The sequence below is a fragment of the Arthrobacter sp. UKPF54-2 genome (assembly GCF_007858535.1).
GTDB lineage: Bacteria > Actinomycetota > Actinomycetes > Actinomycetales > Micrococcaceae > Arthrobacter.
On sequence record NZ_CP040174.1, the window covers coordinates 3232847 to 3462893 of the forward strand.

Annotated in this window: 198 protein-coding genes, 1 tRNA gene and 3 rRNA genes (2 of these 202 cut by a window edge); 58 read left to right on the forward strand and 144 right to left on the reverse strand. The window is 69.0% G+C overall.

What is annotated here, in order from left to right; translation table 11 throughout:
- Positions 1-1418 carry the 5' portion of a GNAT family N-acetyltransferase gene (locus tag E7Y32_RS14920; protein ID WP_146337807.1) on the reverse strand. 1288 nt of this gene lie to the left of the window's left edge, so the window shows 1418 of its 2706 coding nt (coding positions 1-1418); it begins with the start codon at positions 1416-1418; its stop codon lies off the left edge, out of view.
- Between the two features lie 67 nt (positions 1419-1485).
- On the opposite strand from E7Y32_RS14920, the gene E7Y32_RS14925 reads away from it, so the two are divergent.
- A complete protein-coding gene (locus E7Y32_RS14925) occupies positions 1486-4002 on the forward strand; it encodes a DNA topoisomerase (ATP-hydrolyzing) subunit A (RefSeq protein WP_146337808.1) in 2517 nt (838 codons plus the stop codon).
- A gap of 259 nt (positions 4003-4261) precedes the next feature.
- Here the strand turns inward: E7Y32_RS14925 and E7Y32_RS14930 are convergent, their stop codons facing one another.
- Entirely contained in the window at positions 4262-4645 is a 384-nt protein-coding gene (locus E7Y32_RS14930) for a VOC family protein (RefSeq protein WP_146337809.1), read from the reverse strand.
- A 64-nt stretch (positions 4646-4709) separates the two neighbouring features.
- Between E7Y32_RS14930 and E7Y32_RS14935 the strand changes: the two genes are divergently transcribed.
- Positions 4710-5228 carry a DinB family protein gene (locus E7Y32_RS14935; RefSeq protein ID WP_146337810.1) on the forward strand — a complete coding sequence of 173 codons (519 nt, stop codon included), beginning with the start codon at positions 4710-4712 and terminating at the stop codon, positions 5226-5228.
- Between the two features lie 27 nt (positions 5229-5255).
- On the opposite strand, the gene E7Y32_RS14940 is transcribed toward E7Y32_RS14935, so the two are convergent.
- Genes E7Y32_RS14940 through E7Y32_RS14955 form a run of 4 tightly spaced genes read right to left on the reverse strand, consistent with a single transcriptional unit; the run spans position 5256 to position 12419 of the window.
- Positions 5256-6245 (reverse strand): N-acetyltransferase, encoded by a 990-nt coding sequence (locus E7Y32_RS14940; RefSeq protein WP_146337811.1) that lies wholly within the window; start codon positions 6243-6245, stop codon positions 5256-5258.
- Positions 6246-6266: 21 nt separating this feature from the next.
- Complete coding sequence (cydD, locus tag E7Y32_RS14945; protein WP_146337812.1) at positions 6267-9728, reverse strand: thiol reductant ABC exporter subunit CydD; 3462 nt, start codon at positions 9726-9728, stop codon at positions 6267-6269.
- Positions 9729-9736: 8 nt separating this feature from the next.
- Positions 9737-10786, reverse strand: a complete 1050-nt coding sequence (cydB, locus tag E7Y32_RS14950) for a cytochrome d ubiquinol oxidase subunit II (protein WP_146337813.1) — start codon at positions 10784-10786, stop codon at positions 9737-9739.
- A gap of 34 nt (positions 10787-10820) precedes the next feature.
- Positions 10821-12419 carry a cytochrome ubiquinol oxidase subunit I gene (locus E7Y32_RS14955; protein ID WP_146337814.1) on the reverse strand — a complete coding sequence of 533 codons (1599 nt, stop codon included), beginning with the start codon at positions 12417-12419 and terminating at the stop codon, positions 10821-10823.
- A gap of 302 nt (positions 12420-12721) precedes the next feature.
- Between E7Y32_RS14955 and E7Y32_RS14960 the strand changes: the two genes are divergently transcribed.
- Both E7Y32_RS14960 and E7Y32_RS14965 read left to right on the forward strand, forming a co-directional pair.
- A complete protein-coding gene (locus tag E7Y32_RS14960) occupies positions 12722-13108 on the forward strand; it encodes a BlaI/MecI/CopY family transcriptional regulator (protein WP_146337815.1) in 387 nt (128 codons plus the stop codon).
- Between the two features lie 6 nt (positions 13109-13114).
- Positions 13115-14119, forward strand: a complete 1005-nt coding sequence (locus E7Y32_RS14965) for a M56 family metallopeptidase (RefSeq protein ID WP_146337816.1) — start codon at positions 13115-13117, stop codon at positions 14117-14119.
- A gap of 22 nt (positions 14120-14141) precedes the next feature.
- Here the strand turns inward: E7Y32_RS14965 and E7Y32_RS14970 are convergent, their stop codons facing one another.
- Positions 14142-16250, reverse strand: a complete 2109-nt coding sequence (locus E7Y32_RS14970; RefSeq protein ID WP_146337817.1) for a type IIA DNA topoisomerase subunit B — start codon at positions 16248-16250, stop codon at positions 14142-14144.
- Positions 16251-16491: 241 nt separating this feature from the next.
- Between E7Y32_RS14970 and E7Y32_RS14975 the strand changes: the two genes are divergently transcribed.
- Positions 16492-16713: a hypothetical protein gene (locus tag E7Y32_RS14975; protein WP_146337818.1), complete on the forward strand. Its 222-nt coding sequence runs from the start codon at positions 16492-16494 to the stop codon at positions 16711-16713.
- Positions 16714-16884: 171 nt separating this feature from the next.
- Here E7Y32_RS14975 and E7Y32_RS14980 read toward each other — a convergent pair whose 3' ends face one another.
- The 4 genes from E7Y32_RS14980 to E7Y32_RS14995 form a co-directional block, all read right to left on the reverse strand.
- The gene (locus E7Y32_RS14980; RefSeq protein WP_146337819.1) at positions 16885-18219 is read right to left on the reverse strand and encodes an RNA polymerase sigma factor; all 1335 of its coding nucleotides are present in this window, start codon (positions 18217-18219) and stop codon (positions 16885-16887) included.
- 276 nt (positions 18220-18495) lie between these two features.
- The gene (locus E7Y32_RS14985) at positions 18496-19854 is read right to left on the reverse strand and encodes a DUF4192 family protein (protein ID WP_146337820.1); all 1359 of its coding nucleotides are present in this window, start codon (positions 19852-19854) and stop codon (positions 18496-18498) included.
- 74 nt (positions 19855-19928) lie between these two features.
- Positions 19929-21260 carry a nitrate/nitrite transporter gene (locus tag E7Y32_RS14990; protein WP_146337821.1) on the reverse strand — a complete coding sequence of 444 codons (1332 nt, stop codon included), beginning with the start codon at positions 21258-21260 and terminating at the stop codon, positions 19929-19931.
- Between the two features lie 35 nt (positions 21261-21295).
- Positions 21296-22234: a proteasome assembly chaperone family protein gene (locus E7Y32_RS14995; protein WP_146337822.1), complete on the reverse strand. Its 939-nt coding sequence runs from the start codon at positions 22232-22234 to the stop codon at positions 21296-21298.
- Between the two features lie 303 nt (positions 22235-22537).
- Here E7Y32_RS14995 and E7Y32_RS15000 point away from each other — a divergent pair, with 303 nt between their 5' ends.
- The 5 genes from E7Y32_RS15000 (at position 22538) to E7Y32_RS15020 (ending at position 28668) form a co-directional block, all read left to right on the forward strand.
- Complete coding sequence (locus E7Y32_RS15000) at positions 22538-24064, forward strand: leucyl aminopeptidase (RefSeq protein ID WP_146337823.1); 1527 nt, start codon at positions 22538-22540, stop codon at positions 24062-24064.
- A 263-nt stretch (positions 24065-24327) separates the two neighbouring features.
- Entirely contained in the window at positions 24328-25713 is a 1386-nt protein-coding gene (lpdA, locus tag E7Y32_RS15005; protein ID WP_146337824.1) for a dihydrolipoyl dehydrogenase, read from the forward strand.
- Between the two features lie 121 nt (positions 25714-25834).
- Entirely contained in the window at positions 25835-27592 is a 1758-nt protein-coding gene (sucB, locus tag E7Y32_RS15010) for a 2-oxoglutarate dehydrogenase, E2 component, dihydrolipoamide succinyltransferase (RefSeq protein WP_146337825.1), read from the forward strand.
- A 94-nt stretch (positions 27593-27686) separates the two neighbouring features.
- Complete coding sequence (locus tag E7Y32_RS15015) at positions 27687-28037, forward strand: hypothetical protein (RefSeq protein WP_146337826.1); 351 nt, start codon at positions 27687-27689, stop codon at positions 28035-28037.
- 202 nt (positions 28038-28239) lie between these two features.
- Positions 28240-28668 carry an OsmC family protein gene (locus E7Y32_RS15020; protein WP_146337827.1) on the forward strand — a complete coding sequence of 143 codons (429 nt, stop codon included), beginning with the start codon at positions 28240-28242 and terminating at the stop codon, positions 28666-28668.
- A 72-nt stretch (positions 28669-28740) separates the two neighbouring features.
- Here the strand turns inward: E7Y32_RS15020 and E7Y32_RS15025 are convergent, their stop codons facing one another.
- Positions 28741-32277, reverse strand: a complete 3537-nt coding sequence (locus E7Y32_RS15025) for a S41 family peptidase (protein ID WP_146337828.1) — start codon at positions 32275-32277, stop codon at positions 28741-28743.
- A gap of 74 nt (positions 32278-32351) precedes the next feature.
- Between E7Y32_RS15025 and E7Y32_RS15030 the strand changes: the two genes are divergently transcribed.
- Positions 32352-33245 carry a TIGR01777 family oxidoreductase gene (locus tag E7Y32_RS15030; protein ID WP_146337829.1) on the forward strand — a complete coding sequence of 298 codons (894 nt, stop codon included), beginning with the start codon at positions 32352-32354 and terminating at the stop codon, positions 33243-33245.
- Here E7Y32_RS15030 and E7Y32_RS15035 read toward each other — a convergent pair.
- On the reverse strand, positions 33242-34978 hold the full coding sequence (locus E7Y32_RS15035) for a serine/threonine-protein kinase (protein WP_146337830.1): 1737 nt from the start codon (positions 34976-34978) through the stop codon (positions 33242-33244). The two genes, E7Y32_RS15030 and E7Y32_RS15035, sit on opposite strands and share 4 nt — an antisense overlap.
- 107 nt (positions 34979-35085) lie before the next feature.
- On the opposite strand from E7Y32_RS15035, the gene lipB reads away from it, so the two are divergent.
- The 4 genes from lipB (at position 35086) to E7Y32_RS15055 (ending at position 38158) form a co-directional block, all read left to right on the forward strand.
- Positions 35086-35754, forward strand: coding sequence for a lipoyl(octanoyl) transferase LipB (gene lipB / locus E7Y32_RS15040; RefSeq protein WP_146337831.1), 669 nt, complete (start codon positions 35086-35088; stop codon positions 35752-35754).
- A complete protein-coding gene (gene lipA, locus E7Y32_RS15045) occupies positions 35751-36758 on the forward strand; it encodes a lipoyl synthase (protein ID WP_146337426.1) in 1008 nt (335 codons plus the stop codon). The genes lipB and lipA overlap by 4 nt, the downstream gene beginning before the upstream one ends.
- Before the next feature lie 90 nt (positions 36759-36848).
- Complete coding sequence (locus E7Y32_RS15050; protein ID WP_146337832.1) at positions 36849-37610, forward strand: DUF4191 domain-containing protein; 762 nt, start codon at positions 36849-36851, stop codon at positions 37608-37610.
- A gap of 185 nt (positions 37611-37795) precedes the next feature.
- Positions 37796-38158: a DUF3817 domain-containing protein gene (locus E7Y32_RS15055; RefSeq protein ID WP_146337833.1), complete on the forward strand. Its 363-nt coding sequence runs from the start codon at positions 37796-37798 to the stop codon at positions 38156-38158.
- Between the two features lie 155 nt (positions 38159-38313).
- On the opposite strand, the gene E7Y32_RS15060 is transcribed toward E7Y32_RS15055, so the two are convergent.
- On the reverse strand, positions 38314-38751 hold the full coding sequence (locus tag E7Y32_RS15060; RefSeq protein ID WP_146337834.1) for an RDD family protein: 438 nt from the start codon (positions 38749-38751) through the stop codon (positions 38314-38316).
- A gap of 297 nt (positions 38752-39048) precedes the next feature.
- On the opposite strand from E7Y32_RS15060, the gene glnA (E7Y32_RS15065) reads away from it, so the two are divergent.
- Positions 39049-40473, forward strand: a complete 1425-nt coding sequence (glnA, locus tag E7Y32_RS15065; RefSeq protein WP_138769611.1) for a type I glutamate--ammonia ligase — start codon at positions 39049-39051, stop codon at positions 40471-40473.
- Positions 40474-40729: 256 nt separating this feature from the next.
- On the opposite strand, the gene E7Y32_RS15070 is transcribed toward glnA (E7Y32_RS15065), so the two are convergent.
- The 3 genes from E7Y32_RS15070 to glnA (E7Y32_RS15080) all read right to left on the reverse strand — a co-directional run bounded on the left by E7Y32_RS15070 (position 40730) and on the right by glnA (E7Y32_RS15080) (position 45684).
- Positions 40730-41245 carry a GNAT family N-acetyltransferase gene (locus E7Y32_RS15070; RefSeq protein WP_146337835.1) on the reverse strand — a complete coding sequence of 172 codons (516 nt, stop codon included), beginning with the start codon at positions 41243-41245 and terminating at the stop codon, positions 40730-40732.
- 77 nt (positions 41246-41322) lie between these two features.
- The gene (locus E7Y32_RS15075) at positions 41323-44334 is read right to left on the reverse strand and encodes a bifunctional [glutamine synthetase] adenylyltransferase/[glutamine synthetase]-adenylyl-L-tyrosine phosphorylase (protein ID WP_146337836.1); all 3012 of its coding nucleotides are present in this window, start codon (positions 44332-44334) and stop codon (positions 41323-41325) included.
- A 9-nt stretch (positions 44335-44343) separates the two neighbouring features.
- Positions 44344-45684 (reverse strand): type I glutamate--ammonia ligase, encoded by a 1341-nt coding sequence (glnA, locus tag E7Y32_RS15080; RefSeq protein ID WP_138769615.1) that lies wholly within the window; start codon positions 45682-45684, stop codon positions 44344-44346.
- 273 nt (positions 45685-45957) lie between these two features.
- Between glnA (E7Y32_RS15080) and panB the strand changes: the two genes are divergently transcribed.
- Entirely contained in the window at positions 45958-46893 is a 936-nt protein-coding gene (gene panB / locus E7Y32_RS15085; protein WP_146337837.1) for a 3-methyl-2-oxobutanoate hydroxymethyltransferase, read from the forward strand.
- A gap of 37 nt (positions 46894-46930) precedes the next feature.
- Here the strand turns inward: panB and E7Y32_RS15090 are convergent, their stop codons facing one another.
- Entirely contained in the window at positions 46931-47506 is a 576-nt protein-coding gene (locus tag E7Y32_RS15090) for a YceI family protein (protein WP_146337838.1), read from the reverse strand.
- An 89-nt stretch (positions 47507-47595) separates the two neighbouring features.
- Positions 47596-47760, reverse strand: coding sequence for an SPOR domain-containing protein (locus tag E7Y32_RS15095; RefSeq protein WP_138769618.1), 165 nt, complete (start codon positions 47758-47760; stop codon positions 47596-47598).
- Between the two features lie 125 nt (positions 47761-47885).
- Between E7Y32_RS15095 and map the strand changes: the two genes are divergently transcribed.
- Entirely contained in the window at positions 47886-48764 is an 879-nt protein-coding gene (gene map, locus E7Y32_RS15100; RefSeq protein WP_146337839.1) for a type I methionyl aminopeptidase, read from the forward strand.
- A gap of 49 nt (positions 48765-48813) precedes the next feature.
- The gene (ppgK, locus tag E7Y32_RS15105) at positions 48814-49617 is read left to right on the forward strand and encodes a polyphosphate--glucose phosphotransferase (RefSeq protein ID WP_146337840.1); all 804 of its coding nucleotides are present in this window, start codon (positions 48814-48816) and stop codon (positions 49615-49617) included.
- 72 nt (positions 49618-49689) lie between these two features.
- Here ppgK and nrdR read toward each other — a convergent pair whose 3' ends face one another.
- From nrdR to E7Y32_RS15120, 3 genes are all read right to left on the reverse strand, one after another.
- A complete protein-coding gene (nrdR, locus tag E7Y32_RS15110; protein WP_138769622.1) occupies positions 49690-50181 on the reverse strand; it encodes a transcriptional regulator NrdR in 492 nt (163 codons plus the stop codon).
- Between the two features lie 148 nt (positions 50182-50329).
- On the reverse strand, positions 50330-51670 hold the full coding sequence (hisD, locus tag E7Y32_RS15115; RefSeq protein WP_261382645.1) for a histidinol dehydrogenase: 1341 nt from the start codon (positions 51668-51670) through the stop codon (positions 50330-50332).
- A gap of 152 nt (positions 51671-51822) precedes the next feature.
- Positions 51823-52446 carry a hypothetical protein gene (locus E7Y32_RS15120; RefSeq protein WP_146337842.1) on the reverse strand — a complete coding sequence of 208 codons (624 nt, stop codon included), beginning with the start codon at positions 52444-52446 and terminating at the stop codon, positions 51823-51825.
- A 204-nt stretch (positions 52447-52650) separates the two neighbouring features.
- Here E7Y32_RS15120 and E7Y32_RS15125 point away from each other — a divergent pair, with 204 nt between their 5' ends.
- Positions 52651-53109 carry a flavin reductase family protein gene (locus E7Y32_RS15125; protein ID WP_146338764.1) on the forward strand — a complete coding sequence of 153 codons (459 nt, stop codon included), beginning with the start codon at positions 52651-52653 and terminating at the stop codon, positions 53107-53109.
- Positions 53110-53123: 14 nt separating this feature from the next.
- Here E7Y32_RS15125 and dnaE read toward each other — a convergent pair whose 3' ends face one another.
- From dnaE to dinB, 23 genes are all read right to left on the reverse strand, one after another.
- Positions 53124-56681, reverse strand: a complete 3558-nt coding sequence (gene dnaE, locus E7Y32_RS15130) for a DNA polymerase III subunit alpha (protein WP_146337843.1) — start codon at positions 56679-56681, stop codon at positions 53124-53126.
- A gap of 52 nt (positions 56682-56733) precedes the next feature.
- Positions 56734-57591 (reverse strand): RluA family pseudouridine synthase, encoded by an 858-nt coding sequence (locus E7Y32_RS15135; RefSeq protein WP_261382646.1) that lies wholly within the window; start codon positions 57589-57591, stop codon positions 56734-56736.
- A gap of 109 nt (positions 57592-57700) precedes the next feature.
- A complete protein-coding gene (lspA, locus tag E7Y32_RS15140; protein WP_261382469.1) occupies positions 57701-58393 on the reverse strand; it encodes a signal peptidase II in 693 nt (230 codons plus the stop codon).
- Between the two features lie 96 nt (positions 58394-58489).
- Complete coding sequence (locus E7Y32_RS15145) at positions 58490-59167, reverse strand: DivIVA domain-containing protein (RefSeq protein WP_146337844.1); 678 nt, start codon at positions 59165-59167, stop codon at positions 58490-58492.
- A 151-nt stretch (positions 59168-59318) separates the two neighbouring features.
- Positions 59319-59627, reverse strand: a complete 309-nt coding sequence (locus tag E7Y32_RS15150; protein ID WP_146337845.1) for a YggT family protein — start codon at positions 59625-59627, stop codon at positions 59319-59321.
- A 150-nt stretch (positions 59628-59777) separates the two neighbouring features.
- Positions 59778-60308, reverse strand: a complete 531-nt coding sequence (locus E7Y32_RS15155) for a cell division protein SepF (RefSeq protein WP_146337846.1) — start codon at positions 60306-60308, stop codon at positions 59778-59780.
- Positions 60309-60425: 117 nt separating this feature from the next.
- The gene (locus E7Y32_RS15160; protein ID WP_146337847.1) at positions 60426-61172 is read right to left on the reverse strand and encodes a YggS family pyridoxal phosphate-dependent enzyme; all 747 of its coding nucleotides are present in this window, start codon (positions 61170-61172) and stop codon (positions 60426-60428) included.
- On the reverse strand, positions 61169-61900 hold the full coding sequence (locus tag E7Y32_RS15165; protein ID WP_146337848.1) for a polyphenol oxidase family protein: 732 nt from the start codon (positions 61898-61900) through the stop codon (positions 61169-61171). Before E7Y32_RS15165 ends, E7Y32_RS15160 begins: the two co-directional genes overlap by 4 nt.
- A 129-nt stretch (positions 61901-62029) precedes the next feature.
- A complete protein-coding gene (ftsZ, locus tag E7Y32_RS15170) occupies positions 62030-63244 on the reverse strand; it encodes a cell division protein FtsZ (protein WP_146337849.1) in 1215 nt (404 codons plus the stop codon).
- A 285-nt stretch (positions 63245-63529) separates the two neighbouring features.
- Positions 63530-64369, reverse strand: a complete 840-nt coding sequence (locus E7Y32_RS15175) for an FtsQ-type POTRA domain-containing protein (RefSeq protein WP_261382470.1) — start codon at positions 64367-64369, stop codon at positions 63530-63532.
- Entirely contained in the window at positions 64362-65774 is a 1413-nt protein-coding gene (gene murC, locus E7Y32_RS15180; protein ID WP_146337850.1) for a UDP-N-acetylmuramate--L-alanine ligase, read from the reverse strand. Before murC ends, E7Y32_RS15175 begins: the two co-directional genes overlap by 8 nt.
- A 41-nt stretch (positions 65775-65815) precedes the next feature.
- Entirely contained in the window at positions 65816-66961 is a 1146-nt protein-coding gene (locus tag E7Y32_RS15185; protein WP_146337851.1) for a glycosyltransferase, read from the reverse strand.
- Between the two features lie 4 nt (positions 66962-66965).
- Positions 66966-68492: a putative lipid II flippase FtsW gene (gene ftsW, locus E7Y32_RS15190; protein ID WP_146337852.1), complete on the reverse strand. Its 1527-nt coding sequence runs from the start codon at positions 68490-68492 to the stop codon at positions 66966-66968.
- Between the two features lie 2 nt (positions 68493-68494).
- Entirely contained in the window at positions 68495-70096 is a 1602-nt protein-coding gene (gene murD, locus E7Y32_RS15195; RefSeq protein WP_186466998.1) for a UDP-N-acetylmuramoyl-L-alanine--D-glutamate ligase, read from the reverse strand.
- Positions 70078-71187, reverse strand: coding sequence for a phospho-N-acetylmuramoyl-pentapeptide-transferase (mraY, locus tag E7Y32_RS15200; RefSeq protein WP_146337853.1), 1110 nt, complete (start codon positions 71185-71187; stop codon positions 70078-70080). Before mraY ends, murD begins: the two co-directional genes overlap by 19 nt.
- Positions 71184-72647 carry a UDP-N-acetylmuramoyl-tripeptide--D-alanyl-D-alanine ligase gene (gene murF / locus E7Y32_RS15205; RefSeq protein WP_146337854.1) on the reverse strand — a complete coding sequence of 488 codons (1464 nt, stop codon included), beginning with the start codon at positions 72645-72647 and terminating at the stop codon, positions 71184-71186. The genes mraY and murF overlap by 4 nt, the downstream gene beginning before the upstream one ends.
- A 6-nt stretch (positions 72648-72653) precedes the next feature.
- Positions 72654-74312 carry a UDP-N-acetylmuramoyl-L-alanyl-D-glutamate--2,6-diaminopimelate ligase gene (locus tag E7Y32_RS15210; protein WP_146337855.1) on the reverse strand — a complete coding sequence of 553 codons (1659 nt, stop codon included), beginning with the start codon at positions 74310-74312 and terminating at the stop codon, positions 72654-72656.
- A 110-nt stretch (positions 74313-74422) separates the two neighbouring features.
- Complete coding sequence (locus E7Y32_RS15215; protein WP_146337856.1) at positions 74423-76225, reverse strand: penicillin-binding protein 2; 1803 nt, start codon at positions 76223-76225, stop codon at positions 74423-74425.
- A 44-nt stretch (positions 76226-76269) separates the two neighbouring features.
- Positions 76270-76974 (reverse strand): hypothetical protein, encoded by a 705-nt coding sequence (locus E7Y32_RS15220; RefSeq protein ID WP_146337857.1) that lies wholly within the window; start codon positions 76972-76974, stop codon positions 76270-76272.
- Positions 76971-77972, reverse strand: coding sequence for a 16S rRNA (cytosine(1402)-N(4))-methyltransferase RsmH (gene rsmH, locus E7Y32_RS15225; protein WP_146337858.1), 1002 nt, complete (start codon positions 77970-77972; stop codon positions 76971-76973). The genes E7Y32_RS15220 and rsmH overlap by 4 nt, the downstream gene beginning before the upstream one ends.
- Positions 77973-78150: 178 nt before the next feature.
- A complete protein-coding gene (mraZ, locus tag E7Y32_RS15230) occupies positions 78151-78579 on the reverse strand; it encodes a division/cell wall cluster transcriptional repressor MraZ (protein ID WP_138769645.1) in 429 nt (142 codons plus the stop codon).
- A gap of 440 nt (positions 78580-79019) precedes the next feature.
- Positions 79020-79385, reverse strand: a complete 366-nt coding sequence (locus E7Y32_RS15235; protein ID WP_146337859.1) for a DUF3040 domain-containing protein — start codon at positions 79383-79385, stop codon at positions 79020-79022.
- Between the two features lie 247 nt (positions 79386-79632).
- Positions 79633-80853, reverse strand: a complete 1221-nt coding sequence (gene dinB, locus E7Y32_RS15240) for a DNA polymerase IV (RefSeq protein WP_261382647.1) — start codon at positions 80851-80853, stop codon at positions 79633-79635.
- Between the two features lie 103 nt (positions 80854-80956).
- Here dinB and E7Y32_RS15245 point away from each other — a divergent pair, with 103 nt between their 5' ends.
- Positions 80957-81490: a hypothetical protein gene (locus E7Y32_RS15245; protein ID WP_146337860.1), complete on the forward strand. Its 534-nt coding sequence runs from the start codon at positions 80957-80959 to the stop codon at positions 81488-81490.
- A complete protein-coding gene (locus E7Y32_RS15250) occupies positions 81487-82581 on the forward strand; it encodes a polyprenyl synthetase family protein (protein ID WP_146337861.1) in 1095 nt (364 codons plus the stop codon). Before E7Y32_RS15245 ends, E7Y32_RS15250 begins: the two co-directional genes overlap by 4 nt.
- Before the next feature lie 82 nt (positions 82582-82663).
- Here E7Y32_RS15250 and E7Y32_RS15255 read toward each other — a convergent pair whose 3' ends face one another.
- Positions 82664-83017 carry an Rv2175c family DNA-binding protein gene (locus E7Y32_RS15255; RefSeq protein WP_146337862.1) on the reverse strand — a complete coding sequence of 118 codons (354 nt, stop codon included), beginning with the start codon at positions 83015-83017 and terminating at the stop codon, positions 82664-82666.
- A 299-nt stretch (positions 83018-83316) separates the two neighbouring features.
- Here E7Y32_RS15255 and E7Y32_RS15260 point away from each other — a divergent pair, with 299 nt between their 5' ends.
- Positions 83317-84726: a LysM peptidoglycan-binding domain-containing protein gene (locus tag E7Y32_RS15260; RefSeq protein ID WP_146337863.1), complete on the forward strand. Its 1410-nt coding sequence runs from the start codon at positions 83317-83319 to the stop codon at positions 84724-84726.
- Positions 84727-84826: 100 nt separating this feature from the next.
- Positions 84827-86947: a protein kinase domain-containing protein gene (locus E7Y32_RS15265; protein ID WP_146337864.1), complete on the forward strand. Its 2121-nt coding sequence runs from the start codon at positions 84827-84829 to the stop codon at positions 86945-86947.
- 82 nt (positions 86948-87029) lie between these two features.
- Here the strand turns inward: E7Y32_RS15265 and E7Y32_RS15270 are convergent, their stop codons facing one another.
- Both E7Y32_RS15270 and E7Y32_RS15275 read right to left on the reverse strand, forming a co-directional pair.
- On the reverse strand, positions 87030-88466 hold the full coding sequence (locus tag E7Y32_RS15270; protein ID WP_261382472.1) for a class II 3-deoxy-7-phosphoheptulonate synthase: 1437 nt from the start codon (positions 88464-88466) through the stop codon (positions 87030-87032).
- Positions 88467-88531: 65 nt separating this feature from the next.
- Positions 88532-89272: a 1-acyl-sn-glycerol-3-phosphate acyltransferase gene (locus E7Y32_RS15275; RefSeq protein ID WP_146337865.1), complete on the reverse strand. Its 741-nt coding sequence runs from the start codon at positions 89270-89272 to the stop codon at positions 88532-88534.
- A 111-nt stretch (positions 89273-89383) separates the two neighbouring features.
- Here E7Y32_RS15275 and E7Y32_RS15280 point away from each other — a divergent pair, with 111 nt between their 5' ends.
- From E7Y32_RS15280 to E7Y32_RS15290, 3 genes are read left to right on the forward strand one after another with little or no spacing between them, the layout of a single operon-like run.
- On the forward strand, positions 89384-90211 hold the full coding sequence (locus E7Y32_RS15280) for a carboxylesterase (RefSeq protein WP_146337866.1): 828 nt from the start codon (positions 89384-89386) through the stop codon (positions 90209-90211).
- A complete protein-coding gene (locus tag E7Y32_RS15285; protein WP_146337867.1) occupies positions 90208-91011 on the forward strand; it encodes a carboxylesterase in 804 nt (267 codons plus the stop codon). Before E7Y32_RS15280 ends, E7Y32_RS15285 begins: the two co-directional genes overlap by 4 nt.
- A complete protein-coding gene (locus E7Y32_RS15290) occupies positions 91004-91546 on the forward strand; it encodes a hypothetical protein (RefSeq protein ID WP_146337868.1) in 543 nt (180 codons plus the stop codon). Before E7Y32_RS15285 ends, E7Y32_RS15290 begins: the two co-directional genes overlap by 8 nt.
- 59 nt (positions 91547-91605) lie before the next feature.
- Here E7Y32_RS15290 and E7Y32_RS15295 read toward each other — a convergent pair whose 3' ends face one another.
- Positions 91606-92694, reverse strand: a complete 1089-nt coding sequence (locus E7Y32_RS15295; RefSeq protein WP_146337869.1) for an ROK family glucokinase — start codon at positions 92692-92694, stop codon at positions 91606-91608.
- A gap of 187 nt (positions 92695-92881) precedes the next feature.
- Here E7Y32_RS15295 and E7Y32_RS15300 point away from each other — a divergent pair, with 187 nt between their 5' ends.
- Both E7Y32_RS15300 and E7Y32_RS15305 read left to right on the forward strand, forming a co-directional pair.
- Positions 92882-94699, forward strand: a complete 1818-nt coding sequence (locus E7Y32_RS15300; RefSeq protein WP_146337870.1) for a long-chain fatty acid--CoA ligase — start codon at positions 92882-92884, stop codon at positions 94697-94699.
- A 148-nt stretch (positions 94700-94847) separates the two neighbouring features.
- Positions 94848-95429, forward strand: coding sequence for a dihydrofolate reductase family protein (locus tag E7Y32_RS15305; RefSeq protein WP_146337871.1), 582 nt, complete (start codon positions 94848-94850; stop codon positions 95427-95429).
- An 82-nt stretch (positions 95430-95511) separates the two neighbouring features.
- On the opposite strand, the gene E7Y32_RS15310 is transcribed toward E7Y32_RS15305, so the two are convergent.
- Positions 95512-98907 carry a pyruvate carboxylase gene (locus E7Y32_RS15310; RefSeq protein ID WP_146337872.1) on the reverse strand — a complete coding sequence of 1132 codons (3396 nt, stop codon included), beginning with the start codon at positions 98905-98907 and terminating at the stop codon, positions 95512-95514.
- 317 nt (positions 98908-99224) lie between these two features.
- Between E7Y32_RS15310 and E7Y32_RS15315 the strand changes: the two genes are divergently transcribed.
- On the forward strand, positions 99225-100091 hold the full coding sequence (locus tag E7Y32_RS15315) for a ParA family protein (protein ID WP_146337873.1): 867 nt from the start codon (positions 99225-99227) through the stop codon (positions 100089-100091).
- A 99-nt stretch (positions 100092-100190) separates the two neighbouring features.
- Here E7Y32_RS15315 and E7Y32_RS15320 read toward each other — a convergent pair whose 3' ends face one another.
- The 5 genes from E7Y32_RS15320 to gcvH form a co-directional block, all read right to left on the reverse strand.
- A complete protein-coding gene (locus E7Y32_RS15320; RefSeq protein WP_028275903.1) occupies positions 100191-100787 on the reverse strand; it encodes a MerR family transcriptional regulator in 597 nt (198 codons plus the stop codon).
- A 200-nt stretch (positions 100788-100987) separates the two neighbouring features.
- Complete coding sequence (locus E7Y32_RS15325; protein ID WP_146337874.1) at positions 100988-101491, reverse strand: bifunctional nuclease family protein; 504 nt, start codon at positions 101489-101491, stop codon at positions 100988-100990.
- The gene (locus tag E7Y32_RS15330) at positions 101491-102207 is read right to left on the reverse strand and encodes a MerR family transcriptional regulator (RefSeq protein ID WP_146337875.1); all 717 of its coding nucleotides are present in this window, start codon (positions 102205-102207) and stop codon (positions 101491-101493) included. The genes E7Y32_RS15325 and E7Y32_RS15330 overlap by 1 nt, the downstream gene beginning before the upstream one ends.
- Positions 102208-102230: 23 nt before the next feature.
- Positions 102231-102704, reverse strand: coding sequence for an FHA domain-containing protein (locus E7Y32_RS15335; protein ID WP_146337876.1), 474 nt, complete (start codon positions 102702-102704; stop codon positions 102231-102233).
- Between the two features lie 143 nt (positions 102705-102847).
- Entirely contained in the window at positions 102848-103234 is a 387-nt protein-coding gene (gene gcvH / locus E7Y32_RS15340) for a glycine cleavage system protein GcvH (RefSeq protein ID WP_146337877.1), read from the reverse strand.
- A 153-nt stretch (positions 103235-103387) separates the two neighbouring features.
- On the opposite strand from gcvH, the gene E7Y32_RS15345 reads away from it, so the two are divergent.
- A complete protein-coding gene (locus E7Y32_RS15345) occupies positions 103388-104257 on the forward strand; it encodes an Fpg/Nei family DNA glycosylase (protein WP_146337878.1) in 870 nt (289 codons plus the stop codon).
- 78 nt (positions 104258-104335) lie between these two features.
- Here E7Y32_RS15345 and E7Y32_RS15350 read toward each other — a convergent pair.
- The 10 genes from E7Y32_RS15350 to E7Y32_RS15395 form a co-directional block, all read right to left on the reverse strand.
- A tRNA-Pro gene (locus E7Y32_RS15350) sits at positions 104336-104412 on the reverse strand.
- A gap of 152 nt (positions 104413-104564) precedes the next feature.
- Positions 104565-106115 (reverse strand): ribosome biogenesis GTPase Der, encoded by a 1551-nt coding sequence (gene der, locus E7Y32_RS15355; protein ID WP_146337879.1) that lies wholly within the window; start codon positions 106113-106115, stop codon positions 104565-104567.
- On the reverse strand, positions 106112-106810 hold the full coding sequence (locus E7Y32_RS15360; RefSeq protein ID WP_146338779.1) for a 1-acyl-sn-glycerol-3-phosphate acyltransferase: 699 nt from the start codon (positions 106808-106810) through the stop codon (positions 106112-106114). Before E7Y32_RS15360 ends, der begins: the two co-directional genes overlap by 4 nt.
- Before the next feature lie 49 nt (positions 106811-106859).
- Positions 106860-107588 (reverse strand): (d)CMP kinase, encoded by a 729-nt coding sequence (cmk, locus tag E7Y32_RS15365; RefSeq protein WP_146337880.1) that lies wholly within the window; start codon positions 107586-107588, stop codon positions 106860-106862.
- Complete coding sequence (locus tag E7Y32_RS15370) at positions 107588-108697, reverse strand: prephenate dehydrogenase (RefSeq protein WP_146337881.1); 1110 nt, start codon at positions 108695-108697, stop codon at positions 107588-107590. Before E7Y32_RS15370 ends, cmk begins: the two co-directional genes overlap by 1 nt.
- A 2-nt stretch (positions 108698-108699) precedes the next feature.
- A complete protein-coding gene (locus E7Y32_RS15375; protein WP_146337882.1) occupies positions 108700-109887 on the reverse strand; it encodes a pseudouridine synthase in 1188 nt (395 codons plus the stop codon).
- Positions 109888-109996: 109 nt separating this feature from the next.
- A complete protein-coding gene (locus E7Y32_RS15380; RefSeq protein ID WP_261382648.1) occupies positions 109997-110578 on the reverse strand; it encodes an SMC-Scp complex subunit ScpB in 582 nt (193 codons plus the stop codon).
- A gap of 98 nt (positions 110579-110676) precedes the next feature.
- The gene (locus E7Y32_RS15385) at positions 110677-111528 is read right to left on the reverse strand and encodes a ScpA family protein (RefSeq protein WP_146337884.1); all 852 of its coding nucleotides are present in this window, start codon (positions 111526-111528) and stop codon (positions 110677-110679) included.
- Positions 111529-111536: 8 nt separating this feature from the next.
- Positions 111537-112436: a ParA family protein gene (locus tag E7Y32_RS15390; protein ID WP_146337885.1), complete on the reverse strand. Its 900-nt coding sequence runs from the start codon at positions 112434-112436 to the stop codon at positions 111537-111539.
- Between the two features lie 286 nt (positions 112437-112722).
- Positions 112723-114090, reverse strand: a complete 1368-nt coding sequence (locus E7Y32_RS15395) for a cation:dicarboxylate symporter family transporter (RefSeq protein ID WP_146337886.1) — start codon at positions 114088-114090, stop codon at positions 112723-112725.
- A 134-nt stretch (positions 114091-114224) separates the two neighbouring features.
- Here E7Y32_RS15395 and E7Y32_RS15400 point away from each other — a divergent pair, with 134 nt between their 5' ends.
- Together E7Y32_RS15400 and E7Y32_RS15405 are read left to right on the forward strand one after the other, a co-directional pair.
- Complete coding sequence (locus tag E7Y32_RS15400; protein ID WP_146338782.1) at positions 114225-115955, forward strand: sensor histidine kinase; 1731 nt, start codon at positions 114225-114227, stop codon at positions 115953-115955.
- Positions 115948-116667, forward strand: coding sequence for a response regulator (locus tag E7Y32_RS15405; protein ID WP_146337887.1), 720 nt, complete (start codon positions 115948-115950; stop codon positions 116665-116667). Before E7Y32_RS15400 ends, E7Y32_RS15405 begins: the two co-directional genes overlap by 8 nt.
- Here E7Y32_RS15405 and E7Y32_RS15410 read toward each other — a convergent pair.
- Positions 116664-118586 carry a propionyl-CoA synthetase gene (locus E7Y32_RS15410; RefSeq protein WP_146337888.1) on the reverse strand — a complete coding sequence of 641 codons (1923 nt, stop codon included), beginning with the start codon at positions 118584-118586 and terminating at the stop codon, positions 116664-116666. The two genes, E7Y32_RS15405 and E7Y32_RS15410, sit on opposite strands and share 4 nt — an antisense overlap.
- A 171-nt stretch (positions 118587-118757) precedes the next feature.
- On the opposite strand from E7Y32_RS15410, the gene E7Y32_RS15415 reads away from it, so the two are divergent.
- The 4 genes from E7Y32_RS15415 to E7Y32_RS15430 all read left to right on the forward strand — a co-directional run bounded on the left by E7Y32_RS15415 (position 118758) and on the right by E7Y32_RS15430 (position 123034).
- Complete coding sequence (locus tag E7Y32_RS15415) at positions 118758-119417, forward strand: GntR family transcriptional regulator (RefSeq protein ID WP_146337889.1); 660 nt, start codon at positions 118758-118760, stop codon at positions 119415-119417.
- On the forward strand, positions 119410-120930 hold the full coding sequence (locus E7Y32_RS15420; RefSeq protein ID WP_146337890.1) for an MmgE/PrpD family protein: 1521 nt from the start codon (positions 119410-119412) through the stop codon (positions 120928-120930). The genes E7Y32_RS15415 and E7Y32_RS15420 overlap by 8 nt, the downstream gene beginning before the upstream one ends.
- Entirely contained in the window at positions 120930-121832 is a 903-nt protein-coding gene (gene prpB / locus E7Y32_RS15425; RefSeq protein ID WP_146337891.1) for a methylisocitrate lyase, read from the forward strand. The genes E7Y32_RS15420 and prpB overlap by 1 nt, the downstream gene beginning before the upstream one ends.
- A gap of 62 nt (positions 121833-121894) precedes the next feature.
- The gene (locus E7Y32_RS15430; protein WP_146337892.1) at positions 121895-123034 is read left to right on the forward strand and encodes a bifunctional 2-methylcitrate synthase/citrate synthase; all 1140 of its coding nucleotides are present in this window, start codon (positions 121895-121897) and stop codon (positions 123032-123034) included.
- A gap of 64 nt (positions 123035-123098) precedes the next feature.
- Here the strand turns inward: E7Y32_RS15430 and E7Y32_RS15435 are convergent, their stop codons facing one another.
- From E7Y32_RS15435 to E7Y32_RS16485, 14 genes are all read right to left on the reverse strand, one after another.
- Complete coding sequence (locus E7Y32_RS15435; RefSeq protein WP_146337893.1) at positions 123099-123971, reverse strand: hypothetical protein; 873 nt, start codon at positions 123969-123971, stop codon at positions 123099-123101.
- Between the two features lie 138 nt (positions 123972-124109).
- Positions 124110-124637, reverse strand: coding sequence for an 8-oxo-dGTP diphosphatase (locus E7Y32_RS15440; protein ID WP_146337894.1), 528 nt, complete (start codon positions 124635-124637; stop codon positions 124110-124112).
- A 35-nt stretch (positions 124638-124672) separates the two neighbouring features.
- A complete protein-coding gene (locus E7Y32_RS15445; RefSeq protein ID WP_146337895.1) occupies positions 124673-125434 on the reverse strand; it encodes a hypothetical protein in 762 nt (253 codons plus the stop codon).
- A 2-nt stretch (positions 125435-125436) separates the two neighbouring features.
- Entirely contained in the window at positions 125437-125958 is a 522-nt protein-coding gene (locus E7Y32_RS15450; RefSeq protein WP_146337896.1) for an RNA polymerase sigma factor, read from the reverse strand.
- 550 nt (positions 125959-126508) lie between these two features.
- Complete coding sequence (locus tag E7Y32_RS15460) at positions 126509-128098, reverse strand: HNH endonuclease signature motif containing protein (RefSeq protein WP_146337897.1); 1590 nt, start codon at positions 128096-128098, stop codon at positions 126509-126511.
- 343 nt (positions 128099-128441) lie between these two features.
- The gene (gene xerD / locus E7Y32_RS15465) at positions 128442-129473 is read right to left on the reverse strand and encodes a site-specific tyrosine recombinase XerD (RefSeq protein ID WP_261382473.1); all 1032 of its coding nucleotides are present in this window, start codon (positions 129471-129473) and stop codon (positions 128442-128444) included.
- Positions 129473-130135 carry an NUDIX hydrolase gene (locus tag E7Y32_RS15470; RefSeq protein WP_146337898.1) on the reverse strand — a complete coding sequence of 221 codons (663 nt, stop codon included), beginning with the start codon at positions 130133-130135 and terminating at the stop codon, positions 129473-129475. Before E7Y32_RS15470 ends, xerD begins: the two co-directional genes overlap by 1 nt.
- A gap of 27 nt (positions 130136-130162) precedes the next feature.
- A complete protein-coding gene (locus tag E7Y32_RS15475; RefSeq protein WP_261382649.1) occupies positions 130163-131926 on the reverse strand; it encodes a CTP synthase in 1764 nt (587 codons plus the stop codon).
- A 74-nt stretch (positions 131927-132000) separates the two neighbouring features.
- The gene (recN, locus tag E7Y32_RS15480) at positions 132001-133740 is read right to left on the reverse strand and encodes a DNA repair protein RecN (protein WP_146337899.1); all 1740 of its coding nucleotides are present in this window, start codon (positions 133738-133740) and stop codon (positions 132001-132003) included.
- 3 nt (positions 133741-133743) lie between these two features.
- On the reverse strand, positions 133744-134799 hold the full coding sequence (locus tag E7Y32_RS15485; RefSeq protein WP_146337900.1) for an NAD kinase: 1056 nt from the start codon (positions 134797-134799) through the stop codon (positions 133744-133746).
- Positions 134800-134836: 37 nt separating this feature from the next.
- Complete coding sequence (locus tag E7Y32_RS15490) at positions 134837-135643, reverse strand: TlyA family RNA methyltransferase (RefSeq protein WP_146337901.1); 807 nt, start codon at positions 135641-135643, stop codon at positions 134837-134839.
- The gene (locus E7Y32_RS15495; RefSeq protein WP_146337902.1) at positions 135640-135867 is read right to left on the reverse strand and encodes a hypothetical protein; all 228 of its coding nucleotides are present in this window, start codon (positions 135865-135867) and stop codon (positions 135640-135642) included. The genes E7Y32_RS15490 and E7Y32_RS15495 overlap by 4 nt, the downstream gene beginning before the upstream one ends.
- A gap of 10 nt (positions 135868-135877) precedes the next feature.
- Complete coding sequence (locus tag E7Y32_RS15500; RefSeq protein ID WP_146337903.1) at positions 135878-136870, reverse strand: HAD-IIA family hydrolase; 993 nt, start codon at positions 136868-136870, stop codon at positions 135878-135880.
- 6 nt (positions 136871-136876) lie between these two features.
- The gene (locus E7Y32_RS16485; RefSeq protein ID WP_261382474.1) at positions 136877-137833 is read right to left on the reverse strand and encodes a hypothetical protein; all 957 of its coding nucleotides are present in this window, start codon (positions 137831-137833) and stop codon (positions 136877-136879) included.
- On the opposite strand from E7Y32_RS16485, the gene E7Y32_RS16490 reads away from it, so the two are divergent.
- The gene (locus E7Y32_RS16490; protein ID WP_261382475.1) at positions 137813-138613 is read left to right on the forward strand and encodes a hypothetical protein; all 801 of its coding nucleotides are present in this window, start codon (positions 137813-137815) and stop codon (positions 138611-138613) included. The two genes, E7Y32_RS16485 and E7Y32_RS16490, sit on opposite strands and share 21 nt — an antisense overlap.
- A 538-nt stretch (positions 138614-139151) precedes the next feature.
- Here E7Y32_RS16490 and rrf read toward each other — a convergent pair.
- The 6 genes from rrf to E7Y32_RS15535 form a co-directional block, all read right to left on the reverse strand.
- A 5S ribosomal RNA gene (gene rrf / locus E7Y32_RS15510) occupies positions 139152-139268 on the reverse strand.
- A 213-nt stretch (positions 139269-139481) separates the two neighbouring features.
- Positions 139482-142605 (reverse strand): 23S ribosomal RNA (locus tag E7Y32_RS15515).
- Positions 142606-143139: 534 nt separating this feature from the next.
- Positions 143140-144663 (reverse strand): 16S ribosomal RNA (locus E7Y32_RS15520).
- Together the 16S, 23S and 5S rRNA genes form the textbook arrangement of a ribosomal RNA operon.
- 513 nt (positions 144664-145176) lie before the next feature.
- Positions 145177-146490 (reverse strand): tyrosine--tRNA ligase, encoded by a 1314-nt coding sequence (gene tyrS, locus E7Y32_RS15525; protein ID WP_146337905.1) that lies wholly within the window; start codon positions 146488-146490, stop codon positions 145177-145179.
- Positions 146491-146584: 94 nt separating this feature from the next.
- A complete protein-coding gene (locus E7Y32_RS15530; RefSeq protein WP_146337906.1) occupies positions 146585-148834 on the reverse strand; it encodes an AAA family ATPase in 2250 nt (749 codons plus the stop codon).
- Between the two features lie 185 nt (positions 148835-149019).
- A complete protein-coding gene (locus tag E7Y32_RS15535) occupies positions 149020-149541 on the reverse strand; it encodes an adenine phosphoribosyltransferase (RefSeq protein WP_146338791.1) in 522 nt (173 codons plus the stop codon).
- A gap of 213 nt (positions 149542-149754) precedes the next feature.
- On the opposite strand from E7Y32_RS15535, the gene E7Y32_RS15540 reads away from it, so the two are divergent.
- On the forward strand, positions 149755-150372 hold the full coding sequence (locus E7Y32_RS15540) for a GNAT family N-acetyltransferase (RefSeq protein ID WP_146337907.1): 618 nt from the start codon (positions 149755-149757) through the stop codon (positions 150370-150372).
- On the opposite strand, the gene E7Y32_RS15545 is transcribed toward E7Y32_RS15540, so the two are convergent.
- Complete coding sequence (locus tag E7Y32_RS15545; protein WP_146337908.1) at positions 150342-150983, reverse strand: DNA-3-methyladenine glycosylase; 642 nt, start codon at positions 150981-150983, stop codon at positions 150342-150344. The two genes, E7Y32_RS15540 and E7Y32_RS15545, sit on opposite strands and share 31 nt — an antisense overlap.
- A gap of 103 nt (positions 150984-151086) precedes the next feature.
- On the opposite strand from E7Y32_RS15545, the gene E7Y32_RS15550 reads away from it, so the two are divergent.
- Both E7Y32_RS15550 and E7Y32_RS15555 read left to right on the forward strand, forming a co-directional pair.
- A complete protein-coding gene (locus tag E7Y32_RS15550; RefSeq protein WP_146337909.1) occupies positions 151087-152658 on the forward strand; it encodes a DNA-3-methyladenine glycosylase 2 family protein in 1572 nt (523 codons plus the stop codon).
- On the forward strand, positions 152655-153170 hold the full coding sequence (locus tag E7Y32_RS15555) for a methylated-DNA--[protein]-cysteine S-methyltransferase (protein WP_146337910.1): 516 nt from the start codon (positions 152655-152657) through the stop codon (positions 153168-153170). The genes E7Y32_RS15550 and E7Y32_RS15555 overlap by 4 nt, the downstream gene beginning before the upstream one ends.
- Before the next feature lie 34 nt (positions 153171-153204).
- On the opposite strand, the gene E7Y32_RS15560 is transcribed toward E7Y32_RS15555, so the two are convergent.
- The 10 genes from E7Y32_RS15560 to argC form a co-directional block, all read right to left on the reverse strand.
- Entirely contained in the window at positions 153205-153945 is a 741-nt protein-coding gene (locus tag E7Y32_RS15560; protein ID WP_146337911.1) for a maleylpyruvate isomerase family mycothiol-dependent enzyme, read from the reverse strand.
- Between the two features lie 54 nt (positions 153946-153999).
- Positions 154000-154521: a pyridoxal 5'-phosphate synthase gene (locus E7Y32_RS15565; RefSeq protein WP_146337912.1), complete on the reverse strand. Its 522-nt coding sequence runs from the start codon at positions 154519-154521 to the stop codon at positions 154000-154002.
- Positions 154522-154659: 138 nt separating this feature from the next.
- The gene (gene argH / locus E7Y32_RS15570; RefSeq protein ID WP_146337913.1) at positions 154660-156075 is read right to left on the reverse strand and encodes an argininosuccinate lyase; all 1416 of its coding nucleotides are present in this window, start codon (positions 156073-156075) and stop codon (positions 154660-154662) included.
- Positions 156075-157280, reverse strand: coding sequence for an argininosuccinate synthase (locus E7Y32_RS15575; RefSeq protein ID WP_146337914.1), 1206 nt, complete (start codon positions 157278-157280; stop codon positions 156075-156077). Before E7Y32_RS15575 ends, argH begins: the two co-directional genes overlap by 1 nt.
- 60 nt (positions 157281-157340) lie before the next feature.
- Complete coding sequence (locus E7Y32_RS15580) at positions 157341-157871, reverse strand: arginine repressor (protein ID WP_138769703.1); 531 nt, start codon at positions 157869-157871, stop codon at positions 157341-157343.
- Entirely contained in the window at positions 157871-158848 is a 978-nt protein-coding gene (gene argF / locus E7Y32_RS15585) for an ornithine carbamoyltransferase (RefSeq protein ID WP_146337915.1), read from the reverse strand. Before argF ends, E7Y32_RS15580 begins: the two co-directional genes overlap by 1 nt.
- Positions 158845-160179, reverse strand: coding sequence for an acetylornithine transaminase (locus E7Y32_RS15590; protein ID WP_261382477.1), 1335 nt, complete (start codon positions 160177-160179; stop codon positions 158845-158847). Before E7Y32_RS15590 ends, argF begins: the two co-directional genes overlap by 4 nt.
- On the reverse strand, positions 160179-161111 hold the full coding sequence (argB, locus tag E7Y32_RS15595; protein WP_146337916.1) for an acetylglutamate kinase: 933 nt from the start codon (positions 161109-161111) through the stop codon (positions 160179-160181). The genes E7Y32_RS15590 and argB overlap by 1 nt, the downstream gene beginning before the upstream one ends.
- 35 nt (positions 161112-161146) lie before the next feature.
- Positions 161147-162364 (reverse strand): bifunctional glutamate N-acetyltransferase/amino-acid acetyltransferase ArgJ, encoded by a 1218-nt coding sequence (argJ, locus tag E7Y32_RS15600; RefSeq protein ID WP_261382478.1) that lies wholly within the window; start codon positions 162362-162364, stop codon positions 161147-161149.
- Positions 162309-163340, reverse strand: coding sequence for an N-acetyl-gamma-glutamyl-phosphate reductase (gene argC / locus E7Y32_RS15605; protein WP_146337917.1), 1032 nt, complete (start codon positions 163338-163340; stop codon positions 162309-162311). The genes argJ and argC overlap by 56 nt, the downstream gene beginning before the upstream one ends.
- 182 nt (positions 163341-163522) lie before the next feature.
- Here argC and E7Y32_RS15610 point away from each other — a divergent pair, with 182 nt between their 5' ends.
- From E7Y32_RS15610 to E7Y32_RS15625, 4 genes are all read left to right on the forward strand, one after another.
- Positions 163523-164626, forward strand: coding sequence for an acyl-CoA desaturase (locus E7Y32_RS15610; protein WP_146337918.1), 1104 nt, complete (start codon positions 163523-163525; stop codon positions 164624-164626).
- Between the two features lie 95 nt (positions 164627-164721).
- Positions 164722-165687: a quinone oxidoreductase gene (locus E7Y32_RS15615; RefSeq protein ID WP_146337919.1), complete on the forward strand. Its 966-nt coding sequence runs from the start codon at positions 164722-164724 to the stop codon at positions 165685-165687.
- Positions 165688-165745: 58 nt separating this feature from the next.
- Positions 165746-169699 (forward strand): Pls/PosA family non-ribosomal peptide synthetase, encoded by a 3954-nt coding sequence (locus tag E7Y32_RS15620; RefSeq protein ID WP_261382479.1) that lies wholly within the window; start codon positions 165746-165748, stop codon positions 169697-169699.
- A 61-nt stretch (positions 169700-169760) separates the two neighbouring features.
- A complete protein-coding gene (locus E7Y32_RS15625; protein WP_146337920.1) occupies positions 169761-171134 on the forward strand; it encodes a M1 family metallopeptidase in 1374 nt (457 codons plus the stop codon).
- Positions 171135-171164: 30 nt separating this feature from the next.
- Here the strand turns inward: E7Y32_RS15625 and E7Y32_RS15630 are convergent, their stop codons facing one another.
- From E7Y32_RS15630 to pheS, 3 genes are read right to left on the reverse strand one after another with little or no spacing between them, the layout of a single operon-like run.
- The gene (locus tag E7Y32_RS15630; protein ID WP_146337921.1) at positions 171165-171845 is read right to left on the reverse strand and encodes a 4'-phosphopantetheinyl transferase superfamily protein; all 681 of its coding nucleotides are present in this window, start codon (positions 171843-171845) and stop codon (positions 171165-171167) included.
- A 45-nt stretch (positions 171846-171890) separates the two neighbouring features.
- Positions 171891-174434 (reverse strand): phenylalanine--tRNA ligase subunit beta, encoded by a 2544-nt coding sequence (gene pheT, locus E7Y32_RS15635; RefSeq protein ID WP_146337922.1) that lies wholly within the window; start codon positions 174432-174434, stop codon positions 171891-171893.
- 2 nt (positions 174435-174436) lie between these two features.
- Positions 174437-175498, reverse strand: a complete 1062-nt coding sequence (gene pheS, locus E7Y32_RS15640) for a phenylalanine--tRNA ligase subunit alpha (protein WP_146337923.1) — start codon at positions 175496-175498, stop codon at positions 174437-174439.
- Between the two features lie 272 nt (positions 175499-175770).
- Between pheS and E7Y32_RS15645 the strand changes: the two genes are divergently transcribed.
- Entirely contained in the window at positions 175771-176205 is a 435-nt protein-coding gene (locus tag E7Y32_RS15645) for a hypothetical protein (RefSeq protein ID WP_146337924.1), read from the forward strand.
- Positions 176202-176840 carry an SIMPL domain-containing protein gene (locus E7Y32_RS15650; protein WP_146337925.1) on the forward strand — a complete coding sequence of 213 codons (639 nt, stop codon included), beginning with the start codon at positions 176202-176204 and terminating at the stop codon, positions 176838-176840. Before E7Y32_RS15645 ends, E7Y32_RS15650 begins: the two co-directional genes overlap by 4 nt.
- A gap of 11 nt (positions 176841-176851) precedes the next feature.
- Here the strand turns inward: E7Y32_RS15650 and pcp are convergent, their stop codons facing one another.
- Entirely contained in the window at positions 176852-177493 is a 642-nt protein-coding gene (gene pcp / locus E7Y32_RS15655; RefSeq protein WP_146337926.1) for a pyroglutamyl-peptidase I, read from the reverse strand.
- 79 nt (positions 177494-177572) lie between these two features.
- Between pcp and E7Y32_RS15660 the strand changes: the two genes are divergently transcribed.
- Positions 177573-178721 carry an Rv2578c family radical SAM protein gene (locus E7Y32_RS15660; RefSeq protein ID WP_146337927.1) on the forward strand — a complete coding sequence of 383 codons (1149 nt, stop codon included), beginning with the start codon at positions 177573-177575 and terminating at the stop codon, positions 178719-178721.
- Between the two features lie 76 nt (positions 178722-178797).
- Here E7Y32_RS15660 and E7Y32_RS15665 read toward each other — a convergent pair whose 3' ends face one another.
- Genes E7Y32_RS15665 through E7Y32_RS15680 form a run of 4 tightly spaced genes read right to left on the reverse strand, consistent with a single transcriptional unit; the run spans position 178798 to position 182173 of the window.
- Positions 178798-180171 (reverse strand): NAD(P)(+) transhydrogenase (Re/Si-specific) subunit beta, encoded by a 1374-nt coding sequence (locus tag E7Y32_RS15665; protein ID WP_146337928.1) that lies wholly within the window; start codon positions 180169-180171, stop codon positions 178798-178800.
- On the reverse strand, positions 180168-180530 hold the full coding sequence (locus E7Y32_RS15670; RefSeq protein ID WP_146337929.1) for an NAD(P) transhydrogenase subunit alpha: 363 nt from the start codon (positions 180528-180530) through the stop codon (positions 180168-180170). Before E7Y32_RS15670 ends, E7Y32_RS15665 begins: the two co-directional genes overlap by 4 nt.
- The gene (locus E7Y32_RS15675) at positions 180530-181687 is read right to left on the reverse strand and encodes a Re/Si-specific NAD(P)(+) transhydrogenase subunit alpha (protein ID WP_146337930.1); all 1158 of its coding nucleotides are present in this window, start codon (positions 181685-181687) and stop codon (positions 180530-180532) included. The genes E7Y32_RS15670 and E7Y32_RS15675 overlap by 1 nt, the downstream gene beginning before the upstream one ends.
- A gap of 42 nt (positions 181688-181729) precedes the next feature.
- Positions 181730-182173, reverse strand: a complete 444-nt coding sequence (locus E7Y32_RS15680) for a (deoxy)nucleoside triphosphate pyrophosphohydrolase (protein ID WP_146337931.1) — start codon at positions 182171-182173, stop codon at positions 181730-181732.
- A 177-nt stretch (positions 182174-182350) separates the two neighbouring features.
- Here E7Y32_RS15680 and E7Y32_RS15685 point away from each other — a divergent pair, with 177 nt between their 5' ends.
- A complete protein-coding gene (locus E7Y32_RS15685; RefSeq protein WP_146337932.1) occupies positions 182351-183559 on the forward strand; it encodes an MFS transporter in 1209 nt (402 codons plus the stop codon).
- A 49-nt stretch (positions 183560-183608) separates the two neighbouring features.
- Here E7Y32_RS15685 and E7Y32_RS15690 read toward each other — a convergent pair whose 3' ends face one another.
- On the reverse strand, positions 183609-184529 hold the full coding sequence (locus E7Y32_RS15690) for a cation diffusion facilitator family transporter (RefSeq protein WP_146337933.1): 921 nt from the start codon (positions 184527-184529) through the stop codon (positions 183609-183611).
- Between the two features lie 228 nt (positions 184530-184757).
- Between E7Y32_RS15690 and E7Y32_RS15695 the strand changes: the two genes are divergently transcribed.
- Positions 184758-185024, forward strand: coding sequence for a GlsB/YeaQ/YmgE family stress response membrane protein (locus tag E7Y32_RS15695; RefSeq protein ID WP_146338801.1), 267 nt, complete (start codon positions 184758-184760; stop codon positions 185022-185024).
- A gap of 105 nt (positions 185025-185129) precedes the next feature.
- On the opposite strand, the gene E7Y32_RS15700 is transcribed toward E7Y32_RS15695, so the two are convergent.
- The 4 genes from E7Y32_RS15700 to infC all read right to left on the reverse strand — a co-directional run bounded on the left by E7Y32_RS15700 (position 185130) and on the right by infC (position 188065).
- Positions 185130-186035, reverse strand: a complete 906-nt coding sequence (locus E7Y32_RS15700; RefSeq protein WP_146337934.1) for an RNA methyltransferase — start codon at positions 186033-186035, stop codon at positions 185130-185132.
- 65 nt (positions 186036-186100) lie between these two features.
- The gene (gene rplT / locus E7Y32_RS15705; protein WP_146337935.1) at positions 186101-186568 is read right to left on the reverse strand and encodes a 50S ribosomal protein L20; all 468 of its coding nucleotides are present in this window, start codon (positions 186566-186568) and stop codon (positions 186101-186103) included.
- 119 nt (positions 186569-186687) lie between these two features.
- Positions 186688-186882, reverse strand: coding sequence for a 50S ribosomal protein L35 (gene rpmI, locus E7Y32_RS15710; protein ID WP_009358635.1), 195 nt, complete (start codon positions 186880-186882; stop codon positions 186688-186690).
- 115 nt (positions 186883-186997) lie between these two features.
- Entirely contained in the window at positions 186998-188065 is a 1068-nt protein-coding gene (infC, locus tag E7Y32_RS15715) for a translation initiation factor IF-3 (protein WP_261382480.1), read from the reverse strand.
- 393 nt (positions 188066-188458) lie between these two features.
- Between infC and E7Y32_RS15720 the strand changes: the two genes are divergently transcribed.
- The gene (locus tag E7Y32_RS15720; RefSeq protein WP_146337937.1) at positions 188459-188845 is read left to right on the forward strand and encodes a DUF1844 domain-containing protein; all 387 of its coding nucleotides are present in this window, start codon (positions 188459-188461) and stop codon (positions 188843-188845) included.
- Between the two features lie 142 nt (positions 188846-188987).
- Here the strand turns inward: E7Y32_RS15720 and E7Y32_RS15725 are convergent, their stop codons facing one another.
- The 8 genes from E7Y32_RS15725 to E7Y32_RS15755 form a co-directional block, all read right to left on the reverse strand.
- Entirely contained in the window at positions 188988-190307 is a 1320-nt protein-coding gene (locus E7Y32_RS15725) for an MFS transporter (protein WP_146337938.1), read from the reverse strand.
- Positions 190308-190370: 63 nt separating this feature from the next.
- Positions 190371-191258 (reverse strand): SseB family protein, encoded by an 888-nt coding sequence (locus E7Y32_RS15730; protein WP_146337939.1) that lies wholly within the window; start codon positions 191256-191258, stop codon positions 190371-190373.
- A gap of 14 nt (positions 191259-191272) precedes the next feature.
- Positions 191273-192019, reverse strand: coding sequence for a bifunctional 1-(5-phosphoribosyl)-5-((5-phosphoribosylamino)methylideneamino)imidazole-4-carboxamide isomerase/phosphoribosylanthranilate isomerase PriA (gene priA, locus E7Y32_RS15735; RefSeq protein ID WP_146337940.1), 747 nt, complete (start codon positions 192017-192019; stop codon positions 191273-191275).
- A 40-nt stretch (positions 192020-192059) separates the two neighbouring features.
- Entirely contained in the window at positions 192060-192218 is a 159-nt protein-coding gene (locus E7Y32_RS16305; RefSeq protein ID WP_186467000.1) for a hypothetical protein, read from the reverse strand.
- Positions 192219-192977, reverse strand: coding sequence for an imidazole glycerol phosphate synthase subunit HisH (gene hisH, locus E7Y32_RS15740; protein WP_146337941.1), 759 nt, complete (start codon positions 192975-192977; stop codon positions 192219-192221).
- Positions 192974-193600: an imidazoleglycerol-phosphate dehydratase HisB gene (hisB, locus tag E7Y32_RS15745; protein WP_146337942.1), complete on the reverse strand. Its 627-nt coding sequence runs from the start codon at positions 193598-193600 to the stop codon at positions 192974-192976. Before hisB ends, hisH begins: the two co-directional genes overlap by 4 nt.
- A 69-nt stretch (positions 193601-193669) precedes the next feature.
- On the reverse strand, positions 193670-194788 hold the full coding sequence (locus E7Y32_RS15750) for a histidinol-phosphate transaminase (RefSeq protein WP_146337943.1): 1119 nt from the start codon (positions 194786-194788) through the stop codon (positions 193670-193672).
- Between the two features lie 77 nt (positions 194789-194865).
- The gene (locus E7Y32_RS15755) at positions 194866-195327 is read right to left on the reverse strand and encodes a LysM peptidoglycan-binding domain-containing protein (RefSeq protein ID WP_146337944.1); all 462 of its coding nucleotides are present in this window, start codon (positions 195325-195327) and stop codon (positions 194866-194868) included.
- Between the two features lie 389 nt (positions 195328-195716).
- Here E7Y32_RS15755 and lexA point away from each other — a divergent pair, with 389 nt between their 5' ends.
- Entirely contained in the window at positions 195717-196466 is a 750-nt protein-coding gene (gene lexA, locus E7Y32_RS15760) for a transcriptional repressor LexA (protein ID WP_146337945.1), read from the forward strand.
- An 82-nt stretch (positions 196467-196548) separates the two neighbouring features.
- Here lexA and E7Y32_RS15765 read toward each other — a convergent pair whose 3' ends face one another.
- Positions 196549-198657, reverse strand: a complete 2109-nt coding sequence (locus E7Y32_RS15765; protein ID WP_146337946.1) for an ATP-dependent DNA helicase — start codon at positions 198655-198657, stop codon at positions 196549-196551.
- On the reverse strand, positions 198650-200236 hold the full coding sequence (hflX, locus tag E7Y32_RS15770) for a GTPase HflX (protein WP_146337947.1): 1587 nt from the start codon (positions 200234-200236) through the stop codon (positions 198650-198652). The genes E7Y32_RS15765 and hflX overlap by 8 nt, the downstream gene beginning before the upstream one ends.
- A 520-nt stretch (positions 200237-200756) precedes the next feature.
- On the opposite strand from hflX, the gene E7Y32_RS15775 reads away from it, so the two are divergent.
- Positions 200757-201371 carry a class I SAM-dependent methyltransferase gene (locus E7Y32_RS15775; protein WP_146337948.1) on the forward strand — a complete coding sequence of 205 codons (615 nt, stop codon included), beginning with the start codon at positions 200757-200759 and terminating at the stop codon, positions 201369-201371.
- Here E7Y32_RS15775 and dapF read toward each other — a convergent pair.
- The 6 genes from dapF to E7Y32_RS15805 form a co-directional block, all read right to left on the reverse strand.
- A complete protein-coding gene (dapF, locus tag E7Y32_RS15780) occupies positions 201352-202332 on the reverse strand; it encodes a diaminopimelate epimerase (protein WP_146337949.1) in 981 nt (326 codons plus the stop codon). The genes E7Y32_RS15775 and dapF overlap by 20 nt on opposite strands.
- 106 nt (positions 202333-202438) lie before the next feature.
- Positions 202439-203341: a tRNA (adenosine(37)-N6)-dimethylallyltransferase MiaA gene (gene miaA, locus E7Y32_RS15785; RefSeq protein WP_146337950.1), complete on the reverse strand. Its 903-nt coding sequence runs from the start codon at positions 203339-203341 to the stop codon at positions 202439-202441.
- A gap of 4 nt (positions 203342-203345) precedes the next feature.
- On the reverse strand, positions 203346-204899 hold the full coding sequence (gene miaB / locus E7Y32_RS15790; protein WP_146337951.1) for a tRNA (N6-isopentenyl adenosine(37)-C2)-methylthiotransferase MiaB: 1554 nt from the start codon (positions 204897-204899) through the stop codon (positions 203346-203348).
- Positions 204900-204974: 75 nt separating this feature from the next.
- Positions 204975-205448, reverse strand: coding sequence for a regulatory protein RecX (locus tag E7Y32_RS15795; RefSeq protein WP_261382652.1), 474 nt, complete (start codon positions 205446-205448; stop codon positions 204975-204977).
- 175 nt (positions 205449-205623) lie between these two features.
- Positions 205624-206673, reverse strand: a complete 1050-nt coding sequence (gene recA / locus E7Y32_RS15800; RefSeq protein WP_146337953.1) for a recombinase RecA — start codon at positions 206671-206673, stop codon at positions 205624-205626.
- A 212-nt stretch (positions 206674-206885) separates the two neighbouring features.
- The gene (locus tag E7Y32_RS15805) at positions 206886-207107 is read right to left on the reverse strand and encodes a DUF3046 domain-containing protein (protein ID WP_146337954.1); all 222 of its coding nucleotides are present in this window, start codon (positions 207105-207107) and stop codon (positions 206886-206888) included.
- 41 nt (positions 207108-207148) lie between these two features.
- On the opposite strand from E7Y32_RS15805, the gene E7Y32_RS15810 reads away from it, so the two are divergent.
- Positions 207149-207670: a MarR family winged helix-turn-helix transcriptional regulator gene (locus tag E7Y32_RS15810; RefSeq protein WP_146337955.1), complete on the forward strand. Its 522-nt coding sequence runs from the start codon at positions 207149-207151 to the stop codon at positions 207668-207670.
- 74 nt (positions 207671-207744) lie between these two features.
- On the opposite strand, the gene E7Y32_RS15815 is transcribed toward E7Y32_RS15810, so the two are convergent.
- The 7 genes from E7Y32_RS15815 to E7Y32_RS15845 all read right to left on the reverse strand — a co-directional run bounded on the left by E7Y32_RS15815 (position 207745) and on the right by E7Y32_RS15845 (position 215780).
- The gene (locus tag E7Y32_RS15815) at positions 207745-208197 is read right to left on the reverse strand and encodes a helix-turn-helix domain-containing protein (protein WP_146337956.1); all 453 of its coding nucleotides are present in this window, start codon (positions 208195-208197) and stop codon (positions 207745-207747) included.
- 138 nt (positions 208198-208335) lie between these two features.
- Complete coding sequence (locus tag E7Y32_RS15820; RefSeq protein ID WP_146337957.1) at positions 208336-208866, reverse strand: CinA family protein; 531 nt, start codon at positions 208864-208866, stop codon at positions 208336-208338.
- Entirely contained in the window at positions 208863-209501 is a 639-nt protein-coding gene (gene pgsA, locus E7Y32_RS15825) for a CDP-diacylglycerol--glycerol-3-phosphate 3-phosphatidyltransferase (protein ID WP_146337958.1), read from the reverse strand. Before pgsA ends, E7Y32_RS15820 begins: the two co-directional genes overlap by 4 nt.
- A 25-nt stretch (positions 209502-209526) precedes the next feature.
- Positions 209527-212463 carry a DNA translocase FtsK gene (locus tag E7Y32_RS15830; protein ID WP_146337959.1) on the reverse strand — a complete coding sequence of 979 codons (2937 nt, stop codon included), beginning with the start codon at positions 212461-212463 and terminating at the stop codon, positions 209527-209529.
- Between the two features lie 213 nt (positions 212464-212676).
- Positions 212677-214365 carry a ribonuclease J gene (locus E7Y32_RS15835; protein WP_146337960.1) on the reverse strand — a complete coding sequence of 563 codons (1689 nt, stop codon included), beginning with the start codon at positions 214363-214365 and terminating at the stop codon, positions 212677-212679.
- 61 nt (positions 214366-214426) lie between these two features.
- Positions 214427-215335 carry a 4-hydroxy-tetrahydrodipicolinate synthase gene (gene dapA, locus E7Y32_RS15840; RefSeq protein ID WP_146337961.1) on the reverse strand — a complete coding sequence of 303 codons (909 nt, stop codon included), beginning with the start codon at positions 215333-215335 and terminating at the stop codon, positions 214427-214429.
- A gap of 58 nt (positions 215336-215393) precedes the next feature.
- On the reverse strand, positions 215394-215780 hold the full coding sequence (locus E7Y32_RS15845) for a hypothetical protein (RefSeq protein ID WP_261382481.1): 387 nt from the start codon (positions 215778-215780) through the stop codon (positions 215394-215396).
- Between the two features lie 276 nt (positions 215781-216056).
- Here E7Y32_RS15845 and rox point away from each other — a divergent pair, with 276 nt between their 5' ends.
- Together rox and E7Y32_RS15855 are read left to right on the forward strand one after the other, a co-directional pair.
- Positions 216057-217493: a rifampin monooxygenase gene (gene rox, locus E7Y32_RS15850; RefSeq protein WP_146337962.1), complete on the forward strand. Its 1437-nt coding sequence runs from the start codon at positions 216057-216059 to the stop codon at positions 217491-217493.
- Positions 217494-217600: 107 nt separating this feature from the next.
- Positions 217601-218866: a heparan-alpha-glucosaminide N-acetyltransferase domain-containing protein gene (locus E7Y32_RS15855; RefSeq protein WP_146337963.1), complete on the forward strand. Its 1266-nt coding sequence runs from the start codon at positions 217601-217603 to the stop codon at positions 218864-218866.
- Here the strand turns inward: E7Y32_RS15855 and E7Y32_RS15860 are convergent.
- From E7Y32_RS15860 to E7Y32_RS15890, 7 genes are all read right to left on the reverse strand, one after another.
- Positions 218863-219351: a hypothetical protein gene (locus E7Y32_RS15860; RefSeq protein ID WP_146337964.1), complete on the reverse strand. Its 489-nt coding sequence runs from the start codon at positions 219349-219351 to the stop codon at positions 218863-218865. The genes E7Y32_RS15855 and E7Y32_RS15860 overlap by 4 nt on opposite strands.
- A complete protein-coding gene (dapB, locus tag E7Y32_RS15865; RefSeq protein ID WP_146337965.1) occupies positions 219351-220109 on the reverse strand; it encodes a 4-hydroxy-tetrahydrodipicolinate reductase in 759 nt (252 codons plus the stop codon). Before dapB ends, E7Y32_RS15860 begins: the two co-directional genes overlap by 1 nt.
- 75 nt (positions 220110-220184) lie before the next feature.
- A complete protein-coding gene (locus E7Y32_RS15870; protein WP_146337966.1) occupies positions 220185-220652 on the reverse strand; it encodes a molybdenum cofactor biosynthesis protein MoaE in 468 nt (155 codons plus the stop codon).
- A complete protein-coding gene (locus E7Y32_RS15875) occupies positions 220642-221154 on the reverse strand; it encodes a MogA/MoaB family molybdenum cofactor biosynthesis protein (RefSeq protein WP_146337967.1) in 513 nt (170 codons plus the stop codon). The genes E7Y32_RS15870 and E7Y32_RS15875 overlap by 11 nt, the downstream gene beginning before the upstream one ends.
- Positions 221151-221660: a cyclic pyranopterin monophosphate synthase MoaC gene (gene moaC / locus E7Y32_RS15880; protein WP_146337968.1), complete on the reverse strand. Its 510-nt coding sequence runs from the start codon at positions 221658-221660 to the stop codon at positions 221151-221153. Before moaC ends, E7Y32_RS15875 begins: the two co-directional genes overlap by 4 nt.
- Positions 221648-222865: a gephyrin-like molybdotransferase Glp gene (gene glp, locus E7Y32_RS15885; RefSeq protein ID WP_146337969.1), complete on the reverse strand. Its 1218-nt coding sequence runs from the start codon at positions 222863-222865 to the stop codon at positions 221648-221650. The genes moaC and glp overlap by 13 nt, the downstream gene beginning before the upstream one ends.
- 27 nt (positions 222866-222892) lie before the next feature.
- Positions 222893-224407: a molybdopterin-dependent oxidoreductase gene (locus E7Y32_RS15890; RefSeq protein WP_261382653.1), complete on the reverse strand. Its 1515-nt coding sequence runs from the start codon at positions 224405-224407 to the stop codon at positions 222893-222895.
- A 149-nt stretch (positions 224408-224556) separates the two neighbouring features.
- On the opposite strand from E7Y32_RS15890, the gene moaA reads away from it, so the two are divergent.
- A complete protein-coding gene (gene moaA / locus E7Y32_RS15895; protein WP_186467001.1) occupies positions 224557-225693 on the forward strand; it encodes a GTP 3',8-cyclase MoaA in 1137 nt (378 codons plus the stop codon).
- 7 nt (positions 225694-225700) lie between these two features.
- Positions 225701-225967: a MoaD/ThiS family protein gene (locus E7Y32_RS15900; protein ID WP_146337971.1), complete on the forward strand. Its 267-nt coding sequence runs from the start codon at positions 225701-225703 to the stop codon at positions 225965-225967.
- A 60-nt stretch (positions 225968-226027) separates the two neighbouring features.
- Here E7Y32_RS15900 and E7Y32_RS15905 read toward each other — a convergent pair whose 3' ends face one another.
- The 4 genes in view from E7Y32_RS15905 to E7Y32_RS15920 are tightly spaced (each overlapping or abutting the next) and all read right to left on the reverse strand, a layout consistent with a single transcriptional unit that may run on beyond the window.
- Positions 226028-226933 (reverse strand): alpha/beta hydrolase, encoded by a 906-nt coding sequence (locus E7Y32_RS15905; RefSeq protein WP_146337972.1) that lies wholly within the window; start codon positions 226931-226933, stop codon positions 226028-226030.
- A complete protein-coding gene (locus E7Y32_RS15910; RefSeq protein ID WP_146337973.1) occupies positions 226930-227607 on the reverse strand; it encodes a TetR/AcrR family transcriptional regulator in 678 nt (225 codons plus the stop codon). The genes E7Y32_RS15905 and E7Y32_RS15910 overlap by 4 nt, the downstream gene beginning before the upstream one ends.
- Positions 227604-229226, reverse strand: coding sequence for a class I adenylate-forming enzyme family protein (locus E7Y32_RS15915; protein WP_146337974.1), 1623 nt, complete (start codon positions 229224-229226; stop codon positions 227604-227606). The genes E7Y32_RS15910 and E7Y32_RS15915 overlap by 4 nt, the downstream gene beginning before the upstream one ends.
- Positions 229223-230047 carry the 3' portion of a branched-chain amino acid ABC transporter permease gene (locus E7Y32_RS15920; RefSeq protein ID WP_186467002.1) on the reverse strand. Its footprint extends 402 nt past the window's final position, so only the last 825 of its 1227 coding nucleotides appear in the window; its start codon lies off the right edge, out of view — the gene reads right to left on this strand; its stop codon occupies positions 229223-229225. Before E7Y32_RS15920 ends, E7Y32_RS15915 begins: the two co-directional genes overlap by 4 nt.

The following is a 230047-nucleotide window of genomic DNA, read 5'->3' on the forward strand; positions in this document are numbered from 1 at the left end:
CCCACCCGGATCACGCCGGCCTGGCGCATCATGGCATCCAGGGCTTCGGGCGGCGCCTGGGTGGTGCGCACGGCGTGGCCCGGCGGCAGGTTCAGGCCCATGGCGTCGGATTTGGCCACGATCACCGGCTTGGTCCGCGCGAGCCGCCGGGCCAGCCGGGAGAACTTGCGCGGGTTGCCGATGGATTCGAGGTACAACCCGACCGCGGTGGTGTCGGCGTCGTCCTCCCAGAACTGCATCATGTCGTTGCCGGACACATCGGCGCGGTTGCCGGCGGAGAGGAAGGTGGAGATTCCCACCCGGCGCCGGCTGGAGGCGGCGTAGAGCGAGACGCCGATCGCCGCGGACTGGCTGAACAGGCCGAGGCCGCCGCGGCGGGCGAGCGAGGGCGCCATCGAGGCGTTGAGGGACACGGCGGGGTTGGTGTTGACGATCCCGAGCGAGGCGGGGCCGATCACACGCATGCCGTTGGCGCGGGCTTGGCGGACCAGCTCGCGCTGCCGGGCGAGGCCGCGTTCGCCGTCGTCCGCGTAGCCGGCGGTGGCCACCACAATTCCCTTGACCCCGGCGTCGGCGCACTCCTGGACCACCTTGGGGACCTCGTCGTACGGGACGGCGATGATGGCGAGCTTGACCGGGCCGGGGACGTCGGAGAGTTTGGCGAAGGACAGCATGCCGGCCAGTTCGAGGGCCTCGGGATTGATCGCGTAGACCGGGCCGGTGAAATGGCCCTCGATGATGTGCTCCAGCAGCTGGTAGCCCACGGTGCCACATTTGCGGCTGGCCCCGATCACGGCCACGGAATCCGGCGCGAGCAGTTCCTGGATGCTGCGGGCCTCGGCGCGGTGTTCGCGGGACTCCATCACGGCGCGGGACTTGTCCGTGGGGTCGATGTTGAACTCGAGGCTGACGACGCCGTCGTCGAAGTGCCGTTTCACGTCGTAGCCGGCGTCGGAGAAGACCATCAGCATTTTCCGGTTTTCGGGGAGAACCTCGGCGCTGAACTTGCGGATCCCGTTCTCCCTGGCCGCGGCTGCGAGGTGTTCGAGCAGGATCGAACCGATGCCGCGGCCCTGGTGTGCGTCGGCGATGTTGAAGGCCACCTCGGCCTCCTCCGGGTCATCGAGCCGGTCGTAGCGGCCGATGCCGATGATGTCGCCGCCGATGGTGATCACGAGGGCCACCCGGTCCCTATAGTCGACCTCGGTGAAGCGTTTGAGTTCCTTGGCGGAGAGCTTGGACTTGAAGGCGAAGAAGCGCATGTAGATGGACTTCTGCGACTGGCCCACGTGGAAGGCCTGCACGGCGTCAGCGTCGGCGGGGTGGATGGGGCGCAGGTGCGCGGTGCCGCCGTCGCGCAGCACGACATCGGCTTCCCAATGTTCCGGATATACGCCGTCCGCGGGCTGATCCACCATAGGCTTAGCCTAGCCATAAACTTTTGCAGTACCCGTTCAGCACCCCGTAGAAGGACCCACCCGCCTCATGGCACGCCGCCAAACCACGCCCCCGGCAGGGGAAACCCCGGACTTCGTCGAGAACATCGTCGACATCGATGTCACTTCCGAAATGGAAGGCTCGTTCCTGGAGTACGCCTACTCGGTCATCTACTCCCGGGCGCTGCCCGATGCCAGGGACGGCCTCAAGCCCGTGCAACGGCGCATCCTGTACATGATGAGCGAGATGGGCCTGCGCCCGGACCGCGGCCACGTCAAGAGCGCCCGTGTGGTGGGCGAGGTGATGGGCAAGCTGCACCCGCACGGCGACACCGCCATCTACGACGCCATGGTCCGGATGGCGCAGGACTTCTCCCTGCGGCTGCCGCTGATCGACGGCCACGGCAACTTCGGCTCGCTCGACGACGGCCCCGCAGCCCCGCGGTACACCGAGGCCCGGCTGGCGGCGGCGGCGCTGACCCTGACCGACCACCTCGATGAAGACGTGGTGGACTTCGTCCCCAACTACGACAACCAGCTCACCCAGCCGGATGTGCTTCCGGCCGCGTTCCCGAACCTCCTGGTCAACGGCGCCACCGGCATCGCCGTCGGCATGGCCACCAACATGGCCCCGCACAACCTCGCCGAGGTGGTGGCGGCGGCCCGGCACCTGATCGCGCACCCGGACGCCTCGCTCGAGGACATCATGAAGTTCGTCCCGGGCCCGGACCTGCCCACCGGCGGCCGGATCGTGGGGCTGGACGGCATCCGCGACGCCTACGCCACCGGCCGCGGCTCGTTCAAGACCCACGCCAAGGTCGACGTCGAACAGCTCTCGGCGCGCCGCACCGGCCTGGTGGTCACCGAGCTGCCGTACATGGTGGGCCCGGAGAAGGTGATCGAGAAGATCAAGGACGCGGTCAACGGCAAGAAGCTGACCGGCATCAGCGACATCGTGGACCTGACCGACCGGAAGCACGGCCTGCGGCTGGTGATCGAGCTGAAGAACGGTTTCAACCCGAACGCGGTGCTGCAGCAGCTCTACCGGTTCACGCCGATGGAGGACTCCTTCGGCATCAACAACGTCACGCTCGTCGACGGGCAGCCGCAGACCCTGGGCCTGCTCGAGCTGCTCTCCGTCTACGTGAACCACCGGATCAACGTGGTGCGCCGCCGTACCTCCTTCCGGCTGGGTAAAAAGAAGGACCGCCTGCACCTGGTCGAGGGCATGCTCGTCGCGATCGTGGACATCGACGAGGTCATCCAGATCATCCGGTCCTCGGACGAATCGGCCGAGGCCCGCACCCGGCTGATGTCCATCTACGACCTCACCGAAATCCAGGCCAACTACATCCTGGAACTGCGGCTGCGGCAGCTGACCAAGTACTCCCGGATCGAACTCGAGAAGGAACAGGAGGAGCTGCGCCGCGAAATCGCCGAGCTGCAGGCCATCCTGGACTCCCCCGAGCTGCTGCGCGCGCTGGTCTCCGATGAGCTCGGCGAACTCGCGGACAAGTACGGCACTCCGCGCCGGACGGTGCTGCTCGAATCCGAGGCCGTCTCCCCCACGATGGCCGCCGCCCTCGCCGCGCCCGGTGCCAAGGGCAAGGCTGCCCCGCTGGCCCTGGAGATCGCGGACGACCCCTGCTGGGCCATCCTGACCGCGTCCGGCCAGATCGCCCGCACCGCGAACCAGGACAGCCTGGCCGAGTCCGGTCCGCGGACCAAGCACGACGTGTTCCGTTCCGTGGTCAAGACCTCCGCGCGCGGCGAGATCGCCGCGGTCACCTCCCAGGGCCGGATGCTGCGGCTCCAGGTGATGGACATGCCCGTGCTGCCGCCCACCTCCGGCACGCCCAACATGGCCGGCGGCGTTCCGGCCAAGGACTTCATCACGCTGCTCAAGGGCGAATCTTTGGTGGCGTTCGCCCCGCTGGACCAGGTCCTGGCCATCGGCACGGCGCAGGGTGTGGTCAAGCGCGTCCAGCCGGACTACCCGCTGAACCGTGAGGATTGGGAAGTGATCGCCCTCAAGGACAAGGACACCGTGGTGGGCGTCGAGCCGGCCGCCGGCGACGACGTCGAGCTGGTCTTCGTGACCCGCCAGGCCCAGCTGCTGCACTTCAGCGCCTCCGCAGTCCGGCCGCAGGGCCGCACCGCCGGGGGCATGGCCGGGATCAAGCTCGCCGCCGGGGACCGGGTGCTGCACTTCGGCACCGCCCGCTCCACCGACGACGCCGCCGTCGTGGTCACGATCGCCGGGACGGAGGGCGCGCTGCCGGGCACCGCGCCGGGCGCCGCGAAGGTCACCGCGCTGGCCGAGTACCCCGCCAAGGGCCGCGGCACCGCCGGCGTCCGCGCGCACCGTTTCCTCAAGGGCGAGGACACCCTGCTCCTCGCCTGGGCCGGCCACGGCCCGGCGAAGGCATCCTCGCTGGCCGGGGTGGCCCGCTCACTCCCGGGCGAGCACGGCCGCCGCGACGGCTCCGGCATCCCGCTCTCCCAGGCCATCGACGCGATCGGCCCGAGCATGGCCTGGGCTGAGGACGGCGCGGCGGAGGGGTAGGGCCGGGCCCGTTCCGGTCATCCGGTATCCGTGCGGGGCCACCGCAAGCGGCCAGGTCCGCCCATTCGCCTCAGATGGCCGCTAACTTGCCCGGCTGAGCGGCCATCTCTGGCAAATGGCCGTGGTGGCAACGATCGACCCCGTGTCGGCGCGATCTTTTGGATGGCACGAAGGGCCGTGACAGCGAACCCCAGAGTCTTTGGGCCCGCGGCTGATCCCGGGCCGCCGCCTGCGGCCGCCCGGGTCTGCCGCGGGGAAGCTACATCCCCGAGTTGATGTTCAGGATGTTGCCCTCGCTGTCCAGGAACCACGCTGCGGAGCTTCCGTCCGGCAGGGTGGCGATGCCGTCTTCGGTCTTCAGGCCCGGGAAGTCGTAGTCCTCGAATACGACCCCGGCCGCGCGGAGCTCGGCGACGGTGGCCGGCAGGTCGGTGACCGTCCAGCCCATCTGGGTGTTCTTGGCCGATCCGGCGTTGGACGTCTGGTAGACCAGGAATCTGGTGCCGGCGCCGCACGTGTACATCAAGTTGTCCTCGGCATCCGGGTTATCGGGTTCGAGTCCGAGCTTGTCGCGGTAGAAACCGCGCGCCCGGGCGAGGTCCGCGGCCGGCAATACGGCGCCGACCGGCTGGTCTTTGAGCATGGCTATGTCCCTTTCCAGGCCCTTCCCCCGGAACGCATCCTACTCCTTCCCTTAGACTGCAGACATGCCTATCGTGCCCGATCAAAAAGACTGGACCTGGGTGCTCACCCGGCCGTGCCCCGAGTGCGGTTTTGAGATCTCCGCCTGCACTCCGGCCACGACGCCGGGAAAGCTCGCCAACATGCTGCCGCGCTGGCGCGCCGTGCTGCGGCGGCCGGACGCAGCGGTCCGTCCGGACGAGGACACCTGGTCGCCGCTGGAGTACGCCTGCCATGTCCGGGACGTGTTCACGCTCTTCGACCACCGCCTCGACCTCATGCTCACCGAGGACGACGCCCGCTTCGAGGACTGGGACCAGGACCGGACCGCGCTCGAGCAGGACTACGCCGGCTCCGACCCGGCCGAGGTCAGTGCAGCCTTGACGGCCGAGGGCGAACAGATCGCCGCGTCCTTTGGCCGCGTCCCGGAGCAGGACTGGGCGCGCAAGGGCACCCGCAGCAACGGCTCCGAGTTCACCGTGCTGACGTTCTCGCAGTACTTCCTGCACGACGTTGTGCACCACCTCCACGATGTGGATGGGTAGCGCGTGGACGGATAGGCGCGGGGCTGCCTAGAGTTCCTTGTCCCAGGCCATGCTGCGGTTGACTGCCACGTAGCCCATCTTCGTATACAGATCGAGGGCCCCGGTGGGGTTCTCCGAGTCGACGTCGAGCGAGGCCTTGTCCATTCCGGCGGCGGCGAAGCGGCGCATGGCGTCGGCCAGCAGCGCCCGGGCGATCCCGCGGCCCCGGAACTCCCGGCGCACCCCCAGCAGATCCGTGTACCCCTCCTTGAAGCCACGGGCCTCGGCACTGTCGGCGTCGTGGCTGGCAATCTGGTAGCCGGCCACCTGGCCTGTGGACTTCTCCACGACGACGGCGCTGAGGTCCGGCCGCGCCTGTGGGTCGTTCACCACGAAGCCCCAGGCCTCCTCGTCGCGGGGCTCGCTGCCCCAGTGGTCGCGGAAGGCGTCGTTGTGGGCCAGGCGCACGGCCTCGTGCAGGGCCGGCCCGAAGTCCACGAGTTCCAGCCCGTCATCGAGGACCGGTTCCGGGAAGCCCACATCCAGCGGCCGGTGCATCTCGTTGTAGTAGCGGACGATCCGGTAGCCGCAGTCCTCGAAGAGCGAGCCCTGGTGGGTGTGCTGCTCTTCCATGTAGAGGCGCAGCCTCGGCACGGCGGTCCCGGCGTCGTCGGCGAAGCGCTGCCGGGTCCGGACCTCCAGCCAGCCCAGGAGCCCGGCTCCGACCCCACGGCCCTGCCACTGGGGGTCCACGCAGCCGAAGCCGACGGCCTTGTCACCGTCCGGGTTCTTCGTCAGCCTGGCATAGGCCCGCGCGACACCCTGGCTGTCGTACCCGAGGATGCTGTTGGTCGCCACCGGGTTGGTCCGGGACGCCGTGATCTGGGCCAGGTCCTCGCGCCGCTCAAACCAGACAGGCCGCTCGACGGCGGCTGTCCGGGCAATGAGGGCTGCCCACTCGTCCAGCTCGGCTTCGCCGGCGGGCCGCCAGTCCAGGCGCGGGTCCAGGCTGCTCTGCGGGTCGGTGCGTGCTGTCATGGCTACAGGCTAACGGCGCCCCTACCCGCGCGCCAGCAGCGGCTCGGCCTGCGCCACTGCCTGATCGAGGTCAAGCAGGCCATCGTCCGGGCTGACGTCCTCCGGGTTGTGCGTCACCAGGACCACGGTGCGGCCGGCCAGCCCGCGGCGCAGTTCGCCCAGCATCGCCCGGCCGGCCTCCGCGTCCAAGTGGGCCGTGGGTTCGTCGAGCAGTATGACATCCGCGCCGGTCAGGAGCGTTCGCGCCACGGCCAAGCGCTGCCTCTCCCCGCCGCTGAGAAAGGCGCCGCCCGGGCCGATGGGGGTGTCCAGGCCGCCGTCGAGCCCTCTCAGCAGCGGCTCGAGGCCAACGGCGGACAACGCCTCGGCCAGTCGCCGCTCAAGCTCCGCGGCCCTGGCCGCCGCCGGGAGTTCCCCTTCCGGAAGTCCCAGCATCAGGTTCCCCCGGATGGTCGAGTCGAACAGGTGTGCTTCCTGCGGGCACCAGGCGGCGCGGCCGGTGACGAGCAGCTGACCCTGCGCCGCCGGCAGGAAGCCGAGCATGGTGGCCAGCAGGGTGGACTTGCCGGACCCGGAGGCGCCCGTCACCGCGAGCCAGCGGCCGGGTTCGGCGCTGGCGGACAGGCCGCTGAAAACCCGTCCGCCGCCCGGCCACGCCGCCGCCAGGTTCTTCAATTCCACGCCGGGCCGTCCGCCGGGCCGTGCGGCCGGCGGCACGGCACCGGCCGCTTCCGTTTCCTCCACCGCGAGGACCCCGGAGGCACTGATGCGCCGCAGCACGGACCGCAGCGCCGGGTACTGCCGGACCGCCGTCGTGATGGCGGCGTACGGCTCCACCAGCGCCAGCTGCAGCAGCACGACGACGGCGACGGTCGCCGGTTCCGCGGCGCCGCGAAGGACCAGGGGCGCGGCGAGGACGGCGCTGGCCAGCGCGGCGGCCCCGCAGGCCAGGACGGTGAGCCCCTGCCCGAGGCCTTCGGCGAGGGCGGACCGCTGCGACGCGGCCGTCGCGGCCCGGTCGGCCCGGCGGATGGCGGCCAGGACCGGGGTGCCGACGCCGTTCGCGTGCAGCTCGGCGCGGGCGTCCAGGGCGGCGGCGACGCGGCGCAGCACCCCGGAGCGCAGTTGTTGTTCGGCGCGGGCGGACATCCGGTCCGCGAGCAGCGCCAGGGCCGGGGCGGCGGCGAGGCTGACGGCGGCGCCGGCCACAACGGCCGGCAGGGCTGCCGGCAGGAGCAGCCCGATCCCCGCGGCGGCGGCCGCCCCGGCGGCCAGGGCCGTCAGCGGCGGCAGGACCACGCGCGGCAGCAGCTCCCGGACGGTGTCAACGTCGTCCACGACGGCGCCCAGGACGTTGCCGCCCTGGAGCAGCCGGCGCAGCGACAGCGCCCGCCGGCTCAGCGACTCCCACAGCCGGCCGCGGAGCCGTGTCAGCGCGGTGAAGACGGCGTCGTGCAGGAGCAGCCGTTCGGCATACCGCAGGGCGGCCCGGCCGACGCCGAAGAAGCGCACCCCCACGATGGCGGTCAGCAGGTACAGGATGGGCGGCTGCTCACTGGCGCGGATGATGAGCCAGCCGGAGAGCCCGGCGAGGGCGACGGCGAACAGCGCGGCCAGGACGCCGACGGCGCCGGCGGCCGCAAATTTCCCGGCGACCGGCGCCAGCAGCCGGCGCAGCTGGGATGCCGCCGTTCCGGCCCCGGCGGCGTTGTCCGCCGGGTCAACGGCGCCGGAGGGTTCGTCGTCGGTGGGTTCTGCGCCACAGGGGGCGGCAGGAGTGGGGGATGGATGTGCGGGGGCGGCTTGCCGGGTGCCGGCGGCCGGGGTGGCGGCGGCCGCCGCCGCGGCGCCGCGGGGGCCTACGGCCACCATCCGGTCCGCGAGTTCCCGGGTTTGCCGGTCGTGGGCGACCAGCAGCACGGTGGCTTTCCCCCGCAGCCCGGCGATGCTGCGGCTGACCGCGTCGGCCGAGGCCCGGTCCAGGTGGGCGGTGGGTTCGTCCAGGAGCAGCACCGTGGCGCCGGCCGTGATCCGGGCCAGCCCGCGGGCCACGGCCACGCGGCGCAGCTCCCCCGGGCTGAGCTCGGCGGGGTGCTTCGCGGCAAGATGGTCCGCCGCGCAGGCGGCGAGGCAGCGCCTGGCTTCGGCAGTGGCTTCGGGGCTGGCCTGCGCCGGCGTCCGGCCCGGGTCGTCGCCCAGGTAGAGCAGGATTTCGTCCAGCACGGTGGGCTCCACCATAACGGGGTGCTGCGGCACCCAGGCAACATCCGCCGTCGTGAATCCTTCCAGCTCACCGGTCAGCTCCGTGCCGGCGCCGGATCCGATGGTGCCGGCCAGCACACCGAGCACGGTGCTTTTTCCCGCCCCGCTCGGGCCGTCCAGGGCGGCAATCTCCCCGGGAGCCGCGGTGAAGCTCAGCGGGCCGACGGCGGCGTCCGCGCGCCCGGAGTAGCGCACCGCCAACTCCCTGACGGTAATAGCCGGCGGGCCGGCAGGGGCCAGCCCGGCAGGGGCCCGGCGGGCGGCCGCGTCCGGGACCAGCGGCACCGGCGCGGCGGCGTCGAGCACCTCGGTGGCGTCGGCCAGCGCGGCGCGGCCCTCGTCGCTGGCGTGGTGGGCGGTGCCGAGTTCGCGCAGCGGGAGGTAGCAGTCGGGGGCCAGGATCAGGGCCAGCAGCCCGGCCTCGAGCGCCATGTCCCCGTGGACCAGCCGGACGCCGATGAAAACGGCCACCACGGCGACGGAGATCGTGGCGATGAGTTCCAGGGCCAGCGCCGAGAGGAAGGCGGTGCGCAGGGTCCCCATGGTCTTGGACCGGTAGTCCTCCGAGATGTCTTCGAGGGCCTTGCGCTGGGCGGCGGCGCGGCCCAGGCCAACGAGCACGGGCAGGCCCTTGGCGAGTTCCAGCATGTGGCCGGAGAGCCGGGACAGTGCCGCCTGCGCGTCCCGGACCCGGTCCTCGGTGTAGCGGCCGATCAGGACCATAAACAGCGGCACGAGCGGGACCGTCAGGACGATCACGACGGCGCTGATCCAGTCGGCGAACAGGATCCGGGCGCCCAGCAGCAGCGGGATGGCGGCGCAGTTCACCAGGGCGGGCAGGAACTGGGTGTAGTAGTTGTCCAGCGCGTCCAGCCCGCGGGTGGACAGCACGGCGAGGCCGCCGTCGGCCGGGCCGGCGGCGCGGACGCCGCTGCGCAGGGACCGCTCGAGCAGCCGCGAGCGCAGTTCCTCCTTCACCCCCAGCGCGGCACGGCGGGCGGCCACGGCCTGCGCCCACACGGTCAGCGAGCGCAGCACCACCCCGGCCAGGCCCCAGCCCAGCTGATCGGCCCAGGCGGGGCTGTGCGCGATCAGACCCACCAGCATGGCCGCGACCGCCTGCCCCATCAGCACCAGGGACAGGGCTTTGAGGGCCGCGAGCAGCCCCAGCAGGTAGAGCGCGGAGCGGGTGGCGGGGCCGGCGGGGAACTGCGGTTTCATCGGCGGGGTTAGTCCTTCGGCGCCAGGGCCCGGGCGGCAATGGCCGGCAGGAAGCTGTGGGCCTCGGGAATGTGGGCGGCGCTGACCCGGCGGCGGAACACCCAGTAGGTCCAGGCCTGGTAGGCCAGGACGAGCGGCAGTCCGATGCAGGCGACGACGGTCATCAGGCCCAGGGTGTAGTCCGAGGATGACGCGTTGGTGACGGTGAGGCTGAAGTCCGGGTTCAGGGTCGAGGGCAGCACCACCGGGAAGGCGGCGCCGAAGATCGAGGCGCTGCCGAGCAACAGGAACACCCCCAGGGAGAGGAACGCCCGGCCTTCCGCGCCGCCGCGGGCGAAGTTCCAGGCCAGGGCGGCCGCCACAACGGCGGCGATCACAGCGGCAACGGTCCACACTTCGCCGCTTTGGAGCTGCAGCACGATCGCCCAGCCGGCGATCGGCAGCAGCAGCACCGGCAGCAGCCGCACGAACCACTGCCGCGCCCGGTGCCGGACGTCGCCGTCGGTCTTCAAGGCCAGGAACGCGAGCGCGTGCAGCAGGGAGAAGCCGACGACGGCGAGGCCGCCCAGTACGGCGTACGCACTGAACCACGCGAACGGGCCGCCTTCGCGGTCACCGTTGGCGTTCAGCGGCAGCCCCGTGGTGGTCAGCGCCAGGGCCGCGCCGACGCCGAACGCGGCCACCAGGGAACCGAGCACGATGGCCCAGTCCCAGCGCGCCCGCCACTGCGGGGTGTCCACCTTGCCCCGGTACTCGAACGCCACGGCGCGGAAGATCAGCGCCACCAGCACCAGCAACAGCGGCAGGTAGAGCGCGGAGAACAGGGACGCGTACCAGAGCGGGAAGGCGGCGAAGGTGGCGCCGCCGGCGGTGAGCAGCCAGACCTCGTTGCCGTCCCAGACCGGGCCGATGGTGTTGAGCAGCACCCGGCGTTCGGTGTTGTTCCGGGCGAAACCTTTCATGAGCATGCCGACGCCCAGGTCGAAGCCCTCCAGGAAGAGGTAGCCCGTCCACAGCACGGCGATGGCAATGAACCAGATGGTGGGTAGCAGTTCCATGCTGAAAATCCTCTGCTTCTTGTTCTTGGGGCCGTTAGTAGGCGAAGGCCAGGACGTCGTCGGCTTCGGGTTTGCCGGGCGTGCCGCCGGGCGGGGTCCGGTCCTTGTGGTCCTCGGACGGGACGTGGACCAGTTCGGGCATCGCGGACACGACGCCGCCGCGGATGTACTTCACCAGCAGCTTCACCTCCACCACCAGCAGCACCGCGTACACGGCGGTCAGCACCACCAGGGAGGTCAGCAGTTCCCCGGCGGACACGCCCGGGGACACGGCCGCGGCGGTGAACATAAAGACCTGGTCGATGCCGCTGAGGTCAGGATTGGGCGCCACCACAAAGGGCTGCCGGCCCATTTCGGTGAAGATCCAGCCCGCGGCATTGGCGCCAAAGGGTGCCAGGATGCCGAACACGGCGAGGCGCATCAGTCCCCGCGAGGCGGGCACGGTCCCCTTGCGGGTGAGCCAGAGGGCCACGAGGGCGGCGAGGGCGGCCACACCGCCGAAGCCGATCATCATCCGGAAGCCCCAGTAGGTGACCTCCATGACCGGGACGTACTGGATCTCCTGGCCCGCACGGTCCCCGTAGATCGGGTTGTCCGGCAGGTGGGTTCCGTAGTCGGCCTTGTACCTCTCCAGCAGGCTGTTCACACCCTTGACCTCGGTGGTGAAGTCTCCCTTGGCCAGGAAGGACAGGATGCCGGGCACCTCGATCACGGCCACGACGTCGTCGCAGTTCTTGGAGCCGACGTTGCCAACGCTCAGGATGGAGAAGCCGGTGCCGTCGTGGCAGGCGGCCTCGGCGGCGGCCATCTTCATGGGCTGCTGTTCGAACATGAGCTTGCCCTGCAGGTCCCCGGTGATGGCGGTGCCGGCGAAGGAAATCATTGCGACGACGGCGCCGATCCGCAGCGAGCGGATCCAGACGGCGTGGTCCGCGCGGTCCCGGCCCGGGATGTCCGATTCGCCGGGGATGACCGTGCCGTCGGCGCCGACCGTGTCGATGCCGTCGTGGCGGCGGCGCCACAGGTGGTACCAGGCGATGCCAAGCAGGAAGGCCCCGGCGACGGCGAGGGCGCCGAACAGGGTGTGGGGCACGGCGACGAGGGCCGTGTTGTTGGTAAAGACTGCCCAGGCGTCAGTCATCACGGGCCGGCCGTTGATCATCTCCACGCCGACGGGGTGCTGCATCCAGCTGTTGGCGACAATGATGAAGTAGGCGGAGAACACCGAGCCGATAACGGCGATCCAGAGGCAGGCGAGGTGAACGCCGCGCTTGAGCTGCTTCCAGCCGAAGATCCAGAGGCCAAGAAAGGTGGATTCGACGAAGAACGCCAGCAGCGCCTCCATGGCGAGGGGAGCGCCGAAGACGTCCCCGACGAAGCGGCTGTACTCGCTCCAGGCCATGCCGAACTGGAATTCCTGCACGATGCCGGTGGCCACACCCATGATGAAGTTGATCAGGAACAGCTTGCCCCAGAACTTGGTCATCCGGAGGTACTCCGGTTTGCCCGTGCGGTACCAGAGGGTCTGGATCACGGCCACCACCAGCCCCAGGCCGATTGTGAGCGGCACCATCATGAAGTGGTAGACGGTGGTGATGCCGAATTGCCAGCGTGCGATTTCCAAGGCGTCCAAGGCAGTCCCTTTGGCTAGGTTCCCGAGAGTTTTCTACATTGCGTAGAACTTGTAACTTCTACAGAGTGTAGAACAAATCCACACCCTCCCGCACCTCAGCGTGGCACGGCGCGCCGGGGCCCGCAATGGAACGGCAGCGGGGCCCCGGACGCGCGAAACCGCGCCCTTCGCCATGACACGGCGGCCGTGTTCTACCTTATGTAGAAACTGGACGCAAAACGCGGTAAATTTAACGCTGAAGTACTCAGCAACCACCCGGCGCAGACACGGCGTCCGGGAGGCACTCACGAAGGACATACGGAATGGCAAGTCTCGGCGAACTGGAACGGGCAGTGATGGACCTGCTCTGGGCAGGCCAGGAGGCTGCGACGGCAAACACCCTGCGGGATCTGCTGGCGCAGAGCACGCGGTCGCCCGGCGACACCGCCGGCCACGAGGGCAAGGACCTGGCCGTGACCACCGTGTTGACCGTTCTTTCCCGGCTTGAGCGCAAGGGCCTCGTGGAGCGCGAACGCGGCACCCGCCCGCACCGCTACCAGGCCGTCTCCAGCCGCGCGGACCACACCGCGGAACTGATGCACGAGGTGCTCGGCTCCGCCCCCGACCGCGAGGCTGTGCTGGCGCGCTTCATTGGCTCCGTGTCCGCGACCGAGGCGGAAACGCTGCGCAAGCTCCTGGGCCGCAGCTAACACCGGATGTTCTGGACCTCATATTTTCTGGCGGTCCTGGCGATAGCACTGGCCTGGCCGGTGCCTATCCTTCTTTCCCGCGCCCAGTGGCCGGCCCGCTCCCCCTTTACGGCCATGCTGCTCTGGCAGGCGATCGCCCTTGCCGGCGGCCTGTCCATGATCGGCGCCATGCTCGTCTACGGCCTGGAACCGGTGGGGGACAACCTCCTGGCGGGCCTCCGGGCCCTGGCCGGTATGGTTTTCCGAAACGACCCCACGACGGCGCTGGGCTTCTGGCACATCTTTGCGCTCTCCGCCGCGGCGCTGCTGAGCGCCCACCTGGTCTTCACCCTGCTGCTGACCTATTACAAGATCCAGCGCCAGCGCCGGCGCCACCGCGAGCTGCTGGCGCTGCTGGCCTCCCCGTCGGCCGACGGTCCCCGGACCATGGTGATCAGCCATGACTCCCCCGTCGCGTACTGCCTGCCGGGCGGCGCCCGCTCGGTCACGGTGCTCTCGGACGGCCTGATGGCGGCCCTGGAACCGGACGAGCTGCGTGCGGTCCTGATCCACGAAAACACCCACCTGAGCCAGCACCACCACCTGCTGCTCTGGGCCTTCGCGGCCTGGCGGCAGGCCCTGCCCTGGCTGCCGACCACGCGGCTGGCCCAGGAGGCGGTCAACTCGCTGATCGAGATGCTGGCCGACGACGTCGCGCTCAAGACCGAGAGCCGGGCCACCCTGATCAAGGCGATCGCGATTGTGGCGAGCGGTTCCGCCGGCGCGGCCGCTGGCCCGGCCATGCCAGCGGCCCGGATGGCGTTCGGCGACCCGGCTGCGGAGGCCGATGCCGGCCAGCCGGGCGCCACCGGGGGTGCCGGTTCGGCGGCGACCACCGCCTCGCGCGTGAGCCGGCTGCTCTCCCCCCAGCCGCCGCTGCCCGAGCCGCTGCGTCTCGCGGTGCTGGGCGCCTGCCTGCTGCTGCTGGCGGTGCCCACCGCACTGCTGATCGTCCCCGGCCTGCTCGGCTAGGGCGCCGGGTCGGGCAGAGGCGTCAGGCGTCGATGCGTTCCCGGTCCAGGCTCGCGGCCCCCGCGATGATGAAGTCCTTGCGCGGCGCCACGTCGGAGCCCATCAGCAGGTCAAACGTCTCCTCGGCCTGCTTCGCGTTTTCAATCCCGACCTTGCGCAGCGTGCGGTGGCGCGGGTCCATGGTGGTTTCCGCGAGCTGCTCCGCGTCCATTTCGCCCAGGCCCTTGTAGCGCTGGATCGGCTCCTTGTACCGCTTGCCCTCCTTGGCGAGCCGCGCCAGCAGGACGTGCAGTTCCGCCTCCGAGTACGTGTAGATCATCTCGTTGGCCTTCTGGCCGGCGTTGATGACCTCCACCCGGTGCAGCGGGGGGACGGCGGCGAAGACGCGGCCCTCGTCGATCATCGGGCGCATGTACCGGAAGAACAGTGTCAGCAGCAGCGTCCGGATGTGGGCGCCGTCGACGTCGGCGTCGGTCATCAAGATGACCTTGCCGTAGCGGGCGGCGCTGATGTCGAAGCTGCGGCCGGAGCCGGCGCCCACCACCTGGATCAGCGCGGCGCATTCGGCGTTGGAGAGCATGTCCCCCACCGAGGCCTTCTGCACGTTCAGGATCTTGCCGCGGATCGGCAGCAGCGCCTGGAAGTCCGAGGAACGGGCCAGCTTGGCGGTGCCGAGCGCGGAATCGCCTTCCACGATGAACAGTTCGGAGCGTTCGACGTCGTCCGTCCGGCAGTCCGCGAGCTTCGTGGGCATCGAGGAGGTCTCCAGCGCGTTCTTGCGGCGCTGGGTCTCCTTGTGCACGCGGGCCGAGATCCGGGACTTCATCTCGCTGACGACCTTTTCCAGCAGCAGCGCCGACTGGGCCTTGTCGTTGCGGTTGGAGGAGGTGAGCTTGGCGTTGATCTCCTGCTCCACCACCTTCGCCACGATCGCCCGGACAGCCGAGGTGCCGAGGATCTCCTTGGTCTGGCCCTCGAACTGCGGCTCGGCGAGGCGGACCGTCAGCACGGCCGTCAGCCCGGCGAAGATGTCGTCCTTCTCGATCTTGTCGTTGCCGGCCTTGAGTTTGCGGGCGTTGGTTTCCACGGCCTTGCGGAAGGTTTTGAGCAGCGCCTGTTCGAAGCCGGACTGGTGCGTGCCGCCCTTGGGCGTGGAGATGATGTTGACGAAGCTGCGCACGGTGCTGTCGTAGCCGATGCCCCAGCGCAGGGCGACGTCCACCTCGCAGTCGCGCTCCACTTCGGCCAGCTGGCTGTGGCCGCGCTCGTCCAGGACGGGCACCGTTTCCTTGAACTTCCCGGCGCCGTGCAGGCGCCAGATGTCGGTGACGGCCGGATCGGCGGCGAGGAACTCGACGAACTCGGAGATGCCGCCGTCGTGGTGGAAGACCTCCTCGTGCGGGCCGGACTCGCCCGGGGTGCCGGCAACCCGGCGCTCGTCCCGCACGGTGAGCTTCAGCCCGGGGACCAGGAAGGAGGTCTGCCGGGCGCGGGCCGCGAGCTCGTCGTAGGAGAACTTCGCGTCCGGGGTGAAGATCTGCCGGTCGGCCCAGTAACGGATCCTGGTGCCGGTGACGCCGCGTTTGGCCTTGCCGATGACGTCGAGCACGGAACCGTCAACGAAAGGCTCGAAGACGGCGGCGGGGTCCGACTTGGTGCCCGGATCCTTGAAGCGGCCCGGTTCGCCCCGGCGGAACGACATCTTGTAGGTCTTGCCGCCGCGGTCCACTTCGACGTCCAGCCGGGAGGACAGGGCGTTCACGACCGAGGCGCCGACGCCGTGCAGGCCGCCCGAGGCGGTGTAGGAACCGCCGCCGAACTTGCCGCCGGCGTGCAGCTTGGTGAACACGACCTCGACGCCGGTGAGCCCGGTCTTGGGTTCGACGTCGATCGGGATGCCGCGGCCGTCGTCGTGGATCTCCACCGAGTTGTCCGCGTGCAGGATGATCTTGATGTCGTGGCCGAAGCCGGCGAGGGCCTCGTCGACGGAGTTGTCGATGATCTCCCAGAGGCAGTGCATCAGCCCGCGGGAGTCGGTGGAGCCGATGTACATGCCCGGGCGCTTGCGGACGGCCTCGAGGCCTTCCAGCACGGAGAGATGCCGGGCAGTGTAATCAGAACTTGGGGCCACGGGTCGGAAACTCCTTCAGGGATGGAACGTAAAAGACGCTCTTCCTAGGTTAGTCGGCTTCCGGCGCCTCGCCGGGTTGCCACTCCCCCGGACGGACAACCCGGCGGACACCGCCCCGGACACCGCAGCGGCAGCCGTTACTGAGCCGTGATACGCGGACAGCGAAAGTGGCCCATCCTTGCCATGGATTGTCTGCGAATGCTGGTTATATAGATGTATCGATCTACTAAGGAGGCCGAACATGACAACAGCAGTTGCGGACCGCAAACTCACCACCGTTGACCGGTGCGACCGTTGCGGAGCTCAGGCATACGTCCGGGTTGTTCTCGGAGCCTCCGGCGGTGAACTGCTCTTCTGCGCTCACCATGCACGCGCCGTTGAACCGAACCTTCGGCCGCTCAGTTCCGACTGGCACGACGAGACGGGCCGCCTCCACGAAAAGGCACCGGTTCCGGTCGACTAGACGTCCACTCACGAAGGGCCCCTCCATTGCGGAGGGGCCCTTCGGCGTTAACCGCCGGGGCGGCATGCCCCGGGCTGGCGGCGGCGTTAAACAAACAACGCGGGGTCCCGTCCCGCCCATGGATCCGAAGACCATGGGCGGGACGAGACCCCGCGCTGCCTGAGGTGGTGCTTAGTCCAGGTAGTCGCGCAGGACCTGCGAGCGGGACGGGTGGCGCAGCTTGGACATGGTCTTCGATTCGATCTGGCGGATACGCTCGCGCGTGACGCCGTAGACTTTGCCGATTTCGTCTAAAGTCTTCGGCTGTCCGTCGGTCAGGCCGAAGCGCATCGCGACGACGCCGGCCTCGCGCTCGGAGAGGGTGTCCAGCACCGAATGCAGCTGTTCCTGCAACAGGGTGAAGCTCACGGCGTCGGCCGGGACCACGGCTTCGGAGTCCTCGATCAGGTCACCGAATTCGGAGTCGCCGTCCTCGCCCAGCGGGGTGTGCAGCGAGATCGGTTCGCGGCCGTACTTCTGGACCTCGACGACCTTTTCCGGGGTCATGTCCAGCTCGAGGGCCAGCTCTTCAGGGGTGGGTTCGCGGCCGAGGTCCTGCAGCATCTGGCGCTGGACGCGGGCCAGCTTGTTGATGACTTCCACCATGTGCACCGGGATGCGGATGGTGCGGGCCTGGTCGGCCATGGCACGGGTGATGGCCTGGCGGATCCACCAGGTGGCGTAGGTGGAGAACTTGAAGCCTTTGGTGTAGTCGAACTTCTCGACAGCACGGATCAGGCCCAGGTTGCCTTCCTGGATGAGGTCCAGGAACAGCATGCCGCGGCCGGTGTAGCGCTTGGCGAGGGAGACCACCAGACGAAGGTTGGCCTCCAGCAGGTGGTTCTTGGCGCGCTTGCCGTCGTGGATGACAAACTCGAGCTCGCGCTTGAGCTTCGGATCCATGGAGCCGTCGTCGGCAGCGATCTTCTCCTCGGCAAAGAGGCCCGCCTCGATGCGCAGGGCGAGGTCGACTTCCTGTTCGGCGTTCAGCAGCGCGACCTTGCCGATCTGCTTCAGGTAGTCCTTGACCGGGTCGGCGGTGGCGCCGGCGGACATAACCTGCTGCACCGGGGCGTCGTCGTCGTCGGCGTCGGAGTAGACGAAGCCGGAGCCGGTGGTGGCTGCAGCCGCCTTGCCTGCTACTTCTTCGCCGTCGTCGCCGAGCTCGACGACATCGGGGGTCACGTCATCGAGTTCCTCGTCGACCTCAACGTCGTCGGAGTCCTCGTCCCGGGACTTGCTGGCGGCTTCGGCCGCGGCTTTGGCGCCGGGCTTGGGCCCGCGCTTCTTGGGCTCAGGCTTGGCGACTGCCGGGGCGGAGTCATCGCCGGCGGCGGAAGCTGCGTCTTTAGCAGCCTTGTTGGCTGCACGCGTAGCGGCACGCTTGGCGTTTGCCGCCGCCTTCTTCTCCTCGGGAGACAATTCGGCCTGGTCGGCGGGTTCCTTCTTCGCGGAAGACGGGGTCACAGAAAACCTTTCTAGCAGCGGTCTGCGGAATCACCATACGGGCAACACCACTATGACCCTGTCAAGTCCGTGTTTCCCATCAAGCGCAACCACGACCAGCAGAGCCACTTAGTAGAACTGCCGGAACGGCCGTAATGTTCCCTGTTTCCAAGGTTCGTTACACGCACTCAATCCACGGACCCAACCGGGTCTCGCCAACCATTGTCTCACGATTTTCCGGATCAGGGCCTCGAAGCCGCTCCTGCCGCGTTGTATGGCGCACCGCGCCGGCAGGCGTCAGGCGGCGTCGGGATCGAACTTCTGCCACGCGGCGTCCCTGCGCCGCGCCCACCCGCACAAGGTCCCGCGGCGGCCCAGCTCGGCCAGCAACTCGGCCAGCCGGTAGCCGGGCTGTTCGGCGTCGGCCGCGCTGAAGAGCGCATCGGCGAACGACCCGCGGCCGCGGCACCATTCAATCCAGCCCCGGCCGGTGAGGGCAGCGGCTTTTGCCTCCCCGCCGCCGCAGCCGCCGAGGAAGACGAGAACCCGGTCGAGCCCCGCCAGCCGTGCCCAGTCCGGAGCCGGAGGCAGCAGGCCCAGCAGTACGTCGCCGTACCCCGGGGTCTCCCCGGCAGTGGGGGCCTCCCCCGGCGCCGGGCCGGGAGCGGGCGCAGCCACGGGGAAGCCGTCGAGCTCGGGCAGCGGGGCCGCCTCGTCCGGCCCGGCGTCGAACACGCCGAACTTCTCGGCTCCGGCTTCCGCGGCCGCGCGCCCGGCGGCGGCCATGACCAGGACTGCGTCCCGCCAGGGCGCCACGCACAGCGTCGCGCGCAGGTACCCGGCAAGGCCGGCCTGAAGCGCGGCAGCCGGCACGCCGGCGGACTGCCTCCCGGCGGTATTGCCCGCCGGGCGGTTCGCGGACTCCAGCACGCGCTCCCAGACCTCCAGCACCGCATGGAACTGCGCCCGGTTCCGCCACCGGCCGGAGAATTCCCGGGCCCAGCCCTGCTCCGCCTCCAGCGCGGCCGGCTCGTCCGGCGCTGGCGTCCCGCCCGCGGCCGGGCGACCCCGGGCTGAGCGGCCCGGGGCGGCGCCCACGCTGCTGCCACGGAAGACGAGCTCGGCGTTGAGCCTGCTGTTCCGGATTTCCTCGATCGGCCGGCCCGGCGGCGCGCAGCAGGACGGGTCGGTGCAGTGGGCGTTGCGCCAGTACCGCGCCCCGATCAGCCAGGCATCCCGCACCGGCAGCCCGGCCGCGCCGAGGGTGCGCTCCAGTTCAGCCAGGAGCCTCGCCAGGGAGGGAGCGATGTCGCCGTCGGGGACGCCTCCGCCGGCGTCGGGTCCGCCGTCGTCGGCCGTGTCCCCCTCCGCGCCGTCGTCGGCAGCGCCCTCCGGCGCGGAGAAGATGGCGAGCAGCGCGCCGTCCGCCTCCTCGTCGGCCTCAAGGTAGTCGCGGACGGTCCGCGCAAACGCGGCCAGCGCAGGGCCCCGGCACCTGGACGGCTCCGGGAGGTCGACCCGCAGGGTCGCCCCGAGGCGCTTTCCCTGCAAGGTCATGGCCACGAGGCTGTTGGCCGGCCAGTAGCCGAGTGAATGCGGGATGAAGCCGAGGATGTCTTCGGGGCCGGTGATTTTCAGATGGTCGGGGGCTGTCATAGGCCCAGCTTCGTCCGCGCCGGAAGCGGCGGTCAGCCCCGAAGCCTGCTATGTGGACAACCCCGCAAAACCAATCAGGGGGTGCGGCGGCGCTCCGCGACGAGCCGGCGCTGCCGGGCGAGGGCCGCCAGCAGCGGCGGCACCACCACGCCCTGCGCCGCCATCTGCCGGCGCACTTTCCGCCGCGTGATCAGGATGGCCGCGGCACCGGCCACCAGCAGCAGGAACTGCACGCTGAGCGCGATCCGGAACGCGCCGAGGCTGTAAAGCCCTTCGGGCGACAGCCCGGCCAGGTGCAGCGCATCCAGCGCCAGCCCGATCAGGAAGATCGAGAGCAGGGCGGCGATGAAGCCGCCCACGTTCACGATCCCGGTGGCGGTCCCGATCCGGTGCGCAGGGTTGAAGGTCCGGGCGAAGTCGAAGCCGATCATCGAGCCGGGGCCGCCGACGGCCAGGACCACCACCAGCCCGGCCAGCAGCCACAGCGGCGACCGCTCCGGCTGGAGTAGCACCGCGGCCCAGGCCACGGCCGTGGCGCCGGAGATCAGCAGCACCATGGTGGAGCGGCGCAGCGGGTGGCGGGCCACAAAGCTGCCCATCAGCGGCCCGGCGGCCATCGCGGCGGCGACGTACAGCGCCATCAGGGCGGACACGGTGCCGGTGTCCAGCCCCTGCGCCGAAATCAGGAAAGGGTAGCCCCAGGTCATCGCGAAGACGGTGCCGCTGAACTGCACGGTGAAGTGGCTCCACAGGCCCAGCCGGGTGCCGGGCTGGCGCCACGCCCGGGACAGTGACACCCCGGTGGCGCGCAGCCCCTGCGAGGGTTCCGGCGCGGGGTGGCCCGGCGGCAGGTCCTGCAACAGCACCACCACGAGCACGACGGCGAGCCCGGACATCCCGGCCAGGGTCAGGAACGCCGGGGTCCAGCCTGCCGAGTGCAGGATCAGGGCGAACGGCACCACGGAGAAAAGCTGGCCCAGCTGGCCGGACATGCCGGTCAGCTGGGTGAGCAGCGGCACCCGGGACGGGGCGAACCAGAGCGGGATCAGCCGGATCACGGACACGAACGTCATGGCGTCCCCGGCGCCCACCAGCACCCGGCCCAGGACACCGCCCGGGATGCTGTCGGCGAAGGCCAGCTGGAGCTGGCCGAAGCCCATCAGCAGGGCGCCGCCGGCAATCATGGCGCGCGAGCCGAAGCGGTCCACCAGCACGCCGACGGGAATCTGCAGGGCAGCGTAGACCAGCAGCTGCAGCACGGTGAAAAAGGAGATTTCGGCGGCGCTGGCGTGGAACCGGGCAGTGGCCTCGAGGCCCACGACGCCGAAGGAGGTGCGCTGACTGACCGCCACCAGGTACGCGAAGACCCCGACGATCCAGATCAGCCAGGCGCGGGGGGAGGTCACTCCCCCATTATGCCCCGGCCCGTCCTAAATAGTATTTATTCGCCGGGCTCTTTACGGGCCAGATAGGCCTCGACGGCGGCGCCGAGCGCGTCGGCGTTGGGGAGCTGGTCGTTCTCGTCGGCGAGCAGCGAGCGGCGCACCGTCCCCTCGGCCTTCTCGTCGTACCGGGTTTCCAGGCGGGAGACGACCTGCTGGACCTCCTCGGAGGCGTCGATCTGTTCGGCGATCTGCCGGCCGACTTCCCGGCCGGCTTCGCGGAGCCGGTCAGTGGGAAGCATCAGCGAGGTCGCCGCGCCCAGGTATTCCAGCCCGGCGACGGCGGCCGTCGGGTATTCGGCCTCGGCCAGGTAATGCGGCACGTGGATGACGTAGCCGGCGATGTTCCGGCCCGCCTCGACCAGGCGCAGCTCCAGGATGTGGCCGACGGCGGCCGGCACCTCGACGGTGGGCTTCCAGACCGAGATCCCCTCGATCAGTTCCGGCCTGTTGCCGTGCACGGTGACCCCGACCGGGCGGGTGTGCGGCACCGGCATCGGGATGGAGTGGATCCAGGCCGCCAGATTGACGTCAAGTTCCTCCACGATGCCGACCACGGCGCGGGCGAAGCGCTCCCACTGCAGGTCCGGTTCGAACCCGGCCAGCAGCAGGAACGGCTTGCCCAGCCCGTCCTGCATCCGGTACAGGGCCAGGCGCGGGGCCTGGTAGTCCTGCAGGTGGTCCTCGACGAAGCTGACCTGCGGCCGCCGGGAGCGGTAGTCGATCAGCTGGTCGGCGTCGAACTCGGCTATGAGCTCGGACTCCAGGGTGTCCAGCAGTTCCGCGGTGATCTGCTTGACGACGTGGCCGGCGTCGGCGAAGCCGGTGAAGCCCATCAGCAGGTTGAGCCCGCGCAGCTCGGGACTGCGGAACAGCGCGTCATCACGGACGTACAGAGTCTGGGGGTCCAGCAGGGAGCCTGAAATCCGTTCCATCACGGCATGTTCCTTTCGCAGTAGCAGGTGGTGGGGCGGCGGAGCCGGAGGGCGCGGCGGCCCACGGGCCGTGCCGATACCAGCTACAACGCCCTGCCTGCCGGGGTAATTCCTGCCGCGACTGTGGGCCAGCTCTCATTAAATTGAACTTCGGCGCCGGGGAGAGACTACGATCGGAGCTGGCCTTATAGATGGCCTTGCAGACACCGGATCGCGTGCAATGCCGACGGTGGCTCAGGTACCCGTGGCAGGGCGCCGAACATGCAGTTCCTGCCGAAATATCACAGAGAATTGAGGACTGTCCTCGTGGTCAAGAATACCGAAGTCAAACTGAGTGCCATCGCCGGAGACTTGAAGAAGTCGCCGTCCGACGCCCTCGTCGTCGGCGTGGGACAGGGCACCGACGGCCCCGTGCTGCTGGAGAACCCGCTCTCGGCCAAGGCTGCCGAGGCGCTGGCCGAGTCCCTGGCCGTTCTTGGCCTCACCGGTGCCGCCGACCAAGCGCACCGCCTCCCCGGCCTGCCCGAGGCCGGCGCGACCGTGCTGGTCCTCGCCGGCGTCGGCAAGGTCGCCGCCGGCGCCCCGCTCTCCGAGGAAGCACTGCGCCGGGCGGCCGGCTCCGCCGTGCGCCAACTCGCCGGCGTCGCCACCGTCACCCTCGCACTGCCGACGCCGAGCCTGGCCGCCGTCGCGGCCGTCGCCGAAGGCGCCGCGATGGGCGCCTACTCCTTCACCGAGTACCGCACCGCCAAGGACGGCATCAAGGACCCGGTCAAGAATGTCCGCATCCTCACCGACTTCGCCGCGGACAAGGCACTGGCGCCCGTGCTCGAGCGCGCCTCCCTGATCGGCAAGGCCGTCAACGCCACCCGCACGCTGGTCAACCAGCCGCCGAGCCACCTGTACCCCGAGTCGTTCGCCGACGCCGCCAAGGACCTGGCCAAGGGCCTGCCCGTCAAGGTGACCGTCTGGGACGAGAAGCGCCTGGAGAAGGACGGCTTCGGCGGCATCCTCGGCGTCGGCAAGGGCTCCACCCGCCAGCCGCGCCTGGTCAAGGTCGAGTACGCCCCGGCCAAAGCCACCGCCAAGATCGCGCTTGTGGGCAAGGGCATCACCTTCGACACCGGCGGAATCTCGCTGAAGCCGCACCTGGGCATGGGCGACATGAAGTCGGACATGGCCGGCGCCGCCGTCGTCCTCAACACCGTCCTGGCCCTCGCCGAACTGGGCCTGCCGGTCAAGGCCACCGCGTGGCTGTGCATCGCGGAGAACATGCCCTCCGGCGCGGCCCAGCGTCCTGCCGACGTCATGACCATCTTCGGCGGCAAGACCGTCGAGGTGCTGAACACCGACGCCGAGGGCCGCCTGGTGATGGCCGACGGCATCGTCGCCGCGAGCCAGGAGTACCCGGACGCGATCATCGACGTCGCCACCCTCACCGGCGCGCAGCTGATCGCCCTCGGCGACCGCACCGCCGGCGTGATGGGCTCCGATTCGGTCACCGGCGCGATCAAGGCCGCCGCGGACCGCGCCGGCGAGCTGGTCTGGCCGATGCCGCTGCCCGAGGAACTGCGTCCCAGCCTGGACTCGCAGGTCGCCGACATCGCCAACATCGGCGAACGGCACGGCGGCATGATGACCGCTGCCGTATTCCTGCGCGAATTCGTCGGCAAGGGCAAGGACGGCGAGCAGATCCCGTGGGCCCACATCGACATCGCCGGACCGTCCTTCAACAACGGCAGCCCGTACGGCTACAACCACAAGCAGGGAACCGGCTGCACGGTGCGCACCCTGGTGGCCTATGTCGAGGACCTTCTCTCCACGGCCGTCTAGCCGGAACCGCGGCCTTGTGGCCGGGGCTGATACCCCGGCCACAAGGCCGCGTGACACTGGACACAAGCGCTCCACAAACGCCACGGCAAGGTGGAGCATGTATTAGTGGTTCGCTAAGGTGAACCGTAGTTTCACAGCAATGAGCTTCACAGAAGTAATTCCAAACGAAAGGGAACCGGCCTGCTGGCATAATCGCGGCAGAGAAGTTCCAAGACCAGATGATGCGTGTTCTCGTGTCATCGTTCACGCGAGGGAGCGTTTTAGTGGCCGATCAGGCAACTGCGCAAGAATTCGACATCCTGGTACTCGGTGGCGGCAGCGGCGGCTACGCAACTGCGCTCCGCGCCGTCCAGCTCGGCCTTACGGTCGGCCTCATCGAAAAGGGAAAGCTCGGCGGCACCTGCCTGCACAACGGCTGCATCCCCACCAAGGCCCTGCTGCACTCCGCCGAACTGGCCGACCACGCCCGTGATTCCGCCAAGTACGGCGTCAACGTGACCCTGGACAGCATCGACATCAACGCCGTCAACGCGTACAAGGACGGCATCATTGCCGGCAAGTTCAAGGGCCTCCAGGGACTCATCAAGGGCAAAAAGGGCATCACCGTCATTGAGGGCGAGGGCAAGCTCCAGGGCACCGACACCGTCGTCGTGAACGGCACCGCGTACAAGGGCAAGAACATTGTCCTCGCGACCGGCTCCTACTCCCGCACCCTGCCCGGCCTCGAAATCGGCGGCAAGGTCATCACCTCCGACGAAGCCCTCACCATGGACTTCATCCCGAAGAGCGCCATCATCCTCGGCGGCGGCGTGATCGGCGTCGAGTTCGCCTCAGTCTGGAAGTCCTTCGGCGTCGACGTCACCATCGTTGAAGGCCTGCCGTCCCTCGTCCCAAACGAGGACGCGACGATCGTCAAGAACTTCGAGCGCGCCTTCAAGAAGCGCGGCATCAAGTTCTCCACCGGCGTCTTCTTTCAGGGCGTCGAGCAGAACGACGACGGCGTCAAGGTCACCCTCGTCGACGGCAAGACCTTCGAAGCCGACCTTATGCTGGTCGCCGTCGGCCGCGGCCCCGTCACGGCCAACCTCGGCTACGAAGAGGCCGGGCTGACGATCGACCGCGGCTTTGTCATCACCAACGAGCGCCTGCACACCGGCGTCGGCAACATCTACGCCGTGGGCGACATCGTCCCGGGCGTCCAGCTCGCCCACCGCGGCTACCAGCAGGGTATCTTCGTGGCCGAGGAAATCGCCGGCCTCAAGCCCGTGGTCGTGGAGGACGTCAACATCCCCAAGGTCACCTACTCCGAGCCGGAGATCGCCACCGTGGGCTACACCGAGAAGGCTGCCAAGGCCAAGTTCGGCGACGACCAGATCGAGACCCAGGAATACAACCTCGCCGGCAACGGCAAGAGCTCCATCCTGGGCACGTCCGGCATCGTGAAGCTGGTCCGCCAGAAGGACGGCCCCGTCGTCGGCGTCCACATGATCGGCGCCCGCATGGGCGAGCAGATCGGCGAGGCCCAGCTGATCGTGAACTGGGAAGCCTACCCGGAGGACGTGGCCCAGCTGGTGCACGCCCACCCGACCCAGAACGAGTCGCTCGGCGAAGCCCACCTCGCCCTGGCCGGGAAGCCCCTGCACGGCTAACAGCCCGCACCACCGCAAGATCACCGTGCTTAGTGCATCCGGCCGGAAAAGCCGGGTGCACTAAGCTCGAACCAGGCAGCAACCATCCGCACCAAAGATCAATAAGGAGAACGGGGACGACATGTCTGAATCCGTTAACTTGCCCGCCCTCGGTGAGAGCGTCACCGAAGGAACCGTCACCCGCTGGCTCAAGCAGGTCGGTGACCGGGTAGAGGTGGACGAGCCCCTGCTCGAAGTTTCCACCGACAAAGTAGACACCGAGATCCCCTCTCCGATCGCCGGCGTGATCGAGGAAATCCTCGTCGCCGAAGACGAGACCGCCGAGGTCGGCGCACCGCTGGTGCGCATCGGCGACGGCTCCGGCTCCGGCTCTGCCGAATCAGCTGCCCCGGCCGCCGAGGAAGCCCCCGCTGCCGAAGCTCCGGCCGAGACCCCCGCCGGCACGGAGGCTCCCGCCCCCGAAGACGAGACCCCGGCAGCTGCCGAGACCCCGGCCGCCGCCCCCGCCGGCGAGGGCCACGAAGTGACCCTTCCCGCCCTGGGCGAGAGCGTCACCGAAGGCACCGTCACACGCTGGCTGAAGAGCATCGGCGACACCGTCGAGGTGGACGAGCCGCTGCTGGAAGTCTCCACCGACAAGGTCGACACCGAAATCCCCTCGCCGGTCGCCGGCACCCTGCAGGAAATCCGCGTCGCCGAAGACGAGACGGCCGAGGTCGGTTCCGTCCTCGCCGTGATCGGCTCCGGCGCCGCCGCCCCGGCACCCGCACCGGCACCCGAGGCTCCCAAGCAGGAAGCTCCGAAGCAGGAAGCCCCGGCTCCGGCCGAGGCACCCAAGCAGGAGGCTCCCAAGCAGGAAGCCCCAAAGCAGGAAGCCCCGGCTCCGGCCGAAGCACCCAAGCAGGAGGCTCCCAAGCAGGAAGCAGCCCCGGCCGCTCCCGCAGGCGCGGCTGAGTCCGGCTACGTCACTCCCCTGGTCCGCAAGCTCGCCAACCAGCAGGGTGTGGACATCTCCTCGCTGACCGGCACCGGCGTCGGCGGCCGCATCCGCAAGCAGGACGTGCTGGCCGCAGCCGAAGCCAAGGCAGCCCCCGCCCCGGCTGCTGCCTCCGCCCCGTCCGCTGCCCCGGCCGCGGCGTCGGCTGAACTGTCCTCGCTGCGCGGCACCGTGCAGAAGGCCCCGCGCATCCGCCAGGTCATTGCCCGCCGCATGCGCGAGTCGCTGGACATCTCCACCCAGCTGACCCAGGTCCACGAGGTGGACATGACCAAGGTCGCCAAGCTGCGCGCCAAGGCCAAGAACTCCTTCCAAGCGCAGAACGGCTCCAAGCTGACTTTCCTGCCCTTCATCGCCAAGGCCGTCGCCGAAGCCCTGAAGCAGCACCCGAAGGTCAACGCCTCCTACGACGAGGACAAGCAGGAGATCACCTACCACAACGCCGAGCACCTGGCGATTGCCGTAGACACCGACAAGGGCCTGCTGGTTCCGGTCATCGCCGACGCCGGCAACCTGAACCTGGCCGGCCTGGCCGGCAAGATCGCCGACGTCGCCGACCGCACCCGCAACGGCAAGATCGGCCCGGACGAGCTCTCCGGCGGCACCTTCAGCATCACCAACATCGGTTCCGTGGGCGCCCTCTTCGACACCCCGATCATCAACCAGCCGCAGGTCGCCATCCTCGGCACCGGCGCGATCGTCAAGCGCGCCGTCGTGGTCTCCGACGAGAACGGCGACGACTCGATCGCGATCCGTTCGATGATGTACCTCTCCCTGACGTACGACCACCGCTTGGTGGACGGCGCCGACGCAGGACGCTTCCTGCAGACGCTGAAGGCACGCCTTGAGGAAGGCGCCTTCGAAGCCGACCTCGGCCTCTAGGCTGCGGCCCACCGCGAGGTGAGCGAAGGGCACCTTCCCGTCAGGGAAGGTGCCCTTAGCAATTTGCGGACACTTTGTCGCTAAGCTAGGTCCCATGAACATCGTCTATAACATCATGGTCTTCCTGCACATCATCGGCGCCGCCATGATTGTCGGTATCTGGATTGCCCAGATGAAGAAACCCACCGTGCACCCCCGCCAGTTCGACGGCGCCGCCCTGCAGATCATCACCGGCATTGTAATGATGGGCCTCATCCCGGCCCTGAACATGGAGGCGAACTACTTCAAGCTGGGCATCAAGTTCTCGATCGCCCTCGCCGTGGTGGTCCTCGCGTTCATCGGCAGCCGCAAGTACAAGAAGGACGAACCCGTCAGCAAGGGCCTCGCGCACAGCGTCGGCGGCCTTGCCCTGCTCAACGTGGCCATCGCCACCCTCTGGCAGTAGTTCCGCCCGCCACAGCGACGGCGACGCACCCCGCGCGGGTGCGTCGCCGTCGTCGTTAAGCCTGTCCCGACCGGAATATGGCGAGGCGGTCCTCTGAGAGCGGACACCGGGTGCGGCCGCGGGCCAGACTCCCTAGGATGGGGAACGGCAGGATCCCGCCTACCTGGCCGGATCGCTGATTCAACGACGCTGAGGAGTGGACATGGCAACAACACGCACCGCACACACTGTATGGAACGGCGACTTGATGTCGGGGGCGGGCAACACCACCCTGGACAGCTCCGGGCTCGGCAACTTCGACGTGACCTGGAAGGCACGCGCCGAAGCGGCCGAGGGCAAGACCAGCCCGGAGGAACTGATCGCCGCGGCGCACTCGGCCTGTTTCTCGATGGCCTTCAGCCACGCGCTGGCCCAGGCCGGCCACACCCCGGAGGAAGTCAACACCAAGGCCGACGTCACGTTCGAGCCCGGCACCGGCATCACCGGCAGCCACCTCACGCTGAACGCCCGCGTGCCCGGCATCTCCGAAGAGGATTTCCAGCGCATCGCTGAGGAAGCCAAGACCGGCTGCCCGGTTTCCGCGGCCCTGACCGGCATCAAGATCACCTTGGACGCCACGCTGTCCGCTTAGCAGCCAGCCCCCCCAGGGACGCCGAAGGCCCCCGCACCGGATTTCCCGGGGCGGGGGCCTTCGTGATGTGCGCTAGTTTCCCTGCCGGCGGGCCGGCAACGGGGCCGGACGCACCGTGCGGTAGCCCTCGCGGAGCGGCGGGCGGTCGGTGGGAAGCTCCTGGATCATTTCCTTGAGGGCGCCGATGCCGTATTCCAGCTGCGGGTCCGCGCCGGCGGCGTAGGCGTGCGGCGGGAAGGCGACCTCGATGTCGGGGGCCACACCATGGTTTTCGACGCCCCAGCCCACACCGCCGGTGAACCAGGTGGCGTAGCGGGGCTGGGTGACTCCGGTGCCGTCCGCGAGGGCGAAGCGGTTGTCGATGCCGACGACGCCGCCCCAGGTCCGGGTGCCGATGACCGGCCCGATCCCGCGGAGTTTGGACACCTGGGTGATGATGTCGCCGTCGGAGCCGGCAAATTCGTCGGTGAGGATGATGACCGGCCCGCGCGGGGCATGGTGCGGGTACGTACGCGGCCGCTCGCCGCGCGGCATGCTCCAGCCGGTGACCTTGCGGCCGATCAGCTCGGCCACGAGCTGCGAGGTGTGGCCGCCGCGGTTGCGGCGGACGTCCACAATCAGGCCGTCGAGCGAGGTTTCGGTGTCCAGGTCGCGGTGCAACTGGGCCCAGCCATTGGCCATCATGTCCGGGATGTGCAGGTACCCAAAGGTCCCGTGCGAGGCCTCCCGCACCGTGCGGCGGTTGGATGCGACCCATTCCTGGTAGCGCAGCCGTTCCTCGTCCTTCACCGGCACGACGGCGACACGGCGCTGCTTCCCTGCCTGGTCACCGTGTCCGACGCCGTTGCGCAGGGTCAGTTCGACGGCGCGGCCGGCGGCTCCGGCCAGCTGAACGGCCGGGGTGAGAGCCTCGGAGAGTTCGACGCCGTCGATGGCCAGCAGGACATCGCCGACCCGGGCGTCCGCCCCGGGCCGGGTCAGCGGCGAGGTCGCGAGCGGGTCCGAGGATTCACCGGCCAGGATGCGGGTGATTTCCCAGCCCTCGCCGTTGAAGGCGAGGTCCGCACCGAGGCGGCCCTGGCCGTTGCTGCCGTTCTCCGTCACCAGTGCCGGACGGACGTAAGCGTGTGAGGTGCCCAGCTCGCCGTGGAGCTCCCAGAGCAGGTCCACGAGGTCATCGTGCGAGCCGAGGCGTTCCACGATCGGCCGGTAGCGGGCATGCACGGAGTCCCAATCCTGGCCGGCCATGTCCTCGGTCCAGAAGAAATCGCGCTGCAGGCGCCAGGCCTCGTCGAAGGCCTGCCCCCAGACGCTGACCGGATCCAGTCGGACCCGGATGCGGTTCAGATCGACCTTAACCAGCTGCCCGGAGTCCTCATCAGCCTTGGCTGCGGCCGGTGAGACGCGGATCTGCTTGTCCTGGACGAGGACAACCTTTTCGCCGTCGCCGGTGAGCCGGTAGCTGTCCAGGGCCTCGACGATCGTGGAGGTGCGGCGCTTGGCCAGGTCGAAGCGGACCAGGCTCGGGGCCGCGTTCTTGTCCTCCAGCGTGGCCCGGCCCTCCCCCGTCACGCCAGCCAGCTCGTGGTCGAGCCAGAGCAGCGCACCGGCGGTGGCGGAGAGGTCGGAGTAGTTGCCCTGCGGGACCGGGACGTTGATCACGCGGTGCGCCAGCCCCTCGGCGTCGACCCTGACCGACACCGCATCCTCGGTGCCGGCCGTCTCGGCGGCGCCGGCGGAGTCTGCGCCATCGCCGGGGAGGGCAATGCTCGGCCCGAACGGGGACGGGGTGTCGGCGGCCAGGGCGACGAGGTAGGGCTTGATCGGGCTCGGGAAGGACAGGTCGAAAGAGTGTCCGTCGTAGACCGGGTCGAAACTGCGGTTGGAAAGGAAGGCAAGGAACTTGCCGTCGGGGGTGAAGGCGGGCGACTCGTCCCGGAACCGGCCGTCGGTGACGTCGATGATCACGGGCCGGGCGGGAGTCTCCCCCGTGCCCGTTTCAGCCGGGCCTGTTCCGGCCGCGATCCCGGCAAGCCGGAGCCGGGTGCGGGAACCGAAGGAGGTGACCGGCTCGGCCCAGCCCAGCCACGCCGAGTCCGGCGACCAGCTGAAGCCGTCGATGCTGCCCTCGCCGATGCTGCTCAGCACAGAAAGGGCGCCGGTGCGGGTGTCCGCGAGGTAGACGTCGCCGAAGGAGGTGCCGACGGCGACCCAGTTGCCGTCCGGGCTGGCCTCCAGGGCGCTGGCGCGGCTCGGCTTCGGGAAGTCGATCCGGGTGAGCTGCGCGGCGGCATGCGCTGCGCCGTCCCGGGACCCGCCGTCGTGGACCGTCGCGTCCGTGGCGGCGCCGTCGGCGGCGTCACCGTTGTGGGCGTGGCCGTCAGAGTCCGTGGCGGTGGCGGCCGCGTCCGGCCGGGTCAGGGCTGCGGCGGAGACGGGACGGGGCAGCGGCGTGCCGCTGTCCCCGTCGTGCCCGGCCCTGGCGGCAGCCGCCGGGGCGGTTGCCGGGCCGCCGTGCACGGGGGCCGCGATGGCCTTCAGGTAGAGGGCTTCGGCTCCCCCGTGGTCCGCGACGTAGGCGATCCGGCCGGCGCCGAACGGGCGGGGCAGGCGTGCGCGGACGCCGGCGGTGGCCTCCACAATGCGCGAGGGGCCGTCCTTGTGCCGCAGCCAGTGCAGGGTGCCGTGGGCTTCCACCGCGCTGGCGTCGCCGGTGTGGTCCGGGATGACGTCGCCCAGGTGGCGGGAGGGCTTCAGCGCGGTGGAGCGCCGGGCCTGCGAGGCCGAGCCCAGGGTGATGTCGAGCTTGACCGCGTCCGCGTCGGGGCCGGCCAGCAGCCAGAGTTCACCGGCGGATTCGAAGACCACCCGTTCACCGTCCGTGGCGGCATGCCGGACGTAGAAGTCCTCGTGATCCGTGTGGCGGCGCAGGTCCGTGCCGTTGGGCAGCACCGAGTACAGGTTGCCGTAGCCCTCGTGGTCGGAAAGGAAGGCGATCCGGCCGCGAACCCACATGGGGTCGGTCAGGTTGCCGTCGAGTTCCGGGACGAACCGTTCGAACTCGCCGTTCCCGTCCGCGTCGATCCAGAGCTTGCCGGCCGTGCCGCCGCGGTAGCGCTTCCACCAGGCCGGTTCGCGGGAAAGCACACTGGCCAGGACCACGGGCCGTTCGTCCCCGACCACGGTGCCGAAGGCCACCGATTCGACGGGCCCGAACGGCAGTTCCTCGGCCCAGCCGCCGTCCACCGGCAGGCTGTAAGCGTGGGTCAGGCGGCTGTCTGCCTGCCGGAAGGCACTGGTGACCACCACGTCGCCGTCGGGGGTAAACCCCTTGACCCGGGTGGAGCTGTGGCCGAAGTAGCTAAGCTGCCGGTATCCGCCGCCGTCGACGTCCGCGGTCACGACCTCCGGGGCGGTGCCCTGGACGACCGTCCACACCAGGCGCTGCCCGTCGGGGCTGAAGCGGGGGTTGCGGGCGGGCAGCTGCAGCGAGGAAACCCGCCAGGCGCGGCCACCGTCAAGAGGCGCAATCCAGACGTCGTCCTCGGCCACGAAGGTGACCAGATCGCCGTGCAGATGCGGAAAACGGAGGTAGCTCGAATTGGTCATCGTTCGATCATAGTCAAAACGGACGCGGCCTCCGGGGAGGTTCCCCTGCCGTGCCGGGCATGGTGAGATGGATCATGCGAATCCTTGTTGCCGGCGCCTCCGGGCTGATCGGAACCGCCCTTTCCGGCACGCTGCGCGGCAGCGGGCACGACGTCGTCAGCCTCGTCCGGCGGCCGGCCGCCTCGGCCGCCGAGTTCCAATGGGACCCCGCCGCCGGACGGATCGACGACGTTGCCCTCAAGGGCGCCGACGCCGTCATCAACCTCTCCGGCGCCGGCATCGGCGACCGGCCCTGGACGCGGCGCCGGATCAACGAACTGGGCACCTCGCGGCTCGGCGCGACTCGGACCCTGACGGCGGCGATGGGCCGGATGGACACCCCGCCCGCGGTCTTCCTGAGCCAGTCCGCCTCCGGCTATTACGGCAACGCCGGGTCCGCGGTGCTCCGGGAGAACGCTCCCGCAGGGAACGGCATCCTGGCCCGGATCTGCGTTGACTGGGAGGCCGCCGCGCACGAGGCGCCGGCCGGGGTCCGGGTGGTCACCGCCCGCACCGGCGTCGTCCTGAGCCGCAGCGGAGGGGCGCTGGGCCGGTTGCTGCCCCTGCTGCGCCTGGGCGTGGGCGGCCCCCTCGGCAACGGCCGCCAGTACTGGCCGTGGATCACGCTTCCGGATGTGGCGGGTGCCTTCGAATTCCTGCTCTCCGCGCCCCTGGCCGGGCCGGTCAACATCTGCGCGCCGGAAAGCGCGGACGTGAACTCGTTGATCACGGCGCTGGCCGGGGCGCTCCACCGGCCGGCCCTGCTGCGGGTGCCCGCGCCGGTCCTGCGCCTCGTGCTGGGCCAGCTGGCCAACGAGCTGCTGCTGGCCAGCCAGCGGATGGAGCCCCCGGCCCTGGCCGGTGCCGGGTTCCATTGGCAGCACCCCTCCCTCGCCGAGGCCGCCGCCTGGGTGGCGGGCCGGTCCTAGTCCCCGGCGCCGGGGAGGATCTCCTGGATCCGCCACCTGCCGTCCACCGGCACCAGGACCAGGCGGAGCCGGCGTTCCCCCGCGGCGGCCGCTTCGGCCACGACCGAGCCGCCGGCGTCGAGCTCGCGGTACGGCGGCGAGGCCACGCTGAGGGCCACTACGGCCCGCGCGGGGGTGCTTTCCGGCTGGCTCTCGACCAGCGAGAGCCGGGCCTCGAACCCCTCCAGCAGATGGCCCGATTCCGCCAGCCTTGCACCCAGCGCGGCGTCCGCGGCGGCAGCCGGCGACGCCGGGACGTTGACGCTCTCCAGCAAGCCGAGGCTTCCCGTTGCGAGGGCATAGGAACGCAGGCCGGCGAGGCCCCGGACGGCGTCCTCCGGCCGTGGTGCCGCGAGCAGCTCCTGGAATTCCGCGGGAACGTCCCGGGGTGCCCCGGCCGCGTCCGGGCTGGCTTGCGCGCCTTGTCCGGAGGCAGGTGCAGGGTCCACGGATGGTCCGGGCGCCGGCCCGGCAAGCAGCGGCGCCCCGACAATGCCGCCGGCCGTGACGAGGGCTGCCAGCACGAATGCCGCCGCAGTCCGCCGGACGCCTGCCCGGCGGACGCCTGCCCGGCGCAGACGCTGCACCCGGCCAAGCGATCCTGCATGCCGTGCGCGGTCTGCCCCTCCGCTAGCGGCATCGGTCCCGGCTCGCTGCGTCGATACAGCGAGTGCGGGGCGAAGCCGCGAGTCAGCCGTCGGACGCCGTCCCCGGCCGCGCCCTCCCCGCGACCGGCCCTGCCAGGCCCGGAGCCAGGCCCGGAGCCGTGCCGTCCGGCGCGCCCTCGCACTCACGGGCATGGAGCGCCGGGTCAGCAGCTGAGGCAGCACGGTCGGGTGCACCGACGCCGAGAGGTCCACGGGCGCTGCGGGCGCGCTGCGGAAGACGGCGGCCGCGAGTTCTGCCGCGGACGGCCGCTGGCGCCGGTCGGAGCGCAGTCCCGCCTCGAGGGCCTCTGCGAGCCCGGCCGGAACCCCCGGAACCAGCAGCGGCAGCGGCGGCCGCTGCGTCTCCGGCTCCGGCGCCCTGCCGGTCAGGCAGAACCAGCCCAGGGCCGCCACGGAATAAACGTCACCCTCCGGCTGAAGCCCGGCCCGGACGGCATCAACCGGCGCTGGGTCGCGGAACCCGTCCGTGCCGGGGCGGGACGGTGCCCCCGGGTCCGCCAGCATCCGGGCCACACCGAGGTCGGAGAGCAGCGGCTTGCCCCGGGCGGTGAACAGCACGTTGCCGGGTGAGACGTCGCCGTGGGTAAAGCCGTTTCCGTGCAGATAGGCCAGCGCCTGCGCGATCGGCGTCAGGATCGTGACGGCTTCCCCCGGCGTGAGGCTGCCGCGCGCGGCCAGCAGCGCCGCCAGTGATCCGCCGGGCGCATAATCCAGCACCAGGCCCAGACCCGCGGCATCGCCGCTCCCGTCGCGCAGCCGCACCACGGCGCGGGCCTTGACGAGGTGTTCGTGCTCGAGCACGGAGAGGATCCGTACCTCGCGCCGCACGGCCTCCTCGGCGTCGTCCGGCGCCGTTGGCCCGGCACCGGCAAAACACTTCAGCGCGACGTCACGGCGCGTCACATGGTCCGTGGCCAGCCAGACGGCGGCGGTTCCGCCGCGCCCCAGCAGCCGGCCGACGTCGTACCCGGGAACCTCCGGGGCCCGCCCGGCGGCAGGCAGGGAAGGCAGCGTGTCATCATCCATAGCTCAGGAATAGCCGATCCGCGCCGTCCCTGCAGAAGTTATCCACAGGCATGAGAGCTTCGCCACAGAATCGGTCCGCAGAAGCGCCGAGGACTAAGCTGGATGCCATGACTCTTGAGTTCTCCCAGCTGGGTCTCGCTCCCGACTTCGTCGACTACACCCGCGGCTGGGACATCCAGCGCGAGCTGCACGAGAAAGTCGCCGCCGGAACCGCCCCCAGCACCGTTCTGCTGCTCGAACATTCCGCGGTCTACACCGCCGGCAAGCGCACCGAAGACCATGAACGCCCCTTCGACGGGACCCCCGTGGTGCCGGTGGACCGCGGCGGCAAGCTGACCTGGCACGGTCCGGGCCAGTTGGTGGGCTATCCCATCATCAAGCTGAAGAACCCGGCTGGCATCCGGGACTACGTCGAGCGCCTCGAAGCCGTCATCATCGCCGTCCTGGCCGACTACGGCATCGACGCCGTCCGGATCAAGGGCCGAGCGGGCGTCTGGATCGACCAGGACGAGAAGGGCCCGGCGCGGAAGATCGCCGCCATCGGTATCCGCGTCCACGAGGGCGTGACCATGCACGGCTTCGCGATCAACTGCAACAACGACCTGGCGCCCTACGCCCAGATCATCGCCTGCGGCATCACCGACGCCGGCGTCACCACGATCGCGCAGGAGACCGGCCGGGACGTCACGCCCGCTGACCTCGTGTCGCGGATCACCGAGGAACTGCGCAACAATGAAGAAGCCCTAGTTGCAACCCATGAAGGAGCCCTACTGTGACACTGGCACCAGAAGGCCGGAAGATGCTGCGCATCGAGCAGCGCAATGCGGCCACCCCGGTGGAGCGGAAGCCCGAATGGATTAAGGCCAAGGTCCAGATGGGCCCGGAGTTCGTCCAGCTCAAGAACCTGGTCAAGAAGGAAGGCCTGCACACCGTGTGCGAGGAGGCCGGCTGCCCCAACATCTTCGAATGCTGGGAAGACAAGGAAGCGACCTTCCTGATCGGCGGCTCCGAATGCACCCGGCGCTGCGACTTCTGCCAGATCGACACCGGCAAACCCTCCCCCGTGGACATGTTCGAACCCACCAAGGTGGCCCGCTCGGTCCAGGCCATGCAGCTGCGCTACGCCACCGTCACCGGCGTGGCCCGCGACGACCTCGCCGACGAGGGCGTCTGGCTCTACGCCGAAACCGTCCGCAAGATCCACGAACTGAACCCCGGCACCGGCGTCGAGCTGCTGATCCCGGACTTCTCCGGCAAACCCGAACACATCGCGGCGATCTGCGACTCCAAACCCGAAGTCTTCGCGCACAACGTCGAAACCGTGCCGCGGATCTTCAAGCGCATCCGCCCCGCGTTCCGCTACGAACGCTCCCTCGACGTCATCACCCAGGGCCGCAACCTCGGCATGGTCACCAAATCCAACCTGATCCTGGGCATGGGCGAGACCCGCGAGGAAATCTCCGAAGCGCTGCGCGACCTGCACGAGGCCGGCTGCGACCTGATCACCATCACCCAGTACCTGCGCCCGAGTGAACGCCACCTCCCGGTGGACCGCTGGGTCAAGCCGCAGGAATTCGTCGACCTGCAAAACGAGGCCGACGAGATCGGCTTCCTCGGCGTCATGTCCGGGCCCCTGGTGCGCTCCTCCTACCGCGCCGGCCGGCTCTGGGCCACCGCCATGCGCAAAAAGGGCTGGGAAATCCCGGCCGAACTCGCGCACATCGAAAGCTCAGGCAGCACCCGCCAGGAAGCCAGCTCACTCCTCGCGGCGCACTCCTGAACAACCCCGCACACCCATGCCGCCCAGGGCCGGCGCCGGAGCAATCCGGTGTCCGGCCCTGAGCCGTGGATCACGTAGAATTAAGGCACTATGGCGAATTCCCCTGACTCCAGCACGTCCACTTCTTCAGCCGATGCGCCGAAGCGTGGCCTTTTTTCCCGCAAGCCCAAGGAAGCCAAGGTCAAGAAGCCGAGCCGGCTGAAGCAGATCCGCGAAGTCTTCCAGATGACGCGCCGCCACGATCCGATGGTCCCGTGGCTGATGCTGCTGGCCTTCCTCGGCGTCGTGGCTGTCAGCTTCCTGGTGGGATTCCTGCTGGAGAACTGGATCACTGGGCTGATCATCGGCATTCCGCTGGGTATCCTCGCGGCCACGCTGATCCTCTCCCGCCGCGCCGAACGTGCGGCCTTCGCCCAAATTGAGAACCAGCCGGGCGCCTCGGGCGCCGCCCTGGGCACCCTCCGCCGCGGCTGGATCACCGAGGAGCAGCCGGTCGCCGTGAACCCGCGCACCCAGGACGCCGTGTTCCGCGCCATCGGCCGGCCCGGCGTCGTGCTGGTCAGCGAAGGTCCCAGCCACCGCGTCAAGCCCCTGCTCGACGGCGAACGCAAGCGCCTCGCACGCATCCTGCCCAACGTCACCATCCACGTGATCGAGAGCGGCCGGGGCGAGGGCCAGACCCCGATCAGCCAGGTCGCCAAGAAGATGGGCAAGATGAAAAACGAACTGACCAAGACCGAGGTCAGCACTGTCTCCAAGCGCATCTCCTCACTTGGCAACCGCCTGCCGATCCCGAAGGGCATCGACCCGTACAAGGCCCGCCCGGACCGCAAGTCGGCCCGCGGCCGCTAAGGGCGCCCGCGCCTTAAGCGAACGAACGCCCCGGTTACCGGCATCATGCCAGGGACCGGGGCGTTCCGCTTTGGCCCCCTCATCCCACGTGTCCGACGCCGGTGCCGCACCGCCGGCCGGCAGCGCAGCCGCCGTCGTTCCGGCCGCCGCTTATGCCGCCACCCCAACCGAATCCGGAGAGCTCCATGAAACGTCCCTCGAAGTCCGCCGTCGTCAGGATTTTCCGCGTGCTGGCCATCGCCGAAGCCTTCAGCTGGGCGGCGCTGCTGGTGGGGATGTTCCTCAAATGGGTGCTCCGCACCACCGAACTGGGCGTGGAGCTCGCCGGCCCGGTGCACGGGGCGTTCTTCATCGGCTACGGAATCTCGGCCCTGGCGCTGTGGCGGCTGCAGCGGTGGCCGTTCCTGGTGGCGCTCTTTGCCGGATTCTCCGCGGTCCTGCCGTTCACCACCGTTTGGTTCGAGCGCTGGGCCGGCCGCCGCGGCTACCTCTCCGTCCGCGACGGCGAGGACGACCTGGCCCGTGCCCAGGAGCCGGCGCGGGTCTAAGTCCCAACGGCGCGCTTGGCGATCCGGTGCGTTTCTTCGCTGCGCCGGTCAGCCCTCCCGGGCTGGCCTCCGGCCGCTCGGCGATTAGCCACGGATGGCCGCCATGCGGGGCGGGATGCCGGCCATCTCTGGCTAAGCGCTGGGCGTTCGGTGCGCTACATCCGGACGAGAATCGTGTTCATGGCCTTGTCGTGCAGACCACGGTGATCCGGGTCGAAGATGACCGCGGGGATCACGAGGCACAGCAGCACACTGCGGACCAGGGCCGGAAGCGGGCCCGCGGGGCCGCCGCCGAGCCGAAGGACATGGATGCCCATGATGCGGTGGCCGATGCTGTAACCCAGCGTGCCCACCAGCAGCGCCTGCTCCACGGCGAACACGGCCAGGGTTGCCCAGGAGTTCCCGCCAAAGGCGAAGTTGCTGATCAGCAGGGCGATCCCCCAGTCGATGCAAATGGCGAGGATCCGCCGTCCGGCCCGCGCGATGGAGCCGGGGCCGGACTCGGGCAGGCCGAGGCGCTCTCCCGGGTACTTGGAGATGCCGGAGGTGTCCGGTCCGCTGAGCCAGGAGCCTATGTCTTTGCGATCAACCACCCTCCAAGCCTATCGGCTCCGGCAGGCCTCCACGGATGTTCACAATGTGGACTTTCCGTGGTCATACAGCGGACCCGGATAGGCCACACTGTGGACAGCGGCTAGCTTTAACACGTCAGCGCATTCTGTAACCTGCCCGAAACAAAGCGGACACCGCGGGGAAATCCCGTGTCCTTAGGGTGGTAACAGTTGCCAGCGGCATCGTAGGCGGGGTGAACATTGCGTTTTCCCCGCCGTCGGACTGCGCTGGACCACACGGCCCGACGGCCAGATCTTTCATATGCGTAAGGAGCATAGATGTTCAAGACTGCGGACGAAGTCCTCAAGTTCATCAAAGACGAAGACATCAAATTCGTCGATATCCGCTTCACCGACCTCCCGGGCGTCCAGCAGCACTTCAACGTGCCCGCCAAGAGCGTTGACGCGGACTTCTTCGTCAACGGCCAGCTCTTCGACGGCTCGTCGATCCGCGGTTTCCAGGGTATCGCCGAGTCGGACATGCAGCTCATCCCGGACGTCACGACGGCGTTCGTCGACACCTTCCGCATCGAGAAGACCCTCGCGCTAAACTTCTCCATCGTGAACCCCCGCACGGGTGACCCGTACCACCGCGATCCCCGCGGCGTGGCCGAGAAGGCCGAGGCCTACCTGGCCTCCACCGGCATTGCCGACACCGCGTTCTTCGCTCCCGAGGCCGAGTTCTTCGTCTTCGACAACGTCCAGTACCAGTCCTCCCCGCAGGGCAGCTTCTACAAGATCGACTCCGAGGAAGCGCACTGGAACACCGGCCGCGAGGAAGAGGGCGGAAACCTCGGCTACAAGACCCCGGTCAAGGGCGGCTACTTCCCGGTCTCCCCCACCGACAAGCAGGCCGACCTGCGCGATGCCATGTGCATCGCCCTGGACGAGGCCGGCCTGGAGGTTGAGCGCAGCCACCACGAGGTCGGTTCCGCCGGCCAGGCCGAGATCAACTACAAGTTCACCACGCTGACCCACGCGGCCGATGACCTGCAGAAGTTCAAGTACGTCATCAAGAACACCGCGGACGCCTGGGGCAAGTCGGTCACCTTCATGCCGAAGCCGGTCTTCGGCGACAACGGCTCGGGCATGCACTGCCACCAGTCGCTGTGGAACGGCGGCGAGCCGCTGTTCTACGACGAGAAGGGCTACGCCGGCCTGTCCGACACCGCCCGCTGGTACATCGGCGGCCTGCTGAAGCACTCCTCCGCCGTGCTGGCCTTCACCAACCCGACGGTGAACTCCTACCGCCGCCTGGTCAAGGGCTTTGAGGCCCCGGTCAACATGGTCTACTCGCAGGGTAACCGCTCGGCCGGTATCCGTATCCCGATCACGGGCTCCAACCCGAAGGCGAAGCGCATCGAGTTCCGCGCTCCGGACCCCTCCTCCAACCCGTACCTGGCCTTCGCTGCCCAGCTGATGGCCGGTATCGACGGCATCCGCAACCGCATCGAACCCCCCGCACCGATCGACAAGGACCTCTACGAGCTCCCCGCCGAGGAAGCCAAGGACATCCCCAAGGCCCCGGGCACGCTTGAGGAGGCCCTGGAAGCCCTGGCCGAGGACAACGAGTTCCTGCAGGCCGGCGGCGTCTTCACCCAGGACCTGATCGACACCTGGATCGAGTACAAGTACGAGAACGAGATCCGTCCGCTCTCGCTGCGCCCGAACCCGTACGAGTTCGAGCTCTACTACGGCGTCTAATCGCCAGAGTCTTCCGTCAACGGATGGCACGACGGCGGCCCCCACCTTCTGGTGGGGGCCGCCGGTCTTTAAGCAACGGCCTCGTCAGGACACGGCTACTCCCCGGTCGTGCCGTCGATCCTCACGCCATACCCGCCAGGCCTCGTCGCCGGCGTCGGCGTCGGCGGTTGCCCCGTCGAAGTCCCCGTCCGGGTCCGCTGCGGAATGAAAGCCCGGCGGTGTTTGTGCTCATGCGCGCCATCCTGTGACGGGCCGGTCAGAAGGCCCGGTACATGGTCCGCTGCGGGCCCGCGTCGCCGCCCAGGTACTGCCCGCGGTCCTCGAAGCCGGCCTTGCGGTAGGCGGCCTGCCCGGCAGGATTCTCTTCGTTGACGGAGAGGACGACGCCGGCCTGCGCGCCGCCGAGGGCTGCCGTCAGTTTCGCTGCCGTGCGCACGGCGGCCTCCGCTGCCAGCGTGCCCAGGCCCCGGCCCTGCTGCCGGCGGTCGATCAGGAAGCCGCGCAGCAGCCAGACCGAGGTGTCGTCCGACCAGCCGGCCAGGGTCGCCGCGCCAGTCTGCAGCGTCAGGACCCCGACGGCGGATCCGTCGACGTCGATGACGAAGGGGTGCCGGGCGTCCTCCTCGAGGCCCATGAGCATCATCCGCAGCGGGTCTCCGACAAAGCGGCGCTGCCCCTCGCCGAGCTTAAGTTCGGCGACCTCCCCCAGCTTCACGGCGCGCGCGTCGTCGTCGAGGTCCTTCAGAGGCAGCAGCCACACGTGTTCAGGCATGACAGAAGCGTATCCAACGACGGGGCGGCACCGCCGCCATCGCCTCGCCACCGCAGGCCCGGCAGTGTCCGGCGTGCCTACTGGCCGTAGAAGACCCGCTCAAACACGGCGCGGGCCCGCCGGCTGAGCCGCAGGTAGTCCTCCTCAAGCGCGGCGGCGTTCCCCTGGCCGTAGCCGCACCAGCGGGCTACCGCCTCCAGGTCGCGCCGGGAGGAAGGCAGCAGGTCCGAGGCACGGCCGGTCCAGATCACGTTCGCCGAGCGGATCCGGCTCGCAAGCCGCCAGGCCCGCAGCAGCAGCACCACCTCGCCGGCCTCCAGCAGCCCCAGCTCGGCGGCCGCTTCCAGGGTCTGCACCGTGGAGGTGGTCCGCAGCTCCGGGTGCCGGCCGGCATGCCGCAGCTGCAGCAGCTGGGCGAGCCATTCGACATCGCTCAGGCCGCCCCGGCCCAGCTTCAGGTGCCGGGCCGGATCCGCGCCGCGGGGCAGGCGCTCGGCCTCGATCCGCGCCTTGACCCGCCTGACCTCGCGGACATCCTGGTCGGTAATCGTTTCGGGGTACCGGATCGGGTCGATCAGCGTCACGAAGTCGACGGCGAGGTCGTCGTCGCCGGCCATCGGCCGGGCCCGCAGCAGCGCCTGGGCCTCCCAGATAAGGGACCAGCGGCGGTAGTACTCGGCGTAGGACTCCAGCGACCGCACCATCGGCCCGGCCTTGCCTTCCGGGCGCAGGTCCGCGTCCACCATCAGCACCCGCTCGGCCAAGATGGCGGGTTTGAGCGGCTGGGTCAGCAGGCTCGAGAGTTTGCCGACGATCATAGCCGCCTGCTGCTGCGCCTCGTCCTCCGGGACGCCGGGCAGCCCGCGGTGCACGTACATCACATCGGCGTCGGAGCCGTAGCCGATCTCCCGGCCGCCCTGTCGCCCCATCGCCACCACCAGCACCCGGGTCTTGAGCGGCCCGCCGGCCGCAACGACCGTCTCCGCCACCCGGAGGGCGCCCAGCACCGCGGCGCGGTCCGTGTCGGCCAGCGCCGCGCCTACCTGGTCCTGGTCCAGCAGGCCGGCGCTGTCGGCGATGGCGATCCTGAGGATTTCCCGGCGCCGGATCAACCGGATCAGGCGCATGGCGCTTTCCGGGTCGGCGTGCCGGGACATCTTGGAGGTGATCTCCAGCCACTGCGCCTCATAGCTGAGCGGGACCAGGTCCTTGTCTGAGCCGAGCCAGGCCACCGACTCCGGCGAGACCTCCAGCAGGTCCGAGATGAGCCTGGAGTTGGAGAGCACATGGCAAAGCCGCTCGGCCGCGGCCGTCGAATCCCGGAGCAGGCCGAGGTACCAATGGGTGGTGCCGAGCGCTTCGCTGACGCGGCGGAAGGCCAGCAGCCCGCCGTCGGGGTCCACCCCTTCGGCGAGCCAGCCAAGCAGGATGGGCAGCAGTTGCCGCTGCAGCGCGGCGCGGCGGCTGACCCCGCCGGTAAGCGCCTCGATGTGCCGCATGGCGCCGGGCGGGTCGAGGTAGCCGAGCGCGGCGAGCCGGCCCTGCGCGGCCTCCGGGGTGAGCCGGGCTTCCTCGCTGCTGAGCGCGGCGGCGGTGTTCAGCAGCGGCCGGTAGAAGATGCGTTCGTGCAGTTCGCGGACGGAGCGCTTTGTCTTACGCCACGCCGCGAGCAGCGCGTCGGGGTGCGGGCGTTCGTTGGAGAACGGGCCCAGCACGGCCTTCGCGAGGGACCGCAGCGAGGCCTCCTTGACCGGCATGAGGTGGGTGCGGCGCAGCTGGAAGAGCTGGATCCGGTGTTCGAGCAGCCGCAGGTAGCGGTAGTCCCGGTCGAATTCCTTGGCGTCGGAGCGCCCGATGTAGCCGCCGGCGGAGAGCGCGGCGATGGCCGAGGTGGTGTCCCGGCAGCGCAGGGTCTCGTCCGACTTGCCGTGCACCAACTGGAGCAGCTGGACCGTGAATTCGACGTCGCGCAGCCCGCCGCGGCCGAGCTTGATCTGCCGCTGCTCCTCCTCGGCCGGGATGTGTTCGGTGACGCGCCGGCGCATGGACCGGACCGATTCGACAAACCCTTCGCGGCCGGCGGAGGCCCAGATCAGCGGCGCGACGGCGGCCTCGTAGCGGGCACCGAGGGCGGCGTCCCCGGCGATGGTCCGGGCCTTGAGCAGCGCCTGGAACTCCCAGCTCTCGGCCCAGCGTGCGTAGTAGCTCTCGTGCGAGGCGAGGGTGCGCACCAGCGGCCCGGATTTGCCCTCCGGCCGGAGGTTGGCGTCGACCTCCCAGAGCCCGGGTTCCCGGCTCGTGGACATGATGGCCCGCGAAATCCCCGAGGCCAGGGCGGTGCCGATCGTGTTCGCGCGCGGGTCCTCCAGCGTGCCGGCGTCGATCACGTAGATGACGTCGACGTCGGAAATGTAGTTCAGTTCGCGGGCCCCGCATTTGCCCATGCCGATCACGGCGAGGCCGACGTCGGCCACCTCCGCGGCGCTGAACTGTTCGGCCGCCTCGGCCCGGGACACGGCCAGGGCTGCCTCGATGGCGGCGCCGGCCAGGTCTGCGAGCTCGGCACCGACGGCGGGCAAGTAGTCCAGCGGGTCGGCCGCGCACAGGTCCTTGACCGCCAGCTCCACGAGTCCGCGCCGGTAGGCCGTGCGGAGCGCGGCGTACGCTTCCTGCCCGGCCAGGCCCGCGACCGGACGGGCAGCTTTGGGATCGGCGCGGACCGACTGCAGCAGGCGGGCGCGGAGCGCGGCGGCGTCGGCGGGGGCAGGTTCGGGGCTGGGCCTCGTGTGGAAGGCGTCCAGGTGTTCCGGGTGCCGGATGAGGAACTCGCCGAGCGCCTCCGACGCGCCGAGCACCCGGTAGAGCGGTTCGCTGCGGTCCGGCTCCGCCGCGGCCAGCTCGCGCAGGTCCGGGTGCTTTTCGATCAAACGCACCAGCGACTGGAGCGCCGTGTCCGGGTTGGCGGCCAGCGCCAGCCCGGCGAACAGCGCATCCTGGTCCAGGCCGTCCAGCTCAGGGGCGGCCAGGAACCGCTCGCCCTTCTCGAGGTCGTTGAACCCCGCGGCGATGAGGCGCCGTGCCAGGCTCACCGCGGCCGCCTAGAGGATGGCCAGGTTGCGCTGCAGCTCGTAGGGCGTCACCTGCAGGCGGTAATCCTGCCACTCGGCGCGCTTGTTGCGCAGGAAGTGCTCGAAGACCTGCTCGCCCAGGATCTGCGGCATCAGCTCGGAATCCTCCATGGTGCGGATGGCGTCGTGCAGGCTGGCCGGAAGCGGGTCGTGGCCCATCGCGCGGCGCTCGGCCGAGCTCAGCGACCAGATGTCGTCCTCGGCAGCGGCGGGCAGCTGGTAGCCCTCTTCGATGCCCTTGAGCCCCGCGCCCAGCAGCACCGCGTAGGCGAGGTAGGGGTTGGCGGCCGAGTCGATGCCGCGGTATTCGATCCGCGCGGACTGGCCCTTGCCGGGCTTGTACAGCGGAACACGGACCAGCGCGGAGCGGTTGTTGTGCCCCCAGCTCAGGTAGCTCGGGGCTTCTCCCCCGCCCCAGAGCCGCTTGTAGGAGTTCACGAACTGGTTGGTGACGGCGGTGAACTCGGGGGCGTGCTTGAGGATGCCGGCGATGAACTGCCGTGCGGTCTCGGAGAGCTGGAACTCCGCACCGGCCTCGTAGAAGGCGTTGGTGTCGCCCTCGAACAGGGAGAAGTGGGTGTGCATGCCGGAGCCGGGGTGCGCGGTGAACGGCTTGGGCATAAAGGTGGCGTAGGTGCCCTGCTGCAGCGCGACTTCCTTGATCACGGTGCGGAAGGTCATGATGTTGTCGGCCGTCTGCAGGGCGTCCGCGTAGCGCAGGTCGATCTCGTTCTGGCCGGGCCCGGCCTCGTGGTGGCTGAACTCCACCGAGATGCCGACGGATTCGAGCATGGTCACCGCCGTGCGGCGGAAGTCCTGGGCGACGCCGCCGGGGACGTGGTCGAAGTAGCCGCCCTCGTCCACCGGGACCGGCGCGCCGTCGGGGCCGGGCTGCTGGGACTTGAGCAGGTAGAACTCGATTTCGGGGTGGGTGTAGCAGGTGAAGCCCATGTCCGCGGCCTTGGCCAGGTTGCGCTTGAGCACGTTGCGCGGGTCCGCCGCGGAAGGCTCGCCGTCGGGCGTCAGGATGTCGCAGAACATCCGCGACGTCGCTTCGGTCTCGCCGCGCCACGGCAGGATCTGGAAGGTGGAGGGGTCCGGCTGGGCCAGCATGTCGGACTCGAAGACGCGGGCCAGGCCCTCGATCGAGGAGCCGTCGAAGCCCAGGCCCTCCTCGAAGGCGCCTTCCACTTCGGCCGGGGCCAGCGCCACCGACTTCAGCGATCCCACGACGTCGGTGAACCAAAGGCGCACGAAGCGCACATCGCGCTCTTCGATCGTCCGCAGGACAAACTCTTGCTGGCGGTCCATGGTGCCTCTTTCCGGGTTTACGTCCGTGCCCCGACGCGCCCCGACTGTTCGTCGTCGGTGGCGCCCGCGGCTGCTCACGAATCACTCTACTAAGCATTCCCGGCGATTGCTGGAGTAGCGCACCGGCGTAACACACCGTTAACACCCCGGCATCCGGGGCACCGTTCCGGCGTTGCGGAGGCCCTCCCCGGAGGCCGCCTTTGTGACGGGTCTCACCGGGCCGCCGGGACCGCCATGTAGCTAGTACCCCCGGTATCGCACTACGCTCATGGCATGGCCCCCAGCAACAGCCCCGAATCCAGCATGTCCGCCGAGCTCCCCGCGCCTTATGGCAGCGGCCCCGCAGCCAACGCCACGGCAGCCACAGACATTGCCGCCAAAGATACTGCGGCCACGGTCACCGCTCCGAACCCCGTCGCCCGGATCCGCACCCACCACCTGCGCCAGGCGAAGCTCAACGGCGAGCACTTCGCAATGCTGACCGCGTACGACCAGTACACCGCCGAGATTTTCGACCAGGCCGGCATCGAGGTGCTCCTGGTGGGCGACTCGGCCTCCAACAATGTCTTCGGCAATGAGACCAGTCTGCCGGTCACCGTCGATGAGCTGATCCCGCTGTGCCGGGCCGTCACCCGCTCCGCCCGGCGGGCCCTTGTGGTGGCCGACCTGCCGTTCGGCAGCTACGAAGTGTCCGCCCAGCAGGCAGTGGCGACTGGCGTGCGCTTCCTCAAGGAAGGGCTTGCGCACGCGGTCAAGATCGAGGGCGGTAAGTTCTACGCCGAGACGGTGCGGGCCATGGTCCAGGCTGGTATCCCCGTGATGGCACACATCGGCTTCACGCCGCAGAGCGAGCACGCCCTCGGCGGCTACCGCGTCCAGGGCCGGGGCGACGATGCCCAGCGCCTGATCGACGACGCCGTCGCCCTTGCCGACGCCGGGGCGTTCTGCGTGCTGATGGAGATGGTTCCGGCGCCGACGGCGGCTGCCGTGGACGCCGCCGTCGAGGTCCCCACGATCGGGATCGGGGCCGGCAACGCTACCACCGGCCAGGTGCTGGTGTGGCAGGACATGGCCGGGCTGCGGGGCGGAAAGATGGCCAAGTTCGTCAAGCAGTACGCGGACCTGCGGACCACGCTGAGCGACGCCGCCAAGGCCTACGGCGACGACGTCCGCTCGGGCCAGTTCCCCGGCCCGGAGCAGTCGTTCTAGCGCTGGGTGGCACCGAGCCGGGAGAACGCCGGCGGCCTTAGCTGTTGGCCGCCGCGGAGCCGTCCTCGCTCTTGATCGCGGACACCTCGAACTCCAGGGTGATCTTGTCCGAAACCAGCACGCCGCCCGAGTCCAGGGCGGTGTTCCACTTGAGCCCGAAGTCCTGGCGGTCGATCCGGCGTGAGCCCTCGAAACCCGCCCGGAGGTTGCCCATCGGGTCACGCTCGACGCCGATGAAGTCGATGGGGATGGAGATTTCCTTGGTGACGCCCCGGATGGTGACGTCCCCGCTGACGATGAAGTGGCCTTCGTCAACCTGGTCCACCCGGCTGCTCACAAAGGTGATCTCCGGAAACTGCGGGGCGTCAAAGAAATCGTTGGTCCGCAGGTGCTGATCGCGGTCCGCGTTGCGGGTGTCGATGCTCGCGACCTTGACGGTCAGCTCGACCTTGGATCGCTCCGGGTTCTCCGGGTCCACGGTAATCAGCCCGTCGAAATCATTAAAGGCTCCGCGGACCTTCGTCACCATGGCGTGCCGGGTGGAGAAGCCGATGCGCGTGTGGGTTGGGTCGAATCGCCACTGTCCTGCGTATTCGGGCCTGAGTTCGGCCATGATATGCCTCCTTGCGGGACCGGCCGAGCCGGTACCCGGATGTGGGTAGAGATGGTTGCGAACGGAAGTCCGGCTGGAGTGCCGCTGTGTTAGTCGTCTTCGCCCTTGTCCCAGGCCTCGTTGCGGGCTTTGACCTTTTCGAGGGCATGTTCCGCTTCTTCGCGGGTCTTGTAGGGGCCGATCAGCTGGCTCCAGTCGGACATGGCGTCTTCCTCGATCTCGTGGGTGTTGACGTTATACCAGTATTCGGTCATCGGGGCTCCTCTGTGCTCGGCTGGGTTCCGGCTGTTTTTCGGGCTGGTTTCGGGCTCTTCTTCGACATTTTCAGCCTGTTTTCCGACATTTTCAGCCTGCGGCCGCGGGCTTATAGAATCAATCTATGCCTTCTCTGACCTCGACTGCACCCATCGGCACCCTTGTCCCGGGAACAGTCAGCCCCCAGCTCGCCGTGCCGGCCTCGATTCCGCGCCCCGAGTACGTCGGCAAGCCAGCCCCGGCCAAGTTCACGGGCTCCGAGGTCAAGTCCGCCGAGACCATCGAGAAGATCCGCATCGCCTCGCGGATTGCCGCCCAGGCGATTGTGGAGGTCGGCAAGCACATCGCGCCCGGTGTCACCACCGACCAGCTGGACCGGGTGGGGCACGAATTCCTCCTCGACCACCAGGCGTACCCGTCCACTCTCGGCTACCGGGGCTTCCCCAAGTCCCTCTGCTCCTCGCTCAACGAGGTGATCTGCCATGGCATCCCGGACAGCACGGTGGTGCAGGACGGCGACATCCTCAACATCGACATCACGGCCTTCATCGGCGGCGTGCACGGCGACACCAACTACACCTTCCTCGTCGGCGACGTCGACGAGGAATCCCGGCTGCTGGTCGAACGCACGGAAGAGTCGCTGCGCCGAGCCATCCGCGCGGTGGCGCCGGGCCGCGAAATCAACGTGATCGGCCGGACCATCGAGTCCTACGCCAAGCGCTTCGGCTACGGCGTCGTCCGGGACTTTACCGGGCACGGCGTCGGCGAAGCCTTCCACACCGGGCTGATCATCCCGCACTACGACGCCGCGCCCGCCTACAACACCGTGATGGAGGCCGGTATGGTCTTCACGATCGAGCCCATGCTCACGCTGGGCACCGTCGAGTGGGACATGTGGGCCGATGACTGGACCGTCGTGACCCGGGACCGCAAGCGCACCGCCCAGTTTGAGCACACCCTGCTGGTCACGGAGTCCGGCGCCGAGGTCCTCACCCTCCCCTGACCCCGCACCACCGAAGACCCACCCCGACCCTGCCACGAACGGAAGCCCATTGGCCAAGAAGGACGATAAGTCGAAGAAGAACGCCCCGCTGATCGGCATCGACATCGGTGGCACCGGCATCAAGGGTGGAATTGTTGACCTGAAGAAGGGCAAGCTGGTGGGCGACCGCCTCCGCGTGCCCACCCCGCAGCCGTCCACCCCCGAAGCCGTCGCGGAGGTCGTCGCCCAGGTTGTGGCGGAACTGTCCAAGCGCCCGGACGCCCCGGCCGCGGATTCCCCGGTCGGCGTGACCTTCCCGGGCATCATCCAGCACGGCGTGGTCCACTCCGCGGCCAACGTCGACCACTCGTGGCTGAACCTTGACATCGACGCGCTGCTTACCGCCCGCCTGGGCCGGCCGGTTGAGGTCATCAACGACGCCGACGCCGCCGGCCTCGCCGAGGCGCGCTACGGCGCGGGCGAAGGCGTCGCGGGCACCGTCCTGGTGATCACCCTCGGCACCGGGATCGGCTCGGCCTTCATCTTCAACGGCAAGCTCGTTCCGAACGCGGAGCTGGGCCACCTGGAAATCGACGGCTACGACGCCGAGAGCAAGGCCTCCGCCGTCGCCCGTGAGCGCGACGGGCTGAGCTGGGCCGAATACAGCGTGCTGCTGCAGCGCTACTTCTCCCACGTCGAGTTCCTCTTCTCCCCCGAACTCTTTATCGTCGGCGGCGGCATCTCCAAGCGGGCCGACGAGTACCTGCCGCACATGTCGCTGCGCACGCCGATCGTCCCGGCCGAACTGAAGAACGACGCGGGCATCGTGGGCGCGGCGATCGAGGTGGCCCTGACGCACAAGCTGGCCAAGTAGCCCGGGCCTTAAAGTGGAGCCGGTGGTGGCCACGGCTTCCCCTCCGCTGCCACCACCGGAACTTGGTCGAGCCTAGAGCGGGCTCTTTTGCGAGTTTTTGCCTTCCAGCCCCTTGGACTCGGCCTCGTGTCGGAGCAGGGCGATGGCGGACTCGAAGTCTTCCAGCGATTCGAAGGCTTGGTACACGCTCGCGAAGCGCAGGTAGGCCACCTCGTCGAGGCGCTGCAAGGGGTTGAGGATCGCGAGGCCCACTTCGTGGGCGTCGATTTCGGCGGCGCCGGAGGCCCGGATGGTCTCCTCGACCTCCTGGGCGAGCATGGCGAGGTCGTCCTCGGTGACGGGCCTGCCCTGGCAGGCCTTCCGCACCCCGTTGATCACCTTGCTGCGGCTGAACGGCTCGCCGACGCCGGAGCGCTTGATCACGGTCAGGCTGGTGGTTTCCACGGTGGTGAAGCGGCGCCCGCATTCGGGGCACTGGCGGCGGCGGCGGATCGCGGAGCCGTCGTCGGCGATGCGGCTGTCAACTACCCGCGAGTCAGGGTTGCGGCAGAACGGGCAATACACGTCGGTTCCTCCCCTGTCGCAAGCCTGCACACCCCTGAAGGTGCCGCAGCACCGTTGCGGTGCTTCCGGAATCAGTTTACGACTAGATGTTGCTGAATAACAAGCCTGTAATTACTACATGTTGTGGTTGGGGGCGCCCCGCGGCACCCTAGCTACCGGCGGCGAACCGGGCGGTGACGGCCTCGCCGTGGGCCGGCAGGTCCTCCGCGCCGGAGAGGCTGACGATATGCCCGCTGACTTCCGCGAGGGCGTCCTTGCTGTAGTTGACCACCTGGATGGCGCGCAGGAATGTGGTCACGTTCAGCCCGGAGGAGAACGCCGCGGTTCCGCTGGTGGGCAGCACGTGGTTGGACCCGGCGCAGTAATCGCCCAGGCTGACCGGGCTGTAGTCCCCCACAAAGATGGCGCCGGCGTTGCGGATCCGGCCGGCGACGGCGGCGGCGTCGGCGGTCATGATTTCGAGGTGTTCGGCGGCGTACGCGTCGCAGGCGGCGATGCCCTGCGCCAGGTCCTCGACGAGGACAACGCCGGACTGCGGACCGGACAGGGCCTGGCGGACCCGGGCGCTGTGCTTGGTCGCGGCTGCCTGGATGTCGAGTTCGCGACGGACGGCGGCGGCGAGCTCGTCCGAGTCCGTGATCAGCACGGAGGCCGCCTGCGGATCATGCTCGGCCTGGCTGATGAGATCGGCCGCGACCAGGGCCGGCCGGGCCGTCGCGTCGGCCAGGATGGCGATTTCGGTGGTGCCGGCCTCCGAGTCAATCCCCACCACACCCTTCACGAGCCGCTTGGCGGTGGCGACGAAGATGTTTCCGGGCCCGGTGACGACATCGACAGCGTCAATGCCGGCGTCGGATTCATTCCTGGTGCCGCCGGGGATGCCGTAGGCGAAGGCGGCGATGGCCTGGGCGCCGCCGATCGCGTAGACCTCGTCGATGCCCAGCAGGCATGCGGCCGCCAGGATCGTGGGGTGCGGCAGGCCGCCAAAGTCCTTCTGCGGCGGTGAGGCCAAGGCGATGGATTCTACGCCGGCGGCCAGTGCCGGGACGACGTTCATAATGACCGAGGAGGGGTAGACGGCCAGGCCGCCGGGGACGTAGAGCCCGACGCGGGCCACCGGGACCCAGTTCTGGCTGACCATGGCGCCCTCGCCGAGTTCGACGTCGGTGTCGGCCGGGTGCTGCGCGTCGGCAAAGCGGCGTGCCCGGCGGATGGATTCCTCGAGGGCGGCGCGCACCGCCGGGTCCAGCCCGGCCAGGGCGGCCGTGAGCGCCGCGGCGGGAACGCGTGGGTGGGCCTGGTCGACGCCGTCGAAGGTCAGGGCCAGCTCCCGCAGGGCCTCGAAGCCCTGGGAGCGGACGGCCGAGATGATGTCCAGGACCTTTTGCTCGGCGTCGGCCACGGTCCCGTGCTGGGCCCGCGGGACGGCGGCGCGGAGCCCCGCGAGGGACAACCGCTGGCCGCGGACGTCCACGGTGCGGAACTGCACGGCACGGGCATCAACGGCGGGAGAATCTACGGTGCGGTCGTTGAGGGCGGCGGAGACTGGGCTGTCAGCAGTTGGGGTCACGCGACCATTTTACGCGCCGGCAGGTCCGGTCCCTGACCGGGCCGCGTCCGGCCGGCGGCATCAGGCGCCCGTCAGGCCTCCGGTCCGGGTGCCGGCGCGGGCGCCGGCTCGGTCTCGGGCTCGGTGTGGCCGAACACCGTGGCGAAGAAAATGGCCAGAGCTGTGGCGGCTGGCCAGATGAGCAGCAGGGCGTAGGCACGCAGCGAAAAGGCGATGCTGGCGCTGGCCGAGGTGTCCTCCGAGGCGCCCCACCAGCTGCCGGCGAGCACACCGGTCCCCCACGCCAGGAGGGCACCCGCGGCGCCGGCCGCGACGGCCAGGACCACCGTCGCCGAGCCCAGCCGTGCGGGCCGGTTGCCGGCGACCAGGACCCCGGCAAGGCAGCCTGCCAGCAGGAACAGCGCGGCCAGCACCAGGTCCCGCGGCAGCCAGGTTTCGGGGTTGCTGCCGGTGCCCAGCGCCGGGTCGCGGGTGATCAGGTTGAGGCCGGTCGGCGCCAGCAGCCACCAGAGCAGGCCTACCGGAAGCCCGGCCGCCGCGATCGCCACCAGCCCCTTCCACGGCAGTCCGTTCCACTGCACGTCCTGCCAGGGCAATCCCCGCCAGGGGACCGCGCGGCGGGGCGGGACAGCGGTGCCAGGCCCGGTAGCGTGGTCGTGGTGGTCAACGGGCAGGTGCACCGCGGGTTGTGTCATGCAATAAATCTTAACAACGGATCCGGCGGGGCCGGACATTACGCCGCCGCACGCCACGTGACGCGCCGCGGAGCCGATGCGGGGCCGCGAATACCGCAGGGCGCGCCCGGCGGAATACGCTGGCAGGAAGCACCGGTGACAATTGCAGGGAGATGACGCACAGTGGCCTCAGCCGAAGAAGCCTTCGAGGGAACGTTCAAGGAGATGTTCCGCCGCCATGCGGCCGGCGTCGCGATCATCACGGCGAACTACAACGGCGTCCCCTATGGTTTCACCGCCACCTCGGTGGCGTCGCTCTCGGCCAAGCCGCCGCGATTCACCTTCAACATGGCCCGCACCTCCAGCTCCTGGCCCGCGGTGGCCAACTCCGGCTATATCGGGGTGCATATGCTCGGCCTAGACAACCAGGAGCTCGCCGACCGCTTCGCCCGCGGCCGCAACCGGTTCGAGGGCGACCACTGGGAGCTCGGCCCGCACGAGGTGCCGATCCTCAAGGATGTGTCCGGCTGGCTGATCGGCAAGATCCAGATGCGGCTCTCCTTCGAGAACAACGCCGTCGTGGTCGTCGAGGTGGTCGCCGGCGAGGTCGGTGAGCAAGGCGTGCCGCTGCTTTACCACGGCGGCAGCTACAGCCAGCCGGTGCCGCTCGACTACGAGATCTAGGCCTACCGCCCGGCCTAGCCGTCGAGGCAGGTCGGGCCGAGGAGGACCTTCAGGTCGCCGAACAGCGAGGGGCTGGGATTGACCCGCAGATGCACGGGCAGCCCCATGACCTCCACGCGGGAGTCGCCGTGCAGATGCAGCCGGACCTCCGACTTGCCGCGGTGGGTCCGGAGCACCTCGCCGAGTTCGTTAACCACGGCCTCGGTGGCCTTGTGCGTCGGCATGGTGATCACCAGCGGCCCGTCCAGGCCTTCGCTGAGGTCCGGGACCGAGAGTTCCATGCAGTTCAGGGCCACGGCCCCGTCGTCGCGGCGCTGCAGCCGACCCTTGACGACGACGATCAGGTCCTCGGCCAGCACCGACGCGATCGGGCCGTAGACCTGGCCGAAGAACATCACTTCCACCGAGCCGCCGAGGTCTTCGATTTCGGCGCGGGCGTAGGCGTTGCCGCTGGCCTTGGCGATCCGCCGGCTCAGTGAGGTGATCATGCCCGCGATGGTGATGATGGCGCCGTCATGCGGTCCGTCCTCGGCGATGATCGAGGTGATGGACTGGTCCGCGTGCTGGCTCAGCAGCCCCTCGAGGCCCTGCAGCGGGTGGTCCGAGACGTAGAGCCCGAGCATGTCGCGTTCGAAGGACAGCTTGTCCTTCTTTTCCCACTCGGGCAGGTCCGGGATCTCGATGCTGAGCGAGGACTCCGACTCGGTGTCCTCGAAGCCGGCGAACAGGTCAAACTGCCCGATCGCCTCGTTGCGCTTAAGCGTGATGACAGAGTCGATGGCCTCTTCGTGGATCATGGCCAGGGCCCGGCGGTGGTGGCCGAGCGAGTCGAAGGCCCCGGCTTTGATCAGCGATTCGATGGTGCGCTTGTTGCAGACGACGGCCGGCACCTTCATCAGGTAGTCCTTGAAGGAGGTGTAGGCGCCTTCGCGTTCGCGTGCGGCCACCATCGCGTCGACAGCGTTGGCGCCGACGTTGCGGATGGCGCCCATGCCGAAGCGGATGTCGTTGCCCACCGGGGTGAAGTTGAGCGCGGACTCGTTGACGTCGGGGGGCAGCACCGTGATGCCCATGCGGCGGCATTCGTTCAGGTAGATCGCCGACTTGTCCTTGTCGTCGCCGACGGAGGTCAGCAGGGCAGCCATGTATTCCGGCGCGTAGTGCGCCTTCAGGTAGGCGGTCCAGTAGGAGATCACACCGTATGCGGCCGAGTGGGCCTTGTTGAATGCATAGTCGGAGAAGGGCAGCAGGATGTCCCAGAGGGTCTTGACCGCCTCCATGGAGTAGCCGTTGTCCTGCATGCCCTGGGAGAAGCCGGCGAACTGTTTGTCCAGCTCTGACTTCTTCTTTTTGCCCATGGCGCGGCGCAGGATGTCGGCCTGGCCGAGGGTGTACCCGGCCAGCTTCTGCGCGACGGCCATGACCTGCTCCTGATACACGATCAGGCCGTAGGTGCCGCCGAGGATCTCCGCGAGCGGCTCCTCCAGCTCGGGGTGGATCGGGATGACTTCCTGGATGCCGTTCTTGCGCAGCGCGTAGTCGGTGTGCGCGTTGGCGCCCATGGGTCCCGGGCGGTACAGCGCCAGGACGGCGGAGATGTCTTCGAAGTTGTCAGGCTTCATCAGCTTCAGCAGCGACCGCATCGGTCCGCCGTCGAGCTGGAAGACCCCGAGGGTGTCGCCGCGGGCCAGCAGCTCGTAGGAGGCGGCGTCGTCCAGGGCCAGTGCCTCGAGGTCCAGGTCCACGCCGCGGTTCATCTTGATGTTTTCCAGGGCGTCGGAAATGATCGTCAGGTTCCGCAGGCCGAGGAAGTCCATCTTGATCAGGCCGAGGCCCTCGGAGGTCGGGTAGTCGAACTGCGTGATGACCTGGCCGTCCTGGAAGCGGCGCATGATCGGGATGACGTCGATGATGGGGTCCGAGGACATGATGACGCCGGCGGCGTGCACGCCCCACTGCCGCTTCAGGCCTTCAATGCCTAGGGCGGTCTCAAAGACCTTCGCGGCTTCCGGGTCGGTGCTGATCAGCTGCCGGAAATCGCCGGCCTCGCCGTAGCGCTTGGCTTCGGGGTTCTGGATGTCGGCCAGCGGGATGTCTTTCGCCATCACGGCCGGCGGCAGCGCCTTGGTCAGCGTCTCGCCCATGCTGAACGGGTAGCCCAGCACACGGGAGGAGTCCTTGAGCGCCTGCTTGGTCTTGATGGTGCCGTAGGTGACGATCATGGCCACACGCTCGTCGCCGTACTTGCGCGTCACGTAGTCGATCACTTCGGAGCGGCGCCGGTCATCGAAGTCGACGTCGAAGTCGGGCATGGAGACGCGGTCCGGGTTGAGGAAGCGCTCGAAGATCAGGCCGTGGTGCAGCGGGTCGAGGTCGGTGATGCGCATGGCGTACGCCACCATGGAGCCGGCACCGGAACCACGGCCCGGGCCCACCCGGATGCCGTTGTTCTTGGCCCAGTTGATGAAGTCGGCCACCACCAGGAAGTAGCCCGGGAAGCCCATGGAATTGATAACGCCGAGTTCGTAGTCGGCCTGGGTGCGGACCTTGTCCGGGATGCCGCCCGGGTAGCGGTAACGGAGGCCCTTGTCCACTTCCTTGACCAGCCAGGAGGTCTCGTCCTCGCCTTCAGGGCAGGGGAACCGGGGCATGTAGTTGGCCCCGGTGTTGAAGGAGACGTCGCAGCGTTCGGCGATCAGCAGAGTGTTGTCGCAGGCGTCCGGGTGGTCGCGGAAGAGTTCCCGCATTTCCTGCGGGGACTTCAGGTAGTAGCCGCTGCCGGAGAACGCGAACCGGGAGCCGCCGTTGTCGTACGTGGGCTCCAGCAGGGTGGAACCGGACTGGATGGCCAGCAGGGCCTCGTGCGCCTTGGCGTCGTGCTCATGCGTGTAGTGCAGGTCGTTGGTGGCCACGAGCGGCAGGTTCAGTTCCTTGGCCAGGCGCAGCAGGTCGCCGGTGACGCGCCGCTCGATGTCCAGGCCGTGGTCCATGAGTTCGCAGAAGTAGTTCTCGGCGCCGAAGATGTCGCGGAACTCCGCGGCCGCCTCAAGGGCTTCACGGTACTGGCCCAGCCGGAGCCTTGTCTGGACCTCGCCGGAGGGGCAGCCGGTGGTGGCGATGAGGCCTTCGGAGTAGGTGTTCAGCAGTTCGCGGTCCAGCCGGGGCCATTTGCCGAAGACCGAGTCGAGCGAGGCGATCGAGGAAGCGCGGAAGAGGTTCCGCATGCCCACGTTGTTGTAGCTGAGCAGCGTCATGTGGGTGTAGGAACCGCCGCCGGAGATGTCGTCCTTGCGCTGGCTTTCCTCGCCCCAGCGGACGCGGGTCTTGTCGCCGCGGGCCGTACCGGGGGTGACGTAGGCCTCGACGCCGATGATCGGCTTGATGCCCTTGTCCGTCGCGCGCTTCCAGAAGTCGAAGGCCCCGAAGAGGTAGCCGTGGTCCGTGGTGGCCAAGGCGGGCATGCCCAGCCGCTCGGTCTCATCGAAGAGTTCCCCGAGCCGCGCCGCACCGTCCAACATGGAGTACTCGGTGTGGTTGTGGAGGTGGACGAACGAGTTGTTGCTGGAAGTCACCGAATCATTCTAGTGCCGGGCACGGACACTTCCGCGCCCGGCACGCGGCCGGTCAGGCCTCGCCGGACTCCAGCACCTCGAGCGCGTACCGGAGGTCCTGCGGGTACTCGCTGGTCACGGTGACCCGCTCCCCCGTCCGTGGGTGGTCGAAGGACAGCTGCCGGGCGTGCAGCCACTGTCGCGTCAGCCCCAGGGTCGCGGCGAGCCGGGGATCCGCTCCGTAGGTGAGGTCGCCGGCGCAGGGGTGGCGGAGCGCGGCGAAGTGCACGCGGATCTGGTGGGTGCGGCCGGTTTCCAGGTGCACCTCCACCAGCGAGGCCTTGCCGAAGGCTTCCAGCACCTCGTAGTGGGTCACCGAGTCGCGGCCGTCCTCGATCACGGCAAAGCGCCAGTCATGGCCGGGGTGGCGGCCGATCGGGGCGTCAATGGTGCCGGCCAGCGGGTCGGGCAGCCCCTGGACCACCGCGTGGTAGACCTTGTCCACGGTGCGCTCCTTGAAGGCCCGTTTGAGCGCCGTATAGGCGTTCTCGGTCTTGGCCACCACCATCACGCCGGAGGTGCCGACGTCGAGCCGGTGCACGATCCCGGCGCGTTCGGGTGAACCCGAGGTGGAAATCCTGTAGCCGGCGCCGGCCAGGCCGCCGACCACGGTGGGGCCTACCCAGCCGGGCGACGGGTGCGCCGCGACGCCGACGGGTTTGTCGACGACGACGAATTCGTCGTCGTCGAGCAGGATTTTCAGGCCTTCCACGACTTCCTCCACGACTTCCAGGGGGTCCCGGCGTTCCGGCACGACGACGTCGAGCCGGACGCCGGGGCTGAGCTTGAGGGACTTCCCCACGGCCTTGCCGTGGCTGCTGACGTTGCCCTCGGCGATCAGCGTGGCCGCCTGCGAACGGGAGATGTCCATGAGTTTCGCCAGGCCGGCGTCTACCCGGGTGCCGGCCAGCTCCTCGGGGACGGTAAAGTGCAGGGCCGTGTTTGACGGTCCGGTCCCAGGTCCTGTCTCGGCACCGGCCTCAGACATTGTGTTCCCGTCCGTTCTCTTCCAGCGCTGCCGGCTGGGCGGCTGCCGCCGGGTTGGTGCCCTGGTTGTGGCGTGAGCCGTCCAGGCCGATGCCGCGCAGCGTCAGCAGGCAGATCAGCACCACCGAGGAAACCACGGCCGAGTCGGCGATGTTGAAGATCGCAAAGTTGGGCAACTGGATGAAGTCCACTACGTGGCCCATCGCGAACGAGGGCTCGCGGAAGAGGCGGTCGGTCAGGTTGCCCAGGGCGCCGCCCAGCAGCAGGCCCAGCGCCAGCGCCCACCAGGCTGAGCCGAGTTTGCGCAGCTGCAGCAGGATCGCGACGGACACGGCCGCCATGATGATGGTGAAGACCCAGGTGACGTTCTCGCCGATGGAGAACGCGGCACCCGAGTTGCGGATGTAGTACCAGTGCAGCAGCGGCGGCAGCACCGGGATCCGCTCCCCCTCGGTCATGGTGCCGGTGACCCAGAGTTTGGTGAGCTGGTCGAACACGTAGGCGAACACCGCGAATCCGGCGAACAGGGACAGCAGTAGTGCGCGCCGCGGCCGGCGCGCCGGGGGCGTCGCGGCCGCGGACTGTTCGGCATCGGCCGGCCGGGCGGAGTCCGCGGGCCGGGCCGCGTCCGCGGGCCGGGCGGAGTCCGCGGGCCGGGCCGCGTCTGGGGTTGGTGCGTCAGTCATAGTGCTTTCGTTCCGGTGCCGGGAGGGCGGTTAATGCCAAAAGCCGGTGGCCGAGGAGTCCTCAGCCACCGGCTTTCAGAATACTTGCTAAATGTCCTAGTTGGCTTCGACCTCGGGGGCCGCCACCGAACCACGGGCGTCAAGGTCACGCAGCTGGCCTTCGATGTAGGCCTTGAGGCGGGAGCGGTAGTCGCGCTCGAAGCCGCGCAACTGCTCGACCTTGCGCTCCAGGACGGAACGCTGCTGTTCGAGGGCGCCGAGGATCTTGCGGGACTTTTCCTGCGCGTCGTTGACCAGGCTGCTGGCTTCGATCTGCGCCTCGGCAATGATCTTGTCGCGCTGCTGTTCGCCGTCGGCGACGTGCTTGTCGTGCATCTGCTGCGCCATGGCCAGCAGGCCGGCGGCGGACTCAGCCGAGGCGGTGGCAGCGGCGGGGACCGGGGCGGCCACGGGGGCGGGAACCTTCTCGGCTTCCTTCTTCTTGGCGGCTTCGGCGGCCTTGGCCTCGGCTTCTGCCTTGGCGCGGTCTTCTTTTTCGGCCTTGACGGGTGCCGGCACCTTTTCCACGACGGGGGCTGCAGCAGCGGAGCTGGCGGCCGTGCCGGAACCTGCTTCGGCGAGCTTCTTGCGCAGCTCGTCGTTTTCCTGGTTCAGGCGTCGCAGTTCGACGACGATCTCGTCCAGGAAGTCATCAACTTCGTCCTGGTCGTAGCCTTCGCGGAACTTGGTCGGCTGAAAGCGCTTGTTGACAACGTCTTCTGGCGTCAAAGCCATCTGGTCACCTCGTTGGTCTAGTTAGTCAGGAGGCCTTCCGGCCGTCAAAACTACGGTACCTAAATATGGTCTGGTTCCTCTAATTCAACACCGCAGTGTCAAACCGGAGTTTTTAATCTTTTTAGCGGGCGGAGCTGGTCCGCCGCCGGGCTTAGGTGGCGATCGGCTGGGCGTACGTGAAGTACCTAGCGATGCCCATGGCCACCGAAACGGCCAGGAAGAGCACCAGGAACGCCAGGTCCAGCGAGATTCCGCCGAGCCGCAACGGCGGGAGAACCCGGCCGAGGAGTTTGAGGGGCCTGTCCGTGACGGAGTAGACGGCATGGGCGGTGACGAGGGCCACGCCGCGCGGACGCCAACTGCGGGCGAACATCTGCACCCAGTCGAAGATCAGGCGGATGATCAGGGCGACGAAAAAGAGCAGCAGCGCGATATAGACCAGTCCGAAAACAATTCCCATGCGTTAGCTCATATCTCCATGATCATTCCGGATACCGCAGTAGCCCGACAGTGGTTGCGCATCCATTCCAGCACGTCTCTTCCAGCACGGAAAGTCGGGCACGGATGCCGGGCAGGTTTCCCTGCCCGGCATCCGTGCCCGGATCCTGGACTAGCTCTGGTTGAAGAAGCTGGCCTGCGTCTCGCTGATCTTCTTGTCGTCGCCGATAACTTCGACGTACGACGGCGAGAGCAGGAACACCTTGTTGGTCACGCGTTCGATGCTTCCGCGCAGGCCGAACACGAGGCCGGCGGAGAAGTCCACGAGCCGCTTGGCGTCCGCTTCGCCCATGTCGGTGACGTTCATGATGACGGGGATGCCGTCACGGAAGCTTTCGCCGATCAGCTTGGCGTCGTTGTAGGACCGCGGATGGATCGTGGTGATCTGCCGGAGGCCGGTGGTTTCGTCGCGGCTGGCAGCCGCTCGCTTGATGGGTGTCACGGGTGCGCGGTATTCCTCTTCAGCGGCGTAGGGCTCTTCCCGGGTGGCCTCGCGGACGGGGGCCGGCGCGCGGCGCTCCTCGCGGTCGTGCTCCATGGAATCGTCCTCATCCTTGTGCGGGGTGTGATGCTCGGACTCGTAGTGTTCGTCGCCATCAGCGAGCCCAAGATAGATCATTGTCTTGCGCAGAGCGCCAGCCATGGTCGACTCCTAATCGTGTCCGTTAGGCGGGCCGCTTTGGTGACTTGACTGTGTTGGAGTCGCTGTCTTCTAAACATTGCATTGGAATCCCCGCCATTACCTTCCAATACGTCGAACCTACCGTAGTGCCGGGCGTGGACCGAGAATATCGGAGCCAATTCGTAGGTGTGTCGCCCCGAAACGGACGGCCGCTTCGAGGTCCTGGCTCATGCCGGCTGAAATGGCGGTGGCCTGCGGATATTCGCCGCGGAGCCGGGCGGAGATTTCGGCCAGCTTTTCGAACGCCGCTTCCGGTGCGGCACCGAGCGGCGCCACGGCCATGACCCCGGCCAGCCTCAGGCCCTGGGACCCGGCGAGCTCCGCGGCCAGGGCGGGGACGTCGGCGGGCAGGGCGCCGCCGCGGTGGCCGTCGGCGTCGTCCTCCAGGCTGACCTGGATGAAGCACTCAAGGTCGGCTCGCAAGGTGCGTTCCTGCTCGGTGCGCACCGCCTTGGCCAAGGCGGCGACCAGCGGGAGGCGGTCCACGGAGTGCACGGCATGGGCGTAGCGCACAACGGACTTGGCCTTGTTGCTTTGGAGCTGGCCGATGAAGTGCCAGCGCAGCCGCAGCTCCTCGAGCCGGGCGGCCTTGTCCGCTGCCTCCTGGTCCCGGTTCTCGCCGACGTCGGTGACGCCCAGGGCGGCCAGCCGCGCGACGTCCTCGGCGGGGTGGAACTTGGTGACCACAATCAGTTGCGGCGGGTCGGCCTGGCGCCCGGCGCCGGCCACGGCGGCGTCGATACGTTGCCGGACGGCCGCGAGTGCCCCGCGCAACTCGGCGAGCCGCGGGTCGTGACCTGCGGGCCCGGCCGCGGGGGCGCTCACGCGCCCGCCCGGTCTGGGGCGGTCCAGACGAGGCCGGCGAACCGGCCCGTGTGGTTGTTGCGGCGGTAGGAGAACAGTCCGGTGTCCTCCCGGGTGCAGCCGCCGGAATATTCGACGGCGACGCCGGCGGCCTCCAGCTGGCTGCGGACCCCGGCGGGCAGGTCGAGGCCCGGCGTCCCCTGGGAGGTGGTGAACCAGGTGGCCGGAACGATCGCCGCAACGTCTGCGCGCATGCCTTCCGGGACCTCGTAGCACTTTCCGCAGATGGACGGGCCGATCCAGGCGCTGATGCCCGTGGCGCCGAGGGCGCGCATGCGTTCCACGGCGGCGGGTACCACCCCGGCAGCCAGGCCGGGGCGGCCGGCGTGCACCACCCCCAGTACGGGGGCCGCGGACGTGTCCCCGCGGTGCTCCCCCACCAGCACAACCGGCACACAGTCGGCCACCATCACGGCCAGCGGCTCCCCGGCGGACACCATGGCATCCGCCGTCGGGGCGGGCCCGGCCTCCGGGCCTGCGGGGCCGGCAACAACGGCGACGTCGTTGCCGTGGACCTGGTTCATAAACCGGAAATGCCCGGACCCGAGTCCGGCGGCGTGTTCGAGGGCTTCGCGGCGGGTGCGCACCGCGTCCGGATCATCGCCGACATGGAGCGCCAGGTTGCCGGCCGCAGCGTTCGTGAAGGCCGCCCAGACGCCGGGCCGTACCTCTGCTCGCCAGGAAAACACTCAGCCCACCGCCACGTTAGGAACCTGCACTGTTGAAATCTTCATACCCAACACCGTAACCCGCCAAAGCACCATGGCACCGCCCGGGGGCAGTGCCATGGTGCTGATTGCAGTGGGTGGACCGCCGGCCTACTTCAGGAAGTCGGGCACATCCAGGTCGTCCGAGTGGCGGCCGGAGAGGTCCGGCTCAACTACGGAGGGAAGGTCAACGTCGAACCCCGAGTCGGCCGGCACGGCCGAGTGACGCTGCTGGCCCCAGTTGCTGAGCCCCGAGGCTCCCACGCCGGCGTGCAGCGGCTGGACCGGCGCCGAGGCGGGAGCCTGGGCCGGAGCCGGCGCCGGAGCGGCGGGACGCGCGGGGGCGGGCTGGGACTGGTCCATCGAGGGCGAGGTGGCCTTGACGTCGTCGAACCCGGCGGCGATCACGGTCACGCGGGCCTCGTCGCCGAGGGCGTCGTCGATCACGGCGCCGAAGATGATGTTGGCCTCCGGGTGTGCCACTTCCTGCACCAGGCGGGCGGCCTCATTGATTTCGAACAGGCCGAGGTCTGAACCGCCCTGGATGGACAGCAGCACACCGTGCGCGCCGTCGATGGAGGCTTCCAGCAGCGGAGACGCGATGGCGAGTTCGGCGGCCTTGACGGCGCGGTCTTCGCCGCGGGCCGAGCCGATGCCCATCAGCGCCGAGCCCGCACCCTGCATCACGGACTTGACGTCCGCGAAGTCCAAGTTGATCAGGCCCGGGGTGGTGATCAGGTCGGTGATGCCCTGGACACCGGAGAGCAGGACCTGGTCGGCAGAGCGGAACGCGTCCAGCACCGAGACGTTCCGGTCGCTGATCGAGAGCAGCCGGTCGTTCGGGATGACGATCAGGGTGTCGACCTCGTCGCGGAGGGCGTCGATGCCGGCTTCCGCAGAGCCCGCGCGGCGGCGGCCCTCAAAGGTGAACGGGCGGGTCACGACGCCGATGGTCAGCGCGCCCAGGGACCGGGCGATGCGGGCCACGACGGGCGCGCCGCCGGTGCCGGTGCCGCCGCCTTCGCCGGCGGTGACGAAGACCATGTCCGCGCCGCGGATGACCTCTTCGATTTCGTCAGCGTGGTCCTCCGCTGCCTGCCGGCCGACCTCAGGGTTCGCACCGGCGCCCAGGCCGCGGGTCAGCTCGCGGCCGACGTCGAGCTTGACGTCGGCGTCGGACATCAACAGCGCCTGCGCGTCGGTGTTGATGGCGATGAATTCGACGCCGCGGAGACCGACTTCGATCATGCGGTTGACTGCGTTCACGCCACCGCCGCCGATGCCGACGACCTTGATGACGGCCAAGTAATTCTGCGGAGCTGCCACGTTACGTGTCCCTTGTTCGTGTTCTGTGCGAAAACTGATGGAGTCGGGCTTGAAGCTTTGAACCTTAACCTTCGACTTGAAGGTTATAGTTATGTCAAGTAACTCATGTCTGTGACGCTATTTCCTATGCCGGGGACATTCAATAACCGGCTCCGCGTGTCGCGGTAATACCGGGGAAATGCCGTCCGATTCTGCCTTTGCGGCTGCTTTGGTGCCGCGCCGGATAGCGGCGGAAGCACCGGTTCTACTATCGCCCGGGTCCGCGGGCCGGTAAGTGATTCACGGCTATCGGGTTACCGGGTGCCTCGGCACACTGACGTCGTAGACCCGGACCGGATTCTTCGGGTCAGCCGGCGCCTTCAGGAGGGCGGCGAGGACCTTCGCCTTGAGTTCCTTCTCCCCCGCGTTGCCCCAGACGATCGTCTGGCCATCCACGAGCTTGAGCTCCACCGCGTCCACGGACTTGGCCGAGGCGTCGGAAAGCCTGGCGAGCACGTCGGGCGGAAGCGCCCCCAGAACCGCCGTGACGGCGTGGAACAGCTCCTTGGGCAGGGCACCGCCGCCGCTGTCGATCACCGGCAGCTTGACCGAGTCCGGGTCTGTGGTGGTGCCGAGCTGGACGCCGTCAACGTCCACCAGCTGGAAGGCTTCGCCCTGTTTGAGCAGCGCCACCGGCACACGTTCGGTGATTTTCACCTGCAGCGTGGACGGGGGCCGCGCCTGGGTGGTGACCGCCTTGACCTGGACCAGCGGCTGCAGCAGCCCGGTGACCTGTTCATCGCTGATCTGTGGCAGCGGCTTGCCCTGCAGCGGCGCCAGGGCGGCTTTGACCTGCTCCGGCGTGAGCATCCGGGTCCCCTCTACCGTGACAGTCCGGACGGCCAGCCAGGGCGAGTAGACGGCTGCCGCCACGATGGCGGCGAGCAGCACCGCGATCACCGCCGCCATGCTGAGCACGATCCGGCGGCGCCGCTTGGCTTTCGGCTCCGGGAAGGAGAGCACCTTGCCGGGCGGGGGCTCCGGCGTGGCGCCGCCGGCCGGGCCGGCGCCAGAGTCCGTTTTCGACGCGGAAATGACGTCCGGCAGCCCCCGGGAGGGGTAGCCGGGCCGGCGTGAGTTAGCCACCCGGTGCCTCGGCTTTCAGCGCCTCGACGATGAGCGGGCCGTAGGCGGTGACATCGCCGGCGCCGGCCGTGAGTACGATGTCGCCCGGCGCGGCGGTGTCGAGCACGGCCCGGACGGCTTCCTGGCCGGGGCCAACGAGCCGGCCGTGGGAGCCGAGGTGGTCGGCGATCAGCTGGCTGGTGACGCCGGGGATGGGGTCTTCCCGGGCCGGGTAGATGTCCAGCACCAGGGCCGTGTCCGCGGCGTTCAGGGCCTCCGCGAACTCCTGCGCGAATTCGCGGGTGCGGGAGAACAGATGCGGCTGGAACAGCACGTGGACCCGGTGGTCGCCGGCCACCGAGCGGGCGGCGGCGAGGGCGGCGCGCACTTCGGTGGGATGGTGGGCGTAGTCGTCGTACACCCGCACGCCCGCGACCTCGCCCTTGAATTCAAAGCGGCGCGCGGCGCCGGAGAAGGCCGCCAGGGCGCCGGCCGCGGCCTCCGGGGCGACACCAAGCTCCAGCGCCACCGCGAAGGCAGCGGCGGCGTTGAGGGCGTTGTGCCGGCCCGGCACCTGGAGGTCCACGGCGAAGCGTCCCGCCGGCGTCGTGATCCAGACGTCGCCCGGGCCGCCGTCGTGTAGCTTCACTTCGGCGTCCTCGGCCGTCCCGTAAAGGACCACCCGGGTGGTGGCCCGCTCCCGGGTGCGCATCGCCAGGGCCCGGGCGCCGTCGTCGTCGGCGCAGGCCACCAGCAGGCCGTCGGCCGGGAGCAGGGCGGTGAAGCGGTCGAACGAGGCATACACGGCCTCGGCGGTGCCGTAGTGATCCAGGTGGTCGGGTTCGACGTTGGTCACGACGGCGATTTGCGGGCGGTAGTTCAGGAACGAGCCGTCCGACTCGTCGGCTTCCGCGACGAAGACTGGGGATGTCCCGGAGGCAGCGTTCACGCCCAGGGCGGGCACGTTGGCGCCGATGGCGAAGGACGGATCCAGCCCGGCACCCTGCAGGAGCACCGTGATCATCGACGTGGTGGTCGATTTGCCGTGCGTGCCCGCGACCGTGATGGCGGTGTCCTGGGCCATCGTCGCGGCCAGGGCCTCGGAGCGGTGCAGCACGGGCAGGCCCGCGGCGCGGGCCGCGGCCAGTTCGGGGTTGTCCGGGCGGATGGCCGAACCCGCGACGACGGTCTGGGCATCGGCCAGGTTCGCCGCGTCGTAGCCGACGGCAATCCGGGCCCCGGCCGTGGCCAGCTCGGCCATGACCGGAAGGTCCTTGGCGTCCGAGCCGCTCACCGGCAGTCCGCGGGCCACCATGATGCGGGCGACGGCGGACATCCCCACCCCGCCGATGCCGATGAAGTGCACGCGCCCCAGCGAGTCCTGTGTGCGCGCCGCCGGCGGGGCGCCGTTCTGGGCCTGGGTCATTGGGATACCGCTTCCTGCCTGCTGTTCATTGTTGCTGCTGTTCACTGGTGCTGCTGTTCACTGGTGCTGGCGTCACGTCCGGGCGCGGCCTGCGCGGCCTCGAGGACCAGGGCGGCCATCCGCCGGTCGGCGTCCCGGATGCCCTGCTGTTCGGCGTCGGCGGCCATCCGTTCCAGCCGGGGGCCGTCGCCCAGCAGCGGGATGAGGTTCTCGCCCACCCAGCCGGCGTCGAATGCCGCGTCCTCGACCAGGAGTGCGGCGCCGGCGTTCACGAGGCCCGCAGCGTTCAGGGCCTGTTCCCCGTTGCCGATCGGCAGGGGTACAAAGACCGCCGGTACGCCGACGGCGGCGACCTCGCACACAGTCGCGGCGCCGGAACGCGCCAGCAGCAGGTCGGCGGCGGCGTAGGCCAGCTCCATGCCGTCGACGTACTCCACCTGGCGGTAGCCGGGAGCGGCCAGCAGTTTGCCCTGTGCGTCGTGCACGGTCTTGCCACGTCCGGTGATGTGCAGGGTCTGGATTCCGGCGTCGGCCAGCGCGCCCACAGAGGCGGCGATGGCGCGGTTGATGCTTTGCGCGCCGGACGAGCCGCCGGTGACGATCAGGGTGGGCTTGTGCTGTTCCAGCAAGAGCGCGGTGCGGGCGGCCGCCCGGGCGGCCTTGCGGTCCAGGCCGGAAATTTCGCGCCGCATCGGCATGCCAACGTGGCGTGCCCCGCGGATCCTGGTCTGCGCGAACGCGACGGCGACGTGCCGGCTCAGCCGGGCCCCGACGCGGTTCGCGAGCCCGGCCCGGGTGTTGGCTTCGTGCACCACGATCGGGATTTTGCGGCGCCACGCGGCCAGGTACATGGGCGTGCAGACGTAGCCGCCGACGCCCACAAGGACGTCCGCCCGGGCCTCGTCCAGGATGGTGCCGGCTTGCCGCACGGCGGCGGCCAGCTTGCCGGGGAGCCGGAGCAGCTCTACCGAGGGCTTGCGCGGAAACGGCACGCGGCTGACGGTGGCCAGTTCCAGCCCTGCGGCCGGAACCAGCCGGGCTTCCATCCCGCCGGGGGTGCCGACGGCCAGCAGCTGTGCCTCGGGGCGGACCTCGAGGATGGCGTTGGCGATGGCCAGCAGCGGGCTGATGTGCCCGGCGGTGCCGCCGCCGGCGAGGACGACGGACAGGGACGACTCGGTCTTCATGGGGCTAGCTGCGCTTTCGTGCGGGGTTCTTGGGGGCGGGGGTCCTGGCGCCGGGCTTCCGGGCGGCAGAGCTTCCGGCGGCGCTGCGGGAAGGAGGTGTCGTTGCGGCGGTGCGGGCCGCCGGCCCGGGCTTGGCGGCCGGGCGCTGGGTTCCCCGCCGCGCCGCCGCCTGCTTGCGGAGCACCTTGGCGAACCCGGCGGGCCCGAATTTGAACATCCCCTTCGGCTGCATGTTCGGTTCCATCTGGGCCCGGGCCAAAGACAACACTACGCCGATGGCACACAGCGACATCAGCAGGGCCGAGCCCCCGTAGGAAATGAAGGGCAGCGGGATGCCGACCACAGGGAGCAGCCCGGTGACCACGGCCATGTTGATCGCGGCCTGCCCGAGCAGCCACACCATGATGGCACCGGCGAGGACCCGGTGGAACAGGTCCTGCTGGGCCACCACCACGCGGTAGATGGCGGTGCCCAGGATCGCGAAGAGGACCAGCACGACGATGGTGCCGATCAGGCCGAGTTCCTCACCGATGATGGCGAAGATGAAGTCGTTGTGGGCTTCCGGGATCCAGCTGTACTTCTGCCGGCTTTGTCCCAGCCCGACGCCGAACCAGCCGCCGGACGCCAGGGCGTAGAGTCCGTTGGTGGACTGGTAGTTCACGTCCGAGCCGTCGGCACAGGTTTGGCCGGTCCAGGACAGGATGCGGCAGACCCGGTTGGGGCTGGTGATGGCCAGCACGGCGGTTCCGACGGCCAGGACCACCCCGGCGATGCCGAACAGGTACAGCCGGACGCCGGCGAAAAACAGGGCCGCGGCAGTGATCAGCATGACGATCATCGCCGTGCCAAGGTCGTTGCCCATCAGGATCAGGCCGATGATGCCGGCAGCCCCCGGGAGCACAACGGGGACCAGGGCGTGCTTGGCCTGGTCGAGGAGTTTGGCCTTGGCGTGCAGCACCGTGGCCATCCACAGCGCCAGCGCCAGTTTGGCCGCTTCGGAGGGCTGGAAGGTGAAAGGCCCGACGTCGATCCAGTTCTGGTTGCCGAGGGCGCTGCGGCCCACGAGGAGCACCAGGACCAGCAGGATAAAGGCGGCGATGATGGCGAACCAGGCACCGCGTTTGAGCCAGACGACGTTGACGCGGGAGAGCACGAACATACAGAACACGCCGATGCCGGCGAAGAGGCTTTGCTTGCCAGCGGCGGTGTAGGCCGATTCCCCCGCGGCGATGGCCTCCACGCTGGAGGCTGAGAGCACCATCATGATGCCGATCGCCGTGAGCGCGAGGGTGGAGCCCAGGATGAGGTAGTAGGTGGAGCCGTTCCGGGACTTGCCGGTCCCCTCCAGGGCGGACCAGAAGCCGCGGTACCAGCCCCGGACCCGGGCCGCCGGACGCGGCCCGGCGGCGGGTACTGCCGTTCCGGTAGTCCCGGCAGTGGCTGTTCCTGTCTTGCTGCCTGCGGTTCTGCCTGTTGATGCCCCTGTGGCAGGGGTCCGTGCCGCCGTGGGCCGGGTGGGCGTGCTGACCATTACTACTCCTCGGTGGTCTGAGCCTGCCCTTCCACGAGCTCGCGGACAGCTTCGATAAAGGCGTCGCCACGGTGAGCGTAGGAAGAGAACTGATCCATGGACGCAGCTGCCGGGGCCAGGAGCACAGTGTCCCCGGAGGTGGCCAGCTGTGCCGCCGACGCCACGGCCCGCGCCATCACGGTCTCGCCGAAGATCGGCGAGGGACCCGCGTTGGCGTGGGCAGTTCCGGCAGTCTGCACCTCTTCAGTGTCGCCCTTGGCGTGGCCGATCACGGGGACATCGGGCGCGTGTCGCTGCAGCGAGGCGAGCAGGTCCGAGGAGTCCGCTCCGATCAGCACCACGGCCTTGAGCCGCGGGGCGTTGTCCCGGACCAGTGCGTCGTAATTCACACCCTTGGACAGGCCGCCGGCGATCCACACCACGTTTTCGAACGCGGACAGCGAGGCGGCGGCGGCGTGCGGGTTGGTGGCCTTCGAGTCGTTGATCCAGAGCACGCCCTCATGGCGGGCGACCGGCTGGATGCGGTGGTCCCCCGGCAGGTAGTTCTGCAGGCCCTGGCGCACGGCGCCCGGCTCGACGCCGTAGGCGCGCACGAGGGCGGCCGCGGCGAGGGCGTTGGCCACCATGTGCCGCGGCGCCACCGGGCCGAGGTCGGCCATCGAGGCCAGTTCGGCGGCGCTGTCCTTCCGTTCGGGGATGAAGGCCCGGTCCACGAGCAGGCCCTCGACCACGCCGAGCATGCTGATGGCCGGGGTGAGCGTAGTGAAGGCCACCGCGCGGCAGCCCTCGACGACGTCGGCGTCCTCCACCATACGCTCGGTTTCGATCTGCTCGGCGTTGTAGATGCACGCCTTCTGGGTCCGTTCGTACACCTTGGCTTTGTCCGCCAGGTACGAATCATAGGAGCCGTGCCAGTCGACGTGGTCCTCGGCGACGTTGAGGCACACACTGGCCACCGGCGACACGGAATGGCTCCAGTGCAGCTGGAAGCTGGAGAGCTCCACGGCGAAGACGTCGTAGTCGACCGGGTCGCGGAGGGCGTCCAGGATGGGGGTGCCGACGTTGCCGACGGCGATCGCCTTGAGCCCGGCGGCCTGCAGCATGGATTCGGTCAGGCCGACCGTGGTGGTCTTGCCGTTGGTGCCGGTGATGGCGAGCCAGTCAGCGGTTTTGCGGCCCCGGCGTTCGCGCACCCGCCAGGCGAGTTCGACGTCGCCCCACACCGGGATGTGGGCCCGGGCGGCGGCGGCGAGCAGGGCCTGGTCCGGGCGCCAGCCGGGTGAGGTGACAATGAGTTCGGGCTTTTGGCCGTCGACCTTCGGCACCGTGGTGACGGCGTCGTCTCCCAGCAGTACGTCGGCGGCGCCGACGATCCGGAGCGTGTCCGCCTGGGCCCTGGCCTTGGCGCTGTCCGCGGCGTCCACCACAACGACCCGGGCGCCGAGTTCGATCAGGGTGTCGGCGGCGGCGAAGCCGGAGATGCCGATGCCGGTCACAACGACGCGCAGCCCGGACCAGTCCGAATCCCAGCTGGTGAGGTTCTGGAGCCGGGGCGAGCTGGCCAGCGGCTCGGGGATGGCCGCGTTCACAGCAGCACCACCCATTCGGCGTAGAAGATGCCCAGGCCCGCGGCGACGAACAGCCCGCAGAGGATCCAGAACCGGACCACCACGGTCACTTCGGCCCAGCCCTTGAGTTCAAAGTGGTGCTGCAGCGGGGCCATCTTGAAGAAGCGTTTGCCCTTGGTGATCTTGAAGTAGCCCACCTGGATGATCACCGAGAGGGTGATCAGGACAAAGAGGCCGCCGATGAACGCGAGCAGCAGCTCGGTCCGGGACAGGATCGCGAACCCGGCGACGGCGCCGCCGATGGCCAGCGAGCCGGTGTCGCCCATAAAGATCTTCGCCGGCGAGGTGTTCCACCAGAGGAAGCCGACCAGCGCGGCGCTGAGGATGGCCGCGAGCAGCGCGAGGTCCAGCGGATCGCGGACGGTGTAGCAGCCGCTGCCGGCCTGCCGCGGCGAGCCGCAGGACTGGTTGCTCTGCCAGATGCCGATCAGGGTGTACGCCCCGAACACCATCACCGACGCCCCGGCGGCCAGGCCGTCCAGGCCGTCGGTGAGGTTCACCCCGTTCGTGGCGGCGGTGACTATGAGGTTGGACCAAAGCACGAAGAGGATCGCACCCACCACGGTGCCGCCGAACGCGAGGTTCAGCCAGGGGATGTCGCGGACCAGGGAAATCTGGTAGGACGCCGGCGTGACGTAATTTTCGTCCGGGAACTGGAGCGCGAGCACCGCAAAGATGATGCCGACAGCCGCCTGCAGGACAAGTTTGGCCTTGGCGTTGAGGCCCAGGCTGCGCTGCGCGGAAATCTTGATGAAGTCGTCCAGGAACCCCACGAGGCCCATGCCGACCATCAGGAAGAGCAGCAGCAGGGCCGAGGCGGACGGCCCGGGCGAGAGCGGGTTCACCATCCACATGATGAGGTGCGTGATGCCGTAGCTGGCCAGCACCGCGACGACGACCACGGTGCCGCCCATAGTGGGCGTGCCGCGCTTGGTGTGGTGCGAGGTGGGGCCGTCGTCCCGGATGAACTGGCCGTAGCTCTTGCGGACCAGGAAACGGATGAAGAGCGGGGTGCCCAGGAAGGAAAGCAGCAGGGCCAGTCCGGCGCCCATCAGCAGTGCGATCACGGCAGCGGGCTCCCTTCAGTGGTGGTTTCGGGTAATGCTATCCGATCCCCCAGATGGCGCAGGCCGATGCTGTTGGATGATTTGAAGAGGACCAGGTCGCCGGGCGCGAGTTCGGTTCGCAGAATCTCGTAGGCCTCGTCAACGGTCTCGGCGAAGAGGCATTCGTCGCCCCAGGAGCCTTCGTTGACGGCGGAGACGTACAGGGCGCGGGCTTCGCGTCCAATCACCAGCAGCCGGGAGATGTTGAGCCGGACCACCTGGGTGCCGACGGCGGTGTGCTCGCGGATGGAGTCCTCGCCGAGTTCGAGCATGGCCCCGAGCACGGCCCAGGTCCGGCGGCCGCGGCCCAGGTCCGCGAGGGTCCGCAGGGCGGCCCGCATGGACTCCGGGTTGGCGTTGTAAGCGTCGTTGATGATCGTCACGCCGTCGGGCCGCTCGGTGCGTTCCATCCGCCAGCGGCTGGCGGCCGTCTGGGCGCTCAGCGAGGCCGCGATCTGCTCACCGGGAATCCCGGCGGCGTGGGCGGCGCCCGCGGCGGCCAGCAGGTTGCCCACGTGGTGCTCCCCGATCAGCTTGGCGGAGACGTGGTGGCGGGCGCTCTCGCCCGGCAGGATGAGGTCAAATTCGGGGTTGCCTGCGGCGTTCAACTCGACGCCCTCTGCCCGGACGACAGCTTGCTGGCCCTCCCGGGCGGGCTGGGCGGAGAAGCCGAGGACTGCTGCTCTGGTGCGGGAGGCCATGGCGGCGACGCGGGCGTCGTCCAGGTTCAGCACGGCCGTGCCGTCGGCGCGAAGTGCTTCGACCAGTTCGCCCTTGGCCCGCGCGATGTTCTCGACGCCGCCGAATTCACCGGCGTGGGCCGTGCCGACGCCCAGCACCACACCGATTTCGGGGCGGACCATGTCCGCGAGGTAGTTGATGTGGCCGATGCCCGTGGCGCCCATTTCGATCACGAGGTACCGGGTGTCAAAGCCGGCCTTGAAGACGGTCAGCGGCACGCCGACCTCACCGTTGTAGGAGCCCTGGGGAGCCACGGTTTCGCCGTGGCCGGCGAGGATCCCGGCCAGCAGGTCCTTGGTGGTGGTCTTTCCGGCGGACCCGGTGATGCCGATGACGGTGAAGGCCTGGCCGGCGGCGGCCCGGCGGGCGCGGATCCGGCGGACCGCTTCGGCGGCCAGCGCGCCCATGGCCAGGACGGAATCCTCGACGACAACTGCCGGGTAGGGGTGGCCGGCGGCGTCGGCAACGTCGTGTTGCACCAGGGCCAGCACGGCTCCGCGGTCGAAGGCTGCGGCGACGAAATCGTGCCCGTCGGCTGCTTCTCCCGGTTTGGCCACGTAAAGGGAACCCGCCGTGGCTTCGCGGGAGTCGGTCACCACGGAGCCGGGCGTGAGGCCCGGATCGGCGGCCAGCCGGCCATGGGTTATTTCGGCGATTTCCGCCGCGGTAAGTGCAATCATCTCGGTTTAGGACTCTATCCGCTGCTCATCGAGAATGGTGAATCCTCGTGCTGTCAAGGCCGACCGCAGCTCCACCCGGTCATCGAGAGCCAGGTTGACGCCGTTGACCTCCTGCCAGACCTCGTGGCCGCGGCCGGCCACCAGGATGGTGTCCTGCGGGCCCGCGAGCTCCACAGCTCTGCGGATGGCGGCGTCGCGGGGAAAGACCTCAAGGACGGTACAGCGGAGGCCTTCGTGTTCCTTGGCCTGCAGGGCACCGGCCATGACGTCGGCGCGGATGGCGGCGGCGTCCTCGTCGTGCGGGTCGTCGTCGCTGACGATCACGATGTCCGCGAGCCGGGCGGCGATGGCTCCCATCGCGGGCCGTTTGCTTTGGTCGCGCTGGCCGGTGGCGCCGAAGACGATGATGACTTTGGACCCGGGTTCCGGGGAGCGCACGGCTTCCAGCGCGCGGGCGAGGGCGTCCGGGTTGTGGGCGAAGTCGACGACGGCGGCGGGGGCCGTCGCGACAAGCTGCATCCGCCCCGGCACGGCCACGGTGAACGGATCCGCGCTGTCCAGGGCCGCCTGCACCTCGGCCGCGTCCGTGCCGCCGGCGAGGACCATGGCGGTGGCCAGGGCCGCGTTGGCGACGTTGAAGCTGCCGGGCAGCCCCGTGTGAACCCGCAGTTCCGTGCCGTCCCGGTGCCGCAGCCCGAACTCGGTGCCGAGGCCGCGCGGACGGGGATTGACGACCGTCCAGTCCGCGGCAGCCCGGCCGGCGGCGTCCGGACCGGCTGTCCCGGTAGCGAGGGTGCTCACCGGGATGTCGGCGGCGGCGGCCAGCTTCCGGCCCCAGTCGTCGTCCACGGTCACCACGGCGGTCCGGGCGCGCCCGGCGGTGAAGAGCCGGGCCTTGGTCTCGAAGTACTCGTCCATGCTGCCGTGCAGGTCCAGGTGGTCCTGGGTGAGGTTGGTGAAGCCGGCGACGTCGAACATCACGCCGTCGACCCGGTGGAAGGAGATGGCGTGCGAGGACACCTCCATCGAGGCGGCGTCGAGGCCGCGTTCGCGCATCAGCGCCAGCAGGGCGTGCACGTCGGTCGACTCGGGGGTGGTGAGCTGGCTTGGGATCGCGTCGCCGCCGGCCAGGATCTCGATGGTGCCGATCAGCCCGGTTGTGCGGCCGAGGGCCTGCAGCAGGGAGTTGATGAAGTAGGTGGTGGTGGTTTTGCCGTTGGTCCCGGTGACACCGAACAGGGCGGGGGCGGCGGCGTTGTCCGGCCGGCTCCGGTAGATCTGCGCGGCGAGGCGGCCGACCAGGCTGCGCGGCTCCTCGGCGAGCAGCACGGGGACGGAGATGTCGTTGGAGAGGGCCAGCAGGCGGGCGCCGTCTTCGTCGGTCAGTACCGCGACGGCCCCGGCGTCAACGGCCTGGGTGACGAAGTCCGCGCCGTGCCGGCTCGCGCCGGGCAGGGCGACGTACAGGTCCCCGGGCAGGACGGTGCGGGAGTTAAGCGAGATCCCGGTGACGGGGACGGCCGCGGAGGCCCCGGGCACGACGACGCCGATCCACCCGCCGATGGTTTCCAGCGGTACCGCGGTGACCGTTGCGGGCCGGAACGCCGCGCTGGCTTCCTGGCCGGACGGCGCAGCGGCCGCATCCTGGGCATTGAACTCTGACAAGGGGGTCTCCGTCGTGTGGTGCTGGGCGGCTGACGCAGCGCGCGGAGCATGGCCCGCACGCGGGACGGCCGCGTGTAACTGTTGGTGCTGCTGACTCGTGGTGCTGGGTGCTACTTGGCGTACTGCGGCAGCCTGGCCGGCTCCCCCGTGGACGGCTGGATGTTGTAGGTGCGCAGCGTCTGGCTCATCACCGAGCGGAAGGTGGGACCGTTCGAGATGCCGTAGATGTCGCCCTTGGGCCGTTGCAGGACCACTTCAACAATAAACCGCGGATCGTCCATCGGTGCCATCCCCACCATCGAGGCGGTGAAGCCGCAGAACCCTGACTTCCCGTCGTCACACGGCGACTGGGACGTTCCGGTTTTGGCCCCCACCCGGTAGCCGTCAATGCCGGCTTCCTTGATCTGGCCTTCCGTGACGGCGCTTTCCAGGATGTCGCGGACCTGCTTGGCGGTGTCCTTGGACACGACCTGGCGGCTGTCCTTGGCCGGCACCTTTTCCTCGGTACCGTCGGGATTGATGTAGCTGTCGATCAGGCGCGGCTGAAGCATCACGCCGTCGTTGGCGATGGTTTGGAAGGCGCGCACGGTCTGCAGCGTCGACTGGGAGACGCCCTGGCCGAAAAGCACCGTGTATTCCTGCCGGCCGTCCCACTGCTCGGAAGGGGTCAGGATGCCCGTGGCCTCGGCCGGAAGCCCGATCTCCGGCGCCTCGCCGATGCCGAACTTCTTCAGCCAGCCGTAGCGCTGCTCCTTACTAAGGCGCTGCCCTGCCATGACCGTGCCGGTGTTCATCGACCAGCCCAGGATGCCGGCCAGGGTGCGGTCCTCGGTGCCGTGGACAAAGGCATCGTTAAAGGTCTGCCCGTCCACGGTGTACGACGGCGGGATGGTGAACTTCTCCAGCGGGCTGGACTTGCCTTCTTCGATGAGCGCGGCGGCCGTGATCATTTTTTCAACCGAGCCCGGCTCATAGGCGGCTGTCACCGCGCGGACGCCCCGGTCCTTGGCCGCGACTTTGCCGGGGTCGTTGGGGTCCGGGGCGTTGGTGTCCGCCATGGCGAGGATGTTGCCGTTCTTGGCGTCGGAGACGATGATCACGCCCCATTCGGCGCTGAGCTTGTTGGCCTGGCTCTGGATGGCCTGCTGGGCGAAGTACTGCAGGTCGGAGTTGAGCGTGAGTTTGATGTCCTTGCCGTTGACGGCAGGGGTGAACTGGTCCACGCCGACCGGGATCCGCAGCCCGTCGGCGCCGATTTCGAAGAGCCGCTTGCCGGGCGTGCCCTGGAGCACCTCGTCCTGCGTCTGCTCGAGCCCGGCCTGGCCGGTGGTGCCGTCCTTGAGGAAGCCGACGATTCCGCCGGCCACCGAACCGTTGGGGTAGACCCGCTTGCTGGTGCCCTCGGTGACGATGCCGGGGATCTGAAGTTTGGAGATGCGGTCCTCGACGTCGGGCCGGATGTCTTTCGCCACGATGTAGTAGCGCTGCTTGCCGGTCAACGCTTCCTTGAGGTCGTCCTTTTTCATGCCGAGGACTGTCGCGAGCTCTTCGATGCCCTGGTCCCGGGGGATCTTGACGACCGTGTCCTTGCCGTCGACCTGCTCGAGCCGCGGGAAGGATTCGGTCTTGGTGTTGACGGTCTGGTCCACCACGACGTTGTAGCGGATCACGCTGCTGGCCAGGACGGTTCCGTTGGCGTCGAGGATACTGCCCCGTTCGGCGGGCAGTTCCATGGGTTTAAGCCTGTTCTGGAGGGCCGCCTCGGCCATGCCGCCGGCGTCGAGGCCCTGGACAAGGAACAGTTTCCCGCCGACGACCAGCAGGAGCGAGAGCATGATGCCCAGCCCAAGCCGCAGCCGCCGCGTGGCGCTGGGCGTCTTGCCCGTGCGTGCCTTGCCGGTGTTCTGCGCCACGATGTTTCCTTGCTGCTTGCCTGGCTGGTTGTGGGTCCCGTCGGCTATTTTCCGGGGGCCTTCTGCGCGGGGGCCGGGATGGAGCCGCCGTGCAGGTCCACGGCCGGTGCGGGGGCCGGGGGTGCGGGCACTGCCGGGGCCTGGACGGCCGGTGCGGGTGCGGCGGGGACGGCAGGTGCCGCTGCAGCGGGCGCGGCGGCCGGCGGGAGGCTCTCAGCTGGCTTGCGGTTGGCAAGCGGTTCGTTGGCCGAGGCGGCGGGAACCACGTTGACCTGGCCGGCGACGGCGGGGGCGGCGATGACCGCACCCGGGGCGTCACCCTTGACCGCGGGCTTGGCCTTACCGGTCACCGTGAGGGTGGACAGGTCGATCTGGCCCTTGCTCGTGGAGGCGACCATACCCAGTTCGGTGGCTTTGGCGGCCAGGTTCTGCGGGGCGTCAAAGTTCTGGACCTGCTGTGTGAGGTCCTGGTTCTGCTTGGTCAGGGTGGACTGTTTGGCCCGCAATTCCACCAGCTGGTACTGCGCGGAAGATACGGAGATGTTCAGGACCAGCACCGCCATCAGCGCCAGCGCCAGGATCCCGAAGCACATCACCACGAACGGCGCCCGGCGTTTACGCGGGGCGCTGCGGACGATGGAGAGCGGCGTGCGGGTCTTGCGGGCCGGCGCACCCGGCTGCAGCTCGGGAAGGGCACGGGCGGTGGCGGCGGTGGCAACGGGGAACCTGTTGACGGCGGCGGTGCTCATGCGACTCTCCTGGCTTTGATACGTTCCACGGCTCGGAGCCTGGCTGAGGCGGCCCGTGGGTTTTCTGCGATTTCTTCGGCGGTGGGCACCTCGGTGCCCTTGGTCAGTGTCTTGAGTTCGGCCTTGTGTTCCTCGAGCTCCACCGGGAAGCCGAGCGGGGCCGAGGATTTGGAACCGGCCTGGAAGACGGCCTTGACGATTTTGTCCTCGAGCGAGTGGTAGGACATCACGACCACCCGGCCGCCGACGGCGATCGAGGCTACGGCTGCCGGAATCGCGCGCTCCAGCACGTCGAGCTCCTCGTTGACCTCGATCCTCAGTGCCTGGAAAGTCCGTTTGGCGGGGTGGCCGCCGGTCTTGGCGGCGCCGGCGGGAACCACGGCGCGGATGGTCTCGACCAGTTCTCCGGTGGTGGTGAAGGGCTTCTCGGCTCGGGCCGCCACGATCCGGTTGGCGATCCGGCCGGCGAACTTCTCCTCGCCCCACTTGCGGATGATCCGGACCAGGTCCTCTTCGCTGTAGTTGTTCACCACGTCGGCGGCGGTCTGGCCCCGGCTGGTGTCCATCCGCATGTCCAGCGGCGCGTCGAAGGAGTAGGCGAAACCGCGTTCGCGCTCGTCCAGCTGCAGCGAGGAGACCCCCAGGTCCATCAGGATGCCGTGGACCTCGGTGAAGCCGAGATCCTCGAGCACCTCGGGGATCTCGTCGTAGACCGCGTGGACAAGGTCGATCCGGGAGGCGAACGGCTTCAGCCGCTCCCCCGCAAGGGCGAGGGCTTCCTCGTCACGGTCGATGCCGATCAGGTGCAGGTCGGGGAACCGCTGCAGCATGGCTTCGGAGTGTCCTCCCATGCCGAGCGTCGCGTCGACGACCACGGGCGTCTGCCCCCGGCGCCGGGCTTCCTCCAACCCCGGTGCCAACAAATTGATGCACCGGTCCTTGAGGACCGGTACATGACGTTCGGACGTAGGCTTCGCCTGGTTGGAGTCTTCGCTCATGCCTGCGTCCTTTCGTGGGGTGGGGTGACTGTCGGGTGCTGTGCTTCTTGGTCCAGATCCCCATCCGCGCCTACCCTGCTGCCCGCCTGGCTCCGGGGAAGTGAGCCAGGTGAGCTGCCGGATGGGCGGCTGGAGATCTCGATCAAGAAGCGGGTGGTGCTGGGATGCCGGCGGGTTTTTAGAGAATCCCCGGGATGGCGTCGTCGGTTTCCGAGAAGGCGGTTTCCTTTTCGGCCAGGTACTCGTTCCAGGCCTGGGCGTCCCAGATCTCCGCCCGGGTGCCGGCGCCAATAACGGCCAGCTCCCTGCCGAGACCTGCGTACTCCCGGAGCGCCGGCGGAATCGTCACGCGCCCCTGCTTGTCAGGTACCTCGTCGGAGGCTCCAGAGAGGAAAACGCGGATGTAGTCCCGAGCCTGCTTGGAGGAGATTGGAGCCTCCCGCATCTGTTCGTGAACCCGGCCGAATTCCGCCTCGCTGAAGACGTAGATGCAACGCTCCTGGCCCCTTGTGAGAACCAGTCCGCTGGCAAGTTCCTCGCGGAACTTCGCTGGGAGGATGATTCGACCCTTTTCGTCCAAACGCGGCGAATGAGTGCCGAGAAACACGGCCCACCGCCTGTCTGTTGTAGGAAGTCCAACGTCCCCTGTGCTGCCACTACCCTCTTACGCCCTCCACATTACTCCACTTCACTCCCCCGTCAACGACATTCGGCATATTTTTGGGCGAATGTGGGCCGATTTTGATGGAAAAGTTCCTTGCGGATAAAGGGAAGCGCTAAAAGTGGTGCGCAGTGGAGGGAATTCCGCCCTCCGGCCGCCCTCCGGCGGCACTCCGGCGGCCCCCGCATGCCCACCGGCGCTGGCATCAGCCCGGCTGCGCAGCGGTTGCTCCGTTATTGCCCTTTTGGCGCCCCAAAACGGCAATAACGGAGCAGCGGATGCGGATTAAACGGCAAAAGACCCGCCGAAGCGGGTCTTGAGTTGCCTAGTGGAGGCCTGGGTGGTGCGAAATGGAGGGCCGGTGGAACGGCCAAAGGGAATCCCGGTCAGGAGTCCCCGCGGTGCCGTTCGTCCCAGCGCTCCTCAAGGTTGCTCATAAAAGAACTGCGCGGCTTGCCTGGTTTGCGGCCGGCGGCGGTGGGCCTGCCGCCGGAGCTCCGCATGGTCGCGAAGTACACGCCGGCGCCCATCACCACGAATCCGAGCACCCCGACGACGATGAGTTGCATGGAGACGCCCAGCAACAGCAAGAGGATGCCGGCGAGGGCGCCGAGGACCCCAATGACCAGGTGACGGGTGGACCAGGAACGACCCGGATCCGAGCCCATGGAGCTGGCAAACTTGGGATCGTCCTCATGCAGCTGCTTCTCAAGTTGCTCCAGCAACTTCTGTTCGTGCTCCGAGAGCGGCATCACGACCTCCTTAAGTCGGCCAACGTCCAGACTTGACGCGGCCCTTGTCCCTAAACCCCTAACGTTCGGGATTCCCGCCTGGTTCCCATTCCCCGCCATTGGATGAATGTGGATTCACGGTTCCCCGAAAGGTGTTCAGTTGGCATGGCCGGCAGCCCGAACGTTCGATCCAGTCGTTCGAAATCTACGTATATCTAGGATAGTTTGTTGCGCCCTGTTCTGAAAGACGCTCCCGGCGGCTTCGCGCTCAGTCGGTGCCGGGTCCGGGGTCCAGCAGACGGGCCGGCAGCACGGACTTGTTGCCGAACTTCCGGGTGACCCGGTCCAGGGCCTGTTCGGCGGCGCGCCAGTTGTCGTCCCGGCGGTCCAGGCTCAGCTGCAGCGGCGCCTGGGCGGCTTCCTCCAGCTGCTCCGCCCTGATCCCGACGAGCCGGACGGTCATCGGCCGCTCGCCGACGGATTCGAGCAATTGAAGGGCGACGCCGTAGAGCAGCTGGGCGCTGTCGATCGGGGTGCTGACGGTGCGGCTGCGGGTGATGGTGGAGAAATCCGCGTAGCGCAGTTTCAGGGCAACGGTCCTGGCGTGCATGCCGGCGCTCCGCAGCCGTTCGGCCGTCCGGTGCGCGAGCCGCAGCAGTTCCCGGTGCAACAACGCGTCGTCGGCCGTGTCCACCGCAAAGGTCTCCTCCGCGCCGATGCTCTTTTCCAGCCGGACTGGCGTCACCGGACGGGGGTCGATCCCCCATGAGAGCCGGTAAACGTGCTCCCCCGTGGCCCCGAGGATTCTCCGCAGCGACGGCAGCGGCGTCGCCGCGACGTCGGCGACCGTCCGGATCCCCATTCGGGCGAGGACCTCAACAGTCTTGGCGCCGACGCCCCAGAGCGCGCCGACCGGCAGGGTGTGCAGGTAGGGCACGGTCTCGTCCGGGCCGATCAGCAGCAGGCCATCCGGCTTGCACCGGGTCGACGCAATCTTCGCGACGAACTTGCTGGCCGCAATGCCCACCGACGCCGTGATGCCCAGCTCGCCGGCCACCCGGCGGCGGATCAGTTCACCGATGTCCCGCGGCGGTCCGAGCCGCCGAATGGCGCCGCCGACGTCGAGGAAGGCCTCATCGACACTTAGCGGCTCCACCAAATCGGTGACCGACCCGAAGATGGCCATGATCTGGCCGGACACCTCGTAGTAGAGCTTGTGGCGCGGCTCGATAATGACGGCCGAGGGGCACATCCGGGCCGCGACCGCCATGGGCATCGCGGACTTCACGCCGAACTTGCGCGCCTCGTAGGAGGCCGACAGCACCACCGAACGGTCCGCGGGATAGCCCACGATCACCGGCCGGCCCTTAAGTTCCGGACGGCTGCGCAGTTCCACGGACACGAAGAAGGCATCCATATCCACGTGCAGGATGCTGCTGCGCCGGAGCTCACGAAGACCCGCTTCGCTGTACTGCTTCACGCTGTTGATTTCAAGGTGATTCTCGCTCTCCGGCCCCACACATCAATCCTATGCGCAGGGACTGACTAAACTGGAGGCTGAATCCGGCATCAACACCAGGAGGAATGTCCGCGTGAAGGTTTTTGGAGCGCCGCCCAATCGCGCCGCAGCGGCCGTGGCCGCCGCCGGCGCCTTGCTGGCCCTGGCCGCCTGCAGCCCGGGCCAGGCCCCGGCCGCGTCGTCAGCCTCGGGATCGACGTCGGCGGCTTCCACCGCCCAGGCCTCGACAACGGCACCACCCAGCCCGTCCGCCGAGCCGGGCACTTCCGCGACCGTGGGCGCCTTGGTCTCGGGCTTCCCGCAGAAGCTGCTGCCGGTGATGCCCGGCGCCAAGGTGGAATCCAGCAGCTTCGATAAGACCGCCACCCCGGCAACGGTGGCCCTGGTGGGAAAGATCACCTCGCCGTCGGCCGGAGTCGTGGCTTTCTACAGCAAGGAACTGGAGAACCAGGGCTTTAAGGCTGTGCCCGGCGAAACCGTCGGGACGGTGGCTTCCAAGGACTTCCTGCGCGGCGAGAACGAAACCGTGAACCTCGCCGTGGTCGAGGCCGCCGGGGTCTCCACCTTCACCATCGGCGCCAACGTCGGCGCAGAGTCCGTCAAGTGAGCCTGGCCGAACAACTGCGGGTTGAGCAGACGGACTTCGTCGCAGCCGTGGCCGGGAAGCTGACGGACTTCCTGGTCGATCGCACCACGGTGATGGCCGCCATTTCCCCGGACATCGACCCGCTGATGGGCTCGATCTCCAACCTCGTCACGGGCGGCAAGCGCCTCCGCGCCCTGATGTGTTACTGGGGCTGGCGCGGGGCCGGCGGCGATGCCGGCGCGCCGGAGGTGGTCACCGCCGGTTCAGCGCTCGAGCTGTTCCAGGCCGCGGCGTTGATCCACGACGACATCATTGACCGCTCCGACACCCGCCGAGGCGGCCCGAGCGTGCACCGCCGCTTCAGCGAACTCCATGCGACCCAGGGGTGGGCGCTGGATCCGGAGCGCTTCGGCCATGCCGCGGCCATTCTGACCGGTGACCTGTGCCTGTCCTTCAGCGAGGAATCCTTCACCGAGATCGGCGACCGGGCGGCCTCCGGCAGCCGGGCCCGGCTCATCTTCAACCTGATGCGAGCCGAGGTGATGGCCGGCCAGTACCTGGACATCCTTGAGGAAGTGGCCGGTCCGCACCGGGACCGCGCCGGCGCTGTAAGCCGCGCCCAGTCCATCATCCGGTTCAAATCGGCCAAGTACTCCACGGAGCACCCGCTGGCCCTCGGCGGGGCGCTGGCCGGGGCGCCGGATGAGCTGCTCCGCGGCTATTCGGCCTTTGCCCTCCCGCTGGGCGAGGCGTTCCAGCTCCGCGACGACGTGCTGGGGGTCTTCGGCGACCCGGTCACCACCGGGAAGCCGGCCGGCGATGACCTCCGTGAAGGCAAGCGCACGGTGCTCGTGGCTTTCGCCCTGGACCAGGCCGCTCCGGCGGAGTCGGCGTATATCGACGCCAAGCTCGGCAGCCCGGACCTGACCACCGGCGACGTCGAGGAAATCCGCCGCATCATCGTCGACTGCGGGGCCCTCCAGGCCACCGAGGTCCTGATCGAGGAATTCGGCCGGGCAGCGTTTGATGCCCTGGAACTGCTGCCGCTGGAGGAACTGCCCAAGACGGCGCTCCGCAAGCTCGCCGAAGCCGCGGTCAGCCGCACCGCCTAGCGCCGGCCTCCGGGTGCCGCCGGGTACGCAAAAGGCCGTGCCCAACGCCGAGGCGCCGTGCACGGCCCGAGCCGCAGTGGTGTTACCAGGCCATGGTCTGGGCCCGGCGCCGGATTTCGGTCTTGCGTCCTTCGCGGAGGGCGTCGATCGGCCGGCCGCGGAGTGAATCGTCCGGGGTAAAGAGCCAGGTGATGAGTTCCTCGTCCGAATAGCCGGCGTCCGAGAGCACAATAATCGTGCCCTTCAGGCTCTCAACGGCATGCCCGTCCTGGATAAACTCCGCCGGGACGGAGCGAATCCGCCGGTCGCCGATCCTCACGGCCGCGAGGGCACGCTCGTCCAGCAAGGCATGAACCTTGGTGATGGAGACGTCCAGCAGCTTTGCTACGTCGGGCAGGGGCAGCCATTCGCCTACAAGGCTTTCTACAGTACTCACGGATCAAGATTGCCATGCCGGACCGGATTGCGCCTAGTCAGCCACGATCGAATAATCCGGCCCCTTAATACAATCGCCCCGGGCCCCGCCACGGCGCCGTCTCCCCCGCCGTCACGACGTCCACGGCGACACTCCAGAAAGCCGTGTTTGCGGAATGTCAAACAGTTCTTGTGCTATTTCGCAATTCATGAGAGATTCACATAGATCACATTTGTAACTGCAGTATCTTTAGTCACACTGGTAACACCAGTAACACCGGCCTGACCTGCAGCGTTCGCCGCTGAGAAGAGGATTTTCCCATGACGACGTCACGTTCGCCGAAGCCCAACACGAGGCCAGGCCTCCCGCTGATTGCGGCGACGACGGCGGCACTGCCCGCCGTCGTACTCTCGTCTTTGGCGATCGCCCAGCCCGCTGCGGCCGAACCGCGCCCGCGTGCGATTCCGGCGACACTTGCGGCGGCCATGAAGGCCCAGGGCCTGGCCGCCACATCGCTGCCTTCCCGGCTGATTCCCGCCTCTTCCGTCCCTGTGGCGATTCCTGCGGCATTCCGTCCTGCCCAGGTCTCCGCGCCGTCCGAGTACACGATCGCCCGCGGCGACACGATCAGCGCGATCGCAGGCAAGTTCGGCCTGGACACCTACGCGATCCTCAAGCTGAACAATCTGCAGGCCAACACCGTGATCTACCCGGGCCAGAAGATCAAGCTCACCGGCTCCGCGACGGCACCGGCAGCTCCGGCCGCACCTGCACCCGCGGCCCCGGCACCGTCCGGCGGCAAGGTCTACACGGTGAAGTCAGGTGACACCCTCAGCGCCATCGCCGCGCGCCACGGCGTCCAGCTTTCCGAGGTCTTCAGCTGGAACGGCCTCACCATGCGCTCCGTGATCTACCCCGGACAGCAGATCAAGGTCGGCGCCGGGACCCCGGCGCCCTCCGCGCCTGCACCCGCCCCTGCTCCGGCGCCCGCCCCGGCCGCACCCGCGCCCGCCCCGGCGGCACCCGCTCCGGCCCCGGCCAGTTCGGGTTCGTACACCATCAAGGCCGGCGACACCCTCTCCGGCATTGCGGCCCGGCACGGGGTCAAGCTCTCCGACGTCCTGTCCGCTAACCAGTTGACCATGAGCAGCATCATCTACCCGGGCAACAAACTGGTGATCCCCGGCTCCACCACGGGCGCCATCAACCCGTCCTCGAGCCAGCCGCAGGCCACCGTGACACCGCTGGTGCCCAGCACGTTCCTCGGCTTCAGCTACCCGGCGGCCGTCCTCAACTCGGCCAACCAGAACAAGTCACTGCTCAACGCCTCGCCGGTGCCCAGCCGCGAGCAGATGAAGCAGATCGTGGCGGACACCGCGCGCCGGATGGGCGTGGATCCCTCCCTGGCACTGGCCTTCGCCTTCCAGGAGTCCAGCTTCGACCACCGCTCGGTGTCCCCCGCCAACGCGATTGGCACCATGCAGGTGATTCCTTCCTCGGGCCAGTGGGCCTCGGACCTGGTTGGCCGACAGCTGAACCTGCTGGACCCGTACGACAACGCCACGGCCGGCGTCGCCATCATCCGCCAGCTGGTGCGCACCAGCAAAGACCTGGACTACGCGATCGCCGGGTACTACCAGGGCCAGTACTCGGTCAACACCCGGGGCATGTACGACGATACGAAGGTCTACGTGGCCTCCATCAAGAAGCTGCAGCATCAGTTCAGCTAGACCGCCAGCATCGCGCGGGGCTGAGCCCTCCGTCGCGTAACGATACGGGTCCGGATTGCATGTCAATCCGGGCCCGTTTCCGTGCAGAGCTTAGGATCAAATGGTGCAGGACTACACATCGGACGCTCTTGTCGGGACCGTGGTGGACAACCGGTACCTGATCCGTTCCAAGCTGGCCCGCGGCGGGATGTCCACGGTTTACCTCGCCACCGACCGCCGGCTGGAGCGGGATGTGGCGCTCAAGGTCCTGCATCCGCACATGGCCGGCGACCCGCAGTTCCTGGACCGGCTGGGCCGCGAGGCGAAAGCCGCCGCCAGGCTCTCCCACCCGCACGTCGTGGGCGTGCTGGACCAGGGCGAGGACGGCCCCCTGGCCTATCTGGTGATGGAGTACATCAAGGGCCACACGCTGCGCGACGTGCTCAAGGACAAGGGCGCGCTCACCCCGCGGCTGGCCCTGGCCCTGATCGATCCGGTGGTCGAGGGACTTGGAGCCGCCCACTCCGCCGGGCTCATCCACCGGGACGTCAAGCCGGAGAACGTGCTGATCGCCGACGACGGCCGGATCAAGATCGGCGACTTCGGGCTGGCCCGGGCCATCACCACCACCACCAGCACCGGGGCGCTGATCGGCACCGTGGCCTACCTTTCCCCCGAGCTGGTGATGGGCCGGCAGGCCGACGCGCGCAGCGACATTTATTCGCTGGGCATCATGCTGTACGAGATGATGACCGGCCGGCAGCCGTTCGACGGCGAAGTCCCCATTCAGGTCGCCTACCAACACGTGAACTCCACCGTAGGCGCGCCCTCGGAGCTGGTTCCGGGCCTGGCCGGGGAACTCGACGAGCTGGTGCAGTGGTGCACCGCCAATGACCCGGAGCAGCGTCCGGTGGACGGCAACGCCCTGCTGGCCGAACTGCGCCATATCCGCACCAACCTCAGCGACGCTGAGCTGGACCTGCGGCCTCCCGCCGCCCGGCCCGCACCGATGGCGGGCGGAGCGGCGGGCGGAGCCGCCGCCGGCGCCGCCGTCGTGGCGGGCGCATCGGAAGACGCGCACACCGAACTGCTCGGCGGCATCCAGCAGCCCACCGAAGTCATCGGCCGCGGCGGCCCCCACCCGACGACGGTGCTCTCCGGCACCCCGCGGCCCGGCGCGTACGGCCCGCTCTCGGCCCCGGACGAGCGCGCGTTCGGCGCCACCGCGGAGGAAGCCGCGGGCGGACCGGCGGCCCCGGCCAGCAAGCGCGCACTGCGGAAGCTGGACCGTGACGAGGAAAGGGCCCGCCAGCGTGCGGCGGCAACGCCCAGCCGCAGCCTGCGGGCGGGCAACCCCCGGCGCCGCGGCCTGGTCTGGCTCCTGGTGCTGGCCGTGCTGGCCTTGCTTGCCGCCGGGGCCGGCTGGTTCTTTGGCATGGGCCCGGGATCCCCCGGAACGATCCCGCAACTATCCAACAAGACCGTGGCGGAGGCACAGCAACTGCTCCGCACCGCCGGTTTCCAGTCGACCACCCGGGACGTCTTCGACGACGACGTCTCGCCCGGCCTGGTGGTGGGTTCGGAACCGAAGGCCGGACAGGTGGTCCGGAAGTTCGAGTCCGTTTCGCTCGCCGTGTCCAAGGGCCCCGAGCTGTTCCCCCTGCCCGAACTGGCTGGCAAATCGCTCGATGAGGCGAAGACTGTCCTCAACGGCGCCGGCATGGCCCTGGGGCCTGTCACCGAAAGCTATGACGACGCGGCGGCCGCAGGTACCGTGCTGGCCCAGGCTCCGGGCAAGGGAACACCCGCCAAGCACGGGACGCCGGTTGCCCTGACCGTCTCCAAGGGCCCGCAGCCGATCCCGGTCCCCGACGTGCGCGGCAAGGACCAGGACGCCGCCGTCAAGACCCTCGAGGCAGCCGGTCTCAAGGCCGTCGTCGCCCCGGAACCGGTCTTCGACCGGACGGTGCCCAAGGGCAAAGTCGCCGGCCAGGACCCCGCCACCGGCAACCTCACGAAGGGCGGCGCCGTGAACCTCACCATCTCCAAGGGCCCGAAGCTGGTGGAGGTCCCCAACGTGTTCCGCAAGCCCGAGGCAGAGGCGATCAAGGCACTCAAGGACGCCGGCTTCGAGGTGAAGGTCAGCTACGCCTTCGGCTCGTCCGTGCTGGGTCTCGTGGCCGGCCAGGACAAAACCGGACGCCAGCCCGAAGGATCCGTCGTCACGATCACCGTGACCTGATCGCGTCCTTATGGCCAAAAAAAGCTCCGCCCCGGCTGGATTCAGCCGGCGCGGAGCTTTTTGTTCTTGGCTGAGCCTGGGCCTAGCGCTTGGACAGGGCGCCCGCCACCAGGAACGCCATCTCGAGGGACTGCATGTGGTTCAGGCGCGGGTCGCAGACGGACTCGTACCGGTCCAGGAAGGCGTCCTGGTCGATCGGGTCGGCGCCGCCGAGGCACTCGGCCACATCATCGCCGGTCATTTCCACGTGCAGGCCGCCCGGGACGGTGCCGAGTCCGTGGTGCACCTCGAAGAACCCGCGCACCTCGTCGATCACGTCGTCGAAGTTGCGGGTCTTGTAGCCGTTGGGTGAGGTCACCGTGTTGCCGTGCATCGGGTCGGTGACCCAGAGGACCTGGGCACCGGAGGCCGTGACGCGTTCCACGATGGGCGGCAGCTTCTCGCGGATGTTGCCCGCGCCCATCCGGGTGATGAAGGTCAGCCGGCCCGGTTCGCGGTTCGGGTCCAGCTTGTCGATCAGCCGCAGCGCGTCGTCGCCGCTGGTCGACGGGCCGAGCTTCACGCCGATCGGGTTCCGGACGCGGGAAAGGAAATCGACATGCGCGTGGTCCAGTTCGCGGGTCCGCTCCCCGATCCAGAGGAAGTGCGCGGAGGTGTCGTAGGGCAGGCCGGTGCGCGAATCGATGCGGGTCAGGGCGCGCTCGTAGTCCAGCAACAGGGCCTCGTGGCTGGCGTAGAACTCCACCCGCTTGAGCGCCTCGAAGTCCGCCCCGCAGGAGGCCATGAACTGGATGGCCCGGTCGATGTCCCGGGCCAGCGACTCGTAGCGCGCGTGCGCCGGGTTCTCCGTGAAGCCCTTGTTCCACTGGTGCACCAGGCGCAGGTCCGCGAAGCCGCCCTGCGTAAACGCGCGGATCAGGTTCAGGGTCGACGCCGAGGTGTGGTACGCCTTGAGCATCCGGCCGGCGTCGTGGGCGCGGGACTCCGGTGTGAAGTCATAGCCGTTCACGATGTCGCCGCGGTACGCCGGCAGGGTCACGCCGTCGCGTGTTTCATCGTTGGAGGAGCGCGGCTTGGCGAACTGGCCCGCCATGCGTCCCATCTTGATCACGGGCATGGCCGCGCCGTAGGTGAGCACGACGGCCATCTGCAGGATGGTCTTGACGCGGGCGCTGATCTTGTCCGCCGTCGCGGCCTCGAAGGTCTCCGCGCAGTCTCCGCCCTGGAGCAGGAAGGCCTTGCCCTGGGCCGCCGCGGCGAGCCGTTCACGCAGGATGTCTACCTCGCCGGCAAAGACCAGCGGCGGCAGCACCGAGAGTTCCTGCACCGAGGCCTCAAAGACGGCCGGATCGGACCAGCTGGGCTGTTGCGAGGCGGGCAGTTCCCGCCAATGGTCAAGCCCGGGATAGTTCGCGGCGCCGCTCTGGGCCGTGCTGGCGAAGGCGGTGCCGGCGAGGGCAGGGCCGGCCTGCTGGAAGTTGTTGAGGGGGGACGTCGAAGGCTCGGATAGCTCAGTCACCTTCTAAGGATAGGCGCCCCGGGCCTGATCAGGGGCGCCCGGCGTCATTGACTGCGGGCGTTCCGTCACACAGCTCCGGGGGTGTCCGTTCCGTGCCCGGCGCCCGCTTCCGGCACCTCGGTGGCCTTCCCGGCCAGCCGCAGCTTGACGACGGCGGCGTATTCGTCGACGTATTCCTGGCCGGAGAGCCGCATCAGTTCATACATGATCTCGTCGGTGACGGAGCGCTGGATCAGACGGTCGTCCTCCATGCCGTAGTAGCGGCTGAAGTCCAGCGGTTCGCCGAAGATCATCCCGATGCGCCGGATGTTGGGCATCCGCTTGCCGATCGGCTGGACCTTGTCGGTGCCGATCATGGCGACCGGGATCACCGGCACCCGGGCCTGCAGCGCCAGGCGTGCCACGCCGACCTTGCCGCGGTAGAGGCGGGCGTCCGGGCTGCGGGTGCCCTCAGGGTAAATGCCCAGCAGCGAACCGTTCTTCAGCACGTCCATACCGGCATCCAGCGAACGGGCGGACGCCGCTCCCCCGGACCGGTCCATGGGCAGCTGGTTGGTCAGGCGGAAGAAGGCGGCGGTGAGTTTGCCCTTGATCCCCTTGCCCGTGAAGTACTCCGACTTGGCCAGGAACACCACGGGCCGGGGCACCATCAGCGGCATAAAGATGGAGTCGGAAAAGGAGAGGTGGTTGGAGGCCAGGATCGCGGCGCCCTGAGCCGGAACATTATCCAGTCCCTTCACCCACGGCCGGAACAGCGTTTTCAGGACCGGCCCAAGGACGAAGGTCTTCATGAACCAATAAAACACGTGGTGAACCTCTCCGGCAGGCGTCTGGCCGGCCCTTCCTCGGGCCCGGCCAGGACTTCAGTGACACCCTACTCTAGTGAGTTTTGTCGCGAACAGTGACACGATGGGCTCATGAGCGAAAGCAGCACTCCAAGGGCGCCTGCCGCTTATCGCTACCCGGGCCACGGCGCGAACGCGAGCGTCGGCGTGGCCATCTGCCACGGCTTCACAGGAAGCCCGCTCAGTGTGCTGCCCTGGGCCGAACATCTGGCGGGCCTGGGCTACGCCGTCACCGTCCCGCTGCTGCCCGGCCACGGCACCGACTGGCGGGACCTCGCCCGGCAGCGCTGGCAGGACTGGTACGGCGCCTTCGAGGCCGCATACCTCGACCTCGCGGCCCGCACCGACAGCTGCTTCGTCGCCGGCCTGTCCATGGGCGGGACCATCGCCCTGCGGACCGCGGCGCGGCACCGGGTGGCCGGCGTCGCCGTCGTCAATCCCGGACTCAGCTTCTACGACCGCCGGGTGCGCTACATCGGCGTGCTGAAGTACCTGCAGCGCACCACTGTGCCGCTCCGGGAAACGGAGTCGACGGCGGTGCCCACCCAGGACGGGGATTACGCACTGACCCCGCTCTCCGCCGTCCATGAACTGCGCAGGCTGTTTACCGCCACGCTGCGGGAGCTGCCCGCCGTCGAGGCCCCTGCCCTGGTCTTCAAGTCCGTCACCGACGCCGTGGTGCCGCCGACGTCCCTGGCGCTGCTGCGCAAACGCCTGGGATCGCGGGAGCTCTCCGTGGTGCCGCTGCCGGACAGCAGCCACGTTGCCACACTCGACGTCGACGCGCCCACGATCTTTGCCGAGTCCGCCCGCTTCTTCCGCGAACCCACGTCCCGCACCGCGGCCCAGTCCCCTCCCACCTGGGACCGGCAGCGGCCCATAACTACGGAGCACGCATGAGCACAGCCCCCGACCACTCGCCCTTCAACAGCCCATTCACCGGCTCCGGTCCCCGGACCGGCGTCGTGGTCTCCCACGGTTTCACCGGCAGCCCGCACGGCGTGCGGGCGTGGGCCGAGTCGCTGGCCGCGGCCGGCTACGCCGTCCGGATGCCGCTGCTGCCCGGCCACGGCACCAGCTGGCAGGAACTGGCCCGGACCCGCTGGCAGGACTGGCACGCGGGCCTCGACGCCGCCTACCTGGATCTGGCCGCCGAATGTGACCAGGTTTTTGTGGCCGGCCTCTCGATGGGCGGGGCACTCGCGCTTCGGCTGGCGGCCACCCGCCCGGTGGCCGGGGCGGTCCTGGTCAACCCGGGCCTGGTCATCGATGACCCCCGGGCCCCGCTGGCCGGGATCCTGAAGTACGTGCTCAAGTCCACCCCGGCGATCGCCAACGACATCCTCAAGGCGGGCGTGGATGAGGGCGCCTATCCGCGGACCCCGGTCGCGGCGGCCCACGAGCTGAACAAGATGTTCAAGGACACCCTGCGGCTGCTGCCGAACATCACCGCCCCGGTCCGGGTGTACCGCTCCACCGTGGACCACGTTGTCTCCGACACGAGCCTGGCGGCGCTGCGCCGCGGCCTGACCAACGCCCCGCTGGAGGTCATCCGGCTGGAAAACAGCTACCACGTCGCTACCATGGACAACGACGCGCCCCGGATCTTCACCGGCACGGCCGAATTCATCCGGTCGGTCGTGGAAGGGCACACTCCGGGCGCAGCCGGCGCCAGCCAGAAAGAAACGGCAGATGACTAGATCCGACCCAGGCTCCCCCGACCCGGATTCCCCGGACTCCGGGGCCAACGAGGACGACGCCGTCTGGCGGGACCTGGTCGCCAGGCTCGAGGGCACCGATTCCGGTCCCGCGCCCGGACCCGGCGCCGGGACCTCCGCCGCGCGCACGTTCCGCGACTTCGACCCGCTGGGGCTCTCGGTCCCGCCGCAGTTGACTCCCCCGGCCGGGACCCGTCCGGCCGCGGGCGGCGGCGCGGAGGGCTCCGCCGACCGGGATGCCCCGCCCGGCCCGCGCGACTACGAGGCGGACGAGGACGAGGGCGCTTTCGTCCCCGAAGAGCCGCCCAGCCTGGCGTCGTCGGATCCGATGACGGTGCTGGCGTGGCTGGGGGCGGTCGGCGGCCCGATCGCGCTGCTCCTGTCCGCCATCTTCTGGCGCTCCGCGCCGCTGCTGGCGGTGGTGGGCATGGTGGCCGCCTTCGCGGCGTCTGTGGTGTTCCTGATCATGAAGCTGCCGCACGAAAAAGATGAGCACGACGACGGCGCCAGGGTCTAGCCGGCCGCTGTGCCGCTGACCGCGGCCTGGCCGGGCGCGGTTTGGCTAGCTGTGCACGGCTAGCTGTGCATGCGGCTGCTGACACGCGAGAGGTCCGCGGCGCCGATCAGGCCCGCGTTGGGGCCCAGCGCCGCGAGCTCAATCCCGGCTGCCGGACGGAAGCCGCGGCCGGTCAGGTTGCGGGCGAACGCCTTCCGCGCCGGGGCCACCAGGAGCTCGCCGGCGTCGCACAGGCCGCCGCCGATGACGAAGGTGCCGGGGTCCAGGGCCGCGGCCAGGTTGGCCAGCCCCAGGCCGAGCCACTCCCCGACGTCTTCGAGAAGTTCCCGCGCGGTCGCGTTGCCGGCCTTGGCCAGTTCGGTGACGATCACGCCGGTGATCCGGTCGGCCCGGCCGTCGACGGCCCGCAGCAGCTCCTGGGCCACCGGCGAGTTGGCGTCGGCCAGTTCCCGCGCCTCGCGTCCGAGCGCATTGCCGGAGGCGTACTGCTCCCAGCAGCCGCGGTTGCCGCACTCGCAGCGGTGGCCGCCGGGCATGATGATCTGGTGGCCGAATTCGCCGGCGACGCCGAAACGGCCGCGCTCCAGCCGGCCGTCCATCACCATCGCCCCGCCGATCCCGGTGCCGAGCGTGATGCAGACCAGCCGGCTCTCGCCCCGGCCCGCGCCGAAGCGCCACTCCGCCCAGCCGGCGGCGTCGGCGTCGTTGGTCAGCAGCACCGGCCGGCGCAGCAGCCGCTGCAGGTTGTCCCGGAGCGGTTCGTTGCGCCAGGCCAGATGCGGGCTGAACAGCACCGTGGCGCCATCGAGGTCCATCCAGCCGGCCGCGCCGATCCCTACCGACCAGATGCGGTGCCCCCGGCCGAGTTCCTCCACGAGCTCGACGATCACCTGCTCGACGGCGCGCGGGTCGTTCCCCGGCGTTGACCGCCTGGCCTCGCTGAGGATGCGCCCGTCGGCGTCCACCACTCCGGCCGCCACCTTGGTGCCGCCGATGTCCACGCCGATCGCGAGGCCCTTGCGCCCGAGGCGCAGGTGTTCGCGCAGCCGGCCGGCCCGGGCGGACCCTGGGCGGGCCGGTGTGCTGCGGCGCCAGGCGGCGGTGCTGCGTTGCGGACCGGGCTGCGGACCGGGTGTTGGAGTTAGCATCGTTCCCCATTCTAGGCCCGCACGAAGGGGGACTCCGTGGCCGCCGGCCGCCGGCGCAAGTGGCGCCGTCCGGGGGCGTGACCGTAAAGTTACTCGCCAGTAGGTGAAGTGGAACACAGCCCGCGGTGGCCACATACTACTGTTAGTCGTACCCCCTAGCGGGTCTATGGATATCAAAGGAGCTATCGTGCGAGAAATCAGTGTCCCGCCCCTGGTCACCGTCCCCCCGGAAACGAACATCACAGACCTGGTGCTGCGCCAGGCCGCCAAGGCATCGAACCCTGCCCTGTTCTCCCGGCTCGACGCCGCCGGGCAGTGGCAGGACATCCGGGCCACCGATTTCCTGGCCGATGTGTCCCTGCTCGCCAAGGGCCTGATGGCCAGCGGCGTGGCGGCCGGCGACCGCGTCGGCATTATGTCCCGCACCCGCTACGAATGGGCCCTGATCGACTTCGCCATCTGGTTCGCCGGCGCCGTCTCGGTCCCGATCTACGAAACCTCCTCGCCCTCACAGGTGGCCTGGAACCTGGGCGACTCGGGCGCCGTGGCGGCCTTCGGCGAGTCGACCCACCACGAGGACATCATCCGGCAGGCCGCGACCTCGGAGGGGCTGACCGGCCTGCGGCACGTCTGGCAGCTCGAAGGCGACGCCCTCGACGAGCTCCGCGGCGCCGGCACGGACATCAGCGATGAGGAGCTGGAGGCTCGGCGCAGCCAGGCCTCGCTCTCGGATCTCGCCACGATCATCTACACCTCGGGCACCACCGGGCGTCCCAAGGGTTGCGAACTGACCCACGGCAACTTCGTGGAGCTCTCCGACAACGTGCTCGCCACCTCGCTCGGCCAGATCGTCCACGAGCAGGCGCGGACCATCATGTTCCTGCCGCTGGCGCACGTCTTTGCCCGCTTCATTTCGGTGCTGGCGGTGGCGGCCGGCGTGACCGTCGCGCACACCCCGGACATCAAGAACCTGCTGCCGGACCTGCAAAGCTACAAGCCGACCTTCATCCTCGCGGTGCCGCGGGTCTTCGAAAAGGTCTACAACTCCGCCCTGACCAAGGCCGAGGACGGCGGCAAGGGAGCGATCTTCCACCGCGCCGCGGAAACCGCCATCGCCTATTCTCGTGCGCGCCAGGCCGGCAAGCTGGGCCTGGGCCTGCGGCTCAAGCACACCCTGTTTGACAAGCTCGTCTATGGCAAGCTGCGAGACGCCATGGGCGGCCAGGTCGCGCACGCGGTCTCCGGCGGCGGCCCGCTCGGCGAACGCCTCGGCCACTTCTTCCAGGGCATCGGCCTGCAGATCCTTGAAGGCTACGGCCTGACCGAAACCACCGCGCCGGTCACGGTCAACACGCCCGGCCTGATCAAGATCGGTACAGTCGGCGCGCCGATCCCCGGCAACGCCGTGAAGATCGCCGACGACGGCGAAATCCTCGCCAAGGGCGTCTGCGTGATGCGCGGCTACTTCAACCGCGACGACCTCACGGCCGAGACGTTCGTGGACGGCTGGTTCCGCACCGGCGACCTCGGCCAGCTCGATGAGGAAGGCTTCCTGACCATCACCGGCCGGAAGAAGGAAATCATCGTCACCGCGGGCGGCAAGAACGTGGTCCCGGCCTTGCTTGAGGACCAGATCCGCGCCGACGCCCTGGTGTCCCAGGTCCTGGTGGTCGGCGACAACCGGCCCTTCATCGGGGCCCTGGTGACCCTCGATGAAGAGGCGCTCCCGGGCTGGCTGCAGCGCCACGGCCTCCCGGCGTCGACCACGGTGGCCGAGGCGACGACGCACCCGGCCGTTACCGCGGCGGTCCAGGAGCTGATCAACGGCGCGAACCAGTCCGTCTCGCAGGCCGAGGCGATCAAGTCCTTCCGGATTGTGCCGTCCGACTTCACCGAAGCGTCCGGGCACCTCACGCCGTCCATGAAGGTCAAGCGCGCCCAGGTGATGAAGGACTTCGAGAACGTGATCGAGGAGATGTACTCGGCGAAGCGCGCCAACGCCTGAGCCGCCGCCCTCAGCAACGCGGGGTCAGCTGCCGCCCGTCCCGGGTCACCGGACGGGCCGGAGCTGGCCCCGCGTTGTGCTTTGTGTACCTGCCACGGACCGGGGCGAGCCGCTACTCTGGGGGCATCTTCAAGCGAAGGAGAACCCCATGGGCACGGTCGTTATGTACAGCTCGGTGTCGGTGGACGGCTTCATCGCCGACGGCAACGACCAGCCCGGTCTCCTGTTCGACTGGCTGACCGGCGGTGACGTGCCGCTGGACGACAGCGGCGTGCTGAAGGTCTCGCAAACGTCATACGACTACATCCGGCCGTACTGGGACCGGATCGGGGCCACCGTCGTCGGCCGCCACGTCTTCGACCTGACGGACGGCTGGGACGGGACGCCTCCGGGCGGAGTTGAGCACGTTGTCGTCGTGACGCACCGGCCGGCGCCCGACGGCTGGGACCCTGGGGCTCCGTTCCACTTCGTCAACGGCGTCGAGGCAGCCGTGGCCAAGGCCAAGGAGCTGGCGGGCGAGCGCCTGGTGGAGGTCGCCGCCGGTGACGTCGGCGGCCAGGTGTTTGCCGCGGGCCTGGTCGATGAGGTGCGCATGGACGTCGCACCCGTGGTGTTCGGGTCCGGTAAACGCTACTTCGGGTCGGTCCACGCCCAGCAGCTGCTGGAAGATCCCGACACGGTGATCCAGGGCAACCGGGTGCTCCACGTGCGCTACCGGGTTCGCCGCTGACCGCTCCGGGCTGCCGCACGGCAGGCCACGTGCCTGCCGTGCGGCAGCCCGGCAGGCCACGTGCCTGCCGTGCGGCAGCCCGCTACTCCACGACCAGCAGCAGGTCCCCGCCCTGGACCTGTTCAACCGCGCCGACCGCGAGGCGTGAGACGGTGCCGGCCACCGGCGTCGTGATCGAGGCTTCCATCTTCATCGCCTCGATGGTCGCGACGGTGTCCCCGGCCTTGACGGCGTCGCCGGCCTTGACCGTCAGGGTGACGGCCCCGGCGAACGGCGCGGCGACCTGGCCCGGCTGCGAGGTGTCGGCCCGTTCGGCCGCCTTGACGTTGCTGACCACGGAACGGTCGCGGACCACCACCGGCCGGGACTGGCCGTTCAGCGTGCACATCACGGTGCGCATGCCCTTCTCGTCCGGCTCCGAGACGGCTTCCAGCGACGCAATCAGGCGCACGCCCTTCTCCAGCTCAATCTCGTGTTCCGCGCCGCGCTGGAGCCCGAACAGGTAGTCGCGGGTGTCCAGCACCGAGAGGTTGCCGTACGCCTCGACGCTCTTCTGGTAGTCCTTGGTGGGGCCGGCGAAGAGCAGCCGGTTGAGGGTCTGCTGCACGGTCTTGGAGTCGGCCTTGAGCGCCGCGCTGTCCTCGGCGCTCAGTTCAACGTCGCGGACCTTGATGCTGCGGCCCTGCAGGGCCTTGGTTCGGAACGGCTCGGGCCAGCCGCCGGGCGGGTCGCCCAGTTCGCCGGAGAGGAAACCGATCACGGAGTCCGGGATGTCGTACTTTTGCGGGTTCTCGTTGAAGTCCGCCGGGTCGGCGTTGAGGCCCACCAGGTGCAGGGCGAGGTCACCCACCACCTTGGAGGACGGGGTGACCTTCACGAGCCGGCCCAGGATGCGGTCGGCCGCGGTGTACATGTCCTCGATCGCCTCGAACCGCTCCCCGAGCCCGAGCGCGATGGCCTGCTGGCGCAGGTTGGAGAGCTGGCCGCCTGGGATCTCGTGCTGGTAGACCCGGCCGGTGGGACCGGGCAGGCCCGACTCGAAGGGGGCGTAGACGCGGCGCACGGCCTCCCAGTAGGGTTCCAGGGCGCAGACGTTGGCCAGGCTCAGCCCGGTGTCGCGCGGGGTGTGGGCCAGCGCCGCGACCAGGGCGGAGGCGGAGACCTGGCTGGTGGTTCCGGCCAGGGAAGCCGAGGCGACGTCCACGGCGTCGACCCCGGCGTCCGCGGCCGCCATCAGGGTGGCCAGCTGGCCGCCGGCGGTGTCGTGGGTGTGCAGGTGGACCGGCAGGTCGAACTTCTCCCGCAGGGCGCTCACGAGGCGCGCGGCGGCCGCCGGACGCAGCAGGCCGGCCATGTCCTTGATCGCGAGGATGTGCGCGCCGGCGTCGACGATCTTCTGCGCGAGCTCCAGGTAGTAGTCCAGCGTGTAGAGCTTCTCCTCGGGGTCGAGCATGTCCGAGGTGTAGCAGAGCGCCACCTCGGCCACGGCGGTGCCGGTCTCGCGGACGGCGCGGATGGCCGGGGCCATCTGGTTGACGTCGTTGAGGGCATCGAAGATACGGAAGATGTCGATGCCGGCCTTCGCCGCCTCGTTGACGAACGCCACCGTCACCTCTTCCGGGTACGGGGTGTAGCCGACGGTATTGCGGCCGCGCAGCAGCATCTGCAGGCAGACGTTCGGCAGCGCCTTGCGCAGCGCCGCCAGCCGGTCCCACGGGTCCTCGCCGAGGAAGCGGAGGGCGACGTCGTAGGTCGCCCCGCCCCAGGCCTCCACCGAGAGCAGCTCCGGCAGCAGCTTGGACACGGCCGGGGCGGCTGCGACGAGGTCGCGGGTGCGGACCCGGGTGGCCAGCAGCGACTGGTGCGCGTCGCGGAAGGTGGTGTCGGTGACCGCGACGGCGTTCTGCTCGCGCAGGGCGCGGGCAAAGCCTTCCGGGCCCAGCTCCTGCAGCCGCTGCCGAGAGCCGGGGCGGGCCTCGGCGTCGGGCACCGCGGGCAGCTTATCCGCCGGGTCCGTGTGCACGGTGAGCTCGCCGTTGGGCTTGTTGACGGTGACGTCGGCGAGCCAGGTCAGCAGTTTGGTGCCCCGGTCCGCGGAGACGCGGGCCTTGAGCAGTTCGGGGCGCTCGTCGATGAACGAGGTGGCCACGTCGCCGGCGACGAAGTCCGGGTCGTCCAGGACCGCCTGCAGGAAGGAGATGTTGGTGGAGACACCGCGGATGCGGAACTCGGCGAGGGCGCGCCGGGCGCGGGCGACGGCGGTCGGATAGTCGCGGCCGCGGCAGGTCAGCTTGACCAGCATCGAGTCGAAGTGCGGGCTGATCTCGGCGCCGGAGTACACGGTGCCGCCGTCGAGCCGGACGCCGGCGCCGCCGGCGGAGCGGTAGCCGGTGATCTTTCCGACGTCGGGCCGGAAGCCGTTGGCCGGGTCCTCGGTGGTGATGCGGGACTGCAGCGCGGCGCCGTTGAGCTTGACGGTCTCCTGCGAGAGGCCCAGGTCCGCGAGGGTCTCCCCCGAGGCGATGCGCAGCTGGGCCTGGACGAGGTCGACGTCGGTGACTTCCTCGGTGACCGTGTGCTCCACCTGGATGCGGGGGTTCATCTCGATGAAGACGTGCTGGCCGGCCCGTTCGCCGACGGTGTCGACGAGGAACTCCACGGTGCCGGCGTTGACGTAGTTCAGGGCCTTGGCGAATTTCACGGCGTCGCGGTACAGGGCCTGCCGGATGCCCTCGTCAAGGTTGGGTGCCGGCGCGATCTCGATGACCTTCTGGTGGCGGCGCTGGATGGAGCAGTCGCGCTCGAAGAGGTGCATCACGTTGCCCTCGGAGTCGGCGAGGATCTGTACTTCGATGTGCCGCGGCCGCAGCACGGCCTGCTCCAGGAACATGGTGGGGTCGCCGAAGGCGGCGTCGGCCTCGCGCATCGCGGCCTGCAGGGCCTCGGGCAGGGCCTCCCGGGTGTCGACCCGGCGCATGCCGCGGCCGCCGCCGCCGGCGACGGCCTTGGCGAAAATGGGGAAGCCGATCTCGTCCGCTGCGGCGATGAGTTCGTCAACGTCCTTGGACGGCTTGCTGGACTTGAGCACCGGGACGCCGGCTTTGCGGGCCGCTTCGAGGGCGGCCACCTTGTTCCCGGCAAGTTCGAGGACCTCCGCCGGGGGCCCGACGAAGGTGATGCCGGCGGCCGCGGCGGCCCGGGCGAGGTTGGGGTTCTCCGAGAGGAAGCCGTAGCCGGGGTAGATCGCATCCGCGCCGGCCTCTTTCGCGACCCGGACCACCTCGTCAACGTCGAGGTACGCCCGGACCGGGTGGCCCTCCTCGCCGATCAGGTATGCCTCATCCGCCTTCTGGCGGTGGATGGAGTTGCGGTCCTCGGTAGGGAACACGGCAACGGTCTTGGCACCCAGCTCGTAGCTGGCACGGAAGGCGCGGATCGCGATTTCGCCGCGGTTAGCCACCAGAATCTTGGAAAACATACTTCTCCTGCATCATCGCGGGCGGTTCGGTAAGTCGTCACAGTTTCTAAGACCGGTGTGCGCAAACACAAATCATTGTGGCGCCCGTCACAAGATTATGCGTCATTTCGGCCGGAGAAGGCAGATCGTTGACGTTGCGGCGGCTCCCGAGCCGTCCAGGTCCCCGCCGGGCGTCCGCCGGGCCCGATGAAACGGGATTCGGCGACGGGTCAACATATGATGAGGTGGTGGGTGGCGCATGCACGCCCCGGTCCGAAGGAACGCACGGGCCGGCAGGACCCAGTCTCGGCAACCGGCGTTAGGTATTGGTTTTTCAAGTGCAAGTAGTCAGCATCAGCAGCCTCAAAGGCGGGGTCGGCAAGACATCCGTGACCACCGGACTGGCGTCGGCAGCACTCGCAGCCGGCATCCCCACCCTCGTGGTCGACCTCGACCCGCACGCAGACGCCAGCACGGCCCTCGGCGTCCGGCCCGACGAACAGCTGGACATCGGCCGGATGCTAAAATCCCCGCGCCGGGCACACCTGGCCGACAACGTGGTTGCCAGCGGCTGGGTGGAGCACACCGGCCTCACCTCCCCCAACGGCGCCTCCGGCCACCGCACCGCCGTCCTGGACGTCGCCGTCGGGTCCGCCTACACCGGCGTCTATGACCGGCCCGACCTTGGCCGCCGCGACCTGCGCCGGCTCTCCGCCGTGCTCGCCGGCGCCGGGGAGTACGAGCTGGTCCTGGTCGACTGCCCGCCCTCGCTCAATGGCCTGACCCGGATGGCCTGGACGGCCAGCGACAAGGTCACCCTGGTCGCCGAGCCCGGTCTGTTCTCCGTCGCGGGCACCGAGCGCACCATGCGGGCCATCCAGCTGTTCCGCCAGGAATTCGCCCCGGGCCTCTCCCCTGCCGGGATCGTGGCCAACCGGGTGCGGACCGGCTCCGCGGAGCACAGCTTCCGCCTGGCCGAGATGCAGTCCATGTTCGGCGAACTGCTGCTGACACCGCACATCCCGGAACAGGCCAACTGGCAGCAGATCCAGGGCGCGGCCCACTCCGTGCACCACTGGCCCGGCGATTCCGCCAAGAACGCCGCGGCCCTGTTCGACTCGCTGCTGGCCAACCTGATGCGCACGCCCGGCTCAAACGCGGACCTCGCGTCCGCGGGCCGGGTCCGCAACCGCAGCCAGCGCTGACCGGGCGGCGGCGTCCCGGGCCCGGCCGGGGACGCCGCCTGACAAAAAACGCGGGGCCACCACGTGGCTCCGCGTTTTTCTGGTCAATCTAGGGGCTTGCTAGCCGATCTTGCGGGCCGCGCGGCGCTTGCTGAGTTCGTCATCGGGAAACGACTGGTCCGCGGCGTGCTCGCTCGGAAGCGCCGCCAGGCTGCCCTCCACTTCCCGCCAGACCCGGCCGACTGCGATCCCGAAGACGCCCTGGCCGCCTTGGACCAGGTCGATGACTTCGTCCGCCGAGGTGCATTCGTAGACGCTGGCGCCGTCACTCATGAGGGTGATCTGGGCGAGGTCCTCGACCCCGCGTTCCCGGAGGTGTTCGACGGCGGTGCGGATCTGCTGCAGCGAAACACCGGTGTCGAGGAGCCGCTTGACGACCTTGAGGACCAGGATGTCGCGGAAGCCGTAGAGCCGCTGCGAACCGGAGCCTGCGGCGCCGCGCACGGCAGGCTCAACGAGTCCGGTGCGGGCCCAGTAGTCCAGCTGGCGGTAGGTGATGCCGGCCGCCTTGCAGGCGGTCGGCCCGCGGTAGCCCGCGTCCTCGTCCAGGACGGGAAGATCCTCGGTGAACAGCAGTCCCTGGGCACCGCTTGCGGGCACAGCAACGCCTGCCGTCGAGGCCTGCTTGAGCTCGCCTGCTTCGCCTTTCGGACTCACGTGGATCCTCCTTGTCATGAGTTCCCGAGGGAACTTGCAGCACCAGCGCGCCACTGTCCAGTGTGACTTGCGCGGCTGTTGTATGCAATGGGAACTTGTACCTCTGACGTTAGGCCTGCCGGGGGCCAAGGTCAAAGACCTTGGCCCTATTGCCGGGGCGTGTCGAAACTTTCGACCTCGACTTTAAGCTTTGAGCGGTTTCAGCCGGCGAAGTCCTCGGGTTCGACCTCGTCCAGGAACTCCCGGAACCGGCGCAGCTCCCCCTCTTCGTCGACGGCGGGCCCGGGCTGGGCCTCCTCGCCGTCGTCGTGCTCGGTGATCCGCACGCCGGCTTCCTCCATGACGGCGTCGGCGCACCAGATCCGGCACTTCGCGCGCAGGCCGAGGGCTAGGGCGTCCGAGGCCCGCGAGCTGACCGTGGTGCCGTCCTCGAACTGAAGCTGGCCGTAAAAAATGTTGTCCTCCACCGCCACGATGTTCACGCTGACGATGGAGTGGCCGAGCGCCTTGACGACGTCGATCAGCAGGTCGTGCGTCATCGGCCGCGGCGGGACCACGCCCTGCTGGGCGAGGGCGATCGCACTGGCCTCCGGGGTGCCGATCCAGATGGGGACGTGGCGCTCACCGTGCAGTTCCTTGAGCAGGACGAGCGGCTGGTTCGAGGGCAGTTCGATCCGCACACCTACGATTTCCACCTCAATCATCAGCTGTCCATCCTCGAGATGCGGTCCTGCACCAGGGCCCGGTGCAGCGAGAGGCACAGTTCACTGATCTCCCGGGCAGCCTCGGCGGCGCGGGCCTGGGAGGCGGCGTCCTTGCGGGATGTCAGCGTGGCCACGGCGCGTTCCACGAGCCCGAACTCGCGGTCGGCGGCGGCCTGGAAGGGCCGCAGGTGCCGCGGCTCCAGGCCGTGGCTTTCCAGCTGCACGCAGGCGCGTGCCACCTGCAGGGCATGGTCGTCGAACTTTCCGTTGACGTGCCCGATCAGGCCGAAACTGAGCAGCGACTCGAGCAGCGGGACGCTGGCCCCGGACTCGGTGCGGAGCTGTTCCTCGCTGAGCAGGCGCACCCGGTTGTTCAGCTCGGAGGCGAGTTCCTCGGAAACGATCCGGGGCGACACCGTCACCCCCGGCGGCAGGTTCTCCGGGCGTTCGCCGCGGTCAATCGCGTCGAGGTAGTCCTTGATGACCTTCAGCGGCAGGTACTGGTCCCGCTGCAGCGACAGCACAAAGCGCAGCCGTTCGACGTCGCCTTCCGAGTACTGCCGGTAGCCGGCGGGGGTGCGCTGCGGATTGATGAGGCCCTTTTCCTCAAGAAACCTGATTTTCGACGCGGTCATGGACGGGAAGTCGTCGCTCAGTTGAGCCAGGACCTCCCCGATGTTCAGGACCTGGGGTCCGCGCCGTTCGGCTTGTGCCATGGCCACCGGCAATTACCCCGATATCAGACGTGGCCTGCGGTACGGGCAGGGCTGAGGTAGAAGGTGAGCCGGAACTTGCCGATCTGCACCTCGTTACCCGACTTCAGCTCCACGCTGTCGACACGGTCGTGGTTGACGTAGGTGCCGTTCAGGCTCCCGGTGTCCACAACCTCGAAGCTGCGCGCCGTGCGGCGGAATTCGACGTGGCGGCGTGAAACCGTGACGTCATCGAGGAAGATGTCGGCGTCCGGGTGGCGGCCCGCAGTCGTGACGTCGGAGTCGAGCAGGAAGCGGGCGCCGGAGTTGGGGCCGCTGTGGGCCACCAGCAGGGCGGACCCGGCGGGCAGCGACTCGATCGCCGTCCGTTCCTCGTTCGAGACCTTCGGCGTGATGGTGGGCTCATCGCGCACGGGGGTGAGATGGATCGACGTGGTCTCCGAGGCTTTCACTCCACCCGTGCCGTATTCACCGGTGTCGTTCTGTCCGTGCCCAACCATTGAGTCCTCCTCATTCGTTGCAGGTGTCCCCCCTGCAAACAACGCATGCGTCCGGAAAAGCCTGGCAGATCCGGTGGTCAATCCCCCGGCCGGCCACTGGGTCCACTAGGTGTGTCCAGTAACACGGCCCGGAGATCTTCCCATTAGCCTACCTGCTGTTCGTACTCCGATGCACTGAGCAGCGACTCCACCGCGTCGGCTTCCGCCAGCTTGATTTCAATCAGCCAGCCCTCGCCGTACGGATCCGAATTGATCAGGGCCGAATCGGTGTCCAGCGCCTCGTTCCGGGCAACTACTTCACCGCTCACGGGGGCGTAAATGTCGCTGACGCTCTTGGTGGACTCCACTTCCCCGACGACCTCGTTGGCCTTGATGTCGGTGCCGACCTCCGGCATCTGGGCGTAGACGACGTCCCCGAGGGCGTCCTGGGCAAAATCAGTGATGCCCACGCGCACGACGCCGTCGGCGTTCGGCGCGGTGACCCATTCGTGTTCGGCGGTGTAGGACAGCTCTTCGGGAATGTTGCTCATGACGGGCCTTTCGTCGGGTCAATCACCAAGGTCTTCGGCGGCCGATCGATCGGGCCGCCGCTGAAAGTATAGGCACATCCGCCCGGGCCCCGGGAGGACTCTGACATGATGTTGCCATGGCAGCACCTGCACCCGTTACGGACGGATTTGCCCATGCCTGAGCTCCCGGAAGTGGCGGCCTTGGCGGACTTCCTGGACACGCGCCTGCGCGGATCCACCCTGGCCAAGGTCCAGGTCGTCTCCTTCGCGGTGCTTAAGACCGCGGATCCGCCCATCTCCGCCCTGGAAGGCAGGACGGTCACCGGCGTGGGCCGGCACGGCAAATTTGTGGATCTCGACGCCGGCGGCCTGCACCTGGTCTTCCACCTCGCCCGGGCCGGCTGGGTCCGGGTCACGGATGCCCCCACCGGCGCTGTGCTGAAAAAAGGAGGCGGCCACATCGCGGCGCGGCTGTCCTTTTCAGGCGCGGACGGAGCCCTCGACCTGGACCTGACCGAGGCCGGCACAAAGAAGTCCCTGGCCATGTACGTGGTCCGTCAGCCGGCCGACGTCCCCGGCATCGCGGCGCTGGGACCGGACCCGTTCAGCCCCGGGTTCGACGTCGACGCGCTGGCCGGGATCCTGGCGGGCAGTTCCCAGCAGATCAAGGGTGTGCTCCGCAGCCAGGGCGTCATCGCAGGCATCGGCAACGCGTACAGTGACGAGATCCTGCACGCGGCGAAGACATCCCCGTTCGCCATAGCGGGCTCGCTGGACCGGGCCGCGGTGGAGCGCCTGTACGACGCGATCCACGGCGTCCTCGGGACGGCGCTGGCGGAGGCCGCCGGGAAACCGCCCAGCGAGCTCAAGGACACCAAGCGGAGCCACATGCGGGTCCATGGACGGACCGGCGAGGCGTGCCCGGTCTGCGGTGACACCGTCCGTGAGGTTTCCTTCGCGGACACCGCCCTGCAGTACTGCCCAAGCTGCCAGACGAAGGGAAAGATCCTCGCGGACCGGCGGACCTCACGCTTCCTCAAGTAGGCGCCTCCCATTACCGGCCGCCCCGGGAAACAGAAAACCCCGCCATTCCGTTGCCGGAATGGCGGGGTACTTTCTTGTTGGTCGGGCTGACAGGATTTGAACCTGCGACCCCTTGACCCCCAGTCAAGTGCGCTACCAAGCTGCGCTACAGCCCGCTGGTTCCGCCGTTCTCCGCTCCCGATGATCTCCTGCTGTTATCCAAAGGATTTCATCCGAGCAGTCCGGCCGAACCACCTCCAAAAGCTTACACGATTGCGGAGGGTGCCCGTGACACTTTCACGTGTGTCACGGGCAACGTGTGTCGGAATTAACGTTTCTTGCCGCGCTTTTCCCGGACCCGCATGTTGACCTCGATCGGAGTGCCCTCGAAACCGAAGGTTTCGCGGAGCCGGCGGGTGATAAAGCGGCGGTAGCCGGGATCGAGGAAGCCGGTGGTGAAGAGCACGAACTTCGGCGGCCGGCTGGAGGCCTGGGTGCCGAAGAGGATGCGGGGCTGCTTGCCGCCGCGGACCGGGTGCGGGTGTGCGGCCACCAGTTCGCCCAGGAAGGCGTTGAGGCGTCCGGTGGGGATCCGCTTGTCCCAGCTTTCCAGGGCGGTGTCCAGGGCCGGGACCAGCCGGTCCTTGTGCCAGCCGGTCTTGGCCGAGATGTTCACGCGCGGGGCCCACGCCACGTGGGCGAGGTCCTGCTCGATTTCGCGTTCGAGGTAGGTGCGGCGTTCGTCGTCGAGCAGGTCCCACTTGTTGAACGCAAGCACCAGCGCGCGGCCGGACTCGATCGCCAGTTGCAGGATGCGGACGTCCTGCTCGCTGAGCACTTCGTCCACGGCGAGGAGCACGACGGCGACCTCGGCCTTTTCGAGCGCGCTCTGGGTGCGCAGCGAGGCGTAGAAGTCCGCGCCCTGGGCCATGTGCTGGCGGCGGCGGATGCCGGCGGTGTCCACGAAGCGCCAGGTGCGGCCGCCGAGTTCGATGAACTCGTCGACCGGGTCGCGGGTGGTGCCGGCGGTGTTGTCGACGACCACGCGCTCGGAGCCTGCGAGCTTGTTCAGCAGCGAGGACTTGCCGACGTTCGGCCGGCCGATCAGGGCGATGCGGCGCGGGCCGCCGCTGCGCTCGAGTCCTTCGATGGTGGAGAACTCCGGGAGCGTGTCCATCACGTGGTCCAGCAGGTCGGCCACGCCGCGGCCGTGCAGCGCGGAGACCGGGTAGGGTTCGCCGAAGCCGAGGCCCCAGAGCGCGGCCGAGTCGGCTTCCTGGGCGAAGTCGTCAACCTTGTTGGCCACCATGATGACCGGTTTCTTGGACTTGCGGAGCATCTTCATGACGCCCTCATCCGTGGCGGTCGCGCCGACGGCGGAGTCCACCACGAACAGCACGGCGTCCGCGAGCTCCACGGCCATCTCGGCCTGTTCGGCGACGCGGGCGTGGATGCCGCGGGCGTCGTGTTCCCAGCCGCCGGTGTCGACCACGGTGAAGTTGCGGCCGTTCCAGTTGGCGGAGTACATCACGCGGTCGCGGGTGACGCCGGGGGTGTCCTCGACCACGGCTTCGCGGCGGCCCAGGATGCGGTTGACCAGGGTGGACTTGCCGACGTTGGGGCGGCCGATGATGGCCAGGACCGGATCAAGCTTGACCGGGCCGTCGAAGTCCTCGTCCTCGTAGCGGCCGCTGAGCAGGGCGGCGTCTTCCTCGTCCAGCTCGTAGTCATCCAGGCCGGCCCGCAGCGAGGCCGCGCGGAGTTCGGCTTCCTCGTCGTCCAGGGCGGCAAGGTTCTCAGCCACCTGGTCCGTGCCGGTGGGCGTGTATTCGTCTTCGCCGGCGCCGAAGTGGCCGGGGGTTTGAGTCGTATCGCTCATTGCACTTTCCTTAGGTGGTGATCTGCCGGCGTCCCGGCTACTGCTGTCTGGCGTTCTTGCGGGGAATCCGCGTCGGGCAGGCCTTGCCCGGTGGACTGAATGGTGTCCTGGACGTGCCGCGCGAGGGCGGCGCGGATCTCGTTTCCCACCCTGTCCATTGAAGCACGCCCCGTCTCGCCGGGCCTGCGGCTGAGATTGAGGGCGCCGCCGAAGCTGACATGCAGCCGGCGGCCGGGCCCGGGAACCGCGTTGAGGTGTTCGCCGCTGATCCTGGTTCCCAGGATGGCAACCGGGATCACGGTGGCGGCCGAGTTCAGCGCGAGCCAGGCGACCCCGTTGTTGATCGTGGCGGCCTCGCCGCCCCCGCGGGTGCCTTCGGGAAGGATCCCGACGCACCGTCCGGCGTCGAGGACGCTTTTGGCCCGTTGCAGCGCGGTCCGGTCACCGGAGCGGTCCACTGCCAGTTGGCCGGCGGCGCTGAGTACGAGACCGGGAAAACCCCTGAACATCTCCTTCTTGACGAAGATGTGCATGGGCCGCGGTGCGGCGCCGAACATGACCGGGCCGTCCAGGAAGCTGATGTGGTTTCCGGCGAAGATGACCGGTCCGGCAGCCGGCACGTTGGCCCGGCCCTTGACGGAGGTGCGGTAGACCAGGTGGTCCAGGGCCCAGCCGACCGGCCGGCTCCAGGCCATGGTCCCGTCGAGGAACCAGCGGCCGGGCTGTTCCGCCCGGGCTGCGCCCTTAGTCACGGTTGATGGCCGTGTGGTTGAGAACCTTGTGCACGATGCCGAGGGCCGCGTCCACCGTTTGGGCGAAGTCCAGGTCCGAGGAGTCCAGGGTGACCACGCCGTCGGCTGCCTGGGTGAAGTTCACCACGGTGGAGTCCTTGGCGTCCCGGGCCGTGACCTGCGCCGCGAGCTGTTCGGCGTTCTGGCTGCCGCCCAGCTGGATGCCGCGGCGGCGCAGCCGGGCCTCCTCGCTGGCGGTGAGCAGCATGCGCACCTCGGCGTGGGGCGCGACGACGGTGGTGATGTCCCGTCCCTCCACCACCATGCGGCGGTGGTGCTTTTCGATCAGCTCGCGCTGCCGGCGGATCAGCTCGGTCCTCGCCCCCAGGGTGGTGGCGACGGCGCTGACCGCCGCGGAAATGGCCGGCTCCCGGATGGCCTCGGTGATATCTACGCCCGCGACCCGGACGTATTCGTCCTGGGGGCTGGTGCTGATTTCGAGCTGGAGGCCCTCGGCGGCGGCCTCGATGGCCTCGCCGTCGGCCAGGTCGGTGCCGCTGTCGAGGCATGACCAGGTCAGGGCCCGGTACATGGCGCCGGTGTCGAGGTACGCCAGCCGGAGCCGGCGCGCCACCTCTTTGCTGACGCTGGATTTCCCGGAGCCGGAGGGGCCGTCGATCGCGACGACGAGGCTCTTGCCGGGGCGGACGATGTCCACCGTTTCAATGAGTTCCTGGGTCATTACTGGAGTACCCGCCATCCACGGTCGTTGAGGGCTTCGATGAGCAGCTCGTGCTTGTTGGGCAGCACGGAGAGTTCCACCATGCCGACATTCTGTCCCGAGGAGTGGTCCAGGCGGAGGTCCTCGAGGTTGACGCCGATCTCGCCGATCTCGGTGAGGAGCTTGGCGATCTGGCCGGGCGTGTCGTCCACCAGGACGGTCAGCCAGGAGTACGCCTGCGGCGGCCCGCCGTGCTTGCCCGGGATCCGGGACTGGCCGGCGTTGCCTTCGCTGATCAGCTGGGCGAGGTCCAGCCGGGCACCCGGCGCCGTCGGATCCTCCAGGGTGCCGATCAGCCGGTTCAGGTCCTCGCGGACGCCGTGCAGGATGTCCACGACCTTGTCCGCGTTGGCGCCGAGGATCTGCACCCAGAGTGTGGGGTCGCTCGCGGCGATTCTGGTCACGTCCCGCAGGCCGTTGCCGGCCAGTGAGAGGGCGTGCAGCGGGGTTCCCTGCAGCCGGCTGGCCACGAGGGAGGACATCACCTGCGGCAGGTGCGAGACCAGCGCCACGGCTTCGTCGTGTTCCTCGGCGCCGAATTCGGAGACGACGGCGCCCAGGTCCCCGGCCAGCGCGCGGGCAGCCTGCAGCGCCTCGGGCCGGGTTTCCGGCGTCGGGCAGATCACCCACGGCATCGAGGTGAACAGCTCGCCGCGGGCGGCGACCGGGCCGGACTTCTCCCGGCCCGCCATCGGGTGTGTGCCGACGTAGCGGCCCAGGTCGGCGCCACGGGACCGCAGCTCCGCCAGGATGGACGCCTTGACGCTGGCGATGTCCACCACGACGGCCTCGGGGTAGTCCGCGAGGGCGCCGGCGACGACGTCGGCGGTCACGTCCGGTGGCGCGGCGACCACCACGAGTTCCGGCGCCTCGCCGTCAAGGCGCGCCAAGGGCAGGCCGGCGCCGATGTCGACGGCGACGGCCTGGTTGGTCGGCGAGGGGTCGGAGAGGTAGACGGCGACTCCGCGGCCGCGGAGACCCAGCCCGATGCTGGTGCCCAGCAGTCCGGTCCCCACAACCACCACCGGGCCGTTGAGGTGGCCGCGGCCGTGGGTGCGAAAGGCGGACATGCCTACAGCCCCACGGATGCCAGCAGGTGGCCGACTTCCTGCTTGCCGAGGTTGCGGATGCTGCCCTGGCGCTGGTCGCCCAGGCCGATGGGGCCGACCTTGACGCGGACGAGCCGCAGTACCGGGAACCCGACGGCGTCGAAGAGGCGCCGGACAATGCGGTTCTTGCCCGAGTGCAGCACAACCTCGATCAGCACGTGGCCCGGGGTCGAGTCGACGAGCTTGAAGGAGTCCACGGAGGCGATGCCGTCTTCGAGTTCGATACCGGCCTTGAGCTGCGCGCCGACGCCCTGAGGGAACGGGCCGCGGACCTGCACGAGGTAGGTCTTGGGCACTTCGTAGGACGGGTGCGTCAGGCGGTTGGCGAGCTCGCCGTCGTTGGTCAGCAGGAGCAGTCCCTCGGTGGCGACGTCGAGCCGGCCGACGTGGAAAAGGCGTTCGCCGTGGTGGTTGCGGACGAAGTCGCTGATGCACGGGCGGCCGTCCGGATCCTCCATGGTGGAGACAACGCCCTTGGGCTTGTTGAAGACCATGTAGACCATGTTCTCGTCCAGCTGGATGCGCAGGCCGTCCACATGGATCACGGCGGTCTTGGGGTCGACGCGCACGCCGAGCTCCGTCACGACCTGGCCGTCGACCTCGACGCGGCCCTCGGCGATCATTTCCTCGCAGACGCGCCGCGAGGCGACGCCGGCCGAGGCCATGACCTTCTGCAGGCGGACGCCGTCGGCGTCGTGCAGTTCGGACTGCGGCACGGGACCGCGCGGTCCGCGCTTGCGGGCAGGCTTGCGGACGGGGCCCAGGTTCTGGCCGAAGCGTTCGCCACCGAACGCGCTGGAGCCGGTGGCCTTGGCCGCCCCCGCGCCGATGCGCGGCTTGGGCTTGAGCGCCCCCGGGGTGCCGGGAGCCTTGCCGGCGCCGGGCTTGCGGGCCGCAGGCTTCCGTGCCGGCTTCGCGCCGGCCTTCCGGTCAGCCTGCTCGGGGGCTCCGCCGCCCGGGTTCAGGTCCGGGTCAACAAATGCCTCTTCGCGCGGCTTGGGGCGCTTGAACGGGCGGTCGCCGCCGCCCTTGGAGAAGTCGCGCTGGCCGCGGCCGGCGCCGCCCGCACCCTGGGTGCGCGCTGATTGGTGTCCGGCGCTGGTGCGTCCCGAACTGTTACGTGGTGAACCCTGGCGTCCCGCCTGTGTCATGACCCGTCCTTCGTTTGGTGGCCCGCGACGGCTGCCTCACGGCAGTCCCCCACCGGCCGGGCAAATGGTTCTGCCCTGGTGGATACTCTTACGCAGGCAGCATTCCTGCCTACATTCTTCCTGCGTCGTAGAACTCCGCTATGCCTTCAAGCCCTGGAAGATGGGGTGAAAGCTGAGGCAACTCAGCCACCGAGCCGATTCCCATGCGTTCGAGGAAATACGACGTTGTGCGGTACAGGATGGCCCCGGATTCGGGATCGTTTCCCGAGTCTTCGATCAGGCCGCGCTGGGTCAGCGTCCGCACCACGGAGTCAACATTGACTCCTCGAATCGCAGAGACCCGGGCCCGGGAGACGGGCTGGCGGTAGGCGATGACGGCGAGCGTTTCGAGCGCCGCCTGTGTCAGCCTGGCACTTTGCCCTTCCAGCACGAAGCCGCCTACGACGTCGGCAAACTCCGCGCGGGAATAGATCCGCCAGCCTCCGGCAATATTCCGCAATTCAAAACCCCGGGGGGCGGCACTGAATCCAGCAGTATTTGACGACGTGCTGGCCTCATCCGCATCCGGGGCATTACCAGTATAGCCGTTATACTCCCGTTGCAGGTCCCCGAGCAGCCCCTCGACGACGTCGACCGTCAGGTTCAGCCCGGCGGCCAGCTCGGTGGCCGTGGCCGGCTCGTCGATGACCATCAGCACCGCTTCGAGGGCCGCGCGGGCGCCCCCGGGCAGCGCTGCCAGGTCCGGAACCCCGGGCCCTCCGGCGTCGGCGGGAAGGTTTGGCGCGTCGCTCAAGGCTGCTCCTCGTATTCTTCACTCAGGTTCTCGCTGCTCCAGTCCGCGTCGTCGGCGGTCCAGTGCACGGACAATTCGCCGAGCGGAAGCAGCTGGTCGAAGGCCACCGCCTTGTCCCGGAACATCTCCAGCAGGGCAAGGAACCGCGCCACCACCACGAGGGTGGATTCTGCATCGGCGATCAGGGACCGGAAGGTGAGCGGCTTACCGAGCCGCAGCCGCAGCCGCAGCCCGAGGATTTCCGCCTGTTCCTTCACGCTGACCGGCGTGCCGTGCAGGTGGGCGAGGCCAACCTCGGTGGGGGCCGCTTCCTTGGGTTTCAGGGCCTTCTCGGCAAGGGCGGCGAACTCCGCCGGGCTGTGCTTCCAGACGAGTTCGGGCAGCAGCGCGGCGAAGTGGCCTTCCAGGGCGACCTGCCGCGGGTAGCGCCGGGCCTCCAGCTCCAGGGTCGCGCCGAGGAGTCCGGCGACCTGTTTGAAGGCCTTGTACTGCAGCAGCCGGGCGAAGAGCAGGTCGCGGGCCTCGAGCAGGGCAATGTCCTCGTCGTCCTCGACTTCGCCGGCGGGCAGCAGCCTGGCGGCTTTGAGGTCCAGCAGGGTCGCCGCGATCACCAGGAACTCGCTGGCTTCATCCAGCGCCCAGTCCTCCCCCAGCCGCTGCAGCCCTTTGATGTATTTGATGAACTCGTCGGTGACCGTGGCCAGCGCCACCTCGGTGATGTCGAGCTGGTGCTTGGAGATCAGTCCCAGCAGGAGGTCGAACGGGCCGGTGAAGTTCTCCAGCCGCACCTCAAAGCCCGGTTTCTTTCCGGACGGCGGCAGTTCGGCCGTCGGGGCTGTTGCTGCCACGGCCGTGGTTAGGGTGCGCCGCCGCGCGAGATCAGCTCTTTGGCCAGGCGGCGGTAGGCGTCGGCTCCGGCATGGTTGCCGGCGTAGCTGGTAATCGGCTCGGCGGCGACGGTGGCGTCGGCGAACTTGATGGAGCGCTTGATGACGGTTTCGAAGACCTTGTCGCCGAAGGCTTCCACCAGCCGGGCGATGACTTCGCGGCCGTGCAGGGTGCGGGCGTCGTACATGGTGGCGAGCACGCCGTCGACCTGCAGGCGCGGGTTCAGCCGGTCCTGGACCTTGTCGATCGTCTCGACCAGCAGCGCCACCGCGCGCAGCGCGAAGAACTCGCAGATCAGCGGGATGATGACGCCGTGTGCCGCGGTCAGCGCGTTGACCGTGAGCAGGCCCAGGGAGGGCTGGCAGTCGATCAGGACAACGTCGTAGTCGTCTTCGACCTTCTTCAGCGCCCGGTCCAGGACCTGTTCGCGGGCAACCTCGTTGACCAGCTGGACCTCCGCGGCGGAGAGGTCGATGTTGGCCGGCAGCAGGTGCACGTTTTCGACGCCGGTCTTCTGGATGGCGTCGCGGATGTCGACTTTCCGGTCCATCAGGACGTTGTAGACCGTCAGGTCCAGTTCGTGCGGGTTGGTGCCGAGGCCGGCGGAGAGCGCGCCCTGCGGATCGAAGTCGACCAGGAGCACCCGGCGGCCGTATTCGGCCAGCGCCGCGGCGAGGTTGATCGTGGACGTCGTCTTGCCCACGCCGCCCTTCTGGTTGACCATGGCGATGACCCGGGCCGGGCCGTGGGAGGACAGCGGCGCGGGCTCCGGGAAGTCGCGGTGGGGGCGCCCGGTGGGGCCCATGACGGCGTCTTCCAGGTCGAGTTCGGTGCCTTCCAGAGTGGCTGAACCCTGTTCGCTGCTCACGTATCTATCCACACTTTCGATGACGGTGATTTTCCTGCCGGACCCGGCCGGCCCGGCGCTGCCTGCTGAGGCTGGCTCCGCCCGGCACGGATCGTTATTCCTCCCAAGGTTACAGCCCCCGACACGGTATTCGACGGACCTTGACAACCGCCGACCGGCGCGTCTGACCCTCTGGTAGAAGTCGAGGGTTGTGCTCCGGCGGATCCCGGAGACACGCAAAACCGCCCGGACGCGGGTGGCGCGTCCGGGCGGTTTCGGTGTGCTGTGAAAGCGGTTCTGCCGGCGCCTAGGCGTTGGCGGGGACCGGCTGCGCGTGCTGGGCAGCCGGTGCAGCCGCGGGCTGCTCGGCTGCGTGGCCGGCGATCATGGTCTGCTCGTCGAACGGAGCGGCGCCGGAGAGGACCCGCTCGACCTGGCCGCCGTCGATCTCCTTGATCCAGGTGCCGATCAGAACGGTCGCCACGGCGTTGCCGGTGAAGTTGGTCAGCGCACGTGCCTCGGACATAAAGCGGTCGATGCCGACGATCATGCCGACGCCGCCGAGCAGTTCCGGACGGTGGGCCTGCAGGCCGGCCGCCAGGGTGGCCAGGCCGGCGCCGGTGACACCGGCGGCGCCCTTGGAGGCGATGATCATAAAGATCAGCAGCGAGATCTGGGCGCCGAGGTCCAGCGGGGTGCCCATGGCGTTGGCGACGAACAGGGAGGCCATGGTCAGGTAGATGGCCGTGCCGTCCAGGTTGAAGGAGTAGCCGGTGGGGACGGTGACGCCGACGACCGGCTTGGAGACACCGAGGTGCTCCATCTTCGCGATCAGGCGCGGCAGCGCCGCTTCGGAGGAGGAGGTGGAGAAGATCAGCAGGTATTCGCGGCCGAGGTACTTCATCAGGCGGAAGATGTTGACGCCGGAGACGACCTGGAGCAGGCCGCCGAGGATTACCACGATGAAGACCGCGCAGGTGATGTAGAACGCGATCATCAGGGTGGCCATGCTGATGATGGCCTGGACGCCGGTGGCACCGACGACGGCGGCGATTGCGCCGAAGGCGCCGAGCGGAGCGAGCCACATGACCATGATGAGGATGCGGAACACGAGGGCCTGGCCGTGGCCGATGGCCTTCAGGATCGGGGTGCCCTGCGGGCCCATCTTCTGCAGCGCGAAGCCGACCAGGATGGCGGCGAGCAGGGTGGGCAGCACGGGGATGTCGCCGGGGATGATGCCGAGCAGGAAGTCGACGGTGCTGTCCGTCGCGGCCTTCTTGTTCGGATCGTACGGGGCGAGCTTGAGGCCCTCACCCGGGTGGATCAGGTTGCCGACGACGAGGCCGATGGCCAGGGCGAACGTCGACATCACAATGAAGTAGCCGAGGGCCAAGCCGCCGACCTTGCCCACCGTGGCGGCCTTGGCGATGGAGCCGATGCCGAGCACGATGGTGCAGAAAATGACGGGGGCGATCATCATCTTGATCAGCTTGATGAAGCCGTCGCCGAGGGGCTTGAGGGACTTGCCGACCTCCGGGAACATCAGGCCGACGAGGGCACCGAGGACGACGGCGGCAATGACCGCGATGTAAAGGTAGTGGGACTTGTCCAGACCCTTGCGCTGCTTGACCGTCGCCGCGGCCGGTGCCGCTGACTCTCCTCGTTGAGAGGCCATGGTGTTCTCCTTGGATAGGCTGGACATTGATGCGGCCTGGGGCGCGCATCACGTCCGTTCTGCGTGTTCCTCCATCATTGGCGATGAAGTGACGCGCATCACCGTTGCGTTCATATTGGTCATGGAAGGTGCAGTTGATCCATCACTGGAGCATCGCCCGCAGGCTGTTCGTGGCGCACCTGCTGTTTATGCTGGCCCTGACTGCCGTCGTCGGCACGGCGACGTTTGTGGATGCCCGCGACCACGCCTACGAGGAGGCAGGCCGGCGGATGGCCGGGATCGCCACCGCGGTGGCGGACAACCCCCTGGTCCTGCAGGCGGCGGCCTCCCCCGACCCCTCCGCGCGGCTCCAGCCCTACGCGCTGCAGGTGATGCGGGACGCCCATGCGGACTTCATTACGATCATGGCGCCGGACCGGACCCGGTGGACCCATCCCCGCGACGAGGAACTCGGCAAGCCGTACATCGGCTCGATCGACGCCGCCCTGAAGGGCGAGGTCTTCACCGAGATCATGGCCGGGACACTGGGTCCCTCGGTGCGCACCATCGCCCCGGTCAAGGACGCCGACGGCACGGTCCGGGCCCTGGTGGCGGCGGGTGTGACGGTGGGGACGGTGGATGTCGCGTTTTCCGGCCGGCTGCCTGCCCTGCTGGCGATCGCTGTTGCCCTGCTGGCGGGCGGATCGGTGGCGTCCTGGCTGCTGGGCCGGTACCTCCGCCGGGTGACCCGCGGCTGGGGCCCGGAGCAGCTCGCGCAGCTGTTCGCCTATTACGAATCGGTGCTGCATTCGGTCCGCGAGGGGGTGATCCTCATCGATCCCCGGGGCAAGGTGGTGATGTACAACGACCAGGCGGCCGCGCTGCTCGGGGTGCCGCCCCGCGCAGTCGACGGCGGGGCGGTCGACGGCGGGGCCCCGGCCGGCCGTGGCGCGGGGGCACCGTCGCTGGCCGAACTGCCGCTCGCCCCCAGCCTCAAAGAGCTCTTCGAGTCCGGCCGGACGGCCCAGGACGAAATCCACCTCACCGGCGAGCGCGTCCTGGTGGTCAACCAGGGCCCGGCGGTGGGTCCGCCCGCCCCCGCATCCCGCCAGCGCCAAACGACAGGCCCGGTCTACGGCACTGTCGCCACCATCCGGGACCGCACTGAAATCGAGTCCCTGGGCAGTGAACTGGAAACCATGCGCACGCTCTCGGACGCACTGCGTGCCCAGACCCACGAGCACGCCAACCGGTTGCACACGATGGTGTCCCTGATGGAGCTCGGCCGCGGCGCCGAGGCCCTCGATTTTGCCACCAAGGACCTGGAGCTGAGCCAGCGGTTGACCGACGACCTGGTCAGCTCCCTCGAGGAGCCCGTGCTCGGCGCACTGGTGATGGGCAAGGCGGCTGAGGCGCACGAACGCGGCGTCGAACTGATCCTGACCACCGGAGGTTCCACGGCGGTGACCGGGCTGGCCGTCCAGGACCTGGTGGCCATCCTGGGCAACCTGCTGGACAACGCGATCGACGCCGCCGCCGAGGCTCCACCGCCGCGTCTGGTTGAGCTCTCAGTCGTCTCGGAGGGCGGCGCCCTGCAGATCTCGGTGGAGGACAGCGGTCCCGGCATCGACCCGGACGCGGTGGAGGACGTCTTCCGGCACGGTTTCAGCACCAAGGCCCCGGGGCCGTTCGGGCGCGGGCTGGGCCTGGCACTGGTCCGCCAGGCCGTGCAGCGGCTGGGCGGTAGCATGAGCATCACCAGCCCGGCCGGGGCACTGTTCCGCGTCACGCTGCCGACCGCGCCGGCCCCCGCAGGCTCCGCAGAGGAACCCGCCGATGCTCCAAAGATGAACCCGCCGGGACAGCGAAGGAACAGCAATGAGTGACATCCGCGTACTGGTCGTCGAGGACGAGCCGATTGCCGCGGCGGCCCATGCGGCCTACATCGGCCGGCTGGACGGCTTCACCCTGGCCGGCTCCGCCCCGGACGGGCAGTCCGCCCTGCGCCTGATGACGGAGCTGTCGGCCGCCGGCCAGCCCGTGGAGCTGGTCCTGCTGGACATGAACCTGCCGGACCTGCACGGCCTGGACATCGCCCGCCGGATGCGCGCCTCCGGCCTGTTCGCCGACATCATTGCCATCACCGCCGTACGCGAACTGAACATCGTCCGCAGCGCCGTCGCGACCGGCGTCGTGCAGTACCTGATCAAACCGTTCACCTACGCCACGTTCGCGGACAAACTGCGCAGCTACCGGCAGTTCCGTGAGCAGCTGGCTTCCCCGGGGCCGGGCGGCGCCGGGGCGGGCGCGTCCCAGAGCGACGTGGACCAGGCGTTCGCGAGCCTGCGGGCGCCCTCGGAATTGCCGCTGCCCAAGGGCCTCTCCGGGTCCACTCTGGAGTCCGTACAGGACTTCATGAAGCTGCAGTCCGGGGCGGTGTCCGCTAGCGAGGTGATGGAGGCGCTGGGCATGTCCCGCGTGACCGCGCGCCGGTACCTCGAATACCTCGCCGACGCCGGCAGTGTGTCCCGCACCGCCCGCTACGGCGCGCCCGGCCGGCCGGAAAACGAATACCGCTGGAGCCGGTCCGGGTCCTAGCCGGACACGTGGCCCTGCCGCTCCCCCACGGCGTCCGGCCGCAGCGTCTCGAGAAGCTGGTCGATCACACCGGCGTCCTCGATCGTGGAGGGCACCACGTAGTCGTCGCCGTCGGCGATCTGGCGCATGGTCTTGCGAAGGATCTTGCCGGAACGGGTCTTGGGCAGCGCCTCCACCACGGTGACGTGCTTGAAGTCCGCCACGGCGCCGATGTCCCGCCGGACCAGGGCGATCAGGTCCTTGACCAGCACCTCCTCCGGCACGTCCACTCCGGATTTGAGGACCACGTAGCCGCTGGGGCGCTGGCCCTTGAGCGGGTCCGCGAGGCCGATCACGGCGCATTCGGCGACGGCCGGATGCTGCCCGATCACCTGCTCCATGGCCCCGGTGGAGAGCCGGTGCCCGGCGACATTGATGATGTCGTCGGTGCGGCCCATCACAAAGAGGTAGCCGTCCTCATCCCGGTAGCCGGAGTCGCCGGTGGCGTAGTACCCCTCAAAAGCCTGCAGGTAGGAGGAGATATAACGCTCGTCATTGCCCCAGAGCGTCGTCAGGGTGCCCGGCGGCAGCGGCAGGCCCAGGACAATGTTGCCCTCGGTGCCCGCCTCGACCTCCTCGCCGGCGCCGTCAAGGATCCTCAGCCTGAAGCCCGGCATCGGCACACTCGGCGAGCCCGCCTTGATCCGCAGCCCGTCCAGGCCGCGCGGGTTGGCGCAGATGGCCCAGCCGGTCTCGGTCTGCCACCAGTGGTCCACCACCGGGACGCCGAGGACCCGCGACGCCCAGTGGAAGGTGTCGGTGTCGAGCCGCTCGCCGGCGGCAAAAAGGGTCCGCAGGCTGGAGATGTCGTACTGCCCCAGCAACTTCGCTTCGGGGTCGGCCTTCCGGATGGCCCGCAGCGCCGTCGGGGCGGTGAAGAGCACGTTGACTTTGTGGTCCTGGATCACGCGCCAGAACGCTCCGGCGTCCGGGGTGCCCACCGGCTTGCCCTCGTAGATCACGGTGGTGGCGCCCGCGAGCAGTGGCCCGTAGACGATGTACGAGTGCCCCACCACCCAGCCGACGTCGGACGCCGTCCACATCACGTCGCCGGGGCCGACGTCGTAGATGTTCTCCAGCGTCCAGCTCAGGGCGACGGCGTGGCCGCCGTTGTCCCGTACCACGCCCTTGGGGGCGCCCGTGGTGCCGGAGGTGTAGAGGATGTAGAGCGGGTCGGTGGCCTTGACGCCCACCGGGTCCGCGGGCTCGGCGGTGGCCATCACCGCGTCCCAGTCCAGCCAGCCCGCGTGGTCCGCCGCGGATGCCGTGAACCCGTCCCGCGCCTTGACCAGCACGGGGATGTCCGGGGTGCCGGCCAGTTCGAGCGCCTCGGCGACGGCCGGCAGGTACTCGATCCGGCGGGAGGGTTCGATCCCGCCGGAGGCAGTGACCACCGCTGCGGGGGCGGCGTCCCGGATCCGGGCGGCGAGTTCCTTCGGCGCGAAGCCGCCAAAGACCACGGAGTGGACCGCGCCGAGCCGGGCGGTGGCGAGCATCGCGATGGCGGCTTCCGGGATCATCGGCATGTAGATCACCACCCGGTCCCCTTTCCCCACCCCCTGGCCGCGCAGCACCCCGGCGAAGCGGGCCACGAGCCCGGTGAGCTCGGCGTAGCTGAAGCGCTGCTGCGTGCCCAGCATGGCGGAGTCGTAGATCAGGGCGTCCTGGGCGCCGCGGCCCTCCGCCACGTGCCGGTCCAGGGCGTTGTAGCAGGTGTTCAGCTCGCCGTCCGGAAACCAGGCGTAGAGCGGGGCACGGCTGGAGTCGAGCGCCTTGCCGGGAGGCGTGCTCCAGGCGATTTTCGCGGCGGCCTCGAGCCAGAATTCCTCGGGCTGCTCAACGCTGCGTTCGTAGCTGTCCCGGTAGCTGGTGGTGACCATGAAGTAATCCCGTCCACGACGTTGTGATGCAGCTCATGGTAGCCCCGCAGCGGTCCCGCCACAAGGGTTGTGTATACAGCGGACGGCGCAATTTACCCCTTCTGGCTAAAAAGCTGGGCCAAAACGTGAATTGTGTATACACTGATGGGGTCAGCCAACAAAGGAGTCAGGATGCGCGCCAGCGACAAGGCCTACGCGGCCCTGCGCGAGGACATCATCGAATGGCGTCTGGCGCCCGGAACCGTGCTCGCCGAAGTGGAGCAATCCGAGCGGCTGGGTATTTCCCGGACCCCGCTCCGGGAGGCCCTGAGCCGGCTCACCGCCGAAGGGCTGACGACGACGGCCGGCGGCCGCGGCGTCGTCGTCACCGACATCTCGCTGGAGGACATCGACGAGCTTTTCGAACTGCGCGAAACTCTGGAGGGCAAGGCCGCCGCGCTGGCGGCCGAACGCGGCGTCGCAGCGACGTTCGAGCTGCTGCAGCGCGAGCTGTTGCGGGCGCCGGAGCTGATCAACGGCGCCGACCCCGCGCGGCACGACTATTACAGCCTGGTAGGCCGGCTGGACACCGCCATTGACGCCGCGATCTCCAATTCCTACCTGGCCCAGGCCATGCGCAGCCTGCGTGTGCACCTGGTCCGGGTCCGCCGGCTCGCGGCGGACGACGCCGAACGCCTCACCGCCGCCGCCGCCGAGCACGCCGCCATTGCCGAAGCGATCGCCGCCGGCAACCCCCGGCTCGCCGAGGCCGCCACCACCGTGCACCTGCACCGCAGCCTTTCCCACGTCAAAGCCACCCACGTGCCTCATGAGAAGGAGAACCATGGTTAAGGAACACCAAGTCCGCGTTTACAAGAGCGAGGAAAACCTGGCCCGCGAGGACCAGCTCGCCTACAAGATCGCCAAGGTCGCCGCGGATCCCGTCGCGGTCTCCGACGAGGTCACCGACATGGTGATCAACCGCGTGATCGACAACGCCTCGGTGGCCATCGCCTCCCTGAACCGCGCACCCATCGTCGCGGCCCGCGCCCAGGCGCTCACCCACGGCCCCAGCACCGGCGGCAAGGGTTCGAAGGTCTTCGGCATCGAAGAGCGTGTCTCCCCCGAGTGGGCTGCGTGGGCCAACGGTGTGGCCGTCCGCGAACTCGACTACCACGACACCTTCCTGGCCGCGGACTACTCGCACCCCGGCGACAACATTCCCCCGATCCTCGCCGTCGCCCAGCACGTCGGCGCCAGTGGCCAGGACTTGGTCCGGGGCATCGCCACCGGCTACGAGATCCAGGTCAACCTGGTCAAGGCCATCTGCCTGCACAAGCACAAGATCGACCATGTGGCCCACCTCGGCCCCTCGGCCGCCGCCGGCATCGGCACCCTGCTGGGCCTCGACGTCGAGACCATCTTCCAGTCCGTGGGCCAGGCGCTGCACACCACCACCGCCACCCGGCAGTCCCGCAAGGGCGAGATCTCCACCTGGAAGGCCCACGCCCCCGCATTCGCCGGCAAGATGGCCGTCGAATCGGCCGACCGTGCCATGCGCGGCCAGACCTCGCCGGTGCCGATCTACGAAGGCGAAGACGGCGTCATCGCCTGGATGCTGGACGGCCCCGACGCCAACTACACCGTGCCGCTGCCCGAGGACGGCGAAGCCAAGCGCGCCATCCTGGATACCTACACCAAGGAGCACTCGGCCGAGTACCAGGCGCAGGCCTGGATCGACCTGGCCCGCAAGCTCCACGGCGAACACCCCGAGGTCACCGACCCGGCCAACGTCGAATCCGTACTGATCAAGACCAGCCACCACACGCACTACGTGATCGGTTCCGGCGCCAACGACCCGCAGAAGTACAGCCCCACCGCCAGCCGCGAAACCCTGGACCACTCCATCCCGTACATCTTCACGGTGGCCCTGCAGGACGGCGCCTGGCACCACGTGGATTCGTACGCCCCGGAGCGCGCGGGCCGCCCCGACACCGTGGAACTGTGGCACAAGGTCACCACGGTCGAGGATCCGGAATGGACCCGCCGCTACCACTCCCTGGACATTGCGGAGAAGGCCTTCGGCGGCTCCGTCGAGATCACGCTCAAGGACGGCACCGTCATCACCGACCAGATCGCCGTCGCCGACGCGCACCCGCTGGGCGCCCGGCCGTTCGCCCGCGAGCAGTACGTCAACAAGTTCCGCACCCTCGCCGCGGGCCTGGTGGCCGAGGACGAGATCGAGCGTTTCCTGGCCGCCGCCGCGCGGCTTCCCGAACTCGCCGCCGGCGAGCTCGACCAGCTCAACATCAAGGCCGCCGACGGCGTGATCGACCTGGCGTCCGCCCCGAAGGGACTCTTCTAATGCTGTACTCGAAGACCACCCCGGAGCAGAAGCGGATCCGTTTCCGGGAGCTGCTCGCCTCCGGCACGATCCAGCAGTTCCCGGGCGCGTTCAACCCGCTCTCGGCCCGGCTAATCGAGGAGCACGGCTTTGCCGGGGTCTACATCTCCGGCGCCGTCCTCGCCAATGACCTGGGCCTGCCGGACATCGGCCTGACCACGCTCACCGAGGTGGCCACCCGCGCCGGGCAGATCGCCCGGATGACTGACCTGCCCTCGATCGTCGACGCCGACACCGGCTTCGGCGAGCCGATGAACGTCGCGCGGACCGTCCAGGAACTCGAGAACGCGGGCCTGGCCGGCCTGCACATCGAGGACCAGTTCAACCCGAAGCGCTGCGGCCACCTCGACGGCAAGAACGTTGTGGACCTGGAGACCGCCACAAAGCGGATCCGGGCCGCGGCCGATGCCCGCCGGGACCCGAACTTCCTGATCATGGCCCGCACCGACATCCGGGCCACGGATGGGCTGGAGGCGGCACAGCAGCGGGCCAAGGCCCTCGTGGAGGCCGGTGCGGACGCGATCTTCCCGGAAGCCATGAAGGACCTCAGCGAGTTCCAGGCGATCCGCGACGCGGTCGACGTGCCGGTCCTGGCCAACATGACCGAGTTCGGCAAGAGCGCGCTGTTCACGGTGGACGAGCTGGCCGGCGTCGGCGTCAACATGGTGATCTACCCGGTGACGCTGCTCCGTAGTGCCATGGGCGCTGCTGAGCGTACTCTGGAAGCGATCAAATCCGACGGCACCCAGGAGGCACAGGTTTCGAGCATGCTGACCCGTGCGCGGCTCTATGACCTCGTCGACTACGAGGCCTACAACCGCTTTGACACCGGGGTCTTCAATTTCCAGATCCCCGGCATCTGACACCCCCACCGGACTTCCGGCCCCGGCCGGTCAACAGGCGTTAGGAACAAAGGAGTTTCAGCATGGCTGAAAATGAGATCAAAAAGGGCCTTGCCGGCGTTGTGGTGGACTACACCGCGGTGTCCAAGGTCAACCCGGACACCAACTCGCTGCTGTACCGCGGTTACCCCGTCCAGGAGCTGGCCGCCAAGTGCAGTTTCGAGGAGGTGGCCTACCTGCTGTGGAACGGGGAGCTGCCCACCGCGGAGCAGCTGGCGGAGTTCACCGCACGCGAGCGCGCGGGACGTGCCCTGGATCCGGTGGTCAAGCAGGTCATCGATGCGCTGCCGACGACGTCGCACCCGATGGATGTCTGCCGGACGGCGGCTTCAGTGATGGGTGCCCGCCACCCGCTCGCCGAGGACTCCTCCCGGGAGGCCAACATGGCCAAGGCGGTGGACCTGTTCGCTGCCATGCCGGCGGTGGTCGCTTACGACCAGCGCCGCCGGCACGGCCAGGGTGTGGTGGAGCCCCGCGAGGACCTGGGCTACTCCGCCAACTTCCTGTGGATGTCCTTCGGCGAGGAGCCGGTCCAGGAAGTTGTGGAGGCCTTCAACGTCTCGATGATCCTGTACGCGGAGCACTCCTTCAACGCCTCGACCTTCACGGCCCGGGTGATCACCTCGACCCTCTCCGATCTGCACTCCGCCGTCACCGGCGCGATCGGCGCCCTCAAGGGGCCGCTGCACGGCGGCGCGAATGAGGCGGTGATGCACACCTTCGACGAGATCGGCATCCGGCAGGAGGAGTCGCTCGACGAGGCAGCGGTTCGGGCGAAGGCCTGGATGGAGGACGCGCTGGCGCACAAGAAGAAGGTTATGGGCTTCGGCCACCGTGTCTACAAGCACGGCGACTCCCGGGTTCCCACCATGAAGGCGGCCCTGGACAAGATGATCGCGCACTACGGCCGTCCGGAGCTGCTGGGGCTCTACAACGGGCTTGAGACCGCGATGGACGAGGCGAAGGCAATCAAGCCGAACCTCGACTATCCGGCCGGGCCGACCTACCACCTGATGGGCTTCGACACCGCGACGTTTACGCCCCTGTTCGTGGCCAGCCGGATCACGGGCTGGACCGCGCACATCATGGAGCAGCTGGATTCGAACTCCCTGATCCGCCCGCTGAGCGAGTACAACGGCGTCGAGGAACGGCACGTGCCGTAGCTCCCGCCATAGCAATAGCGCGGGCCGGCCACCTTTTCAAGGTGGACGGCCCGCACTTTTGTTGCTAGTCCTGCATCTTCAGGCTCACGATCATGGCCTTGAGCTTTTTGTACTCCGGGGTCCGCATGTAGTCCTCGGCCTCGGCCAGCGAGTTGAAGATGGGGTCATCGTTCCGCTGGCTTTGGTAGGTCCGGTCGGCGAAGGACAGTGTGCCCTTGGGCGCACCGGACACGAACGAGAACATCATGCAGCTGTCCTTGACTTGCCCGCTCACGTTGTCGACCAGGCCCACCTGATAGTCGAAGGCACCGCCGTCTGCCCGCATATCCAGAACGCGGTAGGAAAAGTGCACTCCCCTTGCTTTGGCCCACGGCGTGTCCAGGGCCGGCGCGGTGTCGAGTTCCGTCATTTTGTAGGGACCCGGACCGCAGGCGCCGCCAACTCCGCCAGTGGCGCCGTGGTAGAGCTCGGCCACCTGCATCCTGGCTTCGTTGAAGACGATGATTTTGGTGCCCGGGTAATCGGCGGGCCGGTCCGTGGATTCCTCTACCGTCCAACGGTCAGGCAGGTTGAACGAGACCCCGGCCGAAGCACTCACGTATCGCCCGTTTGTCACTCCGCTGACCGTGCCGTCCGTAGCGGGTGCTGATGTTGCCGACGGCGTTACGGCCACCGGCGCCGCTGTGGCGGGCGACGGCGTCGCGGTCGTGGCGGCGGCGGAGGCTGTCGCTGCGGCCTCCGTGGCCGTCGAGGCCGCAGAGGGGGCCGGCTTCGCTGCGCCCATGTTGGCTGCCACGGCGATGCCGCCGCCGACAACCGCCAGGGCGACGACAACGAGGGCGACCGCCAACGGCCAGCGCCGGCGGGCCACGGTGTCCGTGGACTCTTCCTCGTCGTAGGGATCCCCGTCCGGGAAGTCGTGATTGTCCGAGCCCATGCCCTGCCCCCAAAATAGTCTGTGTGCCGCTCGCCGCTTTGCGAAGGTGGTGCGTGGATTGCTGCGACGCGATGTTCGAACCCTAGGCTACCGGCGTCGACGCCGCATTCCCGGAAGCGCCGGGATCACATTTTTGCATCACCGGGTTTGCCGGCCCGCGGGCAGGTCACCCGATGTGGTTCCGTGCCGGGCCGGGTAGCGGACGGAAGCGACCGTCTCGTTGTCTTGATTGAGGACCACCACGACGTCGATGGTTTCACCCGCCAGTGCCGGCGGCAGCCAGTGTTCGGCGTCCTGCCACATTCGCGCCAGCGGGAGCCCGCCGACGTCGAACCATCCGGGCGTGATTTCCGGGCTTTCGGCGGGCTCACCCTCCCAGCGCCGGGTGGTGAAGAGCCGGCAGGACATGTTCCAGGCGGGCCGGGCGGGAAAGATGAACTCGACGACGCCGGCGTGGGCGAGGTCCTCCTGGAGCACCACGACGCCGGATTCTTCCCAGACCTCGCGGACCACGGCCTCGGCGTCGCTCTCCCCCGGTTCCACATGGCCGCCGATGCCCACGATCTTGCCGACGCCGAAGCCGGTCCTCTTCAGGCCCAGCAGCACCTCGGTACCGCGCTCCGATTCGCGGAGCAGGAAGCAGAGGGTGACTGGCGTGGACGTCATGTTCTCAACCCTATAACCGGCGCCGTGGGCCGCAGTCATCCGGCGGCCGGACCATCACCCACGAGCTGCGGGCGCAGTTCGACCGGGATCCCGTTCTGCGCGAATTGTTTGTCCATCGCCTGCTGCGGCGTGAGGCCTTCGTTGTTCGTGGCCTGGGACTCCCAGTTCAGAACGCTGGACCACCGTTGCCGGACGTCGCAGAGGAAACGGCCGTTCTGCAGTTTCGCGATCTTGAACCAGGCGTTGCCGCCGTCGAGCTGCAGCGCCCGGACCCCGTCATCGGAGATGGAGTAGGCGAGCCATCCGCCCGCGCACCCCAGCACCGTGTAGTAGCCCTGTTCTGCGGGGGCAATCGGGATGATCGCCCGCACTTGATCACTGCGCTGCTGGTCCACATTGTCCAGGGTGCAGGCGACCCCGCCGGTGCTCAACGCCGTCTGAGTGGGGGACGGCGTGGGAGCGGCAGCGGACGGCGTTGGGGAGTTTGACGTGGCGGTGGCCGAGGCGGCGGGCGCGGGGGGCCCTGTCTGGGCGGGTCCGGGCGCCGGTGGTGGCATGAGGTTGCCGCCGACAACCACGGCGGCCGCCATTGCTGCAGCGGCAAGCAGCGCCGCCGCGGCCGTCCGCACGCCGGTCCGCCTCACCCCCGGGCGCCTCGCCGGGGTTCGCCCTGCGAGGCTGACGATGTTTGGGTCGTCGGAGTAGACCATCGAGCGGGCCGGCTGACTTTCCGGCGCAGCGCCGGGTGCTTCCACCCGCGGCTTGGCATCCCTCATGAGCTGTTCGATCCGGTCCATGGCTAATCCTTCCGTTCGGTCATGAGGTGGGAGGGGGCGGCTTTCGCGAATGCACGGCGGGCCCGGTGCAGGCGGACCGCTGCAGCCGACGTCGAACATCCCAGTGCCTGGGCCAGTTCAGCGGTGGTCAGATCGTCCCAGTAGCTGAGCATCAGCACTTCACGGTCGCGCTCCCTGAGGTGCACGAGCACTTCTGCGACGGCGGACCGTTCTTCGGTGTGTGGCGCGGGGACATCGGTGCGGGCTTCCTCTTTGAGCCGTTCCACCAGTTCCTGTCTGCGCCGGCGGCCTTTGTACTCATTCCCGACGACGTTGCGGGCGGTCGCCAGGAGCCAACCGATGCCCGGCGGCTCCGGAAGCTGTTTTTCCCAGGCGATCCGGAAGACATCGGCAGCCAATTCCTCGGCGCGGTGCCCGTCGTTGATGCGGCACGCGATGTAGCTGTACACCCGCGCGGAATGCTGGGTGTGCAGGTCTATGAATGCTTGCTCTTTCGCAGCCAATATGATGGTTCCCCCGGACATCGGATGACTTCTTCCTGAAGACTAAGTGTCCCGTCAGGCACGTTTTCTTACACGAACCAATAAAAACATTCACCCGGCGGGGAATCTGGCAGGATGTGCTGATGGCCTTCACTTTGCGCGAGCCCGCGCTTCCGGATGCACCTCGGATCGCTGAACTGCATGTGGCCGCGTGGCGGGAGGCGTACTCGCATTTGCTTCCTGAGGGGTTCTTCACCGCGGAGTACGTCCAGGGCCGGCACCTGATGTGGAAGCAGATTCTAGAGAACCCACGCCCCGGCTGGAGGATCAGAATCGCGGAGCACAATGCACGGGTCGTCGTTGCTGGATGGGGCCGTGGGCGATGGTCCAGCGATGCTTTGGGTTGCCAAAGACAATCCCCGGGCGGTCGCGTTCTATCGACGCAACGGTTTTGCCTTCGACGGCACGAAGCAGACCGACCCCGTTGCTCCACGGATCATCGACGCCCGCATGGTGCGGTAAGAATCCTGGGCTTTGGCAGGCTACCGCAGGGTTGATTGGGGCGCCCCGCGAAAGCGACGCCACGGGCCTTTCAAGCGCAACGCAGCAGGGACCTAGACGGCACACCGTGCTCGGCCGAGAACAGAGTCCATTCCGGGAAAGGGTCCTCAGGCAGCCCGTCCTCTGGCTCGAGGTACTGCCCGGGATCCGGGGGTGGTTCGGGTTCAGGAGGCCACCCAGAATCCAGGTCCCGAATCGTGTCCGCAACCGCGGCGGCCGGGGGCCAGTGGGGTGGTTCCCAGTCCTGGTGTTCGCTGGTGTAGGTCCGTCCGGCGGGTGAGGTCCATCCGGGAGGACCGGTTTTGCTGGCTGCTGTGGGTCGCCACGCGGAGCCGTGTTTGAGGCGGTGGTGTTTGCGGCAAGGCTGGCCGAGATTGGTGATACCGGTGGTGCCGCCGTCGGCCCAGGCCAGGAGGTGGTCGGCGTCGTTGTCCAGGGAGGCGTTGTGGCAGCCCGGGAAAGGGCATTTGCCGTCGCGCAGCCGCAGCCATTGCCGCAGGGCCTTCGGAACCCGGTAGCTGGTCCGCCCGATTTCCAGCGGGGCTCCGTCACGCGGGTCGGTCAGGACCCGGTAGAAGGACTCGGCGCCGCCGGCGACCAGGCGCCGGGCCATCGACGGCGGGATCGGACCGTGCCCGTCCAGGACCGCGGGTTCATCGGCGACGCCCAGGAGGGACAGGGCCGGAACAGTGACCAGGACCTGCGCGCGTGGCGACGGCACACCCCCGGCAAGACCCTCAGGCAGTCCTTCGCCCTGGCCGTCGACGGTTTTTGCATCTGCCGCTCCCCCGCCAGAGTTTCCGCTGATGAGCAGCCAAGTCGCGGCGATGTCGGCGCGGAGCTGGGGCAGGGTCCGGGGTTCGGCCGGGCCCTGCAGGGCGCGGGCGGCGGCAGTGGTCCGTTCCCAGATCCCTGCGGCGGTGTCGGTGGGCAGGTAGGCCGAGAGCCAGGCCATGCCGTCACGGTCCGGGCAGTACTCCACGCCCCGGTCGCCGGCGCATTTGGTGTGGCGGGTTTCGATGCTGACCGGGTGGTGGCGTTCGCGCCAGGCGCGGGCTTTGGCCCGGAACCGGCCCGGGACGAGTTCCCCGGCCGGGCAGCCGCGGGCGGGGTGGGGTGCTTCGGGGTCCAGGAAGTGCGCTTCCAGCGCCGCCGCGCCGGCGGGGTCCAGGTTCGCGGTTTCGTCGACCATGATCCGGGCGTGCTGCCAGGAGATCGTTCCGGCCTGCAGTGCTCCCAGGGTCAGCGGCAGCCCCGCCGTCAGCGCCAGGGCCTCGGAGATCAGAGCCCCGGCGCCCCGTTCGCTCACAGTCAGGACACAGGCAACCTCGGAGACCACCGCCATTTCCCGGACGGTGCATTCCTGCGGCGTCGCCCGCGGCGGGGCCAGGGCGTCGGCCGCCCGGACGTACTCCGCGGCCAGCCGGACCTTCAACGCCGCCATCCGGGCCTCCCCACGGGCCACCTCGGCCAGGCCGTCCAGACACCTATCGGCTACTGTCCGCAGCGGATCGGAGGACTCGACGCCATCGTCCATAACGGCAGCCAGCGCAGCAGCGGACGCTGCAACAGCCGCCAGCGCCTCCCTGGTCTCCGAAGTCAAAGCCGCTCCGCTTTTCATAACCCCAGACTAGAAGGAGGCACCGACAAAAAGACTAGCGCCCCGCGCTGCTGCACTGCCTGAACCCGCGGCCAGTCGTAGCGCAAACAGCTAGCGCGGCAGCCAGCGCGGCAACAGCCGCCAGCGCCTCCCTGGTCTCCGCACTGGTCTCCACACTCCGAGCCGCTCCGCTTTTCATATCCCCACACTAGAAGGAGGCACCAACACTCATGGGGGGGCGATCGCGACGGGGATCCGAAAGGCCGACGTCGGGCGAAACTCGCGCTGAGGAGAAAGATATCGGGGAGGCGGCCCGGAGCAGCCGGCAAACCGCCAGCAACGGCGTCCCGCGCCGAGGCCCCGCCTACCCCAGCGCCCTCGGGTGCGCGGCGGCGTAGATTTCGCGGAGCGTGTCCGCCGTAACCAGGGTGTACACCTGCGTAGTGGTCACGGACGCGTGGCCCAGCAGCTCCTGCACCACCCTCACGTCCGCCCCGCCCTCGAGCAGATGGGTCGCGAAAGAGTGCCGCAGGGTGTGGGGCGAGACGTCTTTGGTGATGTTGGCCTTGTCGGCGGCCGCCTTGAGGATGGTCCAGGCGCTCTGCCGGCTGATCCGGCCGCCCCGGGCGTTCAGGAACAGCGCCGGCGTTCCCTTTCCCTTAGCGGCCAGCAGCGGCCGGCCCCGGACCAGGTAGGCGTCCAGGGCGCGGGCTCCGAAGGATCCCAGCGGCACGAGCCGTTCCTTGGAGCCCTTGCCGAACAGCCGGACGATAGCAGGGCCCGGTTCGTCGTCGCCCTGCAGGGAGACGTCGTCGACGTCCAGGCCCACGGCCTCGCTGATGCGCGCCCCGGTGGAGTACAAGAATTCAAGCAGCGCCCGGTCACGCAGGCCCGTGGCCGTGTCCGTGCCGGCCGCTTCCAGGATGCGGGTGACCTCGTCCACCGAAATGGCCTTGGGCAGCCGTTTGCCGGGCATCGGCGGGTGCACGTCGCTGGCGGGGTCCGTAGGCGTGACGCCCTCCAGCGCCCAGAACTTGTGCAGTCCGCGGACCGCGACCACTGTCCGGGCCGCCGAGCGCACCCCGAGTGCAGAGCCGCCGTCGGACCCGTCCGAGAGCGCCTGCACGAAGCCGGTCACGTCGCGCCGGGTGATCTCCTCCGGGCGCTCCCGGCCGGCGACGGCGAGGTGCCGGGCGTAGCGGGCGAGGTCGCGGCGGTATGCCGAGAGCGTGTTGGCGGCCAGTCCGCGTTCCACCCCCATGTGCTGCAGGTAGTCGGTGATGGCGCGGTCGACGGCGGTCGGCGGCCGGACGGCCGGTTCTGCGGCGGGCGCGGCAATAGGCTCCGCAGCATCAGGTTCAGTGGCCTCGGGCCCGGCCGCCAGCAGTCCGGTCATCAGCGCTGGCTGGGGTGGGCGGGCCACGGCGCACCGGCCGGGCGGAGACTTTCGAAGCGCTCGGCCTTTGCCGCGGCGGCGGCAAGGACGCCGACGACGGCGGACGGGTTGTGCAGGCGGCCCTCCAGCACGGCGCGAACCGCGTCCTCGAGCGGGATCCAGTGCAGCTCGATCTCCGCTTCCTCGTCGGTGCGGACATGCAGCTCGTGGCCGGGGACGTCGCTCAAATCCCGGGCCAGGTAGATGCGGATGGCCTCACTGGAGGAACCGGGCGAATTGAAGAAGTCCGCCAGCACGTTCCAGCGCGCGGCCACCAGGTCGGCTTCCTCCGCGAGTTCCCGGGCCGCGCCGGCAACGAAGTCCTCGCCCTCGACGTCGAGCAATCCGGCCGGAATCTCCCAGAGGGCCATGCCCACCGGGTGGCGGTACTGCTTGATCAGCAGGATCTCGCCGGCCTCGTTCATCGGGAGCACAGCCACGGCCCCCGGATGGTCGATGTAATCGCGGACCAGGGGTTCGCCGTCGTCGCTCAGCCGGAAGCTGTCGCTGACGACATCCCAGATCCGGCCCTGATAGACCTTCTCTGAAGACAAAAGACGGCGCGGGCTCGGCTCGTCCGAAACCTGCCGTGCAGCATTGGGGGTCTCAGACTTACCGGGCATCGCGCCGTCCTTTGATTCAGTTGGGAGTTACTTCGACGCTGCCGGGGTGGTCCTGGCAGCGGCCTTGACGGCCGTGGCGGCAGGCTGGCCCGCCCCGTGCTGGTGGTCCAGCGCAGCCTTGACCAGTCCGGCGAACAGCGGGTGCGGGCGGGTGGGCCGTGAGCTGAGCTCCGGGTGGGCCTGGGTGGCCACGTAGTACGGGTGGACTTCACGGGGCAGCTCCACGTACTCCACCAGCTTGCCGTCCGGGGAGGTTCCGGAGAATACGAGCCCTTCGGCGGCGATCTGCTCACGGTACTTGTTGTTGACCTCGTAGCGGTGCCGGTGGCGTTCGCTGACCTTCGTGGCGCCGTAGGTCTCGGCGATGACGGAACCCTCGTCCAGCTTGGCTTCGTACAGGCCCAGGCGCATGGTGCCGCCCAGGTCGCCCTTGCCGTCAACGATGTCGAGCTGCTCTTCCATCGTGGCGATGACCGGGTACTTGGAGTCCGGCTCGAATTCGGAGGAGGATGCGCCCTCGAGGCCGACCACGTTGCGGGCGTACTCGATGACCATGCACTGCAGGCCCAGGCACAGGCCCAGGACCGGGAGCTTGGACTCGCGGGCGTACTTCAGGGCGCCGAGCTTGCCCTCGAGGCCGCGGATGCCGAAGCCGCCGGGAACGCAGATCGCGTCCACACCGTCCAGGGACTTGACCGCGCCCTCGTGGGTTTCGCATTCGTCCGAGGGGACCCAGCGGATCTTGACCTTGGTGTTGTTCGCGAAGCCGCCGGCGCGCAGCGCCTCGGTCACGGAGAGGTAGGCGTCCGGCAGGTCGATGTACTTGCCGACGAGGGCGATCTCCACCTCGTGCTTGGGGTTGTGCACGGCGTCGAGGAGCTTGTCCCAGCTGGTCCAGTCGACGTCCTTGAACGGCAGGTCGAGGGCGCGGACGATGTAGGAGTCCAGGCCCTGGGAGTGCAGCGTCTTGGGGATGTCGTAGATGCTCGGCGCGTCCGGGCAGCCGATCACGGCGTCGATGTCGACGTCGCACATGCGGCCGATCTTCTCGCGCATGGCCTGCGGCACGTCGCGGTCCGAACGGATCACGATCGCCTCGGGCTGGATGCCGATGGAGCGCAGCGCGGCAACGGAGTGCTGCGTCGGCTTGGTCTTGAGCTCCTGCGAGGGGCCGATATACGGCACCAGCGAGACGTGCAGGAAGAAGACGTTGTTCCGGCCGACGTCCTGGCGGACCTGGCGGGCGGACTCGAGGAACGGCTGGGATTCGATGTCGCCGACGGTGCCGCCGATTTCGGTGATGATCACGTCCGGGGCGTTTTTGCCCTCGGCGGGCAGGCGCATCCGGCGCTTGATTTCATCGGTGATGTGCGGGATGACCTGGACGGTGTCGCCGAGGTACTCGCCGCGGCGCTCCTTGGCGATGACCGTGGAGTAGACCTGGCCGGTCGTGACGTTGGCCGAACCCTCAAGGTTTTCGTCGAGGAAGCGCTCGTAGTGGCCGATGTCGAGGTCCGTCTCGGCGCCGTCGTCGGTGACGAAGACTTCGCCGTGCTGGAAGGGGTTCATCGTGCCCGGATCCACGTTCAGATAGGGATCGAGCTTTTGCATTGTTACAGACAGGCCGCGTGCCCGCAGGAGGTGACCGAGGCTCGAAGCCGTCAGTCCCTTACCGAGCGAGGACGCCACACCACCGGTTACGAAGATGTGTTTGGTCGTCTTGGACGAGCCCGGGAACCGGGAATTTACACGGGAATTTGATCGCTGCACCACGGAGTTCGAGCCTATCATCAATTCGGTCTTTCTTGGGTCGGCAAAACGCCGTTGTGATGGTCATCCCAGTCCCGAAGAACCGGCCGGGCCGGTCACGCCTGCTGGGGCAGCAACTTCGCGTCGTCGAGCAATTCCTGGGCGTGGGCGCGTGCCGATTCGGAGTCTTCCTGGCCGGCCAGCATGCGGGCGAGCTCACGGACCCGCTCCGCCTCGTCGAGGAGCTGGACGTCGCTCGAGGTGAAGCCCGTGGCCGTGGCGCCGTCGGCTCCGCGCACGGAGGTCTTGGTGACCCGGATGTGCTGGTCGGCGAAGGCTGCCACCTGCGGCAGGTGGGTGACCACCAGGACCTGGACATGCCGGGCGAGCATGGCCAGGCGGCGGCCGATTTCGACGGCGGCGCGGCCGCCGACGCCGGCGTCGACCTCGTCGAAGACGAAGGTCGGGACGGGGTCGACGGCGGCGAGCACGACCTCGATGGCGAGCATCACGCGGGAGAGTTCACCGCCGGAGGCGCCCTTGCCCAGCGGCCGGGCCGGCGCACCGGAGTGCGGCTGCAGCAGGAAGGAGATCTCGTCGACGCCGAACGGGCCCAGCTGCTCGCCCGGGTCGACGTTGATGACAAGGGTGGCGTCGGCCATTGCCAGGGCGGTCAGTTCCGCACTGACCCGGGCGGAGAGGTCCTTGGCGGCCTTCTTCCGAACCTTGCTGATGGCCGCGGCCTGCTTCCGGAGATCAGCTTCGGAGCGGGCTACCTCGGCGTCCAGCGCCTCGATCCGGGTGGAGTCGTCCTGGAGCTCTTCGAACCGTGCGCGGGCCTGTTCGGCCCAGGCCAGCACCTCGTCGATGCTGGGCGCGTATTTGCGCACCAGCTTGGCCAGCGCGGCGCGGCGGTCTTCGATTTCGGCGAGCCGTTCCGGGCCTTCGGTGTCGAGGGAGGCCTGGTAACTGGCCAGCTCGGTGGCGATGTCGTTGAGCAGGAAGCCCACCTCGGCCAGCCGGGCCGCGGCGGAGCCGAGTTCCCCGTCGTGTTCGGCGACGTGCTCCAGGGTGCGCTTCGCGGCGTCCACCAGCGTGGTGGCGTCCGCTTCCTCGCCGAAGTCCTCGGAGATCAGGGCCTGGTGCGCAGTGCTGGCGGCAATCCGCAGCTCTTCGACGTTGGCGAGTTTGACGGCCTCGGCCTTGAGCGATTCGTCCTCTCCCGGCTGCGGATCGACGGCGTCGATCTCGGCCAGGGCGGCCTCGAGGGATTCCGCCTCGCGCAGCCGTTCGCGGGCGGCGCTGCGGAGTTCGTCCAGCTCGGCCTGGCTGGCCTTCCAGTGCCCGTGCAGCTGCTGGTAGGCGGCCAGGGAACTGGCGAGGGACTCCCCCGCGAATTTGTCCAGCGACTCGCGCTGGGCCACGGGGCTCTTGAGCCGGATCTGGTCGGACTGTCCGTGGACCACCACCAGCGTCCCGCCGATCTCGGCGAGGACGCCGACGGGGGCGGTGCGGCCGCCGAGGTAGGCGCGGCTGCGGCCGTCGGCTCCGACGCTGCGGGCCAGCAGCAGTTCGGCGCCGCCGTCGAACTCCTCGACCTCTGCCCCGGCCTCGCGGGCGCGGTTGACCGCGGCGTGCCCGGCGTCGAGCTTGAGCACGGCTTCGGCAGAGGCGCTCTTGGCGCCGCTGCGGACGGCGCCGGCGTCAGACCTGGCGCCGAGGAGGAGGCCGACGGCGGTGACCACCATGGTCTTGCCGGCGCCGGTCTCGCCGGTCACCACGCTCAGGCCAGGGCCCAGCGGGAGCGTCGCGTCGGTGATGACGCCGAGGTCGCGGATTCTCAGTTCTTCAAGCATGGGTCACTTCGCGGTCGAGGGATCGGTGGGGGCGCCGGGGTCCGCGGGCTGCGGTGCCGGCTGCTGCGGTCGGGCCTGCGTCGGCGTGGGCAGCGGCGGCATCGGCCGCGGGCTCCGTACCACCGGCAGGGGCCCGGTGTGGACGGCTTCGGGCTGCGGCACCGGGCCGCGCCAGCCTTGGATGGGGAGTTCGAACTTGCGGACCAGGCGCCCGGAGAACGGCGTCTGGTGGGTGCGGGCGAGCCGGACCGGGGTGGCGGAGCGGGTGACTTCCACGCGGGCGCCCGGTGGCAGGTCCACGGAGCGCCGGCCGTCGCACCAGAGCACGCCCTGGGCGTCGGTGCGGTTCAGGATTTCAACGGCCAGCCGGGAACGTGGAGAGACCACCAGGGGCTTGGCGAAGAGCGCGTGGGCGCTGATGGGCACGATCAGCAGCGCCTCGACTTCCGGCCAGACCACCGGGCCGCCGGCGGAGAACGCGTAGGCGGTGGATCCGGTGGGGGTGGCAAGGACCACGCCGTCGCAGCCAAAGGATGTCAGCGGGCGCTCGTCGACCTCGGTGACCACCTCGAGCATCCGCTCCCGGTTGCCCTTTTCGATGGCAGCCTCGTTCAGCGCCCAGGTATGCCAAATCTTCTGCCCGCGGACCCACACCTGCACATCGATGGTCATCCGCTCCTCCACCGTGTACTGGCGGCTCGCGATCCATTCGACGGTCTGGGCCAGGTCCGCCCGTTCGCTTTCGGCGAGGAACCCGACGTGGCCGAGGTTGACGCCGAGCAGCGGCACGTCGACCTCGCGCACCAGCTCAGCGGCGCGCAGGATGGTGCCGTCGCCGCCGAGCACCATCACGAGCTCGACGTCGGGAAGTTTGACGTGGTCGTGCAGCACCTCGACGGGCTGGTCGAGCCGTCCGTAGAACCGGACCATGTCGCCGAGTTCGGATTTCTGCATCACGGGCACGATCCCGGAGGCATGCAGCTGGGCGCACGCTTCCCAGGCCGCCTTGAGGGATTCCTCGCGGCCGGTGTGGGCAAGGATGAGGACACGCCTGCTCATCGGGCTCCGCCTTCTAGTGCGTCTTGTGCTTTCAGTACTATGGCCAGATCGTTCCGAGTAACGCAGCAACGGCTACGTCCCGCTCTTCGATCTTAGGCAGGTCTGTCCGGTTCCCGCGTTTTATCCACAGGAAGTACTCGACGTTTCCGTCCTGCCCGGGCAGCGGGCTCTGCGCGAGGCCCTCCAAAACCAGGCCGGCGTCCATGGCCGCGGCGGCCACCTTGGCGACGGCCATGCGGCGTTCCCTCTCGGAGGTGACCACCCCGGTGCGGCCCAGCCGGTCCTTGCCGATCTCAAACTGAGGCTTGACCATCAGGACCAGGTCTCCGCCCGGCTCCGTGCACGCAGCGAGCGGCGCCACCACCAGGGTCAGCGAGATAAACGACAGGTCCGCCACGGTGAGAGAGGCCGGGCCGCCGATCGCGTCCGGGGTCATGTAGCGGACGTTGAGACCTTCATGGACCGAAACCCGGGCGTCGTTGCGCAGCTGCGGGACCAGCTGGTCATGGCCGACGTCGACGGCCACCACGTGCGCGGCGCCGCGCCGAAGCAGGACCTCGGTGAAGCCGCCGGTGGAGGCACCGGCGTCGAGGCAGCGTTTGCCGGCCACCCCGACGGCGGGGAAGGCGTCCAGGGCTCCGGCGAGCTTGTGGGCCGCGCGGCTGACGTACTCGTCTTCGCTGGTCGTGGCGACGTCCAGGGCGGTGACGTCCTGGACCTGGAGGGAGGCCTTAGCAAGCACCTCGCCGCCCGAGCTGACCTTGCCTTCACTTATCAGCCGCGCGGCGTGGGTGCGCGACCTCGCCAGCCCGCGGCTGACGAGGGCCTGGTCGAGCCTGGTCATCGTGGCGTGTCCCCCGCGTCCCGACCGGCGACGTCCTCGTTGAGGGCCGCTGCCAGCTCATCGTGCAGGCCGCCGTAGACCTCGACATGGGAGGCGACGGGCAGTTCGGGCAGGTCCCCGAGGCGCAGCAGCAGGGCGTCGACGGCCGCGTCGCCGACGGCGGACTCGCCCGCGGGTTCCGGCCAGTCGATCCGGGCCTCGGTGGAGGGGTTCAGCTCGGTCATGCTCTCCAGTCTAGTGATCCAGCCACTCCAGGCTGGGCGCCTTGGCAGCGGGCGTCTCCGGGTTTGCGGCCCACCAGGCGGCGCAGGCCGCGCGCCACGAATCGAGATCGGCCGGGTTCCCGCTGACCCGCAGGCTGGTCCCTCGTACCTCCGCCGAGGCGCTGCCGCAGCGGTAGCGCCAGTCGCCGTCGTCCTCGATGGCCGGGTAGGGACGGTACAGGTCGGTGAGGTCATTGATCAGGAAGGTGGGGCGTTCCAGGGTGCGGGCGGCGAGGATGGATTCCCGCGTGTCGACGCCCGTCAGCACGGCAACGGTGGCGAAGCCGGCGTTGTTGCCGCCGAGGATGTCAGTATCCAGCCGGTCGCCGACCACCAGGGGACGGTCGGCGGCAAGCCGCTTGGCGGCGGCGTGGAACAGCGGCGCCTCGGGCTTGCCCGCCACCAGCGGCTGGCGGCCGGTGGCGGCGGCGACTGCGGCGACCAGGGTGCCGTTGCCGGGCGCCATGCCGCGCGCCTGCGGAATGGACATGTCCGTATTCGTGGCCACCCACAGGGCACCGGCCGCGACCACGTAAGCCGCCTCCGCGAGGTCTTTCCAGCCCAGCTCCGGGTGGAAGCCCTGCACGACCGCGACCGGGTCCTCGGCCTCACTGCGGACCGGGACCAGGCCCGCGAGTTCGATTTCGCGGGCCAGTGCCTCGCCGCCCGTGATCAGCACGCGGGCCCCGGCCGGCAGCATGGACGCGAGCAGTTCCGCCGCCGCTTGGGAGGAGCTCACCACCTGCTGGTCCTCAGCTGGGGCGCCGAGCTCGCGCAGGTGCTGCGCCACCTCCGCGGGCGACCGGGAGGCGTTGTTCGTCACGTAGCCCAGTCCTACGCCGACGCCACTAAGCCGCTGCAGCGACTCCACGGCGCCGGGGATGGCCTGCGGGCCGGCGTACACGACGCCGTCCAGATCGGCCAGCAGCGCATCGAACCTGGAAATCAGCTCAACTTCGGCCATGGTTGCCTAGTCCTCGGCGCGTTCCGGAACGCGGGAGTCGTCGCTGTGGGCGTCTCCGGTCTCCAGTTCGTCCGCCTCAAGTTCGTCGGCTTCAACCGAATCGTCATCGGATTCGGCGTCGTTGGACTCAAAGAAGTCCGGCTCTTCGTCGTCGGAGCCGGCGTCGATATCCTGCGCCGCTGACGCCGGCACTCCGGTTTCCGGGAGACCGGCGACCGCTTCGGCGCTTGCCGACTTGGGTGCGGGCTCGCCGGCGGCTGCGGCTGACTGCTGGGCAGCCTGCTCCCGCAGGATCCGGCGGCGCTGCTCCTCCTCGCGCGCTTCCTCTTCCTCGTCCCAGCCGAGGTCAATGATGTCCGGGTCCTCGTCGACGCCGAGGCCAAGAGCATTCTCGGCGACGACCGCCTGGCGCTGCCACTTTCCGGCTTCGGCGTCACGGCCGGCTGCCGTCAGGGCATCGGCGTAGGCGCGGAAGAGCCGGGGGCTGTAGGAGAAGGCGCGGTTGATGTCGAGCTGGACAATCTCCAGCTCGGAGACCGCGGCGTCCAACTGGCCGAGGTCGGTTCGGGCACCCGCGGCGACGATGGCCAGCTCCACCTTGCCCGGAGCGTCAAGGTCCTTGGCTTCTTCGGAGCGGGCCATGTCCAGTGCCCGGTCCGGGCGGCCCAGGCCGCGTTCGCAGTCGGCCATGACTGGCAGGTGCATGTTGGACCCGCTGATCCGCCGGTAGGTGCGGAACTCGCGCAGCGCCTCGCCGTAGTGCCCGGCGGCGTAGGCGGTCAGGCCAACAGCTTCGCGGACCGCTGCCAGGCGACCCCCGCGGCGGCTGGCGGCAAGGGCGTGTTGGAAGGCGAGTTCGGGTTCATCGTCGATGAGGCGGCCGGCCATCACGAGGTGGCGGGCCACCCATTCGGCGCTGTTGTCCTCCAAGGTCTTGATCTGGTGCTGCGTGGCGCGGTCCAATTCCTTACCAGTGACGTCCTCGTCGATCTGGGGGGAACGCTCACGGTCCGGGCGGTTGGCGCTGCGCAGGTCCTTGGCGTTGGGCTCGCGGACCGGACGGTCTTCGGCGCGGTCGCGGCCGAACTGGCGGGGGCCGGAGTCGCCGCGGTCGAAGCTGCGGGCCGGACGGTCTTCCCGGTTGCCAAAGGGTTTGCGGTTGTCGCCGCCGCTGAAGGGCTTGCGGTCACGATCGCCACCGAAGCTGCGACGCTCGCCACCCTCACGCGACGGACGATCACCAAACGGCTTACGGTCGCGGTCGCCGCCGCCGCTGAAGGGCTTGCGGTCACGGTCGCCACCGAAGCTTCGACGCTCGCCACCCTCACGCGACGGACGATCACCAAACGGCTTACGATCACGATCACCACCACCGCTGAATGGCTTACGATCACGATCACCACCGAAGCTTCGACGCTCACCACCCTCACGCGACGGACGATCACCAAACGGCTTCCGATCACGATCACCACCACCGCTGAACGGCTTACGATCACGATCACCACCACCGCCGAATGGCTTACGGTCACGATCGCCGCCACCGCCGAATGGCTTACGATCACGATCACCACCACCGCTGAACGGCTTACGATCACGATCGCCGCCACCGCTGAACGGCTTACGATCACGATCGCCACCACCGCTGAACGGCTTACGATCACGATCACCACCGAAGCTTCGACGCTCACCACCCTCACGCGCCGGACGATCACCAAACGGCTTACGATCACGGTCGTTGTATGACGGGCGCGAGCCCTCCGAACGGTCATCCCTGCCACGGAAGCCGCGGGGGTTTCCGCCGGAGTTGTTCGTCCCTCGGAATCCCCCGCCGCCGGAGTTGCGTCCGCCGCCGAAGTTGCCGCGGTCGTTGCCGCCTCGGTTGCCGTCGTTGTGCTCAGCCATGGTGGATTCCTCCTGTTATGAGCTGACCACTGGCGCAATCGCAGCCGCTCTGTTTCCGTGTTTCGTTCGCTACGCAACCCGAAATCAAGCGCTTCGAAGTCCGTACATCTCAATCAATTCTAGGCGAGACGCCCGCACCGGGCTAACGGCCGCAGGGCTTTAAGCCTGCGCGGTGTCAAGTCTCACAACCCTGGCGACACGGCAAGCCCCCGAGTCTAATGACGGTGCGGCACTGGAAGGATCTTTCGGGTACTTGCCCGTGCTGCGGGAGGGTTTCTGTCGTGCCGGCAGGATCTGCGGGAGGGTTCGGTGGGTGGTTTGGGGGTTAAAGGGGGAGAGCCTCCAACCTGGTGGTTGGAGGCTCTCGACCTCAATGATGTTCCGGCGGTGACCTACTCTCCCACACCCTCCCGGGTGCAGTACCATCGGCGCTGTGGGTCTTAGCTTCCGGGTTCGGAATGGGACCGGGCGTTTCCCCCACGCTATGACCGCCGTAACCCTGTGTCCGCGCCCTGGCCGGGGGCCTGGGGTGGGAAATCTGTGGTTACAACTTGTGGTGTTGTATTCAGTTGTTTTGGTTCCTGTGCAACGTTTCGTCTGGCGACGGGTTTGTTGTTTGGGAACCACATAGTGGACGCAAGCAGTCTTGTTTCTTTGTACCCTTCCCGTGGTGCGAACCCCTTTTGATGTTGGTTCGCGGGAGGGGTGTGTGGTGTAAGTTATCGGCCTATTAGTACCGGTCAGCTTCACGAGTCGTTAGTCCTCGCTTCCACATCCGGCCTATCAACCCAGTGGTCTGGCTGGGGGCCTCTCACACGCAAGGTGTATGGAAATCTCATCTCGAAGCGAGCTTCCCGCTTAGATGCTTTCAGCGGTTATCCCATCCGAACGTAGCTAATCAGCGGTGCACTTGGCAGTACAACTGACACACCAGAGGTTCGTCCGTCCCGGTCCTCTCGTACTAAGGACAGCCCTTCTCAAATTTCCTGCGCGCGCAGCGGATAGGGACCGAACTGTCTCACGACGTTCTAAACCCAGCTCGCGTACCGCTTTAATGGGCGAACAGCCCAACCCTTGGGACCTACTCCAGCCCCAGGATGCGACGAGCCGACATCGAGGTGCCAAACCATGCCGTCGATATGGACTCTTGGGCAAGATCAGCCTGTTATCCCCGAGGTACCTTTTATCCGTTGAGCGACGGCCATTCCACAATGTACCGCCGGATCACTAGTCCCGACTTTCGTCCCTGCTCGAGATGTCTCTCTCACAGTCAAGCTCCCTTGTGCACTTACACTCGACACCTGATTGCCAACCAGGCTGAGGGAACCTTTGGGCGCCTCCGTTACTTTTTAGGAGGCAACCGCCCCAGTTAAACTACCCATCAGGCACTGTCCCTGACCCGGATTACGGGCCGAAGTTAGATGTCCAAAGTGACCAGAGTGGTATTTCAACGATGACTCCACCCGAACTGGCGTCCGGGCTTCAACGTCTCCCACCTATCCTACACAAGCCACTCCGAACACCAATACCAAACTATAGTAAAGGTCTCGGGGTCTTTCCGTCCTGCTGCGCGTAACGAGCATCTTTACTCGTACTGCAATTTCGCCGAGTTTATGGTTGAGACAGCGGGGAAGTCGTTACTCCATTCGTGCAGGTCGGAACTTACCCGACAAGGAATTTCGCTACCTTAGGATGGTTATAGTTACCACCGCCGTTTACTGGGGCTTAAATTCTCAGCTTCGCCTTGCGGCTAACCGGTCCTCTTAACCTTCCAGCACCGGGCAGGAGTCAGTCCGTATACATCGTCTTGCGACTTCGCACGGACCTGTGTTTTTAGTAAACAGTCGCTTCCCCCTGGTCTCTGCGGCCCCTGCACGCTCCGGACAGCAAGTGTCCATCACGATAGGGGCCCCCCTTCTCCCGAAGTTACGGGGGCATTTTGCCGAGTTCCTTAACCATAATTCTCTCGATCGCCTTAGTATTCTCTACCTGATCACCTGTGTCGGTTTGGGGTACGGGCGGCTAAAACCTCGCGTCGATGCTTTTCTAGGCAGCATAGGATCACCGAATCCCCCCATACGGGGGTCCCGTCGGGTCTCAGGCATCATGAACGGCGGATTTGCCTACCGTTCGCCCTACATCCTTAGACCGGGACAACCATCGCCCGGCTCGGCTACCTTCCTGCGTCACACCTGTTAATACGCTTGCCTCCCAGGTTTCGGTCCCGCGCTCCACCAAAACCCTTCACCCACAAGGGGTGTCGGGCAGGTCTCGGGCGGTTAGTATCCCCTGTTCAGCATGGGCGGTTTTTCGCCGGTACGGGAATATCAACCCGTTGTCCATCGACTACGCCTGTCGGCCTCGCCTTAGGTCCCGACTTACCCAGGGCAGATTAGCTTGACCCTGGAACCCTTGATCATTCGGCGGACGGGTTTCTCACCCGTCTTTCGCTACTCATGCCTGCATTCTCACTCGTGTAGGCTCCACCGCTGGTTTCCACCGCGACTTCACTGCCCACACGACGCTCCCCTACCCATCCAGACGCCTGAACCACAAGGGCTTAGCTACTATCTGAATGCCACAACTTCGGCGGTGTACTTGAGCCCCGCTACATTGTCGGCGCGGAATCACTTGACCAGTGAGCTATTACGCACTCTTTTAAGGATGGCTGCTTCTAAGCCAACCTCCTGGTTGTCTTCGCAACTCCACATCCTTTCCCACTTAGCACACGCTTAGGGGCCTTAGTTGGTGGTCTGGGCTGTTTCCCTCTCGACTATGAAGCTTATCCCCCACAGTCTCACTGCTGCGCTCTCACTTACCGGCATTCGGAGTTTGGCTGACGTCAGTAACCTTGTAGGGCCCATTAGCCATCCAGTAGCTCTACCTCCGGTAAGAAACACGCAACGCTGCACCTAAATGCATTTCGGGGAGAACCAGCTATCACGAAGTTTGATTGGCCTTTCACCCCTACCCACAGCTCATCCCCTCCATTTTCAACTGAAGTGGGTTCGGTCCTCCACGACGTCTTACCGTCGCTTCAACCTGGCCATGGGTAGATCACTTCGCTTCGGGTCTAGATCACGCCACTGCAACGCCCTGTTCAGACTCGCTTTCGCTACGGCTTCCCCACACGGGTTAACCTCGCGACGTAACACTAACTCGCAGGCTCATTCTTCAAAAGGCACGCCGTCACCCCTACAAGGAGGCTCCGACGGATTGTAAGCACACGGTTTCAGGTACTGTTTCACTCCCCTCCCGGGGTACTTTTCACCTTTCCCTCACGGTACTGGTCCGCTATCGGTCATTAGGGAGTATTTAGGCTTATCAGGTGGTCCTGACAGATTCGCACGGGATTTCTCGGGCCCCGTGCTACTTGGGATACTTCCCAGGCGGCACACTACATTTCGGTTACGGGGCTCACACCCTCTCTGGCCGGCCTTTCAAGACCGTTCACCTATGTACATGCTCTCACCCCACTGTCCCGGCAGAGACAGAACGGAAAGTCCCACAACCCCGACCATGCAACGCCCGCCGGCTATCACACATGGAACGGTTTAGCCTGATCCGCGTTCGCTCGCCACTACTAACGGAATCACTATTGTTTTCTCTTCCTGCGGGTACTGAGATGTTTCACTTCCCCGCGTTCCCTCCACGCACCCTATGTGTTCAGATGCGGGTCACCAGATCACTCGCGCGTCTGGCGGGGTTTCCCCATTCGGACACCCTGGGATCACAGTCCGGTTATCGACTCCCCCAGGCTTATCGCAGATTCCTACGTCCTTCTTCGGCTCCTAATGCCAAGGCATCCACCGTGTGCTCTTAAAAACTTGACCACAAAAGATCAAGGAGTAATTTCGAGAGAACCACGAAACCAACCACACCCAACAACACCACCCCAAAAGAGTGACACCATCACGCGCAGCCAGATCCAGGTTCATATTCTTGGAAATTGCTTCTTATAAAAGATGCTCGCGTCCACTATGTAGTTCTCAAACAACAACCCCGTACCACACACCCCACACACCCGGACCCCAAAGGACCCACACGGTGCATGAAACGTCGCAGCCGGGAAACCAGAAACACAAGTCCCGGACACCACCACCCGAAGGCCGTAGCAACCGGTCCTGTTGTCTCAGGACCCAACAGTGTGCCAAACACTAAACCGCCCGAACCCTCACACACCGTTCCAGGACCCACACAAGGGTGGTTCCGTACTGGGTGCCGGAGGAAACGCAGCGGCCGCTATTTGTTGATATTCCACCCGTGAGCACCCGCCGCAGAACTTGCGTCTGCGCAACGGGCGTTACTCCTGACAACACCACCACACCCACGAAACGCGGGGCGGGGTTGTTGTAGGTGCTCCTTAGAAAGGAGGTGATCCAGCCGCACCTTCCGGTACGGCTACCTTGTTACGACTTAGTCCCAATCGCCAGTCCCACCTTCGACAGCTCCCTCCCACAAGGGGTTAGGCCACCGGCTTCGGGTGTTACCAACTTTCGTGACTTGACGGGCGGTGTGTACAAGGCCCGGGAACGTATTCACCGCAGCGTTGCTGATCTGCGATTACTAGCGACTCCGACTTCATGGGGTCGAGTTGCAGACCCCAATCCGAACTGAGACCGGCTTTTTGGGATTAGCTCCACCTCACAGTATCGCAACCCTTTGTACCGGCCATTGTAGCATGCGTGAAGCCCAAGACATAAGGGGCATGATGATTTGACGTCGTCCCCACCTTCCTCCGAGTTGACCCCGGCAGTCTCCCATGAGTCCCCGCCATTACGCGCTGGCAACATGGAACGAGGGTTGCGCTCGTTGCGGGACTTAACCCAACATCTCACGACACGAGCTGACGACAACCATGCACCACCTGTGAACCGACCGCAAGCGGGGCACCTGTTTCCAGGTATTACCGGTTCATGTCAAGCCTTGGTAAGGTTCTTCGCGTTGCATCGAATTAATCCGCATGCTCCGCCGCTTGTGCGGGCCCCCGTCAATTCCTTTGAGTTTTAGCCTTGCGGCCGTACTCCCCAGGCGGGGCACTTAATGCGTTAGCTACGGCGCGGAAAACGTGGAATGTCCCCCACACCTAGTGCCCAACGTTTACGGCATGGACTACCAGGGTATCTAATCCTGTTCGCTCCCCATGCTTTCGCTCCTCAGCGTCAGTTAATGCCCAGAGACCTGCCTTCGCCATCGGTGTTCCTCCTGATATCTGCGCATTTCACCGCTACACCAGGAATTCCAGTCTCCCCTACATCACTCTAGTCTGCCCGTACCCACCGCAGATCCGGAGTTGAGCCCCGGACTTTCACGGCAGACGCGACAAACCGCCTACGAGCTCTTTACGCCCAATAATTCCGGATAACGCTTGCGCCCTACGTATTACCGCGGCTGCTGGCACGTAGTTAGCCGGCGCTTCTTCTGCAGGTACCGTCACTTTCGCTTCTTCCCTACTGAAAGAGGTTTACAACCCGAAGGCCGTCATCCCTCACGCGGCGTCGCTGCATCAGGCTTGCGCCCATTGTGCAATATTCCCCACTGCTGCCTCCCGTAGGAGTCTGGGCCGTGTCTCAGTCCCAGTGTGGCCGGTCACCCTCTCAGGCCGGCTACCCGTCGTCGCCTTGGTGAGCCATTACCTCACCAACAAGCTGATAGGCCGCGAGTCCATCCAAAACCACAATAAAGCTTTCCACCCCCCACCATGCGATGAGGAGTCATATCCGGTATTAGACCCAGTTTCCCAGGCTTATCCCAGAGTTAAGGGCAGGTTACTCACGTGTTACTCACCCGTTCGCCACTAATCCCCCAGCAAGCTGGGATCATCGTTCGACTTGCATGTGTTAAGCACGCCGCCAGCGTTCATCCTGAGCCAGGATCAAACTCTCCGTTGAAGAAAAACAGACACAGCATCCGCCCCCGGGAAAACGGGAACACACACTGCACAAAATTTGAAACCAGCTAAAAACACCAGACCATCCACGGGGTGGACAATCCGGCACAATCAACCAATTCAATACAAAAAATTGGTATCAACAAACTTGGCACACTATTGAGTTCTCAAACAACAGACACATTCGAATACTTGCCGAAACAATTCACATCGTGAATTCTATTTGTTTCGCTTTTTCTTCGCTGCGATGTATTTAGCTTATTTCATTCATTTCCACTTTGCAAACCCGGAAGTTTTCCCGGAATTCACTCTGTGGAAGCGAATCCGCCCAGCAAAATACGAAGCAATTTCGATTTCCCGCATCGTGTGCAAGAAGAATTGCTTCTCTTTGTTGGGGGTTTGTCACCACTCAGCGGCGGCGACTCAGAAAACATTACACGCTCCCCTCCGGCCGTGCAAATCGGCCCGAGGGGAGCGTGCTGGAGGCGTAACCAAGCCCCGGGGTACCTGCCGGCTAGACGCCGGAAACCTCCACGGTTGCCAGGTTCTTCTTGCCGCGGCGCAGCAGCAGGAACCGGCCGTGCAGAAGTTCCGCGGGGGCGATGACGGCGTCGGGGTCGGAGATCTTGGTGTTGTTCACGTAGGCGCCGCCCTCTCCGACGGTCCGCCGTGCCGCGGACTTGCTTTCGGACAGACCGGTGGCCACCAGCAGGTCGATGATGCCGAGGCCGGACCCGTCAACGGTGGCGGAGGGCAGCTCCGCGGTCGCTGCCTGCAGGCTTGCCGCATCCAGGACCGTCAGGTCTCCCCCGCCGAACACTGCAGCCGAGGCCGCAATGACTTTCTCCGTAGCTTCCACGCCGTGCACCAGCGAAGTCACCTCGTAGGCGAGTTTGCGCTGGCCTTCGCGGGCGAACGGGCGCTCAGCCACCGAGGTTTCAAGGGCTTCGATCTCGGCCCGGCTGAGGAAGGTGAAGACCTTGAGCCGGGCCGCGACGTCGGCGTCGGCAGTGTTGAGCCAGAACTGGTAGAAGGCGTAGGGGCTGCACATGTCGGCGTCCAGCCAGATCGCGTTGCCCTCGCTCTTACCGAATTTAGTGCCGTCCGAGTTGGTGATCAGCGGGGTGCCCAGGGCATGCACGTGCTTGCCCTCAACCTTGCGGATCAGGTCCGTGCCGCTGGTGAGGTTGCCCCACTGGTCCGAGCCGCCGGTCTGCAGGACGCAGCCGTAGTCACGGAACAGCTGCAGGTAGTCCATGCCCTGCAGGATCTGGTAGCTGAACTCGGTGTAGCTGATGCCCTCGTCCGAGTTCAGGCGGGTTGCCACGATGTCCTTTTTGATCATGGTGCCGACGCGGAAGTGCTTGCCGATGCCGCGCAGGAAATCGATGGCGCTCAGCGGGGCGGTCCAGTCGAGGTTGTTCACCATCCGGGCCGCGTTCTCGCCGTCGAAGCTGAGGAAGCGCTGGACCTGGCCCTGCAGCCGGCCGACCCATTCGGCCACGGTCTCGGGGGTGTTGAGCACGCGTTCAGCGGTCTGCCGCGGGTCTCCGATCAGTCCGGTGGAGCCTCCCACCAGCCCCAGGGGTTTGTGCCCGGCCAGCTGGAGCCGGCGCATCAGCAGCAGTTGCACGAGGTTTCCGAGGTGCAGGCTCGGCGCCGTGGGATCGAAGCCGCAGTAGTAGGTCACGGGGTCGCCGGCGAGCAGCTTCTCCAGCTCCGCCTCATCCGTGGATACGTGGACGAGGCCGCGCCATTTCAGCTCCTGCCAGATATTGGCAAAGCCGGGGTCGTTCTGCTGGGACTGAAGATCATTTAGCTGGGACACGGAATCTAAGTTAGCAGGAACGCCCGGGCCCGAAGGCCTCGCCCCGGGACGTGACGGAACGTCCCGTCACGCCCGATGCCGGACCGCCAGGGGGCTAGCTGCGCGGACCGCGGCCTTCGTCTTCGATGCCGGCCGGCACGCCGGCGGCGGCGATCAGGCGCAGGCGCTGGGTGGGCCGGGTCATCGCCACGTACAGATCCCCCACCTTGCCGTGCTCGTGGTTGAGCATGGCGGACGGTTCCAGCACCACAACGCCGTCGAACTCCAGTCCCTTGGCCTCGCGGGGGCTGATCACCACAATGTCCTGCTCGTAGCTGCCCGCCCCGGTACCAACGCGGCGGCCGTAGGCGCCGCGCAGCGCGGCGGTGGCCTCCGGCAGGAGCCCGCCGTCGGCAATGACCGCCAACAGGCCGCCGTCGAGCGCGTCCAGCTCCTCGGGGAGGACCTCCAGGAGCCGGTCGACGATGGTGCCCGGCTCGACCCGGTCGATCACCGGTGACCAGCGGCCGTCGCGGACGGCCTTCGGGGCGGAGACGACGAGTCCGGCGGCGTTGGCCATCCGGACCGCCGCTTCGGCGATCTGGGCCGGGGTGCGGTAGTTGACGGTGAGTTCCTCAAGCTGCCAGCGGTCCCCGAACATCGGGGCCAGGGCGCTCTGCCAGGACTTGGCTCCGGCCACTGAGCTCGTCTGGGCGATGTCGCCGACGATCGTGAAGGACTTCAACGGGCAGCGGCGCACCAGCAGGCGCCACTGCATGGGCGAGAGCTCCTGCGCCTCGTCCACCACAATGTGCCCGAATGCCCAGGTGCGGTCGCTCGTGGCGCGCTCGGCCGCGGTCAGCCGGCCCTCGCGCTCCTGGTTCTGGTCCACCAGTTCCTCGGCCGAGATCAGCACATCCACCCCGGCAGTTTCCATGTTGACCAGCGTCTGCTTGGCGTTGGCGAGGTCGCGGGCACGGTCGTGCTCCTGCTGGGCCAGGCCGCGGCCGGCGGCCGGGTCCAGTTCACCAAGAAGTTCCGCGGCCTCGTCCAGCAGCGGCACATCGGCCTCGGTCCAGGGCGAACCGGCGGGCCGCAGCAACAGCTCGCGCTCGGCCTGGCTGAGGTTCGGGGTGCAGGCTGCCAGGATGGCGGGCTTGCTCAGCAGTTCCCCGACGAGCTTTTCCGGTGTCATCGGCATCCAGCACAGGTTCAGGGCCACGCGGACGTCCCGCGCCGAGCGGACGTCCTCGGCGAGGTAGGAGCGGTCGGCGTTGTTGCCGATGCTGCCGGCCTCGACCAGCTCGGTCATCTGCTCGGTCAGTTCCCGCAGCAGGATCTTGACGAAGGAGACCCGGGCCTCGTTGTGCGGCTTGCCGGTGGCGCGGGCCTTTTCCCGGGCACGGCGCACCTGGCGCGGCGTCAGCACCAGTTTGCGCCCGTCCACCTCGAGGATGCGGTTTTCGGCCGGGATCCGCTGCCGGTTGGCGACGGCGTTGGCCACCACCTCGGCCATGTCGAGCCGGCCCTTGATCGCCGCGACATCGGCGTCGTCCTCGGCGACGGCGTGAATGCCCGGCATCAGCCGGCCCAGGCTGGCCATCACAACGCCGGTCTCGCCTAGGGACGGCAGCACCCGTTCGATGTAGTTCATAAACGACGACGACGGGCCCACCAGCAGTACGCCGGCAGTCTTGAGCCGGTCCCGGTGGGTGTAGAGCAGGTACGCGGCACGGTGCAGCGCGACGGCGGTCTTGCCCGTGCCGGGGCCGCCCTGCACCACCAGGGCGCCGGAGATCGAGGAGCGGATGATCCGGTCCTGCTCGGACTGGATGGTCCCGACGATGTCCGACATCCGGCCGGTGCGCTTGGAGTTCAGCGCGGCGAGCAGTGCGCCCTCGCCCTGCAGGGAGTCGTTGTCCGCCAGCAGGTCGGCGTCCAGCACGTCATCCTCGATCGCCTTGACCTCGCGGCCCTGCAGGATCAGGTGCCGGCGGCGGCGTACGCCCTGCCGGTCGAAAGCCGTGGCCTGGTAGAAGTGGCCGGCCTCGGGGGCCCGCCAGTCCACCATGAGCCGCTGCAGGTCCTCGGTGGTCAGGCCAATGCGCCCGATGTACTGGGCTTCGCCGGAGTCCAGGTCGAGGCGGCCGAACACAAGGCGGTCGTCGACGGCGTCGAGCTGGGCGAGGCGGTCCTCGTAGAGCGCGGCGAACGCGTCCCGCTCGGAGACGTTCTGCATGGTGCCCACGGCGCCGGCGCGGCGGACCTGGGCCAGCTGGGCGCGCTTTTCCGCCCGCAGCTCATCCAGCCGGGCGTACAAGCCGGCCACATAGTCGCGTTCATGGGCCAAATCAGCGTCGTGCATCGAGCGTTCCCCTATTGAAAAAGACAGACCAACCATTCTACAGCGATTTCGGCGATCGCTCCCGAAATATGTCGGTTTTCTTCCGGCCGCACTTTTGTCAGGCATTCTACCGAGGCGGCGGCACCCGTCCAGTCGCAGGGCCCGGGCGTGCCGGTGCGTGCCCGGGCGTGGCGCCCGGCCTCCGGCTACAGGCCCAGCAGGGAGTGGATGCGGTGTCCGGCGAGGGCGGCCCGCCCGTTCAGCTCGGCGAGTTCCATCACCACACCGACGCCGGCTACCTCGACGCCGCAGCGTTCGAAGAGGCGGGCGGCCGCGCCCAGGGTGCCGCCGGTGGCGAGGACGTCGTCGAGGATCAGCACCCGGGTGCCCGGCACGAGATCCGCGCTGTGCAGCTCCAGGGTGGCGGTGCCGTACTCCAGTGAGTAGTCCTCGGAGATGACTTCGCGGGGCAGCTTGCCGGTCTTGCGGACGGTGACGACGCCGGTCCCGGTCGCGTAGGCCGCGGCCGCGGCGAGCAGGAAGCCGCGGGCCTCCACGCCGGCGACGGCGTCGAACTGCCCGCGGAAGGGTTCAACCAGCGCGTCGACCATGGCCTTGAGCGCGCCGCCGTCGGCGAAGACCGGGGTCAGGTCCTTGAAGACGATGCCGGGCTTGGGATAGTCCGGGACGGTGGCACAGAGGCTGGCAATCAGCTCCTGCACCGGCACGCCCGGGGCGATGGGTGCGCTGTGGCCGGGCTGGCCGGCGGGGTTGGCTTGGTGTAGGTCTCGGCTTGGATTCACCCGTCCACCTTACGCGTTGGCGCCAAACCGCCGGCCCGTCCGGGCGCCCCGCACGGCCACCAAGGCGTTGCCTACTGTTCACGGGGAGGGCGCCGTTTTGCCGTTTCCCGGGTCCGGCCGCGGTGATTCAATACTGCAATGCAGCACGACATTGCCTTGTCCGGACACGGCGTCTGCGCGGTTCCGCTCTCGCCGCGGCACGCTTCGGCGCTCTTTGACTTTGTGGATCCGCAGCTGTGGGCCGGCATGGCCGCGGTCCGGCCGCGGGACGCTGCGGAGCTGGCCGATTTGTTCCGTGCGCGGCTCGAGGATCCGGGCGTTCTCCCGTTTGCCGTGCTGGACCAGCGGACCGGGGCGCTGCTGGGCACCACCTCCCTGTGCGACTACGTCCCCTCCCAGCAGCGGATCGAGATCGGGGGCACGTTCTTCGGCCGCCAGTTCTGGGGTAGCCACGTCAACGCGGCGAGCAAGAACATGCTGCTTGGCTACGCGTTCGAGGTGCTCGGCGTGCACCGCGTTGCCTTCCGCTGCGACGCCACGAACCTGCGCAGCGCCGCGGCTATCGAGCGCCTGGGCGCGCAGTTCGAGGGGGTCCTGCGCGGACACCGGACCGCGCAGGACGGCGGCCGCTCGAACACCGCCGTCTTTTCGATCCTTGCCGAGGAGTGGCCCGGGGTACGCGAGGGCTTGCGCTCCCGCCTGGCCCCGTTTGCGGTGCCGGCCGGCTACGCCGTCCGGACCTTCGCGGCCTTGTAACGGGAGACCGTCGGGTCGCCGCTGAGCCAGAAGCGCCAGGGGTAGTCGTCGCTGCCGCCGGCGCCGGAAACGCCCACCCGCGGCCCGGAGCTGACGTCCGACGCCGGTTCGGCCGGCAGCTCGAGCCGGAACGGCGGGCCGAGCGCGTCGCGGCCGCTGTCCGCCGTCGTCAGTCCCAGGGCCGTAGCGAAGCGGGCGGGGCCGCTGGCCAGGTCCTTGGGGGCCTTCGACGTCGGCCGCCGGGCCAGCGCCAGGTCCTCCCCCGCCACGACCTCGCCGGCGCGCAGCAGCAAGGCGGAGGCGACGCCCTCGGGGCCGCAGACGATGTTGGCGCAGTGGTGCATGCCGTAGGTGAAATACACGTAGAGATGCCCGGCCGGGCCGAACATCGGCGCGTTCCGCCGGGTCTGGCCGCGGAAGGTGTGCGAGCCGGGATCCGGGTGGAGCGAGTCCTCCGGGCCCAGGTAGGCCTCGACCTCGGTGATCCGCACGGACACCGGGCCGCCGTGGCTCTCATGCGTGAGAACCGCGCCGAGCAGCAGCGGTGCCACGGTGCGGGCGTCGGCGGACAGCAGCCCGCGAAGGGCCTCCGGCGTCAGGCGCGAATCCATCCTCCGACTTTAACAAACCCAGGGTGCTGGCTGTGGCCGGTCCTCCACGGCCGTGTCCGATTTCCGCTAGCAGGGACCGACTGGTAGCTGGCAGGATGGAGCCATGGACTTCTGGCAGCGCTACCGGGCGATCGACGCCCGGGACACCCGTTTCGACGGGCAGTTCTACACCGCTGTCCGGACCACCGGCATCTATTGCCGGCCCTCGTGCCCCGCACGGACGCCCAAGGCGGACAACGTCACGTTTTACGAGACTTCCGCTGCCGCGCACGACGCCGGCTACCGGGCCTGCAAGCGCTGCCTGCCCGAGGCGGTCCCCGGTACGCCGGCGTGGAACCTGCGCTCGGACATCGCGGGCCGGGCCATGCGGCTGATCAACGACGGCGTGATCAACCGGGACGGTGTCGAGGGGCTGGCATCCCGGCTGGGCTACTCTTCGCGCCAGCTCAACAGGATCCTCAGTCACGAACTCGGCGCCGGCCCGCTGTCCCTGGCCCGAGCCAGCCGCGCCCAGACCGCCCGCACCCTGCTGGTCTCCACCCCGATGAAGGCCGCCGACATCGCCTTCGCCGCCGGGTTCAGCAGCGTGCGCCAGTTCAACGAGACCATCGCCGAAGTCTTCGCCATGACCCCCTCGGAGCTGCGGGCCACGGCCCGGCACCAGCACGCCCCGGCCCGGACCACGGTGTCCTCCACGGCCCTGACGCTGAACCTGCCCTACCGGGAGCCTTTTGATCCGGGCGTCTTTGAGTTCCTCGCCGTACGTGCCATTCCCGGGATCGAGGACGGTTCGTCGTCCTCCTACGCCCGGACGCTGCGGCTTGCCCACGGGGACGCCCGCTTCCGGGTGGAGTACGACGCCGACGCTCCCGGGCGCCCCATCAGGCTCAGCATCGGGGCCGTGGACCTGCGGGACCTGGCCTCGCTGCTCAGCCGGGTCCGCCGCCTGCTGGACCTCGACGCCGACCCCGTCGCCATCGACGGAGCGCTGGGGGCCGATCCGCGCCTGGCCGCCAGTGTCGCGGCCGTGCCGGGCATGCGGATGCCCGGCGCCGTCGATCCGCAGGAACTACTGATCCGCGCCATGATCGGCCAGCAGATCACCGTGGCGGCGGCCAGGACCGCGCTGGTCCAGCTCTCGGCGTGCGGCATCGCGAGTCTGGTCCCTGCGGACGGACTGGACCGGATCTTTCCGACGGCGGCCGAGATCGCGGACGGCGGGTTCCAGCTGCTCCGCGGGCCGCAGCGCCGCATCGATTCCCTCCGCGGCGCCGCAGCGGCGATGGCCGCGGGCGAGCTGGACTTCGGCTACGGCGACGACCTGGCCGGGCTGCAGGCCAAGCTCCTGCCGCTGCCCGGCGTCGGGCCCTGGACCGTGGGGTACGTCGCGATGCGCATACTCGGTGCCCCGGACGTGTTCCTGGCCAACGACGCGGCCGTGCGTAACGGCATCCGTTCGCTCGCCCAGGCGACCGCCCCGGATTCGATCGCGCCCGATTCGTTGCCGCCCGTTCCGCTCTCCCCCGATCCGCTCTCCCCCGATTTCCGGGAGCTGAGCCCCTGGCGTTCCTACGCCACCATGCACCTCTGGCGCGCGGCCGCCGCGGCCCAGTCCGCAGCCCGCACCAGGACCGCACGGACCAGAACAACTGCCCCGAAGAAAGTGACGCAATGAACGCCCAGCTCTTGACCATGGACACGCCCGACGGCCCGTTCACCATCATTGCCCGCGACGGTGCCGTGCTGGCCTCCGGCTGGACCGCGGTGCCCGGCGAGCTCACCGGCCAGATCCATGCCGAGCTGCTGCCCGGCGGCTACGAACCGGTCGCGGAGCTGGGCGGGATCTCGGCCGCCGTCGAGGAGTTCTACGCGGGCAACCCCGCGGCCGCCATGGAGGTGCCGGTGCTGCAGAAATCCGGGCCGTTCCGCAGCCACGCCTGGGACGTTCTCCGGACCGTCGCCCCGGGACATCCGGTGACGTACACCGAGTATGCGGAGCTGTCGGGCAACGCCAGGGCGGTCCGGGCGGCGGCCAGTGCCTGCGCCTTCAACGCGGCTGCCCTGTTTGTGCCGTGCCACCGGGTGATCCGGACCGACGGCAGCCTGGGCGGTTTCCGCTGGGGACTGGCGATCAAGGAGAGCCTGCTGGACCGCGAACGGGAGCTGGCGCCGGTGCCGCAGGCCTGATTCTGGTTGGCCCCGGACCTCGTTGGTGACGGGCCTACTTGGTGACGGGGACGCCCGCGGGCCAGGGCAGCAGCGCGGGCAGCTCAACGCCGTCGGCTGCGGCCGTAGCGCGCAGGCTGCCCAAGGTGGGGGTGCGCCCGGCGAGCCACGCCGCGATGTCGGTGAGCATGCCGTTGATCACGGTCGAGCGCCCGCCCGCGGCGCCGAGCGCGACGGAGGGCAGGCCGAGCGGCTGAAGCACGAACCTCTCCCCCTCGGGCACTCGGGCGGCGAGGAATTCAAAGAGGTGCTCGCAGAACGGCCGGCTCCAGGTTTCCGGACCGCGGCCCGTGCCGAGGTCCGTAGCGTGGATGGTGAGTTCGCGCCAGAGGGCCAGGCCGCCGTCGAACACCACGCCGCCGCGGTAGCTGATCGGTTCGCGCCAGCCTGCCGCGTCCAGCCCGCCAAAGGCAGCCAGTGCCCGGTCCAGGGCGGCCGCGAGGTCGGCCCGGTGCTGGTCAAGGCTGTGCCGGGCGCTCAGTTCGATGGCGCGGGTGCGTCCCTCGAAGCCGCCGTCGTACAGTTCGATGCTTTCGCCGCGGGCCGCGTATTCGACCTGACGGGCCATTGCGTCGGCAATTCCAGCGAGGTGGGCCAGGACGTGTCCCCGGGTCCAGCCCGGGAGCTCCGAGGCGGCCGGGACGTCTTCTTCGCGCAGTTTCGCGGCGATTCCGGTCACGACGTCGGCGGCGCGGCGGAGTTCGTCCAGCAGGTTTTCAGCGGTGATTGAAGTCATGGCGCCCATCCTAACCGAGCGATCGGATTAACCCGGATTAACTGGGCTTGCCGTTCAGCGCGGCCCGTAGCGGTGCCGGATATGCCGGCGGTCGTGCCGGGCCTGCCAGAATTCGAGCTCCCTCGGGCGCAGAGCATAGAGCTGCCAGGCTGGATTTTCGCTGCCGTCGGCGCCGGGCCGGGCCTGCCAGTCGGCGGCGGAGGCCTCCGCGGAGAGCTCCACCACGTCTCCGGCGACGCGGACCTGGCGGCCCTGCTGCTGCCAGAAGAAATTCATCGCCGCATTCGGGTTGGCGCCCAGCTCCAGCCCCTTGCGGGACTCCCGGGAGGTCGCGAAGTGCCAGCCGTCGGCGTCGATGTCCTTCAGGATCAGCATCCGCGAGGACGGCCGCCCCTGCCCGTCCGCGGTGGCCAGGCTGCAGGCGTTGGGCTGCGGAACCCCGGCGGCCAGCGCCTCGGCGAGCCACTGCCGGAACAGCTCGGCGGGGTCCTCGGGCGCCGTCTCCGGGTCGAAGTCCGGGAGCACCTCCGGGAAATCGGGCAGGGCACGCAGGAACTGGCGGAACGATTCGCTCATGCCGTCATGCTACCGAGGGGTGTCCGGCTGCGAACGCACAACGCTCCCTCACCTTTGGCAGGAAACACACCGACGCTCCTGCAGGAAGTGCAGGAGCGTCGGTGGAAACGCTGCAGGAGGTGAGGGAGCGTCTGGTGGTTAGCCGGCGTACCCGCGCACGGCGGCGAGCTCCGCCTCAAGGGCCAGCAGCTGGCGCTCGACGGCGGCAGGCGCGGTGCCGCCCTGGGAGTTGCGGCTGTTGAGCGAGCCCTCGGTGGACAGGACCGTGCGGACCTCAGGGGTCAGGTGCTCCGAGATGGCCGCGTATTCCTCGTCCGTCAGGTCCCAGAGTTCGACGTCGCGGCTTTCGGCCTGCTTGACCGCCGCGCCGGAGAGTTCGTGCGCCTCGCGGAACGGCACGCCCTGCCGGACCAGCCATTCGGCAATGTCCGTGGCCAGCGCGAAGCCCTGGGGCGCCAGGGCTTCCATCCGCTCGGTGTTGAACTTCAGCGTCGCGATCATGCCGGACACGGCCGGAAGCAGCAGCTCTAGGGTGTCGGCGGCGTCGAAGACCGGTTCCTTGTCCTCCTGCAGGTCGCGGTTGTACGCGAGCGGTAGGCCCTTGAGGGTGGCGAGCAAACCGGTGAGGTCGCCGATCAGCCGGCCGGCCTTGCCGCGGGCCAGCTCGGCCACGTCCGGGTTTTTCTTCTGCGGCATAATCGAGGAGCCGGTGGAGTAGGAATCGTGCAGGGTCACGAAGGAGAACTCCTTGGTGGCCCACAGGATCACCTCCTCCGAGACCCGGGACAGGTCCACGCCGATCATGGCCGAGACCCAGGCGAACTCGGCGAAGACATCGCGCGAGGCGGTGCCGTCGATCGAGTTGTGCGTGGCCGAGTCGAAGCCGAGGTCCGCCGCAACGGCCTCCGGGTCCAGGCCCAGCGAGGACCCGGCGAGGGCGCCGGAGCCGTAGGGCGAGACCGCCGCCCGCTTGTCCCAGTCCGCCAGCCGCTGCACATCGCGCAGCAGCGCCCAGGCGTGGGCCAGCAGGTGGTGGCTGAGCAGGACCGGCTGGGCGTGCTGCAGGTGCGTGCGGCCCGGCATGGCCACGCCCTGGTGGGCCTTGGCCTGGCCGATCAGCGCGTCGATCGTGGCGAGCACGCCGCGGGCGATGATCCGGGCGTGGTCGCGCAGGAACATCCGGCCCAAGGTGGCGACCTGGTCGTTGCGGGACCGGCCGGCGCGGAGCTTGCCGCCGAGCTGCGTGCCGGCGCGCTCGATCAGGCCGCGCTCCAGCGAACCGTGCACGTCCTCGTCGGACTCGGCCGGGGTGTACGCGCCGGAGGCGACGTCCGCGTCCAGCCGGTCCAGGGCGTCGAGCATGCCCTCCAGCTCGGAGTCATCCAGCAGCCCGGCCGTGTGCAGCACGCGGGCGTGCGCCTTGGACCCGGCAATGTCGTAGCGGGCCAGCCGCCAGTCGAAGTGCGTGGACTTGCTCAGCGCCGCGAGGGCGTCCGCGGGGCCGCCGGCGAACCGACCGCCCCACAGCGCACCTTCATTTGTTGCGGAGACCATTACTTTCCCGCGACGCGGATGTCGCGGCCGGAGGCAACCTTGGCGGACATGCCCCACAGCTCGATGAAGCCGCGCGCCATCGACTGGTCGAAGGTGTCACCGGTGTCGTAGGTGGCGAGGTCGAAGTCGTAGAGCGAGGTCTCGGAGCGGCGCCCGTTGACGATCGCCTGGCCGCCGTGCAGCACCATGCGAATGTCGCCGGAGACGTAGCGCTGGGTGTCCAGGATGAAGGCGTCCAGGGAGCGCTTGAGCGGGGAGAACCACTGGCCGTCGTAGACCAGCTCGGCCCAGCGCTGGCCGACGGTCGCCTTGAAGCGGGCCTGCTCGCGCTCGATCGTGATGTCCTCGAGGTGCTTGTGGGCGGTGATCAGCGCCATCGCGCCGGGGGCCTCGTAGATTTCGCGGGACTTGATGCCGACGAGGCGGTCCTCGACGACGTCGATCCGGCCAACGCCCTGGGCGCCGGCGCGGCGGTTCAGTTCCTGGATGGCCTGCAGCGGGGTGACCTTGACGCCGTCGATCGCGACCGGAATACCGGCGTCGAAAGAGATGGTGACTTCATCCGGGGCCGGCGGGAACTCCGGGGTCGCGGTGTAGTCGTAGATGTCCTTGGTGGGGGCGTTCCAGATGTCTTCGAGGTAGCCGGTTTCGACGGCGCGGCCCCAGACGTTCTGGTCGATCGAGTATGGGTTCTTTTTGGTGGTCTCGATCGGCAGACCCTTGTCCTCGGCGAAGGCAATGGCCTTGTCACGGGTCAGGGCCAGGTCGCGGACCGGGGCGATGCACTTCAGGTCCGGGCCCAGGGTCTGGATGCCGACCTCGAAGCGGACCTGGTCGTTGCCCTTGCCGGTGCAGCCGTGCGCCACGGTGGTGGCGCCGAATTCGCGGGCGGCCTTGACCAGGTGCTTGACGATCACCGGGCGGGAGATGGCCGAGACCAGCGGGTAGTGGCCCTGGTAGAGGGCGTTGGCCTGCAGCGTGGGCATGCAGTATTCATTGGCGAACTCGTCGGACGCGTCGGCCACATAGGCCTCGACGGCGCCGCAGCCCAGGGCACGCTGGCGGATGGTCTCCAGGGACTCGCCGCCCTGTCCGACGTCGACCGCCACGGCAATGACCTCGGCGCCGGTTGCTTCACCGATCCAGCCGATGGCTACGGAAGTATCGAGGCCACCGGAGTAGGCCAGCACAATACGCTCAGTCACTTCAAATGCTCCTTAGTTGTTGGGTTCTTGGGTTGTCTGGTGAAAGTTCAGGTCTAAAGGTCACTGCCCGGCTTCTTCGGCCAGTTGCAGGAAGCGGGCGGCGACGGCGGCGCCGCCGGCAGGGTCGCGGGTGACCAGCAGCACGGTGTCGTCCCCCGCGATGGTGCCGAGGATCGAGGGCATCACCGAGTGGTCGATCGCGAGGGCCAGGAAGTTCGCGGCACCCGGCGGGGTCCGGAGCACCACGAGGTTCGCGGACGCCTCGGCCGTGACCAGCAGTTCCCCGCAGAGCCGCGCGAGCCGGGCGTCGAGGATTTCCTGGGTTACCCCGCTCTTGGCGCCGCGTTCGCCGCCCTCCCCCGGCACGGCGTAGACGAGCACGCCGTCCTTGCCGCGGACCCGGACGGCGCCGAGCTCCACGAGGTCGCGGGACAGCGTGGCCTGGGTGACCTGGACGCCGTCGTCCGCGAGCAGCGCCGCGAGCTCGGCCTGCGAGCGGACGGATTCGCCGGTGAGGATCGCTGTGATCCGTGCCTGCCGGGCCGTTTTGGTGGCCGGGCTGGCTCCTTGGGCGGCGGGCTGGACGGACATTAGCCGAGTCCTTCAACCACGGCCAGGCCGGAGCGGTGCATCAGCCAGGCCATCAGGGCCTTCTGGGCGTGCAGCCGGTTCTCGGCCTCGTCCCAGACCACGGACTGCGGGCCGTCGATCACGCCGGCGGCGATTTCGTAGCCGCGGTAGGCGGGCAGGCAGTGCAGCACGACGGCGTCGGGAGCGGCGAGCTTCATCGCGGCTTCGTCGACGGAGTAGTCGCGGAAGAGCTGCAGCCGGGCTTCCTTCTCGTCCTCCTGGCCCATCGACACCCAGGTGTCGGTGGCGACGACGTCGGCCCCGCGGAGCGCCTCGGCGGCGTCGACCGTGACGAGCACCGAGCCGCCGGTCTGGGCGGCACGCTCCTCGGCGAAGGCGACAATATCCGCGTCGGGCAGGTAGCCCTCGGGGCCGGCGATGCGCACGTGCATGCCGGCGGTGACGCCGGCCAGCAGGTAGGAGTTGGCCATGTTGTTGGCCGCGTCGCCGAGGTAGCTCATGGTCAGGCCCGCCAGCTCGCCCTTGTGTTCCTTGACGGTCAGCAGGTCGGCCAGGAGCTGGCACGGGTGGTAGTCGTCGCAGAGGGCGTTGATGACCGGGACGCGGGAATTTTCCGCCATGGCGACGAGGCCGGCGTGCGCGCCCGTGCGCCACACGATGGTTGACACCATACGCTCGAGGACCTTGGCGGTGTCCTCGACCGATTCCTTGTGGCCGATCTGCGCCTCACCCGGGTTGATGATGAGCGCGTTGCCGCCCATGTCCGCGATGCCGGTGGCGAAGGAGACCCGGGTGCGGGTGGATGTTTTGTCGAAGATCACGGCCACGGTCTTGCGTCCGCTGCCTTCCGCGGCGAAGGGCTGGACGCTGTACGGCGCGGCCTTCATCCGGACGGCGAGGTTCAGGACCTCGGCCTGCTCGGCCGGGGTGAGGTCCGTGTCCTTGAGGAAGTGGCGGGTGGGTACAGGTGCGGTCACTGGGCGTCCTTTGCGGTCTGGAGGAGGGCGGGCAGCGCGGCGAGGAAGCGGTCGGCCTGCTCCTTGGAGAGGATCAGCGGCGGCGCGAGCCGGATGGTGCGCGGGCCGGGGCTGTTGAGGATGAAGCCCGCGTCGAGTCCCGCGGTGACGACGGCGGGGGCGACGTCGGCGTCGAGGTCGAAGCCGATCAGCAGACCCTCGCCGCGGACCTCGGTGACGCCGTCGATCCCGGCGAGGCCGGAGCGCAGGTGCTCCCCCACCGCCCGGACGTGGGCGAGCACCTGCTGGTTTTCCAGCACGTGCAGGGTGGCCAGCGCCGCCGCGGTGGCCACCGGGTTGCCGCCAAAGGTGGTGCCGTGCTGGCCGGCGGACAGCAGGGCGGACACCTCCGGGCCGAAGGTGAGCAGGGCGCCGATCGGGAAGCCGCCGCCGAGGCCCTTGGCGAGGGTCATGGCGTCGGGGACGATCCCGGCGTCCTCGCTGGCCAGCCACTTGCCGGTCCGGCCGATGCCGGTCTGCACCTCGTCCAGGATCAGCAGCGCGCCGGCCGCGGTGGTAGCCTCGCGGGCCGCCTTCAGGTAACCGGCGGGCAGCGGGCGGACGCCGGCTTCACCCTGGATCGGTTCGAGGAAGACGGCGGCGGTGGTGTCGTCAATCGCGGCGCGGAGCGCCTCGATGTCACCGAAGGGCACGTGCACGACGCCGCCGGGCAGCGGCGCGAACGGCGCCCGGTAGGCTTCCTTGGAGGTCAGCGCGAGGGCGCCCATGGTGCGGCCGTGGAAGGCCCCCTCGAGGGCGATGATTTTGGTGCGCGGCGCGTCCGGCGAGCCGACGTTCCGCCGGGCCAGCTTGAACGCCGCCTCGACGGCCTCGGTGCCGGAGTTGGCAAAGAACACCTTGGACCCGGCAGGCGCCTTGGCAATCTCCAGCAGCTTCTCGGCCAGGGCCACCTGCGTGGGGCTGGTGAAGAAGTTGGAGACGTGGCCCAGGGTGGCGAGCTGGCTGGAGATCACGGAGGTGACGAACGGGTGCGCGTGGCCGAGCGCGTTTACAGCGATCCCGCCGAGCAGGTCCAGGTACTCCTTGCCGTCGGCGTCCCAGACGAGGCATCCGGCGCCGCGGACCAGCACCCGCTGCGGGGTGCCGAAGACACCCAGCAGCGAGGACGAGTAGCGGGAGAGCCAGTCGGCGCCGCTGCTGGAGGGGACAATTGTGGTTCCGGCGGCCTCCGCAGCGATGGGGGCCCCGCCCGCTTCGCGGTGCCCGACCACACCCGGCCCCCCATCGCTGCTGCGGCCTTCGGCGGAATGGCTCAGTTCTGTGCTGCTCATTATGCGTTCGTCTCCTCGTCCGGGACGACCTGGGTGCCGATGCCGGCGGTCGTAAAGGTTTCCAGCAGCATCGAGTGCGGCAGCCGGCCGTCCACGATGTGCGCGCGTTCGACGCCGTCGTCGACGGCTTTCAGGCAGGCCGCCATCTTCGGGATCATGCCGGACTCCAGGCGCGGCAGCATCTCGCGCAGCTCCGAGGCCGTGAGCGAGGAGATCAGCGAGGAGCGGTCCGGCCAGTTGGCGTAGAGGCCTTCGACGTCGGTCAGGATGACCAGTTTGGAGGCGCCCAGGGCGGACGCGACGGCGGCCGCGGCGGTGTCCGCGTTGACGTTCAGCACCTGGCCGGTGGTGGAGCCGTCGTCGTGGATTTCCGGTGCAACGGTGGAGATCACCGGGATCCGGCCGGCCGCGATGATGTCCAGAATGCCTTCCGGGTTCACGCCGACGACTTCGCCGACGAGGCCCAGGTCCACCTCTTCGCCGTCGACGACGGTGCCGGTGCGGACCGCGCGCAGCAGGCCGCCGTCCTCACCGGACATGCCTACGGCGTAGGGGCCGTGCGAGTTGATCAGGCCCACGAGTTCGCGGCCCACCTGGCCGGTAAGGACCATCCGGACCACGTCCATGGCCTCGGGCGTGGTGACGCGCAGGCCGCCCTTGAACTCCGATTCGATGCCGAGCCGGCTGAGCATGGCGTTGATCTGCGGGCCGCCGCCGTGGACCACCACCGGGTGGATCCCCACGTGGTGCAGGAAGACAACGTCCTCGGCGAAGGCGCGGCGCAGCTCGTCGTTGACCATGGCGTTGCCGCCGTACTTGATCACCATCGTGGTGCCGGCGAAGCGCTGGATCCAGGGCAGCGCCTCGATCAGGGTGCCGGCCTTGCCCTGCGCGTCGGACATCGAGGTCGTCTCGCGGGTCTGGGTGCTCATGGTGGGTGTCCTCCTGTTTGTCCTCCCGGACGGGCCTAGCTGGAGTAGGCGCTGTTTTCGTGGACGTAGTCGTGCGTGAGGTCGTTGGTCCAGATGGTCGCCTCGGCGTCCCCGGCCTGCAGGTCGATCTCGACCAGGACTTCGCGCGGTTCGAGGTCCACGAGGTTCCGGTCCTCGCCGATGCTGCCGTTGCGGCAGATCTGCACACCGTTCATCGCAACGTTCAGCTGGTCCGGTTCGAAGGCCGCGTCCGTGGTGCCGACGGCGGAAAGCACCCGGCCCCAGTTCGGGTCCTTGCCGAAGATGGCCGTCTTGAAGAGGTTGGAGCGGGCCACGGCCCGGCTGACCACCTCGGCGTCCTTTTCGCTCGCGGCGTTGAAGGTGCGGATGGCGATGTCATGGCTGGAGCCCTCGGCATCGCCGATCAGCTTGCGGGCCAGTTCGGCGCAGACCTGGGTCAGGCCCCTGCCGAACTCGGCGGCGGACGGGGCCGCCCCGGAGGCACCGGAGGCGAGCAGCACCACGGTGTCGTTGGTGGACATGCAGCCGTCCGAGTCGGCCCGGTCGAAGGTGACGCGGGTGGCGTCGCGGAGGACGACGTCGAGCAGTTCGGGCTGGACGTCCGCGTCCGTGGTGAGCACCACGAGCATCGTGGCCAGGCCCGGGGCGAGCATGCCCGCGCCCTTGGCCATGCCGCCGATGGTGAATTCGCGGCCCTCGGCGTCGGTGCCGGTGAACACGGCCTGCTTGGAGACCGAGTCGGTGGTCATGATGGCGGTGGCAGCAGCCGGGCCGCCGTCGGCGCTGAGTTCCCCGGCCGCGACACTGATCGCCGGGACCAGCTTGTCCATCGGCAGTTGCTCGCCGATCAGGCCGGTGGAGCAGACGAAGATGTCGGTCGCGGAGGCGCCGAGTACTTCGGCGGTCTTTTCCGCGGTGGTGTGGGTGTTCTGGAAGCCCTGCGGCCCGGTGCAGGCGTTGGCGCCGCCGGAGTTGAGGATCACGGCGTCCACCCGGCCGTCCTTGATGACTTCGCGGGACCAGTGCACGGGAGCCGCGGCCACGCGGTTGGAGGTGAAGACGGCGGCGGCGGCCTTGTTGGGGCCGTCGTTGACCACGAGGGCCAGATCCGGATTTCCGGAGGCCTTGAGGCCGGCCTTGACGCCGGCGGCCCGGAATCCCCGGGGGCGGTGATGCTCACGGTGCGACTCCCTGCAGTTCGAGGCCGGCGGTTTCCGCCAGGCCGAGGGCAATGTTCATGGACTGCACGGCGCCGCCGGCGGTCCCCTTGGTGAGGTTGTCGATGGCGCAGGTGACGATCACGCGGCCCGCGCGGGCGTCAAGGGCCAGCTGCATCACGGCATGGTTGGAGCCCTGCACGGACTTGGTGGAGGGCCAGTGGCCTTCCGGCAGCAGGTGCACGAACGGCTCCTCGTCGTAGGCCTCGCCCCAGGCGCGGCGCAGTTCCTCGGCAGTCACGCCCGGGCGCACCTTTGCGGTGGCGGTGGTGAGGATGCCGCGGCTCATCGGGGCGAGCGTGGGGGTGAAGGAGACGGTGACCGGTGCATTCAGTGCCTTGGAGAGGCCCTGCTCGATCTCCGGGGTGTGGCGGTGGCCGCCGCCGACGCCGTAGGGGCTCATCGAGCCCATCACCTCGGCGCCGATCAGGTTCACCTTCGCGGCTTTGCCGGCCCCCGAGGTGCCGGACGCGGACACGATCACGACGTCGTCGCCCTGGAGCAGGTGGTTGCTGAAGCCCGGGGTGAGGGCCAGCAGGGCCGACGTCGGGTAGCAGCCGGGCACGGCGATCCGCTTGGCGCCGCGGAGGACCTCGCGCTGGCCGGGGAGTTCGGGCAGGCCGTAGGGCCAGGTCCCGGCGTGCGGCGAGCCGTAGAACTGCTCCCACGCCGCCGGGTCCTCCAGCCGGTGGTCCGCACCGGCGTCGATCACGACCGTGCCGGCCGGCAGCTGCGCGGCGATCGCCGCGGACGCCCCGTGCGGCAGCGCCAGGAACACGACGTCGTGCCCGGCGAGGTTCTCCACGGTGGTGTCCTCGAGGATCCGGTCCGCCAGCCCATGGAGATGCGGCTGCAATTCCCCTAGTCTGGAACCTGCGTTGCTGTGAGCGGTGATGGCGCCGATGGTGACGTCGGGATGACCGGCCAGGAGCCTCAGGACCTCGCCGCCGGCGTAGCCGCTTGCACCGGAGACGGCAACAGAAATAGTCATAGCCACGAGTATACAGCAAGACTATGCATAGAACCCGATATTTATGCATGCGGACGAGTGCGCCCGGCGAACCCGGCCCGTTCCCAGCAGGCCCGCGTATGCTGGGTAGAGGGTGATCCAGACCGTGCCGCCGCAAATGTCGGCTGCAACGTTGCCCGTAACAGTTACGAGGCACGCGTTTCATGACCCCCTCCACCACACTTTCCGCCGACTCTCCGGCGCGCCCGCAGCCGCGGGTCCGGCAGCCGAACGCCGTCGTCCTGAGCTACTCGGAGCTGCTCAAGCGCGTCAAGGCCGAAGGCCTGCTGGAACGCCGCACCGGGTTCTACCTCACGGTGTTCTCGGTCTTGGCCCTGCTGATGACCGCCACCTGGTTCGGCTTCGCGCTGATTGGTGACAGCTGGTTCCAGCTGCTCATCGCCGCGGCCCTGGGCATTCTCTGCACCCAGCTGAGCTTCCTGGCCCACGAGGCCGGGCACCGGCAGATCTTCGCCTCGCGCCGCGCCAACGACTGGGCCGCGCGGCTGCTCGCCACCTCCGTGGCCGGCATCAGCTACTCCTGGTGGGAGCAGAAGCACGGCGCGCACCACAACCACCCCAACGTCATTTCCAAGGACCCGGACATCGCCACCGGCGCGATTGCGTTCTTCCCGGAAGCCGCCGCCACCCGGCAGGGCCGCTTCTCCTTCCTGACCCGCAAGCAGGGCTGGTTCTTCTTCCCGCTGCTGTTCCTGGTGGGCCTGGGACTGCAGATCGACTCGATCAGGTTCATCGTCCGGCGCGCCAAGGTCACGCACCGCTGGGTGGAGCTCCCCATCCTCGCGGCGCGCCTGGGCCTGTTGCCGGTCCTCGCCTTCACGTTCCTGCCGCTGGGCATGGCGTTCGCCTTCATCGGCGTGCAGCTCGCCGTGTTCGGCTTCTACATGGGCGCCTCCTTCGCGCCGAACCACAAGGGCATGCCGGTGCTGCCGGCGGACAGCCGGGTGGACTTCTTCAGCCGCCAGGTCCTGACCTCCCGGAACATCTCCGGCGGCCGCTTTATGGACATCCTGCTCGGCGGCCTCAACCGCCAGGCCGAGCACCACCTCTTCCCGGACATGGCGCGCCCGCAGCTGGACAAGGCCGCCGTGATCGTCCGCGAGTTCTGCGCCACGCACCAGGTCCCGTACACGGAAACCACGCTGCTGCAGTCCTACGGCATCATCGTGCGCTACCTCAACGACGTCGGCCTGGCCGCCGGCCGGCACTTCGAATGCCCGATGGCCACCGTTACCCGCCGTTACTAGCCTCCTGCCGGGCATGCTTCGCCCGGCGCGGCGGGGTCCCTAGGATGGTCTCAGGGCGCCGATGACCCAGAGCGCCGCACTTCACAAGGAGACACATGACGCACGCAATTGTGGCCCGGCAGTCCGGCGGACCCGAAGTCCTCGAACTGGCAGAAGTTGACCGTCCCATTCCGGGCCCCGGCCAGCTGCTGATCAAGGTCGCCGCCGTCGGCGTGAACTTCATCGACACCTACAAGCGCAGCGGCGTGTACAAGGTGCAGTACCCCTTCACCCCCGGTTCCGAGGCCTCCGGAACCGTGGAGGAAACCGGCGACGGCGTGACCGGCTTCTCCGCCGGGGACCGGGTGGCGACGGCCGAGGGCGTCAACTGCTACGCCGGGTACGCCCTCGTGGACGCGGACAAGGCGCTGCCGGTGCCGCGAGGCGTCGACGACTTCACCGCGGCCGCCCTCCCCCTGCAGGGCATCACCGCGCACTACCTGATCAACTCCTCCTTCAAGGTCGAACCCGGCCACACCGTGCTGCTGCACGCCGGCGCCGGCGGCGTCGGGCTGCTGCTGATCCAGCTGCTCAAGGCCCGGGGCGCGCACGTCATCACCACGGTTTCCACCGATGAGAAGGAAGCGCTGGCCCGCGAGGCCGGCGCCGACCACGTGCTGCGCTACGAGGGTTTCGCCGCGAAGGTGCGCGAACTGACCGGCGGCGCGGGCGCCCACGTGGTCTACGACGGCGTCGGGAAGGACACCTTCGACGGATCCCTGGCCGCCCTCCGGATCCGCGGCACGCTGGTGCTGTTCGGCGCGGCGTCCGGTCCGGTGCCGCCGTTCGACCCGCAGCGGCTCAACGCCGGCGGCTCGCTGTACCTGACCCGGCCGACCATCACGCATTTCCTCCAGGACGCGCAGGAGCGACGCTGGCGTTCCGACGAGCTTTTCGCCGCCGTGGCGGACGGCAGCCTCAAGGTCCGGATCGGCGCCCGCTACGACCTTGCCGACGCCGCCGCGGCCCACACCGACCTGGAGCAGCGCCGCACCACCGGCAAGGTCATCCTGGTCCCGTAAGCCCGCACGGGAGCGACGCCGAATTCTCCCGTTCACCTGTCCCGAGGAGAATCACGCTGTGATTGAGCAGCCACCGCCGGCCGGCGGCACTCCCCCGGCCCGTCCCGCCTACCAGCCGCAGCTGCAGGGCGCTTCCGCTGCGCCGCCGGAACGGACCCTGATCGATGTCCTGCAGGAGACGGCCAGCCGCTTCCCGGACGCCTCGGCACTCGACGACGGCCACCGTTCGCTCAGTTACGCCCAGCTGATGGACGAGGTCCGGGCCGCCGCGCGGAAGCTGCACCTGGCCGGGCTCGGCGCCGGCGACAAGGTCGGCGTCCGGATCCCCTCGGGCACCAATGAGCTCTATGTCTCGATCCTGGCCGTGATGTTCGTGGGTGCGGCCTACGTTCCGGTGGACGCGGACGACCCCGACGAGCGGGCCAAGCTGGTGTTCGGCGAGGCCGGGGTCTCCGGGATCCTGCGCGCCGGCGGCACCATCGTCGCGGATACCAGCCGCCCCCGGCCGTTCCCGGCCGCCAGGCAGCCGGTCCCCGGCGACGACGCCTGGGTCATCTTCACCTCCGGATCCACCGGCACGCCCAAGGGCGTCGCGGTGCGGCACAGTTCCGCTGCCGCGTTTGTCGACGCCGAGGCGCGGATCTTCCTGCAGGCCGAGCCGGTGGGCCCCCAGGACCGGGTGCTGGCGGGACTCTCGGTGGCTTTCGATGCCTCCTGCGAGGAAATGTGGCTTGCGTGGCGGCACGGGGCCTGCCTGGTTCCGGCGCCGCGGGCCCTGGTCCGGACCGGCATGGACCTGGGCCCCTGGCTCATCAACCACGGCATCACGGTGGTCTCCACCGTGCCCACCCTTGCGGCGCTGTGGCCGGTCGAGTCGCTGGAGAGCGTCCGGCTGCTGATATTCGGCGGCGAGGCCTGCCCGCCCGAGCTGGCCGAACGCCTCGCCGTGGACGGGCGCGAGGTCTGGAACACCTACGGGCCCACGGAGGCCACGGTCGTTGCCTGCGCCGCGCCGCTGGGCGGGCCCGGGCCGGTCAGGATCGGGCTGCCGCTGGACGGCTGGGACCTCGCCGTCGTCGGCTCCGACGGGGTGCCGGTCGCCGAGGGGGAAATCGGCGAACTGATCATCGGCGGCGTCGGGCTGGCCCGCTACCTCGATCCAGCCAAGGACGCGGAAAAGTACGCCCCGCTGCCGGCCCTGGGCTGGTCCCGCGCCTACCGCTCCGGCGACCTGGTCCGCTACGAACGGGAGGGCCTGCTCTTCGTCGGCCGCGCCGACGAACAGGTCAAACTCGGCGGCCGCCGGATCGAACTCGGCGAGATCGACGCCGCGCTCCAGGCCCTGCCCGGCGTCGCCGGCGCGGCCGCGGCGGTCCGCACGACGGCGGCCGGCAACCAGGTCCTGGTCGGTTACCTCTCCCCGGCGGACGGCCGGGAGCTGGACCTGGCGGCGGCGAGGGAAGCGCTCGCCACCAGTCTGCCCGCCCCGCTGATTCCGTTGCTCACCGTGGTGGACGCCCTGCCGACCAAAACCAGCGGCAAGGTGGACCGGCACGCCCTGCCGTGGCCGCTGGCCGGCGCGGGCGCCGCGGACGCCGCGGCGGCGCCGTTGAACCTGCCCGATGACGCCCGTTGGATCGTTGAGCAGTGGAGTGCCGTGCTGGGCGGGACCGTCGCGGACCTGGACGCCGACTTCTTCGCCTTCGGCGGCGGCTCGCTGGCAGCGGCCCAGCTCGTCTCGGCGCTGCGGGTCCGCTACCCGACGATTACGGTGGCGGACATCTATGCCACACCCAGGGTCGGTGCCTTGATCGATGCGGCCCGCCAGTCCCTGCCGGAGGGCGGGGCCGCCGCGGCCGGCGAGCGGTCCGTGCGTCCCACCTCCCGCCGTGCCCAGTGGGCGCAGACGCTGCTGGGTGTGCCGCTGCACATCCTCGTCGGCATGCGCTGGCTGACCTACCTGATGGCGGCCAACAACCTGCTGGCGTCGCTGGCAGGTTTCACCGCCGCGCCGACCGTGTCCTGGTGGTGGGTGGGTGCGTCCTGGCTGGTGTTCGTGAGCCCGGCGGGGCGGATGGCGATCTCGGTCGCGGCGGCCCGGCTGCTCCTGCGCAACGTTGTCCCGGGAAGCTACCCCCGCTCGGGCGCGGTGCATCTGCGCCTGTGGCTGGCCGAGCAGATCCAGGACCTGGCCGGCGCCATCAGCCTGGCCAGCGCGCCGTGGGTTCCCTACTATGCCCGGGCCCTTGGCGCCACGATCGGCAGCAACGTCCAGCTCCACTCGCTGCCGCCGGTCACCGGGATGCTGTCGCTGGGCACCGGCTGCAACATCGAGCCCGAGGTCGATCTGTCCGGCTGGTGGATCGACGGCGACTCGGTGCACATCGGCGCGATCCGCATCGGCGCCGGAGCCGTCGTCGGGGCCCGCAGCACCCTCATGCCCGGGGCGAGCATCGGCGCCGGCGCGCAGGTGGAACCCGGCTCCGCCGTCCTGGGCCGGGTCAAGGCCGGCCACCTGGTGGCCGGGTCCCCGGCGGAGCGCCGCGGCAAGGCGAAACAAGGCTGGCCGGACAGCCCGCCGGAGCACCGCCTGATCGGCCGGCTGTGGTTTGTCGGCTTCGCCTCCGCCTCGGCCGTGCTGGCCCTGATCCCCTACCTGTCCGCCGCGGCGGCCGCGCTCGTCATGTTCGCCTTCATCCAGGGCCGCGATTCGCTGTCCGCGGCGCTGCCGCAACTGGCCCTCTCGCTCCCGCTGGCCGCCCTCGCGTGGTTCGGCGCCAACCTGGTGCTGGTCCTCGCCACCACCCGGCTCCTCGGAATCGGACTGCGCGCCGGCTACTACCGGGTGCGCAGCCGGATCGGCTGGCAGGTCTGGGCGACGGAACGGGTCCTCGACCTGGCCCGGGACCTGCTCTTCCCGGTCTACGCCAGCCTCTTCACCCCGGTCTGGCTGCGGCTGCTCGGCGCCCGGGTCGGCCGGAACGTGGAGGCGTCCACCGTGCTGCTGATCCCGAAGATGACGACCGTGGGCGAGGGCGCGTTCCTGGCCGATGACACCCTGATCGCGTCGTACGAACTCGGCGGCGGCTGGATGCGGATCGCGCCGGCCAAGGTGGGCAAACGCTCCTTCCTCGGCAACTCCGGCATGACGGCGGCCGGGCGGAACGTGCCCAAGAATTCCCTGGTGGCGGTGCTCTCCGCGACCCCGGCCAAGGCGAAGTCCGGCACCTCCTGGCTGGGCAGCCCGCCGGTGCGGCTGCGCCGGACCGCCATCGCCTCCGATGACACCCGTACCTTCCAGCCGCCGGCGCGGCTCAAGCTGGCCCGTGCCCTGTGGGAGCTCTGCCGCTTCGTCCCGGTGGTGCTCACGGTCGCCGTCGCGGCGGGCGTGCTCGTGGCCTTGGACTGGCTCGCCGGCACCTTCAACTACGCCGTCGCGGCGCTGCTGGGCGGCGTGGTGGTCCTGCTGGCCGGCGCGGCCGCCGCCGGCAGCGCCGTCGTCGCCAAGTGGCTGCTCGTGGGGCGGATCCGCGCCGGCGAGCACCCGCTCTGGAGCTCCTTCATCTGGCGGAACGAGGTGGTGGACACCTTCATCGAGATGGTCAGCGCCCCCTGGTTCGCGCGGGCCGCGTCCGGCACCCCGGCGCTGGTGTGGTGGCTGCGGGCGCTCGGCGCCAAGATCGGGGCCGGAACGTGGTGTGAAAGCTACTGGCTCCCCGAGGCGGACCTCGTCACCCTGGGCCGGAGCGCGACGGTCAACCGCGGCTGCGTGGTCCAGACCCACCTGTTCCACGACAGGGTCATGAGCATCGACACTGTTACGCTCGACGACGGGGCCACGATTGGCCCGCACGGGGTCATCCTGCCGCGCGCCCGGATCGGCACCGGAGGCACGGTCGGACCGGCGTCCCTCGTCATGAGGGGGGAAACCGTGCCGGCCGCCACCTACTGGATGGGGAATCCGGTCAGCCCGTGGGGCGGCCCGGACGTCCCGGCCCCCAAGCCGAAGTAGGCCCGCCCGTGACGGCCACGCCAGAAGCACCACGCCCACCGCAACCACTGAAGGCATGTTTATGAGTCCAACCGCTTCAGCCGCCGAGGAATTTCCCGCCGAACTGCCTCCCGAACTGCCCGCCGACGCCCCCGACCCGTACATGCCCGGCCACGGCACCGAGGTCTACCGGGTGACGCGTTACGAGCTGGAGCTCGACTACCGGATCAACAGCAACCACCTCGCCGGCCGGGCAACGCTGCACGCCGTCGCGCGGCGCCAGAGCTCGGCCATCCTCCTGGACCTGACCGGGCTCCGGGCCACGAAGGTGCTGATGCCGGGCCGGAAAGTCCGCAAGTTCAGCCAGCGGGCCGAACGCCTCGTGGTGGTGCCGGACACGGCGCTGCTGCCCGGCGACGAATTCACCCTGGACATCCGCTACGACGGCAATCCCGCCCCGCGCCGCGGGCTCTGGGGCGAGGTCGGCTGGGAGGAGCTCAGCGACGGTGTCCTGGTGGCCGGCCAGCCCAACGGGGCGGCGTCGTGGTTCCCCTGCAACGACCACCCGCGGGACAAGGCCAGCTACCGGATCGCGATCACCACCGATGCGAACTACCGCGCCGTCTGCAATGGGGTGCTGGTCTCCCACCAGGCCCGGTCCAGCCGCGAAACCTGGGTCTACGAGCAGTCCGAGCCGATGGCGAGCTACCTCGCCACGGTCCAGATCGGGCGGTACGAACTGCTCCCCCTCAACCCTGACCGGCCCGCAGGGGACGTCCCCCAGCTGGCCGCCGTGCCGGCGGAGCTGTCCGCCCAGGCCCGCGCCGGGCTCGCCCGCCAGCCGGAGATGATGCGCACCTTCACCAGCTGCTTTGGGCCCTACCCGTTCGCCGGCTACACCGTGGTGGTGACCGAGGACGCCCTGGAGATCCCGCTGGAGGCCCAGTCGCTGTCCATCTTCGGCCGCAACCACCTGGAGCAGGACTGGGAATCGCAGCGGCTGATCGCCCACGAGCTGTCCCACCAGTGGTTCGGGAACTCGCTGACGGCTGCCTCGTGGAGGGACATCTGGCTGCACGAGGGCTTCGCCTGCTACGCCGAGTGGATCTGGTCCGAGGAGGCCCGCGTCATGACCGTGGCCGACCGGGCGCGGGCGGCCTGGCGGAGGCTCAACGGGGAGGACCAGGACCTGCTGGTCGGCGACCCGGGGCCGGAGCTGATGTTCGATGACCGCGTCTACAAACGCGGCGCCCTCGCCCTGCACGCGGTCCGGCTCCGGTGCGGCGACCTCGCCTTCTTCGCGCTGCTGCACGACTGGGCCGGGACCCACCGGCACGGCTCGGTCACGACGGAGGACTTCATCCTGGCAGCGCGCCGGGTCACCGGGATCGACGCCGAGGCCGTGCTCCACCCCTGGCTCTATGAAGAGGCGCTGCCGCCGCTGCCGGCCGGCTGAGCCGCGGCACGACCAGTCCGCCTGCGGAAGTCAGGCCAGGGCGACGGCGGCAGCAAAGTGCGCGGGCAGCCCGGACTCGGCGGGCGGCAGGTCCCGGATGCCGGGGTGCTCCAGCACCTCCACGGTGTCCGGAGCGGTCCGCAGCCCGGTGCCGCTCTGCTTGAGCCAGGCCTCCTTGCGCGCCCAGAACCTCGCGCGCCCGGCCAGGAGTTCGGCGCCGGCCAGGCCGTGCAGGGCCGCCCGTTCCGCCGGGCCGAGCACCAGTGCGTCGAATCCGGCAAAGTCCGTGCCCGCAGGGTCCTGCACGTCGACGCCGAGCCGGAGTCCCGGTGCAGGATCCGGCACCGCAGCCATTAGGACCCAGCCCGCGCTCCGTGAGAGGCTCAGCAGCAGCGGCACCGGTTCACCGCGCAGCGTGTAGCCGGGCCGGCCGTGCGCACTTCCGGGCCCGCACAGCGGACAGTCGTGGGCGGCCGTGAGGTCCGCCGCCGGCACCCCCAGCAGCTCCGCCGCGAAGCGCCGCAGCGCCAGCCGGCCGGCCACGAAGGCCTGGCGCGGCCGGGGTTCCATGCCCCGGGCGCGGCCGAGTTCGACGTCGTCCAGCAGCTCACGCGCTGCCGCTTCCAGCAGCTCGTCGCCGGTGCCCGCCGCCGGCCCGGGGGCCCCGGGGACGCGGAAGGGCGGGACCGACCGCACTACCAGCTGCGACAAACGTCCCGCCCTCCTGTCAGTCCCGTCCGGGTAGCCCTCCGGGCGTTAGCGCTGGACCGCGCCGAACCGCTCGTGGGCGGCCGCGACCGCGCTGTCCCGCGCCGCCGAGGCCTCCTCTGCGGTCAGTGTTCGGTCCTCGGCGCGGAAGCGCAGGTTGAACGCGAGGGACTTTTTGCCCTCTTCGATGCCCTTGCCGGCGTAGACGTCGAACAAGGTGACGTCCTCGAGCAGCTCCCCCGCGCCTTCGCGCAGGGCGGCCAGCACCTCGTCCGCGGCAACCTCGGCCGCCACCACAAGGGCGACGTCCTGGGTGGCTACCGGGAAGCTGGAGATGTGCCGGGCAACGATCACGTCGGCGGCGGCCTCGAACAGGGCGTCGGCGTTCAGTTCCAGCGCCACCGAGCGGGCCGGCATGTCGTGTGCCGCGAGCAGCTTCGGGTGCAGTTCGCCGGCGTAGCCCAGGACCTCGCCGCTGCGGAGCGCCAGCTGGGCGGCCCGTCCCGGGTGGAAGGCCTGGTGCTGGCCCTGGCTGACGACGAGCTCGACGCCGAGGACGTCGCCGACGAGCCGGGCGATGTCCAGCGCGTCGGCCCAGTCCCACGCCCGGGGCTCGTGCGCCGGCGCTGCCGGGGAATCGTGGCCGGTCAACACCGCGGCGAGGTACAGCGGCTGGTCGGGGACGCCGTCGTACAGGCCGTCCAGTACCTCGTCGGAGGGCTTGGCGCCCAGCGGCGGGATGGAGGCGGTGCCCAGCGTGTCCCCGGGCAGGAACACGAGCCCGGTTTCGAACAGCGCGAGGTCGCGGAAGCCGCGGGAGTGGTTGCGCTTGGCGACCTCGATCAGGCCCGGCAGGATGGAGGTCCGCAGGTAGCCGTGCTCTTCGCTGATCGGGTTCGCCAGCTTGAGCGCCTTGCGCTCCGTGCCGGCCCCGGGAGTCCCGAAGGTGTCGTTGGCGGCCTTGGAGACGAACGGGTAGGCCAGCACCTCGGTGAGGCCGGCGTCGGCCAGCGCCTGGACGAGTCGGCGGCGCTGCTGCTGGACGCGGGTCAGGCCGCGGCCCGGCGGTGCTACCGGCAAGGTGGCGGGGATCTTGTCGTAGCCGACCAGCCGGGCGATCTCCTCGGAGAGGTCCTCCTTGGTTTCCAGGTCGGTGCGCCAGCTCGGGGCCGTGACCGCGTAGCCGGCGCCGGTCTTCTCGACGACGGCGCCCAGGTCCTGCAGCGAGGTCAGGATCTGCTCCTCGGTGAAGTCGATGCCGATCCGCTCCGCGGCGAAGGCCGCGGGCAGCTCGACGGTGACAGCGTCCGGCGCGGTGCCGACGTCGGTCCCGGCCTCGTCCGCGGTGCCGCCGGCGAGCTCAACGAGGAGGTCGACGGCGCGCTGGGCGGCCACGTGCGCGACGTGCCAGTCCACACCGCGTTCGAAGCGCTTGGACGCCTCCGAGGGCAGCTTGTGGCGGCGGCGCGAACGGGCAATCGAGACTTCCTCGAAGTGCGCGGCTTCAATCAGGATGGTCGACGTCGCATCGCTGACCTCGGTGGCGGCGCCACCCATGACCCCGGCGACGCCGATCGGGCCGGAGCCGTCGGTGATCAGGAGGTCCTCGGCGTCGAGCGCGCGGTCCTTGCCGTCCAGGGTCTTGAGCTTCTCGCCGGCGACGGCGCGGCGGACCACGATTTCGCCGGAGAGCTTGTCCTGGTCGTAGAAGTGCAGCGGCTGGCCGAGTTCGAGCATGACGTAGTTGGAGATGTCCACCGGCAGCGAGATGGACCGGATGCCGGCGAGCCGGAGCCGGGCGCTCATCCACGGCGGGGTCGGCTTCGTGGCGTCGACGCCGCGGACGGTGCGGGCCACAAAGCGGTCGCAGCCGGGCTTGCCGTAGATCGGGGCGTCGTCGTTGAGCTTCACGCCGTAGCCGCCGGTGAGGTGTGCGGGTGCGTGCACCTTGGACGCCGGGTCGGTGAAGGGCGTCCCGGTGGCGTGGGCGTACTCCCGGGCCACGCCGCGGATCGAGAACGCGTAGCCGCGGTCCGGGGTGACGTTTATTTCGGCGGCCTGGTCGTAGAGGCCCAGGAGCTCCATGGCGTCGGTGCCGATTTCCGGGTCCAGCCCGATCCGGGAGAGCACCAGGATGCCGTCGTGGTCCTCGCCGATGCCGAGCTCGCGCACGGAAGCGATCATGCCGGCGGAAAGGTGCCCGTAGGTCTTCCGGGCGGAAATACGGAAGTCGCCCGGCAGCACGGCGCCGGGGAGGGTGACCACCACCTTGTCGCCCTCCACGAAGTTGTGGGCGCCGCAGATGATGCCCTGGACGCCGGAGGGGTCGATGCCCTCGCCCGTCAGAGTCTGCTCCTGGCCTTCGGGGACCACGCGGACCTGGCACCAGTTGATGGTCTTGCCGTTGGTCTGGGGTTCCTTGACGATGCTCAGGACCTGGCCCACCACCACGGGGCCCTGCAGGGCGTCCGTGGGGCGGTGGACCGCTTCTTCTTCAAAGCCGACCCTAACGAGGTCCGCCATCACGTCTTCGGCGCTCGCTCCGGCCGGTACGGCTGCGAATTCACGCAGCCAGGAAAGTGGGATACGCACTGTTAGATCTCCATCCCGAAGTGCTCGCTGAAACGTACATCGCCTTCGATCATGTCGCGCATGTCGCCTACCTCGTTGCGGAACATGAGGGTGCGTTCGATGCCCATGCCGAAGGCAAAACCTGAATAAATGTCCGGATCGATGCCGGCGGCGCGGAGCACGTTGGGGTTGACCATGCCGCAGCCGCCCCACTCGATCCAGCGCGGGCCGCCCTTGGCGCCCGGGTGCCAGATGTCCAGCTCCGCGGACGGCTCGGTGAACGGGAAGTAGTTGGGACGCAGCCGGATCTGGGCCTCGTCGCCGAACATCTGCCGGGCGAAGTGCTCCAGGGTGCCGCGCAGGTCCGCCATGCTCAGCTTCTTGTCGATCGCCAGGCCCTCGAACTGGTGGAACACCGGGGTGTGCGTGGCGTCGAGTTCGTCGGTGCGGAAGACCTTGCCCGGGCACAGCACGTAGATCGGGACGTCGCGTTCGAGCATGGAGCGGACCTGCACCGGGGAGGTGTGGGTACGCATCAGCAGGTGCGCCTCGGGCGGCTCCACAAAGAAGGTGTCCTGCATTTCGCGGGCCGGGTGGTCCGGCTTGAAGTTCAGCGCATCGAAGTTGAACCACTCGGACTCGACCTCGGGACCCTCGGCGATTTCCCAGCCCATGCCCACGAAGATGTCCGCGACGCGGTCCTGCAGGGTGGAGAGGGGGTGGCGGGCACCGGCACGACGGCGGCGCGGGGCGGCGGTGACGTCCACCGTCTCCTCGACCAGGATGCGGGCGTCGTTCTCCGCCTCGAGCTCGGCGGTGCGGTCCGCGAGCGCCTTGTTGACGCGTCCGCGGGAGGCGCCCATCAGCTTGCCGGCTGCAGCCTTCTGGTCCTTGGGCAGGCCGCCGATTTCCCGGTTGGCGAGGCTCAGCGCGGATTTTTCCCCGGTGTGGGCGAGCCGAACGGCCTTGAGTTCATCGAGCGTCGAGGCCGCGGCAATGGCGGCGACGGCCTGGTCTACGGCGGCGGTAATGGCGGCTTCATCCAGAGGGTTCGGGACGGCGGCGCCCGGCAAAGTTTCAGTCATCTACTGTTCTTAGCTACGAGTCGGTTCATGCCAACGCAGCCAGGACTTCAACAGGAGCAGGGACCAGTGCGTTGACAAAGGGCAGGGCTCGCCAAAAATCGCTCCGGCGGGCACTTCCCTTCAGTCTAGTTGAACGGGCTTAGGTGCCCGAACGTGACGGGACGGCGCCCGCCGGCAGCGTCGGCGGGCGCCGTGCCGGCGGTCCCGCGCGACGCCCGGCGTCGTCTGCGCTCCTCGTATCCCGCCAGCGGGCGCCCCGCTAGCATGGCCTCATGACTCCCGGACAGCGGCTGCGGCAGCTCGCCAATGTGGTGAATGCAACGACCCCGCTGGGGCTGCTGCTGGCAGCCTGTGCCCGGACCAGGGTTCGCCGCGGCCCGCGCGGCCTGCTCCTGGCCACCGGCTACCGCTGGCGCCTGCCGTTCGCGGCGGCGTTTACCGTGGGCAACGTGGTGCTCTTCCGCGCAGGCCCGGACGAGGCTCTGGCCAACCCGGTACTGCTGGGGCACGAAGAGCGGCACGCCACCCAGTACGCCTGGTGCCTTGGGGTGCCGTTCCTGCCGCTGTACTTCCTGGCGGCGGCCTGGTCCTTGATCCGGACGGGCAACCCCGGGTCCGCGAATTTTTTTGAGCGCCATGCCGGGCTCCAGGCCGGCGGCTACCCGCCGGCCACTCCCGGCCCCCGAACGGAACGAGGCATCACATGACGGAAACTCCCAGATCCATTTCGGTCACCGGCACCGGCACCGCAGAGGAGGTGCCGGACCTGCTGACGCTCTCGCTCGGCGTCGAATGCCGGCGCCCGGGCGTGGACGCGGCCTACCGGGATGCCGCCCGGGCCTCGTCCGCGATCACCGCGGTGCTCCGGGAGCACGGCGTCGGGAATCCGGACATCACCACCACCGGGCTGAACGTCCGGGCCGAGGTCAGCTGGCAGGAGGGCCGGGGCCAGATCGTCTCCGGCTACCTGGCCTCCAGTATGCTCACCGTCCGGCTTCGCGACCTGGCGGCGTCCTCCGGCCTGATTGCGGCCGCGGTGGAGGCCGCCGGGGACGACGCGCGCCTCAACGGACTCGAACTCGGTTTCGCGGATCCCGCCGCGGTGGAAGCCCGCGCCCGGGAAGCCGCCTGGCGCTACGCCCGGGCGGCCGCTGAACATTTCGCTTCACTGGCCGGCGCACGGCTGGGCAAGGCCATCTCCGTGACCCAGCAGCCGGGCACTACTCCACCGCTCCCCTTGGCCGCGATGCAGCGTGCCGTGGCGTCCGAGCCGCTGACGATCGAGGCGGGCGCGTCCGGCGTCACCGCAGCCGTCGGCGTGGTCTGGGAACTGCTGGACTGAGCGGTCCGGCGCTAGTGCGTGGCGCCGGCGGCAACCTTGAGGTCCGCCGTCGTCGCGAGTGCGGTCCGGACGACGACGGCGAGCGCCTGCGTCATCTGCTCCAGCGGCAGGGAGGCCAGTCCGCTCCCCTCCGGCACCTGGTCCGGGCCGAAGGGGACGTGGACAAAGCCGCCCCGGGTGCCGGGGGCGAGCCGCAAGGCGTGCATCAGGCCGTAGAACACGTGGTTGCAGACGTACGTTCCGGCTGTCTGGGACACCTCGGCGGGAATGCCGGCGGCGCCCAGTGCCTCCAGCGCCGCCTTCACCGGCAGGGTGCTGAAGTAGCCTGCAGGGCCGCTCGGGACCACGGGCTCGTCGACGGGGGCGTTGCCCGCGTTGTCCGGGATCCGCGCGTCGACGCAGTTGATCGCGATCCGTTCCAGCGAGATGCGGGCCCTGCCCCCGGCCTGGCCCGCGCAGACCACCAGCTCCGGCCGGTGCTGCGCGAGGGCGGCCTGCAGGGCGGCGATGGCGTCCCCGAAGACGCAGGGCAGCTCCACCGCCGCGACCTCGTGTCCCTCGGCCCGCAGCAGGGCCGCCGCCCCGCGCGCCGCTGTCCAGGACGGATTGGTGGTTTCGCCGCCAAAGGGTTCGAACCCGGTCAGGAGAATCATGGGCCCAGCCTAGCAACGCCGCGGGGGCTGCAGGCTGGACATCCTTGACTTAAGATCGAACATATATTCGAATGTAGTCATGAGATGGGACGCGCAGGCACTCAAACCGGCTGCTGCCAGAGGCGGAGAGCAGACAACCGGGGACCCATCGTCCGGCCCCCTCCCGTCGGCTCCCGCACTGTTGCCGCTGGCCGGACTGGTGCGCTCCGTCTCCACCCCTGAGTTTGCCGGGGTCACTTTCCATGAGGTCACTGCCAAATCGGTGCTCAACAAAGTGGCCGCCGGTTCCCGGATGCCCTTCGAGTGGACGGTGAACCCGTACCGCGGCTGCAGCCACGCCTGCGTGTACTGCTTCGCCCGCAAGACCCACACCTATCTGGACTTCGACGCCGGCCTGGACTTCGACAGCCAGGTGGTGGTCAAGATCAACGCGGCCGAGGTCCTGCGCAGGGAGCTCGCCAAGCCCTCCTGGCAGCGGCACCACGTCGCCCTCGGCACCAACACGGACCCGTACCAGCGCGCCGAGGGCCGGTACCAGCTGATGCCCGGCATCATCGGCGCCCTCGCAGACTCCGGCACTCCCCTGTCCATCCTCACCAAGGGCACACTGCTGGCCCGCGACATCCCGCTGCTCAAACACGCGGCCGCCCAGGTTCCCGTGGGTGTGGGGATCTCGCTGGCCATGACCGACGAGCGGCTCTCCGAGTCGGTGGAACCGGGAACCCCCGGCCCGCGGGCCCGGCTCAAACTGGTCTCCCGGCTGCGTGAGGCGGGGCTTCCCTGCGGCGTGATGGCGATGCCGATCCTGCCCTGGCTCTCCGACTCCGACGAAGCGCTGGATTCCCTCTTCGGCTCGCTCGCCGCCGCCGGCGCCACCGGCGTCACCGCCGGGGCGCTCTACCTCAAACCCGGAACCCGGGAATGGTTCATGCAGTGGATCGCCAAAGAGCACCCGCAGCTCGCCGGCAAGTACCGCCGGTTGTACGGCAGCGGATCCTACGCCTCGAAGGAATACCGGGCCTGGCTGGCCGGCCGGATCCGGTACTTCAAGGCCCGGCATGGCTTCCTGGGCTCCTCGGGGTTCAGCCACCGCGACCTCGACGGAGATCCCCGGGAGGAGGAGGCGCAGTACCCGGCCGGCAGCATCCCCTCCCCGTCCGCCCAGCAGGCGTTCGCAGGCAACGCACCGGTGGCCCATGCCGGGGCCGCCCAGCCCACGCTGTTCTGAGGACCCACGCTCCCTGCAGCCCCTGGCTGCCCTGCCCGATTGCCCGCCTTACCCGTCGCCCTGCCCGCCCGTCGCCCTAGAGGATCTTGACCGCGCCGAGGACCTTGGAGAGCGAATCCTTGGCGTCGCCGAACAGCAGGGTGGTCTTCGGATCGTGCAGCAGCTCGTTCTCAATGCCGGCGAAGCCCGGGCGCATCGAGCGTTTGAGGAACACCACCTGCTGGGCCTGGACCACCTCCAGGATGGGCATCCCGAAAATGGGTGAGCCGGGCGATGACTTGGCGGCCGGGTTCACGACGTCGTTGGCGCCCACCACCAGGACAATATCCGTGTTGGCGAACTCGGGGTTGACCTCTTCGAGTTCCCGCAGCGATTCGTAGGGCACGTTGGCCTCGGCCAGCAGCACATTCATGTGCCCGGGCATCCGGCCGGCGACGGGGTGGATGGCGAAGACGACGTCGACTCCCCGGGCGGTCAGGGCGGTGGCGAGCTCCGCCACCGTGTGCTGGCCCTGCGCGACGGCCAGGCCGTAGCCGGGCACAATCACAACACGTTGGGCGTACCCCAGCTGCACGGCGACGTCCTCGGCCGAGGAGGAGCGCACCGGCCGGTCGCTGAGCGTGGTCGAGCCCGCGGTGGACCCGCCCCGGAAGGCGCCGAACATAATCCCGGCCACCCCGCGGCCCATGGCGGAGGCCATCACCTTGGTCAGGATGGTGCCGCTTGCCCCGACGAGTGTCCCGGCGACAAGCAGCAGCACGTTGCCAAGCACGATCCCGGACGCCGCCACGGCGAGGCCGGTGAAGGCGTTCAGCAGCGAGATCACAATCGGCACGTCGGCACCGCCGACCGGAAGCACCAGCAGCAGCCCCGCGGCCAGGCCCAGAACCAGCAATGCGCCGGCCCAGCCGGGCGAGCCGGTCCACACAACCAGGCCACCGGTGGTGAGGGCGCCGGCCAGGACAACCACCATGACCACGGGCATGCCGGGGAACAGCAGCGGGCGGGTGCTGATCAGCTCCTGCAGCTTCCCGACCGTAACGGCCGAGCCGGCGAAGGACACGGCACCGACCAGCATGGTGAAGACGACGGCCAGCCGGCCCCAGGAATCCCCGCTGTGGCCGAGTTCCAGCACCGCGACGAGCGCGGCGGCGCCGCCGCCGACGCCGTTGAACAGGGCAACCAGTTGCGGCATCTGCGTCATCTGCACGCGCCGGGCGACCGGGACCGCCAGGGCGGTGCCGACGGCGATGGCGGCCAGGATCAGCGGGATGTTCTCCAGCCGGGCGGACAGGAACACGGTCACGACGGCCACCGCGGCCCCGGCGGCGCCGATGGCGTTGCCGCGCCGGGCGGTCCGGGGAGAGCTGAGGCCCTTCAGCGCGAGGATGAAGCAGACCGCGGCGACGAGGTAGAGCAGCGCGGTCCAGGCGGGGGCGAGGATGCTCACGGGCGCTCCTCCCCCGCGCCGGCGGCTCCAGCCGGGGTCCCTCCGCCGTCCGCGGCGGCGTCCGCCGGGTGCGCGGAGGCCGCTTTCCGCGGACCGAACATTTCCAGCATTCGGTCTGTGACCACAAAACCTCCCACCAGGTTGACGGTCGCGAGGGCCACCGCCAGCAGGGCGACGGCCAGCAGCCAGGGATCGTCGGCCTGGCCCGCCACGATGATGGCGCCGACCAGGATGATGCCGTGGATCGCGTTGGCGCCGGACATCAGCGGCGTGTGGAGTTTGCTGGTGACCTTGGAGACGACCTCGAAGCCGACAAAGACGGCGAGTACCACCACCGTGAGTAACGTGACTGCGTCCATTACGTGTGCGCCTCCATAGCTGCCGCCGTGCCGGCATGGCGGACGGCACCGTCGTGGGTCAGACAGGCTCCGGCGACGACGTCGTCGTCGAAGTCCGGCGCCACCGTGCCGTCCGAAGTCATCAGCGCAAGCAGGTTGGCGACGTTCTTGGCGTACAGCCGGGACGCGTCCGAGGCGAGGGCGGACGCCGCGTCCTGCATCCCCACCAGGGTCACGGCGCCGCCGGGGACCGGCACCAACACGTCCCGGCCGGCCATGACGCCCTCGACGTTCCCGCCGGACTCGGCGGCGAGGTCCACGACGACGGAACCTGCCCGCATGCCAGCCACCATGTCTGCGGTGACGAGCAGCGGGGCGGCCCGGCCCGGGATCGCGGCCGTGGTGATGAGCACGTCCGCGGCTGCGACGTGCGGCGCCAGCAGCGCGCGCTGCCGGGCGGCCCGGTCCTCGCCGAGCTCCCGGGCGTAGCCGCCGCTGCCCTCGGCGGACGCGCCCCCAGTTCGAGTATCGAGTTCCAGGTTGATGAAGGTGCCGCCCATCGAGGCGACCTCGTCGGCGGAGGCCGCCCGGATGTCGTTCGCGGAGACCCGGGCACCAAGCCGTTTGGCGGTGCCGATCGCCTGCAGGCCCGCGACGCCGGCGCCGAGGACCAGCACCCTGGCCGGCGGGATGGTTCCGGCGGCGGTCATGTAGAGCGGGAAGAACCTCGGGTACCGCACGGCGGCTTCCAGGACGGCGCGGTAGCCGGCGACCAGGGACTGGGAACTGAGGGCATCCATGGACTGGGCGCGGGAGATCCGGGGAACGAGTTCCAGGGCAAAGGATGTCACCCCGGCGGCGGCCAGGGCCCCGACGGCCGGCAGTTCCGAGGCCGGGGAGGCGAACCCTATGGTGACGGCGCCCGGCCGCAGGGCGGCGGCGGTCTCAGGGGTGAGCGGGCGGACGTGCAGAAGGACATCGAGGGCCTTGAGCGGGAGCTCCGGGGTGAGGGCCGCGCCCGCCGCCTCGTAGTCCGCGTCGTCGTAGCCGGATTCGGCCCCGGCCCCGCACTCCACCAGCAGTGCCAGGCCCAGGCCCGTCAGTTGCCGCACCGTCTCCGGTGTCGCCGCAACCCGGCGTTCGCCCGCCCGCTCTTCCCGTCTGACCCCGACCTGCACGCCCAGCTCCTCTCGGTTGGCCCAAGAGTAGGCACACCGTGCTCAGTTTGGCGAGGGTTCGGCCGCCACGGCTGCCAGGAGCGCTTCGACGATCGGCAGGTCGGCCGGGATCCAGGGCAGACCCAGGACCTCCGCCGGGTCCGCCAGCGGCACCCAGCGCAGCTCGTCGTGGTCCTCCAGCGGCTGCGGCGTGCCAGCGGCCAGCTCGGCGAACCAGACCCGCATGGCTGCCCGTTCGTTCAGCGGCCACCCGGACGGCGCCTCGGCGGGCAGTTCCGCCCCCAGCCGGACCTCCACGCCGAGCTCCTCGTACAGTTCACGGTGCAGGGCCCCCTCCGGGGCCTCGCCCGGATCCACCTTCCCGCCGGGGAACTCCCACATGCCGGCGAACTGGGGCGGCGCCGTCCGCCGGGCCACCAGGAGGGTCCGGGGGGCGGCCAGGGAATCCACTACTGCGCCGCCGACGACGCTGATGAGTTCAGTCACGTCCACCAGTCTAGGGGCCCCCGGGGCCCGCTGCCGGGGGACAATGGTGTGACGCGCCACGCCCGGCGACGGAATACTGTGGCCCGCGTCCTGCGTTGCCCCCACTGACAGCACAAGCCGATCCACCACGCCTCGTTCTCCTGGCCCCGGCCGGGATCGTTCCCGAAAAGCAGACGGATGACCATCACCAAAGACGCCCCCGCGACGCCCAAAACCGGCACCCGCCACCTCGCCCTCGCCATCATCTCCCTCGCCATGGGCGGGTTCGGCATCGGCACCACGGAGTTCACCATGATGGGCCTGCTCAAGGAAGTGGAGCACGGCCTGAACATCGGCACTCCGGAGGCGGGGCACCTGATCTCCGCCTACGCCCTGGGTGTGGTGGTCGGCGCCCCGGTGCTGGCCGCGGTCGGAGCCAAACTGCCGCGCAAGCACCTCGCGCTGGGTCTGATGCTGTTCTTCAGCCTCGCCAACCTCAGCTCCTTCATCGCCCCGGACTACGGCACCATGCTGGTGTCCCGCTTCGCCGCAGGGCTGCCGCACGGCGCCTTCTTCGGCGTGGCCGCGGTCATCGCCTCGTCCCTGGTGGCCCCGACCCGGCGCGGCTGGGCGATCTCCATGGTGATGGCCGGCCTCACGGTTTCCAACGTGGTCGGCGTGCCGTTCGGGACCTGGCTGGGCCAGAACTTCGGCTGGCGCCTGCTCTTCCTGCTGGTGGGCCTGATCGGCGTCGCCACCATGTTGATGCTCTGGAAGTTCGTGCCGTTCCAAAAGCCGCACGCCGACGCCAGCATCCGGCGCGAACTCGGCGCGCTGAAACGGCTGCAGGTCTGGCTCGCCATCCTGATCGGCATCGTCGGCTTCGGCGGCTTCTTCGCCACCTACACCTACATCGCCCACACTATGACCTCGGTGGCCGGCATTCCCGCGGAGTGGCTGCCGCTCGTCGTCGCGCTCTACGGCGTGGGCATGGTGGCGGGCAACATCGTCGGCGGCCGCATCGCGGACCGGTCCGTGATGGGCACCATCTACTGGGTCCTGCCTGGCGTGGCGGTGGCGCTTGTGGTGTACGCGGTGGCGGTGCACTGGCCCTGGTCCGCCTACGTGATGGTGTTCGTGGTGGGCGCGGCCGGTTCCATGCTCGTGCCGGCGCTGCAGACCCGCCTCCTCGACGCCTCGCCCGACGCGCCGTCGCTGGCGTCCTCGTTGAACCACGCCGCCCTGAACGTGGCGAACGCCCTGGGCGCCTTCCTCGGCGGACTCGTCATCGCCTGGGGCTGGGGCTACGTGGCCCCGGCCCTGGTGGGGGCGGTACTGGCTATCCTGGGCCTCGGCGTCGCGGTGCTCAGCGGGGCGGTGGAACGCAGGAGGCCGCTGGTCCGGTAGTCCGCAGTGTGCGGTTCCGGCCCAGCGGCCCCTCAGCGGCAGCGGTTGCCTAGCCGGCGGTGACGCGCTCCAGGTCCGGCTCCAGGTAGATGACCCGCGCCGTCGGCACGGCGTCCCGGATCCGGGTCTCGGCGGCGTCGATCGCGGCCGCAACCTCCCGGCCGGTATCGGAGTGGCTGATGCTGATCTTGGCCGCGACCAGCAGTTCCTCGGGGCCAAGGTGCATGGTCTTGAGGTGGATGATCCGGGTGCCGTCGGATTCGATGGCGCCGCGGATCTTCGCGACGTCGGTCTTGGTCGCGGACTCGCCGAGGAGCAGTGACTTCGTTTCCACGGCCAGCACCGCGGCGATCGCCACCAGCAGCAGGCCGATCATGGCGGTGCCCAGGGCGTCCCAGACGCCGTTGCCGGTGAGCAGCGTCAGGCTCACGCCAAACAGCGCGAAGACCAGCCCCACCAGGGCGCCGAAGTCCTCCAGCAGGATCACGGGCAGTTCGGGCTGCTTGGCGTTGCGGATGAAGTGCACCCAGCTCTGCTTGCCGCGGATGGGGTTGGATTCCATGATGGCCGTCCGGAACGAGAACGACTCGGCGATGATGGCGCCGACGAGGACTGCCAACGGCACCCACCAGAAGTCGCCCTCGATGCCGTGGGGGTGCTGCAGCTTTCCCCACGCTTCGTAGAGGGCAAAGAGGCCGCCGACGCTGAACAGCACAATCGAGACGATGAAGGCGTAGATGTACCGCTCGCGGCCGTAGCCGAAGGGGTGTTCCGGGCTGGCTTCCTTCTTGGCGCGCTTGCCGCCCACGAGCAGCAGGATCTGGTTGCCGGAGTCGGCGAGGGAGTGGATCGCTTCGGCCAGCATCGATGACGACAACGTCAGGATGTAGGCGACGAACTTCAGGACGGCGATTGTCAGGTTGGCGGCCAGCGCCGCGACAATCGCCTTGGTACCGCCATTTGCAGCCAAGAGAGCTTCTCCTTTGGAGGTTTTTCGGGGAATCGCGGACCCTGGCCGGGGCCGGTATCCGCAAGCAATACCGTACCCGCTCAGGGGCCGCCAATGCACCGCGAAGGGGCTTCCGGAGGGCACGTAACGATTGGGGGTGAGGTTGCTGACAGGGGGTTCCGCCTGTGTTAGCTTGAAGCCATAATCGGGATTCCTAAGGTGAATGCCGACGAATATGTAGGAGGAGACATGGGCTTTCTAGGCTGGATCATTCTCGGACTCATTGTAGGTGCAATCGTTAAGGCAATCATGCCTGGCAAGGTCGGCGGCGGCTGGGTCACCAGCCTCGTGCTCGGCGTCGTCGGCGCCATTGTCGGCGGCTGGATCGGCGACCTGCTGTTCGGCGGCGGCAAGATGGAATTCTGGAATCTGGGTTCCTGGCTGCTGGCCATCGTCGGCGGCCTCGTTGTTGCCGGTATCTACGGCGCCGTCACCGGCCGCAACCGGAGCACGTAATCTCTCAAGCCACCGTCCCGGCAGCAGTGCCGCAGCGGTGAAAGCACGACGGCGGGGGCTCACCGAAAGGTGGGCCCCCGCCCTCTTTGTTTTGGCAGTTGTCCGCTAAGCCGAGGCGGCGTGCTGTTGGGAGCGGGCGCTGGCGTACAGGCAGACCGTTGCCGCGGTGCCGAGGTTGAGGCTTTCGGCCGCCCCGTAGACCGGCACGGCGACCCTGTGGTCGGCCAGGGCAAGTTCCTCCGCGGACAGTCCCTGCGCCTCGTTCCCGAAGAGCCAGGCAGTCGGCTGCTCCAGTGCGAAGGCGGACCCGGCGGCGGAGGCGCCCAGGCGGCGGGCCGCGTTCTCGTCCTGGAGGCGGTCCAGGTTCAGCTGGCCCTGGCCGTCCGCGGCGAGGATGCCGATGCCGTGTTCCTTGCAGCGGGCCGCCAGGTCCTCGACGTCGGCGCCGAGCACCACGGGCAGGTGGAAGAGGGAGCCGGCCGTCGAGCGGACGGCCTTTGGGTTGTAGATGTCAACGCTGGAGGCGGTCAGGATGACGGCGTCCGCGCCGGCGGCGTCGGCCGCCCGCAGCACGGTACCGGCGTTGCCGGGGTCCCTGACCTGGCACAGCACCGCGAGCAGTTGCGGGCCGGCGTCCAGCACCGCGTCGAGGCTGACGTCGAGGAAGCCGCAGACCGCCAGGATGCCCTGCGGGGTGACCGTGTCCGCCATCGCGGCCAGCACCTCGTCGGTGGCGAGGTACGCGGCGGTGCCGTCCGCGAGGGCCTCCAGGTCCGGGTGCCGGTCCAGGCAGGCCTCGCTCGCGTAGACCTCATAGACGATCCCGGGCTCCCCCGCGGCAATCCGCTGCTGGTGCAGGACCAGGGCCTCCCTGACCGCTTGCGGGCCCTCGGCCAGGAATTCGCGGCGCTTTAAACGGGCCGGGCGCCCGGCAAGCTGTGCCACCTTCCTCACTCGATCGGCTCGAGGATTGGAAAGTGCAAAGTCTTGCGGGCGCCCGGTTTCGTTCATATAAGAACCTTAGTTGCTTTCGCAGGGGGTTCTCGAACGGCGCTGTCTCGCGACGGCGGCGGGGACTACTTGGCCTCGGCGTCAGCCTTCTTGGCAGCAGGCTTCTTCGCGGGAGCCTTCTTGGCGGCCTTCGGGGCAGCAGCGGCTTCGGCGTGGACGGCCGGAGCGGAGGTGTCCGCGGGCAGCGAGTCCTTGGCGACCTTGACCAGCGCGGCGAAGGCGTTGGCGTCGGAGACGGCCAGCTCGGCCAGCATACGGCGGTCAACCTCGACCTCAGCGGCCTTGAGGCCCTGGATCAGACGGTTGTAGGTCAGGCCGTTGGCGCGGGACGCAGCGTTGATGCGCTGGATCCACAGGCGGCGGAAGTCGCCCTTCTTCTTCTTGCGGTCGCCGTAGCTGTACACGAACGAGTGCAGCAGCTGCTCTTTGGCCTTGCGGTACAGGCGTGAACGCTGTCCACGGTAGCCCTTTGCGCGTTCGAGGATAACCCGGCGCTTCTTGTGGGCGTTGACCGCCCTCTTCACACGTGCCACGTGCGTACTCCTTCAGAATTCTGATCCCAAGCGTCTACTGCCGGGAAACCCGGCTGGCCTGAGAAGCCTTTTTGGTAGTGGACCGCTGCCAGGTGGCAATCGATCCGAGAACTTGGAACTTAGATGCCGAGCATCTTCCGGATGACCTTGGCGTCGCCCTTGAAGACGATCTTGTCGCCGGCGAGGCGGCGGGTCAGCCTGGAGGACTTGTGCTCGAGGTAGTGGCGGCGGTTGGCCTGCTGGCGGCGCAGCTTGCCGCTGCCGGTCAGCTTGAAGCGCTTCTTAGCACCGCTGTGGGTCTTCATCTTCGGCATGGGAACCGATCTCCTTACGTATCCGCAGACCAGGTCTGCAGTCTTTCGTGCAGCCACCCCTGCGGGCGGCGTGCTGGTTGCTTGCTGCCGGACATTGCTGTCCGGCAGCCGTGAACTAGTTAGTCTTCTTGCTGCCCGGCTTCGGGGCGGCCTTGGGGGCCGCCGGCCGAGCCGCAGGCTTCGGCGCCGCAGGCCGGGCTACCGGCTTGGGAGCCGCGGCCGGCTTCGGCGCGGGCTTCTCGGCAGCCGGCGTCGCGGCGGCGGGTGCCACAGCAGCGGGCGCCTTCGGTGCAGCCTTGGGGGCCGCGGCCTTAGGAGCAGCCGGCGCTTTGCTTACTGCCGGCTTCGCGTCGGCCTTGGGGGCCGCCTGCTTCGGAGCTGCCGCCGGGGCCTTGGGGGCCTCCTGCTTCGGCTCTTCCGTAGCCGGGGCCGCTTCGGCCGGAGCCTTTGCGGCCGCGGTCTCGGGTGCCTTGGGCTCCTCTGCCTTGGGCTCCTCGACGGCGGGGGCTTCCGTTGCCGGAGCCGCCGTTTCCGGCGCCTCGGCTTCGGTGGCCTCGGTGCGGACCTGGTAGCCCTCGGGCAGGAGGTCGGCGAGCGACTGCGTCATCGGCGCATCCGGGCCCGACGTGTCGACGCGGCCGGAGGCCTTGGCTTCGTTCTCGGCCTTGGCTTCTGCGCGCTGCGTTGCACGGCGGGCCTCTGCCTTGGCTTCGGCCTTGTTCTTCAGCGGACCCACCACCATGACCATGTTGCGGCCGTCGATGCGCGGGCTGGACTCCACAACGCCCACTTCGGCGACGTCGTCGGCGAAGCGCTGGAGCAGGCGGATGCCCATCTCGGGGCGCTGCTGCTCGCGGCCGCGGAACTGGATCATGGCCTTGACCTTGTCGCCGGCGCCGAGGAACCGGAGCGCGTGGCCGCGCTTGGTCTCGTAGTCGTGCGTGTCGATCTTGAGCCGGAAACGGATTTCCTTCAGGACCGTGTTGGTCTGGTTCTTCCGGGCCTCACGTGCCTTAACAGCGGCTTCGTACTTGTACTTGCCGAAGTCCATCAGCTTGCACACCGGAGGCTTTGCCTGCGGTGCAACTTCAACGAGATCAAGATCGGACTCGGCAGCCAAACGCAGGGCATCCTCAATACGGACGACTCCTACCTGTTCACCTGCAGGGCCGACCAGCCGCACCTCGGGGACGCGGATACGCTCATTGATTCTTGGCTCGCTAATGTTAAAGCTCCTGTGTTCGTGGGGGTACTTCGCCGGCAAATGAAGAAGGCCTCCAATTGCCGGAGCAATCGAAGGCCTCGAAGATCGGAGTTGCCCTCCCCCGTGAGGAGGCGGCATGCGTCCCTCGCCGGGCGTGAAGCCCGGGAAGAATGCCCGACCAGGTACCCGGCAACCTTGATTCCGTGAGGAATATGTGCGGTTGACGCGGGTGGGAGAGAACTCCGCTTGCAAACTGACTGCCATTCTACAGAGAGGCACCCGTTCAACGCACATGTGCGCCGGCGGGTTCCAGGTGTTGCTTAAAGCCGCAGAAATAACGACATTCAGTCGGTCTGTGACAAGCTTACCAGCATGAGCACTTCAGATAGTAATTCACACGTTTACCAGCCGGCCGACGCCCAGCCCGACGTCTCCCAGCAGATCCGAGACATCTCCGAGGTCCCCGCGATCGAGGTCATCACCACCGCGGCCGTCCACCTGATGAGCGCCGCCGCGGTGAAGCTTGGCCTGGCTGCCGAGGACAACGCCGAAGAGCTCAAGGACCTCGACGAAGCTCGTAAGCTGATCACGGCGCTGGCCGGACTTGTTACCTCCGCGGCGCCGGAGATCGGTTCCCAGCACGCCGGCCCGTTGCGCGACGGCCTGCGTTCCCTGCAGCTCGCGTTCCGCGAAGAATCCGTCATTCCGGACGCTCCGGGCAAGGGCCCGGGCGAGAAGTACACCGGCCCGGTCAACTAGGCACCAGCACTGGCAGCCAACGACGACGGCGGCGGGCGGACCCCAGGGGGCCGGCCGCCGCCGTCGTCGCTTAACCGGGCGTTGTGAGTCGGGCGCCGTTGACCGGGCGCCGGTGAGCAGGCCCGGCGGGAGGCGGAGCCGGTCAGGCCGCGGCGAGCCGCCGCCTGCGGCGGCGCTGCAGGACCAGTCCCACCAGGCACAGCACCACGCCGGCCAGCCCCACCGAGACGAAGCCAGCCCCCGGGCCGACGCCGTCAATAAAGAGCCCGGCCAGCGGTGCTCCGAGTGCCACGCCGCCGGTGAGGGCCGAGCCGTACCAGCCCATCGCCTCGCCGCGGCGCCCCTCCTCGACCAGGGCTGCGACCTTCTCCGACGCCGCGGAGAGCACCGGCGCGCACAGCAGGCCCGGGAGCAGCGAGAGCAGGGCGAGCGTCCAGGTGTCCTGCGCGAAGGCCATCGGAAGGGTCAGCGCGGACATGCCCAGGAGCAGCAGGACCGGGGACACGGGCCGGTGCATGGCGCCGTAGACCAGTCCCCCCAGCACCGATGCCGCGCACCAGAACAGGAAGACGATGCCGATTTCGGCCTGGTGCCCGCCCCTCTCCAGTGCCGCGACGATGCCGACGTCGGTGCCACTGAGGACCATGCCGGCACCGGCCGCGACGGCGAAGACCGCCGCCACGCCGGCCGTGAACCAGGTGAAGTTGTGGGCGACCCGGTGCCGCAGGCCCAGGCGGTCCTGTCGGCGTTGCTCTGCGGCGGCCAGCGGTGCAAGCTCGGCCGCGGCTTCCTGCACATGGGGCGCCGCGGCGACGAGCGCGCTTTCCGCGCCTTCCTGCTGGCCGGCTTCGAAGGCCGCGGCCGGTTCCGCGCCGGGGTCGGCGCTGCGCGTGGGCGGGTTGATCCACATCAGGAACAGCCCGGAGAGGGAGGTGGCCACGCCCACCACGGTCAGGCCGAGCGCAGAGTAACCCGCGGTGGCGATGACGGCGCCCGCTGCCGGGCCGATCATAAAGACCAGTTCCGTGCTGATCGCGTCCAGGGCGAAGGCGGTCCGGCGCTGTTCGCCGCCGGCGAGGATGCCCAGCGACTGGCGCACCACGCTGAAGATCGGCAGGGTCAGCAGGCCGCCCACAAACACCAGGGGCAGCAGCAGTTCGTAGCCCACATGCGGCACGATCGACCAGATGACGGTCTCGGAGACGACGGAGGGGATGAGTGCCCGGCGCAGGCCCACGGTATCCACCCGGCGCCCGCGCCAGGGGGCGCCGACGGCGATCCCAATGGTCATGACGGCCGCGGCGGCGCCGGCGGCGGCGTAGCCCTGTCCCAGGCTGAGGACGATGTGCAGCGTCAGCAGCACCCCGGCCGCGGAGTGCGGGATGCGGGCGACCATGCCGACGAGCAGGAGGTTCCTGATGGGCCTCACGGCCAGCAGGTCCCGGTAGAGCGCGAAATTCACGAAACTGCTTTCCTTTGTGTACTGCCGTGGGCAGCACCCGGAAGTGTCAGTGCCGGCCGTCGGCTAGGGTGCTGCGCGCTGCAACTTGATGTCGATCGAGTCAACCCGCTCGGCAAATGTTTCATTCCGGGCCAGCGCGTCGTTCAGCCCGGCCACCAGGGACTGCACCGCGGCGGCGTCGAGCCCGTCTTCAAGGTACAGCACCATGCGCAGCTCCGGGCCCGCACCGCCGCCGGGTAGCTGGCCGCCGCCGGCCTGCGCCGACGCCACTCCCCCGCCGGGCTGGATTTCTACGCGCCGGAGCGCCGGAAGCCCCGCCGCCGCGGTTCCGACCGCTTCGGCCACCGCCGGATCGCTGTAGCTCGGCGTCCAGCTGTGCTGCCGGGCCAGGGCCCAGACGGCGGGCCGGCGGACCACAAAGGTGGCAGCTGAGCCGGGATCCAGGACGAGCAGTTCGGCGCCCTCGGCAACGGCGGAAAGCGCCGCCCGCGCGGCGTAGACCGCCACGGGCCGCGCCTCGGCGTGCCAGGCGGCCAGCGCAGCCGCCGAGGTGAAGACCGGCAGCGCGGTCCGGCCGTCCGGCGCCTGCAGGGTCACCAGGGCCATGTCCGCCTGTTTGTCGCCGTGCAGTTCCCCGCTGTGGTGTTCCTTGCCCTCCTGGCCGGCCAGTGCGTCGCCCTCTTCGGCGAGCCGGGCGAGGATCGGTACAAAGACGCGGGCGGTGGCCAGCGATGCCACGACCGCCGCCTCGTCGCCGGTGCCGGCGGCGAGGGCCGCCAGCGCTGCGCGGTAGCCGGCGTCGGCGGCGCCGTCGTCGTCCTCGAAGTTGTGGATCTTTGCGTCGTCACCGCTCAGGCTGCGCCCGGCCCAGGGCTGCCCGGCAGAGTCCGTTGCGCCCCCGGCACCGGCGAGGGCGGCGGCGATGTGGCCGGGCAGCGGCTTGTGCTCCATGGGCGGGGGTCTCCCTAGCGGCGGCCGGCGACGTCGAGCGCCTCCGGCAGTGTGAAGTTGCCGTTGTAGAGGGCCTTGCCGATGATGGCGCCCTCGACGCCGAGCGGCACGAGGGAGCGCAGGACTTTGAGGTCCTCGAGGCTGGAGATGCCGCCGGAGGCCACCACGGGCTTGCCGGTCTTTTCCACCATCTGGCGCAGCAGCTCGACGTTGGGGCCCTGCAGCGTGCCGTCCTTGGTCACGTCGGTGACGACGTAGCGGGCGCAGCCGGCCTCTTCGAGTCGGCCGAGCACGTCCCAGAGGTCGCCGCCCTCCTTGGTCCAGCCGCGGCCGGCGAGGGTGGTGCCGCGGACGTCGAGGCCGACGGCGATCTTGTCGCCGAAGCGCTCGATCACGCGCTGCGTCCACTCGGGGTTCTCCAGCGCCGCGGTGCCGAGGTTAACCCGGGCCACGCCGAGGCCGAGGGCTTTTTCCAGCGACTCGTCGTCGCGCAGGCCGCCGGAGAGCTCCACCTTGATGTCCAGCCGGCCGACGACCTCGCGCAGCAGTTCGGCGTTGGAGCCCCGGCCGAAAGCGGCGTCGAGGTCCACGAGGTGGACCCATTCGGCGCCTTGGTCCTGCCAGTTGAGCGCGGCCTCCAGTGGGGTGCCGTAGCTGGTTTCGCTGCCGGCTTCGCCCTGGACCAGGCGCACGGCCTGGCCGTTGACGACGTCGACGGCGGGGAGCAGCTCGAGTACCGGCAGCGGGGTTTCGGTGGTCATCGTAGGGTCCTCACGGTGTTGGGGTATTTGCACGGCAGGGTCAGTTTCCCGGCAGGGTCAGGAGCCAGGCGGCCAGCAGCGACATTCCGGCCAGGAGGTAGAACACGACTTGGACCCACAGGGGGCTCTTTTGCTGCCGGAAGGACAGGGCCCCGCCCACCAGCAGTCCGGCGAGGCCCATCAGGACTATGGACCACATCTAGGCGGTCTGTTCCGGGGATCCGGGCCGGGTGGTGCCGGAGGTGGTGCCGCTGCGCAGGCCGTCCACCCAGTTGCGGAGCAGGCGTGCGCCGGCGTCGCCGGATTTTTCGGGGTGGAACTGGGTGGCGCAGAGCGGACCGTTTTCCACCGCGGCGATGAACGGGGCGCCGTGTTCGGACCAGGTCACGAGCGGTGCCTTCATCCGCGGCTGGATCACGTCGAAGTCCCAGTGCTGCACGCCGTAGGAGTGCACGAAGTAGAAGCGCTCGTTCTCGACGCCGGCGAAGAGCCGGGAGCCCTCCGGGACGGTGACGGTGTTCCAGCCCATGTGCGGCACCACGTCGGCCGGCAGCAGCTCGACCTTGCCGGGCCACTCCCCCATGCCTTCGGCGACGGTGCCGTGTTCCACGCCGGCCTCGAACAGGACCTGGAGCCCCACGCAGATGGCGAGCACCGGCCGGCCGCCGGCGACCCGGCGTCCGATCATGCGGACGGCGTCGACGGCTTTGAGCTCCTTCATGACGGTTTCGAAGGCCCCGACGCCGGGGACGACGAGTCCGTCGGCGTTGAGCACGTCCTCGGGCTTGGCGCTGAGGATCACCTCGGCGCCGGCGCGTTCCAGGGCGCGGACGGCCGAGCGGACGTTGCCGGAGCCGTAGTCCAGCACGGTGACGGTGGGCTTACCCTCGGGCGACGCGGGTTTCCGGGCCGCGTCGGGGTTGATGATCGCGCCGTCCTGGAGGACTTTGCCGGTCACAGCGCACCCTTGGTGGAGGGAATGCCCTCGACCCGGGGGTCGGGTTCCACGGCGGCCCGGAGCGCCCGGGCGAAGGCCTTGAACTGGGCCTCGACGATGTGGTGCGGGTCCCGGCCGGCGGTGACGTTCATGTGCAGGCAGATGCCGGCGTGCAGCGTGATGGCCTCGAAGACGTGCCGGGTCAGGGACCCGGTGAAGTGGCCGCCGATCAGGTGGTATTCCTGGCCTGCCGGTTCGCCGGCGTGCACGAGGTAGGGCCGGCCGGAGACGTCGACGACGGCGTGCGCGAGGGCCTCGTCGAGCGGGACGGTGGCCTCGCCGAAGCGGCGGATGCCGGCCTTGGTGCCGAGGGCGGTGCGGAGGACCTCGCCGAAGGTGATGGCGACGTCTTCCACGGTGTGGTGGGCGTCGATGTGGGTGTCGCCGGTGGCCTTGATGGTCATATCGATCAGCGAGTGCTTGCTCAGCGCCGTCAGCATGTGGTCGTAGAACGGCACCGAGGTGCTGATGTCGGAGACGCCGGTGCCGTCGAGGTCGATCTCGACCAGCACGGACGATTCGCTGGTGGTCCGCTCGAGGCGTGCGGTCCGGGCCTCGGCAGCGGCAGATCCGGTGGTGCTCATGTGGGGTGTCCTTTGGATGAGGCGGGCGCCCGGCAATCGCCGGCGGTGTGCGTGGGTCCTGGCTTAAGTCTAGGCGGACTGTGCCTGGTGGCCGGTCAGGATCCGTTCCAGCGCCTGCAGGAAGGCTGTGGTTTCCGTCTCAGTGCCGGCGGTCACGCGCAGGTGGCCGGGGATGCCGACGTCGCGGATGAGGACGCCGGCGTCCAGCAGCCCCTGCCACGTCTCGTGCGGGTTCTCGAGGCCGCCGAAGAAGACGTAGTTGGAGTCCGAGGCCGCGGGCTTGAGTCCCATCCGGGTCAGCTCGGCGACGATCCGGTCCCGCTGGCGCTTGATGTCTTCCACGTCGGCCATCAGGGCCACCCGGTGGCGCAGCGCGGCCAGCGCCGTGGCCTGGGTGATGGCGGAGAGGTGGTACGGCAGGCGGACCAGGCGCAGGGCGTCGGTGACCTCCGGCGCGGCCGCCATGTAGCCCAGCCGGGCACCGGCCAGGGCGAAGGCCTTGCTCATGGTGCGGGAGACGATCAGCCGCTCCCGTCCGGGCAACAGCGTCAGGGCGCTGGGCGTGCCGTCGTGGGCGAACTCGTGGTACGCCTCGTCGACGATCACGATGGTCTGGCTTGCTTCGCCGGCTTCGTAGACAGCCTCAACGACGTCGAGGCCGAGGCCGGTGCCGGTGGGGTTGTTCGGCGAGCACAGGAAAACGACGTTGGGTTTGAGCTCGCAGACCTGCTGCGCGGCCGATTCGGCGCTGAGTCCGTAGTCCTCGGCGCGGACTCCGGCGAGGTATTCGGTGTCCGTGCCGGCGGCCAGCAGCGGGTACATGGAGTACGTGGGAGGGAAGCCGAGCGCAGTGCGGCCTGGGCCGCCGAAGGCCTGGAGGATTTGCTGCAGGACCTCGTTGGAGCCGTTCGCCGCCCAGATGTTGCCGGCTTCGAGGCCGTGGCCGAGGTATTCGGCGAGCCCTTCCCGCAGTTCGGTGAACTCGCGGTCCGGGTAGCGGTTCAGCCCGGCGGCGGCCTCCGTCACCGCTTCGGCGATGGCCGCCCGGACGTCGGCCGGGACGCCATGGGTGTTTTCGTTGACGTTCAGCAGGATGGGGACGTCCAGCTGGGGAGCGCCGTACGGGCGCAACCCCCGCAGGTTCGTCCGGAGGGGCAGTCGGTTGAGGCGCTCTAGCTGGTCAGTCACCTGCCCAGTTTAAGTGAGACCCTGCCCGGCCCCGAAACTGTGACCGGCAACCCGGCTGCCGCTGGCGGACTCTGGCGCTACTTGGAGGGTACGAAGAGCTGCTGGCCGGGGAGAACGCGGGCGGCGCCGAGGTTGTTGAGCTGGACGATGTCGGCAACGACGTCGCGGGGATCCCGTTCCGGTGCCACGGCGCCGGCGATGGCCCAGAGTGACTCCCCCGGCTGAACGGTGACGGTGACCGTAGGCGTGAGCGAGAGCTCCGACGCGGAGTCGGCAGCTTTGGCGGGCGCGTTGAGGAAACCGGCCAGCGAGAGAACAAGAGCGGCCAGCAGGATCAGCGGCAGGCCATAGAAAACAAAGCGGCCCCGGCGGGTGAGCCGCAGCGGCGCCTGCCCGGCGGCCACCGACCGCCGGCTCCGGCCGGATTCCTGGCCGTCGAAGATGCCGTGCGGGCCGAAGGCCTCGAAACCGGACCTCTCGAACGGGCCCTGGGCGGGAACGGAAACCAGCGAACCGGAATTAGCGCTTACTGCTGACATGAGCTGAGCCCTCCTGGACTTATCTGTGCCGCCCGGCGTACTCCACGTACCTGCCGCCAACCGGCCTAACAATCGAACGCGAACCTTGGAACGTAATCGTTGATCACCGTGTTCGAACACAGAACCGAACTCCGGACTGTTTCTCCGACGCACTGGTTCGAACACATATTCGAACTTAGTAGTTCCTGTTTTAGCACCTATGAACGAACATTGTCGAGACTCGCTAGAACAAATGTTTGAAAAACCGTGCAGGCTGGCCTACTTTTGAACCAGCAGGACAACCACTGGTGGCGATCAACAGCAGTTGATCAAGAGGGTCTGACATTTTTTTCAGGCCCGTCGGTCCCGGCAGCCACTGCGGCCGGGCGGAACGGAAAGGCGAGGCGAACATGGCAGCACAAGCCGCCGGCGGGAGGGCCGCCCAGCGGAACCCCCAGACCGGCCGGGCGCCGAAGGGCCTCACCGTCCGGCAGAAGAAGATCCTGGAGACCATCCAGCGGTCCGTGACGGACAACGGTTACCCGCCCTCGATGCGTGAAATCGGCGACACCGTCGGCCTCGCCAGCCTCTCCAGCGTCACCCACCAGCTCTCGCAGCTGGAAAAGCTCGGTTACCTGCGGCGGGACCCGAAACGGCCCCGCGCCATGGAAGTCCTGTTGCCGCTGACGCTCGACGAGGGCGCCGCCAAGGTGTCCGGTGTGGCGAAATCCACCGGCCTGCGGGCCGTCGGCGGCCTTGCCGTATCGGAGCTCGCCAGCGCTACCGACACCGCCATGGTGCCCTTTGTGGGCCGGATCGCCGCCGGCGGCCCCATCCTGGCCGACCAGGTGGTGGAGGACGTGATGCCGCTGCCGCGCCAGCTGGTGGGCCACGGCGAACTGTTTATGCTCCGGGTGGCCGGCGATTCGATGATCGATGCCGCCATCTGCGACGGCGACTGGGTGGTGGTTCGGCGCCAGAACGACGCCGTCAACGGCGACATCGTGGCCGCCCTGCTCGACGACGAGGCCACGGTCAAGACATTCCGCCAGCGCGACGGCCACACCTGGCTGCTTCCGCAGAACACCCAGTACGAGCCGATCCTGGGTGACCACGCCGTCATCATGGGCAAGGTCGTCTCCGTGCTGCGCTCCCTCTAGCACCGCGCCGGCGCGTCCGGCTGCCGACGCCGAAGGCCCCGTCCGAACGTTCCGGACGGGGCCTTCGGCGTTGCCTGAAAACCTAGGTGGCGGCCTGTGGGGCCGGCGTCTCCTTGGCCAGGCGCGCGAGGGCGGCCAGGGCCACCGCAGGGTCGGTGGTGGGCCAGAACGGCGGCAGCGCGGCCCGGAGGAACGCTCCGTACCGTTCGGTGGACAGCCTGGAGTCGAGGACGGCCACCACGCCCTTGTCCGACGTCGAGCGGATCAGCCGTCCGGCCCCCTGGGCGAGCCGGATGGCCGCGTGCGTCGCCGAGACGCTCATGAAGCCGTTGCCGCCGGACTGGGCCACGGCGCGGGAGCGCGCCGTCATCAGCGGATCATCCGGGCGCGGGAACGGGATCCGGTCGATCACCACCAGCCGGCAGGAGTTTCCGGGTACGTCGACGCCCTGCCAGAGCGACATGGTGCCAAAGAGGCAGGTGTCCGGCTCGTCCGCGAACTGCTTCACCAGCGCCGTCATGGTCGATTCGCCCTGGCAGAGGATGCTCAGGCCCAGCCGGGGCCGCATCGCCTCGGCGGCTTCCTCGGCGGCGCGCCGGGAGGAGAAGAGGCACAGGGCACCGCCGCCGGAGGCGCGGATCAGCTTTTCGAGCTCGTCGAGCGCTTCGGGCGACGTGCCGCGGCCGGGCTTGGGCAGGTGCTTGGCAACGTAGAGGATGCCCTGCTTGGGATATTCGAACGGGGACCCGACGTCGACGCCGGTCCAGCTGGGCGCGCCGGGGCCGACCAGGCCCAGGCCCCCGGCCGCCGGCTCGAAGGCCGAACCGATGGCCAGGGTGGCCGAGGTCAACACGACGGTGTGGTCGGCGAACAAGCCCTCGCGCAACCGCCCGGCGACGCTGAGCGGGGCGATGTTAATCAGCGCCGGTGCGGAGTCGTCGGGCTGTGAGTAGCCCTGTTGCGGGTCGAAACTGCTATTCCGGGAGAACCAGACCACCTCGCGGTTTTCCTTGGCGGCCAGGAGCCGTTCGCAGAGTTCGAGGACCACCATCAGGCGGGACCGGGCGAGCTGCCGGCCGCCGTCGGCGGTGTTCGCGCTGTCTCCCTTCGAGTCTGAGAGCGCTGCGCGGCAGGCGTCGCGCAGCTGGTCCACGCAGTCGAGCTGTTCGCTGTTCAGGCCGTTAGGCATTAGCCCGCTGGGGACGCCTTCAATGGCGAGTTCCAGGTTGGACGCGGCGTTGTTGAGCGCGTCGACGGTGATCCCGGTGTGCTTGCGGGCACCTGAGGCGGCGGCGTGCACCATGGCGACGGACAACTGGCCGGACACGGCGCCGGTGACCCGGTCCTGCAGTTCGTGGGCCTCGTCCACCACCACGACGTCGTACTCGGGCAGCACGGCGAGGCCTTCGAAGGCGCTGACGGCCAGCATGGCGTGGTTGGTGACCACGACGTCGGCGTCGGCGGCGTTTTGCCGGGCGAGCTCGCTGAAGCATTCGGCGGCGAGCGGGCATTTCTGTGCCCCGAGGCATTCCATCGAGGTGACGGAGACCTGGCGCCAGGCGCGGTCGGTCACGCCCGGCAGCAGCTCGTCCCGGTCCCCCGTCTGGGTTTCCTCGGCCCACTCGCGGAGCCGGACCACTTCCTTGCCGAGCTGCGAGGACGCTCCGCCCATCGCGGCGGCGAAGTGCGGCACGGAGGTGTCCTCGCCGAGGGAGAACAACTGGCCCTCCGAGGGCTCCTCGGAGGGGAAGCCGCCCTCGAGCTTGTGCCGGCAGACATAGTTGGAGCGGCCCTTGACCAGGGCCACCTTCACCGGCCGGTCCAAGGCCGGGGTAATGGTCTTGAGCAGCCGTGGCAGGTCCCGGCCCACGATCTGGGTCTGCAGCGCCAGGGTGGCGGTGGAGACCAGCGTGGGCTTGTCGCTGACCAGCGAGTGGGCGATCAGCGGAATCAGGTATGCCAGGGACTTGCCCGTGCCGGTGCCGGCCTGGACCAGCAGGTGATCGCCGGTTTCGATCGCACGGGCCACCTGCCGGGCCATTTCGTGCTGGCCGTCGCGGCTTTGGCCGCCCATGCCGGCGACCGCCCGGTCGAGCAGTTCAACCACGAACTGCTCGCCGGACGCGCCGCTGCCGGACTCACCGGCGCCGGACGGCGGGGCTTCCCCTTCGGCCACCGCTGGTTCAGTCATTGCTGACGAAGGAATCCAGTTCGGCGGCGAGCCCCTCGCGCACCATCACCACGGCACGGGTGCCGGTCTCCTCGTGGTCGAGGCTGATGATTTCCGCGTCGGTCTCGTGCAGCTTGCTGAGCAGGTCCCCCCGGTTGTACGGGATCATCAGTTCCAGCTTCACGCTCGGCCTGGGGATGCCCTCGCTGATGGCCTTGAGCAGCTCGGCAATGCCTTGGCCGGTGCGGGCCGAGACCACCACGTGGCGCGGTTCGCGCTGCTTGAGCCGCTCGATCACGAACGGGTCGGCGGCATCGGCCTTGTTCAGGACGATGATTTCCGGCACCTTGCGCGCGTCGACTTCGCTGAACACGGCGCGGACCGCCGCGATCTGGCCCTCCGGATCGGGGTGGGAGACGTCGACGACGTGCAGGATCAGGTCCGAATCCGCGACCTCCTCCAGGGTGGAGCGGAAGGCTTCCACCAGCTGGGTGGGCAGCGAACGGACGAAGCCCACGGTGTCGGCGAGGGTGTAGCCGAGCCCGTCAGCGGTTTCGGCCTTGCGCACGGTCGGATCCAGCGTGGCGAACAGGGCGTTCTCCACCAGGACTCCGGCGTCGGTCAGCCGGTTCAGCAGCGAGGACTTGCCGGCGTTGGTGTACCCGGCGATGGCCACGGAGGGAACGGCGTTACGACGGCGGTTGGCCCGTTTGGTCTCCCGGGCCGGCTTCATCGCGGCAATTTCGCGCCGCAGTTTGGCCATCCGGGTGCGGATCCGGCGGCGGTCCAGCTCGATCTTGGTCTCACCGGGGCCGCGCGAACCCATGCCCGCTCCGGCGCCGCCCACCTGGCCGCCGGCCTGGCGGGACATCGATTCACCCCAGCCGCGCAGGCGCGGGAGCAGGTATTCGAGCTGGGCCAATTCCACCTGGGCCTTGCCCTCGCGGCTCTTGGCGTGCTGGGCGAAGATGTCCAGGATCAAGGCCGTGCGGTCGATGACCTTGACCTTGACGATGTCCTCGAGGCCGCGGCGCTGGGACGGGGCCAGTTCGGCGTCGACCACCACGGTGTCCGCGCCGGTGGACATCACGATGTCCTTGAGTTCCTGGGCCTTGCCGGAGCCCAAGAACGTGCCCGGGTCAGGTTTGGCGCGGCGCTGGACGAGTCCGTCGAGGACCTCGGAACCGGCGGTTTCGGCCAGGGCCGCGAGCTCGCGAAGGGAGTTCTCGGCGTCGGCGAGGGTGCCTTCGGTCCACAGCCCGGCGAGGACCACACGTTCCAGGCGCAGCTGGCGGTATTCGACTTCGGTGACGTCTTCGAGTTCCGTTGACAGGCCGGCCGTGCGGCGGAGCGCGTGGCGTTCCTCGAGGTCCTGCTGGTCGCCGTCGTAGCTGCCGTGCTCCTCATCCAGCCGCGAGATGGCCTGGGCCTTGCCGAACACGGCCCGGGACTCGCCGGAGTGGCCGGAGTGGCCGGCGCCGGTCCCGTTCTTCGAGGCAGGGGCGTCTTTGGAGAGGATCCGGTCGATGACAGCCTGGATTTCCGCAGGGCTCATGTCCTGGGCGGCTGAATCGGGTCCGGTGTTGGGCTGACTGGTCATGGTCTCCTTTGAAGGGTTGGCCCTTCCAGAATAGTGCTGTTCGGTCTCTTGTGGCGCTGTATTCGCGCTGGGCTGACGAGTGTTGGTCATCCATGCCTCCTGGCTTGCCGGCGGCTGCGGTGCCGCGGGCCGGGGCGGGCTCCGGGACGGAGCGCGGGGAAAGGGGAAAGGAACGGGCGTGGTGGCGCCTTGAGGAGGGGAGAGACAGTCCGCCCGGCCGGGCCCGAGTGGGCACTGCCAAACTCCAAGGTTCTGGCGCTGGCCGTCGGCTCCATATCAGGAGCATCGGCGGGGCGCACTGAGCGGAAGGTAACTACCTGCGTCGCTACGGGGACGGGACTTCGCTAACGAACGAAGGCCCGTGCCGGCTACTTGAAGTTCAGGAACATGCCTTTAACGTTAGCAGACCGCGCCCCGGCGCCGGACCTTCCGTGGCGCGGTCGCGCGCGGTCCCGGCGCATCCGCTGCGGGTCCGCGCCGGTTTCCCATAGCCCCGGACGGCCCACTAATCTGGCCAGTTATGGAGTCCGCACACTATTTCAGCGCCCAACCGGCCGGGCCGTTCACCCGCAAGCCCCTGACCGTGGAGCTTGCCGGCGCGCAGCGGACGCTGCAGACGTCCTCCGGGATTTTCAGCCCGGACGGCGTCGACAAGGGAACAGCGGTCCTGCTGGCGGACGTCCCGGCCCCCGCGCCGCAGGGGAACCTGCTGGATATCGGCTGCGGATGGGGTCCGATCGCGCTGACCATGGCGCTGCGGGCCCCGCACGCCCGGGTCTATGCGGTGGACGTGAACGAGCGCTGCGTAACCCTGACGAATGAAAATGCCGCGCTGCTGGGGTTGGAGAATGTCACCGCCAGCACCCCCGGCGAGGTGGACCCGGAGCTTCGCTTCGACACCATCTGGTCCAACCCGCCCATCCGGATCGGCAAGGACGAACTCCACGCCCTGCTGCTGCTGTGGCTGCCGCGGCTGGCCCCGGGCGGTTCGGCCTGGCTGGTGGTGCAGAAGAACCTAGGCTCGGATTCGCTTCAGCGCTGGCTCGCCGAGGAGCTGGACAGCAGCTTCACCGTGACCCGGGAGAGCACCTCAAAATCGTTCCGCATCCTGCGGGTCAGGAAAGCATCCCGCTAGCGACGATCACGGCGGGGCCGCTCAGCTCCACGTGCTCGTGGCCGTCCGCGGCCAGGAAGAATTTGACCCCGACGACGCCGCCGGGCACCGTGACGTTCCAGGTGTCCGGGGCGCCCGCGCCGGCCCAGTGCCGGATCGCGACGGCGGCGGCGCAGGCCCCGGTGCCGCATGACAGGGTCTCCCCCACACCCCGCTCGTGCACGCGCATGGTGATGGCTCCGACGCCATCGTGGACCAGCGGTTCGGACGGCACCACGAATTCGACGTTGGTGCCGTGCGGCGGCGCGGGGTCAACCCGCGGCGCCCTGAACAATTCGGTGGCTTCGAGCTCGGCGAGCTCCGCGAGGGCGACGACGGTGTGCGGGTTGCCCATGCTCACCGACAGCGCGGGCCGGGCGACTTCCAGGCCGTCGGCGCTGACCAGCGAATCCATGGCGCGGGCGGTGGCCTCGCCCGGGAAGATGAACTCCCAAGGGCCCATGTCGACGGCGTAGCCGGCCGCGGTGCGCACCACGGTCTTGACGCCGCCGCGGGTTCCAATGGTCAGCGATTCCCCGGCCGGCAGGTCCACGAGACCCTCCTTGACGAGGAATTGGACGAAGACGCGCACGCCGTTGCCGCACATTTCCGAGAGCGAGCCGTCGCCGTTGCGGTAGTCCATAAACCACTCCGCCGCGGGGTGCTGGCCGAGCAGCTCCTGGCCTTCGGGCAGCAGCCGGGAGGGGACAGCGCGGATGAGGCCGTCGGCGCCGATGCCGCGGTGACGGTCACAGAGCGCGGCAACCTGCTCCGGGGTGACCGAGAGGGCGCCGTGCGGGTCCGCGATCAGGACAAAGTCGTTGCCCGTTCCGTGGCCCTTGGAGAACTTCAGGCCGCCGAGTCCGGAGGTGTCTCCGGCGGTGTCTCCGGCGGTGTCTCCGGCGGGCAGGTGGTCAGCGGCCGCGGCCAGGGTTTCGTCCATGCTCCAAGGTTACCGTTGCGGCCGCGCCGGGACGGAAACGGCGACGCCGGCCCCGGCGGCGGATTACGGCTACCGGCCCCGGCGGCGCTTACCTGCCGCCGGTACCTCAGCGGCAGAGCGCGGCGGCCTTGGCCGGCAAGTGGGGGTCCTGCCAGTCCAGCCAGCTGATCCGCGGGTCGGCGCGGAACCAGGTGAGCTGGCGGCGGGCGAACTGGCGGGTCGCGACTATGGTTTCCTCCGCGGCCTGCGCGACATCCGAATCGCCGTCGACCACCTTGAGGAACTGCGCGTAGCCCAAGGCCCGGGAGGCGGTTTTGCCGCGGCGCAACCCCAGGGCATCCAGGCGCCGCACCTCCGCCAGCAGCCCGTGCTCCACCATGGCGTGGACGCGGGAGGCCAGGCGTTCGCGCAGCTGTTCGCGGTCCACCTCAAGCCCGATCTGCACGGCCGGCTGGAAGTACTCGCGTGTGGGCATGAAGGAGCTGAAGGGCCGCCCCGTGAGTTCGTAGACCTCCAGGGCGCGGATCACCCTGCGCGCATCGCCCAGCCGGCCGGCCGAGACCGGATCCACCCGGTCCAGCCGCGCCCGCAGCGGGGCGAGTCCGGCGGCTGCCTCCTCCTGCTCGAGGCGCTGCCGGACTGCGGGGTCGGTTCCGGGGAACTCGAGGACGTCGAGGACGGCACGGACGTACAGGCCCGAGCCGCCGGCCAGGATGGCCCGTTTGCCGCGGGCGTGGATGTCCGCGATCACGGCACGGGCCTGCTGCTGGAAGTCGGAGACGCTGGCCTCTTCGGTCACGTCGAGGATGTCGAGCAGGTGGTGGGGCACTCCCCTGCGCTCGGCCTCGGTGATCTTGGCGGTGCCGATGTCCATGCCGCGGTAGAACTGCATGGCATCGGCGTTGACCACCTCGCCGTCGAGGGCCAGGGCCAGCGACACGGCCAGATCCGACTTACCGGATCCGGTGGGCCCGACGACGGCGATGACCGGGGGCGTGGTTGTGGCCACGGATTTAGCGGGTGCGCAGCGGCACGCTGGGCATGCCCAGCGACACGCCGGAGGTGCCGCCGGTGCTGCCGTTGGCTCCGGCGGGGGCCGGGGCGCCGCAGGAATCGGCCTGGGACCGGTCCCACGCGTCGCCGGCTCGGGAGCGGCGCAGGCTGTAGTCCTCGGCCGACGCCGGGTCCGCGACGAGGTGGAATGCCGCGGCCTCGGTGATGGTCACGGTGACGAGGTCTCCGGGGCGGGGTGTTTCGGCGCCGGCGGGTACGGAGAAGTGCACCAGCCGCTGGTCCTGCGCGCGGCCGGAGAGGCGGTGCGTTTCCCCGGCTTTGCGGCCCGACTGGGCGGTCACCATAACCTCCACGCGGCGGCCGAGCTGGCGGGCGTTCTCCTCGGCGGCGATCCGGTCCTGCAGCGCGGTGAGCCGCTCGAAGCGCTCCTGCACCACGGCCTTGGGCAACTGGTCCGGGAGTTCGGCGGCGGGCGTGCCGGGCCGCTTGGAGTACTGGAAGGTGAAGGCGGTGGCGAAGCGGGACTTTTCCACGACGTCGAGGGTGGCCTGGAAGTCCTCCTCGGTTTCGCCGGGGAATCCGACGATGATGTCGGTGGAGATCGCGGCGTGCGGGATCTTCGCCCGGACCTTGTCCAGGATGCCGAGGAACTTGGCGGACCGGTAGGACCGCCTCATCTCCCGGAGCACCTTGTCCGAGCCGGACTGCAGGGGCATGTGCAGCTGCGGCATAACGTTGGGGGTCTCGGCCATGGCGTCGATGACGTCGTCGGTGAACGCTGCCGGGTGCGGGCTGGTGAACCGGACGCGTTCCAAGCCGGGAATCCCGCCGCAGGCGCGCAGCAGCTTGGAGAACGCCTGCCGGTCGCCGAACTCGACGCCGTATGAGTTGACGTTCTGGCCCAGCAGCGTGACTTCGATGGCGCCGTCGTCGACGAGGGCCTGGATCTCGGCGAGGATGTCCCCGGGCCGGCGGTCCTTTTCCTTGCCGCGCAGCGACGGAACGATGCAGAAGGTGCAGGTGTTGTTGCAGCCGACCGAGATGGAGACCCAGCCCGCGTAGACGGAGTCGCGTTTGGTGGGCAGCGTGGAGGGGAACACGTCGAGGGACTCGAGGATTTCCAGCTGCGCCTCGTTGTTGTGGCGGGCGCGTTCCAGCAGGGCGGGCAGGGCGCCGACGTTGTGGGTTCCGAAGACCGCGTCGACCCAGGGCGCCTTCTTAAGGATGGTCTCGCGGTCTTTCTGCGCGAGGCAGCCACCGACGGCGATCTGCATGCCCGGGTTGGCTTCCTTCACCGGGCGGAGAATGCCGAGGTTGCCGTAGAGCTTGTTGTCGGCATTTTCCCGGACCGCGCAGGTGTTGAAGACGACGACGTCGGCCAACTCGCCGTCGGAGCGCACGTACCCGGCGGCTTCGAGCATGCCGGACATCCGCTCGGAATCGTGGACGTTCATCTGGCAGCCGAAGGTCCGCACCTGGTAGGTGCGGTCCGCGGACTTCTCATCCGGGGAGGGGGTACCGCCGGGGGCTGGGGTAGGAATGGTCAAACTCACCTGTTAAGGGTACCGGTTCGGTGCGGCCGGTTTTGCGGGCCATGCTGCCGCGGGCCGCGGTGCCGGCCTGCCGGGTCAGGCCTCGTCGTCCGGTTCTTCGAGCGACGCGTCCACGGCCTCTCCGACGATCCGGAAGGCCTGGGACGGCTGGTAGCCCTTGCGTGCCAGCATGGACGCGAGCCGGCGGACGGTTTTGTCCCGCTCCGCACGGTCTTCCAGGCCGCGGGCGTTCCGCAGCTTGCGCTCCACCAGGTCCCGGGCCGCGGCTTCCTCGTCCTCGTCGCTGAGCTGTTCGAGGGCGCCGGCGGCGGTCTCCTGGTCGATGCCCTTCTCGACCAGCTCCCTCCGCAGCGCGCCCTTGGCAAGCTTGCGCGTCTGCGCCCGGCTGCGGACCCACATGTCGGCGAACACGGCGTCGTCGATCAGGCGGACTTCTTCGAAGCGGTCGAGCACGGCCTCGGCGACGTCTTCCGGGATGTTGCGCTCGGCCAGTTTGCGGGTGAGCTGCAGCCGGCTCTTGGGCGAGTGGGTCAGCTGCCGCAGCACCACGGCGCGGGCTACCGCGGCGGGATCCGCGTCGGCCTCTTGTTCCGGTGCCGGTGGAGACGTCGAAACAGTCGGGGCCGAGGTGCCGGGGTCTCCGGGGCCGTCAACGACGCCGGGGCCAGGATTCCGGGAAGGGAACCCTGACCCCTGGCGGCGTCGTGCGGCGGAGGCCCGGCGGTTAGAAGCCGTCAACGGCCTTCAGCTTCGGTGACTCCTCCGCGTCGGCGGCCTTGACGCCAACGCCGAGCTTTTCCTTGATGAGGCGCTCGAGTTCGGCGGCGAGCTCCGGGTTGTCGCGCAGGAAGCGTCGGGAGTTCTCCATGCCCTGGCCCAGCTGGTCCCCGTCGTAGGTGAACCAGGAGCCGGACTTCTTGATCAGGCCGTGCTCGACGCCCATGTCGATGATGCCGCCCTCACGGGAGATGCCCTGGCCGTAGATGATGTCGAATTCGGCGATCTTGAAGGGCGGGGCCATCTTGTTCTTGACAATCTTGGCCTTGGTGCGGTTGCCGACGGAGTCCGCGCCCTCCTTGAGGGTCTGGATGCGGCGGACGTCGATGCGGACCGAGGCGTAGAACTTCAGCGCCTTGCCACCGGTGGTGGTTTCCGGGGAGCCGAAGAACACGCCGATCTTCTCGCGCAGCTGGTTGATGAAGATGGCGGTGGTCTTGGTCTGGCTCAGCCGGCCGGTGATTTTACGCAGGGCCTGGCTCATCAGCCGTGCCTGCAGGCCGACGTGGCTGTCGCCCATGTCGCCTTCGATTTCGGCGCGGGGCACGAGGGCGGCGACGGAGTCGATGACGATGACGTCAAGCGAGCCGGAGCCAATCAGCATGTCCATGATTTCGAGGGCCTGCTCACCGGTGTCCGGCTGGGAGACCAGCAGCGCGTCGGTGTCCACGCCCAGCTTGGCGGCGTATTCCGGATCCAGGGCGTGCTCGGCGTCGATGAACGCGGCGATGCCGCCCTGACGCTGCGCGTTGGCGACAGCGTGCAGCGCGACCGTGGTCTTACCGGACGATTCCGGCCCGTAGATTTCGACAATACGGCCGCGGGGCAGGCCGCCAATGCCGAGCGCCACGTCCAGCGCGATGGAGCCGGTCGGAATGACCTCGATGGGCGCGCGGACTTCATCGCCCAGGCGCATTACGGAGCCTTTGCCGAACTGCTTGTCAATCTGGGCAAGCGCTGCGTCGAGCGCCTTCTGGCGATCCGGGGCTGCGGCCATGATTCACACCTCTGATACTTTCTCGCTGGAGAGTGGCCGTCGTGGCCGTTGTTATGTCATCACTGACGCTAGTGGCGGCCACCGACAAAGTTGCCGCGGCCGTCGCGTATGTGGAAAACGCTCTGAAAAAAGCATAGCCGGACCCGAACAGATATTCGAACAATCCGGCGGCGTGTCAGGGCCGGACCCGGACGGACCGGCGGCGTCCGGCGCTAGCTGCGGGGCTTGACGTCGCGGCCGAGCCGGCGCTCGGCCGGAACATCCTGCACGTCGCAGACCGCCAGCCAGACCTGCCGGGGCGGCACCCCGGCGCTGAGCGCCTGGTCCGCGGTGCGGCCGCCGACGCCGGCCAGTACCAGGGAGCTGCTGAGGACACGGGAATATCCCGCCCCGAACTCGTCGTCCATAAGCCGCCAGAAGTCGCTGATTCTCACCAATAAAGTCTCTCACGGGCGCGGACCCTAGAATGGTTGCTATGAGCACCCCACGCGATGCGGCCCCGGATCCGGCGCACAGTTCCGGCTCCGGCGACGCTTCCCCGGAGGAGGCGCTGGCCGCCGTCGAACACCAGCTGAGCCTGCTCTGGCGGCGTGCCCGGTCCATGTCGCAGCGGCTTTCCCGGCAGGTCCATCCGGAGATGGAGCCGGCCGCCTACGGCCTTCTGTCGGTGCTGCGGACCAAGGGTCCCATCCGGCTGACCGAGCTGGCCTCCTGCATCGGCGTCGGCAAGCCCTCCGTGAGCCGCCAGGTCGCCTTCCTCGAGGGCCTCGGGCTCGTCTCGAAGCAGGCCGACCCGCTGGACGGCCGGGCCCAGGCCATCAGCCTGACCGCCAAGGGCGAGGAAAAAATGCACCTGGTCCAGGATGCCCGGCGCGAGGTCTTCCGCGAGCGGCTGGCGGAGTGGCCCACCGGGGAACTTGAAGCCTTTGCCGGCTACATGGCGAAGCTCAACGCCAGCTACGAACGCGACGGCTTCCCGCGGGACGAAGTCTTCTAGACCCCCGTCCCGGACACGGAAAAGGTCCCCGGCACACCGCCGGGGACCTTCCCATGAAAGTACTGGAGTGGGGCTTAGTGCGCCCCGGAGAGCAGGCCGGTGGCCAGCTCGTCGTTCAGCTCGGTGTTGAGCTCACGGTCAAGGTCACGGCCGTAGCGCTGGGCGAACTCCTGCGGCACGGTGTCCGGTACCGCGACGCCCTCGGCCACGGCAACGCGGTCGCTAACTTCGCGGAGCATGCTGGAGAGCGGGACATCGAGGGCCGAGCAGATCGAGGAGAGCAGCTCCGAGGAGGCTTCCTTCTGGCCGCGTTCCACTTCACTCAGGTAACCCAAGGATACACGGGCACTGTGCGAGACTTCGCGGAGGGTACGGCCTTGGCGTTGGCGGACATCGCGCAGGACATCACCGATTTCGTGACGAAGTACAACCATCTTGCGCTCCTTCTGTTCGCTCTTTGCCTGATCGGCGAGGCCCACATCCTTCCAGCGGACAACGCCGTTTACGGATACGGGCTGCTTTACCATCTGTATCGCCTTGCTCCCTCGTATGTTCGGTTCGCCGTTGAGGGCGAACGATGTATTGACTTCATCCTAGGCGCCACCCTTATTCCGGGGCGACACAATGTAACAACTATTCGGAATCAACTTTTGTTCCCGGCAACTTTACCCGCGGTAGCCTGCCGGGGACAGGGCTTGAAGCAGGCGTTCCAGGGCGGCGCCGCAGGCCAGCGCCCGGATCTCCTGGCGCGATCCCTCGAAGCGGTACGCGAACGACGTCGCGCCCTCCGCCGTGGCGAGGCCGATGTAGACGGTTCCCACGTCCTTGCCGTCGTGCGGCTCCGGGCCGGCCACCCCAGTGGTTGACACCCCGACGTCGGCGCCGCAGGCGGCGCGCGCGCCGGAGGCCATCGCTGCGGCGACCTGACCGTCCACCGAGCCGGCGGCGGACAGGACCTCGCGGGATACCCCGAGGACGTCCGCCTTGACGGAGTTCGCGTAGGCGACGACGCCGCCCTGCAGCATGGCGGACGCGCCCGGCGTGTCGGCCAGCACTGCGGCGACCATGCCGGCGGTGAGGGACTCGGCCGTGGCCACCGTCAGGCCGCGCTCGATCGCGCCGGCCACGGCCTGCCCGGCGAGGCGGTGCAGGTTGGGGTGGAGCCCCGGGTGGGGGCCGGGCTGCTGGTCACTCATGGCGTTCCCTCCTGGACCTGCTGTTTCCGGGCCCGGATGCCGCTGGCACGGAGCTTGAGGGCCTCGACGACGTATTCGGCGCCAGTCCAGATGGTGATCGCGAGGGCGGCCATCATGACCGCGAAGGCCACGAATCCCAGCCAGGGCGCAATCGAGGCGAGCGGCATCACGTAGAGGAAGATCGCCGCGGTCTGGATCACGGTCTTGAGCTTTCCGCCGCGGGAGGCGGGGATGACGCCGTAGCGGATGACGAAGAACCGCAGCGCCGTCACGCCCCACTCGCGGACCAGGATCAGGACGGTGACCCACCACGGCAGTTCGCCCAGCAGCGAGAGCATCACCAGGGCCGAGCCGATCAGCAGCTTGTCCGCGATCGGGTCCGCGATCTTGCCGAAGTCGGTGACGAGGCCGCGGCTGCGGGCGATGTCGCCGTCGAGTTTGTCGGTGTAGATGGCCACTGTGAAGGCGACGACGGCGGCCCAGCGCCACGGCCCGTTTTCGGCGGCGAGGCCCGGGGCATCGCCGACGAGGAACCAGACGAAGAAGGGCACCAGCGCGATCCGCAGCATCGTCAGGATGTTGGGCAGGTTCCAGATCCGCGGGGCGGACCCGGCGTTGGTTTCGGCGCTAGTCACCTTCCTAGGCTACCGTCTCCGCCGGTTACCGGCCGGTGAGCGACCAGGCGTCCTCGGAGCCGTCTTCGTCCTCGGAGCCGCCGTCGGCGCCGTCGTGATAGTCGATCGCCTGCGTGCGGTTGTCCAGGTCCGCGGCAACCAGGTCCTCGGCGTAGCCGCCCTGGGCGATGTTGGCGTGGGCGTTCTCGCTCAGCGCGACGGTCTGGGCGTCCGCGGCGACCGGCCCGTCCTGGCCCTTCATGGCGGCCAGAACCGCGGCGAGGTCGTCGGGCTTGACCAGGACGTCGCGGGCCTTGGACCCTTCCGAGGGGCCCACCACTCCCCTGGATTCCAGCAGGTCCATCAGGCGGCCGGCCTTGGCGAAGCCGACGCGCAGCTTGCGCTGCAGCATCGACGTGGAGCCGAACTGGGTGGTGACGACCAGTTCGGTGGCCTGCAGCAACACCTCGAGGTCGTCCCCGATGTCGTCGTCGATCTGCTTCTGCTGCGCTTCGGGGGCGACGTCGTCGCGGTAGACGGCCTTGAGCTGGCCCTTGACGTGCTCGACAACCTTGTGGATTTCGGACTCGGTGACCCAGGCGCCCTGCACGCGCATCGCCTTGGAGGCGCCCATCGGCAGGAAGAGCGCGTCGCCCTGGCCGATCAGCTTCTCGGCGCCCGGCTGGTCCAGGACCACGCGGGAGTCGGTGACGGAGGAGGTGGCGAAGGCCATCCGGGACGGGACGTTGGCCTTGATCAGGCCGGTGACGACGTCGACGGAGGGCCGCTGGGTGGCGAGCACCAGGTGGATGCCGGCGGCGCGGGCCAGCTGGGTAATGCGGACGATGGAGTCTTCGACGTCGCGCGGGGCGACCATCATCAGGTCGGCGAGTTCGTCCACGATCACCAGCAGGTACGGGTACGGGCGGATGACGCGCTTGGACCCTTCCGGCGGGTGGACCTTCCCGGCCCGGACCGCCTTGTTGAAGTCATCGATGTGCTTGAACCCGTAGTTCGCGAGGTCGTCGTAGCGGGCGTCCATTTCGCGGACCACCCACTGGAGGGCCTCAGCGGCCTTCTTGGGGTTGGTGATGATCGGGGTGATCAGGTGCGGGACGCCTTCGTAGGCGGTGAGCTCCACGCGCTTGGGGTCCACCATGACCATGCGGACCTCGTCAGGGGTGGCGCGCATCAGGATGGAGGTGATCATCGAGTTCACGAACGAGGACTTGCCCGCGCCGGTGGCGCCGGCCACCAGCAGGTGCGGCATCTTGGCGAGATTGGCCACCACGTAGCCGCCCTCGACGTCCTTGCCGACGCCCATGACCATGGGGTGGTCCGTGCGCCGGGCGTTCTGGCTGCGAAGCACGTCACCGAGGGACACGGTCTCGCGGTCCGTGTTCGGGATCTCGATGCCGATGGCGGACTTGCCCGGGATGGGGCTCAGAATCCGGACGTCGGAGCTGGCGACAGCGTAGGAGATGTTCTTGGACAGCGCGGTAACGCGTTCCACCTTGGTGCCCGGGGACAGTTCGATCTCGTACCGGGTGACGGTGGGGCCGCGGCTGAAGCCGGTGACCTGGGCGTCCACGTTGAACTGGTTCAGCGTCTCGGTCAGCGAGGCCACGATCGCGTCGTTGGCCTCGGTGCGCTCCTTGGGAATGGAGCCGGGCGTAAGAATGTCCGAGGCCGGCAGGGTGTAGGTGACGTCGCCGGCGAGCGAGAGCTGTTCGGTGCGCTGCGGAATCGGGGTGGGCAGCGGGGCGGGCGCGACGGGGTTGGCGGGCACCTTGGGGGCGGCGGCGGCGCCGGGGTTCAGGGAGCCGGCGGCGACCATGCCCGGGGTGACGAGCGGGATCGCCTCGGTGGCGCCATCCCCCACGGCACCGGCTGCGGTGGCTGCTCTCCCGAGGCCCTGGGCTGCCTTGATCTTCTCGACGGCGATCTCGGCCTGGGTGGGCCTCCGCACGCCGGGCGCCACGGCCCTGGCGCCCTCGCCCTTGGCGCTGCCGGCACCGGCCGGTGTGTCGTCGACGCCGTCGACGACGGCGTGTTCGAACGCTTCGTCGCCGACGTAGCCTTCGAGCCGGGCGTCGTCGTCGTGGTCCTTGCCGAAGAGGCGCTTGCGCTTCTTCTTCGGCGCCGGGGCGTCGTTTTCGTACAGGTAGCTGCGGTCGTGGGCGTCCTGGTCCTCATCGTAGTCCTGCAGGTCGATGCCCATCAGGTGCTCGTAGGCGCCGCGGAGGCGGGAGGGGATGGCCCCGAAGGGGGTGGCCGTGACGATCAGCAGCGAGGTAAAGGCGAGCAGGGCGTAGAGGGCCAGCGGCACGGCGGCGTGGATGGTGGCCAGCGGCGCGGCAGCGAGGTAGCCGAGCATGCCGCCGGCCCGGCGCAGGCCGTCAAAACCGTCGGCGACGGTCGGCTGGCCGCCGATGACGTGCGCCAGGCCGCAGCCGGCGAAGGTCATGATGAGGAAGCCGATGCCGATCCGGTTGTTGCCGCGGCCGTCCACCGGCTGGCGGAAGAGGCGAAAGGCGCAGACGAACAGCATCAGCGGCAGCAGCAGGGACACCCAGCCGAAGGTGCCGTTGACGATGCCGAAGACGGCGTCGGGGAACCAGCCCTTGAAGCCCCACCAGGCGAAGGTGGCGATGAAGGCGCCGAGGGCGAGGTTGAACAGCGCGGCGCCGTCGCGGCGCTCCGCCGGGTCGAGATCGCTGACGTCGTGGCCGATCCGGCGGACGCCGGCGCCCACCACGTGGCCGATCCCCAGCCAGGCCCCGGCCACCACCCGCACCAGCCAGGGCTGGCGCGGTTCGACGGCGGCCAGCTGCCGTGTGCGCGCGGTCCCCTGCGTGCGGCTGGTCCTGGACGCGGCTGCGCCCGAGCCCCGGCCCGAAGAGCCGCCGGTGTTGCCCTTGGAATTGCCGCTGGAGCTGCCGCTTGAGTTGCCTCTAGGCGCGGAGGAGGTGCGTGTCGCCATACCCGCAACGGTACCGGACGCCGGGCCGCAAACCGCGGATTTCCGGGGCGGGCGGGATCATGTTGGACCTGGCGGGACGCTGGCGCCCGGGCCCGCGGGCGGCCGGCCGGCAACGGAACCGGCCCTCCCCGCCGGCTCCGCGGAAGGCGGGGCCGGCGGGGAGGGCCGGTTCGGTGCAGTGTCCCTGCCGGGCGCTCTGCCCGGGTGCGGCGCCTACGCTTCCAGGACCACCGGGATGATCATGGGCTTGCGGCGCAGCTTGCGGTTGACCCAGGTGCCGACGACGCGGCGGACAACCTGCTGGAGCTGGTGCGAGGTGTGGTCGCGGTTCTGGACGGCTTCCTCGAGCGCGGCGTTGATCTTGGGGATGATCTCGTCGAAGACCGAGTCGTCCTCGGCCACGCCGCGGGCGTGGATTTCCGGTCCGGAAACAACCTTGCCGGTGGCGCGGTGAATGACGGTGATGATGGAGATGAACCCTTCGTCGCCGAGAGTCTGGCGGTCCTTGAGGTCCGCTTCGGTGACCTCGCCGACGCTGGAGCCGTCCACGTAGACGAAGCCGACCTCGACCTGGCCGACGACGTCGGCCTGGTGGTCGCGGAGGTCGATGACGGTGCCGTTGTCGGCCAGCAGGATGCTCTCCTCGGGGACGCCCGATTCGAGGGCGATCTTGCCGTTGGCGATCAGGTGGCGGGTCTCGCCGTGCACCGGCATCGCGTTGAGCGGCTCGAGGATGTTGTAGCAGTAGAGGAGCTCGCCCGCGGCCGCGTGGCCGGAGACGTGCACCTTCGCGTTGCCCTTGTGGATGACGTCGGCGCCGAGCTTGAGCAGGCCGTTGATGATGCGGAAGACGGCGTTCTCGTTGCCCGGGATCAGGCTGGAGGCCAGGATCACGGTGTCGCCCTGGCCGACGACGACGCGGTGGTCGCCGTTCGCCATCCGGGACAGCGCGGCCATGGGTTCGCCCTGGGAGCCGGTGGACATCAGGACCACGCGGTTGTCCGGCAGGTTGTCGATGTTCTTGATGTCGACCAGGATGCCGGCCGGCACCTCGAGGTAGCCAAGCTTCGCGGCGATGGCCATGTTGCGGACCATGGAGCGGCCCACGAAGGCGACCTTGCGGTTGTGGTTGGCGGCGGCGTCGAGGACCTGCTGGACGCGGTGCACGTGCGAGGAGAACGAGGCCACGATGATGCGCTTGGAGGCCTGGCCGAAGAGCCGGTCCAGGGTGGGGCCGATCTCCTTTTCCGCGGTGGTGAAGCCGGGGACGTCGGCGTTCGTGGAGTCGGACATGAACAGGTCCACGCCTTCTTCGCCGAGCTTGGCGAAGTGGCGCAGGTCGGTGATCCGGCCGTCGAGCGGGAGCTGGTCCATCTTGAAGTCACCGGTGTGCAGCACGGTGCCGCCGGCGGTGCGCAGGAACACGGCGAGGGCGTCCGGGATGGAATGGTTGACAGCCACGAATTCGCATTCGAAGGGGCCGAACTTCTGGACCTGGCCTTCGCTCACGATCGTGGTGTTCGGCTTGATCCGGTGCTCCTGGAGCTTCGCCTCGATCAGGGCCAGGGTCAGCTGGGAGCCGACGACGGGGATGTCGTTGCGCAGGCGCAGCAGGTAAGGGACGGCGCCGATGTGGTCCTCGTGGCCGTGCGTGAGGATGACGGCGAGGATGTCGTCCACGCGGTTCTCGATGTAGGAGAAATCGGGCAGGATCAGGTCCACGCCGGGCTGGGTCTCCTCGGGGAAGAGGACGCCGCAGTCAACGATGAGCAGCTTGCCGTCGATTTCGAAGACGGTCATGTTGCGGCCGATCTCCCCGAGGCCGCCGAGCGGCACGATCCGCAGGGTGTTCTTGGGCAGTTTCGGCGGCGTGACAAGGCCGGGAAGGGCGGTTTGGGTCATAGTGCACTACTTTCCAGGCGGAGCAGGAGGTGTCCGATCCTGACCAGGCATGGCTGCCGGATCAGGAGTAGACGAGTCCCGCTTCCGCCAAGTCCTCGCGGATCGTTTCGATCTCGGCTTCGCCCGGCTCCACGAGGGGCAAACGGACAACCGAGTTGGGCAGGACTCCCTGCCACTTAAGAACTTGCTTCGCAGCAACAGCACCCTGGATATGGGTCATCACTGCACGGACCACGGGGTCCAGTTCGAAATGTATGGTGCGGGCGGTGGCAAAATCGCCTGCAAGTGCGGCGTCGATCATCGCACGGTACTGCTTGGTGGCCACGTGCGCCGAGACGCTGACGAGCCCGACGGCGCCGGCGGCCATCCAGGGCAGGGTCAGGCCGTCGTCGCCGCAGTAGACGTCCAGATCGGTGTTGGCCATCACGCGGGTGACGGCGGCAAAGTCGGCCTTGGCATCCTTGAGGGCGACCACGCGGGGGTGGTCCGCGAGCCGGATCATGGTTTCGGGGAGGATCGGCACGCCGGCGCGGCCCGGGATGTCATAGACCATCACGGGAAGGTCCGCGGCGTCGGCCACGGCTTCGATGTGGGCCTGGATCCCGGCCTGGCTCGGCTTGTTGTAGTACGGGGTGACAATCAGCTGGCCGTGGGCGCCTGCCTTGGCGGCGCGCTTGGCCATCTCGATCGAGTGCGAGGTGTGGTTGGTGCCGGTGCCGGCGATGACCTTGGCCCGGTCCCCGACGGCGTCGACGATGACCCGGAAAAGCTTCTCTTTTTCGTCGTCTTCCAGCGTGGAGGTCTCGCCCGTAGTGCCCGAGATGACGAGGGCGTCATTGCCGTCGTCGACGAGCTTGTTGGCCAGTTCCGCGGACTTCTGATAGTCGACCTCACCGTCGTTGGTGAACGGGGTGACCATGGCGGTCACGAGGGTTCCAAACGTGTAAGAGCGAATGTCAGAGTCGGCCATAGGAAAAACGTTACCCTGTCCCCGGCGTGTTAGGACAATGGCGGCGGCGTGATGCGCGTCAAATTCGGCCCTCCTGTGCCGTGGCGGCCGGCGGTCCGGGATGCGTGGGCGGAACGGCGCAGTAGCGGCTAACGGCATCCTCGCGCAGGCCCTCCGCCCAGGCCGAGAGCCGCTGCGCGGCGCGCACGTAGTGGAACAGTTCGGTGGGGGTGAGCGCCTCGAGGTCCGTCTCCGCGAGCCGGCGGGCCAGCTCGGCGCCCGGCACCTGGGCGGAGAGGACCGTGCCTTCCCGGTGCCATTGGACGTCCTCCGCCGATTCCCCCGCGACCAGCCGCCGGAAGAGGAAATCAACGACGCCGGGGCTCATCGCCTTGAGGACGCCGTCCGCCTTGGCGGGACTGTGCGCCTTCGCGGAGCTGTGTAAAGGCTCTGGTGTGTGGTTCATACCGCCATGGTATTCGAACATATATTCGAATACAAGGGTTGTGCGATGGCGCCCGGCGGGCTTGCCGGTTCCTGCGACGCGGGGGTTGGCCGGGCCTTGGGTGCTCCTGCCACTTTCAGGATATGGCCCGGCAGGGGGCTTGCCGCAAGGCGCCTGCCGGCGGCGACAATGGTTGGCCGGGCACGAGCGCCGTGACGGCTGACACCGGACGGCGCAGTGATTACGGCGCAGCGATTCGGAGCCGCAGGATCAGTAATGGGGATGAGGGATGGACATATGTACGACGTGATCATCAGCGGCGGCGGGCCGACGGGGATGATGCTGGCCAGCGAGCTGCGGCTGCACCACGTGGACGTGCTCGTACTGGAACGGGACGCCGAACCGGGCCAACAAGTCCGCTCGCTCGGCCTGCACCCGCGGAGCATCGAGATCATGGACCAGCGCGGGCTGCTGGAAAGGTTCCTCGCCCACGGGAAGCAGTATCCCGGCGCCGGCGGCCGCCTCGCGGGCATCGATGCACCCCCGCCGGCGGACCTGGACACCGCGCACGGGTACATCCTGGGCCTGCCCCAGCCGGTCACCGACCGCCTGCTCGCCGAGCGCGCCGTCGAGCTCGGCGCACAGGTCCGCCGGGGCTGCGAGGTAGCGGGCTTCGCGCAGGATGCGGACGGGGTGGACGTTGATGTCGCCGACGGCACCCGGTTGCGGACGCGCTGGCTGGTCGGCTGCGACGGCGGACGCAGCCTGGTGCGCCGCCTGCTCCGCATCGGTTTCCCGGGTGAGGCGGCCAGGAACGAGTGGATCCTGGGCGAGGTCGAGGTGACCGCGCCGCCGGAGGAACTCGCAAAGGTCGTCGAGGAGGTCCGTAAGACGCACAAGGGGTTCGGCGTCGGTCCGGCCGGCAACGGCCTGCAGCGTGCCGTCGTTCCCGCGGCGACCGTGGCCGAGGACCGCTCGGTCCCGCCGACCCTGGCGGAGTTGCGTACGCAGCTGCGGGCGTATGCGGGCACGGACTTCGGCGCCCACTCGCCGCGCTGGCTCTCGCGCTTCATCGACGCCACCCGGCTGGCCGACGACTACCGGCGGGGCCGGGTGCTGATTGCCGGCGACGCCGCGCACGTCCATCCGCCGCTCGGCGGTCAAGGATTGAACCTTGGCATCCAGGACGCCTTTAATCTCGGCTGGAAACTCGCCGCCGAGGTCACCGGGTGGGCACCCGACGGGCTGCTGGAGAGCTACGGCGCCGAGCGCCGCCCGGTCGCTGACGACGTGCTGTCCCTCACCCGCGTCCAGAGCGAACTGCTCTCCCCCGAGCCCGGGCCGCGGGCAGTGCGCCGGCTGCTGACCGAGCTGATGGACTTCGAGGACGTCCGGCGCCTGGTGGCCGAGAAGATCACCGGGATCGGGGTCCGCTACGACTTCGGGCCGGGGCCGGCCCTGCTCGGCAGGCGGCTGCGCGACATCCGACTGCGGCGCGGCCGGCTTTACGAACTGACCCGGGAGGGCCGGGGGCTGCTCCTGGACCAGACCGGCGGACTCTCGGTGGCGGGGTGGGCGGATCGGGTCGACTACGTCGCGGACGCCAGCGCGGAACTGGACGCGCCCGCGGTCCTGCTCCGGCCGGACGGCCACGTCGCCTGGATCGGCGAGGACCAGGACGAGCTGCTCCGGCACCTGCCGGCCTGGTTCGGAGCCGCTGCGCAGCGGCGGTAACACGCGCCAGGGAGCGTGCGGCAGCCGCCGCCCGTGACGCCGCCCGGTCGACGTCGGCGTCGGCGGGCCCGGCGGTGCCTGCGGGCCGGGCATGAGACGATCGACAGATGACCTCGCGCGGAACGGCTCCACGCTCCGGGACCGCGCGGGGCACGGCCGCCGCAGCCCGGCTGGCGGGTATTGACGCCGCCCGGGGCCTCGCGCTGCTGGGCATGATGGCAACCCATGTGCTCCCCACGTTCGAATCCGACTCGCAGCTCACCCCCACCTGGATCGGCCTGACCTTCTCCGGTCGCGCGGCTGCGCTCTTCGCCGTCCTCGCCGGCATTGGCCTGGCGCTCTCCACCGGCAAAGAGCGTCCGCTGGAGGGGCGTGAGTTGCGGGCGGCCCGCCGCGGCATCGCCCTGCGGGCGCTGGTGGTGGGCGTGGTCGGGCTCTCGCTGGGCGCCCTGGAGATCAACATCGCGGTCATCCTGGTCCACTATGCGCTGCTGTTTCTTTGTGTGCTGCCTTTTATCGGGCTGCGCCCGCGGCGGCTCTGGGCCCTGGCCGCGGCGTGGGTGCTGGCCAGCCCGGTCCTGGCCTACCTGCTGCGGCCGTGGCTGCTGGCCGCCGAGCCGCCCCTGCAGCTGGGCCACAATCCCGGCTGGGAGGACCTGGCCGCCCCGGCGCGGCTGCTCGGGGACCAGTTCCTGACCGGCTACTACCCCGTCCTGCAGTGGATCGCCTACTTGCTGGTCGGCCTGGCGATCGGGAGGCTGGCCCTCTCGACGGCGGCGGTCCCGGCGCTCCTGCTGGCCGCGGGGACCATCACCGCGGTGCTTGCCAAGTGGCTGAGCGTGGTGCTGATGGAGGACTGGGGCGGCCGGGCGGCCCTGCAGGAGTCGCTGGGTGATCCGGCGTATCCGCTGGCGAGCCTGCTGCAGGTGAACCTCGCGGGCATCGAGCAGTCCGGGTCCGCCTGGTGGCTGGCGTCCAGCGCCCCGCATTCGGGCACCACGCTGGACCTGCTGCACACTTCCGGGGTGGCCGCGGCCGTGGTGCGTGTCTTCCTGCTGCTGGGACGGCTCGCCGACTGGATCCAGCTGGACCTGCTGCTGCCCTTGCGCGGTGCGGGCGCGCTTACGCTGAGCCTCTACACGGCGCACTTGTGTGTGATGGCCTCCTTGTACAACCATCCCCTGCCCGCCGGCTGGACCGTGGAAGGGGTGTACTGGGCGCAGGCCCTCGCGGTGCTCGTCCTGGGCGCCGCTTTCGCTGTGCTGTCCTGGCGCGGGCCGCTGGAGTGGCTGGGGCACGCCGCCAACCAGCTCGGCCGCGGCCAGCTGGGCCGCAACCGAGCCGGCCGGGGCCGGGGCACCCAGCCCCGCTAGGCGCCGGCCTCCGGGGAACCGCTACGGAACAGGCGGACGGCGTCGCGCATGGTCGCGCGGGCGCGTTTGCGGTCACCGGCGGCGTCGTAGGCACAGCTGAGCCGGAACCAGGAGCGCCAGTCCCCGGGAGCCGCCTCGGCCTCCGCCCGGTACTTCTCAAACTCCAGGTCCGCGGCCTCGCGGACAATCCGGCCGGCCGGAGTGCGCGGCAGGGTGTCCTCCGGCAGCCCGCCTTCGGCCTCGAGGATCCTGGCCAGCCGCTCGGTCCGGGCGCCGAACAGCAGTTCCCGCACCAGGGCCCAGGCTCCGATAATCGGCAGCACCAGGTAGGCCAGTCCGAGGGCCTTCGCCACCAGGTTGGGGTCGGAGAGCAACAGCAGGGACCGCTGCAGGGACACCACCAGGTAGAACACCAGCAGGAGTGACACCGCGCCCACCCAGATCTTGGTGCGGTTGGCCTTGAGTGCCGAGAGGACGTTGGCCATCAGAGGCCCAGGTCCAGGTAGCCGTCCAGGCCCACGGTGAGCCCCGGGTGCGCCGCGACGTTGCGCACGCCCAGCAGCACGCCGGGCATAAAGGACGCCCGGTCGAACGAGTCGTGGCGGAAGGTCAGCTGCTCCCCCGGCCCGCCGAGGAGCACCTCCTGGTGCGCGACGAGGCCGCGCAGCCGGACGCTGTGGACGCGGACGCCGTCGACGTCGCAGCCCCGCGCCCCGGGGCGCTCGCTGGTGGTGGCGTCCGGGCTGGCGGCGACGCCGGCGCCGGCGCGCTCCGCGGCGATCAGCGCGGCGGTCCGCACCGCCGTCCCGGAGGGCGCGTCCACCTTGTCCGGGTGGTGCAGCTCAATGATTTCGACCGATTCGAAGTAGCGGGAGGCCTTGGCGGCAAAGGCCGAGGCCAGGACCGAGCCGAGGGCGAAGTTCGGGGCAATCAGGACGCCGACGCCGGCGTTGGCGGCCAGGAGCGCCTCGAGACGGGCCAGCCGTTCGGCGTCCCAGCCGGTGGTGCCGACGACGGCGTGCAGGCCGTGTTCGACGGCGAAGCGGACGTTCGCCTCCGTGCTTTCCGGCACGGTCAGGTCCACCACAATGCGGGCGCCGGAGTCCAGCAGGGTGTCGAGGGAATCGTTGCGGCCCAGGGCCGCGACGAGCTTCAGGTCTTCGGCGGCTTCCACGGCCTTGACGGCCTCGGCGCCCATGCGCCCGTTGGCGCCCAGCACGGCGACGGCAAGTTGTTCGGTCATGGCATCAACCCTACCGCCGGGGCCCGCCCGCACCGGAACCGGGACGGCTGCGTTACCGGCCCGCCCCGGCAGGAGCTACCCGCCCGCGCCGACCCACTCGACGGTGCCGTCGGTGAAGAACTGTTCCTTCCAGATCGGCACCTGCTCCTTGATCCGGTCCACGAGCTCGGCGCACACCGCAAAGGCCTGCCCCCGGTGCGCGGCCGAGACGGCGCAGACCAGGGCGGGATCGCCGATCTCCAGCATGCCCGTCCGGTGCGCGGCCCAGATCCGCACCGGCTGGGCCGGCCCGTCCCCCGCTGCGGGCGCGTGCTCGGCGACGAGCTGCGCGACGACGTCGGCCATCACCTGGTGCGCCGTGGGATGGGCGCTGTAGCTGAGCCTGGCCACCGGCTTGCCGCCGTCGTGGTTGCGGACGACGCCGCTGAAGCTCACCACGGCGCCGGCCGTGTCCGACTCGACCGCGGCGATCGCCTGGTCCACCGAGATGGGCTCGGCGGACAGGACGGCGTGCACGACTTCAAATGCGGATTCAGTGCCCATGGCTGCCTTCCAGCTGGTCGCAGAGGTGTCCAATGATCGGATCCAGCACACCCAGGCCGTCCATAACGCCCTTTGGGGATCCGGGGAGGTTGACGATGAAGGTGCTGCCGGCGGCTCCGGCGTGGCCGCGGCTCAACATGGCCATCGGCGTCTTGGCCGTGCCCGCCCCGCGCAGTCCCTCCATGATGCCCGGAATCTCGCGGTCCAGCAGCGGCAGCGTCTGTTCCGGGGTGGCGTCGGTCGGGCTCAGGCCGGTGCCGCCGCTGGTGATGATGACGGCCGGGCGCTGGGTCAGCAGGGCGCGCAGGGCGGCGCCGACGGGCTCGCCGTCGGGCACCACAAGCGCGGGAAACACCTCGAAGCCGTGTTCGGTCAGCCAGTCGAGGATGACCGGGCCGGTGAGGTCTTCGTAGACCCCGGCGGCGGCGCGGGTGGAGGCGATCACGATGCCGGCCTTCCGGCCGGTCGCGTCACCGTGGCGGTGCGGTTCGGTGCTGCTCACAGTGTCCAGTCCCCGCTCTTGCCGCCGCTTTTGGCCAGCACCTTGATGTCGGTCAGGACCGCGTGCTTGTCCACGGCCTTGATCATGTCGTACACGCCCAGCGCCGCGACGGACGCAGCGGTGAGCGCTTCCATCTCCACCCCGGTCACGCCGCGGGTCTTGACCGTGGCGAACACGGTGACCGACGCGGCGTCGAGCTCGAAGTCCACGGTGACCTTGGTGATCGGCAGCGGGTGGCAGAGCGGAATGAGGTCCGGGGTCTTTTTGGCGGCCAGGATCCCGGCGACCCGCGCGACGGCCAGCGCGTCGCCCTTGGGGAGCTCACCGGCGCCGAGCAGGGACAGGACCTCTGCGGTGCTGTTGACCGTGGCGGTGGCCGTGGCCTCCCGCGTGGTCTCGGCCTTGTTGGACACGTCGACCATCTGGGCGGTGCCGTCCTGCCGCAGATGCGTCAGCACGGGTTTGTCCGGGTCGTTGGGGGTTTCTGCTTCGTTCACAGGATCCATACTTCCACCTCGTCGCCCTCGGCGAGCGCCGCGGTTCCCACCGGCACCTGGACCAGGGCGTTGGACTGGGCCAGGGCATGGACCAGGTGTGATCCGGGGCCGCCTTCCAACCGGACGGTGCCGTCCGGGCCGAGGGTGCCGCGCCGGACCTGGTGTTTGCCCTCCGGGGAGGTCAGCGCTTCGGCCAGCCGGGCCCGGAGGACGGTGCGGGGCGCCGGCGAGCCGAACAGTTCCGCCAGCACGGGCCGGAGGAACATTTCAAAGGAGACGAGGCAGCTCACCGGATTCCCCGGGAAGCCGAGGACCGGCACACCGTCAAAGCTGCCGAGGCCCTGCGGGCCGCCCGGCTGCATGGCCACCGGGCCGAATTCGACGTCGTGGTCCGCCAGCGCCTGCCGGACCACCTCGTAGGCGCCTTTGCTGACTCCCCCGGTGGTGATGATCAGGTCCGCCTCGGGCGCGTGCCGGTGCAGCAGGTCCGCGAGCTCCGCGGGGTTGTCGGCGGAGTTGCCGGTTCGCGCCACCTGCACCCCGGCCTGGCGTAGCGCGGATTCGAGCAGGGTGCCGTTGGCGTCGTAGATCTTGCCGGGCTGCAGCGGGCTGCCCGGTTCCACCACCTCGTCGCCGGTGGTGACCAGCAGGACCCTCGGCACGGTGTGCACCGGGACTTCGGTCAGGCCGAGCGCGGCGAGCAGGCCCAGCTGCCCCGGTCCCAGGAAGGTCCCGGCGGCCAGGGCCGGCTCGCCGGCGGCGATGTCGCTGCCGGCGTCGCGGACGAAGGTGCCTGCCCGGGCCGCGGGCAGGCGGACCGTGGCGGCCGCCTCTGGCTCGGGGAAGGAATCGGGCACGGCCTGCTCAATCGGAACGACGGCGTCGGCCCCGGCCGGGATCATGGCGCCGGTCATGATGGGCGCGGCGGTGCCGGGGCGCAGCGCGGCGGGCTCGGCTCCGGCCGGGACGGGGGCTACAACCCGCAGCTCGGCGCCGCCGTCGGGGATGTCCGCGCTGCGGATGGCGAAGCCGTCCATCTGGGAGTTGGCGAAGGGCGGGAGGTCCAGCGGTGCCGCGACGTCGGCGGCCAGCCCGCGGCCCAGCGCCTCGCGGAGCGGGACCGTGTCCACGCGGGCGGCGAGCGGCGCCAGCAGCGCGCGGACCTTGTCCCGGTGCGCTTCGACGGAGGCGGGCCTGTTCGCGGTGCGGTGCATACGGTTCGTGACCTTCGGCTCGGCGGGCTAGGACTTCACGTCCACTGTAACGGTGTGGTACCCGGTAGCCCCGCTGGGCGCCGCCGGGGCGCGCTCTTCCACCTGCACGGCGCCGGCCAGGTCGGTGGCGCGGACCTGCACCTCGTGCCGGCCAGGGCCCAGCGGCAGGCTCAGCTTCCACTGCCGCCAGGTGTCCGTGGAGATCGCCGGCGCCAGTTCGGCCCGCTTCCACTCGCCGCGGTTCACGCGCACCTCCACCGAGCCGATGCCGCGGTGCTGGGCCCAGGCCACGCCGCCAAAGTCCACTGTCCCGGCGGGCACGCTGCGCCCTGGCCGGGGCACGTCGATGCGCGAGGACGTTTTGATCGGTCCGCGGGCACTCCAGCCCCGCGGGGTCCAGTAGGCGACGTCGTCCGCGAACCGGGTGACTTTCAGTTCGGTGACCCATTTGGTCGCCGAGACGTAGCCGTAAAGCCCGGGCACCACGAGCCGGACCGGGAACCCGTGTTCCAGCGGCAGCGGTTCGCCGTTCATCCCCACTGCCAGCAGCGCGTCCCGGGTGTCCGTGAGCACCTCCAGCGGGGTTCCCGCGGTCCAGCCGTCCACGCTGCGGGAGAGCACCATGTCCGCGCCCGGTTTCGGGCCGGCGAGCGCCAGCAGCTCCCGGACCGGCCAGCCGAGCCAGCGTGCGTTGCCGATCAGGTCCCCGCCCACCTCGTTGGAGACGCAGGCGATGGTGATGTGCCGCTCGGTCAGGGGTTTGGCGAGCAGGCCGGCGAAGTCCAGTTCGACGTCGCGGTCCACCATGCCGGTCACTTTCAGCTTCCAGTCGCGCGGATCCACCAGGGGGACGCGCAGGGCGGTGTCGATCCGGTAAAAGTCCTTGTTCGGGGTCACCAGCGGGCCCAGCCCGGGCAGGGACAGCTCGGCGCCGGCGGGGACCGCCGGGGCCGCCGACGCCGGGCCGGGCAGCACCACTTTGCCGCGCAGCTCCGCGACGGCCGCCGCCGCTCCGCGCACCGTGGACGCCAGCGTTCCGCCGACGGCGACGACGGCGCCGGCCGCGCCCAGGGACTGCAGGAACCGGCGCCGGGCGGGGCCGTCCGTTGCGGCGGACTCCTGCCACTGCCTGAGCTTCCCGATCAGCCAGCGCAGCAGCATCATGCCCGCCGCGGCGCCCAGCAGTGGAACGGGTATGGCGATGGGAGTGGCTTCCGCCCGGCCCAGCACGGCCGCCGCACCCGCCAGCCCGAAGACTCCGATAACGGCCAGTCCGGCAAAACGGCGGCGCCATTCCAGGACTCCGGCCAGCGCCGCCAGCGCCGCGATGACCAAGGACATGCCGACCAGCAGGGCGAGTTTGTCCGCCGTGCCGAAGAGGGAGATGGCCCAGTCCTTGACGCCCGGCGGGATGGCGTCGATCACGGCCCCGCCCACGGCCGTCACCGGTGACACCGAGGGGCTGAGCAGCCCGGCCGCGAGCTCGCCCAGCACTACGCCGGAGCCGGCCGCGGCCACTCCGGACGCGGCGGCCCACGGCAGCGGCCGCCGCCTGGCCGGGTGCGGGGTTCCGGCGGGGGCCGGGGCCGGAGCCGCCCGGGACGTGTTCACCCTTCCAGCATAAGTTCGCGGGCGCCAGTTCGTTGGCCCCGGGGCGTGATGCCTAGCCCGTAGTGGCGTAGCCTGACGGTATGAGTGTTCAGCTTGGCATGCCCCAGCCCCGGGCGGAGGGCGGCCCCGGCGCGGGCCCTTCGGCGCCGCAGCCGGCCGGCCGCCCCGCCGGCATGCCTGCCGGGCTGCTGGACCGCTACGGCCGGCGGGCCACCGACATGCGGCTCTCGCTGACGGACAAATGCAACCTGCGCTGCAGCTACTGCATGCCGGCGGAGGGCCTCGAATGGCTGTCCAAGCAGGCCGTGATGACCGCGGAGGAGATCGTGCGGATCGTCCGGATCGGCGTGGACCTGCTGGGAGTGCGCGAACTCCGGCTGACCGGCGGTGAGCCGCTGGTCCGGGCCGACCTCCTGGACATCATCTCCGCCCTGCGCCGGGCCCACCCGGAGCTTCCGATCTCCATGACCACCAACGCCGTCGGGCTGGACAAGAAGGCGGCCGGGCTCAAAGCCGCCGGCCTCACCCGGATCAACGTGTCCCTGGATTCGCTCCATGAGGAAACGTTCACCAAGCTGACCCGGCGCCCGTTCCTGGACCGGGTCCTCGCCGGCGTGGACGCCGCCTGGGCCGCCGGGCTGGGGCCGGTGAAGCTCAATGCCGTCCTGATGCGCGGCATCAACGACGCCGAGTCCCCCTCGCTGCTGGCGTGGGCGCTGGACCGCGGCTACGAACTGCGCTTTATCGAACAGATGCCGCTGGACGCGGACCACGGCTGGACCCGCCGGAACATGATCACCGCCGCGGAGATCCGCGGCCTGCTCTCCGTCGACTATGTGCTCAGCCCCGATCCGCGGGAGCGCGACGGCGCCCCGGCCGAGCGTTTCGAGGTCCGCGCCCGTGTGCCGGGAACGGACCAGGCCGCCGGCCCGGTGCTGGGAACCGTCGGGATCATCGCCTCGGTCACCGAGCCGTTCTGCTCGGACTGCCGCCGCACCCGCATCACCGCGGAAGGCAAGATCATGAGCTGCCTGTTCTCCCGCGAGGAAATCGACCTGCTGGGGCTGCTCCGCGGCGGCGCCAGCGACGAGCAGCTTGCGGAGCGCTGGCAGGACGCCATGTGGCTCAAGCCCAAGGCCCACGGCATGGACCACGTTGGACTGGACGCCCCGGACTTCGTCCAGCCGGACCGCAGCATGAGCGCCATCGGAGGCTGAACCACCCGTGAACGTACGTTACTTCGCTGCCGCGCGCGCCGCCGCCGGCCTGGACGAGGAGAAATTCGACCTGGCCGACGGCGCCCCGCTGGCCAGCCTGCTGGAGGCGATCCTCGCCGTCGAACGGCCCGAGCCGCCGGCCGGCACCCCGCCGCTGGCCCGTATATTGGCCCGGTCCAGCTTCCTGGTCAACGAGGTGGCGGTCCGGAACGGCGCGGCGCTCCTGTCCGCGGACGACGTCGTCGACGTGCTGCCGCCGTTCGCCGGCGGGTAGCCGCCCGCGGGTAGCCGCCCGCGGGTAGCCGCCGCCCGGCCACGGCCAGCCGGACAGCCCTCAGCTGCCGGCCAGCGCCTCCCGGACGCTTTCCGCGACGGCTGCGGCACCGGCGTCGCCCATCACGATCGTGTAGTGGTTGACGTCCGGGACCTCGCGGACCCGCAGGGACGGCAGTTTGGCGGCCCAGTCGTCCAGGTAGCCCGGTGAGTAGAGTGCAGCCGGTTCGTTGAGCAGGCCGCGCGGGGCACGGAGCACTACGGTGTCCACGGCGAGTTCATCCAGGGCCTTCAGCAGCGAGGCGCCGCGGTGCAGTTCGGCGGTGTCCTCGGCCATCGCCTGGTAGCGGGTCGCCGGCCGCAGCTCGGGCGCCTCGCCCGTGAGGTCGTAGTCCACGTAGGCCTCGATGAGCGGGCCCCAGTCGCCGCTGAAGGCCGGGTGCTGGCGCCAGAACGAGCGGTACACCTCGCGGCTCGGGAAGGTGGCGTTCAGGCGCTCCGCCGCCGGGCCCAGCACCGAGGAAATGACCTCGGCGTCGGAGATCCCCGCCGGCACCTGCAGCGGCAGGCCGCCGTCCACCAGGACCAGCGAGCGGACCCGCTCCGGGAACAGGTTCGCGAGCACCAGCGAGGCGAACGCGCCCATCGAATGCCCCACCACCACCACCGGGCCCGGCGCCAGCTCCGCCAGCACGGCCGCGAGGTCCTCGGCGTGCGAGGGCATGCCGTACGGCGCGGGCAGCCCGTTGCTGCGGCCGCGGCCGCGCAGGTCGGGGGCGATGATCCGCACCTCCGGCAGCGCCTCGGCCAGGTACGGCCAGGCCTTGTGCGAGGCGGTGACGCCGTGGACGGCGAGGATGGTGGGCGCGGCCGGGTCTTCCGGGCCCCAGATGGCGGTGTGCAGTGTGCCGCCGCGGACCGCCACGTCGACGGTGCGGTAGGTGTCCTGGCTGGCTGTCTGGGTCATGGGGCTGTCCCTTCCTGGGGCGGGGTGGGGTTCGCGGCCGGTCCTGGGGCGGAACCGGGCGTGGGCGCAAGCGCCCGTTCGATGAACTGCATCATTTCCTCGAAGACTTCCTCGGGCACATCGGGCCGGGCACCGGCGGCGGGTGTGGCGCCCTCCTCGTCCCAGAGCACCCAGCGCATGCCGATCAGCTCGCCGATGCCCATCAGGGCCCACGCCGCCACGGTGGGGTCCATCTCGCGGACCTCGCCGCTGAGCTGGGCCGCTTTGAGCCCTTCGATGTAGCCGTTGACGATCCGGGTGTAGTGCAGGCGCAGGGCCCCGGGTGAGACGAATTCGGCCTGGCGGATGATCCGGTACAGCGCCGGGTGCTCGGCGGTGAAGCGGAAGAAGGCCCGGAAGCCGGCCCGTTCCGCCTCAAGCCGGGTCCCGGCGCTCCGGGCGGCGTCGGTCATGGCATGCCGGACGCGCCGGTTCAGGTCCTCGACCACCTCGTCGAAAATGGCCTGTTTGCCGTCGAAGTACAGGTAGAAGGTGCCGAGGCCCACCCCGGCGGCTTCGGTGATCTTGACGATCGAGGCCTCGTGGTAGCCCACCGAGGCGAAGACCGCTTCGGCGGCCTCAAGGAGCTTGGCCCGGGTGCGGGTGCCGCGGGCGGTGCGCGGTGCGGCGCTCATGCCCGGCTCCGTTCCGCCGGCACGGAGCCGGCCTGGCCGCGTTCGGCGAGGTCCTGCCGGAGCCGGGCGCGGAGCACCTTGTTCAGCGCCGTGCGGGGCAGTGCCGCCACGGTCTCGATCCGGGACGGAACCTTGAAGCGGGCCAGCTGGGAGGCGCAGTGCTCCAGCAGTTCCTGCTCGTCGGTGGCCATGCCCGGACGGACCACCACAAAGGCCATGCCGCTTTCGCCCCAGCGTTCGTCCGCCACCCCGACGACGGCGGCCTGAGCCACCGCGGGATGGGTCAGCAGGGCGGCCTCGACCTCGGCCGGGGCGACGTTCTCACCGCCGGAGATGTAGATGTCCTTGAGCCGGTCCACCACCTTGATGTACCCCTCGGCGTCGCGCTCCACAAGGTCGCCGGTGCGCAGCCAGCCGTCGACGAGGACGGCAGCCGTCGCGGCGGGGTCACGGAAGTACCCGGCAAAGACGCCCGGGCCGCCCACCAGCAGCTCGCCGGTGGCGGCGCCGTCGAGGATTTCCCCCGTGACGGGATCCGCCACGGCGACGGCGACGTGCGGGTAGGGCTTGCCGGAGTACCCCACCATCCGTTCGGCGTCCTCGTTCGGCAGGCAGAGCACGTTCGGGGAGGCCTCGGTGAGGCCGTAGCCCTGGCTCAGCGCCACTCCCCTGCGGTGCCAGATCCGCAGCAGCGGCGCCGGCATCGGCGCGCCGCCAACCACCGCGTGGCGCAGGCTGCCCAGTTCGGCGTGGGCAAAGTCCGGGTGCTCGGCGAGCATCAGGTACTGGGTGGGGACGCCCATCAGCATGGTCACGCCGCGTTCGGCGATCAGCTGCAGGACCCGGCCCGGTTCGAAGCCGCGCTCCAGCACCACGGTGGCCCCGGTCCACCAGGCCAGCAGCGGCTGGATGTTCCAGCCGCCCACATGGAACTGCGGCAGCACGGCCAGCACCACGTCGCTGCTGCCCATGTCCAGGGTGCGGGAGAGCGCGAGGTTGTTCCAGAAGCAGTTGGCATGGGTCAGCACGGCTGCCTTGCTGGCGCCCTCGGTGCCCGAGGTGAAGATCATCAGCAGCGCGTCGTCGTCGCGCACCTCGCGGCGTGGCGCGCCGGCACCTTCGGGCGCGGACCGGACCCGGGTGGGCGGCGGAACGGACTTCTCGACGCCGCCGGGACCCAGGGCGGCGGTGCGCGGCCGGTGCGGCAGCAGCGCGCAGGCCGCCGCGGCGAGTGCGTCGAGTTCGCCTTCGACCAGCAGCAGCTGCGGCTCGGCGAGTTCCAGCTGGGCCGCCAGTTCCCGGGGTGAGAGCCGCCAGGATAGCGGGACCAGGACCAGCCCGGCCTTGGCGCAGGCGAAGAAGGCCACCACATGGTCCGAGCTGTTGCCGGTCAGGCTCGCGATCCGGTCCCCGATCGAGTAGCCGGCGGCCCGGAAGCCGTCAGCGAGGGCGGCCGCGCGGCGTTCCAGCTCGCTGTAGCTCAGGGTGCAGCCGCGGTCGTCGATGGCGACGCGGTGCCCGGTGGTCAGGCTGCGGTCGGTGGTCCAGCGGCCCAGGGTGTGCAGGCCGTCGGCGGGGCGGGGGCCGACGGGGCCGACGGGGCCGGTTGGCCGGCTCATGCGGCGTCCTCGAGGATGTCGCGCGGGGTTTCGGTGCCGTGGCTGCCGGCGCGCCGGCCCCGGCGGCGCTGCGCCAGCCGTTCGGCGGTTCCGGTGATGCCGCCGGGCAGGAAGATCACCACGAGGATGAACAGGGTGCCGAGGATGAAGAGCGGTTCGGACAGCGGCACGCGGAGGATGTCCGGGAGCGACTTGACGGCTTCCGAGTTGGCCAGCGTGGTGAGGCGCTGGTCCAGGATCGTGTAGAACACGCCGCCGATCACGGCACCCCAGCGCGAGCCGACCCCGCCCAGGACCACCATCACCAGCAGGGTCACGGTGAGGTCCGAGGATACCGCCCGGGGCACCGCCCCGCTCTGCAGCAGCAGGAAGACCATCCCGATGACGCAGACCAGGACGGCGGAGACCACGAAGATCAGCAGTTTAACCAGATACGGTTGCAGGCCCAGGACGCGGACCCGCAGTTCGTTCTCCCGCACGGCGGCCGCGGCGTGACCGGCCCGGGAGGACTGTACCCAGGTGACGACGATAAACACGGCCACCAGCACGGCCAGCGCCAGCCAGTACAGGTTGCGGGTGTTGACCACCCCCACCAGCACGTCGGGCAGGTTGTCGGTGCGCAGCGTCAGCCCTTCGTCCCCGCCGGTCCTGCCATCGGGGTTGCGGCCCACGATCACCGAGCCGGCCTGCGCGAACGCGAGTGTGACCATGGCGAACGGGATACCGTTGACCCGCAGGCTGATGCTGCCCACCACGTGGGCCAGGACAACCACGATCAGCAGGGTCAGGCCCATGGCCGGCAGCAGCGGGATGTCCAGGTT

Excerpts from the sequence above, each read along its gene's own strand:
- murF (WP_146337854.1), bottom strand. The coding sequence starts at position 72,647 with ATGATTGCACTTACCGCGGCGGAAATCGCCGAAATAACCCATGGCCGG.
- pheS (WP_146337923.1), bottom strand. The coding sequence starts at position 175,498 with ATGACTGAAACTTTGCCGGGCGCCGCCGTCCCGAACCCTCTGGATGAA.
- E7Y32_RS14930 (WP_146337809.1), bottom strand. The coding sequence starts at position 4,645 with ATGCTCAAAGACCAGCCGGTCGGCGCCGTATTGCCGGCCGCGGACCTC.
- glnA (WP_138769615.1), bottom strand. The coding sequence starts at position 45,684 with ATGGACCGCCAGCAAGAGTTTGTCCTGCGGACGATCGAAGAGCGCGAT.
- rsmH (WP_146337858.1), bottom strand. The coding sequence starts at position 77,972 with ATGAGCGAAGACTCCAACCAGGCGAAGCCTACGTCCGAACGTCATGTA.
- glnA (WP_138769611.1), top strand. The coding sequence starts at position 39,049 with ATGTTCAAGACTGCGGACGAAGTCCTCAAGTTCATCAAAGACGAAGAC.
- cydB (WP_146337813.1), bottom strand. The coding sequence starts at position 10,786 with ATGGAACTGCTACCCACCATCTGGTTCATTGCCATCGCCGTGCTGTGG.
- rox (WP_146337962.1), top strand. The coding sequence starts at position 216,057 with ATGTACGACGTGATCATCAGCGGCGGCGGGCCGACGGGGATGATGCTG.
- E7Y32_RS15905 (WP_146337972.1), bottom strand. The coding sequence starts at position 226,933 with ATGACCCAGACAGCCAGCCAGGACACCTACCGCACCGTCGACGTGGCG.
- E7Y32_RS15915 (WP_146337974.1), bottom strand. The coding sequence starts at position 229,226 with ATGAGCCGGCCAACCGGCCCCGTCGGCCCCGTCGGCCCCCGCCCCGCC.
- E7Y32_RS15830 (WP_146337959.1), bottom strand. The coding sequence starts at position 212,463 with ATGGCGACACGCACCTCCTCCGCGCCTAGAGGCAACTCAAGCGGCAGC.
- E7Y32_RS15615 (WP_146337919.1), top strand. The coding sequence starts at position 164,722 with ATGACGCACGCAATTGTGGCCCGGCAGTCCGGCGGACCCGAAGTCCTC.
- E7Y32_RS15845 (WP_261382481.1), bottom strand. The coding sequence starts at position 215,780 with ATGAACCACACACCAGAGCCTTTACACAGCTCCGCGAAGGCGCACAGT.
- moaC (WP_146337968.1), bottom strand. The coding sequence starts at position 221,660 with ATGGATCCTGTGAACGAAGCAGAAACCCCCAACGACCCGGACAAACCC.
- E7Y32_RS15295 (WP_146337869.1), bottom strand. The coding sequence starts at position 92,694 with ATGCTAACTCCAACACCCGGTCCGCAGCCCGGTCCGCAACGCAGCACC.
- E7Y32_RS14925 (WP_146337808.1), top strand. The coding sequence starts at position 1,486 with ATGGCACGCCGCCAAACCACGCCCCCGGCAGGGGAAACCCCGGACTTC.
- E7Y32_RS15700 (WP_146337934.1), bottom strand. The coding sequence starts at position 186,035 with ATGAACGAAACCGGGCGCCCGCAAGACTTTGCACTTTCCAATCCTCGA.
- E7Y32_RS15050 (WP_146337832.1), top strand. The coding sequence starts at position 36,849 with ATGGCGAATTCCCCTGACTCCAGCACGTCCACTTCTTCAGCCGATGCG.
- E7Y32_RS15025 (WP_146337828.1), bottom strand. The coding sequence starts at position 32,277 with ATGACCAATTCGAGCTACCTCCGTTTTCCGCATCTGCACGGCGATCTG.
- E7Y32_RS15260 (WP_146337863.1), top strand. The coding sequence starts at position 83,317 with ATGACGACGTCACGTTCGCCGAAGCCCAACACGAGGCCAGGCCTCCCG.
- murC (WP_146337850.1), bottom strand. The coding sequence starts at position 65,774 with ATGACCCAGGCCCAGAACGGCGCCCCGCCGGCGGCGCGCACACAGGAC.
- E7Y32_RS15765 (WP_146337946.1), bottom strand. The coding sequence starts at position 198,657 with ATGACTGAACCAGCGGTGGCCGAAGGGGAAGCCCCGCCGTCCGGCGCC.
- ftsW (WP_146337852.1), bottom strand. The coding sequence starts at position 68,492 with ATGGTCAGCACGCCCACCCGGCCCACGGCGGCACGGACCCCTGCCACA.
- E7Y32_RS15310 (WP_146337872.1), bottom strand. The coding sequence starts at position 98,907 with ATGTTTTCCAAGATTCTGGTGGCTAACCGCGGCGAAATCGCGATCCGC.
- E7Y32_RS15555 (WP_146337910.1), top strand. The coding sequence starts at position 152,655 with ATGAACGCCCAGCTCTTGACCATGGACACGCCCGACGGCCCGTTCACC.
- lipB (WP_146337831.1), top strand. The coding sequence starts at position 35,086 with ATGACTCTTGAGTTCTCCCAGCTGGGTCTCGCTCCCGACTTCGTCGAC.
- E7Y32_RS15580 (WP_138769703.1), bottom strand. The coding sequence starts at position 157,871 with ATGTCCGTCCAGCCCGCCGCCCAAGGAGCCAGCCCGGCCACCAAAACG.
- E7Y32_RS14985 (WP_146337820.1), bottom strand. The coding sequence starts at position 19,854 with ATGACAGCCCCCGACCATCTGAAAATCACCGGCCCCGAAGACATCCTC.
- E7Y32_RS15545 (WP_146337908.1), bottom strand. The coding sequence starts at position 150,983 with ATGGATTCGCGCCTGACGCCGGAGGCCCTTCGCGGGCTGCTGTCCGCC.
- E7Y32_RS14960 (WP_146337815.1), top strand. The coding sequence starts at position 12,722 with ATGGCAAGTCTCGGCGAACTGGAACGGGCAGTGATGGACCTGCTCTGG.
- E7Y32_RS15460 (WP_146337897.1), bottom strand. The coding sequence starts at position 128,098 with ATGAAAAGCGGAGCGGCTTTGACTTCGGAGACCAGGGAGGCGCTGGCG.
- E7Y32_RS15410 (WP_146337888.1), bottom strand. The coding sequence starts at position 118,586 with ATGGTCACCACCAGCTACCGGGACAGCTACGAACGCAGCGTTGAGCAG.
- E7Y32_RS15280 (WP_146337866.1), top strand. The coding sequence starts at position 89,384 with ATGAGCGAAAGCAGCACTCCAAGGGCGCCTGCCGCTTATCGCTACCCG.
- E7Y32_RS15360 (WP_146338779.1), bottom strand. The coding sequence starts at position 106,810 with ATGGCCTGGAGCCGGCCGGTCGGCTGGGCCCTGGACCACCTGGTCTAC.
- E7Y32_RS14935 (WP_146337810.1), top strand. The coding sequence starts at position 4,710 with ATGCCTATCGTGCCCGATCAAAAAGACTGGACCTGGGTGCTCACCCGG.
- E7Y32_RS15395 (WP_146337886.1), bottom strand. The coding sequence starts at position 114,090 with ATGGCCTCTCAACGAGGAGAGTCAGCGGCACCGGCCGCGGCGACGGTC.
- E7Y32_RS15370 (WP_146337881.1), bottom strand. The coding sequence starts at position 108,697 with ATGTCCGCCTTTCGCACCCACGGCCGCGGCCACCTCAACGGCCCGGTG.
- E7Y32_RS15695 (WP_146338801.1), top strand. The coding sequence starts at position 184,758 with ATGGGCTTTCTAGGCTGGATCATTCTCGGACTCATTGTAGGTGCAATC.
- E7Y32_RS15035 (WP_146337830.1), bottom strand. The coding sequence starts at position 34,978 with ATGGATGATGACACGCTGCCTTCCCTGCCTGCCGCCGGGCGGGCCCCG.
- E7Y32_RS15910 (WP_146337973.1), bottom strand. The coding sequence starts at position 227,607 with ATGAGCGCCGCACCGCGCACCGCCCGCGGCACCCGCACCCGGGCCAAG.
- cydD (WP_146337812.1), bottom strand. The coding sequence starts at position 9,728 with ATGAAACCGCAGTTCCCCGCCGGCCCCGCCACCCGCTCCGCGCTCTAC.
- E7Y32_RS15855 (WP_146337963.1), top strand. The coding sequence starts at position 217,601 with ATGACCTCGCGCGGAACGGCTCCACGCTCCGGGACCGCGCGGGGCACG.
- E7Y32_RS15720 (WP_146337937.1), top strand. The coding sequence starts at position 188,459 with ATGAGCACTTCAGATAGTAATTCACACGTTTACCAGCCGGCCGACGCC.
- E7Y32_RS15610 (WP_146337918.1), top strand. The coding sequence starts at position 163,523 with ATGACCCCCTCCACCACACTTTCCGCCGACTCTCCGGCGCGCCCGCAG.
- E7Y32_RS15090 (WP_146337838.1), bottom strand. The coding sequence starts at position 47,506 with ATGGCCGAACTCAGGCCCGAATACGCAGGACAGTGGCGATTCGACCCA.
- E7Y32_RS15405 (WP_146337887.1), top strand. The coding sequence starts at position 115,948 with ATGAGTGACATCCGCGTACTGGTCGTCGAGGACGAGCCGATTGCCGCG.
- E7Y32_RS15485 (WP_146337900.1), bottom strand. The coding sequence starts at position 134,799 with ATGAGCAGGCGTGTCCTCATCCTTGCCCACACCGGCCGCGAGGAATCC.
- E7Y32_RS15435 (WP_146337893.1), bottom strand. The coding sequence starts at position 123,971 with ATGGGCTCGGACAATCACGACTTCCCGGACGGGGATCCCTACGACGAG.
- E7Y32_RS15345 (WP_146337878.1), top strand. The coding sequence starts at position 103,388 with ATGCCTGAGCTCCCGGAAGTGGCGGCCTTGGCGGACTTCCTGGACACG.
- E7Y32_RS15020 (WP_146337827.1), top strand. The coding sequence starts at position 28,240 with ATGGCAACAACACGCACCGCACACACTGTATGGAACGGCGACTTGATG.
- E7Y32_RS15670 (WP_146337929.1), bottom strand. The coding sequence starts at position 180,530 with ATGGACGCAGTCACGTTACTCACGGTGGTGGTACTCGCCGTCTTTGTC.
- E7Y32_RS15625 (WP_146337920.1), top strand. The coding sequence starts at position 169,761 with ATGAGTCCAACCGCTTCAGCCGCCGAGGAATTTCCCGCCGAACTGCCT.
- E7Y32_RS15380 (WP_261382648.1), bottom strand. The coding sequence starts at position 110,578 with ATGGTCATCGACGAGCCGGCCACGGCCACCGAGCTGGCCGCCGGGCTG.
- E7Y32_RS15440 (WP_146337894.1), bottom strand. The coding sequence starts at position 124,637 with ATGACGTCCACGCCAGTCACCCTCTGCTTCCTGCTCCGCGAATCGGAG.
- E7Y32_RS15870 (WP_146337966.1), bottom strand. The coding sequence starts at position 220,652 with ATGGGCACTGAATCCGCATTTGAAGTCGTGCACGCCGTCCTGTCCGCC.
- E7Y32_RS15810 (WP_146337955.1), top strand. The coding sequence starts at position 207,149 with ATGAGCACCCCACGCGATGCGGCCCCGGATCCGGCGCACAGTTCCGGC.
- E7Y32_RS15135 (WP_261382646.1), bottom strand. The coding sequence starts at position 57,591 with ATGGACATCTCCCGTTCGCAGGCGGCCACGCTGATCGCCGAGGGCAAC.
- E7Y32_RS15820 (WP_146337957.1), bottom strand. The coding sequence starts at position 208,866 with ATGAGTGACCAGCAGCCCGGCCCCCACCCGGGGCTCCACCCCAACCTG.
- recA (WP_146337953.1), bottom strand. The coding sequence starts at position 206,673 with ATGGCCGCAGCCCCGGATCGCCAGAAGGCGCTCGACGCAGCGCTTGCC.
- E7Y32_RS15730 (WP_146337939.1), bottom strand. The coding sequence starts at position 191,258 with ATGGAGCACAAGCCGCTGCCCGGCCACATCGCCGCCGCCCTCGCCGGT.
- E7Y32_RS15685 (WP_146337932.1), top strand. The coding sequence starts at position 182,351 with ATGACCATCACCAAAGACGCCCCCGCGACGCCCAAAACCGGCACCCGC.
- E7Y32_RS14940 (WP_146337811.1), bottom strand. The coding sequence starts at position 6,245 with ATGACAGCACGCACCGACCCGCAGAGCAGCCTGGACCCGCGCCTGGAC.
- E7Y32_RS15155 (WP_146337846.1), bottom strand. The coding sequence starts at position 60,308 with ATGGCTGGCGCTCTGCGCAAGACAATGATCTATCTTGGGCTCGCTGAT.
- murD (WP_186466998.1), bottom strand. The coding sequence starts at position 70,096 with ATGGGTGGTGCTGCTGTGAACGCGGCCATCCCCGAGCCGCTGGCCAGC.
- E7Y32_RS15775 (WP_146337948.1), top strand. The coding sequence starts at position 200,757 with ATGGAGTCCGCACACTATTTCAGCGCCCAACCGGCCGGGCCGTTCACC.
- E7Y32_RS15015 (WP_146337826.1), top strand. The coding sequence starts at position 27,687 with ATGAACATCGTCTATAACATCATGGTCTTCCTGCACATCATCGGCGCC.
- E7Y32_RS15560 (WP_146337911.1), bottom strand. The coding sequence starts at position 153,945 with ATGACTTCAATCACCGCTGAAAACCTGCTGGACGAACTCCGCCGCGCC.
- E7Y32_RS15290 (WP_146337868.1), top strand. The coding sequence starts at position 91,004 with ATGACTAGATCCGACCCAGGCTCCCCCGACCCGGATTCCCCGGACTCC.
- dapB (WP_146337965.1), bottom strand. The coding sequence starts at position 220,109 with ATGACCGAACAACTTGCCGTCGCCGTGCTGGGCGCCAACGGGCGCATG.
- priA (WP_146337940.1), bottom strand. The coding sequence starts at position 192,019 with ATGACCACCGAAACCCCGCTGCCGGTACTCGAGCTGCTCCCCGCCGTC.
- E7Y32_RS15530 (WP_146337906.1), bottom strand. The coding sequence starts at position 148,834 with ATGCACGACGCTGATTTGGCCCATGAACGCGACTATGTGGCCGGCTTG.
- der (WP_146337879.1), bottom strand. The coding sequence starts at position 106,115 with ATGAGCGATACGACTCAAACCCCCGGCCACTTCGGCGCCGGCGAAGAC.
- E7Y32_RS15120 (WP_146337842.1), bottom strand. The coding sequence starts at position 52,446 with ATGACACAACCCGCGGTGCACCTGCCCGTTGACCACCACGACCACGCT.
- cmk (WP_146337880.1), bottom strand. The coding sequence starts at position 107,588 with ATGACCCAGGAACTCATTGAAACGGTGGACATCGTCCGCCCCGGCAAG.
- E7Y32_RS15330 (WP_146337875.1), bottom strand. The coding sequence starts at position 102,207 with ATGGCACAAGCCGAACGGCGCGGACCCCAGGTCCTGAACATCGGGGAG.
- recN (WP_146337899.1), bottom strand. The coding sequence starts at position 133,740 with ATGCTTGAAGAACTGAGAATCCGCGACCTCGGCGTCATCACCGACGCG.
- E7Y32_RS15550 (WP_146337909.1), top strand. The coding sequence starts at position 151,087 with ATGGACTTCTGGCAGCGCTACCGGGCGATCGACGCCCGGGACACCCGT.
- E7Y32_RS15430 (WP_146337892.1), top strand. The coding sequence starts at position 121,895 with ATGGCTGAAAATGAGATCAAAAAGGGCCTTGCCGGCGTTGTGGTGGAC.
- lexA (WP_146337945.1), top strand. The coding sequence starts at position 195,717 with ATGGCAGCACAAGCCGCCGGCGGGAGGGCCGCCCAGCGGAACCCCCAG.
- lspA (WP_261382469.1), bottom strand. The coding sequence starts at position 58,393 with ATGACTGACGCACCAACCCCAGACGCGGCCCGGCCCGCGGACTCCGCC.
- E7Y32_RS15835 (WP_146337960.1), bottom strand. The coding sequence starts at position 214,365 with ATGACCCAAACCGCCCTTCCCGGCCTTGTCACGCCGCCGAAACTGCCC.
- E7Y32_RS15055 (WP_146337833.1), top strand. The coding sequence starts at position 37,796 with ATGAAACGTCCCTCGAAGTCCGCCGTCGTCAGGATTTTCCGCGTGCTG.
- map (WP_146337839.1), top strand. The coding sequence starts at position 47,886 with ATGCCTTCTCTGACCTCGACTGCACCCATCGGCACCCTTGTCCCGGGA.
- E7Y32_RS15475 (WP_261382649.1), bottom strand. The coding sequence starts at position 131,926 with ATGATAGGCTCGAACTCCGTGGTGCAGCGATCAAATTCCCGTGTAAAT.
- moaA (WP_186467001.1), top strand. The coding sequence starts at position 224,557 with ATGAGTGTTCAGCTTGGCATGCCCCAGCCCCGGGCGGAGGGCGGCCCC.
- E7Y32_RS15755 (WP_146337944.1), bottom strand. The coding sequence starts at position 195,327 with ATGTCAGCAGTAAGCGCTAATTCCGGTTCGCTGGTTTCCGTTCCCGCC.
- E7Y32_RS15540 (WP_146337907.1), top strand. The coding sequence starts at position 149,755 with ATGCAGCACGACATTGCCTTGTCCGGACACGGCGTCTGCGCGGTTCCG.
- E7Y32_RS15500 (WP_146337903.1), bottom strand. The coding sequence starts at position 136,870 with ATGGCCGAAGTTGAGCTGATTTCCAGGTTCGATGCGCTGCTGGCCGAT.
- E7Y32_RS15125 (WP_146338764.1), top strand. The coding sequence starts at position 52,651 with ATGTTCCGCCGCCATGCGGCCGGCGTCGCGATCATCACGGCGAACTAC.
- argC (WP_146337917.1), bottom strand. The coding sequence starts at position 163,340 with ATGACTATTTCTGTTGCCGTCTCCGGTGCAAGCGGCTACGCCGGCGGC.
- hflX (WP_146337947.1), bottom strand. The coding sequence starts at position 200,236 with ATGACCAGTCAGCCCAACACCGGACCCGATTCAGCCGCCCAGGACATG.
- E7Y32_RS15285 (WP_146337867.1), top strand. The coding sequence starts at position 90,208 with ATGAGCACAGCCCCCGACCACTCGCCCTTCAACAGCCCATTCACCGGC.
- sucB (WP_146337825.1), top strand. The coding sequence starts at position 25,835 with ATGTCTGAATCCGTTAACTTGCCCGCCCTCGGTGAGAGCGTCACCGAA.
- E7Y32_RS15445 (WP_146337895.1), bottom strand. The coding sequence starts at position 125,434 with ATGGACCGGATCGAACAGCTCATGAGGGATGCCAAGCCGCGGGTGGAA.
- E7Y32_RS15185 (WP_146337851.1), bottom strand. The coding sequence starts at position 66,961 with ATGAAGACCGAGTCGTCCCTGTCCGTCGTCCTCGCCGGCGGCGGCACC.
- E7Y32_RS15490 (WP_146337901.1), bottom strand. The coding sequence starts at position 135,643 with ATGACCAGGCTCGACCAGGCCCTCGTCAGCCGCGGGCTGGCGAGGTCG.
- E7Y32_RS15450 (WP_146337896.1), bottom strand. The coding sequence starts at position 125,958 with ATGTCCGGGGGAACCATCATATTGGCTGCGAAAGAGCAAGCATTCATA.
- E7Y32_RS15265 (WP_146337864.1), top strand. The coding sequence starts at position 84,827 with ATGGTGCAGGACTACACATCGGACGCTCTTGTCGGGACCGTGGTGGAC.
- E7Y32_RS16305 (WP_186467000.1), bottom strand. The coding sequence starts at position 192,218 with ATGTGGTCCATAGTCCTGATGGGCCTCGCCGGACTGCTGGTGGGCGGG.
- E7Y32_RS15145 (WP_146337844.1), bottom strand. The coding sequence starts at position 59,167 with ATGGCTTTGACGCCAGAAGACGTTGTCAACAAGCGCTTTCAGCCGACC.
- dapF (WP_146337949.1), bottom strand. The coding sequence starts at position 202,332 with ATGGACGAAACCCTGGCCGCGGCCGCTGACCACCTGCCCGCCGGAGAC.
- pcp (WP_146337926.1), bottom strand. The coding sequence starts at position 177,493 with ATGATTCTCCTGACCGGGTTCGAACCCTTTGGCGGCGAAACCACCAAT.
- panB (WP_146337837.1), top strand. The coding sequence starts at position 45,958 with ATGGCCCCCAGCAACAGCCCCGAATCCAGCATGTCCGCCGAGCTCCCC.
- E7Y32_RS15470 (WP_146337898.1), bottom strand. The coding sequence starts at position 130,135 with ATGCCCGGTAAGTCTGAGACCCCCAATGCTGCACGGCAGGTTTCGGAC.
- dapA (WP_146337961.1), bottom strand. The coding sequence starts at position 215,335 with ATGGCCGACTCTGACATTCGCTCTTACACGTTTGGAACCCTCGTGACC.
- E7Y32_RS15335 (WP_146337876.1), bottom strand. The coding sequence starts at position 102,704 with ATGGTTGGGCACGGACAGAACGACACCGGTGAATACGGCACGGGTGGA.
- E7Y32_RS15095 (WP_138769618.1), bottom strand. The coding sequence starts at position 47,760 with ATGACCGAATACTGGTATAACGTCAACACCCACGAGATCGAGGAAGAC.
- argB (WP_146337916.1), bottom strand. The coding sequence starts at position 161,111 with ATGAGCACCCAGACCCGCGAGACGACCTCGATGTCCGACGCGCAGGGC.
- E7Y32_RS15220 (WP_146337857.1), bottom strand. The coding sequence starts at position 76,974 with ATGAGCACCGCCGCCGTCAACAGGTTCCCCGTTGCCACCGCCGCCACC.
- E7Y32_RS15305 (WP_146337871.1), top strand. The coding sequence starts at position 94,848 with ATGGGCACGGTCGTTATGTACAGCTCGGTGTCGGTGGACGGCTTCATC.
- argH (WP_146337913.1), bottom strand. The coding sequence starts at position 156,075 with ATGGTCTCCGCAACAAATGAAGGTGCGCTGTGGGGCGGTCGGTTCGCC.
- E7Y32_RS15590 (WP_261382477.1), bottom strand. The coding sequence starts at position 160,179 with ATGAGCAGCACAGAACTGAGCCATTCCGCCGAAGGCCGCAGCAGCGAT.
- hisB (WP_146337942.1), bottom strand. The coding sequence starts at position 193,600 with ATGAGCACCACCGGATCTGCCGCTGCCGAGGCCCGGACCGCACGCCTC.
- E7Y32_RS14975 (WP_146337818.1), top strand. The coding sequence starts at position 16,492 with ATGACAACAGCAGTTGCGGACCGCAAACTCACCACCGTTGACCGGTGC.
- E7Y32_RS15325 (WP_146337874.1), bottom strand. The coding sequence starts at position 101,491 with ATGATTGAGGTGGAAATCGTAGGTGTGCGGATCGAACTGCCCTCGAAC.
- E7Y32_RS15660 (WP_146337927.1), top strand. The coding sequence starts at position 177,573 with ATGAGATGGGACGCGCAGGCACTCAAACCGGCTGCTGCCAGAGGCGGA.
- xerD (WP_261382473.1), bottom strand. The coding sequence starts at position 129,473 with ATGACCGGACTGCTGGCGGCCGGGCCCGAGGCCACTGAACCTGATGCT.
- E7Y32_RS14965 (WP_146337816.1), top strand. The coding sequence starts at position 13,115 with ATGTTCTGGACCTCATATTTTCTGGCGGTCCTGGCGATAGCACTGGCC.
- E7Y32_RS15645 (WP_146337924.1), top strand. The coding sequence starts at position 175,771 with ATGACTCCCGGACAGCGGCTGCGGCAGCTCGCCAATGTGGTGAATGCA.
- E7Y32_RS15815 (WP_146337956.1), bottom strand. The coding sequence starts at position 208,197 with ATGGTAAAGCAGCCCGTATCCGTAAACGGCGTTGTCCGCTGGAAGGAT.
- E7Y32_RS15495 (WP_146337902.1), bottom strand. The coding sequence starts at position 135,867 with ATGACCGAGCTGAACCCCTCCACCGAGGCCCGGATCGACTGGCCGGAA.
- E7Y32_RS15235 (WP_146337859.1), bottom strand. The coding sequence starts at position 79,385 with ATGCCGCTCTCGGAGCACGAACAGAAGTTGCTGGAGCAACTTGAGAAG.
- E7Y32_RS15565 (WP_146337912.1), bottom strand. The coding sequence starts at position 154,521 with ATGAGCGAATCGTTCCGCCAGTTCCTGCGTGCCCTGCCCGATTTCCCG.
- E7Y32_RS15375 (WP_146337882.1), bottom strand. The coding sequence starts at position 109,887 with ATGACACAGGCGGGACGCCAGGGTTCACCACGTAACAGTTCGGGACGC.
- E7Y32_RS15030 (WP_146337829.1), top strand. The coding sequence starts at position 32,352 with ATGCGAATCCTTGTTGCCGGCGCCTCCGGGCTGATCGGAACCGCCCTT.
- prpB (WP_146337891.1), top strand. The coding sequence starts at position 120,930 with ATGCTGTACTCGAAGACCACCCCGGAGCAGAAGCGGATCCGTTTCCGG.
- E7Y32_RS15415 (WP_146337889.1), top strand. The coding sequence starts at position 118,758 with ATGCGCGCCAGCGACAAGGCCTACGCGGCCCTGCGCGAGGACATCATC.
- gcvH (WP_146337877.1), bottom strand. The coding sequence starts at position 103,234 with ATGAGCAACATTCCCGAAGAGCTGTCCTACACCGCCGAACACGAATGG.
- glp (WP_146337969.1), bottom strand. The coding sequence starts at position 222,865 with ATGCACCGCACCGCGAACAGGCCCGCCTCCGTCGAAGCGCACCGGGAC.
- E7Y32_RS15150 (WP_146337845.1), bottom strand. The coding sequence starts at position 59,627 with ATGGGAATTGTTTTCGGACTGGTCTATATCGCGCTGCTGCTCTTTTTC.
- E7Y32_RS15860 (WP_146337964.1), bottom strand. The coding sequence starts at position 219,351 with ATGGCCAACGTCCTCTCGGCACTCAAGGCCAACCGCACCAAGATCTGG.
- rpmI (WP_009358635.1), bottom strand. The coding sequence starts at position 186,882 with ATGCCGAAGATGAAGACCCACAGCGGTGCTAAGAAGCGCTTCAAGCTG.
- E7Y32_RS15070 (WP_146337835.1), bottom strand. The coding sequence starts at position 41,245 with ATGCCTGAACACGTGTGGCTGCTGCCTCTGAAGGACCTCGACGACGAC.
- E7Y32_RS15420 (WP_146337890.1), top strand. The coding sequence starts at position 119,410 with ATGGTTAAGGAACACCAAGTCCGCGTTTACAAGAGCGAGGAAAACCTG.
- E7Y32_RS15650 (WP_146337925.1), top strand. The coding sequence starts at position 176,202 with ATGACGGAAACTCCCAGATCCATTTCGGTCACCGGCACCGGCACCGCA.